The sequence below is a fragment of the Nocardia sp. NPDC005825 genome (assembly GCF_040630175.1).
Classification (GTDB): domain Bacteria; phylum Actinomycetota; class Actinomycetes; order Mycobacteriales; family Mycobacteriaceae; genus Nocardia.
On sequence record NZ_JBEXXC010000004.1, the window covers coordinates 340,229 to 570,914 of the forward strand.

At 67.8% G+C, this 230,686-nt stretch carries 201 protein-coding genes and 3 tRNA genes (2 of these 204 cut by a window edge); 86 read left to right on the forward strand and 118 right to left on the reverse strand.

All coding sequences use genetic code 11. The annotated features are described in order from the left end of the window. On the reverse strand, positions 1-1,022 hold the 5' portion of the coding sequence (locus ABZ382_RS13870; protein ID WP_357088103.1) for a glycosyltransferase. Its footprint begins 880 nt before the window's first position; the window shows 1,022 of its 1,902 coding nt (coding positions 1-1,022); its start codon is at positions 1,020-1,022; its stop codon lies beyond the left edge, outside the window. A gap of 94 nt (positions 1,023-1,116) precedes the next feature. After that, entirely contained in the window at positions 1,117-1,620 is a 504-nt protein-coding gene (locus tag ABZ382_RS13875; protein WP_357088106.1) for a GtrA family protein, read from the reverse strand. A gap of 98 nt (positions 1,621-1,718) precedes the next feature. Here ABZ382_RS13875 and ABZ382_RS13880 point away from each other — a divergent pair, with 98 nt between their 5' ends. After that, on the forward strand, positions 1,719-2,690 hold the full coding sequence (locus ABZ382_RS13880) for a glycosyltransferase (protein ID WP_357088109.1): 972 nt from the start codon (positions 1,719-1,721) through the stop codon (positions 2,688-2,690). Further along, positions 2,687-4,252 (forward strand): DUF2142 domain-containing protein, encoded by a 1,566-nt coding sequence (locus tag ABZ382_RS13885; RefSeq protein ID WP_357088111.1) that lies wholly within the window; start codon positions 2,687-2,689, stop codon positions 4,250-4,252. The genes ABZ382_RS13880 and ABZ382_RS13885 overlap by 4 nt, the downstream gene beginning before the upstream one ends. Positions 4,253-4,332: 80 nt before the next feature. Here ABZ382_RS13885 and rfbB read toward each other — a convergent pair whose 3' ends face one another. Beyond that, positions 4,333-5,337: a dTDP-glucose 4,6-dehydratase gene (rfbB, locus tag ABZ382_RS13890; protein ID WP_357088113.1), complete on the reverse strand. Its 1,005-nt coding sequence runs from the start codon at positions 5,335-5,337 to the stop codon at positions 4,333-4,335. A 434-nt stretch (positions 5,338-5,771) separates the two neighbouring features. On the opposite strand from rfbB, the gene ABZ382_RS13895 reads away from it, so the two are divergent. Next, a complete protein-coding gene (locus tag ABZ382_RS13895; RefSeq protein WP_357088115.1) occupies positions 5,772-6,488 on the forward strand; it encodes a hypothetical protein in 717 nt (238 codons plus the stop codon). Positions 6,489-6,622: 134 nt separating this feature from the next. Here ABZ382_RS13895 and ABZ382_RS13900 read toward each other — a convergent pair whose 3' ends face one another. Further along, complete coding sequence (locus ABZ382_RS13900) at positions 6,623-7,624, reverse strand: alpha/beta hydrolase (protein ID WP_357088117.1); 1,002 nt, start codon at positions 7,622-7,624, stop codon at positions 6,623-6,625. 248 nt (positions 7,625-7,872) lie between these two features. On the opposite strand from ABZ382_RS13900, the gene rfbA reads away from it, so the two are divergent. Both rfbA and rfbC read left to right on the forward strand, forming a co-directional pair. After that, positions 7,873-8,748, forward strand: coding sequence for a glucose-1-phosphate thymidylyltransferase RfbA (rfbA, locus tag ABZ382_RS13905; RefSeq protein WP_357088120.1), 876 nt, complete (start codon positions 7,873-7,875; stop codon positions 8,746-8,748). Positions 8,749-8,750: 2 nt separating this feature from the next. Continuing rightward, entirely contained in the window at positions 8,751-9,317 is a 567-nt protein-coding gene (gene rfbC, locus ABZ382_RS13910) for a dTDP-4-dehydrorhamnose 3,5-epimerase (RefSeq protein WP_357088123.1), read from the forward strand. A gap of 111 nt (positions 9,318-9,428) precedes the next feature. Here rfbC and ABZ382_RS13915 read toward each other — a convergent pair whose 3' ends face one another. Then, positions 9,429-10,892: an MFS transporter gene (locus ABZ382_RS13915; protein ID WP_357088126.1), complete on the reverse strand. Its 1,464-nt coding sequence runs from the start codon at positions 10,890-10,892 to the stop codon at positions 9,429-9,431. An 87-nt stretch (positions 10,893-10,979) separates the two neighbouring features. Between ABZ382_RS13915 and ABZ382_RS13920 the strand changes: the two genes are divergently transcribed. Next, entirely contained in the window at positions 10,980-11,396 is a 417-nt protein-coding gene (locus tag ABZ382_RS13920) for a MarR family transcriptional regulator (protein WP_357088129.1), read from the forward strand. Between the two features lie 9 nt (positions 11,397-11,405). On the opposite strand, the gene ABZ382_RS13925 is transcribed toward ABZ382_RS13920, so the two are convergent. Next, complete coding sequence (locus tag ABZ382_RS13925; protein ID WP_357088131.1) at positions 11,406-12,278, reverse strand: helix-turn-helix transcriptional regulator; 873 nt, start codon at positions 12,276-12,278, stop codon at positions 11,406-11,408. 107 nt (positions 12,279-12,385) lie between these two features. Continuing rightward, positions 12,386-12,967: a DUF4282 domain-containing protein gene (locus tag ABZ382_RS13930; protein WP_357088133.1), complete on the reverse strand. Its 582-nt coding sequence runs from the start codon at positions 12,965-12,967 to the stop codon at positions 12,386-12,388. A gap of 361 nt (positions 12,968-13,328) precedes the next feature. Between ABZ382_RS13930 and ABZ382_RS13935 the strand changes: the two genes are divergently transcribed. The 3 genes from ABZ382_RS13935 (at position 13,329) to ABZ382_RS13945 (ending at position 17,330) form a co-directional block, all read left to right on the forward strand. Beyond that, on the forward strand, positions 13,329-13,808 hold the full coding sequence (locus tag ABZ382_RS13935) for a hypothetical protein (protein ID WP_357088135.1): 480 nt from the start codon (positions 13,329-13,331) through the stop codon (positions 13,806-13,808). A gap of 191 nt (positions 13,809-13,999) precedes the next feature. Continuing rightward, the gene (locus tag ABZ382_RS13940) at positions 14,000-16,300 is read left to right on the forward strand and encodes a molybdopterin-dependent oxidoreductase (RefSeq protein ID WP_357088137.1); all 2,301 of its coding nucleotides are present in this window, start codon (positions 14,000-14,002) and stop codon (positions 16,298-16,300) included. 412 nt (positions 16,301-16,712) lie between these two features. After that, positions 16,713-17,330 (forward strand): pyridoxamine 5'-phosphate oxidase family protein, encoded by a 618-nt coding sequence (locus ABZ382_RS13945; RefSeq protein WP_357088139.1) that lies wholly within the window; start codon positions 16,713-16,715, stop codon positions 17,328-17,330. A 7-nt stretch (positions 17,331-17,337) separates the two neighbouring features. Here ABZ382_RS13945 and ABZ382_RS13950 read toward each other — a convergent pair whose 3' ends face one another. Then, complete coding sequence (locus ABZ382_RS13950; protein WP_357088141.1) at positions 17,338-17,793, reverse strand: GtrA family protein; 456 nt, start codon at positions 17,791-17,793, stop codon at positions 17,338-17,340. A 65-nt stretch (positions 17,794-17,858) separates the two neighbouring features. Between ABZ382_RS13950 and ABZ382_RS13955 the strand changes: the two genes are divergently transcribed. From ABZ382_RS13955 to ABZ382_RS13970, 4 genes are all read left to right on the forward strand, one after another. After that, entirely contained in the window at positions 17,859-19,367 is a 1,509-nt protein-coding gene (locus ABZ382_RS13955) for an FAD-binding oxidoreductase (RefSeq protein WP_357088764.1), read from the forward strand. After that, on the forward strand, positions 19,364-20,125 hold the full coding sequence (locus ABZ382_RS13960) for a decaprenylphospho-beta-D-erythro-pentofuranosid-2-ulose 2-reductase (RefSeq protein WP_357088143.1): 762 nt from the start codon (positions 19,364-19,366) through the stop codon (positions 20,123-20,125). The genes ABZ382_RS13955 and ABZ382_RS13960 overlap by 4 nt, the downstream gene beginning before the upstream one ends. 145 nt (positions 20,126-20,270) lie before the next feature. Continuing rightward, positions 20,271-22,202, forward strand: a complete 1,932-nt coding sequence (locus tag ABZ382_RS13965) for a galactan 5-O-arabinofuranosyltransferase (RefSeq protein ID WP_357088146.1) — start codon at positions 20,271-20,273, stop codon at positions 22,200-22,202. Positions 22,203-22,357: 155 nt separating this feature from the next. Next, positions 22,358-24,226: a glycosyl transferase gene (locus tag ABZ382_RS13970; RefSeq protein WP_357088148.1), complete on the forward strand. Its 1,869-nt coding sequence runs from the start codon at positions 22,358-22,360 to the stop codon at positions 24,224-24,226. A gap of 12 nt (positions 24,227-24,238) precedes the next feature. On the opposite strand, the gene ABZ382_RS13975 is transcribed toward ABZ382_RS13970, so the two are convergent. Continuing rightward, entirely contained in the window at positions 24,239-25,876 is a 1,638-nt protein-coding gene (locus tag ABZ382_RS13975) for a serine/threonine-protein kinase (protein WP_357088151.1), read from the reverse strand. Positions 25,877-25,909: 33 nt separating this feature from the next. Further along, positions 25,910-27,784, reverse strand: a complete 1,875-nt coding sequence (locus ABZ382_RS13980; RefSeq protein ID WP_357088153.1) for a serine/threonine-protein kinase — start codon at positions 27,782-27,784, stop codon at positions 25,910-25,912. 68 nt (positions 27,785-27,852) lie between these two features. Here ABZ382_RS13980 and ABZ382_RS13985 point away from each other — a divergent pair, with 68 nt between their 5' ends. Together ABZ382_RS13985 and ABZ382_RS13990 are read left to right on the forward strand one after the other, a co-directional pair. Further along, positions 27,853-31,107: an arabinosyltransferase domain-containing protein gene (locus ABZ382_RS13985; protein ID WP_357088155.1), complete on the forward strand. Its 3,255-nt coding sequence runs from the start codon at positions 27,853-27,855 to the stop codon at positions 31,105-31,107. Positions 31,108-31,214: 107 nt separating this feature from the next. Beyond that, positions 31,215-34,556 carry an arabinosyltransferase domain-containing protein gene (locus tag ABZ382_RS13990; protein WP_357088767.1) on the forward strand — a complete coding sequence of 1,114 codons (3,342 nt, stop codon included), beginning with the start codon at positions 31,215-31,217 and terminating at the stop codon, positions 34,554-34,556. Positions 34,557-34,642: 86 nt separating this feature from the next. Here ABZ382_RS13990 and ABZ382_RS13995 read toward each other — a convergent pair whose 3' ends face one another. The 19 genes from ABZ382_RS13995 to glf all read right to left on the reverse strand — a co-directional run bounded on the left by ABZ382_RS13995 (position 34,643) and on the right by glf (position 62,844). Beyond that, entirely contained in the window at positions 34,643-34,849 is a 207-nt protein-coding gene (locus tag ABZ382_RS13995) for a DUF5988 family protein (protein ID WP_357088157.1), read from the reverse strand. Positions 34,850-34,910: 61 nt separating this feature from the next. Beyond that, a complete protein-coding gene (locus tag ABZ382_RS14000) occupies positions 34,911-35,387 on the reverse strand; it encodes a hypothetical protein (protein WP_357088159.1) in 477 nt (158 codons plus the stop codon). Positions 35,388-35,470: 83 nt separating this feature from the next. After that, on the reverse strand, positions 35,471-37,015 hold the full coding sequence (locus ABZ382_RS14005; protein WP_357088161.1) for an acyl-CoA carboxylase subunit beta: 1,545 nt from the start codon (positions 37,013-37,015) through the stop codon (positions 35,471-35,473). Between the two features lie 52 nt (positions 37,016-37,067). Beyond that, complete coding sequence (gene pks13 / locus ABZ382_RS14010; protein WP_357088770.1) at positions 37,068-42,110, reverse strand: polyketide synthase Pks13; 5,043 nt, start codon at positions 42,108-42,110, stop codon at positions 37,068-37,070. Between the two features lie 213 nt (positions 42,111-42,323). Next, complete coding sequence (gene fadD32, locus ABZ382_RS14015; protein WP_357088163.1) at positions 42,324-44,246, reverse strand: long-chain-fatty-acid--AMP ligase FadD32; 1,923 nt, start codon at positions 44,244-44,246, stop codon at positions 42,324-42,326. A gap of 415 nt (positions 44,247-44,661) precedes the next feature. Further along, complete coding sequence (locus tag ABZ382_RS14020) at positions 44,662-45,645, reverse strand: cutinase family protein (protein WP_357088166.1); 984 nt, start codon at positions 45,643-45,645, stop codon at positions 44,662-44,664. Then, entirely contained in the window at positions 45,642-46,157 is a 516-nt protein-coding gene (locus ABZ382_RS14025; protein WP_357088169.1) for a DUF732 domain-containing protein, read from the reverse strand. The genes ABZ382_RS14020 and ABZ382_RS14025 overlap by 4 nt, the downstream gene beginning before the upstream one ends. Before the next feature lie 133 nt (positions 46,158-46,290). Beyond that, entirely contained in the window at positions 46,291-48,402 is a 2,112-nt protein-coding gene (locus ABZ382_RS14030; protein ID WP_357088171.1) for an alpha/beta hydrolase-fold protein, read from the reverse strand. A 155-nt stretch (positions 48,403-48,557) separates the two neighbouring features. Beyond that, complete coding sequence (locus ABZ382_RS14035; RefSeq protein WP_357088174.1) at positions 48,558-49,583, reverse strand: alpha/beta hydrolase family protein; 1,026 nt, start codon at positions 49,581-49,583, stop codon at positions 48,558-48,560. 127 nt (positions 49,584-49,710) lie between these two features. After that, complete coding sequence (locus ABZ382_RS14040; protein ID WP_357088177.1) at positions 49,711-50,721, reverse strand: alpha/beta hydrolase family protein; 1,011 nt, start codon at positions 50,719-50,721, stop codon at positions 49,711-49,713. An 87-nt stretch (positions 50,722-50,808) separates the two neighbouring features. Further along, positions 50,809-51,768, reverse strand: coding sequence for an alpha/beta hydrolase family protein (locus ABZ382_RS14045; RefSeq protein WP_357088179.1), 960 nt, complete (start codon positions 51,766-51,768; stop codon positions 50,809-50,811). 584 nt (positions 51,769-52,352) lie between these two features. Next, the gene (locus ABZ382_RS14050) at positions 52,353-53,399 is read right to left on the reverse strand and encodes an alpha/beta hydrolase family protein (protein WP_357088182.1); all 1,047 of its coding nucleotides are present in this window, start codon (positions 53,397-53,399) and stop codon (positions 52,353-52,355) included. Between the two features lie 191 nt (positions 53,400-53,590). After that, entirely contained in the window at positions 53,591-54,667 is a 1,077-nt protein-coding gene (locus ABZ382_RS14055) for an alpha/beta hydrolase family protein (protein ID WP_357088184.1), read from the reverse strand. 205 nt (positions 54,668-54,872) lie between these two features. After that, positions 54,873-55,853: an alpha/beta hydrolase family protein gene (locus ABZ382_RS14060; protein WP_357088187.1), complete on the reverse strand. Its 981-nt coding sequence runs from the start codon at positions 55,851-55,853 to the stop codon at positions 54,873-54,875. Positions 55,854-56,168: 315 nt separating this feature from the next. Beyond that, the gene (gene zomB / locus ABZ382_RS14065) at positions 56,169-58,094 is read right to left on the reverse strand and encodes a flagellar motor control protein ZomB (protein ID WP_357088772.1); all 1,926 of its coding nucleotides are present in this window, start codon (positions 58,092-58,094) and stop codon (positions 56,169-56,171) included. Positions 58,095-58,140: 46 nt separating this feature from the next. Continuing rightward, a complete protein-coding gene (locus tag ABZ382_RS14070) occupies positions 58,141-59,088 on the reverse strand; it encodes a decaprenyl-phosphate phosphoribosyltransferase (RefSeq protein WP_357088190.1) in 948 nt (315 codons plus the stop codon). A gap of 26 nt (positions 59,089-59,114) precedes the next feature. Then, complete coding sequence (locus ABZ382_RS14075; protein WP_357088192.1) at positions 59,115-59,699, reverse strand: phosphatase PAP2 family protein; 585 nt, start codon at positions 59,697-59,699, stop codon at positions 59,115-59,117. Next, positions 59,696-61,651 carry a glycosyltransferase gene (locus ABZ382_RS14080; RefSeq protein ID WP_357088195.1) on the reverse strand — a complete coding sequence of 652 codons (1,956 nt, stop codon included), beginning with the start codon at positions 61,649-61,651 and terminating at the stop codon, positions 59,696-59,698. The genes ABZ382_RS14075 and ABZ382_RS14080 overlap by 4 nt, the downstream gene beginning before the upstream one ends. Beyond that, positions 61,651-62,844, reverse strand: coding sequence for a UDP-galactopyranose mutase (gene glf / locus ABZ382_RS14085; RefSeq protein WP_357088198.1), 1,194 nt, complete (start codon positions 62,842-62,844; stop codon positions 61,651-61,653). Before glf ends, ABZ382_RS14080 begins: the two co-directional genes overlap by 1 nt. A gap of 233 nt (positions 62,845-63,077) precedes the next feature. On the opposite strand from glf, the gene ABZ382_RS14090 reads away from it, so the two are divergent. After that, positions 63,078-64,304, forward strand: coding sequence for a hypothetical protein (locus ABZ382_RS14090; RefSeq protein WP_357088200.1), 1,227 nt, complete (start codon positions 63,078-63,080; stop codon positions 64,302-64,304). A gap of 115 nt (positions 64,305-64,419) precedes the next feature. On the opposite strand, the gene ABZ382_RS14095 is transcribed toward ABZ382_RS14090, so the two are convergent. Beyond that, a complete protein-coding gene (locus ABZ382_RS14095) occupies positions 64,420-65,175 on the reverse strand; it encodes a MerR family transcriptional regulator (RefSeq protein ID WP_357088203.1) in 756 nt (251 codons plus the stop codon). Positions 65,176-65,288: 113 nt separating this feature from the next. After that, positions 65,289-65,741: a DUF4189 domain-containing protein gene (locus tag ABZ382_RS14100; RefSeq protein WP_357088205.1), complete on the reverse strand. Its 453-nt coding sequence runs from the start codon at positions 65,739-65,741 to the stop codon at positions 65,289-65,291. Between the two features lie 271 nt (positions 65,742-66,012). Here ABZ382_RS14100 and ABZ382_RS14105 point away from each other — a divergent pair, with 271 nt between their 5' ends. Next, positions 66,013-66,744: a S1 family peptidase gene (locus tag ABZ382_RS14105; protein ID WP_357088207.1), complete on the forward strand. Its 732-nt coding sequence runs from the start codon at positions 66,013-66,015 to the stop codon at positions 66,742-66,744. A 93-nt stretch (positions 66,745-66,837) separates the two neighbouring features. Here the strand turns inward: ABZ382_RS14105 and ABZ382_RS14110 are convergent, their stop codons facing one another. Both ABZ382_RS14110 and ABZ382_RS14115 read right to left on the reverse strand, forming a co-directional pair. Further along, the gene (locus tag ABZ382_RS14110; RefSeq protein ID WP_357088210.1) at positions 66,838-67,476 is read right to left on the reverse strand and encodes an NAD(P)H-binding protein; all 639 of its coding nucleotides are present in this window, start codon (positions 67,474-67,476) and stop codon (positions 66,838-66,840) included. A gap of 30 nt (positions 67,477-67,506) precedes the next feature. After that, entirely contained in the window at positions 67,507-68,439 is a 933-nt protein-coding gene (locus ABZ382_RS14115; protein ID WP_357088213.1) for an EamA family transporter, read from the reverse strand. 110 nt (positions 68,440-68,549) lie between these two features. Between ABZ382_RS14115 and ABZ382_RS14120 the strand changes: the two genes are divergently transcribed. Then, positions 68,550-69,050, forward strand: a complete 501-nt coding sequence (locus ABZ382_RS14120) for a MarR family transcriptional regulator (RefSeq protein ID WP_357088215.1) — start codon at positions 68,550-68,552, stop codon at positions 69,048-69,050. Positions 69,051-69,119: 69 nt separating this feature from the next. On the opposite strand, the gene ABZ382_RS14125 is transcribed toward ABZ382_RS14120, so the two are convergent. Further along, positions 69,120-69,443, reverse strand: coding sequence for a hypothetical protein (locus ABZ382_RS14125; RefSeq protein WP_357088218.1), 324 nt, complete (start codon positions 69,441-69,443; stop codon positions 69,120-69,122). A 137-nt stretch (positions 69,444-69,580) separates the two neighbouring features. Here ABZ382_RS14125 and ABZ382_RS14130 point away from each other — a divergent pair, with 137 nt between their 5' ends. After that, positions 69,581-70,318, forward strand: coding sequence for a helix-turn-helix domain-containing protein (locus ABZ382_RS14130; RefSeq protein ID WP_357088220.1), 738 nt, complete (start codon positions 69,581-69,583; stop codon positions 70,316-70,318). A 21-nt stretch (positions 70,319-70,339) separates the two neighbouring features. Here the strand turns inward: ABZ382_RS14130 and ABZ382_RS14135 are convergent, their stop codons facing one another. The 25 genes from ABZ382_RS14135 to ABZ382_RS14255 form a co-directional block, all read right to left on the reverse strand. After that, positions 70,340-70,825, reverse strand: a complete 486-nt coding sequence (locus ABZ382_RS14135) for a hypothetical protein (RefSeq protein ID WP_357088223.1) — start codon at positions 70,823-70,825, stop codon at positions 70,340-70,342. Between the two features lie 431 nt (positions 70,826-71,256). Beyond that, positions 71,257-71,451, reverse strand: coding sequence for a hypothetical protein (locus ABZ382_RS14140; RefSeq protein WP_357088226.1), 195 nt, complete (start codon positions 71,449-71,451; stop codon positions 71,257-71,259). Positions 71,452-71,463: 12 nt separating this feature from the next. Further along, entirely contained in the window at positions 71,464-72,222 is a 759-nt protein-coding gene (locus ABZ382_RS14145) for an N-acetylmuramoyl-L-alanine amidase (protein ID WP_357088229.1), read from the reverse strand. Positions 72,223-72,255: 33 nt separating this feature from the next. Further along, on the reverse strand, positions 72,256-72,702 hold the full coding sequence (locus ABZ382_RS14150; protein ID WP_357088232.1) for a hypothetical protein: 447 nt from the start codon (positions 72,700-72,702) through the stop codon (positions 72,256-72,258). Continuing rightward, on the reverse strand, positions 72,702-73,994 hold the full coding sequence (locus ABZ382_RS14155) for a hypothetical protein (RefSeq protein ID WP_357088235.1): 1,293 nt from the start codon (positions 73,992-73,994) through the stop codon (positions 72,702-72,704). The genes ABZ382_RS14150 and ABZ382_RS14155 overlap by 1 nt, the downstream gene beginning before the upstream one ends. A gap of 14 nt (positions 73,995-74,008) precedes the next feature. Then, positions 74,009-74,311: a hypothetical protein gene (locus ABZ382_RS14160; RefSeq protein ID WP_357088237.1), complete on the reverse strand. Its 303-nt coding sequence runs from the start codon at positions 74,309-74,311 to the stop codon at positions 74,009-74,011. Then, entirely contained in the window at positions 74,308-75,354 is a 1,047-nt protein-coding gene (locus ABZ382_RS14165; RefSeq protein ID WP_357088239.1) for a hypothetical protein, read from the reverse strand. Before ABZ382_RS14165 ends, ABZ382_RS14160 begins: the two co-directional genes overlap by 4 nt. 14 nt (positions 75,355-75,368) lie before the next feature. Further along, positions 75,369-76,445, reverse strand: coding sequence for a hypothetical protein (locus tag ABZ382_RS14170; protein WP_357088242.1), 1,077 nt, complete (start codon positions 76,443-76,445; stop codon positions 75,369-75,371). A gap of 10 nt (positions 76,446-76,455) precedes the next feature. Then, positions 76,456-77,484, reverse strand: a complete 1,029-nt coding sequence (locus tag ABZ382_RS14175) for a hypothetical protein (protein WP_357088245.1) — start codon at positions 77,482-77,484, stop codon at positions 76,456-76,458. A 23-nt stretch (positions 77,485-77,507) separates the two neighbouring features. Next, on the reverse strand, positions 77,508-79,124 hold the full coding sequence (locus tag ABZ382_RS14180; protein ID WP_357088247.1) for a phage tail protein: 1,617 nt from the start codon (positions 79,122-79,124) through the stop codon (positions 77,508-77,510). Next, positions 79,124-80,017, reverse strand: coding sequence for a phage tail protein (locus ABZ382_RS14185; protein ID WP_357088250.1), 894 nt, complete (start codon positions 80,015-80,017; stop codon positions 79,124-79,126). Before ABZ382_RS14185 ends, ABZ382_RS14180 begins: the two co-directional genes overlap by 1 nt. Further along, positions 80,014-82,491 (reverse strand): hypothetical protein, encoded by a 2,478-nt coding sequence (locus ABZ382_RS14190; protein ID WP_357088253.1) that lies wholly within the window; start codon positions 82,489-82,491, stop codon positions 80,014-80,016. Before ABZ382_RS14190 ends, ABZ382_RS14185 begins: the two co-directional genes overlap by 4 nt. Positions 82,492-82,545: 54 nt before the next feature. Beyond that, positions 82,546-82,962: a DUF5361 domain-containing protein gene (locus ABZ382_RS14195; RefSeq protein WP_357088256.1), complete on the reverse strand. Its 417-nt coding sequence runs from the start codon at positions 82,960-82,962 to the stop codon at positions 82,546-82,548. Beyond that, positions 82,923-83,213 carry a hypothetical protein gene (locus tag ABZ382_RS14200; RefSeq protein WP_357088258.1) on the reverse strand — a complete coding sequence of 97 codons (291 nt, stop codon included), beginning with the start codon at positions 83,211-83,213 and terminating at the stop codon, positions 82,923-82,925. Before ABZ382_RS14200 ends, ABZ382_RS14195 begins: the two co-directional genes overlap by 40 nt. Before the next feature lie 221 nt (positions 83,214-83,434). Beyond that, positions 83,435-83,953, reverse strand: coding sequence for a hypothetical protein (locus ABZ382_RS14205; protein ID WP_357088261.1), 519 nt, complete (start codon positions 83,951-83,953; stop codon positions 83,435-83,437). Between the two features lie 143 nt (positions 83,954-84,096). After that, positions 84,097-84,534 carry a hypothetical protein gene (locus tag ABZ382_RS14210; RefSeq protein ID WP_357088263.1) on the reverse strand — a complete coding sequence of 146 codons (438 nt, stop codon included), beginning with the start codon at positions 84,532-84,534 and terminating at the stop codon, positions 84,097-84,099. A gap of 14 nt (positions 84,535-84,548) precedes the next feature. Continuing rightward, on the reverse strand, positions 84,549-84,902 hold the full coding sequence (locus ABZ382_RS14215) for a hypothetical protein (protein ID WP_357088265.1): 354 nt from the start codon (positions 84,900-84,902) through the stop codon (positions 84,549-84,551). Positions 84,903-85,563: 661 nt separating this feature from the next. Continuing rightward, complete coding sequence (locus tag ABZ382_RS14220; RefSeq protein WP_357088267.1) at positions 85,564-88,362, reverse strand: hypothetical protein; 2,799 nt, start codon at positions 88,360-88,362, stop codon at positions 85,564-85,566. Positions 88,363-88,364: 2 nt separating this feature from the next. Further along, a complete protein-coding gene (locus tag ABZ382_RS14225; protein WP_357088269.1) occupies positions 88,365-88,979 on the reverse strand; it encodes a hypothetical protein in 615 nt (204 codons plus the stop codon). Positions 88,980-89,191: 212 nt separating this feature from the next. Beyond that, entirely contained in the window at positions 89,192-89,503 is a 312-nt protein-coding gene (locus tag ABZ382_RS14230) for a hypothetical protein (RefSeq protein ID WP_357088271.1), read from the reverse strand. Next, positions 89,490-89,699, reverse strand: coding sequence for a hypothetical protein (locus ABZ382_RS14235; RefSeq protein ID WP_357088273.1), 210 nt, complete (start codon positions 89,697-89,699; stop codon positions 89,490-89,492). Before ABZ382_RS14235 ends, ABZ382_RS14230 begins: the two co-directional genes overlap by 14 nt. A gap of 128 nt (positions 89,700-89,827) precedes the next feature. Further along, positions 89,828-90,544 carry a PE-PPE domain-containing protein gene (locus ABZ382_RS14240; protein WP_357088275.1) on the reverse strand — a complete coding sequence of 239 codons (717 nt, stop codon included), beginning with the start codon at positions 90,542-90,544 and terminating at the stop codon, positions 89,828-89,830. A gap of 485 nt (positions 90,545-91,029) precedes the next feature. Then, complete coding sequence (locus ABZ382_RS14245) at positions 91,030-91,227, reverse strand: hypothetical protein (protein WP_357088277.1); 198 nt, start codon at positions 91,225-91,227, stop codon at positions 91,030-91,032. A gap of 104 nt (positions 91,228-91,331) precedes the next feature. Next, on the reverse strand, positions 91,332-92,012 hold the full coding sequence (locus ABZ382_RS14250) for a hypothetical protein (RefSeq protein WP_357088279.1): 681 nt from the start codon (positions 92,010-92,012) through the stop codon (positions 91,332-91,334). Then, on the reverse strand, positions 92,012-92,248 hold the full coding sequence (locus tag ABZ382_RS14255; RefSeq protein WP_357088281.1) for a hypothetical protein: 237 nt from the start codon (positions 92,246-92,248) through the stop codon (positions 92,012-92,014). The genes ABZ382_RS14250 and ABZ382_RS14255 overlap by 1 nt, the downstream gene beginning before the upstream one ends. Before the next feature lie 140 nt (positions 92,249-92,388). On the opposite strand from ABZ382_RS14255, the gene ABZ382_RS14260 reads away from it, so the two are divergent. Continuing rightward, the gene (locus tag ABZ382_RS14260; protein ID WP_357088284.1) at positions 92,389-92,643 is read left to right on the forward strand and encodes a helix-turn-helix transcriptional regulator; all 255 of its coding nucleotides are present in this window, start codon (positions 92,389-92,391) and stop codon (positions 92,641-92,643) included. A 637-nt stretch (positions 92,644-93,280) separates the two neighbouring features. Here ABZ382_RS14260 and ABZ382_RS14265 read toward each other — a convergent pair. After that, positions 93,281-94,687 (reverse strand): SpoIID/LytB domain-containing protein, encoded by a 1,407-nt coding sequence (locus tag ABZ382_RS14265; RefSeq protein ID WP_357088286.1) that lies wholly within the window; start codon positions 94,685-94,687, stop codon positions 93,281-93,283. A 165-nt stretch (positions 94,688-94,852) separates the two neighbouring features. Here ABZ382_RS14265 and ABZ382_RS14270 point away from each other — a divergent pair, with 165 nt between their 5' ends. Continuing rightward, positions 94,853-97,018 carry an N-acetylmuramoyl-L-alanine amidase gene (locus ABZ382_RS14270; RefSeq protein ID WP_357088288.1) on the forward strand — a complete coding sequence of 722 codons (2,166 nt, stop codon included), beginning with the start codon at positions 94,853-94,855 and terminating at the stop codon, positions 97,016-97,018. 1 nt (position 97,019) lies between these two features. Here the strand turns inward: ABZ382_RS14270 and ABZ382_RS14275 are convergent, their stop codons facing one another. Then, a complete protein-coding gene (locus ABZ382_RS14275) occupies positions 97,020-97,820 on the reverse strand; it encodes an HAD family hydrolase (RefSeq protein ID WP_357088774.1) in 801 nt (266 codons plus the stop codon). 225 nt (positions 97,821-98,045) lie between these two features. Here ABZ382_RS14275 and ABZ382_RS14280 point away from each other — a divergent pair, with 225 nt between their 5' ends. From ABZ382_RS14280 to ABZ382_RS14300, 5 genes are read left to right on the forward strand one after another with little or no spacing between them, the layout of a single operon-like run. Further along, a complete protein-coding gene (locus tag ABZ382_RS14280) occupies positions 98,046-99,023 on the forward strand; it encodes an ABC transporter permease (protein ID WP_357088289.1) in 978 nt (325 codons plus the stop codon). Then, positions 99,023-99,970, forward strand: a complete 948-nt coding sequence (locus ABZ382_RS14285) for an ABC transporter permease (RefSeq protein WP_357088291.1) — start codon at positions 99,023-99,025, stop codon at positions 99,968-99,970. The genes ABZ382_RS14280 and ABZ382_RS14285 overlap by 1 nt, the downstream gene beginning before the upstream one ends. Beyond that, entirely contained in the window at positions 99,967-101,844 is a 1,878-nt protein-coding gene (locus ABZ382_RS14290; RefSeq protein WP_357088293.1) for an ABC transporter ATP-binding protein, read from the forward strand. Before ABZ382_RS14285 ends, ABZ382_RS14290 begins: the two co-directional genes overlap by 4 nt. A gap of 44 nt (positions 101,845-101,888) precedes the next feature. Continuing rightward, positions 101,889-103,580 (forward strand): ABC transporter family substrate-binding protein, encoded by a 1,692-nt coding sequence (locus tag ABZ382_RS14295; RefSeq protein WP_357088295.1) that lies wholly within the window; start codon positions 101,889-101,891, stop codon positions 103,578-103,580. A gap of 38 nt (positions 103,581-103,618) precedes the next feature. Further along, positions 103,619-104,227: a hypothetical protein gene (locus ABZ382_RS14300; protein ID WP_357088777.1), complete on the forward strand. Its 609-nt coding sequence runs from the start codon at positions 103,619-103,621 to the stop codon at positions 104,225-104,227. Positions 104,228-104,303: 76 nt separating this feature from the next. Here ABZ382_RS14300 and ABZ382_RS14305 read toward each other — a convergent pair whose 3' ends face one another. Beyond that, complete coding sequence (locus tag ABZ382_RS14305) at positions 104,304-105,056, reverse strand: lysophospholipid acyltransferase family protein (protein ID WP_357088298.1); 753 nt, start codon at positions 105,054-105,056, stop codon at positions 104,304-104,306. 221 nt (positions 105,057-105,277) lie between these two features. On the opposite strand from ABZ382_RS14305, the gene ABZ382_RS14310 reads away from it, so the two are divergent. Beyond that, on the forward strand, positions 105,278-106,822 hold the full coding sequence (locus ABZ382_RS14310) for a Rieske 2Fe-2S domain-containing protein (protein ID WP_357088780.1): 1,545 nt from the start codon (positions 105,278-105,280) through the stop codon (positions 106,820-106,822). Between the two features lie 54 nt (positions 106,823-106,876). Here the strand turns inward: ABZ382_RS14310 and ABZ382_RS14315 are convergent, their stop codons facing one another. Then, a complete protein-coding gene (locus ABZ382_RS14315) occupies positions 106,877-107,815 on the reverse strand; it encodes a DMT family transporter (RefSeq protein WP_357088300.1) in 939 nt (312 codons plus the stop codon). Between the two features lie 269 nt (positions 107,816-108,084). After that, entirely contained in the window at positions 108,085-108,690 is a 606-nt protein-coding gene (locus tag ABZ382_RS14320) for an ADP-ribosyltransferase (protein WP_357088303.1), read from the reverse strand. Between the two features lie 849 nt (positions 108,691-109,539). Here ABZ382_RS14320 and ABZ382_RS14325 point away from each other — a divergent pair. Further along, on the forward strand, positions 109,540-110,421 hold the full coding sequence (locus ABZ382_RS14325; RefSeq protein WP_357088306.1) for a helix-turn-helix transcriptional regulator: 882 nt from the start codon (positions 109,540-109,542) through the stop codon (positions 110,419-110,421). Then, positions 110,418-110,624, forward strand: a complete 207-nt coding sequence (locus ABZ382_RS14330; protein WP_357088308.1) for a DUF397 domain-containing protein — start codon at positions 110,418-110,420, stop codon at positions 110,622-110,624. Before ABZ382_RS14325 ends, ABZ382_RS14330 begins: the two co-directional genes overlap by 4 nt. Before the next feature lie 122 nt (positions 110,625-110,746). Here the strand turns inward: ABZ382_RS14330 and ABZ382_RS14335 are convergent, their stop codons facing one another. The 5 genes from ABZ382_RS14335 to serS form a co-directional block, all read right to left on the reverse strand. Continuing rightward, positions 110,747-111,001, reverse strand: coding sequence for a hypothetical protein (locus ABZ382_RS14335; RefSeq protein WP_357088310.1), 255 nt, complete (start codon positions 110,999-111,001; stop codon positions 110,747-110,749). A 161-nt stretch (positions 111,002-111,162) separates the two neighbouring features. Further along, entirely contained in the window at positions 111,163-112,410 is a 1,248-nt protein-coding gene (locus ABZ382_RS14340; protein WP_357088313.1) for an IS110 family transposase, read from the reverse strand. Between the two features lie 641 nt (positions 112,411-113,051). Then, positions 113,052-114,317 carry an MFS transporter gene (locus ABZ382_RS14345; protein WP_357088783.1) on the reverse strand — a complete coding sequence of 422 codons (1,266 nt, stop codon included), beginning with the start codon at positions 114,315-114,317 and terminating at the stop codon, positions 113,052-113,054. A gap of 88 nt (positions 114,318-114,405) precedes the next feature. Then, positions 114,406-116,199, reverse strand: a complete 1,794-nt coding sequence (locus tag ABZ382_RS14350) for a bifunctional diguanylate cyclase/phosphodiesterase (RefSeq protein WP_357088315.1) — start codon at positions 116,197-116,199, stop codon at positions 114,406-114,408. Between the two features lie 150 nt (positions 116,200-116,349). Further along, on the reverse strand, positions 116,350-117,609 hold the full coding sequence (gene serS / locus ABZ382_RS14355; RefSeq protein ID WP_357088318.1) for a serine--tRNA ligase: 1,260 nt from the start codon (positions 117,607-117,609) through the stop codon (positions 116,350-116,352). Positions 117,610-117,763: 154 nt separating this feature from the next. On the opposite strand from serS, the gene ABZ382_RS14360 reads away from it, so the two are divergent. The 6 genes from ABZ382_RS14360 to ABZ382_RS14385 all read left to right on the forward strand — a co-directional run bounded on the left by ABZ382_RS14360 (position 117,764) and on the right by ABZ382_RS14385 (position 123,345). Further along, positions 117,764-119,353, forward strand: coding sequence for a GMC family oxidoreductase N-terminal domain-containing protein (locus ABZ382_RS14360; RefSeq protein ID WP_357088321.1), 1,590 nt, complete (start codon positions 117,764-117,766; stop codon positions 119,351-119,353). A gap of 69 nt (positions 119,354-119,422) precedes the next feature. After that, a complete protein-coding gene (locus ABZ382_RS14365) occupies positions 119,423-120,583 on the forward strand; it encodes a septum formation family protein (protein ID WP_357088322.1) in 1,161 nt (386 codons plus the stop codon). Positions 120,584-120,602: 19 nt separating this feature from the next. Further along, positions 120,603-120,956: a metallopeptidase family protein gene (locus ABZ382_RS14370; RefSeq protein ID WP_357088325.1), complete on the forward strand. Its 354-nt coding sequence runs from the start codon at positions 120,603-120,605 to the stop codon at positions 120,954-120,956. Positions 120,957-121,039: 83 nt separating this feature from the next. Continuing rightward, positions 121,040-121,351: a PE domain-containing protein gene (locus tag ABZ382_RS14375; protein ID WP_357088328.1), complete on the forward strand. Its 312-nt coding sequence runs from the start codon at positions 121,040-121,042 to the stop codon at positions 121,349-121,351. Positions 121,352-121,363: 12 nt separating this feature from the next. Next, complete coding sequence (locus tag ABZ382_RS14380; RefSeq protein WP_357088331.1) at positions 121,364-122,473, forward strand: PPE domain-containing protein; 1,110 nt, start codon at positions 121,364-121,366, stop codon at positions 122,471-122,473. After that, entirely contained in the window at positions 122,470-123,345 is an 876-nt protein-coding gene (locus ABZ382_RS14385) for an ESX secretion-associated protein EspG (protein WP_357088334.1), read from the forward strand. Before ABZ382_RS14380 ends, ABZ382_RS14385 begins: the two co-directional genes overlap by 4 nt. Here the strand turns inward: ABZ382_RS14385 and ABZ382_RS14390 are convergent. The 3 genes from ABZ382_RS14390 to ABZ382_RS14400 all read right to left on the reverse strand — a co-directional run bounded on the left by ABZ382_RS14390 (position 123,342) and on the right by ABZ382_RS14400 (position 125,482). Next, entirely contained in the window at positions 123,342-124,004 is a 663-nt protein-coding gene (locus ABZ382_RS14390) for a histidine phosphatase family protein (RefSeq protein ID WP_357088337.1), read from the reverse strand. The two genes, ABZ382_RS14385 and ABZ382_RS14390, sit on opposite strands and share 4 nt — an antisense overlap. Then, complete coding sequence (gene pheA / locus ABZ382_RS14395; RefSeq protein ID WP_357088339.1) at positions 124,001-124,918, reverse strand: prephenate dehydratase; 918 nt, start codon at positions 124,916-124,918, stop codon at positions 124,001-124,003. The genes ABZ382_RS14390 and pheA overlap by 4 nt, the downstream gene beginning before the upstream one ends. Before the next feature lie 144 nt (positions 124,919-125,062). Next, positions 125,063-125,482: a hypothetical protein gene (locus tag ABZ382_RS14400; protein WP_357088342.1), complete on the reverse strand. Its 420-nt coding sequence runs from the start codon at positions 125,480-125,482 to the stop codon at positions 125,063-125,065. Between the two features lie 151 nt (positions 125,483-125,633). Here ABZ382_RS14400 and ABZ382_RS14405 point away from each other — a divergent pair, with 151 nt between their 5' ends. The 4 genes from ABZ382_RS14405 to ABZ382_RS14420 all read left to right on the forward strand — a co-directional run bounded on the left by ABZ382_RS14405 (position 125,634) and on the right by ABZ382_RS14420 (position 129,385). After that, complete coding sequence (locus ABZ382_RS14405; protein ID WP_357088345.1) at positions 125,634-126,404, forward strand: DUF2470 domain-containing protein; 771 nt, start codon at positions 125,634-125,636, stop codon at positions 126,402-126,404. Positions 126,405-126,428: 24 nt separating this feature from the next. Further along, positions 126,429-127,223 (forward strand): CPBP family intramembrane glutamic endopeptidase, encoded by a 795-nt coding sequence (locus ABZ382_RS14410; RefSeq protein ID WP_357088348.1) that lies wholly within the window; start codon positions 126,429-126,431, stop codon positions 127,221-127,223. 417 nt (positions 127,224-127,640) lie between these two features. Further along, positions 127,641-128,744 carry an LCP family protein gene (locus tag ABZ382_RS14415; RefSeq protein WP_357088351.1) on the forward strand — a complete coding sequence of 368 codons (1,104 nt, stop codon included), beginning with the start codon at positions 127,641-127,643 and terminating at the stop codon, positions 128,742-128,744. Positions 128,745-128,836: 92 nt separating this feature from the next. Further along, complete coding sequence (locus ABZ382_RS14420; protein WP_357088354.1) at positions 128,837-129,385, forward strand: ferritin; 549 nt, start codon at positions 128,837-128,839, stop codon at positions 129,383-129,385. Between the two features lie 129 nt (positions 129,386-129,514). On the opposite strand, the gene ABZ382_RS14425 is transcribed toward ABZ382_RS14420, so the two are convergent. From ABZ382_RS14425 to ABZ382_RS14440, 4 genes are all read right to left on the reverse strand, one after another. Further along, on the reverse strand, positions 129,515-130,429 hold the full coding sequence (locus ABZ382_RS14425) for a DUF5926 family protein (protein ID WP_357088356.1): 915 nt from the start codon (positions 130,427-130,429) through the stop codon (positions 129,515-129,517). Between the two features lie 166 nt (positions 130,430-130,595). Continuing rightward, complete coding sequence (locus ABZ382_RS14430; protein WP_357088358.1) at positions 130,596-131,363, reverse strand: glycerophosphodiester phosphodiesterase; 768 nt, start codon at positions 131,361-131,363, stop codon at positions 130,596-130,598. Next, a complete protein-coding gene (locus ABZ382_RS14435) occupies positions 131,360-132,451 on the reverse strand; it encodes a DUF4328 domain-containing protein (RefSeq protein ID WP_357088361.1) in 1,092 nt (363 codons plus the stop codon). The genes ABZ382_RS14430 and ABZ382_RS14435 overlap by 4 nt, the downstream gene beginning before the upstream one ends. Positions 132,452-132,469: 18 nt before the next feature. After that, complete coding sequence (locus ABZ382_RS14440; protein ID WP_357088786.1) at positions 132,470-132,802, reverse strand: rhodanese-like domain-containing protein; 333 nt, start codon at positions 132,800-132,802, stop codon at positions 132,470-132,472. A gap of 349 nt (positions 132,803-133,151) precedes the next feature. On the opposite strand from ABZ382_RS14440, the gene ABZ382_RS14445 reads away from it, so the two are divergent. Next, positions 133,152-133,763 (forward strand): hypothetical protein, encoded by a 612-nt coding sequence (locus ABZ382_RS14445; RefSeq protein ID WP_357088363.1) that lies wholly within the window; start codon positions 133,152-133,154, stop codon positions 133,761-133,763. On the opposite strand, the gene msrA is transcribed toward ABZ382_RS14445, so the two are convergent. Next, on the reverse strand, positions 133,760-134,374 hold the full coding sequence (gene msrA, locus ABZ382_RS14450; protein ID WP_357088788.1) for a peptide-methionine (S)-S-oxide reductase MsrA: 615 nt from the start codon (positions 134,372-134,374) through the stop codon (positions 133,760-133,762). The two genes, ABZ382_RS14445 and msrA, sit on opposite strands and share 4 nt — an antisense overlap. Positions 134,375-134,577: 203 nt before the next feature. Here msrA and ABZ382_RS14455 point away from each other — a divergent pair, with 203 nt between their 5' ends. From ABZ382_RS14455 to ABZ382_RS14465, 3 genes are all read left to right on the forward strand, one after another. Then, positions 134,578-135,201, forward strand: coding sequence for a superoxide dismutase (locus tag ABZ382_RS14455; RefSeq protein WP_357088365.1), 624 nt, complete (start codon positions 134,578-134,580; stop codon positions 135,199-135,201). 179 nt (positions 135,202-135,380) lie between these two features. Continuing rightward, the gene (locus ABZ382_RS14460) at positions 135,381-135,902 is read left to right on the forward strand and encodes a peptidase (protein WP_357088368.1); all 522 of its coding nucleotides are present in this window, start codon (positions 135,381-135,383) and stop codon (positions 135,900-135,902) included. A gap of 291 nt (positions 135,903-136,193) precedes the next feature. Further along, positions 136,194-136,934 carry a TMEM165/GDT1 family protein gene (locus tag ABZ382_RS14465; RefSeq protein WP_357088371.1) on the forward strand — a complete coding sequence of 247 codons (741 nt, stop codon included), beginning with the start codon at positions 136,194-136,196 and terminating at the stop codon, positions 136,932-136,934. Here ABZ382_RS14465 and ABZ382_RS14470 read toward each other — a convergent pair. Further along, positions 136,875-137,519, reverse strand: coding sequence for a TetR/AcrR family transcriptional regulator (locus ABZ382_RS14470; protein ID WP_357088373.1), 645 nt, complete (start codon positions 137,517-137,519; stop codon positions 136,875-136,877). The two genes, ABZ382_RS14465 and ABZ382_RS14470, sit on opposite strands and share 60 nt — an antisense overlap. 28 nt (positions 137,520-137,547) lie before the next feature. Continuing rightward, entirely contained in the window at positions 137,548-138,456 is a 909-nt protein-coding gene (locus ABZ382_RS14475; RefSeq protein ID WP_357088376.1) for an SDR family NAD(P)-dependent oxidoreductase, read from the reverse strand. Positions 138,457-138,596: 140 nt separating this feature from the next. On the opposite strand from ABZ382_RS14475, the gene ABZ382_RS14480 reads away from it, so the two are divergent. After that, entirely contained in the window at positions 138,597-139,364 is a 768-nt protein-coding gene (locus ABZ382_RS14480; RefSeq protein WP_040802270.1) for an SDR family NAD(P)-dependent oxidoreductase, read from the forward strand. Positions 139,365-139,517: 153 nt separating this feature from the next. On the opposite strand, the gene ABZ382_RS14485 is transcribed toward ABZ382_RS14480, so the two are convergent. The 3 genes from ABZ382_RS14485 to ABZ382_RS14495 form a co-directional block, all read right to left on the reverse strand. Beyond that, positions 139,518-139,718, reverse strand: a complete 201-nt coding sequence (locus ABZ382_RS14485) for a cold shock domain-containing protein (RefSeq protein WP_033085228.1) — start codon at positions 139,716-139,718, stop codon at positions 139,518-139,520. Between the two features lie 317 nt (positions 139,719-140,035). Continuing rightward, complete coding sequence (htpG, locus tag ABZ382_RS14490; RefSeq protein ID WP_357088379.1) at positions 140,036-141,991, reverse strand: molecular chaperone HtpG; 1,956 nt, start codon at positions 141,989-141,991, stop codon at positions 140,036-140,038. Beyond that, complete coding sequence (locus tag ABZ382_RS14495) at positions 141,988-143,637, reverse strand: TM0106 family RecB-like putative nuclease (protein WP_357088382.1); 1,650 nt, start codon at positions 143,635-143,637, stop codon at positions 141,988-141,990. Before ABZ382_RS14495 ends, htpG begins: the two co-directional genes overlap by 4 nt. A 177-nt stretch (positions 143,638-143,814) precedes the next feature. Between ABZ382_RS14495 and ABZ382_RS14500 the strand changes: the two genes are divergently transcribed. From ABZ382_RS14500 to ABZ382_RS14535, 8 genes are all read left to right on the forward strand, one after another. Next, positions 143,815-144,453, forward strand: a complete 639-nt coding sequence (locus ABZ382_RS14500; protein WP_357088386.1) for a DUF6474 family protein — start codon at positions 143,815-143,817, stop codon at positions 144,451-144,453. A 7-nt stretch (positions 144,454-144,460) separates the two neighbouring features. Beyond that, positions 144,461-144,961: a hypothetical protein gene (locus tag ABZ382_RS14505; RefSeq protein WP_357088388.1), complete on the forward strand. Its 501-nt coding sequence runs from the start codon at positions 144,461-144,463 to the stop codon at positions 144,959-144,961. Between the two features lie 49 nt (positions 144,962-145,010). Beyond that, complete coding sequence (locus ABZ382_RS14510) at positions 145,011-145,664, forward strand: YcnI family protein (protein WP_357088391.1); 654 nt, start codon at positions 145,011-145,013, stop codon at positions 145,662-145,664. After that, positions 145,661-146,191, forward strand: a complete 531-nt coding sequence (locus ABZ382_RS14515) for a copper resistance CopC family protein (RefSeq protein WP_357088393.1) — start codon at positions 145,661-145,663, stop codon at positions 146,189-146,191. The genes ABZ382_RS14510 and ABZ382_RS14515 overlap by 4 nt, the downstream gene beginning before the upstream one ends. A 14-nt stretch (positions 146,192-146,205) precedes the next feature. After that, a complete protein-coding gene (locus ABZ382_RS14520; protein WP_357088791.1) occupies positions 146,206-147,156 on the forward strand; it encodes a CopD family protein in 951 nt (316 codons plus the stop codon). A 58-nt stretch (positions 147,157-147,214) separates the two neighbouring features. After that, positions 147,215-147,697: an SRPBCC family protein gene (locus ABZ382_RS14525; protein ID WP_357088396.1), complete on the forward strand. Its 483-nt coding sequence runs from the start codon at positions 147,215-147,217 to the stop codon at positions 147,695-147,697. Between the two features lie 75 nt (positions 147,698-147,772). Next, positions 147,773-148,153, forward strand: coding sequence for a DUF5313 family protein (locus tag ABZ382_RS14530; protein WP_357088398.1), 381 nt, complete (start codon positions 147,773-147,775; stop codon positions 148,151-148,153). A 95-nt stretch (positions 148,154-148,248) separates the two neighbouring features. Continuing rightward, positions 148,249-148,701 (forward strand): DUF1707 and DUF4190 domain-containing protein, encoded by a 453-nt coding sequence (locus ABZ382_RS14535; protein ID WP_357088400.1) that lies wholly within the window; start codon positions 148,249-148,251, stop codon positions 148,699-148,701. On the opposite strand, the gene ABZ382_RS14540 is transcribed toward ABZ382_RS14535, so the two are convergent. After that, positions 148,694-150,898, reverse strand: a complete 2,205-nt coding sequence (locus ABZ382_RS14540; protein ID WP_357088403.1) for a serine/threonine-protein kinase — start codon at positions 150,896-150,898, stop codon at positions 148,694-148,696. The two genes, ABZ382_RS14535 and ABZ382_RS14540, sit on opposite strands and share 8 nt — an antisense overlap. A gap of 176 nt (positions 150,899-151,074) precedes the next feature. Here ABZ382_RS14540 and ABZ382_RS14545 point away from each other — a divergent pair, with 176 nt between their 5' ends. Next, positions 151,075-151,581 carry a nitroreductase/quinone reductase family protein gene (locus ABZ382_RS14545; RefSeq protein WP_357088405.1) on the forward strand — a complete coding sequence of 169 codons (507 nt, stop codon included), beginning with the start codon at positions 151,075-151,077 and terminating at the stop codon, positions 151,579-151,581. 5 nt (positions 151,582-151,586) lie between these two features. Beyond that, positions 151,587-152,078 carry a ribonuclease E activity regulator RraA gene (rraA, locus tag ABZ382_RS14550; protein WP_357088408.1) on the forward strand — a complete coding sequence of 164 codons (492 nt, stop codon included), beginning with the start codon at positions 151,587-151,589 and terminating at the stop codon, positions 152,076-152,078. 66 nt (positions 152,079-152,144) lie between these two features. On the opposite strand, the gene ABZ382_RS14555 is transcribed toward rraA, so the two are convergent. Next, complete coding sequence (locus ABZ382_RS14555) at positions 152,145-152,366, reverse strand: RNA-binding S4 domain-containing protein (RefSeq protein WP_357088410.1); 222 nt, start codon at positions 152,364-152,366, stop codon at positions 152,145-152,147. 268 nt (positions 152,367-152,634) lie between these two features. Between ABZ382_RS14555 and lysX the strand changes: the two genes are divergently transcribed. The 4 genes from lysX to ABZ382_RS14575 all read left to right on the forward strand — a co-directional run bounded on the left by lysX (position 152,635) and on the right by ABZ382_RS14575 (position 157,343). Beyond that, positions 152,635-155,904: a bifunctional lysylphosphatidylglycerol synthetase/lysine--tRNA ligase LysX gene (lysX, locus tag ABZ382_RS14560; protein ID WP_357088794.1), complete on the forward strand. Its 3,270-nt coding sequence runs from the start codon at positions 152,635-152,637 to the stop codon at positions 155,902-155,904. Positions 155,905-156,024: 120 nt separating this feature from the next. Continuing rightward, positions 156,025-156,222 carry a hypothetical protein gene (locus ABZ382_RS14565; RefSeq protein WP_357088413.1) on the forward strand — a complete coding sequence of 66 codons (198 nt, stop codon included), beginning with the start codon at positions 156,025-156,027 and terminating at the stop codon, positions 156,220-156,222. A gap of 51 nt (positions 156,223-156,273) precedes the next feature. Next, positions 156,274-156,891, forward strand: coding sequence for a histidine phosphatase family protein (locus ABZ382_RS14570; protein WP_357088415.1), 618 nt, complete (start codon positions 156,274-156,276; stop codon positions 156,889-156,891). Between the two features lie 125 nt (positions 156,892-157,016). Then, entirely contained in the window at positions 157,017-157,343 is a 327-nt protein-coding gene (locus tag ABZ382_RS14575; protein WP_357088417.1) for a hypothetical protein, read from the forward strand. 93 nt (positions 157,344-157,436) lie between these two features. Here ABZ382_RS14575 and ABZ382_RS14580 read toward each other — a convergent pair whose 3' ends face one another. The 5 genes from ABZ382_RS14580 to gltB form a co-directional block, all read right to left on the reverse strand. Then, positions 157,437-158,282 (reverse strand): cutinase family protein, encoded by an 846-nt coding sequence (locus ABZ382_RS14580; RefSeq protein ID WP_357088419.1) that lies wholly within the window; start codon positions 158,280-158,282, stop codon positions 157,437-157,439. A gap of 321 nt (positions 158,283-158,603) precedes the next feature. Continuing rightward, a complete protein-coding gene (locus ABZ382_RS14585; RefSeq protein ID WP_357088421.1) occupies positions 158,604-159,623 on the reverse strand; it encodes an alpha/beta hydrolase family protein in 1,020 nt (339 codons plus the stop codon). A 42-nt stretch (positions 159,624-159,665) separates the two neighbouring features. Further along, the gene (locus tag ABZ382_RS14590; protein ID WP_357088423.1) at positions 159,666-160,370 is read right to left on the reverse strand and encodes a hypothetical protein; all 705 of its coding nucleotides are present in this window, start codon (positions 160,368-160,370) and stop codon (positions 159,666-159,668) included. Between the two features lie 253 nt (positions 160,371-160,623). After that, a complete protein-coding gene (locus ABZ382_RS14595; RefSeq protein WP_357088425.1) occupies positions 160,624-162,093 on the reverse strand; it encodes a glutamate synthase subunit beta in 1,470 nt (489 codons plus the stop codon). Positions 162,094-162,164: 71 nt separating this feature from the next. Then, positions 162,165-166,814, reverse strand: a complete 4,650-nt coding sequence (gltB, locus tag ABZ382_RS14600; protein WP_357088428.1) for a glutamate synthase large subunit — start codon at positions 166,812-166,814, stop codon at positions 162,165-162,167. Positions 166,815-167,698: 884 nt separating this feature from the next. Here gltB and ABZ382_RS14605 point away from each other — a divergent pair. Next, positions 167,699-169,558, forward strand: a complete 1,860-nt coding sequence (locus tag ABZ382_RS14605) for a DUF4407 domain-containing protein (RefSeq protein WP_357088431.1) — start codon at positions 167,699-167,701, stop codon at positions 169,556-169,558. A gap of 71 nt (positions 169,559-169,629) precedes the next feature. Here the strand turns inward: ABZ382_RS14605 and ABZ382_RS14610 are convergent, their stop codons facing one another. After that, positions 169,630-171,201: an MFS transporter gene (locus ABZ382_RS14610; protein WP_357088434.1), complete on the reverse strand. Its 1,572-nt coding sequence runs from the start codon at positions 171,199-171,201 to the stop codon at positions 169,630-169,632. 78 nt (positions 171,202-171,279) lie between these two features. Between ABZ382_RS14610 and ABZ382_RS14615 the strand changes: the two genes are divergently transcribed. Genes ABZ382_RS14615 through ABZ382_RS14635 form a run of 5 tightly spaced genes read left to right on the forward strand, consistent with a single transcriptional unit; the run spans position 171,280 to position 176,090 of the window. Continuing rightward, the gene (locus tag ABZ382_RS14615; RefSeq protein WP_357088436.1) at positions 171,280-171,846 is read left to right on the forward strand and encodes a TetR/AcrR family transcriptional regulator; all 567 of its coding nucleotides are present in this window, start codon (positions 171,280-171,282) and stop codon (positions 171,844-171,846) included. Between the two features lie 10 nt (positions 171,847-171,856). After that, positions 171,857-172,732 carry a hypothetical protein gene (locus ABZ382_RS14620; RefSeq protein ID WP_357088439.1) on the forward strand — a complete coding sequence of 292 codons (876 nt, stop codon included), beginning with the start codon at positions 171,857-171,859 and terminating at the stop codon, positions 172,730-172,732. Continuing rightward, positions 172,729-173,769: a DUF4129 domain-containing protein gene (locus ABZ382_RS14625; protein ID WP_357088442.1), complete on the forward strand. Its 1,041-nt coding sequence runs from the start codon at positions 172,729-172,731 to the stop codon at positions 173,767-173,769. Before ABZ382_RS14620 ends, ABZ382_RS14625 begins: the two co-directional genes overlap by 4 nt. A 20-nt stretch (positions 173,770-173,789) precedes the next feature. Next, complete coding sequence (locus ABZ382_RS14630) at positions 173,790-174,791, forward strand: MoxR family ATPase (protein ID WP_357088796.1); 1,002 nt, start codon at positions 173,790-173,792, stop codon at positions 174,789-174,791. Between the two features lie 3 nt (positions 174,792-174,794). Beyond that, complete coding sequence (locus ABZ382_RS14635; RefSeq protein ID WP_357088443.1) at positions 174,795-176,090, forward strand: DUF58 domain-containing protein; 1,296 nt, start codon at positions 174,795-174,797, stop codon at positions 176,088-176,090. On the opposite strand, the gene ABZ382_RS14640 is transcribed toward ABZ382_RS14635, so the two are convergent. Further along, positions 176,068-176,874, reverse strand: coding sequence for an RDD family protein (locus ABZ382_RS14640; protein ID WP_357088445.1), 807 nt, complete (start codon positions 176,872-176,874; stop codon positions 176,068-176,070). The genes ABZ382_RS14635 and ABZ382_RS14640 overlap by 23 nt on opposite strands. Before the next feature lie 42 nt (positions 176,875-176,916). Here ABZ382_RS14640 and ABZ382_RS14645 point away from each other — a divergent pair, with 42 nt between their 5' ends. Further along, positions 176,917-177,978: a stage II sporulation protein M gene (locus tag ABZ382_RS14645; RefSeq protein ID WP_357088446.1), complete on the forward strand. Its 1,062-nt coding sequence runs from the start codon at positions 176,917-176,919 to the stop codon at positions 177,976-177,978. 684 nt (positions 177,979-178,662) lie between these two features. Here the strand turns inward: ABZ382_RS14645 and ABZ382_RS14650 are convergent. Further along, a tRNA-Leu gene (locus tag ABZ382_RS14650) sits at positions 178,663-178,748 on the reverse strand. 260 nt (positions 178,749-179,008) lie between these two features. Between ABZ382_RS14650 and ABZ382_RS14655 the strand changes: the two genes are divergently transcribed. The 7 genes from ABZ382_RS14655 to pknB all read left to right on the forward strand — a co-directional run bounded on the left by ABZ382_RS14655 (position 179,009) and on the right by pknB (position 189,137). Continuing rightward, positions 179,009-180,409, forward strand: coding sequence for an FhaA domain-containing protein (locus tag ABZ382_RS14655; protein WP_357088447.1), 1,401 nt, complete (start codon positions 179,009-179,011; stop codon positions 180,407-180,409). A 208-nt stretch (positions 180,410-180,617) separates the two neighbouring features. Then, a complete protein-coding gene (locus ABZ382_RS14660) occupies positions 180,618-181,085 on the forward strand; it encodes an FHA domain-containing protein (RefSeq protein ID WP_213558686.1) in 468 nt (155 codons plus the stop codon). After that, entirely contained in the window at positions 181,082-182,596 is a 1,515-nt protein-coding gene (locus ABZ382_RS14665; protein WP_357088448.1) for a PP2C family serine/threonine-protein phosphatase, read from the forward strand. Before ABZ382_RS14660 ends, ABZ382_RS14665 begins: the two co-directional genes overlap by 4 nt. Beyond that, complete coding sequence (locus tag ABZ382_RS14670; RefSeq protein ID WP_357088450.1) at positions 182,596-184,104, forward strand: FtsW/RodA/SpoVE family cell cycle protein; 1,509 nt, start codon at positions 182,596-182,598, stop codon at positions 184,102-184,104. The genes ABZ382_RS14665 and ABZ382_RS14670 overlap by 1 nt, the downstream gene beginning before the upstream one ends. Next, on the forward strand, positions 184,101-185,594 hold the full coding sequence (locus ABZ382_RS14675; RefSeq protein ID WP_357088452.1) for a penicillin-binding protein 2: 1,494 nt from the start codon (positions 184,101-184,103) through the stop codon (positions 185,592-185,594). Before ABZ382_RS14670 ends, ABZ382_RS14675 begins: the two co-directional genes overlap by 4 nt. 34 nt (positions 185,595-185,628) lie before the next feature. Further along, the gene (locus ABZ382_RS14680) at positions 185,629-187,236 is read left to right on the forward strand and encodes a protein kinase (RefSeq protein ID WP_357088453.1); all 1,608 of its coding nucleotides are present in this window, start codon (positions 185,629-185,631) and stop codon (positions 187,234-187,236) included. Beyond that, a complete protein-coding gene (gene pknB / locus ABZ382_RS14685) occupies positions 187,233-189,137 on the forward strand; it encodes a Stk1 family PASTA domain-containing Ser/Thr kinase (protein ID WP_357088454.1) in 1,905 nt (634 codons plus the stop codon). Before ABZ382_RS14680 ends, pknB begins: the two co-directional genes overlap by 4 nt. Positions 189,138-189,221: 84 nt before the next feature. On the opposite strand, the gene ABZ382_RS14690 is transcribed toward pknB, so the two are convergent. From ABZ382_RS14690 to ABZ382_RS14700, 3 genes are read right to left on the reverse strand one after another with little or no spacing between them, the layout of a single operon-like run. Beyond that, positions 189,222-189,683 (reverse strand): deaminase, encoded by a 462-nt coding sequence (locus ABZ382_RS14690; RefSeq protein ID WP_357088456.1) that lies wholly within the window; start codon positions 189,681-189,683, stop codon positions 189,222-189,224. Further along, on the reverse strand, positions 189,673-190,332 hold the full coding sequence (locus ABZ382_RS14695) for a dihydrofolate reductase family protein (RefSeq protein ID WP_357088458.1): 660 nt from the start codon (positions 190,330-190,332) through the stop codon (positions 189,673-189,675). Before ABZ382_RS14695 ends, ABZ382_RS14690 begins: the two co-directional genes overlap by 11 nt. A gap of 37 nt (positions 190,333-190,369) precedes the next feature. Then, a complete protein-coding gene (locus ABZ382_RS14700; protein WP_357088461.1) occupies positions 190,370-191,011 on the reverse strand; it encodes an aminodeoxychorismate/anthranilate synthase component II in 642 nt (213 codons plus the stop codon). Positions 191,012-191,160: 149 nt separating this feature from the next. Between ABZ382_RS14700 and crgA the strand changes: the two genes are divergently transcribed. Together crgA and ABZ382_RS14710 are read left to right on the forward strand one after the other, a co-directional pair. Beyond that, entirely contained in the window at positions 191,161-191,427 is a 267-nt protein-coding gene (gene crgA / locus ABZ382_RS14705; RefSeq protein ID WP_357088463.1) for a cell division protein CrgA, read from the forward strand. 107 nt (positions 191,428-191,534) lie between these two features. Beyond that, positions 191,535-191,978, forward strand: coding sequence for a PH domain-containing protein (locus ABZ382_RS14710; RefSeq protein WP_357088465.1), 444 nt, complete (start codon positions 191,535-191,537; stop codon positions 191,976-191,978). Here ABZ382_RS14710 and ABZ382_RS14715 read toward each other — a convergent pair. Both ABZ382_RS14715 and ABZ382_RS14720 read right to left on the reverse strand, forming a co-directional pair. Further along, positions 191,975-192,844, reverse strand: a complete 870-nt coding sequence (locus ABZ382_RS14715) for a rhomboid family intramembrane serine protease (RefSeq protein ID WP_357088467.1) — start codon at positions 192,842-192,844, stop codon at positions 191,975-191,977. The genes ABZ382_RS14710 and ABZ382_RS14715 overlap by 4 nt on opposite strands. A gap of 8 nt (positions 192,845-192,852) precedes the next feature. After that, complete coding sequence (locus ABZ382_RS14720; protein WP_357088468.1) at positions 192,853-193,380, reverse strand: peptidylprolyl isomerase; 528 nt, start codon at positions 193,378-193,380, stop codon at positions 192,853-192,855. Positions 193,381-193,521: 141 nt separating this feature from the next. Between ABZ382_RS14720 and ABZ382_RS14725 the strand changes: the two genes are divergently transcribed. The 3 genes from ABZ382_RS14725 to ABZ382_RS14735 are packed head-to-tail and all read left to right on the forward strand — an operon-like array spanning position 193,522 to position 195,879. Continuing rightward, entirely contained in the window at positions 193,522-193,791 is a 270-nt protein-coding gene (locus tag ABZ382_RS14725; protein ID WP_246598244.1) for a hypothetical protein, read from the forward strand. Between the two features lie 15 nt (positions 193,792-193,806). Then, positions 193,807-195,645: a glutamine--fructose-6-phosphate transaminase (isomerizing) gene (glmS, locus tag ABZ382_RS14730; protein ID WP_357088470.1), complete on the forward strand. Its 1,839-nt coding sequence runs from the start codon at positions 193,807-193,809 to the stop codon at positions 195,643-195,645. A 54-nt stretch (positions 195,646-195,699) separates the two neighbouring features. Next, on the forward strand, positions 195,700-195,879 hold the full coding sequence (locus ABZ382_RS14735; RefSeq protein WP_357088472.1) for a hypothetical protein: 180 nt from the start codon (positions 195,700-195,702) through the stop codon (positions 195,877-195,879). 24 nt (positions 195,880-195,903) lie between these two features. On the opposite strand, the gene ABZ382_RS14740 is transcribed toward ABZ382_RS14735, so the two are convergent. The 13 genes from ABZ382_RS14740 to dnaA form a co-directional block, all read right to left on the reverse strand. Continuing rightward, on the reverse strand, positions 195,904-196,692 hold the full coding sequence (locus ABZ382_RS14740) for an ABC transporter permease (protein ID WP_357088799.1): 789 nt from the start codon (positions 196,690-196,692) through the stop codon (positions 195,904-195,906). Between the two features lie 50 nt (positions 196,693-196,742). Continuing rightward, positions 196,743-197,732 (reverse strand): ATP-binding cassette domain-containing protein, encoded by a 990-nt coding sequence (locus tag ABZ382_RS14745; protein WP_357088474.1) that lies wholly within the window; start codon positions 197,730-197,732, stop codon positions 196,743-196,745. A 388-nt stretch (positions 197,733-198,120) separates the two neighbouring features. Further along, positions 198,121-199,146 carry an adenylate/guanylate cyclase domain-containing protein gene (locus ABZ382_RS14750; RefSeq protein WP_357088477.1) on the reverse strand — a complete coding sequence of 342 codons (1,026 nt, stop codon included), beginning with the start codon at positions 199,144-199,146 and terminating at the stop codon, positions 198,121-198,123. A 71-nt stretch (positions 199,147-199,217) separates the two neighbouring features. Continuing rightward, positions 199,218-199,325 (reverse strand): DLW-39 family protein, encoded by a 108-nt coding sequence (locus ABZ382_RS14755; RefSeq protein ID WP_357088480.1) that lies wholly within the window; start codon positions 199,323-199,325, stop codon positions 199,218-199,220. 61 nt (positions 199,326-199,386) lie between these two features. Continuing rightward, positions 199,387-199,459: transfer RNA gene (locus ABZ382_RS14760), tRNA-Ala, on the reverse strand. 30 nt (positions 199,460-199,489) lie between these two features. Beyond that, positions 199,490-199,563: transfer RNA gene (locus ABZ382_RS14765), tRNA-Ile, on the reverse strand. A 139-nt stretch (positions 199,564-199,702) separates the two neighbouring features. Next, a complete protein-coding gene (locus ABZ382_RS14770) occupies positions 199,703-200,557 on the reverse strand; it encodes a DUF3566 domain-containing protein (RefSeq protein ID WP_357088483.1) in 855 nt (284 codons plus the stop codon). A gap of 161 nt (positions 200,558-200,718) precedes the next feature. Then, on the reverse strand, positions 200,719-203,232 hold the full coding sequence (gene gyrA, locus ABZ382_RS14775; RefSeq protein WP_357088484.1) for a DNA gyrase subunit A: 2,514 nt from the start codon (positions 203,230-203,232) through the stop codon (positions 200,719-200,721). 79 nt (positions 203,233-203,311) lie between these two features. After that, the gene (gene gyrB / locus ABZ382_RS14780) at positions 203,312-205,354 is read right to left on the reverse strand and encodes a DNA topoisomerase (ATP-hydrolyzing) subunit B (protein ID WP_357088487.1); all 2,043 of its coding nucleotides are present in this window, start codon (positions 205,352-205,354) and stop codon (positions 203,312-203,314) included. Positions 205,355-205,776: 422 nt separating this feature from the next. Then, positions 205,777-206,373 (reverse strand): DUF721 family protein, encoded by a 597-nt coding sequence (locus ABZ382_RS14785; protein WP_357088490.1) that lies wholly within the window; start codon positions 206,371-206,373, stop codon positions 205,777-205,779. Between the two features lie 114 nt (positions 206,374-206,487). Then, on the reverse strand, positions 206,488-207,660 hold the full coding sequence (recF, locus tag ABZ382_RS14790) for a DNA replication/repair protein RecF (RefSeq protein WP_357088492.1): 1,173 nt from the start codon (positions 207,658-207,660) through the stop codon (positions 206,488-206,490). Between the two features lie 94 nt (positions 207,661-207,754). Further along, on the reverse strand, positions 207,755-208,924 hold the full coding sequence (gene dnaN, locus ABZ382_RS14795; RefSeq protein WP_357088495.1) for a DNA polymerase III subunit beta: 1,170 nt from the start codon (positions 208,922-208,924) through the stop codon (positions 207,755-207,757). A 781-nt stretch (positions 208,925-209,705) separates the two neighbouring features. After that, entirely contained in the window at positions 209,706-211,784 is a 2,079-nt protein-coding gene (gene dnaA / locus ABZ382_RS14800; protein ID WP_357088498.1) for a chromosomal replication initiator protein DnaA, read from the reverse strand. Between the two features lie 559 nt (positions 211,785-212,343). Between dnaA and rpmH the strand changes: the two genes are divergently transcribed. The 9 genes from rpmH to ABZ382_RS14845 all read left to right on the forward strand — a co-directional run bounded on the left by rpmH (position 212,344) and on the right by ABZ382_RS14845 (position 219,026). Then, positions 212,344-212,487, forward strand: a complete 144-nt coding sequence (gene rpmH / locus ABZ382_RS14805) for a 50S ribosomal protein L34 (protein ID WP_033085250.1) — start codon at positions 212,344-212,346, stop codon at positions 212,485-212,487. An 87-nt stretch (positions 212,488-212,574) separates the two neighbouring features. Further along, the gene (rnpA, locus tag ABZ382_RS14810) at positions 212,575-212,946 is read left to right on the forward strand and encodes a ribonuclease P protein component (protein WP_357088500.1); all 372 of its coding nucleotides are present in this window, start codon (positions 212,575-212,577) and stop codon (positions 212,944-212,946) included. Then, positions 212,943-213,284, forward strand: coding sequence for a membrane protein insertion efficiency factor YidD (yidD, locus tag ABZ382_RS14815; RefSeq protein WP_357088502.1), 342 nt, complete (start codon positions 212,943-212,945; stop codon positions 213,282-213,284). The genes rnpA and yidD overlap by 4 nt, the downstream gene beginning before the upstream one ends. Before the next feature lie 4 nt (positions 213,285-213,288). Next, positions 213,289-214,371, forward strand: a complete 1,083-nt coding sequence (gene yidC / locus ABZ382_RS14820) for a membrane protein insertase YidC (RefSeq protein WP_357088801.1) — start codon at positions 213,289-213,291, stop codon at positions 214,369-214,371. Between the two features lie 30 nt (positions 214,372-214,401). Continuing rightward, entirely contained in the window at positions 214,402-214,938 is a 537-nt protein-coding gene (locus ABZ382_RS14825) for a protein jag (RefSeq protein ID WP_357088504.1), read from the forward strand. An 83-nt stretch (positions 214,939-215,021) separates the two neighbouring features. Further along, positions 215,022-215,801 carry a 16S rRNA (guanine(527)-N(7))-methyltransferase RsmG gene (gene rsmG, locus ABZ382_RS14830; RefSeq protein WP_357088507.1) on the forward strand — a complete coding sequence of 260 codons (780 nt, stop codon included), beginning with the start codon at positions 215,022-215,024 and terminating at the stop codon, positions 215,799-215,801. A 255-nt stretch (positions 215,802-216,056) separates the two neighbouring features. Further along, on the forward strand, positions 216,057-217,079 hold the full coding sequence (locus tag ABZ382_RS14835) for a ParA family protein (RefSeq protein ID WP_357088510.1): 1,023 nt from the start codon (positions 216,057-216,059) through the stop codon (positions 217,077-217,079). 53 nt (positions 217,080-217,132) lie between these two features. Beyond that, positions 217,133-218,146, forward strand: coding sequence for a ParB/RepB/Spo0J family partition protein (locus ABZ382_RS14840; RefSeq protein WP_357088513.1), 1,014 nt, complete (start codon positions 217,133-217,135; stop codon positions 218,144-218,146). 160 nt (positions 218,147-218,306) lie between these two features. Continuing rightward, positions 218,307-219,026, forward strand: coding sequence for a GNAT family N-acetyltransferase (locus tag ABZ382_RS14845; protein ID WP_357088516.1), 720 nt, complete (start codon positions 218,307-218,309; stop codon positions 219,024-219,026). Positions 219,027-219,107: 81 nt separating this feature from the next. On the opposite strand, the gene ABZ382_RS14850 is transcribed toward ABZ382_RS14845, so the two are convergent. From ABZ382_RS14850 to ABZ382_RS14885, 8 genes are all read right to left on the reverse strand, one after another. Beyond that, the gene (locus ABZ382_RS14850) at positions 219,108-220,304 is read right to left on the reverse strand and encodes an N-acetylmuramoyl-L-alanine amidase (RefSeq protein ID WP_357088519.1); all 1,197 of its coding nucleotides are present in this window, start codon (positions 220,302-220,304) and stop codon (positions 219,108-219,110) included. A gap of 238 nt (positions 220,305-220,542) precedes the next feature. After that, complete coding sequence (gene trxA / locus ABZ382_RS14855; RefSeq protein ID WP_357088521.1) at positions 220,543-220,878, reverse strand: thioredoxin; 336 nt, start codon at positions 220,876-220,878, stop codon at positions 220,543-220,545. An 11-nt stretch (positions 220,879-220,889) separates the two neighbouring features. Further along, positions 220,890-221,873 (reverse strand): thioredoxin-disulfide reductase, encoded by a 984-nt coding sequence (gene trxB, locus ABZ382_RS14860; RefSeq protein ID WP_357088523.1) that lies wholly within the window; start codon positions 221,871-221,873, stop codon positions 220,890-220,892. A 129-nt stretch (positions 221,874-222,002) separates the two neighbouring features. Then, a complete protein-coding gene (locus tag ABZ382_RS14865) occupies positions 222,003-222,797 on the reverse strand; it encodes a hypothetical protein (RefSeq protein ID WP_357088526.1) in 795 nt (264 codons plus the stop codon). Between the two features lie 141 nt (positions 222,798-222,938). Further along, entirely contained in the window at positions 222,939-223,496 is a 558-nt protein-coding gene (gene sigM / locus ABZ382_RS14870) for an RNA polymerase sigma factor SigM (protein WP_357088528.1), read from the reverse strand. Between the two features lie 182 nt (positions 223,497-223,678). Further along, positions 223,679-227,737: a lipid II flippase MurJ gene (locus tag ABZ382_RS14875; RefSeq protein WP_357088531.1), complete on the reverse strand. Its 4,059-nt coding sequence runs from the start codon at positions 227,735-227,737 to the stop codon at positions 223,679-223,681. A 314-nt stretch (positions 227,738-228,051) separates the two neighbouring features. Beyond that, a complete protein-coding gene (locus ABZ382_RS14880; RefSeq protein ID WP_357088534.1) occupies positions 228,052-230,592 on the reverse strand; it encodes a DUF6049 family protein in 2,541 nt (846 codons plus the stop codon). Beyond that, positions 230,589-230,686: the 3' portion of an NUDIX hydrolase gene (locus tag ABZ382_RS14885; RefSeq protein ID WP_357088536.1), read on the reverse strand. Its footprint extends 457 nt past the window's final position; only the last 98 of its 555 coding nucleotides appear in the window; the start codon falls outside the window, past its right edge; it ends in the stop codon at positions 230,589-230,591. The genes ABZ382_RS14880 and ABZ382_RS14885 overlap by 4 nt, the downstream gene beginning before the upstream one ends.

Here is a 230,686-nt window from a genome sequence, read left to right on the forward strand (position 1 = left end):
ATGGAGGTGTTGCGCAGCGCCTTGGCCACCTTCTGGCCGTGGCGCAGCTTGCCCAGATTCGTCTCTTCCGCACCGACATTCAGGAAGTCGGGGTTGAACAGGAACAACATCTGCGCGCCCACCAGGGTGGGCTCCACGGTCAGATTGGCGAAGGCGTTGAGCCGCAGCACCGTTTCCGGCTCGCACAGGATGTCGTCGTCCATGAGGATGACGTCGGCGTGCTCGTTGGCGCCCGACACCTCGTAGAGGCCGCGGGTGAAACCGCCCGCGCCGCCGAGGTTGGGCTGCCGGATGTAGCGCAGCTTGTCGCCGAACTTGGGCTGGGTCTCGGTGAACAGCGCCTGGTCCTGCACCAGATCGGTGCCCTGGTCGACCACGTACACGGCGTCGATGAGCGACAGCACGGTGGCGTCGGAGGCCAGCGCCGCGACGGTGTTCGCGCAGTCCTGGGCCCGGTTGAAGGTGCAGATGGCGATGGCCACCGGACGCACCTGCTCGGGCGCGACCGCGGTCCACTCCAGATCGGTGATCACGGCCTCACCGCCGAGCGCCTCGATCTCCAGCCAGATCGCGCCGCCGTCGATGTACATGTCCAGCGGGGCGAGCAGCGTCACCCGGCCGGTCTCCTTCACCACGGCGGTGTCCACCACCCGGCGGTGTCCGGCGATGTCGGAGGCGGCCAGCCGCACCCGCACCTTGCCGGTCACCTCGAGGGTCAGGCCCACCTCGACCTCGGTGACCTTGGTCCAGCGCTGCCAGTAGGAGGCGGCGAAGCGCCCGAAGTAGGTATTGGTATTGACCGACGCGCCCTTCTCCAGGCGCAGGGTCCGCCGTTCCCGGGTGACCTTGCCCTTGGCCACGGCGTACAGGTCGTCGCTGATCTTGGGGGCGGGACCGGTGAAGATGCCGCGGGCCAGCACCATCCGCTCCGGCGCGGCGTGTTCCGCGCGCAGGGTCGCGGGCGCTGCCACGCTCTCCCGGTCCTCGGTTTCGGTCACGGCCTGCCCAGCCGACGCATCCATGAATCCCTCGACATCCTTTGAATACTTAGACACCGGCTCATCCCGACGTGGTCGCACGGCCACTGTCACGCTCGGCGGCCCGACAATATCAGTGTCAGGCGTTATTCGTTCCCGAGGCCGGATTGGTGAAGACGAATTTCCCGTAGGCCCAGAATCGGAAGCCCATGGCCACGGCTTGGCCGATCAGCGTGCCGGAAACGTTGTCCGCCAACGGACTGTCCAGTCCCAGCACATAGCGCGAGAAGCCGAGACAGCTCAATTGCAGTCCGATGGCCATCACATTCAGCGCGGCATAGGTGAGGATGTGCCGGGCCCCGGTATCGCCGTCGTGATCGGAGTAGGTCCACCACTTGTTGCCGAAATAGGTGACCACCGTGGCCACCCCGATCGCGATGATCTTGGCGACCAGCGGGAGGCGGAACAACGGCCCCTCACCGCCCAGGAAGACCAGCAGGTTGTAGGTGCCCGCGTCGACGACGAAGCCGATCGCGCCGACCACCAGGAAGGCCCCGCCGCGCTGCAGCAGGGCCCGGACCTTCCCGGTCAGGGAAGTATTCGGCGACGATACGTTCACCGCCGTGGACTCGTTCGCAGACACCGGCCGACGGTACCCCAACCCCGCAGCACCCATATATCTGTGACGGTCGGGTACCCTCCCCCGTGTTCATATTCGCCTCCGATCAGAGGATTGACCGGGTGGACTCCACCGAGCTTCGTATAGCCGCCATCGTGCCGTGTCACAACGAAGAGGCCGCCGTCGCGAAGGTCGTCACCGACCTGCAGGCCGCCGTCCCGGGCATAGTCGTCTACGTCTACGACAACCTGAGCACCGACGCCACCGCCGAGAAGGCGCGCGCGGCCGGGGCGATCGTGCGCACCGAGAACCGCAAGGGCAAGGGCAATGTGGTGCGCCGCGCTTTCGCCGATATCGAGGCCGATGTCTATTTGATGGTCGACGGCGACGACACCTACGATGCCGCCGCCGCGCCGGAGATGATCCGCACCCTGCTCGCGGGCCCCTACGACCACGTGCTGGGCGTGCGCCGCGAGGTCGAGGCCGGGTCGGCGTACCGGGCCGGGCACGAGACCGGCAACAAGGTGCTCAACGGCGTCGTCGGCAAGGTGTTCGGCGAGAACGTCGAGGACATGCTCAGCGGCTACCGGGTCTTCTCCCGCCGCTTCGTGAAGTCGTTCCCCGCGGTGTCGCGCGAGTTCGAGATCGAGACCGAACTGACCGTGCACTCGCAGCACCTGGGCGTCCCGCAGACCGCCGTGCCGGTCGGCTTCCGGGACCGGCCCGCGGGCAGCGAGTCCAAGCTGCGCACCTACAGCGACGGCTTCAAGATCCTGCGCCTGATCGTCGGCCTGGCCCGGCACGAGCGGCCGGTCGCCTTCTACGGCCTGTTCGGCACGCTGTCCTGGCTGGTCTCGCTGGTGCTCATCACGCCGATAGTGATCGAGTTCTACGAGACCCACCAGGTCCCGCGTTTCCCGACCCTGTTCCTCGGTTTCACCCTGCTGCTGCTCGGCAGCCTGGCCTGGACCGCCGGCCTGATCCTGGACGGCATCCGCCGCTCCCGGCACGAGGCGGCCCGCCTGATGTACCTGCGGTACGCGGCGGTCGGTGAGACCGAACCCGGCGGCCACTCCGGCGGTTCGGTTCGATGACGGAGAGCACCACCATCGCGGCACCCGAGAAGATCCCCGCCGAACCCGAACACACTGGCACGCGGCCCGACTCGAAGACCGCGGGGCTGCGTCGCGCCGCGATCGGCGTCGAACGCCGATTCGGTTCGGCCGCCGTGGCTTTCGTGCTCATCGCGGGCGTCTTCGGCGCGGTGTGGTCGGTGCTCACGCCCCCGTTCTGGGGCCACGACGAGATCACCCAGTTCGGCCGCGCCTATCAGGTCGCGCACGGCGGGTTCCTGCCGCAGCAGATCCACGACGACCGCGGCCCGGCCTGGGGCGGCGACGTGCCCGTCAGCATCGACGCGCTGATGAGCTACGCCTTCGCCGACTACCAGGACAACCCGGACGAGCCGGAACCCATGGTTCTGGACCCGCACGTCTACGACCAGCTCGGCGCTGCCGCCGTCTCGGCCGACACCACGCCGGTGTGGTTCACCAATACCGCGGCCTACTCCCCGATCCCGTACCTGCCGCCCGCGGCCGGGATCCGGATCGCCGAGGCCCTCGACCTGAACGTCGGCGGCATGGTGCTCGCCACCCGCTGGGCCGGACTGCTCGCCTACCTGCTGATCGTCGGGTTCGCGCTGCGCGTGCTGCGCGGGCATCGGGTGCAGTGGCTGGCCTTCACCGTCGCGGTGCTGCCCATCGCGCTGTTCCAGGCGGGGACCGTCACCGCGGACACCGTCACCAACGCGCTCGCCCTGCTGGTGTCCGCGCTGGTGGTGAAGGGTCTGTTCCTCGGTGAACGGCTGAGCAGGCCGGAGACGGTGGCCGCGCTGGCCACCACCGTGCTGCTGCCGGTCTGCAAGCCGACCTACGTGCTGATCGCCATGCTCACCGTGCTGATCCCGGCCCGCCGCTTCGGTTTCGGCGACGGCGAGCGGGTCGCGGTGTGGCAGCGGGTGCTGCCGTGGGCGGCCGCCGGGCTCGGCGCGGCGTGCTTCGCGGGCTGGATGAAGATCGCCGCCCCGACCGGTGACGGCATGAGCCTGATGCGGCCCGAGAAGCAGTGGGGCACGGTGCGCCCCGGCGACCAGCTGCACGGCATCCTCAGCGATCCGTTCCACTTCCTGCGCATCTTCGGCGACAGCATCGCCCGCCGCGACCAGCACTGGTTCACCCAGTTCTTCGGTGAGCTCGGCTTCTCGTACGTGGAGGTGCCCGCCCTCACCATCCTGGCGGCGCTGCTGGCCTTCGGCATGAGCCTCGGTGCGGCCGAGCGCTTCTCGCCCACCGGCGCGGACCGCAAGCGGACCTGGCTGGTGCTGCTGACCATCGCCGCCAGCGTGGCCATGATCTACGTGACGCTGTACATGTCCTTCACGCCGGTCGGCTACTTCATCATCGACGGCGTACAGGGCCGCTACTTCGTGCCGCTGGCGGTGCTGGGGCTGGCGGTGCTGTTGCGCTGGGTGCCCCTGCGGCTCGCCGACGCCGCGGGCCGGGTGCCGGGGCGGGCGGCGGCGTTCACCGTGACGGCGGCGACCTCGGTGGCGCTGATCGCGGCCGTGGTGAAGTACTCCACGCTGGTCTGGGGCTGACCCGAAACATCCCTGAACTGCAACGATCAACGCCGGGGCGAATTGCCCCGGCGTTGCTGTTCCGGTCGGTCAGGACCGGACTAGATCACCTTTTCGCCCGCGTCGGCGTACGCGGATTCGGTCGCGGCCTTCTGTGGCCGCCACCAGGATTCGTTGTCCCGATACCAGTCGACGGTGGCTGCCAGGCCCTTGCGGAAGTCCCGGTACTCGGGTTCCCAGCCCAGTTCGGTGCGTAGCAGCGAGGCGTCGATGGCGTAGCGCAGATCGTGGCCCGGGCGATCGGTGACGTGGTCGAAATCGTCCGCGGCGCGGCCGAATGCCTCCAGGATCAACTCCACCACGGACTTGTTGTCGCGTTCGCCGTCGGCTCCGATCAGATAGGTCTGGCCGATTCGCCCGCGCTCCAGGATTTCCCAGACCGCGCTGTTGTGGTCGTCCACGTGGATCCAGTCCCGCACCTGATGCCCGGCGCCGTAGAGCCGGGGCCGGACGCCGTCGATCAGATTGGTGATCTGACGCGGGATGAACTTCTCCACATGCTGGTAGGGCCCATAGTTGTTGGAGCAGTTGGAGATTGTGGCCCGCACGCCGAAGGAACGCACCCAGGCGCGGACCAGCATGTCACTGGAGGCCTTGGTGGCCGAATAGGGACTCGACGGGTTGTAGGGCGTGTTCTGATCGAATGCCGCCGGATCGTCGAGTTCCAGGTCGCCGTACACCTCGTCGGTCGAGATGTGGTGGTAGCGCACCTGGTGGCGGCGCACGGCCTGGAGCAGCGAATAGGTGCCGACGATATTGGTCTGGACAAAGGGCCACGGGTCGGCCAGCGAATTGTCGTTGTGTGATTCGGCGGCGAAATGCACCACCGCGTCCACACCCCCGACCAGGCGATCCACCAGCGCGGTATCGGCGATGTCGCCGTGCACGAACTCGATTCGGTCCGCGACCGGTTCGAGTGAGGCGCGGTTGCCCGCATAGGTGAGTTTGTCCAGCACGGTGACGTGGACACCCGCGCGCCGCGTCACCGTCTGGTGAACGAAGTTCGCGCCGATGAAGCCGGCCCCGCCGGTTACGAGCAATCGCACACCGAAACACTACGACGGCCGCGGCCGACCTCGGCGGTGGGTCCGGGAAGTTGCGAGCCCTACACCCGTTGGGCGGTCCGCGTGCGCGGAATCGGACATCCCACTGAAACAAATACACTTAATTGAAAGAGGGCCGCTCGGTCTACATTTCGCAATTCGGTGCCCCGACCGTGACATTCACGCGCGGAAGGTCACAACTTTACCAACGACGCGTGTGACCTTCGTCACAAGAGCCTCCGAAGGTAACGATCGGCCGGATCGTATATCTGCGCGAAAACCTTTCCTACGCAGCACTTTTCCACTACCTTGCAGACCGCACGATCGTCATGGTGAACAGAATTTGAACGAACGGTCACAACGGGTTCACCGCTCGTTAGCTGTCCTCCATTTCGATTCGTGTTGTCCCCCCGAGCTCTTCGATGAGGTTTCAACAAATGCTGATGAGGAAATTCGCCGCCACCGCGGCGCTGGTGTCCGCTGCCATGGCCGTCACCGCCGGCACCGTGAACGCCGCCCCCGCCGAGGAGGCCGGTGCGATCAACTACACCGCCACCGCCTCCGAGACCAACACCGTCATCCGCACGGACGCGGGCTCCATGGTCGTCGAGAACGGCAACTTCGTTATCAAGGCCGCCAACGGCAACGTCGTCGCCGGCATGCCGCTGAAGCTGCAGGTGGACGACTTCACCTTCCCGATCGCGGCGGAGATCTCCGACCACACCGCGACCCTGACCCCGCAGTACGACATGGACCACGCGACCTACACGCCGCAGAACGTGAAGGACGTCGCCCTGCCGTACGAGGACCAGGCTCCCTGGAAGTCGGACTACGACCGTGAGCAGGCCGCCTGGAACCGCATGAAGGACACCATCGCGCTGGGCGCCACCGTCGCGACCGTCGTCGGTGGCCTGGGCGCCGCCGCCGTCGGCTGCGTCCTCGGCTTCGGTGTCGCCGGTCTGGCCTCGGCCCCGCTGGCCGCCCTGTTCGGCGCCGGCCCGGTCATCGGCTGCCTCGTCGGCGCCTCGACCATCGGCTTCCTGGGCACCATCGCCGGTCAGCTGCTGATCACCGCGCCGGTCGCCATCGCCGCCGCGATCCAGTACTTCACCACCATCAACGGCCCGCACATCTCCCCGGCTCCGGCCAAGTAATACTCCGGCTCCGGCCGAGTAACCGCGCGCTGTACATCGAAACCCCCGCCCGGGTCATCCGGGCGGGGGTTTCGCGTTGTCCCGACTATCGATGTGGGGCCCGAGGCCACGACCCCGAGCCCCACATCATCGAATCACGCTGTGCGGGCGATGCTTCCGGATTCGATGCGTTCGCGGACGAACCGCGCCACGTGCGCCAGGGCGGCTCGGCTCTCGGGCATGTTGGGGAAGATGGCCGGGAACGCGTGCACCTGGCCGCGCCAGATCTCCAGCGTGGCAGGCACACCCGACTGGGCCATCCGCTGCGCCATCACCTCGCTGTCGCGGCGCAGCACCTCGTCCTCGGCGACGATGAGCAGGGCGGGCGGCAGGCCCGCGAGCACATTGTTGACCGGCGACATCCGGGGATCCAGGCGGCCGTCGACCTCCGCGCCGATCTTCACCACGGATTCCAAGGCGGACAACGGGATCAGCGCGTCGCGGTGATAGTTGGGGTGGGCACGCTTCTCGGTGCAGTCCAGGTCCAGCGCGGGGCTGAGCCCGACCAGACCGGCCGGGACCGGGAGTCCGGTGTCGCGGGCGCGCAGGGCGGTCGCGAAGGTCATGTAGCCGCCGGCGGAGTCGCCCGCGAACACCACGCGTCCGGCCGGAACCCCGTGTGCGAGCAGCCATGTGTAGGCGGTCAGGCAGTCGTCTACGGAGCCGGAGATGTCGGTCTTGGGCAGCTGCCGGTATTCCACGCTGACCACCGGCAGTCCGGTGCGCCGAGCGAGGGACGCGACCACCGGGCGGTGGGTGTCGAGACCGCACAGGAAGAAGCCGCCGCCGTGCATGTACAGCACCGCGCCGTCGCGCAGCGACTTGCTGGCGCCCGCGGGCCGCACGATCTCGATGCGGAAGCCCTTGAGCCGCACTTCCTCCCGCTCCACGCCGCGCGGGTTCGGGCGCAGTTTGGCGAGGCTGTTGATCACGGTGCTGACGACCGGCATCGAGCCCACGGTGACCGTCGCGCGGTCGCCGGCGGGCCGGATCACGGTCCGGGAGAAAGCGGTCAGGGTGCGCGCGGCGGCGCTGATACGGTCCGGGTTCTCGACTGCGTCGCGGGCCACAGCGGTCCCGTCATGGGGCAATGCCATCGCGCACCTACCTCGTTCTTGGCGCGCCGAGCCGTTCGACCGGAGGGACCGATTGGTTGGCTCGGCACCCGGCGCGCGGAGAGTCGGCGCTGACATCTCACATAGCGTTATTTCAGAACACCATGGGAACGTGACCTACGCAACAGTTATCGCCGGATTCGTCCGTTGGTAAACGGGCGTGATCGATCTGAGGTCCAGTCGGAACCTGACCGCCACGGTTCACGGCAGAACTGGCAGACTGTCGTGACATGCGCGGAATCATCCTGGCCGGGGGCACCGGATCGCGGTTGCACCCGATCACGCGCGGGGTGAGCAAACAGCTGGTCCCGGTGTACGACAAACCGATGGTGTACTACCCCCTGTCCACCCTCATGCTGGCGGGGATCCGGGACATCCTGGTGATCACCACCCCCGAGGACGCGGACGCCTTCACCCGGCTGCTCGGCGACGGCAGCCGCTTCGGGGTGAACATCTCCTACGTGGTGCAGCCCGAGCCCGACGGCCTGGCCCGCGCCTTCGTGCTCGGCGCCGATCACATCGGCAACGACAGCGCGGCACTGGTGCTGGGCGACAACATCTTCCACGGCCCCGGCCTGGGCACCCAGCTGCAGACCTTCCACGACCTCGACGGCGGCGCGGTCTTCGCCTACCGGGTCTCCGACCCCACCGCCTACGGCGTGGTCGAATTCGCCGACGGCCGGGCCATTTCCATCGAGGAGAAGCCGGCCCGCCCGCGCTCCAACTACGCCATTCCGGGGCTGTACTTCTACGACAACGACGTGCTCGCCATCGCCCGCGACCTGAAGCCCTCGGACCGCGGCGAATACGAGATCACCGACGTCAACCGCGCCTACCTGGAGCAGGGCCGGCTGCACGTGCAGGTGCTGGCCCGCGGCACCGCCTGGCTCGACACCGGCACCTTCGACTCCCTGCTGGACGCGGCCAACTACGTGCGCACCATCGAGGAACGCCAGGGCCTGAAGATCGGCGTGCCGGAAGAGGTGGCCTGGCGGCTCGGCTTCATCGACGACGATCAACTCGCCCGGCTGGCCGAACCCCTGGTGCGCTCGGGCTATGGAAAGTACCTGATGGACCTGCTGGGCCACGGGCGAACCTGGGAGTAGGCATGCGGATTCGGGAACTGTCGGTGCCGGGTGCGTGGGAGTTCACCCCCCGGCTGCACGGAGACGACCGCGGCGTCTTCTACGAGTCGTTCAAGGCCTCGGAGTTCGAGAAGGCGACGGGCCGGCCCTTCGATCTGCTGCAGGTCAATATCTCCACCTCGGCGGCGGGCGTGCTGCGCGGCATCCACTACACCGAGACCCCGCCCGGCCAGGCCAAATACGTGACCTGCGTGCGCGGCGCGTTCCTGGACGTGGTGGTGGACCTGCGCCGCGACTCCCCGACCTTCGGGACCTGGGACGCGGTGGTGATCGACGATGTGGAGCGCAAGTCGGTGTTCCTGGCCGAGGGCCTGGGGCACGCGCTGCTGTCGCTGGAGGACAACTCCACCGTGAACTACCTGTGCTCGCTGGAGTACTCCCCCGAATTCGACCGGGACCTGGACGCTTTCGACCCCGACCTGGCCATCGCCTGGCCGACCGTGGGCCGCGACGGCGAGCCGCTCACCTTCGTCCGCTCCGACAAGGACGCCGCGGCCCCGCGCCTGGCGGATTTGGCACTGCCGCACTGACTTTCGACCCGAAACGCCGAAGCCGAGGCGCACCGTGAGTAACGGTGCGCCTCGGCTGTTCTCGGGAAGCCGGCCGGGCCCGTGTGAGCGGCGGACCCGCCCGGCGGGTGACTAGCCGACCAGTTCGACCTCCGGGTCGCGGTCCGCCCGGCGGGCCCGGACCTTCGGCAGGAAGGCCGTGAGCGCGACCAGGGCTCCGACGATGGCGACGCCCGCGGCGAACTGCAGGCCCGGCCGGTAGGTGTCGAGCATGGTGGCCGGGGTCGGGTGGCTGGGCACCGACGAGGTGACGATGGCGGTGGTCACCGCGAGCACGATGGCCGCGCCGACCTGCATGGCGGTCTGCAGCACACCGGCTGCCAGGCCCTGTTCGTCGTCGTCGATGCCGCTGGTGGCCTGGATGTTGATGGCCGGGAAGCCGACCCAGCCGATGCCGACCAGCAGCACCGCGGGCAGCAGCACGGTGAGGTAGTCCGGCGCGGTGTCGATGCGCAGGTACAGCAGGTAGCCGATGCCCATGATCACCATGGTGATCGCGATGATCGGGCCGGTGCCGAAGCGGTCGACCAGCTTGTCGGATACGAAGGCCGAGGCGACCACCAGCAGACCGACCGGAAGCAGCGCGAGCGCCAGCTTCAGCGGCGACCAGCCGAGGGTGTCCTGCAGGTACAGCGTGGTGATGAACTGCCAGCTGAAGTACGAGCCGCCGACCGCGATGATGGCCAGGCTGGCCCGGACCAGGGTGCCCTTGCGCAGGATGCCCAGGCGGACGAGCGGGTAGCGCACCTTGTTCTCGACGTAGACGAAGGCGGCGGCGAGCACGGCGACCGCGACGAACGAGCCGATGGTGCGGACCGAGGCCCAGCCCGCGGCGGGCGCGGAGACGACGGTGTAGACCAGCAGCAGCATGGTGGCGGTGGACAGCAGCGCGCCGAGCAGGTCGTGGCCGCCCTCTTCGGCGGGCTTGTCCTTGGGGACCAGGAAGTACGCGGCGGCCAGGGCGGCGAGCGCGATCGGGACGGGCAGCAGGAAGGTCCAGCGCCAGCCGAGCCCGGTCATCAGCCCGCCGAACAGCAGGCCCATGGAGTAGCCGCCCGCGCCGAAGACCGTGTAGATGGACAGCGCCTTGTTGCGGGCCGGTCCCTCCGGGAAGTTCGTGGTGATGATGGACAGGCCGGTGGGCGCGGTGAACGCGGCGGCCAGGCCCTTCACGAAGCGGGTCAGGATGAGCAGCGCCGGCGAGCTCACCAGCGCGCCGGCCAGCGAGGCCAGGGCGAAGACGGCGAGGGCGATCAGGAAGACCTTGCGGCGGCCCAGCAGGTCGGCGGTGCGGCCGCCGAGCAGCAGCAGGCCGCCGTAGCCGAGCACGTAACCGCTGACCAGCCACTGCAGGGTGGAGGTTTGGATGTCGAGTTCGGTGCCGATCGAGGGCAGCGCGACGCCGATCATCGAGACGTCGAGGCCGTCGAGGAACAGCACGATGCACAGGGTGATGAGCATGCCCCAGAGCCGGGCGGTCCACTGCGTGGTGTCGGCCGCGGTGCTCACTGCGGGGCGGATCTCGGTGGAAGTCACGAGAGAGGACGGTACATGCGTGCGCATCAAATGCACAAGCATTTAATGCGGTGGCATGATTTTGCCGAAGCGACTAAGATGACCCCCATGCCGAAGCCGACCGTGCCCGTCGACCGGCCTGTGACAACGTCTTTCGAGACGTCGGGGCTGGTGGGTGAGTGGCGCGAGCTCCTGGCCCGGCACGCGTCCACCTCGTGCGCCCTGGAGAAGGAACTGCAGGGCCGTCACCACATCGGGCTCAGCGAATTCGAGACCCTGGACCGCCTCATCGAAACCGGCAGCGACAGCTACAAGATGAGCGATCTGGCCAATGACATCTACCTCAGCCAGAGCGCGCTCTCACGCACCGTGGCGCGGCTGGAACGCGACGGCCTGGTGGATCGCACGTTGTGCACCAACGATCGGCGCGCGATCTTCGTCTGCGTGACGGAAAAAGGGCGCGAACTGCACAAGCAGGCCGCGCCCACGCACCGTGCGGTGCTGGCCCAGACCCTGGGCCAGTGAACCGGCGCCCTAGAGCGCCGCGCGCACCGACTCGATGATCGGAAGCGCGTCCACCGCAATGGAACTCACCGAGGCGAAGGCCTCGCGGTAGCGGGCCACCTCGGGCTCCTTGTCGAGATACGAGGAACCTGTCAGCGACTCCACGTACACCACCGGCGGTTCGGTGGGTTCGCCTGCGGCGGTGGGGAATTCGAGCAATACGAAGCGGCCCGCGTCCATGCCGTTGTGGTAGCCGCACTCGGCGCGCAACAGGCGCAGCCGGACATTGGGCAGCTCGCCGAACTTGTGCAGCCGGTCGAGCTGGCCGCGGGTCACCTCGTCACCGCCGACGCGGTGCCACAGCACCGCCTCGGAGATCACCACGTCCAGCTGCAGCGGCGAATCGGCACGGGTGAGCAGGGATTGACGCGCGGTGCGCACCCGGACGCGGCGGTCCAGCTGCTCGGGCGAGATGCCGGGGTAGGCCCCCGCCAGCACCGCGCGGTAGTACTGCTCGGTCTGCAGCAGCCCGGGGACCAGCTCGTTCTCGTAGCTGATCAGCTTTCCGGCGGCTTCCTCGAGCCCGATGTAGACCTCGTAGCCCTCGTCGATCACATCGCTGAACTCGGTCCACCAGCCGCGGGCCTTGGTCTCGCGGGCCAGCGCGGTGAGCGGTTCGATGGCGTCCTCCGGCGCACCGTAGATCCGGCACATGGCCTCGACATCCAGACTGCGCAACGACGTCTGACCGGTTTCGATGCGCCAGATCTTGGCCTCGGACCATTCCAGTCGCTGCGCCGCCACCCGGGTCGTCATGCGCGCGCGATTTCGCAGGTCGCGCAGGTGTCGGCCGAGCTGCCGGCGCGGCACGGTCGATCCGGTAATCCCCTGCGGTAGAGCCATTCGTCCCCCTATACCAGTGTTGCGATCGCATTGTTGCACAGGAAAACTCAGCGATCCATGGACGCGGGACACGCTCCCTACGGAGGCGTAACGGGCCGCTACTCAGGCTACTTCCGGGAAGACCGTCGGCGGAAGCGCCAGAATTGCACTGCCTGAACATCTTTGGACAGCTGATTGACCGGTTCCGCCACATCCGACAGCGCCTGGAACAGATCGTCGGCCATATCGGAAATATGCTCGACCCGCGCCGCCAGCCGGGACGCGTTGAGCACGAACTCCAGCAGCAGGCGCACGACGGCGGCGATCACCAGGCCCAGCGGCACCGCGAACACCACCGCGAACACGATTCCCAGCCACGCCGAGATTCGCCACAGCCCTACGGTTCCCACGATCGGGATGGCGAAAGCGCCCGCCAGGCCCAGCAGATATGCCAGCGGCAGCAGCGTGCGGGTGGCGGCGCGGTGAAACTGCAGGTCCAGCAGGGCGCGGGCGGCGTCCACGCTCCACGCGCCGAAAGCTCCTGGGCTGGCGAAGGGTTCGACCGGCTCCTCGGGGTCCTCTTCCTCGGCGAGCCGCCGGGACATGCGACGGGTGGCGGCCTCCTTGAAGGCGGCCCAGCGGCCTTCCTCGATGAGGTCCTCGAGCGTCTCGAGCTCCTCGATTTCCGACTCCCCCGGCTGTTCGGCCATGCCGACGATCTCCTCTCCCGCAGACCCGTTCGGCCGATTCTGTGTCTCCGGTTTCGGCCGATTCAGTGTCTCCGGTAACGCCGGAGACCCGCGCGACGAGAGAGTGTGTTGTAGAACACGTCACGCCGGCGGGCTGATGACGGGCTCCGAACCGGGCGATAGCGTCCTTGACGCGTCGTCGCAGGCGAGAGCCGGTCCGGTAACCGGGTGTCGCAGATGAGCCAAGGCCACTTTCCGGCCCAAGCGGACTGGACACACGACGTTCTGCAAAGAAACCGGACCCGAGGTGAAAAAGGGTGTGTAACGCCCCGAACCCCCCGCTCCGATACGCCACCAGAGCAGGAACTAGATCTACCGGGGAATGGAGAAACCAGTGCGTACGACGTTTTCGTCAGCCGTTGCGGAATCTGCGCAGGACTACATCCAGCGCGGCTGGACGGTCGCCGAAACCGCCAATGGCGTCTGCCTGGTCACCGACGAGAACATCGCGGGCATCGAGGTCACCGGCGACACCGCCGCGTTCGTGCGCCGCTACCTGCGGGCCAACGACCTGACCGGCCCGGTCATCGAGATCCCGGGCGCCGAGCGCCGCGAGATCCACCTCGTCACCGGCCTGGCCAAGGCCGCGCGTGCCATCGAGGCGCTGCGCGACGCCGGCGTGGTCGTCTACTCCGACGGCGCGGGCATCCCGCTGCCGCCGAGCAAGCTGTCGGCCGGTGCGGCCTGCTGGGGCGTCGCCCCGCACGAGGCCCGCTGGATCCCGCCGGTGGTCGCCATCGCCGCGGGCGTCCGCGCCGCCGCCAAAGGAGCCCGGCCGCAGGCGACTCGTATCGCCTCCTGACACCGGCTCCACGAACGACTCGAAACCCGCGAGTGCTCCCCGGCGCTCGCGGGTTTCGCCGTATCCGGGTCCGAACGTTGCAAATTAAGAGATAACGGACATCAGCCCAGGCCTCGCGATTACCTGCTCCCCCATCGCGATTCGTCTACCTCAGGTGTTTCGCCCGATCCGCCGCCGGGCGATCATTGGGTATGACCCACGTCACGGACAGCCCCCGGACCGCACCGAGTGATCATCGGACGGACCAGGGTGATCATCGGACCGCGCTGCGCACCTGCCCGCTCTGCGAGGCGGTGTGCGGACTCGAACTCACCCTCGACGGCAGCGACCGCATCCTGTCGGTGCGCGGTGATCACGCCGACCCCTTCAGCAAAGGCTTCGTCTGCCCCAAGGGCGCGACCCTCGGCCACCTGGACGACGACCCGGACCGGCTCACGCGGCCCATGATTCGCGATCGCGCCACCGACACCTGGCGGGCCGCGAGCTGGGACGAGGCCTTCGGGGTGATCCGGGAACGGCTGCCGCAGGTGTCGGCCACGTACGGCAATCAGGCGGTGGGCCTGTACCTCGGCAACCCCAACGCACACACCGTGGCCGGTGCGCTGTACGTGCCGCTGCTGATCCGGGCCCTGGCCACCCGCAGCCTGTTCTCCGCCAGCACCGCCGACCAGATGCCCAAGCAGGTGTCGAGCGGGCTCATGTTCGGCGACCCGCTCACCGTGGCGGTGCCGGACCTGGACCGGACCGACTACCTGCTCATGCTGGGCGCGAATCCGCTGGAGTCCAACGGATCCCTGTGCACCGCACCGGATTTCCCGGGCCGATTGAAGGCGATGCGGCGGCGCGGCGGCCGCTTCGTGGTGGTGGATCCGCGCCGCACCCGCACGGCCAAGCTGGCCGACGAGCATCTGTTCGTGCAGCCGGGCAGCGACGCCTACCTGCTGTTCGGGATCGTGCACACGCTGTTCGCGGAGGAGCTGACCGACATCCGGGTCGAGGTGAACGGGCTCGACGAGATCCGCGCGGCCGCGGCCGATTTCCCGCCGGAGCTGGTCGCCGCGCGCACCGGGGTGCCCGCCGAGACCATCGCGCGGCTGGCCCGGGAGCTGGCGGCCGCGCCCACCGCCGCCGTCTACGCCCGGATCGGCACCTGCACCACCGAGTTCGGCACGGTCACGCAGTGGCTGGTGGACGTGGTCAATGTGCTGACCGGCAACCTGGACTCGCCCGGCGGGGCCATGTTCGCGACGGGCGCGGCGCTGGGCATCGTGCGGTCGCGGCCGTTCCGGACCGGGCGCTGGGGCAGCCGGGTGCGCGGGCTGCCCGAGGCCATGGGCGAGCTGCCGGTGGCGACGCTGGCCGACGAGATCCTGACGCCCGGGGACGGGCAGATCCGCGCCATGGTGACGGTGGCCGGCAATCCGGTGCTGTCCGCACCCAGTGGCGCGCGCCTGGATGCCGCTTTCGAGGGCCTGGAATTCATGGTGAGCGTCGATCGGTACCTCAACGAGACCACCCGGCACGCGGACGTGATTCTGCCGCCTCCGCGCGTCACACAGTCCCCGCACTACGACTTCGCGCTGCTCAATTTCGCGGTGCGGAACTACGCCCGCTACTCGCCGCCGGTGACGCCGCTGGGCGAGGACGAGCTGTCCGAGGCCGAGGTGATGGCCCGGCTGGCGCTCGCGGTGTCCGGACAGGAGCCCCAGCCGGGGCTGGATCCGCTCACCGTGGTCGACGAGATCGTGATCGCCGGGACCCTGCACAAGGCCGGGATGGCCGATCGGCGCGCGGAACTGCTGGGGTCGAACACCACCGAGCAGCGCCTGGACCTGATGCTGCGGCTGGGCCCGTTCGGCGAGTGGGCGGCCGCGGCGAAGGCGCCGACGGCGCCGTCCGCTTCGGGCGATGCCGATTCCGGGGACTTGGCCGAGAACTGGGCGGGTCGGCTGAATCTGCAAGTACTGCTGGACAATCCGCACGGCATCGACCTCGGCCCGCTGCGCCCGCGCCTGCCCGGCGTACTGCGGACGGCCTCGCGGATGGTGGAGCTGGCCCCCGCGCAGCTGCTGGCCGATGTGGCCCGGCTGCGGGCGCGCGCGGAGGACCGCCGGCCGGAGATGGTGCTGGTGGGCCGGCGACAGCTGCGCTCCAACAACAGCTGGCTGCACAACGTTCCGCCCTTGGTGGGCGGGTCGAACCGGTGCACGCTGCACATCCATCCCGAGGACGCGACGCGGCTGGGGCTGGACGGGCGGGCCGTGGTGAAGTCGGCGGCGGGCACGGTGACCGTGGAGCTGGAGCCGACCGAGGACATCATGCCGGGGGTGGTGAGCCTGCCGCACGGCTGGGGGCACGAGGACAGCGCGCAGGCGGTCGCCCGCACCCATGCCGGGGTGAACGCCAATGTGCTGACCGATGATTCGCTGGTGGATGCCCCGTCGGGGAACGCGGTGTTCAACGGGGTGCCGGTGACGCTCACCCGAGCCTGATTCCGGAGCCATCACGAAAAGACCTTTCGGTATTTATGTTTCGAGTACCGAAGATCGGCGCCAGCTAGGGGGATGAAAACGATCGAGCCCGGCGCGAAGTTCTGCAAAATGGACAAAACAGGAATGCGAAATCCCCGCGCCCCCTGGGGATCTCGCATACCCGCGCCCCGGAAATGACCGGCAGCATCCCCACAGCTAAGGGACGAAGGTCCCTTGTGGGCGGTTTCATCCGGGAGGATCCTCGCAACGGGAAGGTTTGTCCGGCATCAGTCGAAGCGTCCTTACCAGGGCAGATATGCCGGTTCACGGATTCGCCACACGAAAATAGTTAAACCGTATAGGATTTCGGATGGCCGTAGTTCGTGGCCGAGCCTCTTCCATCCGGTATTTCAGCTACCAAAGGGGGCGCACGATGCCCGGGGTCAGAAACGGCAGCGACGGCGAGCGGGAACTGCAGGATCGGTACGGCACCGAGGACCGAGCAGAGCGCTTCTACTCCGATCAGGTACGGGATCGGCTCAATACCCACATGATCGATTTCATCGGCCGGATGGATATGGCCTTCATCGCCACCGCCGACAAGCACGGCGAATGCGATGCCAGTTTTCGCGCCGGCAATCCCGGCTTCCTGCATGTGATCGACGAACGCACCGTCGCCTACCCCGAATACCGCGGTAACGGCGTGATGGCCAGCCTCGGCAATGTGCTCGAGAACCCGCACGTCGGCATTCTGATGATCGACTTCGTGCAGGACCTGATCGGCCTGCATGTCAACGGCACCGCCCGCATCGTGGACGACGCGCTCATGCGCCGCTGCGTGCCGGATCTGCCCGCCGAGTCCCGCGGCCGCATGCCCGAGCGCTGGGTGGTGGTGGATGTGGAGGAGGCCTACATCCACTGCCGCAAGCACATCCCGCACCTGGTGCCCGCGCAGCGGGAGGCCCGGCAGTGGGGCACCGACAATATGCGCGCCAAGGGCGGTGACTACTTCCGGGCCAAGGAAGAGACCAGCGCCCTCGTCGAGTCCTGAACCGGGCCTACTTGATCTTGAAGATCACCGCGCGCTGGACGATGAAGTTGATCACGGTGGCGGTGCCCTGCGCCACGCAGAACGCCAGGGCGATCCGCCACCAGGCGTCCGGCAGCGCGTAATAGCAGAGCTGGTTGATCCCCACCTGCAAGGCGAAGGTCAACGCGTACAGGGCGATCACCGCGAGGAACCGCTTGCGATTCGGCTCGGCCTGGAAGGTCCAGCGCCGGTTGATCAGGTACGCCGTCGTGGTGCCCGCGATGAAGCTGATCGACTTGGCCACCGGCAACGGCAGGCCCACCACCGTGAAAAGCAGGGTGTACAGGCCGAAGTCCACCACCGCGGAGAAGATGCCCGTCGCCAGGAAGCGAATGATCTGCGTCTTGAGATCGACATCCGTGCCACCCGGTTCGTCGACGAGGGGCAGCTCGGGAGGGAGGGGCAGATGGGGTTCCGCGGTCACAACGCAGAAGAGTAATGCCCGCGACATTGGACACAAGCCTCGGAACGGTTATGCCTGTAGCCTCTATGCCGATGTCCACGAAAGCTCAGACCACTACCGAGGCCGCCGCCGAGCCCAGCTCGAACGGTGACAGCCCCGTAGTCGGCAAAGAAAAAGAGGGCACCGTGTCACAGCAGGGTTCGTTCGACCTGCCGACGCAGACCCGGCGCTTGACCGGTTGGGGACGCACCGCGGCCACCACCTCGGAAGTGCTCTCCACCAGCGACCCGGAACTGATCGCCAAGGCGGTCGCCATGGTCGCGGAGGACAACGACTCGAAGCCCGCGCACCTGCGTCGCGGCGTCATCGCCCGCGGCCTGGGCCGCTCCTACGGCGATCACGCGCAGAACGCCGGCGGCTTGGTCGTCGACATGACCGCGCTCAACCGCATCCACCGCATCGACCGGGACTCCCGGCTGGTGGACGTGGACGCGGGCGTGTCCCTCGACCAGCTGATGAAGGCGGCGCTGCCGTTCGGCCTGTGGGTTCCGGTGCTCCCGGGCACCCGGCAGGTCACCGTCGGCGGCGCGATCGGCTCCGACATCCACGGCAAGAACCACCACAGCGCGGGCAGCTTCGGCAACCACGTGCGGTCCATCGATCTGCTCACCGCCGACGGCAAGGTGCAGACCATCGGGCCGAAGAAGAACGCCAAGCTGTTCTGGGCGACCGTCGGCGGCAACGGGCTGACCGGCATCGTGTTGCGCGCCACCATCGAGATGACGCCGACCGAGACGGCCTACTTCATCTCCGACGGCATCAAGACCACCAGCCTGGAAGAGACCATCCGGGTCCACTCGGACGGGTCCGAGGAGAACTACACCTACTCCTCGACCTGGTTCGACGCGATCAGCGCGCCGCCGAAACTGGGGCGCGCCAATGTGTCTCGCGGCCGACTGGCGAAACTCGACGAACTGCCCAAGAAGCTGCGCAAGAATCCGCTGAAGTTCGATGCGCCGAATCTGCTGACGGTGCCGGATATCTTCCCGAGCTTCGCGGCCAACAAGTTCACGCTGGGCATGGTCGGCGAGGCGTATTACGCGCTCGGCGGCAATTACAGCGGCAAGATCATGAACTTGACGCAGTTCTACCACCTGCTCGACGTGGTGTCGGAGTGGAATCGGGCCTACGGTTCGGCCGGATTCATCCAGTACCAATTCGTGCTGCCGCCCGAGGCGCTGGACGAATTCACCAAGATCATCGTGGATATCCAGCGGTCGGGTCACCACTCGGCGCTCAATGTGCTGAAGTTCTTCGGCCCGGGCAACCCGGCGCCGCTGAGCTTCCCCATGGAGGGCTGGAACATCTGCGTCGACTTCCCGGTCCGCCCGGGTCTCAACGACTTCGTGCGTGAACTGGACCGCCGCGTCCTGGAATTCGGCGGGCGCCTCTACACTGCCAAGGATTCGCGCACCGACGCGGAGACCTTCCACAAGATGTACCCGCGGATCGACGAGTGGATCAAGATCCGCCGGAGCGTCGACCCCACAGGCGTTTTCATGTCCGATATGGCGAGAAGGCTGGAGCTTCAGTGATCAATGCGGTAGGCAACCCGCAGTCCATTCTGCTGCTGGGCGGCACCTCGGAGATCGGCTTGGCGATCTGCGCCGAGTACCTGAAGAAGGGCCCCGCGCGCATCGTCCTGGCGGCTCTGCCGGGTGACCCGCTGCGCGAGGACGCCGTGTCGCAGATGAAGGCGGCCGGGGCCTCCGAGGTCCAGGTCGTCGACTTCGACGCGCTCGACACCGGCAGCCACCCGGCCGTGATCGACGCGGCCTGGGCCACCAGCGATATCGACGTGGCCATCGTCGCGTTCGGCATCGACGGCGACGGCGAGATCTTCTGGCAGGACCAGCGCAAGGCCGTCATGATGGCCGAGATCAACTACACCGCCGCGGTGTCGGTCGGTGTGCTGCTCGGCGAGAAGATGAAGGCGCAGGGCTTCGGCCGCATCCTGGCCATGTCCTCGGTCGCCGGTGAGCGGGTCCGCCGCTTCAACTTCGTCTACGGCTCCACCAAGGCCGGCCTGGACGGCTTCTACCTGGGTCTGGGCGAGGCCATCGCCAAGTTCGGCCCGCGCGTCACGGTCATCCGCCCCGGCATGGTGCGCACCCGGCTCTCCGCGCACGCCAAGGAGAACGGTCTCACCGTGAACAAGGAAGACGTCGCGCTGCTCGCGGTGTCCGCCTCGGAGAAGGGCAAGGAAATCGTCTGGGCCCCGGGCGTTTTCCGCTACGTCATGATGATCCTGCGGCACGTGCCGCGTCCGATCTTCCGCAAGCTGCCCATCTAGGCGAGTTTGCGATCAACGCCGCATTCCGGTCCCGGGGTGCGGCGTTTTTCATTTCCGGCGGGTCGGCCCCGGCGAGAGGTCCGCGCACGCGGCACTGGCTAGGCTGACCGGCGGTCCATGACACGAATGCGGAGGGCTGGTGCGGATGAGCGAGCGGGCGAGCGGGCGAGCGGCGGTGCTGGCGCGGCAGGCCGGTAATGCGGCCGGGGAGGCCGTGCTCGCCGCCGTGGTGGCGGCCGTGGTGGCCGCGATCGGGCTCGAGGCGTTCTCGGTCGTGCACTGGCCGGCGTTCAACTCCTCCAACGTGACCCGGGCGCTCACCACCGTCGGGCAGGTGGCCGCGCTGGCCATGCTGGTGGTCGCGGTCGTGTTGCTGCGCCTGCGTAAGTGGGGGTGGGTCGCGAAACTGCTGTCCTGGGGCGGACTTTCGGCCTTCGTGACCGTGACGCTCGGCATGCCGCTGGCCGCGACCAAGCTGTACCTGTTCGGCATGTCCGTGGACCAGGAATTCCGGACGCAGTATCTGACGCGGCTGACCGACAGTGCGGCGCTGCGCGATATGAACTACGCCGAACTGCCGCCGTACTACCCCGCCGGATGGTTCTGGTTCGGCGGGCGGTTCGCCAACCTGACCGGTCTGGCCGGATGGGAGGCGTTCAAGCCCTACGCCATCATCGGGCTGGCCGTCGCCGCCGTGGTGGCACTCGTGCTGTGGTCCAACCTGATTCGCGCCGACTGGGCGGTGGCCGTGGCCGCCGCGACCACCGCGGTGACCCTGGCCTACGGCGCGCCGGAGGCGTACAGCGCGGTCCTGGTGCTGCTGCTCGGACCGCTGCTGCTGCTGGCGTGGGGCGCGTTGTACCGGCCGGACGAGACCGGAGATGCCACGGGGTTGCGGACCGCGGGCGGCTGGGGCGCGGTGATCGGTGCGGGACTGCTGCTCGGGTTGTTCGCGACCTTCTACACCCTGTACTTCCTGGTGGCCGTGTTCGCGGTCTGCCTGATGGCGCTGATCTCCTTCGGGCTCACCTATCGGGCGCGGCGGACGTGGCGCGCGCTGACTCCGATCCTGGTGCGGCTCATCGGAATCGGTGCGATCTCGGGTGCACTGGCGCTGGTCGTGTGGCTGCCGTACTTCCTGAAGGCGCTGCGCGGCGCGACGGCCAGCTCCGGAACCGCGTTGCACTACCTGCCCGAGACCGGATCGCGGCTGCCGCTGCCCATGTTCGATTTCGATCTGCTCGGCGTGCTGTGCCTGGCCGGAACCATCTGGCTGGTGCTGCGTGCGGGCAGTTCACGGCGAGCACAGGCGCTGGGCATCGGCGTGGTCGCCATCTACCTGTGGTGCCTGCTGTCCATGGCGGCGACCGCGGCCGGGACCACCCTGCTGTCGTTCCGGCTGGAGTCGCCGCTGCTGGCGCTGCTGTCGGCGGCGGGCGTGTTCGCCTTCGCCGAGGGGGCGCGGGCGGTCTACCAGGCGCTGAACGAGCCGAGCCGGTTCCGGATCGCGGCGGCCGCGGTGGCGCTGGCCGGGGCGATCGGGTTCAGCCAGGGCATTCCGACGGTGCTGGCCACCGAGATCACCACGGCGTACACCGATACCGACGGCAATGGGGACCGCGCCGACAAGCGGGCTCCGTCGGCGGTCTCCTACTACCGCGAGATCGACGCGAAACTGCTGGAGCAGACCGGGCGGCCGCGCGACGGCAGCGTGGTGCTGACCGCGGACACCAGCTTCCTGGCGATCTACCCATACTTCGGATTCCAGGCGCTCACTTCGCATTACGCGAACCCGCTGGCGGATTTCGCGGCGCGCACCGCCGAGATCCAGCGCTGGAGCACGCTGAAGACGCCGCAGGAGCTGACCGACGCGCTCGAGCACTGCCCGTGGCGGGCGCCGGACGCGTTCCTGTTCCGGCGTTCCGGCGACGGCTACACGCTGCGGCTGTCCCAGGACGTCTATCCGAACGATCCGAATGTGAAGCGCATCACGGTGACGCTGCCCAAGGCATTGTTCGATGACGGGCACTACCGCATCACCGATATCGGACCGTTCACCCTCGTCGTGCGTGTCTGAGGGATTGGGCGAGACAAGGATCACTTATCCCCAAAAATGAGTCGGAATCTGGGGATAACTGTCCGATTCTGTGGATAACTTCTCGACTTGCCAGTGCAATCTCAGCGGGAAGCTGTAGCGTGGGCCGCTGATTGCAAGGCACAAGGAGTTATGCGTTGGCACAGGGGCGGGAAACCGATCGGGGGAACGAAACGGGCTCGGCGGTGGCGGTTCTCGACCGCGTCACGCCGAATACGGCCCGTCCCAACCTGACTCGCGCGCAGCGCACGGCCGCGCGGCTACGCCTGGCACGAGCCGATCTGTTCGTCGCGGGCGCGTACCTGTCGCTGGCGGTGCTGGTGCTGTCCGGTCAGTGGATGCACGCCGACCGCGGCTACCTGATCAAGAGCGGCCAGGACCAGACCATGTGGGAGTGGTTCTTCGCGGTCACCGCCCACGATGTCTCGCATCTGCACAATCCGCTGGGCACCACGCTGCAGAACTATCCCGACGGCGTGAACATGATGGCCAATACCGCCATGTTCGGCGTCGGGGTGCCGCTCACCCCGGTCACGCTGTTGTTCGGGCCGACGGTCACCTTCGTGCTGGTGCTCACCCTGGGCCTGTGCGGCACCGCGTTCGCCTGGTACTGGCTGTTCTCCCGCGAACTGGTGTCGTCCAAATTCGCTGCGGCCGTGGGCGGCCTGTTCTGCGGGTTCGCGCCCGCCATGATCTCGCACGCCAATGCCCACCCGAATTTCGTGCTGCTGGCGCTGCTGCCGGTGATCGCCCTGAAGGTGATCCGGATGGCGCGCCGCGCGGCGGCGGGCACCGAGGTGACGCGCGGTCGCCGCAACAAGGACGCCTTCGTGCTGGGCCTGCTGGTGGCGACGCAGATCGCGCTCGGTGAGGAACCGCTGCTCATCTTCGCGCTCGCCTTCGGCCTCTTCGCGCTGGTCTACCACCTGCACGCCCCGAAGACCGGGCTGCGGATGGTGCGCTCGCTGGCCCCGCCGGTGCTGCTGGCGGCGCTGATCACGGTGGCGCTGACCGATATTCCGCTGTGGTGGCAGTTCTTCGGGCCGCAGTCCTACCGTTCCATCGACCACGGGCCGATGAAGAACGACCTGAAGGCGCTGTTCCAGTTCCCGTCCGAGTCGCTGGGCGGCATGTTCTCGCACGGCCAGAATGTGGCCATCAACGCCACCGAGGAGAACTCGTACTTCGGCTGGCCGCTGTGGATCGTGGTGTCGGTGGCCGTCGCCCTGATGTGGCGGGAACGCGCGGTGCGCGCCGCCGCCGCGGTGATCGCCCTGTTCACGATCCTGTCGCTGGGCGCCTCGGCCACCATCGGCCTCGGCGACACCGGCATCGTGCTGCCCTGGAAGTGGCTCGACCATGTGCCGCTGCTGAATTCGGTGCTGGAGTCCCGTTTCACCATGGCCGCCATCCCCGCCATCGCGGTGGTGCTGGTCCTGGCCACCCAGCGCGCCCTGGACTACTGGAGCGTCTCCGCCACCGACTGGCGCCCACTGGCCCTGTTCGCCGCCCTGGTCTTCGCCCTGCTGCCGCTCACCCCCACCGTCCTGCCGGTGGTCCAGCGCGCCCCCACCCCCGCGTTCTTCACCGACGGCACGGTGCGCCACTACGTTTCGGGCGGCTCCGTGGTCATCGCCCCGCCGCCCACCGCCCCCGACGCCCGCGCCCTGCGCTGGCAGGTCGACTCCGGCTTCGAATTCCCCCTCGCCGGAGGCTATTTCGTCGGCCCCACCGGCTCCTCGAAGAAGGGCCGCTACGGCCCCGACGACCGCCCCACCGCATCCTTGCTGACCAAAGCCCAGCAGTCCAACAAGATCCCGGCGATCGACGAATCCGACCGCATCCGCGCCCTGGTCGACCTCCGCTACTGGCAGGCCGACGTCGTCGTCCTCCCGCCCACCGACAACGCCGACACCCTCCGCCTGACCCTGGACCAGCTCCTCGGCTTCCCCGCCAAGTACGTCGACGGCGTCTGGCTGTGGGACGTCCGCACCCTCCTGCACTGACCCCTTCGGTGCTCAGTTGGTGCGGGTGTAGGTGACGGAGCCGCTGCGGGAGAGGGCTCGGGTGATGCGGCCGTCGGTGAGGATGAGTTCGTGGGTGCCTTGGACGAGGCAGCCGTCGGCGTCGCCGGTGACCAGGTTGCCCGCGCCCACGGTGATGTCGGCGGTGCCGGGGACGCCGAGGAGGCGGTAGTCGAAGACGCAGATGGGGCGGCTGTCTCGCAGGACGGTGGAGGTGACGACCACGTCGTTGAGGTTGCCCTGGCGGATGGAGAGGCGGTAGCGGTCGGCGTTGGCGGTGCTGGTGCCGGACCAGTCGCCGACGAAGGCGGAGGGGATGCGGCCCGCGGGGGCCGGTGGGGTGGTGGCGGCGACCGTGGTGACGGCGGTGGGGGCGGCCGAGGCGACGGTGGGGACCGCGGCGGACAGCGGTGTGCCGGTAGATCTTCCGTGGCTTTCGAGGTTCATGGTGACGACGATGGCGCTGCCGCCGATCACGACGGCGGCCAGCACGGCCAGCAGGCCGGTGACCACGCCGCGGCTCACCCCCGTCGACACCGGGACGGGTTCGGGGGCTCGATGCCGGTGGGGCGCGGCGTCTTCGAAGGATCCGGTGCGCGCGCCGTAGGCGACGCCATAGGCCGGTGCGCCGGGGTTGGTGCGGTAACCACCGGCCAAGACGGTGGGATCGGTGCGGGAGGAGCGGAGCAGGGTCGGGTCGGTGCGCGGGGAGCGCAGGACGGACGGGTCGGTGACGAAACCGGGCGGCGGGGTGTTCGGGGCCGCGGCGGCCGGGTTCAGGATGGTTTGCGCGGAACCTGTTTGCCAGGCGTGCCAGGCGGCGTCGGCGAAATCGGTGCAGCTGGGGAATCTCTCGTCCGGATGTTTGGCCAGGGCGCGGTCGAAGATGGGATCGAAGGCGGCGGACAGATCCGGGCGGAGCTGGGTGACGTGCAGCGGCGGGGTGCTGGTGTGGGCGTAGATCCAGCCCGCCAGGTCGGTGGCCAGGAACGGTCGGGTGCCGGTGAGGAGCACGAAAAGGGTGCAGGCCAAGGAATATTGGTCGGTGCGGGGGTCCAGGTAGCGGCCCGAGACCTGTTCGGGGGAGGCGAAGGCGAACGTGGCGGAGATGTCGCCGGTCTTGGTGACGTGGGTGGTCTCGTCGCGCAGGCGCGCGATGCCGAAATCGGTCAGCAGGGCGCGTTCGGGCCGGCCGTCGGCGGCCGGGGAGAGCAAGATGTTGGAGGGCTTCACATCCCGGTGCAGCACGCCCTGACCGTGCGCGTAGTCGAGCGCCGAGGCGATGCCGCCCCCGATGTGCAGCGCCCGTTCGGGAGCCAGGCCGGTGACGCCGTCGGCGTCGGGTCCGGCCACGAATTGCATGGCGATCCACAGTCTTCCGGCGTCCATGCCACGGTCGTAGACCGACACGATGTTCGGATGGTCGAAACGGGCGGTGATATCGGCCTCGCGTTCGAAGCGCCGCCAGCCCTCGGTGTCGGCGTCCACCTCGTCGCGGTTGAACACCTTGAGAGCGGCCAGGCGGGGTAGCCGGGGATGGCGGGCGGCGTAGACGGTGCCCGATCCACCGGCCCCGATCCGGCGTTCGATGACATATCCGGCGATCTCCTCGCCCGGCTTCGGATCGGCCATGACCACGCACCTACCTACGTCAGTGGAACCCTGCTACTTCAGTGGAGCCCTCTCGAGCCAGTCGGTCAGGAGGTTGTTCACCGTGTGCCCCGGCCAGTGCAGCACCATGACGAAGCGCGACCGCGGATCGCCGTCGGGGAAGGAGACCGCGGCCAGCGCGCGCTGGGTCTCGCTGTCCCGGGTGACCGCCGGATCCACCGTGGCCGCCGTGGTGACGGTGAGATCGCCGGCCACGTCCTGATGCGTTACCGGGGTGACCCGGGCATTGCCGCCGAAGAACAGCGCGGCCACGGATTTGCCCGGGCGGGTGTCGAAGTCGAGGAAGTCGAAACGCGGCTGACCGGTGGCGTCCTCGGCATTGCAGCGCACCCGGTGCGCGCCCTGGACCGCCTCGTCCGGTCCGGGATCCTTGGGCCGGCAGGACCCGCCCTGCCAGCCCACCGCGGTGCCGTTGGCGGCGAGCTGACCGATCAGGCTGGGGAAGGCGCGGGCGATCGCGGCGTCCTCGCGGCCCCAGGAGGAGATCAGGGTGTCGGCGCTGGTGTACGTGATCAGGCCGCTCACATCGGTTTTGCGGCTGACACGCCCGTCGGGCAGCAGGGTGAGGGTGGTGGGCCCGTTGGCGCGGCAGGCATTGGACGGCTCGCGGACCACGATCTCGGAGGTCCCGATGATGAGCCGGTCGCCGTCGCCGGGCACCTGGTCGAGCGGGGCGGAGAATTCGCAGTGGAACGGAAACCCGTTGGGCAGCACGCCGTCCACGCGGTTGGACAACACCGGATCGCCGATCTTGGCCTGCTGCACGGTGAGCCGGTAGTTGGTCTGGCCCTCGGTGGCCAGCCAGGTGCCCACGAACCGGTCGGGCACGATTCCCTGCGCGGTCGGCGGGGATGGCGAGTTGCCCTGGTCGAGCGCGAATCCCATGCCCGCCGCGGTCACCGCCGCCACCGCCGCCGGGATCAGCACACGCCGCTGTAACCGCCCTTGCCACAGCGGTTTCCGTCTTCGCCTGCCGCTGCTCCGAGGCGGTGCATGCGGCAGGCGGGCACGGGCGGTGACGGCCAGGGCCGGATCGGAGTAGTACGCCTCGGTGGCGGCGTAGGCGAATTCCACGCAGCTGTCGAAGCGGTCTTCCGGGTCCTTGGCCAGGGCGCGTTCGAACACATCGTCCAGGGCGTCCGGGAGCGCCGGGTTCAGTTCGCTCAGCCGCCGCGGCTTCTCCTGGGTATGAGCGTGCACCCAGGCCAGCGGATTGTCGGCGGTGAAGGGCCGCTGGTCGGTGAGCAGCACGAACAGCGTGCAGGCCAGCGAGTATTGATCGGATCGCGGACCGACCGGTTTCCCGCTCACCTGCTCCGGTGATGCGAAAGCGAAAGTGGCGGAGATATTTCCGGTATGCGTGAGCTTCGTGGTCTCGTCGCGCAGCCGCGCGATGCCGAAGTCGGTGAGCAGCGCCCGCTCCGGGCGCCCGCTCTCCTGGTCGGCGATGAGGATATTGGACGGCTTCACATCCCGGTGCAGCACGCCCTTGCCGTGCGCGTAATCCAGCGCGGCACCGATCTCACCGCCGATGCTCAACGCCCGTTCGGGCGAAACATGGTGCAGTTCACCGGCATCCGCGCCGTCCACGAACTGCATGGAGATCCAGAACCGGTCCTCGGCGACGCCGCGGTCGTAGATCTGCACGATATTGGGATGGTCGAAATGCGCCGCGATATCGGCCTCACGCTCGAAACGCCGCCACACCTCGTCGTCTTCGGCGACCTCGTCACGTTTCAAGATCTTCAGAGCCGTGAGCCGGGGTAACCGCGGATGCCGGGCCGCGTAGACCACGCCCGATCCCCCGGCCCCGACCCGCCGCGCGATCACATACCCGGCGAGAACTTCGCCAGGTCGCAGCTCGGTCATGATTCCTCTTGTCTTCCGGCCCGGCCCCACGCCCAGTTCGGATAACAACCATCATAGAGTCGTTCTTCGTGCGCGCAGACTCCCGAGCGTTCCACCGCATCCGCATCCTCGCCCTGGTGTCCGGTCTTCTCGGATTCCTGCTGGCGGTGATCACACCGATCCTGCCGGTGCAGCAGGACCGGCCCACTCTGCATTGGCCACAAGGGGATACGGCCGACGTGGCCGCGCCCCTGGTCTCCTACGTGCCATTGAGCCTGGACGTGACGCTGCCGTGCCAGGTGCTGCGGGAGCTGCCGAGCGGGACGCTGTTCTCCACGGTGCCCGCCGCCTCCGGGCAGGCCGAGACCAAGGGCCTGGTCGTCAAGGTCACCGACGAACCCGGCAAGGGACCCGTCCTCTCGGTGCTGGTGCGGTTGATTCCGCTGCTGTCGGCGCCCGTCGCCGAGATCGGCGACTGCGGCGCCGTGACCGTGCGCTCCGACGCCACCCAGACCCGGGTGGAATTCACCGGCGTCGCGCGCAAGGACGGGACGCCGTTCGTCGGCACCGTCGGCGGCGACACCCGCCCGCAGGTGGTGGGCCTGTTCACCGATCTGAAGCGGGAACAGCTCGGAAACGCCTCCGCCACCGTGCAGATCGACGCGCGCTTCACCTCCAGCCCGACCTGGCTCAAGCGGCTGGCGACCATCGGCGCGGTGCTGTTCACGCTGCTGTCGCTGTACGCGCTGCACCTGCTCGACACCGCCGACGGCCGCAAGCCGCGCCGCTTCCTGCCCGCGCACTGGTGGCGGGTCCGGCTCGCCGATGTCGCGGTGCTGGGCACGCTGGTGGTGTGGCACTTCATCGGGGCCAACACCTCCGATGACGGCTACATCCTGAATATGGCCCGGGCCTCGAAGTATTCGGGCTACATGGCCAACTACTACCGCTGGTTCGGGGTCGCCGAGGCGCCCTTCGGGTGGCCGTACGAGGTACTGGCCTGGATGACCCGGGTCAGCGATTCCAGCCCGTGGATGCGACTGCCCGCACTGCTGGCCGGCATCGTGTGCTGGCTGGTGATCAGCCGGGAAGTGCTGCCGCGCTTGGGCTCCCGAGTGCGCCGCGACCAGGTCGCGATCTGGACCGCGGGCCTGGTGTTCCTGGCCGCCTGGATGCCCTACGACAACGGGCTGCGACCGGAACCGCTGATCGCGGCGGGCGCGCTGCTGACCTGGTGCTCCATCGAACGCGCGATCGCCACCGGGCGGCTGCTGCCCGCGGCGGTCGGCGTGCTGATCGCCGGCTTCTCCCTGGCCGCCGGGCCGACCGGTCTGATCTGCATCGCGGCCCTGATCGCGGGCGCCCGGCCGGTGCTCATGGTGATCATCAAACGCGCCGGGCAGCAGCGGGGTTCGTGGCTGCTGCGCTACGGCGCGCTGCTCGCGCCCGGCATCGCGGCCGGAACCTTGGTACTGGTGGTCGTTTTCGGTGATCAGACCCTGGCCTCGGTCATGGAGGCCACCCGGGTGCGCACCCTGATCGGCCCCAATGTGGCCTGGTTCGACGAGCGCACCCGCTGGGACTCGCTGCTCATGCTCTCCCCCGACGGCTCGCTGTCCCGCCGGTTCGGCATCCTCGCCATGCTGCTGAGCCTGGGCGTGTGCGTGATGGTGATGCTGCGCAAGAACGGCCGCATCCCGGGCACCTCGCGCGGTCCGTCGGCGCGGGTGCTGGGCATCGTGTTCATGTCGCTGTTCCTGATGATGTTCACGCCCACCAAGTGGACCCACCACTTCGGCGTGTACGCGGGCCTGGCCGGATCGCTGGCGGCGCTGGCCGCGGTCGCGGTGGGGGTCAACGGGATTCGCTCGCCGCGCAACCGGACGCTGTTCACGGCGGCGGTGTTCTTCCTGCTGGCCATGACCTTCACCGGATCCAACGGCTGGTGGTACGTGTCCAGCTACGGCGTGCCGTGGTTCGACAAGGCCCCGCTCGTCGCGGGCAAGGGCTTCTCCACCCTGTTCCTGGGACTGGCCGTACTGTGCCTGCTGATCGCGGCCTACCAGCACTTCCGGGAGCCGTACACGACGCCGCGGCCGGTGCGCGGCTTCGACAAGTTCGCCAGCATGCCGCTCACCATCGCGGCGGCCGTACTGGTGCTGTTCGAGGTGTTGTCGCTGGCCAAGGCGGCCGTCGGCCAGTACCCGGCCTACTCCATCGCCCAGTCGAATCTGCGCGCGCTGAAGGGCGATTCGTGCGCCCTGGCCAACGAGGTGCTGGTGGAGACCGATACCGCGGGGTCGCTGCTGCACCCGTGGACCGGCTCCGACGCCGACGGCCTGGCCGCGCAGAACACCGGGTTCACCCCCAACGGCGTGGCCGCCGACCTCACCGCGGACGCCGAGGAGACCGTCACCGGCGGCGCCAACTCGGTGAACGACAAGTCGGGCAACAAGACCTCCAAGACCACCGGGGCCGGCACCGGCGGCGGCAAGAGCGAGCAGACCGGTATCAATGGCAGCTCGGTCGCCCTGCCCTTCGGTCTGGATCCGGCCAAGACCCCGGTACTGGGCAGCTACACCGATGGCGAGCAGCAGGTTTCGAAGCTCACCACCCAGTGGTACAACGCCGAGAAGCTGAACTCGGTGCGCGACAACCCGGCCTACCAGGTGCTGGTGGTGACCGCGGCGGGCCGCATCAAGTCCTTCGACAAGGACGGCGTCCAGACCTATGGACAGGATCTGATCGTCGAATACGGCACCCGCGACGCCGCGGGCGAGGTCCGCGATGTCGGCCAGATCCGGCCCATCGACATCGGCCCGAACCCGTCCTGGCGCAATCTGCGCATCCCGCTGGACCAGATTCCCGCGGGCGCGAACGCGATTCGCCTGGTCCTCAGCGATGCCGACATCACGCCACGCCAGTGGCTGGCCGTCACCCCGCCCCGGCTGCCCGAGCTGCGGACGCTGAATTCCCTTGTCGGCGACCAGGCCCCGGTGCTCGAGGACTGGCACGTGGGCCTCGCGTTCCCGTGCCAGCGCCCGTTCGACCACCACGACGGCGTGGCCGAGGTGCCCGAATGGCGCATCCTGCCCGACCGCGTGGGCCAGGACGCCTCCAATGCCTGGCAGGACGACATCGGCGGCGGGCCGCTCGGCTGGACCGGTCTGCTGCTGCAGTCCGAGACCCGGCCGTCGTACCTGAACCACGACTGGCGACGGGACTGGGGCGCCCTCGAGAAGTTCACCCCGTATGCCCCGAACGCGAATTCACGCCCCACCCTGGACGTGACCGTGCAGACCCGATCCGGCCTGGCCAAGGACTCGCCGATCAAGGCCAAGTAGAAGCCGCGAAAAGGTTATTCACACCATGCCCGCGACGGCGCGGGAGTGAACACCGCCACTCTCAGAGAGGACAGATACGATCAGCAACCGTGCCAGACGCCTCCGCAGTGCTCACGAAGCCGAACCCTCCGGCGACCGACCCCGCGAACCCGCGTGATTACCGGGTAGCGAAGCTGATAGCGATCGTCGCGGGCCTGCTCGGGGCGCTGTTCGCGCTGGCGACGCCGTTCCTGCCGGTGCAGCAGACCCAGGCGGAGGTGAGCTGGCCGCAGCGCGGTTCGCTGGATCCGGTGCAGGCGGCCTTGGTGTCACAGGTGCCGATCGACGTGAACGTCACCATCCCCTGTTCCGCGGTCGGGCAATTGGATCCGCGCGGCGGCATCCTGCTGGCAACGGCGCCGCCGCAGGGCAAGGGCGCGGACCTGGAGGCCATGTTCGTCCGCGTCTCGGGCGACAGCGTGGACGTGCTGGACCGGAATGCCGTGGTGGCCACCGCAACCCGCGCGGAGATGAACGAGTGCTCGAAGCTCGTCATCACCTCCGACAGCAAAGAGACCTACGCCGGCTTCGAGGGCGTCACCCGCACGGTCGAGAAGACCACCCCCGACGGCGGCCGGGAACTGGTCACCGTGCCGATCGAGGGCCGGCTGCTGGGCGACCTGCGGCCGCAGGTGGTGGGCGTCTTCACCGATATGAAAGGCGGCGTCCCGGAGGGCCTTTCGTTCCACATGACGGTGGACTCGCGGTACTCGTCCTCGCCGACGCTGATCAAACTGGTCGCGATCATCGCCGCGGTGCTGCTCACCCTGCTGGCCATGGGCGCGCTCGCGGTGCTGGACACCAGCGACGGCCGCGGGCACCGGCGCATCCTGCCCGCGCACTGGCTGAAGCCGACCTGGGCGGACGGCGGCATCATCGGCACCCTGCTGCTGTGGCATTTCGTGGGCGCCAACACCTCCGACGACGGCTACATCCTGACCATGGTGCGGGTCGCCCCGCACGCGGGCTACCTGGCCAACTACTTCCGCTGGTTCGGCGTGCCGGAGGCGCCGTTCGGCTGGTACTACTACGTCATCCAGGCCTTCGCCGAGGTCTCCACCGCCAGCCCGTGGGTGCGAATTCCCGCGCTGCTCTGCGGAATCCTGTGCTGGCTGGTGATCAGCCGCGAGGTGGTGCCGCGTCTGGGCAATGCGGTGGCGCGGTCCAAGGTCGCGCTGTGGACCGGCGGCCTGGTGTTCCTGGCCTTCTGGCTGCCCTACGACAACGGCCTGCGCTCGGAGCCGATCGTCGCCCTGGGCGCGCTGCTGACCTGGGTCTCCATCGAGCGGGCCATCGCGACCTCGCGGCTGCTGCCCGCCGCGGTCGCGGTGCTGGTGGCAGCGTTCACGCTGGCGGCGGCGCCGACCGGTCTGATGTGTGTCGCGGCCCTGCTCGCGGGCATCCGGCCGCTGGTCGCCATCGTGGTGCGGCGGCGCAAGCAGTTCGGCGATGTGGCGCTGCTGGCCCCCATCGCGGCCGCCGGAACCCTGGTGCTGGTGGCGGTTTTCGCCGATCAGACCTTCGCCGGGATCATGGAGGCCAACCGGGTGCGGCAGGTGACCGGACCGAATCTGGCCTGGTACAAGGACTATCTGCGCTACTACTACCTGTTCGTCGAGACGGTGGACGGCTCGCTGGCCCGCCGCTTCGCGTTCCTGCTCATGATCCTGTGCCTGATGACCACCATGCTGGTGCTGCTGCGCCGGCGACAGGTGCCGGGCATCGCGAGCGCGCCGACCTGGCGGCTCATGGGCGTGGTCTTCGGAACCATCTTCTTCATGATGTTCAACCCGACCAAGTGGACCCACCACTTCGGTTCGTACGCGGGCATCGCGGGCTCGCTGGCGGCGGTGACCGCGGTCGCGGTGTCCGCCACCGCGCTGCGGTCGAGGAAGAACCGCTCGGTCTTCCTGGCCGGGCTGCTGTTCACCCTCGCCGTCGCCTTCTCCGGCATCAATGGCTACTGGTACGTCTCCAGCTACGGCGTGCCGTGGTACGACAAGACCGTCTCCCTGCACGGCTTCCAGTCCAACACCCTGATGCTCATGCTGTTCGGGCTGGCGCTGGCGGTGGTGGCCTGGCAGTCGCTGCGCGAGGGCTACGCCAAGCCGATGGAGAACGGGAAGACCCGGCGCGGCAAGCGGATCCGCCGGTTCGCCGCGATCCCGCTCACCGTGGTCGCCGCGCTCATGGTGATCTTCGAGGTGGTGTCGCTGCTCAAGGGCGCGGTGCAGCAGTACCCGGCCTATTCGCTGGCCCGCTCGAACATCGACGCGGTCACCGGCAAGGCCTGCGGCCTGGCCAATGACGTGCTGGTCGAGGGCAATGTCAACAGCGGCAACCTGACCCCGATCATCGACCCCGCCCACCCGCCGCTGAACGGCGACCCACTGGCCGGGGAGAACCCGGTCGGCTTCTCCCCCAACGGGGTCGCCGCCAAGCTCGACGCGGACGCCGTCGAGGTGAAGCCGGGTACCGGCAACACCTCCACCCAGACCGTCGGCCCGGCCTTCGAGGAGGGCCAGAACGCGGGCACCGGCGGCGGCAAGGGCGCGCAGGGCGTCAACGGGTCGACCGTGGCGCTGCCCTTCGGCCTGGACCCGGCCACCACCCCGGTGATGGGCAGCTACCAGGACGGCGTGCAGCAACCGGCCTCGCTCACCTCGAGCTGGTACCAGCTGCCGCAGCGGTCGGACGACACCCCGCTGATCGTCATCTCGGCGGCCGGGCGCGCGATGTCGTTCGACGACACCGGCAATATGACCTACGGCCAGGACATCTTCCTGGAGTACGCGCACCGGAATCCGGACGGCAGCCTCGGCGAGATCCGGGCCTACCGGCCGCTGGACATCGGCCCCGCGCCGTCCTGGCGGAACCTGCGCATCCCGTTCTCGGCGCTGTCCGACGACGCCAATGTGGTGCGCATCCGGGCCAACGACCCGATCCTGATCGGTGATCAGTGGCTGGCCTTCACGCCGCCGCGGGTGCCGAAGCTGGTGTCGCTCGACAGCTATCTGGGCCGGACGCAGCCGATCCTGCTGGACTGGGCGGTGGGCCTGCAGTTCCCGTGCCAGCACCCGTTCGACCACCACAACGGCGTGGTCGACGCGGCTCCCGGGTACCGCATCCTGCCCGATCGCCCGCTCGCGATCAGTTCCACGAACACCTGGCAGGCGCAGGAATTCGGTGGCCCGCTGGGCTGGGCGCAGATGCTCGCGGCGTCGAAGACGGTTCCGACGTATCTGAAGGACAACTACGACCGCGACTGGGGTTCGCTGGAGCAGTACGTGCCGTACTACTCGAACCCGGCCGATCCGGGCAAGGGTGACTTCCCGAAGCCCGCGCAGATCGACACCCACGTGGTGAACCGCTCCGGGTTCTGGTCACCGGGCAAGATGCGGGTCTTCTGACCCGGAGGCGTAAGGCACTCGGTGGCCGCCCGCGATCTGCGGGCGGCCACTGCCATAGTGCGGGCCGATCGAATTCCGGGCGGCTACTACTTCTCGGCGTCCACGTGGGCGACCCACTCGTAGACGGGCAGACTGCCGTCCGGAGTGTCCTGCCACCGTGACGTCACTTTGAAACGCTCGTACCCGTTCCCGTACGCGACCCGCAGTTCGACGCCCGGTGGAGTGATCCGAACGATCCGTGTTTCGAGGCCTTCCGGCCCGCCTTCGAGTAGCGCCAGCGGTGAGGTACTCATAGCTGAAGGCTCTCACATTCGCGCCTTACAGCCGATAGATTCAGCCCAATCGGCGAGCCGCCTAGACCAGGCCCATCAGCTTCATCAGGGCTACCAGCGGCCCGCCGATGACCGGGATCGCACTGAAGCTGCCGGTGCCGCCCATGCTGCCCTCGGGCACCGCGGTGGCCTGCAGGCCGAGGGTCGAGCCGCCAGTGGGTCCGGCGGTGAGATCGTCATTGGCGGTGAAGGTGTACTGCCCGGCGACCGACGGAGACCAGGTCACACTCGCATTGCCCGAGGCGTCGACCGGAACGGTGCCGAGGCTGACCGCGGTGCTGCTGCCCGGGTTGACGACCCAGAAGCCCACCTGCGTCCCCGCGTTCGGGGCGCCGACATGGGTACTGAGGGTGTACGTCGTGCCGACGTGCGCCAGGCCGTTGACGCCGGTGATTCCGTAGGTCAGCGCGGACGCGGTCGGTGCGGAGACGACCGCCAGAGCGGTGGCGGCGGTGGCCGCGCCACCGATGATGAGTTGCCGAATTCGACGGGTAGCCATTAGCGCTTCGCTCCCAAGGCTCGCATTTCAAAATGAAATGCGAGCTTTTCATACCCGGGAGCGACCCGCAATGGTTTCGGAATCTACAACGGAAGCAGGTGATGCTTGCGCGGGTTGCGAGGAATTCTCTTGTCCTTGAGCAAGTGCAGCGCCCGCCGGATTTCCAGGCGAGTACTCGACGGCTCGATGACCGCGTCGATATAGCCGCGCTCGGCCGCCACCCACGGCGTCGCCACCGTCGCGTTGTAGAAATCGATCATCTGCTTGCGCATCTCGGCACGCTGATCCTCCGGCGCCGCCTCCAAGGACTTCGCCCCGATCAGCGACACCGCGCTCTCCGCACCCATGACCGCGATCCGCGCCGTCGGCCAGGCCAGATTCACATCCGCGCCCAGCTGCTTGGAACCCATCACCGCGTAACCGCCGCCGTAGGACTTGCGGATCACCACGGTCACCTTCGGAACAGTCGCCTCCACGAACGAGAAGATGAACCGGCCACCCCGCTTGATGACGCCGATCTTCTCCTGCTCCACACCGGGTAGGAAGCCCGGCGTATCCACCACGAAGACCAGCGGAATCTCGAAGGCGTCGCAGAGTCGCACGAAGTGTGCGGCCTTGTCCGAGGCCCGGGCGTCGAGCGCGCCCGCGTAGACCATGGGCTGATTGGCGACCACGCCCACACTGCACCCGTCCACCCGCGCGAAACCGCAGATCACATTGCGGCCCGCGGATTCACCGAACTCGTGGAAGTCGCCGTCGTCGAAGATGCGGAGCAGGATCTCGTGCATGTCGTAGCCGGCGTTGTCGGCGTCGGGCACGATGGCCTCGAGCTCCCGATCCGACTCCGTGATCTCCGGCTCCAGACCGGGATTCACCACCGGCGGCAGCTCCTGACAGCTGGAGGGCAGGTAGCCCAGGTAGTCGCGCACCCACTCGAACGCGGCCTTCTCGTCCCGGGCCACGTGGTGGATATTGCCGTACTGCGCTTGGGAATTCGCGCCGCCCAGCTCCTCGAGACTGACATCCTCGCCGGTGACCTCGCGAATCACCTTGGGACCGGTGACGAACATGTACGCCTCTTCGGTGGCGACCACGACGTCGGTATTGATCGGCGCGTACACCGCGCCGCCCGCGCAGCTGCCCAGGATCATCGAGATCTGGGGCACCAAGCCGGACAACGGTTCCTGACGTCTGCCCAGCTCGGCGTACCAGGCCAGCGAGGTCACCGCCTCCTGCACGCGGGCGCCGCCGGAGTCGTTGATGCCGACCACCGGGCAGCCCACCTTGGCCGCGAATTCCATGATGCCCGCGACCTTGCGGCCGAACATCTCGCCGACCGAACCGCCGTACACGGTCTGGTCGTGCGAGAAGACCGCCACCGGGCGGCCGTCCACCAGGCCGTGCCCGGTGACCACGCCATCACCGTAGAGCGCCTTCTTGTCGCCCGGATTGCGCACCAGCGCACCGATTTCCACGAAGGTTCCGGAGTCCAGCAGCATGTCGATGCGTTCGCGGGCGGACGGAATGGACTTCCGCGCCCGCTTGGCGATGCCTGCCTCCCCCGCCGGTTCCCTCGCGATGTCGAGCTTGCTTCGAAGGTCGGCGAGTTTATCGGCGGTGGTGCTCACTGGACTCCTTTCGGCAAAAACCTACTTTCGCAGAACCCGTGTCGCGGTGGTGCTATTTCCCGGTGGTGTCGATCTCCGCAAGTTTCTTGGCGAGATCGGCACCGATGGTGGAGATTCGCGGCTCGTCGATGATCTGGATGTGATCGCCCGGAATGTGAATGATCTCCAGATGCGGAATGTGCTCGGCCCAGCCGCCGTTCGGCCGGCGGTCGGCGAAACGCGGCTCCAGCTCGATCATTCCATCGTGGTAGCGATCGGCCAGGTACAGGGTCACGTGGCCGTCGTACTCGGTCGGCTCGACCTTCTCCAATTCCTTGCTGTCGATCCACGAGGTGCGCTGGTGCTCGATCACGCCGCCCGGAATGTCGACTCCGGCGAACTTCAGCAGCTCCATGATGATCTCGATCTGCTCCGCGTCGGACGCGGCGGCCAGCTCCTCGAGCTGTTCCTGATCGAGCTCACCCAGGAAGCCGTAGTTCTTCTGCGCGAAGGTCTGGTAGCGGCGAATCCGCTCCACCCGCTCCGCGGCGGAATCGTCGAACGGCTCGACCGGCAGCGCCAGATCGATCAGGCCGACCTCGCGCACGTCCGCGCCCTCGGCCCGCATGATCTCGGCGACCTTCAACGCGAACACCGCGCCCAGCGACCAGCCGTAGAAGATGTACGGGCCCTCCGGCTGCTTCTTGCGGATCTCCGGAATGTACTGGCGCGCACGCTCTTCGATGGTGCCCTCGACGCGCTCCAGACCGAACATCGGGGTACCGGCCGGGAGCCGGTTGAGCAGCGGCTCGTACACCAGCGTGTTACCGCCCGAGGCGTGGAACACGAAGACCGGCACCGCGTCCGAACCGGCTTCCTTCGCGCGCAGCGTGCGCACGAAGCCGTCCAGATCCGAGCTCTTGCCCTGGTATTCGACGACCACGCGGGACAGGTCCTCGACGGTCTTGCACGCCTTCACCAGCTCCGGGTCGACCTCGGCCTTGACCCGCTCCGACAGGCGCGCCACCAGCTTCGCCAGGGTGTCGTCGTCGATCGCGGGCAGCGGGTTGAAGATGCCGCCCGCGGTCTTGCCGGTCACCAGCGCCCAGGTCGCGAAGGCGAGCCGCTCCTCGCCATTGCGCGGGGGCACGTTGTCGGCGTCGGTCTCGGCGATCGGCGCGGACGCCTCGTGATCGGCGACAACAGGTTCCGCGACGATCGCTTCGGCCTCGGCCACCGGCGAGGTGGTCTCGGCCTTCGGCAGCAGCGCGGCCGGATCCGTGCCCGCGGCCATGGCGGCCCTGGCGGCGGAGACGAAGTCGGCGTCGACGGCGATGTCCTCACCGGCCGCCTGACGGGCGGCGATGTCCTCGAGCTGCTCGCGGTGCTCGATGGCGTAGCGCAGCACCTTGCCGACCTCGAGCAGGCTGGCGTCGCGCACCGCCTGGATCTGCAGCTGCGGGATGTCGAACTCGTACTCGACGCGGTTCTTGATGCGCATCGCCATCAGCGAGTCCAGACCCAGCTCCATGAGCGGGATCTCCATGGGCAGGTCCTCGACCGCGTAGCCCATGGACTCGGCCACGATGATGCCCAGACGCGCCTCGATGGTCTGGGTGCCATTCGGATCCCAGCGCTCACCGGCGGCCGCGGCGACCTCGACCTCCGCGACCGGAGCTGCGGCGACAGCCGCGACCGGCTGCTGCGCGACGGCCGATTCCGGCAGCGGAGCACCGGAGGTGACGACGGCGTCGAACAGCGGACGGAAGGCATTGCCCTGCTTGGCGTGCACCGACACCGACGCGCCGCCCGGATGCGGGGTGAGCGTGGTGGTCAGGGTGCCCGCGGCCGGAATCGCCTCGTGCGCCAGCGACGCGCCGACGGTGACATCCGAGAGCACCTGCGCGGCAGCGGCATTCACCAGCGCCGACAGGTCGGTGACGGCCTGCGCCTGCACCTCCCACACGTGGCGGCCGTCCGGCAGCGCCACGTGCGCGCCCGGCACCCGGGCATTGCCCGCGCCGCCGAAGCCGCCGGTCACCTTGGGCCAGTACTCCTTACGCAGGAAGGCGGTGCGCGGCACCGGCGCGTACGGACCGGCGGGCAGCAGCGAGGGCAGGTCCACCTTGTGGCCCTGCACGTACAGCTGCGCCAGCGCGGAGACGACGCCCGCGGCCTCGTCCTCCTTGCGCTTGAGGGTCGGGATCAGCGCGGCGTTGTGCACGCCCGCCGCGAACGTGGTGCCCAGCACCTGCATGAGCGCCACCGAGTTCGGGGCCAGCTCCAGGTAGGTGGTGATGCCGTTGTCCACGGCCTGGCGGATGGCGTTGGTGAAATACACCGAGCCGCGCATGTTCATGACCCAGTAGTCCACGTCATGCACGGGCGCGTTGCCGCCGCGGTAGACGGCCGCCGCGTGGACGGTGGAGTAGAGGTCGCGCTTGAGCTTGGTGGGCTCGATACCGGCCAGCTCGGCGGCGAGTTCGCCCAGCAGCATGTCCATCTGCGAGGTGTGGCCCGCGCCGCGGGTCTGCAGCACGCGCGCGAACTTGCCCTCGGCCTCGGCGCGCGCCACGATCGCGTGCACCTGGTCCGGCATGCCGCCGATCACGGTGTTGTTCGGCGCGGCGTAGACCGCGACCTCGATGTCGGGGAACTCGGTCTCGACGAGCTTGGCGATCTCCTCGGCGGAGTACTCCAGCAGCGCCATGTTGCGGACCTGGTCATCGGTCAGCATGGCCTCGCCCTCGGCCATCAGGCGGGAGCGGGCGCAGATCACGCGGACCGCGTCCTCGAGCGGCAGACCGCCCGAAATGTACGCTCCCGCAACCTCGCCCTGCGAGTGGCCGACCACGCCCTCCGGCTCGGCGCCGTGCGCCCGCAGCACCGAGGCCAGACCCACCTGGATGGTGAAGGTACCGACCTGGCCGGTGCCGATGTCCCAGTCCTGCTCGTCGTCCAGGATCATCTCGCGGACCGAGTAGCCGGCCTCGTCCATCACCAGCTCGTCGACCTGGTCGACGGCCTTGCGGAAGATCGAATTCTCCTGGTAGAGCTGCTTGCCCATCTTCCGGTGCTGCGCACCGAAACCGGCCATCACCCACAGCGCACCACGCGCGGCGGGGGAATCGGCGGTGTAGACATTGGTGCCCGGCTTGCCCTCGGCGATCGACCGCAGGCCCGCGATGGCTTCCTCGTGCGTCTTGGCGACGACCACACCGCGCGAGCGGCCGTGGTTGCGCTTGGCCAGCGCCCGGGCCACATCCTCGAGCGGAGTGGCCTGCCCGGCTTCGGATTCCAGCCACTCGGCCAGATCCTTGGCGGCCCGCTTGCGGCGCGAGGGCAGGTAGCCCGACACCGGCAGGATCAGCGGCATCGGCTCTTCGCGGTTGCCCCACTCGGGTTCCGGCGCGACGACCTCGGTGATGGCCTCGGCCTCGGCGACCACATCGGTGGTCTCGTTGCCGAGATCGGCGGCCGCGGGCGCCTCGGGCGCGGTGGCGGCCGGGACGTACTCCTGGACGACCACGTGCGCGTTGGTGCCACCGAAACCGAAGCCGTTGATGCCGATGGTCGCCTTGCCGCTGTAGCGCGGGAATTCGGTCGGCTGCTCGACGATCTTCAGATTCGCCTGGTCCCACGGGATGAACGGGCTCGGACCGGCGTAGTTCAGGTGCGGCGGAATGACGTTGTGCTGCAACGACATGATCACCTTGGCGAGGCTCGCGGCGCCCGCGCCGGACTCCAGGTGACCGAAGTTGGTCTTGGCCGACCCCAGCAGCGCGGGCTTGTCGGCCTCGCGGCCGCGGCCGACGACCCGGGCCAGCGCGTCCGCCTCGATCGGGTCGCCGATCGGGGTACCGGTGCCGTGGGCCTCGATGTAGTCCACCTGCGACGGCGGGATGCCCGCATCGCGGTAGGCGGTGCGCAGCACGTCGGCCTGCGCGTCCGGGTTCGGGGCCAGCAGGCCGTTGGAGCGGCCGTCGCTGTTGACGGCGGAGCCCTTGATGACCGCGTAGATGGTGTCGCCGTCACGCTCGGCGTCGGCGAGGCGCTTGAGCACCAGCAGGCCGCCGCCCTCGGAGCGGATCATGCCGTCGGCGTCCGACGAGAACGCCTTGATGTGACCGTCCTTGGCCACGCCGCCATTGGCGTCGAAGGCGAGCGACGGGGCGGGCGACAGCAGCACGTTCACGCCACCGGCCAACGCCACATCGGCCTCGCCGCCGCGCAGCGCGCGCACGCCCTGGTGAATCGCGACCAGCGACGAGGAGCAGGCGGTGTCGACGGCCACCGACGGGCCGCGGAAGTCGAAGAAGTAGGAGACGCGGTTCGGGATGATGGCCGAAACGCTGCCCATGATGCCGTAGGCCTCGGCGGACATCGGGGTGCCCGGATCGGTGTTCCCGATTCCCATGCCGGCGATGAGCATGAACTCATTGCTGGAGGAACCGATGAAGACACCGACCTGCTCGCCCTTGAGGGTGTTCGCGGGAATCCTGGCGTGCTCCAAGGCTTCCCAGGTCAGCTCCAGCGCCATCCGCTGCTGCGGGTCCATGCGCTCTACCTCGACGGGCGAGATGGCGAAGAACTCGGCGTCGAAGCTCTTGATGACGGACTGATCGAGGTAACCGCCCTTGACGGTCGACTTGGCGATCTGTTCCACCACGCGCGGGTCGTCGAGGAACTCCGACCAGCGGCCCTCGGGTAGGTCGCGGATCGCGTCGCCGCGGTTGATCAGGAAGTCCCAGGTGGATTCGGGGGTATCGCCAGCGCCCGGGAGGCGGGTGGACAGACCGACGATGGCGACGTCGTGCGCCTCGCCCGGCTGGAGCCCACGGGTATAGAACGAGTCGTCGGCCGTCTCGGCCGGAATATCGGGCTCACCGTTGATGATTCGCTCGGCCAGCGAACCGATCGTCGGGTGCTGGAACACGATGGTCGCGTTCAGCACGACTCCGGTGAGCTCCTCGATATCACCACCGAGCGCGAGGGCATCCCTGGACGACAGGCCGAATTCCTCCAGCGGCCGGTCCACCGTGATGTTCTCGATCGGGTTCCCGGTCGCGTCGGCAACCCAGCGGCGCAACCACTCCCGCAGATCCTGCACCGACATGTCGGCCACCGCGGGTTTCTTCGCGGCATCCGGGGTCGACGCGTCGCCGGTCGTCTGGGTGGGGTCCGTGCCCTCGTTCTCAGCCATCAGTTCCTCAAGCTACCTGTCTGCTTACGGTGCGCGGCGGTGTTTTCGTGCATGAGAACCGGGGTTTTCATGCATGAATGGCGCGAACCTGATCGGCTCGCGCCATCCAATTATGAGACTGTCGTCTCACTCCTCATCTGGTGCATCGGGGAAAGCCTGCTGCTTGTAACCACCCCGCAGCGTCCCGCCCATGTACTCCGCCTTGCAGGCACGACGCGCGATCTTGCCGCTGGACGTGCGCGGGATCGACCCGGCGGGCACGAGGAGGATGTCACGCGCGGTGACACCGTGCCGGGAGGAGATGGCCGCGCGGACCGCGTCCGCGATCGGACCCGGATCGGCCTTGCCCGCACCCGGGCCGCGCTCGGCCACGATCACCAGCTGTTCGCTGGCATCGTCGGCGTCGTAGCTCAGACCGGAGTGGCTGTCCTGCGCGAAGACCTCGGCGGGCAGCTGGTTGGCCGGTACCGCGAAGGCGGCGATGAAACCGGCGCGCAGCATGGTCGAGGCCTCCTCCGCGGAGTACTCGAGGTCCTGCGGGTAGTGGTTGCGGCCGTCCACGATGACCAGGTCCTTGACCCGGCCGGTGATGTACAGCTCGCCGTCCACGTAGACGCCGTAGTCACCGGTGCGCAGCCAGTTGCCGTCCAGCGGGACGTCGCCGGCGTTGCTGCCCTCGGGCAGGCGGTTGGTGAGGCGGTTCCGGAAGGTCTTCTGGGTCTCCTCGGCGCGGCCCCAGTAGCCGATGCCGATGTTGTTGCCGTGCAACCAGATCTCGCCGACCTGACCCTCGGGGAGCTCGCGAGCGCCCTCGGGATCGTCGACGGTCTCCGGGTCCACGATGGCGCCCCACTGCGACAGCGAGACGTAACCACAAGAGACCTGGGCGATGGAGTTCTCGGTGCCCTGCTCGACCTTCACCACGCGACCGGCGTTGAGCTCGGTGCGGTCCACGTAGATGACCTTGGCCTCGTCCTCGTGCCGGGTGGCCGACACGAACAGGGTGGCCTCGGCCATGCCGTAGCAGGGCTTGATGGCGGTCTTGGGCAGGCCGTACGGGGCGAACGCCTCGTTGAACTTCTTCATCGAGGTGGTGGTCACCGGCTCGGAGCCGTTGATCAGGCCGAGCACGTTGGACAGGTCCAGCGACTCGCCCGCCTTGGGCAGGCCACGCACGGCGGCGTGCTCGAACGCGAAGTTCGGTGCGGCGGCGAAGGTTCCGGCGCCGTCGGAGACCGCGGCCAGCTCGTTGATCCAGCGCGAGGGGCGGCGCACGAAGGAGGCCGGGGACATGATGGTGATGTACTTGCCGCCCACGGCGGGCAGGATCACCGTCAGCAGACCCATGTCGTGGTAGAGCGGCAGCCAGGTCACACCGCGCGAGTTCTCGTTCAGATCAAGCGCGTTCACCATCTGCAGCACATTGGTGCCGACACCGCGGTGGGTGATCTCGACACCGGCCGGCACGCGGGTGGAGCCGGAGGTGTACTGCAGGTAGGCGATGTCGTCCACGCGGATGTCGGGGCGGATCCAGGACTCACCGACACTATCGGGGATGGCGTCGACCGCGATGATGCGCGGGCGCTGGGCCGCGGGCAGCGCGCGGAAGAACTGCCGCACACCGGCGGCGGAGGAGCTCGCGGTGAGGATCGCCGACGGCGTGCAGTCGCCGAGCACGGCGTGCAGCCGGTCGGTGTGGCCCGGCTCGTCCGGATCGAACAGCGGCACCGAGATGGTGCCCGCGTAGATCGCCGCGAAGAAGGAGATGACGTAATCCAGGCCCTGCGGGGCCAGGATCGCGACCCGATCGCCCCGCTTGGTCACCTGCTGCAGTCGGGCGGCCACCGCGCGCAGCCGGGTGCCGAACTGGCTCCAAGTGAGGTCCTGGTACTCACCGTCGCGCTCGCGTGAGTAGTCGATGTAGCGGTAGGCAAGGTCGTTCGCGTCATTGCCCGCAGTGTGCATCTCGACGTAGTCGACGAGGGTACGTCCCTCGGGAATCGTGATGTTCCCCGTTTCGTCGAGGTAATCGTCGAAAGTCTCGTCCATTCCTTCTTCTCCTCCGAGGCACACGCGGCATGGAACGGCTGCTTTGCCGCTGTTACCTGTGAGGCCCCGACTGTGTTCGCCCGCGGGAGCTCCATGAGAGAGCCAACCTGCAGAATTTCGTTGCGGTCTGCGCGGTGACCGTCTATTGGCTAGATGTTCTCGAGCCAGGGACATGTTACAGAGGAGCGATCCGGCCATGCTTCGGAGCGGCCGAACATCTCCCAGCTCACACCACTGGACTATGGCTTCACCGGCGCGAATGCCTCCAAATGGGTGGGGAGCGCCCCGGATAGGACACAACTAGGACAGGGATGTGAGTTGCCGCACCCACCGGGTCTCGGCAGTGTCGCAACCCGGAGCACTTTACCGGGTGACCCCCAAACTGGGGGGTTGGTCGGTGGGGGTCACCATTCACTCACGTATGCGCTGGGTGCGGGGCGTTTTCGATGAGACCGGAGGCCCAGTTCACCGTCCACTGGGTGGCGGTGGTCCCGCTGTCGTCCACCTGGTAGCCGTTGTACAGGCTGTGAACCGGGTTGCCCGCGGCTTTGACCAGGATGTTCAGGCTGCCGAGGATGTTTCCGGGGTTGAGCGCCTGCCGGGGCGAATCACAGATCAAATCGCCTGCGGCGCAGATGGTGAAGGCCCGGTCGGACAGCTTGCCGAAGCCGCCGCGCGGTCCGGTCATGGTGATGCCCGGCACGTTCAGCCCCCGCAGCGCGACCTCCGCGCCGACGCCCGCCGGGGACGGTCCGATGGCCGTGGCCTCGCCCGGGTCGCCGATATCGCGGCGGCCGTCGGCGATGGTGGTCACACCCAGCACCAGGTCCTCGGGCACCGGGCCCTTGCCCGCGCCGATCTGCGCGGCCACATCACCCGCGATCACCGCGCCCTGCGAGAAGCCCGCCAGGACGAAGGTGGTGAGCGGGCAGTCGGCGTGGGTCTTGGCCAGCTTCTCCGAGGCCCGCTTGGCGCCTTCGGACCGGCTGTTGTTGTACGACGCCTGCCCGTCCGGCGGAAGGGCGACCGGATTCGAGAACTGGGCGACGTAGGGAACGGTGTAGACCTCGAGCCGTTCGTTCGGGAACTTGGCCCGAATCGGGTTGGAGATGTTCAACATCAGCGACGCCGGGTTCGCGGTCGGGTTGTAGGGGTCGTCGGTGGCGTTCGACTCCCAGGTGCCCGGAATGGACAGCAGCAGCACATCCGGGCAGGCGGCCGGCTGCGAACTCGGACGGGTGGGTCCCGGCGGCTTGGGGCCGGGCAGCCGCAGCCGGCCGGCCAGCAGGTACCACAGCAGCAGCGCCACCACGACCACGATCACGATCGCGGCGATGGCGAGGAGCAGGCAGCCTACGGGCCGGGTCCGGCGTTGTCCGTTTCGGCGTCGTGTCGTCACTTGTTGCAGTAGCTCTTCATGGCGACGTCGTAGTAGGTCTTACCCGCCTGCTCGACCGACATCTTGGCCGGATCGAAGGCCGGGTCGGAACCGGCGATGGCGGTCACGTACGTGATGATCTGGTCCTGCGGCGCGTTCTCCGCCTTGCCCTGGCAGACCAGATTCGCCGCGGTGATGGCGATGTCCGAGGAACCCGGGGTGATGCCGGCCTTCTTCAGCTCCTCGAGGAAGCCCTTCTCCTTGTCCGTCAGCGCCGGGGAACCGGGCGGCGTGGTCAGGAACTGGCTCGGGATCGGCTCCGGGCGCTCGGTCGTCCCGCCGTCGGGCGCGGCCGAGGGGGCCTGCTGATCGGCCGACGGCGTGGCGGCGCCGGAGGCGGCGGCCGTGGTCTTGGTGGCGCTCAGCGTGGGAGTGCTCTTGGCGGTCGAGTCGTTGCTACCGCACGCGGCGAGCAGGCCGGCGGCGGCGAGGGCGGCCACCACGCCGAATACCTTTCCACGGGTTCCGTGCATCTATTCGCTTCCTATTTCTGTCCAAGGGCAAAGGTCGCCCCCAGGCTAGCCGCAACCCGGACGCGGAGCCCGAACCACAACGGACCCTCATCCGTTTCTTAGGGCCGATTAGGGCCTGTTCGTCGGAAAAGTCTCAGTTGGGACGGACTTCAGGGCCCAGTGCGGGGATGGGTGCCGGGGACGGCGGCTCGGCCGGAGTGGGCTCCGGGGCCGGGACCGGAGCCGCCGCCGGAGCCGGGACCGCAGCGGGGACCGCGGCCGGGGCAGGGGCTGGTGCGGCGGCCGCCGGAGCGGGGGCGGGTGCCGCGGGGGCGGGAGCGGCTGCCGCCGGGACGGGAACCTCGGCCGGGGCCGAAGCCGGAGCGTTCGCGGGAGCCGGGGTGGCTGCCGGAGCCGCCCCCGGAGCCGGGTCGGGCTTGGGCGCCTCGCTGCCGGGGATGGCGATCGGCCGCCCGTCGAGGGTGGCCGCGACGGCGCGGCCGTCGTGGATGGTGATGGTGCCGCCCTGGAAGGTCTGCTGCAGACCACCCGGGGTCTGGCCCTCGTCGGAGATCGGGAAGCCGAGCGGTCCGTTCTCGAATCCGGTTGCACCCCAGGCGTCCATGATCTGGCCGGTGCGCACGCCCCAGGCGCCCGAGAGCGGGCTCCAGTAGATATTGCCGCCCTCGAAGGCGCTGTAGCGGCCGAAGTCGCGCAGCCCCTGTTCCCCGCTGGACGGGAAACCGTAAGGGCCGCTCTCGAAGCCGAGCTGGGAGTACTTGCCCAGGATCAGGCCCTGCACCAGATGCGCGCCGGTCTTGGCGGTGAAGTACATCGGTCCGTTCTCGAAACTCTGGACCACGCCGTCCTTCTGGGGCGTGCGCGCCTCCTGCCCGTTCGGGTAGCCCGCCGGGCCGTGCTCGAAGCCCTGCCGGGCCCATTCGTCGAGGATCGCGCCGCGCACCGCCTGGGCCCCGGTCTGCGGGGTCCAGTAGATGGATCCGTTCTGGAAGTGCTGCACCCGGCCGCGGCCGTCGGGCAGTCCGCCCTCGCCGCCGGTCGGGAACCCGAGAGCGCCGGCGGCGCCGCTGAGGCCGGCGTAGCTGCCGCCGATCGCGCCCGCGACCGGCTGCGCGCCCGTGCCCTGCGAGAACATCACCCGGCCGCCGCGGAAGTCCTGGCCGACGCCGCCGGTCGTCGGGTACTCGCCGGTGAGGCAGTCGCCGAGCCAGTTGTTTCCCTGCACCACCGGGGCGATCGCGCCACCGGTCCTGCAGTTGGGCGGGGTGGAGTCCACGCCGAGCGCGGCCGCGGTCTGCGGCCAGGCCTGACGCATCTCGAAATCCCAGTACGGCCAGGTGTGGGTGCCGGAGGCGCGGTAGTTCACCGAGACCGGAATGTTCAGCTTGTTGAGTTTGGCCACGAAATTCTGGGTGCTCAGCCGCGACAGCACTTCGAGCCCGAGGCCCGCGTAGTTGGTGCTGATGCCGGGAATGTCGGACAGCGGGTCGGTGGCGCCGGCGACGCCGTTGCCGCTGGAGACGTACAGCGCGGTGCCCTTGAGCTTCTCGGCCTGCTCGTAGGGGTCGTGTTCCTTCCAGGCGGCGCTGGTGGGCGGACCGAACATCTTCGACGAGTCGAAACCGCCCGCGTCGTGCATGGCGAAGTTGACCGCCTGCGGCATGCCCAGCGAGGTCAGGGTGAGGAACCCGGAGTAGGAGGAGGCCGAGCGGACCCAGCCCGGATTGCGCGCGGCCAGCATCATGGCGGCGGTGCCGCCCATCGAGAGGCCCTCCACCGCACGCACATCGGTGGCCCGGAACTGGCTCTCCAGCAGCGGCGGGAGTTCCTTCACCAGGAAGGTCTCCCACTGGTAGTTGTGGCCGTTGTCGGGGGCCAGCCAGTCGGCGTAGAAGCTGGACTGGCCGCCGACGGGCAGCACCACCAGGGCGTTCTTGTCGGCGTAGAAGCCGGCCGCGCCCGCGTCCTTGGTCCAGCCGTTCTCGTCGTCGGTCGCGCGCAGGCCGTCGAGCATGTAGACGACCGGGAATTTGGCGTCCGGCTTGGTGTTCCAGTCACGCGGCAGCAAAAGCTGAATCTGTAGGGGGGACCCGGTCGCGGGGGAGTTCACCCACACATCGACCCGATGGTCGTTCAGCCAGTTCATCTTCTGGACCGAGGCCGCCGGAGCCGGGGCCTCGGGGGCGGCGCTCGCCGCCCCCGGCACTAAGAAAGTGCCCGCTGTCAGCGGAAATACCGCTGCCATGGCGCATGCCATCCTGCGCATGCGCCCTGTTCTGATCCCACGGACAACTCCAGCCACATTAGTGTTGTACCTCCGGAACCTTGTGAGTCCCGGTAGGACACACGCAAATCTGCCGTTCCGCAGCAAACACTCAGTTGCCGGTCCGGGACCGGGCGTCAAGCCCCCAGCGCGGCCAGGATGTCGGGCCGGGCTTCGGCCAACTGGTCCTGCCAGTAGCCCCAGGAGTGGGTGCCCTGAGCCGGCAGGTTGTAGTGCGCGTCGATGCCCAGCTGTTCCATGCGGCCGATGAACGACATGGTGTTCACCATCGACAAGGTCTCCAGCGCAACGGCATTCACGGTGTTGAACATTCCGTTCGCCGAGTCCGGATTGTCGTGCGGGCCGAGTACGCCCCACGAGGCCGAGATGTACATCGGCAGATTGCGCAGCTGCGGCGCGAAGACGAACGGGTCCATGCGCAGCCACTGCGGGCTCCACGGCCAGGCCATCGAATCCACATTGAAGCGGCCCGCGTCGAGCATGGCGATCCGGATCGCCTCCCGCATCCCGGGCGCGGAGATATTGAGGTAGCCCGAGAACGAGGACGCGTGTTTGAACTGGTCGCGGTGGTAGGCGGCCAGCGCCAGCGCCGCCGAGCCGCCCATGGACAGTCCGGCCACCGCGTTGTTGGTGCGGGAGACGCCGTAGCCCTCGAGGAACGCCGGCAGCTCCTCGGTCAGGAAGGTCTCCCACTTGTAGGTGAGCTTCTGACCGTTGGTCGAGGAGGGCGCGCGCCAGTCCGTGTAGAAGCTGGACTGGCCGCCGACCGGCATCACCAGGGTGACGTTGTCCTCGGCGAACTGTTTCAAGGCATCCGTCTCGAAAGTCCAGGCATTGAAGTCATTTCGGGCACGCAGCCCGTCGAGCAGGTACAGCGCGGCGTTGCCGCCGTGCCGCGCCCACTGCACCTGAACCTTGATCGGGCCCATGCTCGAGGGGACGTACAGCTCCTCGAATCCGCCCTCGGGGGTGCGATGCACCGGGTGCGTGGGCATGGCGGCCGCGGGCCCGGCCAACGCCGGGACCGCGGCCACCGACAGGGCCGTGACCAGGGCGCGCCGCCAGAACCTTCGGACGCGAGCGCGCGTGGTGAGCCGAACCGAACCGTGCTGTGGGCATGACGAAGCGCCCTGTACTGCCATAGAGATCGATCTCCTGAACCGCAGGGGGGAACCACACCGACGTGACGGGAGTCACGGACAACGGTGCACTCTACAGACGGCTCAGAGGTAACCGGCGGGTATCCCGTTCAGCAGGCGCGTGTTTCGATCACTGCTCCACACCGAGCGCGGCCGCGGCCTGCGGCCAGGCCTGTCGCATCTCGAAATCCCAGTACGGCCAGGCGTGCGTGCCGGCCGCCCGGTAGTTCACCGAGACCGGAATGCTCAATTTGTCGAGTTTCGCGGCGAATTGCCGGGATGACATGCGCGCCAGGATTTCCAGCGCCGTACCGGACCAGTCGGTACTCACTCCGGGGATCGTCGCACCACCCCGCACACCCCCGGACCCACTGCCGCTGGAGATGTAGAGGCTGACGCCCTTGAGCCGTTCGGCCAATTCGTAGGGATCGTGGGCGGACCACTCCGCGGCGCCCGGCGGACCCCACATGAAGTCGGCGTTGTTCTCCCCCGCCGCCCGCTGCGCGAGCTGGATCGCCTGCGGCATACCGATAGTCGTGGCCGTGAGCAGACCGGAGAACGAGGCCGCGAACCGCGCGAAGCCCTTGTTCCGCGCGGCCAGCGTCATGGCGGCCGCACCACCCATCGACAGTCCCGCGATGCCGCGCACATCGGTGGTGCGCCAGTCGCGTTCGAGCAGCGGCGGTAATTCCTTGGTGAGGAACGTTTCCCACCGATTGGTCTTGCCCTCCGAAGCCTGTCTCCAGTCGGTGTAGTAGCTCGCCGCACCACCGACGGGCAGGGCGACCACCACGTTCTTGTCGGCGTAGAACGACTGTGCCCCAGCCTCTTTCGTCCATCCGCTCTCCTGATCACTGGCCCGCGTCCCGTCCAGCAGGAACAGCACCGGGAACTTGGCGGCGGGCCGCGCGTCCCAATCGCGCGGCAGCAGCAGCTGCACCTGCACCCGGCCGCGCATGGCGGGCGAATCCACCCACAGCGCAACACGTCTCGCACCCAGCGGGGTGACCTGACTGATGACGGGCGCCGCGGCGGGCGCGGGATCCGCCGCAGCCGGAGCGCCGGTGAGCACTATCGCGACGGCCGCCGCGATGGCGACCGTCCCCCTGATCCGGCACGAGCGCCGTCGTCGCGATACCACCTGTGCCACATTAGCTTTCGAACCCGTCCAGGAAACGACGAATGCCGGTCACCCCAGGGGGTGACCGGCATTCGGGCTATCGGAAGATCAGATCGCGTGCAGCGCCTGCAGCATGCCGATGCGGGACTTCCACAGTTCGGCCTCCCAGTACTTCCAGGAGTGGGTGCCGGTCGACGGGAAGTCGAACTCCGCCGGGATGCCCAGCTGCGCCAGGCGGGCCTGGAACGAGCGGGTGTTGAGCAGGCAGACCGCCTCGATGCCCATACCGACACCGGTGTCGAACACCGCGCCGACATTGGACGGCCGGTCGAACTCACCGGGCAGCGCGCCACCGGCCGAGATGTGCATCGGCAGACCACGCAGCTGCGGGGCGAACACGAACGGGTCCATGCGCAGCCACTGCGGGCTCCACGGCGGCGCCATCGAGTCGATGTTGTAGGCGCCCCAGCGCAGGACGGCCACGCGCAGGGCCTCCCGCATACCGGGGGCGGAGACGTTCAGCGCGCCGGAGTACGAGGCGGCGTACTTGAACTGGTCACGGTGGAAGGCGGCCAGCGCGAGCGCGGCGCCACCGCTCATCGACAGACCGACGACCGCGTTGTTGGTGCGGGAGACGCCGTAGCCCTCGAGGAAGGCGGGCAGCTCCTTGGTCAGGAAGGTCTCCCACTTATAGGTGAACTTCTGACCGTTGGTGTTACTCGGGGCCAGCCAGTCGGTGTAGAAGCTGGACTGACCACCGACCGGCATCACCAGGGTGACGTCGTCGTTCGAGAACTGCTGCATGGCGTTGGTCTCGAAGCTCCACGCGTTGCGGTCGTCGCGCGCGGCCATGCCGTCGAGCATGTAGATCGCGCCGTTGCCGCCGTTGCGGGCCCACTGGACCTGGACCTTGATCGGGCCCATGCTCGAGGGGACCATCAGGTCCTCGGCGGCGCCCGGGTTCATCCGGTGGGTGATGCCATGAGCGGGCAGGGCCTGCGCCGGAGCGCCGCCCACCACCACCGGCAGTGCGAGAGCGGCGACCGATGCGACCAGCGTCCGCCTCATCCATGTACCCGCACCGCGTGTCGGACGCGCCGCAGTACTCCCCCCGTTCCTGCCGAACCTCATGAATCCTGCTTTCTTTTACTCCGGCTACTTCGCTGCTGACGGCCAACCCGCCCCATGAGTGCAGCCGACATCGGCCGCGACATCACCGGACAGCGAGATCCCCGACAACCTCATCAGATTGGTTCCGCGTGACAATATGTCACGGAGCCCACTCTCGGCAACAGGACCGAATGATCTTTCGGCACAATGAGAAACACGCCGACTCGCGAGTGTCGCGACACTGACGGGAACCGCATCCGACGCGTACACGAACTCGCATTTCGCCTATGCACAAACAGCGATTCAGCACCAGTGACTTGTGTCACTCACCCGCCTATTCGCCATTCCTATGACAACAGCTCAGCCGGTAATCGACAGCCCCCAATCCCGCTGGCCGGCAATGTCTCCGATGCACAGGCAATGCCTCCCACCCGCTCCGACCAGGCACAACAAAACAGCGGCATGAGACTCGGTCTCATGCCGCTGATCGAACATCGGGCGAACTCGTGTCGAACGTGTTGCGGTGGCGCGGATTTCGGACGTCAGCCGATATTCGCCGACATGTCCGGAATCATCCGGTACGCGTCCTCCTGCCAGTTGGTCCAGGCGTGCAGCCCGGCGGGCGGGAAGTCGTAGACCACGTTGCCCGCGCCCAGCGTCATCATGCGGACCTGGAATGCGCGGGTATTGGCCAGCGCCAACGCCTCCAGCGGGGTGCCTCGAACGATGCGGTCGGCGGCCGCGCCGAACGGAATGTTCAGGTCCTGCTGCATCGGCAGGCCGCTGCCGGCCGAGACCCAGACGCGCGTGTTGTTCGCGATCAGGGTGGGCGCGAAGACGAACGGATCCATGCGCAACCACTGCGGGCCCCACGGCGGCGCCATGCAGTCGACGTTGTAACCGCCGGCGTCGATCATGGCCGCGCGAATGCCCTCGCGCATACCCGGCGCGGAAATGTTCAGATAACCGGAGAATGATCCGGCGAAACTGAATTGGTCGGGGTGGTACGCCGAGAGCGTGAGCGCGGCACTGCCGCCCATCGACAATCCGAACACGCCATTGCGATTCGGATTGAAGCCCAGGCGATCCCGCAATCCCCAGCGCAGCTGATTGGTGAGCAGTGATTCCCAGGTGTAGCGGTAGCTCTTGCCCTCACCGCCGCCCAGCGCCTCGGTCATGCCGGATCCGGAATTCGGCGCGGACGAGCCGCTGCCGGGTGCGAGGCCGAAGAAGGAACTGGGTGAATCCCAGTCCGCGTAGAAGCTGGACTGGCCGCCGACCGGCATCACCACATTGATGTTCCAGCTCTGCAGGACCTCGGCGACATTGGTGTTGATCTCCCAGCCGTTCAGGTCGCCCTGGGCGCGTTCGCCGTCGAGCACGTAGACGACGCGGTTGGTATTCCCGTCGGCGGCTCGGAAGATCCGGGACTTGATCGGGCCCATCTCGGGAGAATCGACCCAGAAGTCGAATCCCGAGGGATTGAAACCGGCGGATGCGGGCGGGGAGACGACCACCCCGGCGCCTAATGGCAGCAACATCGCCGTTGCGATACCCAGCACAGTTCGTTTGAAGCCACGCACCCGCATCGACCCAGCCTCTCATCGGAGCACAGACGATCCAGCAGAACGATCTTCTCTTCGGAACCGCTCAAGTATCGGACGTCCGCGTCGGCGTGTCGGGCGTGTCGACGCACGAGTCCCCCGGGCGAGTCCAGATCTTGACCTACGCCCGGGGGACTTGACGCGCTGAGCGCGGTTTTCTAGCCGATGTTGTTGGACTAGCCGATGTTGTTGGAGAGGTCCGGGATCATGCGATAGACCTCGGCCTCCCAGTTCCGCCAGTTGTGCACACCGCTGGCCGGGAAGTCGTAGGTGACGTTCTGCGCGCCCAGGGTGGACATCCGGACCTGGAAGGCCCGGGTGTTGGCGAGCGCGAGCGCCTCCAGCGGCATGCCCTGGATGACCGACATGACGCCGGTGACGTCACCGGCGGCCGGGATGGCGCTGGCGGCGGAGATCCACAGGCGGGTGTTGTTGGCGATCAGGCGCGGCGCGAACACGAACGGGTCCATGCGCAGCCACTGCTGACCCCACGGCGGGGCCATCGAGTCCACGTTGTAGCCGCCGGCGTCGATCATGGCGACGCGGATGGCCTCACGCATGCCCGGCGCGGAGACGTTCAGGTAGCCGGAGAACGAGCCCGCGTAGCTGAACTGGTCCGGGTGGTAGGCGGCCAGGGTCAGCGCGCCCGAACCACCCATGGACAGGCCGAACACGCCGTTGCGGTTGGGGTTGAAGCCCAGCCGGTCGCGCAGCGCGTTGCGGAGGTCCTGGGTGATGAAGGTTTCCCAGGTGTAGCGGTAGCTCTTGCCCGGGCCGCCGGCGAACAGGCCGAACGCGCCGGAACCCGACTGCGAGCCCGAGGCGGAACCGGCCGAGCCGCTGCCGCCGCCGATGCCGAGGATGGAGCTGGGCTCGGCCCAGTCGGCGTAGAAGCTGGACTCGCCGCCGACCGGCATGACCACGTTGATGTTCGCGGCGGTCAGCGCGCGGACGACCTCGGTGTCGTTCTCCCAGCCGTTGAGGATCTGGGTGGCACGCATACCGTCGAGGGCGTAGACGACGCGCGAGGTGTTGCCGTCCGCGGCACGGAACACGCGGGTCTTGACCGGGCCCATGCTGGCCGAGTCGACCCAGAAGTCGAACCCGGAGGGGTTGAAGGCCGCCTGCGCGACCCCGCCCACCCCGGCCACCGTCGCGCCCAGGGGAACCATGAGGGCCGCGGCGAGCCCGAGTGCCGATCGTTTCAACCATCCGCCGCCCAGTGATGGACGTCTAACCCACTCGCCTCGCATGCCTTAGTCCGGCCTTTCGTGTCCTGTTCATATCCGTGCAATTCCCGCCGGTCCGTCATCTCCCGGCGGAAGGTCTCGGGGAGCCTATCGTGCGTTGGAGAGGTGTTCGTTATCGGTTCGTGACAGAAGTGACCGGCGCCACTATTCGGCGGAAACGTGCCCTGAGCTGCTCATTGATACAGGACTCGAGACAAAGGGACGCGCGTCAGCCGATATGAGAGGACAAATCCGGCAATTGCTTGATGAGTTGCGGCTCCCAGGTGTGCCAGTTGTGGATGCCGGTGGGCGGGAAGTCGTAGGTGACATTGCCGAGACCGACAACGGCCAAGCGGGCCTGGAACATCCGGGTGCTCGCCAGCGCCACCGCCTCGATGCCCATGCCTTCCTTGGTCGCCATCGCGGAGATGTCACCGCCGCCCGGAATAGCGCTCGCCGCGGAGATCCACAGCCGGGTGTTGTTGGCCTTCAACCGCGTTGCGAACACGGCCGGGTCGAGGTGCTGCCATCTGGCCTCCGACGAAGCCAGGGCGTCCACGTTGTAACCACCGCAGTCCAGCATCGCGGCGCGGATCGCGGCCCGCATGCCGGGCGTGCTCATATTCGGCACACCCGAATTCGAACTGGCGTAACTGAACTGGTCGGGATGGAAGGCCGCCAGCATGAGCGCGGCGCTGCCGCTCATGGACACGCCGACCACGCCGTTGCGGGTCGGGCTGAAGCCCAGCCGATCCCGCAGCGCGTTGCGCAGGTCGCTGGTGACGAAGGTTTCCCACTTGTAGGTGTAGGACTTGCCGGGACCACCCGAGAACACCGACGAGGCGCCGGAACCGGTCACGTCGCCGGGCGCGGTGCCGGGCTTCATGCCCAGGAAGGTGCTGGGCTGGGTCCAGTCGGCGTAGAAGCTGGACGCGCCGCCGACCGGCATCACCACATTGATATTGGCGTCCATCAACGCCTGGGCGACATTGGTCTCGATCTCCCAGCCGTTGAGGTCCTCGCGGGCGCGCATGCCATCGAGCAGGTAGACCACGCGATTGGTATTGCCGTCATTGGCGCGGAAGACGCGCGACTTGATCGGGCCCATCGCGGAATCCACGTAGAAATCGAAACCGGCCGGATTCAGAGCCGCCTGCGCGGTGCCGCCGGTGCCGGCGACCGCTGCCCCGAACGGCAGCATCAGCGCCATGGCCAGGCCGAATGTCGCCCTCGTGAACCACGCTCGCCGCGGTCGAGTTCCCCGTTTCCCACCCACAGTGGCAGCGCTAGGCATCGTGTTGTTCCGGCCCTTCCAAACTCATGACATCCGCTGTGACACATAGGAAGAGATCACCCGCAGCGGCCTGCCGAGTAGCGTATCGCGGAACCCCCTGCCAGGCGTTACCTAATTGAGACAGAATTTCAAATTTCATCTTCAGTTCGTGACAAAACGCCCAAATCAATTGGAGTACAGCGCACAGCAGCCCCGTATCCGCGATGGATACGGGGCTGCTGTGCGGTCCGGCTACTTCGGCGGCTCGGTCGGATCGACCAATCCGCAGCGCTGAATCTCGTACTTCGGGACCCGATCGATCCGGTACTTGGCGAAATCGAGCGACTGCACCAGGTTGTGCCGCCAGCGGTCGAAGGTCAGCGGCGCGCGCACCGAGGCCAGCATGTCCTGGGTGGCGGGGCAGGACAACGCGGTCCGTGCCTGCGTGGTCCACTTCTCGTCCAGGAACCACGGCATCCACGGGTGCTTGTCCACCATGCCGGCGTCCACGACCACCCAGTCGGAGTAGAGGTTCTTGTCGTGGCCGATGCGGCCGTCGGTCAGTCGATCGGTGTGCGAGGCAAGCGGATACGCCAGGCCCATCTGATCGATGACGCGGACGTCCAGCGGGACGTTCATGCTGGTCATGCCGAGATTCAGGAAGAACACCACGTGTTCCTGATTGCCCTCGGGGACCGGTGCGGGCACCAGGTACCAGTTCGTGAACGAGGGCGAGCTGAGCAGCAGCGCGCCGTCCTTCGAATTCTCGATGTCCCGGACCATGGCGCGGATGCGCGGATAGTCCAGGTAGTCCTCGGCGCGGATCGGGTGGTCGTGGCCGGTGTTGAGCACGTAGTAGATGCGCTCGTCCACGATGCCGTTGGCCCGGATCTTGGTGCCGGTGGTGATCGCCGTGGTGTCGGCCGCGAACAGCGCCCACCCCGTGGTTCCGGCGAACGCGGCCAGCACGACCACGAAAGCCCAGTCCAGTCGGCGCATTCCGGTCTCGCCCGCCGCCGTCGTGCGCGGCAGCCGCAGCGGCAGCACCGCGACGGGCAGGATCAGGCAGAACACCTGCGGCAGCAGCATGCGGCCGTGCATGAAGTCGCCGCCGACCCGGATCTCGTAGACGGTGAGCACGAATCCGCTGCCCAGCATGAGCGCGACCACCGCGGCGGGGGTCCGCAGCCAGTGGCTGAAACTGTCAATTCGCCCGCGCCATCCGGGTTTCCGGGATTCGCTCGCGGGAGAGGAACCGGAGAGCTGGTCGCGACGCTGCCGCCCGACCACCACACCGGCCACCAGCAGCACCAGCAGCGGCAGCCACAGCCAGTACGGGCCGACCAGATCCCACAGATAGACCAGGCCCTGACCCCACTTCGCGCCGCCGGCGTCCTTGGCCACCGCGGTGTTCGGGTAGGGCAGGGCGTAGTAGCCCATCCGCCAGATCTGGTACGCCACGGGCAGCAGACCCGCGACCGCCACGATCAGCACCCGGAACAGCCAGGGCCGCAAGCGGGTCTCGGGCGCCGGGGCGCAGAACAGCATGAGCAGCGCGAGCGCGCCGACCAGTGTCATCTCCGGGCGGATCAGCGGGGCCAATCCGGCGAAGAAGACGAGCGCGAGAAAGCCCGCAGGGCGCACCTTCTCGGCCTGGGACCAGCGCACCATCCCCCACCAGAGCACCGCCAGCCAGAAGATGACCAGGCAGGACTCGAGTCCGGAGGTGGCGTAGTCGCGAGCCGGGGGCAGGGCGATGTAGACCAGCACGCCCGCGGGAAGCAGCAGCGCGGAACCCGTTCCGCCCCACAGCCGGGCGGTGCCGAGCATCGCGAACACGATGGCCAGCACCGACAGCGTGAGCGCGATCCCGAGCACCACGTATTCCAGCCGGGCCTGGGTCAGCCAGCTGAAGAAGTAGACGATGTAGGTCCAGGCCGTGCTGGTATTGGCCTCGACACGTTCGTCGACATTGAAGACCGGACCGTTGCCCGCCAGCAGGTTTCGCACCGTGCGGAGAACGATCAGGCCGTCGTCGGCGATCCAGCGCCGCTGCCACGCACCGGCCGCGAACAGCGTCGCGGTCAGTGCGATCCCACCGATGAACGTGGCTCGGGATAGTCGCGAGGCACCGCGCGCGGAGTCATCCGCACGCCGACGGGCGCGACCGACCGGCAATTGTGCCGTCGGCGCGCCCGTCTCTCGCTCTTCTCCCTCTACCACGTCAGGTGAGATAGACAGCGACACCCAGAGCTCCGATCAAGGCGACTGCGAGGAACTGGAGGACCCGGTCCCCCAGGGCGATCTCTTCCGGCTCACCCGCTTCGCCGCCGTCGACATCCACCGCGTACCGCATGATGGCGATGACGAACGGGATCATGGAGATGGCGAACCAGATGGTGTCCTTGGCGCGATCCTGCTCGAACGCCCACAGACCGTAGAACACGACGACCGCGGTGGCCGACAGGGTCCAGACGAAACGCAGGTAGGTCGGCGTGTAGTACTCCAGCGACTTGCGGATCTTCGCGCCGGTGTCGAGCGCGTACTTCAGCTCGGCGTAGCGCTTTCCGGCCGCCATGAACAGCGAACCGAACGCCATGATCAACAGGAACCACTGGGACAGACGGATATCCGAGGAGACGCCGCCGGCGACCGCGCGCAGCAGGAAGCCCGACGACACGATGCAGATGTCCAGCACCGCCTGGTGCTTGAGACCGAAGCAGTAGGCCAGCTGGATGCCGACGTACACCGCCATCACCACGGCCAGATGCCAATTCGCGGCGAACGACAGCACGACCGAGCCGACCAGCAGCACCGCCGAGAGCCCGTAGGCCAGGTTCACCGGCACCACGCCGGCCGCGATGGGCCGGAAACGCTTGGTGGGGTGGGCCCGGTCGGCTTCCACATCGAGCGCGTCATTGACGAGGTAGATGCCCGACGCGGCCATGCAGAACACCACGAACGCCAGGGCCACATGCCCGAGCACCGACACGTCGCTGATCACCAGATCGCCCGCGGCGGTCTTGCCGGCCGCCAGCGGCGCGGCCAGGACCAGCACGTTCTTGATCCACTGGCGCGGGCGCATGGCCTTGATCAAGCCGCCGCCCAACGTCTTCGGCGGTCCCTTGACGACCGCCTCTGCCAGGTCGGTGCTGGTCGGCTCTTCGCTCATGTCAACGATGGCTTCTTCCTGGGCGGTCACTTCGCGAGTCTCTTTTCGGCGGCGAGCACGGCGGCGGCTGATGCTGCGCCCAGCGCGGAACCCGCCAGCACGTCGGAGGGGTAATGCACACCGAGGACCACCCGCGAGAGCAGCATCGGCGGGACGAGCACCGCAGGCAAGGGTAGCCCGGTCAGCCGGCCGAGCAACACAGCCGCCGCCGTGGTCGAGGTGGCGTGCGAGGACGGGAAGCTGAGCTTCGACGGCGTCGACACGTTGACCTGCACGGACGGATGGTTCGGGCGGGGGCGCCGGACCACGCGCTTGATCACCACGGACGCGGCGTGCGCGCCGAACGCGCCGACCGCGACCCCGGCCCACTGCCGACGGCGCGGCTTGTCGACCAGCGCGCCGACCGCGGCGATGCCGATCCAGCCCAGCGAGTGCTCACCGAAGTGGGACATGCCGCGGGCGGCCTTCACGACCGCCGGGTTCTGTCCGATGGTGCCCTGCACCAGGTTGAGAATCTTGACCTCGGCCGGGGATGCGGCCGGAGTCGCCGGCGCGTCCGGGACCGCGTGCAGTCCGCGGTCCACGCCGGAAGCTGGCTGTGCAGCCGTCATTTGGGCTCATTCCTCGTCTGGGCGGCGGAAGCGTCGATACCGAAGACGTTCTCCCACGCGGCCTGGCTGGTGAGATGCGCGTGCGCGCGACGATACTGCTCGCGCACCTCCGGGAAGCGCTCGGCCAGCTCCTTGCGCAAGCGCATGGCCTCGGTGAACAGCTCCTTGGCCTTGCGCGGATCCCGCTTACGGTAGACCACGCCGCGGCCGTCGGCGGTGGTGACGGTGACTCCGTCGACCTGCGAGAGCAGGAACCAGCGCGCGTCCAGGGTCGGCACGTTCAGCTGCGGGGTGTCGTGGTGCTTCGGGTTGGCCTTGCGGAAGTTGTGCAGCACGCCCTTGCCGAGGCGCACCACCTTGGCGATGGGGTTGCCCGGCTCGCCGACCGCGCCGACCTCGGCGCGCGAGGCCAGGGGCAGTTCGGTGGAGGACGGCACCACGACCGCGTCCGGGTATTCCTTGCGCATGGCGTGCACCTTGCCCAGCGCGGTCGGCAGCAGCTCGAACAGCTTCTCCGGTCCGGCGAGGTAGTCGCGGATCGCCTCGTTCTGGATGGCGACCGTCGAATACTCCAGGCACAGCAGGTGTTTCAGCGTGGCCTTGACGGTGTTGACCACCATCGGGCGGCCGTCGTTGGGCAGGTGCAGGGAGGCGACCACCAGGCGGTTGCGCAGGTGGAAGTAGGCCTGCCAGTCGATGGCGTCGTCCTTGTCGGACCAGGCCATGTGCCACACCGCGGCGCCCGGCAGGGTGACCGTCGGGTAGCCGTGTTCCCTTGCGCGCAAACCGTATTCGGCGTCGTCCCACTTGAGGAACAGCGGCAGCGGCTGCCCGATCTCCTCCGCCACCCGGCGCGGGATGACGCAGGTCCACCAGCCGTTGAAGTCGACGTCGATGCGCCGGTGCAGCAGCTTGGAGTTGTCGCGGTCGCGCAGCGGGTTCTTGGCGAAGTCGTGGTCGTACTCGACATTGGGGGCCGCGGTCCACATGAAGATGGAGCGGTCCACCACCTCGCCCATCACGTGCAGGTGCGAGCGCTCCTGCAGGTTGAGCATCTGGCCGCCGGTCAGGATGGGCGACTTGGCGAAACGCGAGAAGGCCAGGGCCCGCAGGATGCAGTCCGGCTCGATCTCGATGTCGTCGTCCATATAGACGATGTACTCGGCGTCGGTGGTCTTGAGCGCCTCGTACATGACACGGCTGTAGCCGCCGGAACCGCCGAGGTTGGGCTGGTCGTGGATGGCGAGGCGACCGGCCAGGCGGGCCGCGGCCTCGGTGAAGCCAGGCTCGTCCACGACCTTCTTGGTGCCCTGGTCGGGGATGATGACGGCCTTGATCTTCTCCAGCACCAGCGGGTCGGAGCCCAGCGCGGTCAGCGTCTTGACCGCGTCGGTGGGGCGGTTGAAGGTCGGCATGCCGACGGCGATGCTGCCCTCACCCGGCGCCTCGATGGGCGCGTACCAGCCGCCGCTGCGCATTTCGACGTGGCTGTCGGTGGTGATGTCGAACCAGATCCAGCCGCCGTCCTCGAACGGGCCCAGATCCACCTCGAACTCGACGAAGTCCGCGGCGGCCGCGCCCTCGCCCGGCGTGCTGAACTCGTTGCCCTGCACGTGGATTCGGGAGCCGTCGGCCTTGGAGCGGTAGACGTCGACGCGGCCGTGGCCGGACAGTTCCAGGCGCAGCACGACCGACTTCAGCACGCTCCAGCGCCGCCAGTAGCTGGCCGGGACCGCGTTGAAGTAGGTGCAGAACGACACCTCCGACTCCGCGCCGATGGCCAGCGCGGTGCGCGTGATGGCATGCGCGCGACGGGAATTGGTGTCGGATTCCTCGAGGTACAGCTTGCGGACGTCCAGCGGTTCACCCGGCCGGGGCAGGATGATGCGCTGGAGCAGGGATACGGCGCGAGTCTCGGTGCTCATGTCTTCCCGCGTGAGTTGGGCGGTCATCAGGCCTCGTCCACCAGCGGCGCGCCGGATTCCAGGTGCGGGCGCAGCACGTTGTCGAACATGCTGAGCGCGGCGCCGATGGCCATGTGCATATCCAGGTACTGATAGGTGCCCAGACGGCCGCCGAACAGCACCTTCGCCGACGCGGTCTCGGCCTTGGCGCGCTCGCGGTAGGCCAGCAGCTTGGCGCGGTCGTCGGGGGTGTTGATGGGGTAGTACGGTTCGTCGCCGGTCTGGGCGAAGCGCGAGAACTCGCGCATGATGACCGTCTTGTCGGTCGGGTAGTCGCGCTCGGGGTGGAAGTGGCGCGGCTCGATGATGCGGGTGAAGGGGACATCCGCGTCGTTGTAGTTCATCACCGAAGTGCCCTGGAAGTCACCGGTTTCGAGCACCTCGGTCTCGAAATCGATGGTGCGCCAGCCGAGTTCGCCTTCGGCGTAGTCGAAGTAGGCGTCCAGCGGGCCGGTGTAGACGACCGGGGCGTCCGGGTTCTGGGCGCGGATCTCGTCGCGCACGTCGAACCATTCGGTGTCGACCCGGACCTCGATGAGGTCGTTCTCGGCCATCTTCGACAGCCACGCGGTGTAGCCGTTCTTCGGCAGGCCCTCGTAGTCGTCGTTGAAGTAGCGGTTGTCGAAGGTGTAGCGGACCGGCAGGCGGGTGATGTTCCCGGCCGGGAGCTCCTTCGGGTCGGTCTGCCACTGCTTGGCGGTGTAGTCGCGGATGAACGCCTCGTAGAGCGGGCGGCCGATCAGGGAGATGGCCTTCTCTTCGAGGTTGGAGGCGTCCTTGGTCTCGATCTCTGCGGACTGCTCGGCGATCAGCGCGCGTGCCTCGTCGGGCGTGAAGTAGCGGCCGAAGAACTGGGAGAGCAGACCCAGGCCCATGGGGAACTGGTACGCCTGGCCCTTGTGCTTGGCGAAGACGCGGTGCTGGTACCCGGTGAACTCGGTGAACTGGTTCACGTAGTCCCACACCCGCTTGTTGGAGGTGTGGAAGAGGTGGGCGCCGTACTTGTGGATTTCGATGCCGGTTTCGGGATCCGCCTCCGAGTACGCGTTGCCACCCAAGTGGTAGCGGCGTTCAACCACCAGAACTCGCTTGCCGAGCAGGTTGGCGGTGCGTTCGGCGATGGTCAGCCCGAAGAAGCCGGAGCCGACAACGATCAGATCGAAGGGGGATGCGACGGTCACGGTCGCCCAGACTACCGGCAGTGCCCGCGGGCGCGCGTCGGCTCCGGCGGGGCCGGTGGGCGGGGGTGGCGCGGGTCATCCCGGCCAACGGGATTGGTCGCGTGGTTTTCGCTCAGAGTTCACGAAACCGCTGACGGTTGCGTCATGAGAGCTGTACAACATTGCGACTCGAGTTGAACACCCGACCAGTATGTTGCCGCGCGATTGCGTAGGCCCCTTGAAAGACCATGCACATGCGCCTCGCACGATTCGCCCCGCTCGTCGGGGCATTGTCCATCACCGCCATGCTGAGCACGGCCGCCCTCGTCCCGGGCGCGGCCCCGGCTCGCGCCGACGAGGTCGACACCCTCGCCGCGGCCCAGATCGCCGACGCCGGGGAAGTCTGCGGCAAGCCCGCCGCAACCTTCGATGACGTCATCACCGCGGCCGCCACGGCCATTCGCACGGTGGTTCCGGCCGAGCAGCAATCCGCCTACGACCGCTCGGTCGAGGACTTCCGGCAGAACGTCGCCGCGATCCACGTGCACCGCAACGGGCTGCTGCCGCTGGGCCCCGACGAGGTCAATGACCGTACGCAGTTCCTCGACGACCCGATCGTCACCTACATCGTCAACAACCTGGACGCCGTGAAGACCGGCAACCTGCACAAGACCATCGCGCTCTCGCAGCTGAAGGTGCGCGACGTGGTCGAGGTGTTCATTCTCGCCACCCGCATCGTGAAGATCCCCGCCCAGTTCGCGGCCAGCCTGGTGCCGACCGTCGGCTTCGTGCTCAAGCCGGTGGTGGGCGCGCTGTTCAACGGCGTGAAGTCGCTGGCGCGGTCGGTGCAGTCCCAGCTGTCGCTGGGCTGCGATGCCAACGGCGCGTACCGGAAGCTGCAGTTGGAGCTGCCCGACGAGCACGTGGACGTGCCGCAGCCGCTCATCGACCTGGCCAACCAGCTCACCAAGGCCGACGGCGCCTGTACCACCCTGGCCGAACTGAAGACCGCCGACCTGGTCGAGCGCACCCGCGCGTTCCTCACCACCGCGGCCGGCCTGCCCGTCGACCCGGCGTCGGTGAACGCGAATGCCGCTGCGCTGCAGGGCTTCCTGCACGAGAACCGGGTCGCCGACATCATGATGCTGCGCCGCACCGAGCAGCTCGGCCCGATCGTGGACGCCATGGACTACGGGCCGCTGACCTTCCTGGCCAACCTGGGCTTCGACATCTACGAGGGCCGCGCGCTCAACACGGTGCCGCTCGCGGATGTGAAGGTGGAGAACGTCTTCTCGCTCATCACCTTCGCGCTCGACGCCACCAGCCTGCTGCTCACTGCGGGCACCACGATCGCCGGATTCACCGGGGTGGGCTCGGTCATCACGACCCCGTTGAGCATGGCGCAGACCATCGCCTTCGCGCCCACCACCTACGGCGCGCCGATCCTGCGCGGTGTCATGCAGTCGATGTGCGCGGCCTGATCGAGCACTGATCCGACCCTGATCGAGCACTGAAACAGCCGCCCGGCCGAAAGACCGGGCGGCTGTTCACTTCTCGGACCACTCCCCCGCGTGGCTGACGATCACTGCCCGGGGACTACAGCCGGGCGGCGGAGTACACCCGCATCGCGTCACGGACGTACGCGGCGGTGCCCTCGCCGTGCATGTCGTAGTTCTTCGCGAAGCGCGGGTCGGCGACATACATGTCGCCGAGACCGTTGAAGTACTGAGCGGTCACCGGCCCGCCGGACGGGGACGCCGCGATCCAGTCGTGGTGGCGCCGCACGATGGCCTGCACCTCGTCGCTGTCGACCGGGAGGCCCGCCGCGTGGGCGCGGCCGTAGTCGGCGGCGATGTCGAGGTGGCGCTGCTGGAACGCCTTCTTCTCGGCGGCGCTCATGGCGTTCCACCACTGGTTGCCGCTGTCCCAGGCCTGCTTGCCCCAGCGTTCGATGACCTCGTCCTTGTACTGGGCGTGGTCGAATCCGTCGAATACCTCGTCTGCCATCAGTTCTTCACCTGCTTCCGTCTTGCGCAATGTTGTTTGCACCGAGGCGATCTGGCGCGCTATCCGGTCCTGCTCGTTTTTCAGCAATTCCAGATGGGTGCGCAGGGCGGCGGCGGTGTCCTTTTGCCCGGCGAGCACTTCGGCGATGGCCGGAAGGCCGAGACCGAGCTCGCGGAGTAAAAGGATGCGCTGCAACCGGACGAGGGATTCCTGGTCGTAATAGCGGTAACCGTTCGATCCGATCCGGCTCGGCGGCAATAACCCGAGCTCACCGTAATGCCGCAAGGTGCGGCTGGTGGTTCGGGCGACCGCTGCCAATTGCTGGATGGACCATTCGGTTGCCACGTTCCGGCCTTTCGTATCCTCTCGTTCTCCTCGACGAATTCAGGATGCAAGTTGACGCAGCGTCAAGGTCAAGCCCCGACCAGTATGCGCCGGTCGGGGCTTGTCCGAGGGGCTTACGCGCCGGCGGTGCACTCGCTGTAGCGCACGTGCACGGACTGCTTCGGCGGGGCCGAGCTGCCGAACATGGCCGGCGGGGACGGCAGCCAGTTGGTGAGCCGGTCCATGGCGTCACGCTCGGCCTCGGCGCGGTTGCGGCCCGAACCGCCGTAGTAGTAGGCGTGGTCGGCGCTCTCGGCGATGGCGCCGCAGCCGTTGGCGAACTGCACCATCACCTTGCAGCCGCGGTGCGCGCACTTGTTCAGCGCGGCGGCGTCGGAGGCGCCCCAGCTCGGGTAGTTCCACGCGGCGCCGTAGAAGGTGCCGCCGTCGGTGCTCAGCGCGAGCGTGCCGTAGAGCGATCCATCCGGTCCCCGCTCGGCATTGGCGGTACCGGCCCCCAGCGACGTCACCAGCACGGCAGCCGCGGAAACGAACATGGTCAAGGCGAGCTTGCCCGAGAAAGCCATTCGAATTCTCCCCAATTTCGCAGCGGCCGCTGCGCATGGGCCGCTACTGCTCTCGGTGGTGCGATCACCACTGCCGGATTTCTATCACGGGCCACCGACACGGCCAAGTCAGTTTCCGCCGGAACCGGCTGCCGGGCATAGCTTTTCCGAATAGCTCCGGAAGTGGGGACTTGCCAATCACTTGCGGGCGTGACATGCTCCACGCGCGTGCCCCCGGGCTCCCGAATTCGGCGCGCTGGAATCGATTTTTTCGTGGGATGGGGAAAACCTGATGAAGTCTGCGGGCCGCGCCCGAGTTCTGCACTGGGCGGCCGCGGCCGTCACTGCGGTGAGCTCCACCCTCCTGTTCGCCGGCTCCGCGGACGCCGCCCCGGTGGTCACGCTCGGCGGTGGCTCCGGCGTCTACGTCGAAGACCTGCAGGACGCCACCTCGGTCAGCGAGTGCACCATCACCGCGATGGGTTACGACAACAAGAACCAGCTGGTCGGACTCACCGCCGGCCACTGCGGTGAGGTCGGCGCGCGCATCGCCGCCGAGTACACCCGCTCCGGCGGGATCGGCGTCATCGCCGAGAAGGACGAGGAGATGGACTGGGCCATCATCGTCTTCAACGCCGACCGGGTGATCCCGACCCGTCAGGTCGCGCAGTCGGTCATCAACTCGGTGGGCGCGCCGCCGCAGATCGGCGAGAACGTCTGCAAGAACGGCCGCACCACCGGTTTCACCTGTGGTCCGGTGTGGGAGACCAAGTCCACCTACTTCCGTAGCCAGGTGTGTGCCAACCACGGTGACTCGGGCGCGCCCGTGCTGCGCGGCGACCAGCTGGTCGGCATGGTGGTGGCGGGCACCGACTTCCGGGCCGGGCCGATCACCATCGAGCTGCCGCTGTGCACCGGTGGCGGCAACCTGATCCACGAGCCGGAGCTGGCCACCAACATCACCACGGTGCTGGCCGACATCGACCGCCACGGCGGGGCGGGCGCGGGTTTCCGCGTCGCGTAAGCATTTCGAGGCCGGGTGAACCGGCGAACACCGCGGGGCGTGACCGGATCATCGGTCACGCCCCGCGGTGTTTTCTTTGGGCGGTAGCGGCTTTCAGTAGCCGACGGTGAATCGGACGCGGTGGTGGCGGGGATTCTCGATCTCGTCGAGCAGCGCGATCGCCATGTCCTCCATGGAGATCGAGGAATTGCCCTGGTCGTCGGCGATCATCTCGTCGAGGCCGAACCGGAAGACGCCGGTCCGCTCACCGGGCTCGAACAACGCGGACGGGCTGACGTAGGTCCAGTTCACCGGGTGCGCGGTGGTCCGGAACACCTCGAGCTGACGGCGGCCGCCCTCGGCGATCGGGCCCAGCTCGGCCGGGAACTCCGGCTGCTCGGCCAGGGTCCTTCCGGTTCCGGCGACGGTCAGGGTGCCCGCGCCGCCGACCACCAACAGCCGGATTCCGCTGTCCGCCAGCCCTTCCAGCAGGGCCTTCGCGACGTCGGCCAGTTCGTTCTCACCGCCCGGGGCGGGGCGGGTGGCACTGACCACGACATCACTTCCGGCGCCGGCCTTCTCGACCTCGATCGGGTCGGCGGCGTCGGCGACCCAGACCTCGACCTGTTCGGGCAGGTGACGCAGCCGGTCCACATGGCGGGCGACGGCCCGCACCCGGTGGCCCCGGCTCAGCGCCTCGGCCACGACCCGGCTCCCGGTGTCGCCGCTGGCTCCGAACACTGTGATCTGCATGATGTTTCACTCCTTCGCAAGGTTGCCGGATCAGGCTGCGGCGCGGGTGGGGGTCTTCGGCGTGGCGGTTTCGGGTTCGGTTGCCTGGGGCGCGGTTCCGGTCTGGCCGAGCAGGGTGCCGCCCAGCGCGATCGCCATGCCGAGGATCTGCAGCGGGGCCAGGGCCTGGCCGAGCGCGGCCCAGCCGATGATGGCGGCCGACAGCGGGCTGAGCAGGCCGAGGAACGAGACCGAGGTGGCGGGGGCCTTGGCGATGCCGCGGAACCAGATGGCGTAGGCGGCGGCCGTGCCGATCAGGCCCAGGTAGAGGTAGCCGCCGATATTGCGGGCGTCCAGCGCGGGCGGCGCGCCCTCGATGATGGCGGCCAGCGGCAGCAGCATGAGGCCGCCGGCGGTCAGCTGCCAGCCGGTCATGGCGAGCGGGCTGACGCCTTCGGGGCGGCCCCAGCGCTTGGTCATCACGGTGCCGCCGGCCATCGAGGCCGCGCCCAGCAGACCGGCGATCACGCCGACCGTATCGAGAACCGCTGTGGCCCTGAGGACTACGAGGGCGACGCCGAAGAGTCCGATCACGCCCGCCAGCACCTTGCGCAGGGTGAGCCGCTCGTTGAGCGCGACGGTCGCGATGCCCAGCGCGAAAAGCGGTGCGGCCGCACCGAGTACGGCGGCGACGCCACCCGGCAGGCGGTAGGCGGCCAGGAAGAGCAGCGGCATGAAGATGCCGATGTTCAGCGCGCCGAGGATCGCCGCGCGCCCGATCCACTGTCCGTGGGGCAGCTTGCGGGTGATGGCGAGCAGCAGCAGCCCGGCGGGCAGGGCTCGCATGAGCGCGGTGAACATCGGGCGGTCCGGCGGCAGGAACGTCGTCGTGATCGCGTAGGTCGATCCAAAGACCAGCGGGGCGAGGGCGGTAACGGCGAGCGTTCCCGCGAGTCCTGCGGCTCCAGCGCGTGTGGTGGTCATCGATAGCTCCTCATTGATAATCTCAACGTTGAGATAACACCATTCCGGATACCTCAGCGTCAAGTATCTCAACGTTGAGATTATTTCCGAGACCGAAAGGAGCAGGTCACATGCCCGACGCAGTCGACCAGATCACCGCGGCCTGGCGTCAGCAGCGCCCCGACGTCGATAGCTCCCCCATGGAGATCTTCGGCCGCATCTCCCGCCTGGCCCACATCATCGAGCGCGAACTCACCGACTTCTTCCGCACCCAGGGCCTGGAGTTCTGGGAGTTCGACGTCCTCGCCACCCTCCGCCGCTCCGGCAACGACTCCGGCCTCACCGCCGGCGCCCTCAACAAGGCCGCCATGCGCACCTCCGGCGCCATCACCAACCGCATCGACCGCCTGGTCGCCAAGGACCTGGTCGAACGAGTCCCCGACCCCGTCGACCGCCGCGCCATCCGAGTCCGCCTCACCGACACCGGCCGCACCCTCGTCGACAACGTCCTGCCGTTGCACATGGACAACGAACAACGCCTCCTGGCCGACCTCACCCCCACCGACCGAGAAACTCTCATCCCCCTGCTGCGCAAGTTCTCCGAATCCCTCGGCGACCTCTCCCTGGACTGAAACACGAAAAAAGGGCGGCACCCTCATTTCGAGAGTGCCGCCCTTCGAGCCGAATTGTCCGGCCAGAGTTCACGTTTCATTCCTGCACATCCAGCAGCCATCATTGGGCAAGCAGTCCGCGGCGGGCAAGAGATCCTGGACATCTCGCCCGAGCGCCGCAGCGACGAGGATCAACTCGTCCACGCGGAACGAACCGGCGCGACCCCTCCGGCCAGCAAGCGCGGACGCCGTCATCCCGACTCGTTCCCCCAGGTCAACGTCATTCGCCCCCGCCTCCTTCATGGCCCGCTCGACCCGCGCCCCGACACACCTGTCCATCCAGCCCACAAGACCGCCTTCCGCCCCTTCGCCCACCGCCACCACCGGCCCCGCCATCGCGGCCATCGGCAGCATTTGAGCTATCGTTCGAACATGTGTTCTATTATTCCCGGTATCAAGATCGGAGTTCAACGAACTCCGCCCGCACAATCCGTGGGACGCCCCCGCCGCACATAGCTCGATACAAGTGTTCGCGAGAGAGGTGAAACCCGTTGGCCGACAATCCATTCGGCGACTACATCCGCCAACGCCGACTAGACGCCTGGCTAACCCGAACCGAACTCGCCAAGAAGGCGAACCTGTCTGTCTCCCTGATCGAAAAGATCGAACTGGGCACCCGACAACCCACCCTCCACGCCCTCCAGATCCTGTTCGACACCCTGGACGTGGCCCCCATGTACCGCCGCTACATCCTCGACCAGAGCCTCCCGGGCCTCCTCGGCCCTCCCACCCTCGTGACCCCGTCCCACCAGAACGAGGAGGACTTCGCAGAACTGGCTGCCTTCAACACCCCCGCCAGCTTCTACACCCTCCCGACCTTCGCAATCGTCGCGGCGAACACGGCCCACCACCAAGCCTTCCCCGGTCTACTTCCCGGCACGAGCTTCCCAGAATGGCTATTCCTCAACCCGATCGCCCGTGAGGTCATCGTGAACTGGCACCAAGAGGCCCAACGCTGCCTCCACAGCATCCGCCAACTCTCCCCCAACATCACGAAGGACCGACGCCTTTCCGCGATGGCAGCCAAGTGCAGTCAAGCCTCCGAATGGGACGAACTCTGGAACAGCAAGCACTCCACGCCCTTCGCCCCCAGCATCCTTGTCCGCAACCCCTCGAACCACCAGATCCGCGAACTACGCGTCCGCACCTACTCCCCCGAATGCCCCCAACGCGCTTGGTGGATCTGCCACCTCGTGCCCAGCCCAGCCCAAAGACGATCGAGCCGTTAGCGATACTGCCCTACTCCCGTTTCAATCCGAGCTGACATCAGGTTTCGAACGAGGGACCTGAGCCTCCTCGATGCTTGGTGCCTTCAGCCAGAACAGCACATCGGACCGCTCTCTGGTGTCGAATGCATGAAAGACCTCGTATGCGCAGGCGCGGGAGACTGGAGTGTCGGCTGACAGCAGCGCGTGTAGTACTGCCCACGACATCGAGCTCCAGTGAAACAATCTGTCTTCACGCAGTTCGGGAAGTAGGGCGAGATCGCGAGCCAGCCGCGCGGCAGAATCGTCGTACGCCGCTCGGCGCGCAATCTCTAGCACTGCCGTGTTCCGATCTATCCCCTTCTCACGAGCTACCTTCGCCAGATCTGACATGTCCATAGCCTCAAAATCAGATTGGTTGTCAATCGGGCCCGAAAGCTCTGGCTTGCTCCATGTCTCAGAATGGCCGTCGTCGAACAGGCTCAGAATCTCCGGATCGATATCACCGAAATCTCCTGCACCATCAACCATGATCCCGGCTTCCGCTCGCCACTGTGAATCGGGGCGTCACGTTCCACACGCTCCCAACAGCGAATCTACCGTTGTCGCGTGCTCACGCGAGTACCACGCCGACCAGCTGGGCACGTTACCGTGGTCACCGGTGGTCAGATCCCGTTTGGCGATCCGCATCATGTGGCTGACCAGCTCGCGTACGGGCGGCATCGTTCGAACATGCTGAGGCGCAGCGCGCTCTGCCCGCAGCAGGGTGTTCAGCAGAACATCGGAGACAACGTGGCGCAAGGTCGAGAAGCTCGCCCGATTCCCGCCGCCGCCCGTTGCCGCGCTCATCCGCCGCGGGCCCAGACTGGTCCGCCCTGGAGTTCGTTTCCCTGCATGGCGAAGGCCCAATCCCGCTCCGGGATTGGGCCTTCGCGCGGAGACTGCAGTTGCGGCCGAATCGGCTAAGACATGCTCGCGCCGCGAGCCGATCGCTTCAGAGCGCGACCCAGATTGTGCCGTTTGACCAGCGCGGCGGTCTGCACCTGGCTCAAGTTGTTGAAGTTGAACACTCGGCCGCCGTGATCGGCGGCGGATCCGCTGCCGCTCGGGTTGCCCGGAGTCCAGGCGGGCAGCGGCGACGTTGACAAGTGCGACATGGTCAGTACCTCCTAGTGTTCCAATCTCTGCAGGCGGGTGTAGATGTCGGCCAGGGCGTCGACCACGGTGCGGTTGCCCAGCTGGGGCCAGCCGGCGTACTGGCCGGCGTCGCGCTGGGACGAGCCGCAGAGTTGTTCGCGGATGTCTTTGACATCGCTACCGATCGGGCCGCAGAAGGCGGTGATGAAGTTCTGGATTTGGTTGACTTCGGCTGCGCTCATGGGAGCGTCCTCTCCGTCGATGAGGGCCTGGACATCGCGGCGGAAATCGTCCATGTCGATGCCGGCGGGGTCGATCTTTCCTTCGGTGCTGTACTCGCGGTGGGCCACGCAATCGTCGGCGGTGCGGCTGATGCGGCGGAGGATGGCGGCGCAGCCGCGCTTGTACGCGTCGAGTTGTGCTGGGGTCCAGTCGGTTCCGTCGCCGCGAGAGACGGCCTCGATGCCGATGACGTGGTAGTTGGCGTTGTTGGTGGGCCAGCCGGGCCAGGAGCCGCGGCCGGCGTGCCAGCACACTCCGGCGGCAATAACGCGAAACGTGCCGTCGCGTTCCAGGACCAGCTGGGCCAGAGGGCCTTCCAGGTCGGGGCGGCCGTATTGGACGATGCGCCAGTCGTCGGGGCCGCCGCCGGCGGTGTGGTGGCAGAGCACGCCGCGCAGGTCGGCGAAGTCGCCGTGGCCGCGGTCACGCCAGCCCTCGTGTTCGATTACTCGTAATCCAGCCTCGCGCAGGACATCTGCGAGCCAGACCGGATCACCGGTCCATGACATGGTTGTTCTGCCTTTCCGATCGAGAGTTCCGGATCAGCTCAGGTCGAAGGAGACGTAGGTATTCGCGCCGCCCTGGACGGTGGCGTTGACGGCCCAGATGCTCGAGGTGGAATTGGTGATCTGCACCCAGATGCGGTCTCCGGGCACCAGATTCACCTGGGTGTCGGGGAGCAGGAGAAATGCCGAGTTGTTGGTGAAGTCGGCCGACTTGATCTCCGTCGTGTTGCGCATGAGCATGACGTGCAGGGCACCTTGGGTGGAGGCCCAGTTCGCGGCCAGTTGGATACGGCAGCGGACGTTGGCGGTCACCGATCCGTTGGCGATCAGCTCGTCATTGGTGATATCCGAACTGCCGTAGCCGCTGCGGGCCGTCCAGCCGGTCAGCTTCAGATTGGTCGCTCCCGCGACAACCTGCTGGTCGGCGACCTTGTCCATGCCCATCGGCACTGCGGCGGCGGGCGCGATGATGGTGAACGGCATCAGGCTGTCACACCTTTCAAGCTCACCTGCAGGCCCTTTCCCGCCGGGCTGTCCACGGTGGTGATGTTCACCGTCAGCCGATCGCCGGCGGTCAAGGCCCACGGCCCGCCGGCGGTGACGGTGGTGTCGGCGGCATGGTTGGCCGCGGCGATCGTGGTGGAGGTGCCCGTGATCGCGGTGCCGTTCTTGCGGAGTTCGACGACCAGGTTGCCGGTGCCTGCGGTTTCACCGCGGAAGGTGATCGAACTGATCGAGATGTTCCGTTCGATCCGCACGCCTTCGGGCATCACAGTTCCGGCTCCGGCCGCACGAGTTCCGGTGTGCGACTTGAACGCGATGTCGTATGCCTGGCCCGCCGAGGTCGGCGGGCGGGGATCGGACAGGCGCGCATCGGTCGTCGCAACCGCACTCAGCGCTGTGCGCGCGGCAGCGGCGTCAGCGGCGGTGAGCACCGATCGGCCGACCGCTGTCGCATCGGACAGCTGAGCCGCCGGATGCGTATGTGCGGTCGGTGTGCGCGCATTGGTGAGCCGCGGATCATCGCCTGCGACAGCGGTATTGGCCGTAGCGCCGATCGTGGGAGGGAAGGTCGACGGCTTGCCGGTGATACCGGCCCAATCGGTGGTTCCCGCAGGACCTCGGATCACAACACCCTGGCCATTGGGCATCCACCCGCTCGCAGCCGCGTGGTACACGTACAGCAGCCCGTCCGCCTTCACGACGTACTGGGCGCCTTCCTGCGGCGCGGCGGGTAGCTGCGCATAGGTGGCAACCGATCCATCGATGTGGATGCCGGTTCCACGTTCACCGCGAACGACGGCGTTCCCCGGGCTGGCCGGAACCGGCGAAACGAGCGTCAGGTCGACGAGACCCTGCGACCCCGTATCCGGGTTGGCCGGGTCGGGACCGGGGATGTACTCGGATACCGTGAAGTTGAATGGCTCCAGGGCAATCGGCTCGCCGTCATAGTTCACCTCGAACGACACTCGCCAGGTCCAATCACGCGGATTGGTGTCACCGCTCGGTGCGACGAGCCGGATTCCGCGCTGGCCTCGCCAGGTCAGATACCCGAATTCGTCCAGCTCGCAGACGTAATGGTCGGGGAGCTGCACATAGGTGGCGGGCGCGGGCTGCGCGCCCGCCACGAGGATCTTGGGCGCGTCCGCGGTGAAGGTGATGGTGCCGGCGAGCGGCGGGAACTCGGGCAGGTCACCGATGTCGGGACCGTCCGCGATATTCGCCAGGAGACGCCCGACGACCTTGCCGTATTTCAGTGGGGGCAGATCAGCCATGGATCAATGCCTTTCTATTCAGCGGGCTTCTTGCAGACCCAGAGCAGCGCGCCGTCCTGGATGTAGGCGACCGCGCCCGCGAGATCCGCGACACCGCGCAGGGTGTTGTTCAGGTCCGCGCCGGGCGGCAGTGGAAGCGAATCGAAACGCAGTAGGTGCGTCTCGTCGGCCGGCGCGGTCGGCTCTCCGGAGTGGCTCCAGAAGGTGACCAACTTTCCGAATTCCGTTTTCGTCCACAGGAGTTCGCTGCCGGTGGGAACGAGGGCCTCGCTCCATTCCGGGCCGACGTCGACCTGAAGCCGGAAGATGCTGGTCATCGCACCGGCTCCGCGTACACGATGAGCTGCGCGCCGGTGGTGTCGACGGTGAAGGAATTGCCGCCCTTGACGCGCTTGGCGACGACATAGAGCGTGATGGACTGGTTCGGCTGGACCACGCCGAAGTCGGTGGTCGGCGTCGGCGGGAAGTCGAATCGCGGGCCGATCAGGACCCAGTCCCAATTCTGGATGTCGTAGCCGAATCCGTAACCGACGAGCTGGCCGTCGGGACTGCCGATGCACACCTCCACATCGCAGCGGGTTCCGTAGCCGTTGCCGTTTGCGGGATTGACACGGACCTGTCCCCGCACCTGAGGCCGCCATCGGGTGGCCTGGCCGGGAATCGTGATGGCGGCCAGCACTTTCGGCTCGTTGAGACTGGTGCCCCCGCTGAACTGGTTCTTCGCGATGGCCCAGGGTCCACCGAGCCGGGGGCTGGGGACGGGCACGAACTTTCCCAGCGTCGCGTCCCAGGACAGGATGTAATCCTGAGCCAGCGAATGATCGTCGTCGACGAGCACATCCGCGGCGTTCTGGATGCGCCCCGGGCCACCGGCATCTCCGACGTCTCCGGGCACACCACGGGGGAAGGTGATTTCGAGGTTCTGGCCGGGCGTCGTACCGGTGATCCGTGCGGCCGCGGACGACCCCGGCGCTCCGGCGACCGCGGTACCGGTCAGCACGTTGGCGGGACCCGCCTTCCCCGCTCGGCCGAAGGCCTGCCCGAGCGCGATGAATTCGAGTCCGGTCCAGTAGTAGACGGCGTTCTCGGAAACTACTCGCCAGGCCGAGCGGGCATCAGCGGTGGCGAGGTTCAACGCCCGCAGGGTGTCGACATCGGCGATGTCGCCGCGCCACTGCCACGGCCACGCTGGATCACCGTCGGGGCCCGCGGGTCCGACGGGACCCTCACGTAGCTCGATGAGCGCCTCCCTGTCGACCAGTTCGAGCGGATTGACCGTGTAGGGCAAGCCGATCGAGTCGGAGACGCCGCGCATGGTGATCATGATGTTGTCGTCGTAGACGACGTTGTTCTCGGTCATGTTCTGCTCCGGGGTCACGACGCCGTCACCGGCTTGGCCCAGCACACGATCTGGGCGCTGTCCTGTTTGTAGGAATAGAGGGAGTCGCCTCGGTTTCGGCGCAGCACCACGTACAGGGTCACCGCCTGCCCGGCAGGGACAACTCCGACGGTGCTGTCGGGAGTCATCGCCCGCGCACCGTAGTAGGGCTGGAAGTAGCAGTAGCCGTCAGCGCCGAAGGGGAAGCCGGCCCCGAGCGCGACGATCTGACCGACCGCGGAACCCAAACGCACTTCGGCATCGATACGCGTGTTGAAGCTGCCGATGCCCTCGTCCGTGAACACCAGCACGCCGCCGGCGATGACGGGTCGCCAGTCCACGTTCTGTGCCGGAATGTTCAACTGCGCGACGGTATTGGGCGTGGTCCCAACCTTGGATTGTGACGCGGCGAATCCCGGGCCGCCATCCCATGCCTGCGGGCCCATGATGGACCACGGCCCGCGCGAGCCCGGGAAGGGACGGCCCTGCCATCGATTGCTCGCCCCATTCCACAGCGGCACCGCGCCGTCGAGGTGCGGGCCGTCCGCATAGTCGGGGGCGTTCCGGATCGGACCGGGTCCGCCCGGGTCTCCCTTCCGACCCTTGATGCCTTGTGGCACTGTCAGATTCAGAACAAGGTTGGGTCTCGTACCGGAAATTGCGACCTGCAAGGCGGATCCGGCAGGCCCGGTCGAAACGGTGCCGATGGTGACATTGCACGCCTGCCCCTCCGGACCCGCGGCGCCGAAAGCCTCGGTGAACGATTCGAAACTCGTTCCGTTCCAATACATCAGGGTGTCGTTTGCGACGACGCGCCACGTCTTGCCCGCGTGCGCGAGTCCCAGTCGCGCGGATAGTGCCGTGAGCGCGGTCTGGTCAGCGATATCGCCTTCCCACCGGAAGGCCGCGCCAGATTCGCCCTGTGGCCCTGCCGGTCCAGTCGTCCCCGTCATCAGTTCGAGGGCTCCGTCTCGTGGAGTGCCATGCAACGACTGCACGACTCCCGCGGTTCCGATCCCCTCGTCGATGCCCCTGATCAGCGTCGATTCGAAATATTCGCCTACTGTGGACATGTCACCTCGTTCAGATGGGTTGGGCATGGACGACCAGGGAGGCCTGGTTGCGCGAGAAGCCGATCTTGCCGCTGCCGTCGCCAACCCGGGCCACGCTGACGACCAGGTTCGCCGGTTGACCAGCCGGCAGCGTGGCGAAGGGCGAACCGGGCGAGAGCGTCTTGACTGCTTGATCGTCTCGATAGCTGGGGAACAGCGGCAGGTACAAGTAGCCGCCGGTGCAGGGGCGAGTTGCAGCCAGGACCGCGCCATCGCCGTTGCTCAGCCGAACCGTGCCTTCGACCGATGCGCTCGCGCCGTACACGTACAGGTGGCCCTGCACGACCGGCCGCCACGCGAAAGGCTGGGCGGGAATGGTGAAGTTACCGAGGGTGATCGACGCGGCATCGATTTCCTGGTCCGCGACGAAGTCCTCCTGGAACCACGACCACGGCCCGGTCCCCATCGGCGGCGGCATCGGCCGGAACTTCTGGGAGGCCCGATGGTAGGCGAACACCGAACCCGGGCCGGGGCTGGTCGCTTTGTCATAGTCGGGCGAATCAGCGACGGCTCCGGATGTTCCGGCCGGCCCCTTAGTGCCTTGCAGACCGGCCGGTGCCGTCACCTTCACCTGCTGTTCCACGCCCTTTCCGGTGAAGTCGACCGCCGGAATGGTCAGGTTCGGATCATGGATGGTTCCGGCCACGGTGATCGAATTGGCCGGTGCGAGCGGACCCTGCGGCCCGACGGCGTGCGGGGAGTGCTGCCAACCGGCGCCATCCCAGACATCCATTCCGTCGTCGTCCAGCCGATGCCACCAGCTGCCACGGTCATCCGCACCGAGGCCGCTCGGTCGCGCAGCCGCATTCGCGATCGTGCCCATCTTGCGGAAGGTGGTGCGGGGTCGCCCACGCTGACCTCGCAGTCCGGCGGGACCGGCGGGCAGCGGCAGGTCGGCTACGTCGTCGGCGACCGCGATATTCGCGGTCAGGATCGGCAGCCCGTTGATGTCGAGCCCGCGATCCACGGTGAGGTGGGCGGGAAATGTACTGTCCGCCATAGTTTTTCTCCTCTACAGGTGAATCAGAAGATGAGCAGGTCGAGGTCGGCGCCGACATCGGTGGAGAGGTCCTTGATGGCCGCGGCGAAGCGACCGAGGCGCTGCCAGGCCTTGACGACCGAATCCTCTTCATCGGAGCCGTCGCCCACGGTGATGTGCCAGATGCCCGGGGTCTCGCGGCTATCGGTGAAGGTCAGCTCGGTGACGTAGTCGGTGAACACGTGCTCGCCGACCGCGAACCCGATCTGATCGCCGAGCCCGAAGTCACGGCCCAGCAGGTAGGGGGCGTTGTCCTCGATGGTCACCTTGTGGCTGGTGTAGCCGCGGGTCAGGTGCAGGCCCTGCCGGGCGGCTACCAGGCCGTCGAGGTTGAAGGCCTTGTCGCTGCCGGTGATGTACAGCTCACGGAAGGCATACGGTCCGGCACGGCGGGCTCGCTCCATGTCGCGGTACACCATCCAGGCGAGGAAGACGTCGTTGAGCTGGCCGCGATACAGCCAGCCCAATCCGATCAAGGACAGCAGGCCCTTGATGACGACTTCGATGCCGGCATTCACCCAACCGGGGGAACGGCCACCGATGATCACATCCGTGGCGGTCGGCTTGTGGAGGGCGATTTCCGATGCGCCGATGCCGGAATACTCGCCTTCGAAGTACCACACCCAGGGGAAGTTCTTCGTGGTGCCGAACTTGCCCGGCTCCCCGTAGACGGCCTCGTACTCGGTGGTCGAATCGAACTTCGGGTAGCGTTTCGGAGTAGTGCCGTCATCGGCGAATTCCTCTATCCACGACTGGATTCCATCCAGCAGTGTTCCCGTGCTGCCAGTGACGCCGGACTTGTCGACAGTCTCCAGCACCACCGTGGGCTGTTCCAGGAAGAAGTACTCCGGAGCGGGCTGCTCGTCTTCGTCCGGCAAGAAGAACCGGGCCGTGAGCATCACCCCGGAGTCCTCCAGCATGGGCTGGAACAACTTGTCCGCCATGTCGAATCGGGCGGAGGCTGCGCTCCATCGACTGGTGTCGTGCAGCGGATCCACCGGCACGACAGCGACCGGGAAGAGGGTGTTGCCCGCGTTCCATTTCGGGGAGTTCGGGCCGTCCTCCGGAGCCCAGCCCGGCGCCTGCAACCGCATCAGGTTCATCGACAGATACGTGGTCACCAGCGTACGAACCGGTCCGAAGAGGATGTGGTGGCGCGGGAACTGCGCCAGCACCGGCGCGAACGGCGAGGCCCAGCAGCAGATCGTGGCGATGTGGTTCCAGCAGTGGATGGCCTCGATGTCGACGGTTTCGACACCATTGTCGTCACGGACGAGGGAGGCCTTCGTGATGTAACCGTCCCACCGGAAACCCTTGGTGTTCACCGTGATCGGGATGGTCCCGTCCTCACCATCCGGGTTGTTGAAGAGGTGATCGAAATGCACCATGTCGCGCGGGCAGATCATCTTCAGACCGCCGGCGGAGTTACGCGGATAGGTGAACTCCAGCGAGAGGTAGCTGTGCTCCTCCCCCACTTCTTCCATGAATTTGTTCCAATAGCGCACCAGCACATCAGGATTGCGCGCCTGTTCCTGATCAATCAGGAACTGTTCGTCCATGCGCCGCACTTCGTCGTGCGGATCCCAGGTCCCCGCGCTCATCAGAACGGCCTCGAGGATCGCGGCGTCACGGTGGCGACAATGCTGGACGCGGTGCTTCCGCCGTCGACCTTCACCGTGATGTCGGTGGTGCTCCACGGCGACATCGACTGCAACCACCGCCGGCCCGCGAGCTGCGCCCACACGTTCACCGGCTGCGAACTCGCCCCGTTGTACAGGCGGGCGGTGCGATGGCGTGGATGGGTGTCGATCCGCAATGTCTGTCCCGCTGTCAAGGTCGGTGTCTGCACCATGCGCAGCAGGTCTCCGCCGACCGGGTCCAGAATCGACCACCGTCCCGGACCGTTCATCGTGTAGCGCGGCCAGACCTCCTGGTCTGCGGCATTGCGCACGCGCACAGTGCCCTCACCGAGTCCGGAGGTGTTGGTCCATACCGCGTTCTCGTCGAAATGCCGCTCCAGCGGATCCATGGCGGTGGCAGACATCTTGTAGGCGGCCAGGGCATTTCGCGCCGGATCGACGTCGCCGACCGGTTCAGGTGCGGAGTCGAGCTGGGCCTGCTGGAACCGCCAGCCCTGGTGGCGGGTGTAATAGCCGACGGTGACCGGCTTGTCCGTAGACCAGCCGCGCATCCACGCATCGTGCACGGCGTGGAAATCCCGGATCGGATCCACTCCGGCGTTTTTCGACGCACCGGAGATGACGACCAGGAAATCCCATTCCTTCTTCGACCGCACCGAGCGGACGAAGGTGGCGCCGTCCTGTCGCGCGCCCTCCGAAACCAGCAGTTGCACAGGCGCGAACATGAATCCGGTCTGTTGTGACAGCCGCACGCCTTCGCGTCCGGAGTTCACGCCGGACAGATGCCACACCCGGCCGTTGACATCCCACACGACCACCTTCGTGCCGTGGGTTTCCAAAAGTTGGTGGGTCATCGCCCGAAACCTCCTCCGCGTTGCTGGGCCACAGCCCGGCGTCGGCGAACCCGTTCGACCGCGATGGTCGCGCTCCTGGGGTCCGTGCCGTTGAAGTTGTAGATATCGCCGCGGACGGTGTGCCCGCCCGGGCCTGCAGCCAAATCGGTGAGGCCGAAACCGGTTCCCACCAGCTCTTTGACCGCATTGCCCGCCCATTCGATGGGGCGAGTGAATTCCTCGGCGATCGAACCGCCGATCATCGAACCCAGGATCGAGCCGACGGCGGGACCGAGTGCGGCGGCCGGTCCGAGGAAAGGCGCGATCATGGTGCCGATTGCGGTGCCGACCGCGCTGCCCGCGGTGGACGCCGCACCGGAGATCGCTCCGGTGATACCGCCGAGCAGACCGTGCTGTTGCAGACCGGAGATCGCGTTCGAGAACGCGCGGACGCCGATCTGCTGGGGGTCGGTCAACTGGGTGGCGGATGGGGAACCGCCTGTGCCCGTGGGGCTCCACTCGATACCGGTCAGGTTCTTGATCCAGTAGCCGAGGGTGTTGGTCCAGTTGTGGTTGGGGTCTGCGGCGCTGTACGCCTGGCCTATAGGCGTGAGCAGCATTTTCGCTAGCTGAGCAAAGGTCTCCGGAGCCTGAGCACCCAATGCCGGTGCAAGCAGTGTGCCCAGGTCGCCGCCTACCTTGTCGGCGGCCAAGGTGACGAGGTCCGCGAAGTTTCCATCGTTCGGGTTGTACTGGTGGACTTCCGCTTTGGGATCCCGCAAACTCGATGGATCCGCCCGGCCAGTCAGCGCATCGATCCAGTTCAGGCCGGTAGGCGTCTGAACCATACGACGTGGCGTACCGTCGTTGTCGGGGATGAAGTTGCCCAGCGTGAAACCGTCGGGCACCGCATCATTCGGAACCGACCGCCTCTTCTTGGTCTCGTCATCTTCCTTTGGTGTGAAGAGCGCCCAGCCTGCCGACGTGCCTAGTTCCGGGTTGGCGGCCACGTACTCCCATCGGCTGCCATCCGGATTCGTCTGCCCGATGATGTTGCCGCTGCCGCCGGTGGTGGCAGCCGGTCCGGCTGTCTCCACAACAGTGCCACCACCGCTAGTCGGTTCCGGAGCGGAACCACCGTCTCCGTAATCCGATCCCGCTCCGCCGGGTGCGGCCCCGGCCACGCCTCCGGCACCGGTCACGGAACTGGTCTGTCCGCCACCGAGTCCGGCCTGCACGGTCAGTGAGGTGCTCAGCTGACTGCCGAACTGGGATCCGATCAATCGGCCCAGTTGCTCGCCGATGACAGGCGCGAGTTCACCGGTCGGTCCGAGGGCCGGGGCGATGGCCGAACCCAGCACCTCACCCAACCGACTGCCCGCCGCCGTGGCCGCACCGCTGATTCCAGAGGTGAGAGCAGCTGCGAGAGACCCCAATTCGCTGGTTCCGCTATCAGCCGAGTTCGGCTGGCCGGCGCCGAGAATCCCCAACGTCGCGGAGGGAGTGGCTTGCATGGATGCCGTCATCGGCACCGCGGATCCGGAGTCGGCCAGACCTTGTTCACTCTGAACCGATGTAGAGGCGGCCGAACCGGGCCTGGCAGCGAGCAAACCACCCGGTCCGAACATAGGAGCCAAGGCCGATCCCAGCGCGGCGCCGGCCCAGGATGCCGCGTCCACCGCGGCATTCCCCACCCCGCCCAGCGTGTCCGCGATGACGCCCTGGCCGAGCAGATCGCGCCACTGGTTCGGATTGCTCGGCGCGGCAGTACGACTCGCATCGGCGCCTGCGAGACTCGGCAGCAGTCCCGCCAGGAAATCGGCAGAGGGCACCCAACCGGAGTTGATCGCATCGAGTAGCGACAGCGCCTGCGCGGCCGCGTCGGCATTGACCACGTACTCGCCCCGAGAGGCGGCGAGATGAACCAAGTCGGAGGACGGACCGCCGGAGCCCGCGACCAGCCCTCCATCGGCAACCGTATCGCCCGGCTTGAAGACGAGGCCGCCGCGCGCACGGCGAACCGGATTCTGCCTATCGAAGACCGAATCATCCTGGTCCTCTGGGTCTACCGACCCGCCTGTTGACCGTCCTCCCCCCTTTGCGGGGTTGAGCAACGTGGTCTTCGCGCTGAATTTGACGATCCGGGTCTCGGTCTCGTCGCCCTTCGTATGGTCCCGGAACAGGTTCAGCGCCTGCGTCGCGACCCGGTTCGCGAAGAAGTTCGGCACGTGGCCGAGCACCTCTTCGAACGCGTGGGCCAGGGCGGCGAACGGGCCGGAGCGGCCGACGAGGGAGTTCGGTGCGCTGGCCCCGTTGTCGGAGACCAGAATCGGATCCTGGTCGGGAAGCGTGACGAGAGAGGTCCCGGGAGTGGGACCTCCTTCCCAGAGGGCGCCGCTGGGGAGCGTGATCCGCTTCCCAGGAGCCGGCTGCCCGCTGGTCGTCATCGCGAGAATGTCCGGCAGTGTCATCGCCGGTGGGCGTTGCTTTTCCACAATTCACATCCACTTTCTGGGCCGAGTGCGCCCGAGCTCGCCCACCGCGAGGAATTACTCACTCCAGCCGAGGAATTCGTTGATCCGGTCGACGCCCATGGCTGTTCCCACGCGTTCACGGTCGGACTCGAGTCCCGGCCGTGAGATCCGCTCGGGGCGGTTGCGCCCGTTCCGGGCGTCGTCACTCTTGGACCACACCAGCCAGCGCAGGCAGTCGGTCATCTCCGCGAGCAGATGTTGCTCGAGCCGCCAGCGATGGTCTTCGGGGTGCATGGTGCGCATCAATGCCGAGTCGGGCGGCAGAAATTTGACTATGGCCCACAGGTCGCGCCAGCTCAGCGATTCACCACTGAGTTGACGCAACCGCAGGCCGAGGGCAATCAGGTCGTATTCGATTGCCTCGGAATGCTCTTCGAGAAGGGCATCGAGGCTCAGGATTCCCCCAGGCTGATTCCCGAATGCGCGCGCCATGCCTCCAACATCTCGTGGTAGGCATCCGGATCCATATCATCCAGGGCCGCAAGCGCTTCGGGCGAGACCGCCAGCTCCATCAGGGTGTACATGGCGTCCACATCGCCCAGGCGGCGGATCCGGCGGACCAGACCAGGCTTGAGATAGGTCAGGGACGGCAGCTCGATGTCGATACCGTCGACCTGATAGTGGAAGTCGTCCTTCACCTTCGTCGGAGTGGTGATCGTGATGGGGGCTTTCGGGGAAGTCATTGGTACACAGACCCTTTCGTTGCATCGTTATGGTTTTGCGAGTGATACGGGGGCATTGCTGTAAAGGCCCAACGGCGGCGGCGGGCCTGCGCATAGGTTTGGAATGACCGCCGCCGTTGGGGGCTTGCAGGACGGCCTGAGCCGTCGTCAGACAGGGTTCAACCCCGAGTTAGCCGGGGTTGTCACCCCGTCGTGGAGTTCGACGGTGAATACCGTCGGAATCAGGCGGCCTTGATGCCGTCGTCGAGGTAGCGGTACGCCTTCACACCGGCGTCGTCCTTGAAGGCCTCGACGCTGATGGTGAAGCCGGCCAGTGCATTCGACACGAACTTCTTCTCGGTGACCGAGGTGATCTTGGCGTTCGGCAGCACGATGCGCAGCTTCTTGTCCTCGGTGACCATGTCGAAGATCCACGAGCGACGCGGCAGCGGCGAACCGGTTTCCTTGACCTGGTACAGCGCACCGGAGGTGGAGGTGGCAGCCGTCGGAACGACATTGCCCACACCGAAGACCTCGCTCAGCACGTCCTTGTCCCACACCGCATACAGGGTCAGACCAAAACGCACCGAGTGCTCGGTCTGCAGCTGCGCGATGATATCGGCGTTCCAGTCCTTGACGGACTCGATCTTGCGCTCACCCATCGATTCGATGCCGTCCTCGGACACATAGCCGAGCGCCTTGAATGCGGGATCGATGGTGCCGGCCGCGCCGGTCGGCAGCGCGGTAGCCAGCGGCGCCACCAGAACACCGCCGGTAACAGCGATGTTCGGAGTGCCGGCGCCAATGTACTTGCTAGAGGGCAGAGCCATTTTCGTTATCTCCCTTGGGATTTGCGCAGGCCCTAGGGATTGGTTATTCAGTTTCGACTGCCACTTACACGCAGTCAGGCGAGAACTTTGCCCCGCACAATCAAGTCGGTGACAATCGTGTACCGCGGAGCGGCAGTCACCGGATCGGTATCGTTCTCTTCGCCGGCATCCTCGACGTAGTCGCACCAGACGGTGCCGATGTACCCGGGTGCAGCGGCATTCACGATCCCCCGCACCTTGGCCGCCAACTCCGCGGCACCACCGGCATCATCGACGCACTCGAACAGGACTCGCGGACGATCCAGGATCAAGTGCGCACCCCGGTGCCCCTCCCGATCCTCGACATCCAGCCGAGCCTTCCGATCGTTGCGAGATACCCGAACCCACCGCGCTGGGCGCGGATCCGGCACTCTGACAACAACACTCGCGGTATCGGACGCTGCCGAGAGCTTCGCGGTCAAAAACCCTTGCAAGGCATTCTCGATGTCAGAGAACAAAATCTGCTCAGCCACCGATCATCCTCCTTTCAACTATTTGAAGAATCTCCGAAATCATGCGATGTGCCATTCTTCGCAGCACCCTCCTCCCAAAGCAAATATGTGCGATAAAGAATGGAGTCGATAAGCCCACGCTCCTCATCCGTAGGCGCACGACTTTCACTCTTTGCAATATCAATGATCCCAGCAACAACTTCATAAAGAGCAAATGCGGGGCCGACACCTTGCACCTCGTGCATTCGGATACCCTCGGTCTCCATGACGAATTCATCGAAGCCTAGGCGCCAGATCTCCGGATGACTCATCGATGTTTGAGCCCTCGCGGCAATTTCACTCGAGGCAGGCTCAAACTCTCCAGTCCACGTATTCAAGATGCTGTTCACAGATCTACCATCCGCAGTGGGTTCGATCTTGACAGTACGACCGAAGTAATGGTAGTAGCGATGAGAAACCGCCATTCTTTCGACAAGCCTTCCACACATTAGATAGCGCAACTCAAGCATGGCAGGGGAACGCGGAATTCCGTAGGATTCCAAGACGGGGTCCTAGGTGTCGACTACAAACTCGACACCCACCCTTTGGCCAATAGAGCTGAACAACCATCGATATCGGCCCTACAATACCCGACCCAACCGATGATCTCCCGAACAATCCCGTTAACAGAGATTCCCGGGCGGTCACCATTACTTCACGAATCGATCGTACAGATCCTTATCAACCCATTCAGCATCAAAGGACTCCAGAATCCTCTCGTAAGATCTCTTTCGATTAATGCCTCGCTCTGAGTGCATGCACTCACTGGCGGCCTCACGAATCTCGCCCCACTTGAGAATATGCATGCAGAACTGAAGTAGATCAACGTAGCCATTCGGCAACGTCGATAGCAGCTTCACAAACTCACCAGACACAGAATCTCGACACTGAGGGTGCTCTTGCAAATACTCAACCAGATCCACAAACAGTGGTTCTATTTGGTCAACACCGTCAACCATCGGCTCAATCTTGAGGATGAAATGAACCTTGGATAATGCTCGGTTACAGATATCAGGGGAACTCGTATCCAATATACTTTCCTTCCGCAATGAACCCATTTTCATTAAATGCGCGAACAGCAGCGTCTTCGGCATTCCTTCCCCACGGTCTATAGTGACCAGAAAGATTGTTCAGTTCAACAATTCTCCCACTCTTCATTTTGAGCTCACCAGCAGCCAGAACCACGTCACCCTTGGCAAGGCTAACATGCCCGTCAGTAGGCCGGCCGAGAACAAGACTTCCATCCTGTAGAACCACGTAAGCATACTTCCCGGAGCGGCCACTTAGTAGCGTCTGGGGACTAAAGGTCCTCGCCCAATCAGGACGATCCTCTGGGAATAAATTCTTGAACGTCAGAGGCCCATCAGGATCTTCTATTTCGGGACCTGGTGAGCCCGACTCATTACGGCCGGCCTGCCCGTTTCGACCACCACCTGCAGGACCCACTCCAGTGCCGTGGCCCCCCAATGCCGGATTAGGATGGCCGGTCGCTTGTCCGGATCCTGCGCCGACGCCTTTCCCGGAACTGCTTGCGCGAGCGCGTCCACTCCCAACCGATGCCTCCACGAGGGCATCCATGGTGATCTGTACTTCTGCGGTATTCACGGTTTCGGATCGATCGGCGATGGATTTCAGCGTCAAAATCGATTGCGGTTCCCATATTGGCGTTGCGGCTCCACTCCCAGTTAATGGTGAATTCTTCGGCGCTGGCAGCTTGGCCATCGACCCATCTTCTGGCGGTGGCTTCAATGAATGGAGCTTGTTGCCCATTGTCTTGGCTACAGGCGCAGCTCCTCGCGCTGAGCGATCGATGATCGGGAATCGGGGACTGTTTGCTATTATTGCGTTCGGGGGGACCAGAATCCCCGGGGCGATAACGTCGCCTAGCATCGAACTAGGCACCCATCCGTGGTTCAGTTGCAGTATTTCAGTGTGTCCGATACCAGAAATTCCAAATGGAATGACATCCGATTTCACGATATTTGCACCGACAGTCGGTGCCGATATGGATGCCGCTTTGGTGTCCATCGAAGTACCGATTCTCACTGGTGCGGCACGACCTTTGGGCCCAAGGAACATTAGGGCGACCATTGCGGTGGTTGCGCCGGCCGAACCCCAGGGATCCTTTGCCCATCCCTCGCGCGAGATGCTGGTGACGTCGTGGATCAGCTCGCTCGCACGGTCCGGCGGCTTGTAGGTGGTGGCTAGTCCGGCTGGGGTTGCTTGGACAGAACCGAGAGAGACCATCGAGTCGGCCAGCGTCCCGAATCCGAATTTCAGCGGGCCCAGGATGGGCATTACGGAACTCTTGCCAATATCGAGTAGTTCGGATTCGCGGTTCGGAGACTGGTAGGTTGTCATCAGTCCCGTGTTTGTTACTTGCGCCGACGACAGCGTCGCCGTCGAATCGACGACCTTCCGGAATGGATAGGAGATTAGCGTCCAGGCCGTCTTTGGGATGCCGATTAGGATGGCTGACCCGAAACCGAGTCCAAGCTTTTCCCACCCGGCTTTGCCGTCAGGGCGCTCAGTTCGACTGATCTCCTTGCCGCTCTTGTCGTATTTTATAGCCGTGAAATCGGCGAGCAGACGAGTTCTGAATCCATCGACGTCCTCGGTATCGCGATACCATTCTTCAGCCTTTCCGGACTTCGGCTTGAATTCGTCGGTAACCACCCCAATAGAATTCGCGTGGAGGAAATGAATACCACCCCCGACCTCCTCGGTGCGCTGCATTCCGAGCCGCCCATGTCCATCCGGGAAGACAGACCATTCCTTGTCATCAGGATCGACGTAAACGCCGTAACCTGAAGGGTCGAGCTGCATCGCGAGGCGGGACTTGAATCCGTCGCTGCCGTTTGGGGTCACCAGCGTGACGAGGCGGTTTCCAGCCAGATCGGAGTGGATGTTGTCGTAGAGACCGGCTGCGTTGCGAACACCGCGATCAGTGCCGACAAGATTTCCATCCGAGTCGTATGAGTTCCCGTAGGTCTCCGTCCAACCTCGGTTCGCACCGGATTCTCGATCAGGCGGGCCAGATGTTGAGGATCCAGGTTCGAAGGATTGAATACGTGCGGGCGCTTCTGCGGTTCTTTTGTCGACGTAGGATCCGGCCCCGGTGGACTCGTTGTTCCAGCGTTGGAAACCGCCCAGGCCGTTAGCAACGACTCGTGAGTGGGTAATCGTGCCGTCAGCGTTATAGATCACCTGGTCGACGGTTTGGGTTCCGTTCCCGAATGGGATCGTGTTTACCCGGCGAATTCCTTTGGGGTTACCCGGGTTTGGAGGCAGGAACTCTTCCCAGGTGTCACCCTCTTTATGACCAGTGACGTCAGGCAAACCGAAGACATGTTCGTCGGCGCCGGCCGGTACGACATCGACCGTCTCTGGCTGCTGTTGTTGCTGATTTGGATCCGGTTGCGGCGCCTGAGGATGGCCCGACTGGGCCGCAGGCGTCTGCGAGCCCTGTTGCTGAGCTGGCTGGGGCTGCGAGTTCGGTGCAGGCTGTCGCGCTGGCTCGGGCTTTGCAGGAGGGATCTTCGTGGGATCGATACCGGGTACCCAGCTTCCGGTTTCCGGATCCTTGTACATGGGGTTGTGGAAGGTCGGTCCCAGATCGCCGCCTGGCGCGGATGGGTCCTCGTACTTTCCGCTGACGAGTTGGAGGCCCAGAATCGACTGCGTGCCAGCGGATTCGATCAGATCTTGGCTGCGGAGTATTCGTGCGAACTGTTGCACTGCATCGGCGCTCGATCTGACGGAGACGTTGTGTACCTTGCCCTGGCCTGTTTCGGTTGGAGTGATCGGCATGATCACTCCTCACGGACTCGCCGGGCTTGTTCGATTCGCTGGCGGAGCTGGTCGACGAGGGTGGCGTAGGCGTCGGTTTTGGTGGGGGCTTCGGAGGCCAGGCCGCGGGGGTGGGTAGCTACCCAGAAGCCCTCGTCGGTCTTGGTGACCTGGATGTCTTCTAGGTTGTAGAAGTCCTCGGGGTCGGGGGCCGGCCAGCTGCCGGCGGTGTCCTTGGTGATGTGGATGCCGGTGTCGAAGACGCCGGGCTGGCCGCCGGGGGTGGGGGTCCAGCGGATTTCCTCTAGTTCGGGATGGACGCGGACGCCGCGCTTTACGAGGTATTCGGCGACGCGCACGGCCTGTTTGATGCTCGTCACGGTGGGTTCGGCGAGTTTGCGGCCGACTTCGGTGCGCCATTCGGGGAGGTGGATGACGGCGAGTTCTTCGGCGAGAGCCTTGACCTCGGGGGACAGTTCGTCGGTCTGGCTGGTCTCGGAGAGCTTGCCCGAGAGGGACTGCTGGATGAGGGCGAGGAATTCGGGGGTGACCAGCTGGCCGGTATCGGTTTTCACGTACTCGGAAGGGGGCTGGTGGTTGCCGAAGTGGATGGATTCGATGATTTCCTTGTCGGGCATCGGGTATCAGGACCTTCCGGAGGCATGGAGCGACACCGGGCCCTGGGAGGCCGCGGGATCGGTGAGGTGGGAGGGTCCCGCCCCCGCTCACAGGGGGACGTGCGGGGGCGGGACCCATTGCGCCCCTTGCGCTGCGACCGGCGTCTGCGACCACTGTTGATCTGCGGGAGACGGGCGCGCTCGAGGGGCGGGCATCCGACGGCGGGGTGCCGTCAGAGTTCTTCTTCGAGGTTGGGCGGGATCTTGTAGTTCGCCTGCGGCGGATCCTGATCCGGGACGTGGAGGCCGAGGAACGCTAGCAACTCATCGATGTGCCGTTGCAGGGCGCGGATCAGACGGATCGCGTCACGGAAGCGGCGCTGATCGCTGATCGCCTGATCCTCCAGGGCCGCAACTCGTTCGCGGAGCTTCGCTACCTCGCGCGCCTGCCAGGCGGTGACGGCGGCGATGATCGTCGCGATGGCGGCGCCGACCGCCTGGACCAGATCTGGACTGACGGATTGCTGCATCTCAGCCTGCACCATCCCCTCGCACCACCGGAGTCACGGCCGGTCTGATCGCCGCACCTGCGATCACGGGCGTGAACAGTCCGTAGATGGTCAGGACAGCCTCGATCCAGTCGGTGCTGATCTGGCGGCCGAGCAGGTAGGCCACGACACCGGTGGCCGCCACCAGGACCGATCGGATCAGGGCTGGTTCGGGAGCCTTGGTGATTCGCATGATTCTTCCTTCTGACGAGCTGGCCAGGTCGATAACGAGAGCTGGTTACAGGCCGAACAGCGGCAGGATCAGCGGAATCAGGTCGGCGATCAGCTTGATGATGTCTTCGGCGATGGTGATCACTGGGTTCACCTCCTCTCGGGATATCGGTTGAGGATGGCCGCCAGGCGATCGCAGTAGCCGCCGGCGACGTAGGCGGTGGTGTGTTCACCACCGAGTAGGTAGCCCTCCATCGAGGCCGCGGCCTTCGACCAGAGGTCCAAGATTCGGAGCGGGTTGGTCCAGGAGCCGAATTGCACTGCTTGCCAGCGGTTTCTACGGATGCGGTCGGCCAGGTCCAATGTCCAGCCGCCCATATCGGCGACACCGAACGCGGATACCGAGTCAGCGAGGGTGCGAAGCGGCGAGTCGGCTGGGCACGACGTGATGCAGTCCGAGGGATTCGCGACCTCCCAAATCGGGAACTCGTCCGGCCAGCGGTCGTGGCGGCCGGCGATCCCGAATCCAAGCGGGTTCGGGTCGATCGAATCACCGTCTATGCGAATCGGATTGGCGATATTGGCAGCCCATGCGAGCTCGCAGTCCGGATACTCGCCACGCCCCTTAGCCTCGAGGAACCGGGTGACGACCTCCGCGCCGAGGCTGTAGCCCAGGAGGCCAACTTGATTGGGGGTGGCGTGGATCGCCTTCGCAAGAGCCGCGACGCCCTGGTCGATGGATTGTTGTTCGCTGCAACCGAGGAGGTTCCGTTGCGGGTTGGCGGGGCCGATGGCGGCGGGGTACTCGACATCGGGGCCGATTTCGTACTTCGCGGGATCGAGTTGCCTGGTCACGTTCGCGAGCATGTTCGCCGGGGACCCGTGGGGTTCGCCCGTGCCACGGCAGGTCAGGACTGTGATCACGCGGAGTCGCCTTTCGGTCCGGTGGATAGCGGACGGCCCCACCCGCGGGAAGCGATTGCGGGTGGGGCCGTCCGTGTGGCACCCCTGTGCTGCGGCATCTGCGACCGCGGACCACCTGCGGGAGACGGGCGCACGAGGGGTGGGCATGCGGCGTGCTCTGAACCCGCGTTGTACCTGCGAAGGGTTTTCGGGGGCGTGCCGCATGAGGTTCGAGAAGGGCGTGGTGCCGGCGAAGTTTGTGCCGGGGCAGCGGATCTCGGGTCAACACCGGATCCGAGAGTGGAACCTGGTGTTGGAGTGAAGATTCCCGGAAGATTCGGGAGGAAGGCGCAACTGTGGCGCTGCACAAAGCTTCACTTAAGCGACGAGGAAAGTCAACAGTCCAGTCTGAACTTCTTGAAAGTTGCTGGTAGGAGCCATCTTCGAAGTCACCGCAACCGACCGGAATCGGGCGTGATGTGGCCGGCGGCGACCAACACGTGGAAGGCCGCTGCCTTGCGCGGGCACTCACGCGCGGGACATTCCCGGTGCAGGCGCATGACCTCGTGCGCGCGATCCGTGGACAACGGATCGGCGGGAGCTGTATGCGCTGCGAGCTCGATCAGCTCGAGAAGGGTGTAGTTCATGACGGGCCTCCAAGGCACGGTGGAAACGACGAAGGCCGCCGAACCGCGGGTGAGCGGTGGTTCGGCGGCCTGGGTGACAGGGGTGATTCGGGCGGGACAAGCAATCACGCGGTGGATTTCCGGCGACGCATCGGGTATTTCAGATGGGCGTCGAGTACGTCGCCGACCAGGAACAGTTCCGGCCAGTCGGGTGCCCAGGGCCCCGGTACGGGCGCGACCTTGCCCGCGTCACGCAGGGTTTGGATGCGACGGACGGTGACAGTCCGGAACGGATCACCCAATTCCTGTGCCAGGATGGCGATTCCGGAGACATTGAGCCGCGCCCGGCGAGCGGCCTCGACCGATGCGGCATCGACCACGAATCGCTGCGCCGGCGGGCAGACCACCCGTTCGGCCGCTTCCACAGCGGCGCGGATGTCCGCGGGAGCGGACTCCATCCCCTCGGTCATCGCCAACGCGATCAGGTTCGTGCGCAGCCACGCGGCGAGTCCGGCCGTCGAGGTCGGGCCGCTGTAGTCGAGAGCGCGCTGTTCGCACACCAGCCGCACCCAGCCGACCAGGCTGGCGTGCAAGTGGTCACGAACCCTGGCCGCTCCGACGCTGAAGGGCAATGGCTGATCACCGGTCCGTCCACTCAGCCGGGTATTGGCCGCGCCGAGTCGAGCCCGGCCATTGACGGAGTCCGCGAGGTCCTCGACCAGATCCGGGATGCCGGCGAGCAACTCGGCGAGCTCGCGAAGGGCATCGACTTCGAGATACAGGTGAGCCGATCCGTCGCTTGTCATCACGCCACCTCCGAATCCACATGGGCTGAAGTCGGAAGTAGCTCGGCAGGCTCACGCCCCAGCGCGCACGCTACGAGCACTAGATCGGCAACGCTGAACGGCACAATCGCGCCCATTTCGGCAGCAAGCGAAGTCGCACTGAGGCCGGTTCGGGCAATGATCTGCCCCAACCCCACACCCGCCTCACGCATCGCCAGTGCCACCCTGTCGGCGATATGTCGATCCAGAAGGTCCATACGGGCCAGATTAAGGTCCGTACGGACCTTCAACAAGTCCAAACGGACTAGTTATCCAATCGTTACATAAAGAGGGGTTTGGACATACTCCAGCCTGGGTGTGTTTGCAAGAATTCCGTTTGGACCTCATGATGGTCCATATGGAACTGCGGGATCTCCACGACGGCATCAACCGCGCAGTGGGTGAAGAGCTCCGCGCTGCCCGCGCCCGGCGCGACTACACGCGAGCCCAGCTCGCGGCCGCGTCAGGTGTCGCGGTCAGTACGATCCAGCGCTTCGAGAACGGGGAGCGCTCCCCCGACATGCATCAGCTGTTCGCGCTATGCAATGCACTCGGCGTTTCGCCGCTCGAGATCATGGAGCGTGCCGTGCAGTTCGTCAAGGGAAACGGGTAGCAACTCCCCCAACTCCCAGCCGATGACCTCCGATGCCAGGAAGAGATCGGCCACGGTGGCCTCCCCCCGCACGATTCGCTGCGCCACGTCGACGCCCAATCGGCTTGCTACCAGAGTCAAGCTTTCCGAATCGAAAACCTGGACGAACCACTCAACCATTGCTTCTGCGAGCACAGCGCAATTGCCCCTTCTTCGAGCCCGCATTCAGCGGACCACCAAATCCGTCGACCACGATCGGGTCATGAAAGACCGTCGACGAGTCGATGGTGGCAACACGGCGCTACGCCGAGCCTGGTCGACCCCCTCGACAGCAACTACCGCTCCGCCCGGCCCCCATGCCGCGCGGCCTGCACAGACCTAACGCATTCATCCACCTGTCTGTGATGCCCTGGGGCACAACACCTTCGAATCAAGGTCAACGAGCGGAGTATACACATTCCGCCAGACAACTATCGATTCAAGTCTCGCCCAATGCATCTGGCTATTCAGCCGCTCAAAGCGCTACCCGACAGGTAAGGGTTAGCTATATTGCGCAGCTACGCCTTGGAGCCGAAATCGGTTGGTATTACGCGACTTTGACTTCAGCCTTCGCGCTATATGCGTTCACGCAGTCAATAACAATGACCATTCGTGCCAATTACTCAGGAGACTGATAGGTCGAGGCCGGGGTGGTGGGCTGAGGCACGGCGTAGGTCGGGCGAGCGGGGGTGGAAGGAGTTGGGGTCGTGACAGCCCGGGGAGCCGGGGTGACGGTGGGGACCGCTAGGGGCTGTGGGGGTGTTTGGTCGGGGAGTCCGCGGGTGTCGGAATGTAGGGAGTTCAGGTCGGCGCTGCCGGGACTCGGGAGGGGGACGATACCTCGGGTTCGGTTGCCCGGGCTGGGGCGAGCCGGGGTGTCCGGGGTGGCATTGCCTGGGGTTGCGGGGTTTTCGGCGCCCGGAACGGTCTGCTGGGCGTAGGACGGATCCGTGTAGGTCGGAGTGCCGGCACCTGGGGTGGCGATCTGCGGGGTGGCGCCGGTTTCGGGATCGAGTTCCGGTGGGGTGGTGTCTGTTTGGGGAGACTGCGGGGAAAGCAGGCTGGGGAGGAGGCCCTGGGGTTGGACCGCGGGGAAGTCGGTGAGGGCGGGGCCTATTTCCATGGCGGAGGCGGGGGTCAGGGGGCCGCCGTCGGGGGCTGCGGAGTATTCGGCTCGGAGGATGTGGTTGTCGCGGACCAGGACTCGGCCGGAGGTGGAGTCGACGGCTTCGGTGGTGCGGGGGTCCTCTTTGTCGGTGCCGAGGTACATCTGGCAGTCGGTGGTGTCGCAGGTTTGGGCGTAGGCGTAGCGGTCTTCGGCCAGGGCGTAGGAGCGGGCGGCGATGGCTTGGGCTTTGAGGGCTTCGGTGCCGCCCTGGTCGGCCCAGCCGGGGATCATTTCGGCGGGGACCACGCCTTTGAGGTAGTCGTCGAGGTCTACTTCGTTGACGGTTCGGAAGGCGTCGCCGTCGAGGGCTACGCCGAGGACGCCGCGGAAAGCGTTGCCGCCGCAGATTTCCAGTTGTTCTTCGGCGGGGCGGGCGGTGCCTTCGGTGACGGGGTAGGCCCAGGGGTCGTCGGTGGCGCCTTCCCACAGGGTGTTTCCGTCGCAGCCCTGAGTGATGGTGACGTCCGCGCCGGAGACGGTGGGGGTGAGGTGGGCGGCCTGGCCGGGGATGACACGGCGGCCGGCGACGTAGAAGACGGAGTCGGAGACGACGTCGAGGGTTTTGTCGTCCTGCTCCATGATGCGCACTCGGACGGAGGTCGCGCCGATGTCGGCGAGGTCGGCTCCGGAGTAGTAGTTCGCGAGGATGCGGTCGGCGGTCCAGCCTTGGGCGGCCTTCTCGAACGCGCCGTTCTGGCTCAAACCGCGGCCGTGACCGGCGCCGACCGTCAGGTTGAAGGCGTTCTCGGGCCAGGGCCACACGAGGAGGGCGGTGCCGCCCGTGGTGGCGGCGACAGCGAGGGACAGGGTGAGCAGACCGCGCCGTCTACGGCGCTCGGCTAGGTACCCGTTCGGCATGTCATACCCGTTCTCTCGAGGGCCGAGGCTACATTCGAGTTATCCAAAGCTAAGCCTCAACCAAACGTTCAGGGAATGTGACAGTAGGGACTAGTGTGATCGCTGATGCGCCAAGTAGCAAGCTTGTGCTCGGGGCGCGGTTAGACCGATTTGCCTGAATGGGAGATGCTTGTGCCGTATCGCAGACCGAAACACGCCTACACGCTCCCGGTTGTCACCGCCCTCGCGCTGATCATCCCCGTCGGCGTCCTCGCGTTGAGCGATTCCCGGGATGTCCGGAACGCGGATGAGAGCAATCTGGCGGCTATACCTGCGCAAATGGCCGAAGTCGCCCTGTCTTCGGTGCCCGACATCGTGCTGCCGCTGCGCGAGCTGACCGGGCTGGACCTACCCGATCTACGACTGTCCGATCTGCGGATGTTGCCGCTGCCCAGCTCGATTCAGATCCCCCAGAATCTGATCCCCGGTGTGCCACTGCCGAGCGAGATCCCGCTGCCCAAGCTCAACAATTCCCAACAGCAGCCCGTCGGCCCCGCCCCGGAGCCGCACGCCGTCCGGCCCACCGTGCCGGGCTCCCTCCCCAACGCCACACCGGTGGTCCCCGGCTCCGCGAAACCGAACAGCCCTGCGGGGGTGCCCGGATTCATCGCCGAACCGGGTCCGGAGATCCCGGCCGCGGACAACCCGGCGGCCCCGGGCCCGCATCCGGTCCCCGGTCTCACCGGCGATCTGCGCGCCCCCGCCCTCTCCCCCGGCGCGGTCCCCACCGACCTGGTCGACAAGGTCGGCGCGCAGGTCAAGGAGCTCTCCCGCGACACCCCGTTCAGCATGGTCGCGCTCACCGCGACCGATGTTCTCAACGCCACCACCAAGATTCGCGCCCAGCGACCCGACGGTACCTGGGGTCCCTGGTACGACGCCGAGTCCGAGTCCGGCAGCGACAAGTCCCAGCCGGGCAAGCGCAAGGGCACCGAGCCCATCTACGTCGGCAACACCAAGACCGTGCAGATGCTGGTGACGCCGAAGGCGAAAGCCGTCTCCACGCCGGCCGAACCGACTCCACTGGACGACAGCAAAGCCGATCCCGCGCAGATCAATCTGGAGAAGCTGGCCGCGGTCCTGATCGATCCGGGCCGTGGCAGCATCGACGAGAACCTCACCTCGGTGGCCGCCCCGCTGCCCGGCGGCGGTCCGAAGGTGATCTCGCGGGCGCAGTGGGGCGCGGACGAGTCGCTGCGCTGCGAGGAACCCACCTACGACGACGGCGTCTCCGCGATCACCGTGCACCACACCGCCGGCCGCAACGACTACACCAAGGCCGAGTCCGCGGGCATCGTGCGCGCCATCTACTCGTATCACGCGAAAACGCTGGGCTGGTGCGACATCGGGTACAACGCCCTGGTCGACAAGTACGGGCAGATCTTCGAAGGACGCTACGGCGGCCTGGACCGCCCGGTCGAGGGCGCGCACGCGGGCGGCTTCAATATCGATACCGCGGGCGTCGCGCTGATGGGCGACTACGAGGAGGACGATCCGACCGACGTCTCCATCCAGGCGCTCGGCAAGTTCATCGGCTGGCGAGCCAAGCTGGCGGGCTTCGACCCGCACGGCTCCACCACCATGTATTCCGAGGGCAGCGACTACACGAAATACGCGCTCGGACAGGCGGTCAAGCTGCCGAATATCTTCGCCCACCGCGACGTCGGCAACACCACCTGCCCCGGTGACGCCGCCTACGCCCTGATGGACAAGATCCGGCAGATCGCCGCCGACGCCGCGAGCGGCACCGACACGGTGGCCCCGACCGGCCCCAACCGGACCCGCCCCGGCCAGAACGCGGGCGCGAACCCGCAGGTCCAGGCCGCCCCGGCACCACCCGCGCCCAGTTCCAGCGAAGCGGACCTGGCCGCCCTCGCCGATCTCACGCAGCGGATCCTCGGCATGCTCGACCGCAGTGCCGTCGCCCGCTACTGGAATGAGCAGGGCGGCGCGGAAGGTCCACTGGGACAACCGAAAGCGGAACCGGTCGCACTCGCGGACGGCGGGCAGTACGGGCAATTCACGAATGGCTTCGTGTACGCCAATTCCGCCGGGCGGATCGTTTCGGTGGTCGGGAAGATTCTGGAACGATTCCTGCAAATGGGTGCGGACACAGGCATTCTCGGTCTGCCGACCTCGAACGAATATCCGGTCTCGAACGGTGTCCGCACCGACTTCCAGAACGGCGCACTGATTTTCGACCGGATGACCGGGATCGTCACCACCGTGCTGAAGAACTACGGCGCGGTTCAGGATCCCATCAAACCCATTCCCGCGGTGGCGCCCAACTAGATCAGGACCACCAGCGTTCCAGGGTGCGGGCCACGCCGTCGTCGACATTCGAGGGAGCCACCTCGTCGGCGGCGGCGATGGCCTCCGGGTGGGCGTTCGCCATGGCGACGCCGTGACCCGCCATGAGCAGCATCGGCACATCGTTCGGCATGTCACCGAAGGCGATCACCGAGGAATGCTGGACACCCAGGCGCTGCGCCACCGCGGCCAGACCAGTCGCCTTGGTGACGCCCGGCGCGGACAACTCGATCAGGCCGTTGTCGGTCGAATAGGTGAGATCGGCGCGGCCCTCCAGATGCGGTTCCAGGGTGCTGCGCATGATGGCGCTGGAGGTTCCGGGCAGCCGGATCAGCATCTTGATCGCGGGGGAGGCGATGACCTCGTCGCGGGAGACCTGGGTGTCGTCCGGGTTCAGCCAGGCGTGCTCGTACTCGGGGGAACTGACGAACTGGGGAGTAGCGGCGTCATGGGCGGTGGCGCCAACTCGTTCGGCGGCCAGGCCGCAGCCGGGGAGCAGATTCTCGGCCAGATCAGCGAGCCAGGTGAGGGTTTCGATATCGAGGGTCCGGCTGTCCAGCACCCGATCCGAGGCGCTGTCGTAGATGACCGCGCCGTTGCCGCACACACACAGCGGCGCGTACCCGAGCCCCTCGACCACCGGATCGATCCAGCGCGGCGGCCGTCCGGTCGCCAGCACGAACGGGACCCCATCCGCGATCAGGGCGTCGACAGCGGCCTTGGTCCGGGCGCTCACCTGCTCACGGTGGTCGATGAGCGTGCCGTCCACGTCGGAGGCGACCATCTTGGGTTTGGGCAGGTGAAAGAGCGTCACCTACTCCATCCTGCCTCGAGCCGCGACCCGTGCGCCCGTGGATTACGGACGATGCCGTGCAAACGAGACCTTTCCGGCACCACGCCGGACGGGCCGGTTAACACACGGATTGCCGGGGCGTCCGCGGTCCGTACCCCGCGTTTCCCCACTCCACTCCCTATGATCTGGTGCAGAACTCGACCCCGAAAGGGAATGATGGCCGGTTTTCTGCTGCGACGTGCGCTGAACTATGTCGTGCTGTTGGTACTGGCGTCGTTCCTTGCCTTCGGGCTCGCGTCCCTCACGTTTCGCCCGCTCGACAGCCTCGAGCATCGCAACCCGCGGCCCCCGCAGTCGGTGATCGACGCCAAGCGCGAAGAGCTGAAGCTGGACATGCCGATCCCGCAGCGCTACGCGGAGTGGGTCGGCGGGATCGTCACGCACGGCGACTTCGGGAAGACGCTGGCGGGACAGCCGGTGAACCAGGAACTGCCGCGGCGCATCGGGGTCAGTCTGCGGCTGGTCCTCGTCGGTTCGATCATCGGCACGATTCTCGGTGTGCTGATCGGCGCGGCCGGGGCGATCCGGCAGTACAAGTTCAGCGACTACCTGACCACGGTGATCTCCCTGCTGATCATCAGCACGCCGGTGTTCCTGCTCGCGACATTGCTGAAATACGGTGCGTACGGCATCAATACGGCCACCGGTGAGCAGATCTTCTTCTACACCGGCGAGACCTCGGCGAACGCGGTGCACGGCGCCTGGAATCAGTTCGTGGACCGCTTGCAGCACATGATCGTGCCCACCGCGGTCCTGATCCTCACCGCCGCCGCCGGATACAGCCGCTATCAGCGCGCCGCCATGCTCGACGTGCTCCAGAACGACTTCATCCGGACGGCGCGGGCAAAGGGTCTCACCCGTTCCCGGGCGTTGTACAAACACGGCCTGCGCACCGCGCTCATCCCGATGGCGACGCTGTTCGCGTACAGCTTCGGCGGGCTCATCACCGGCGCGGCGTTCGTGGAGAAGATCTTCGGCTGGCACGGCGTCGGTGAGTGGCTGGTCGACTCGATCAACGCTCAGGACCTGTACCCCGTGGTGACGGTGACCGGGTTCGTCGCTCTGGTGATCCTGTTGTCCGGATTGTTGTCCGACATCGTCACCGCCATTCTCGACCCCAGGGTGCGTGCGTGATGTCCGAAACCGAACTCCTCGCCCAGGGCGCTCCCGAGCCGATGGCCGCGGGCCGCCGCAAGTTGGTGGTGCGGCGCTTCCTGCGCAACAAGCCGGCCGTCATCGGGCTCGCGATCCTGATCCTCATGCTGGTCCTCGCCTTCGCGCTGCCGCCTTTCCTGAAGTACGACTATCAGCAGCTCGATTACACGGCGCTGCTCAAGCCGCCCAGTTCGCGACATCCCTTCGGCACCAACCAGATCGGTCAGGACGTTCTCGCGCAGACCCTGCGCGGACTGCAGAAGTCCTTGCTCATCGGCTTCGCGGTGGCCTTCATGGCCGCGCTGATCGCGGCGTTCACCGGATCTGTAGCCGGATTGCTGGGCGGCTGGACCGATCTGGCGATCATGTGGCTGGTGGACCTGCTGCTGGTCATCCCCAGTTTCATCATCGTCGCGCTGTTCGCGCCGCGGGCGAAGGGCAGCGGGAGCATTGCCCTGCTCATCCTCCTGCTCGGCGGTTTCGGCTGGATGATCAGCGCGCGCATCGTGCGCGGACTCACCTTGAGCCTGCGGGAGCGTGAATTCGTACGGGCCGCACGGTACATGGGTGCGTCGACCTGGACGGTCATCACCACCCACATCATCCCGAACGTCGCGTCGTTCCTGATCATCGACACCGCGCTCGCGGTGGGCGCGGCGATCATGGGCGAAACCGGGCTGAGCTACCTCGGATTCGGTGTCCAGCCGCCGGATGTCTCACTGGGCACCTTGATCGCGGCGGGCACCAAGTCGGCCCTCACCTACCCGTGGTTGTTCCTGTTCGCGGGTGGATTCCTGATCCTGACCGTGTTGTGCACCAACCTGGTCGGCGACGGGTTGCGCGATGCCTTCGACCCCAGCTCTCAGCGTGCGCGGTCACGCCGCAAGGACCGGGCGGCGACCGCTGCCGGAAAGGCCGCGGCATGACCGACAAGACGACCCTGTCCGACAATGGAATCCGATCCACGACAGCGCCGCTGCTCGAGGTGTCCGACCTACGGGTGAGCTTCCCGAGCGAGGAGGGCCGCATCGAGGCGGTGCGCGGTGTGAACTACACCGTGCAGGACGGTGAGGTCCTGGCCATCGTCGGCGAATCCGGTTCCGGCAAGTCGGTGTCCTCGCTGGCGGTCATGGGTCTGCTCCCGGATCAGGCCCGGGTGCAGGGATCCATCCGTCTCCGCGGCCAGGAACTGCTCGGTATGGGTGACCGGCAGCTGTCCACGCTGCGCGGCAGCAAGATCTCCATGGTCTTCCAGGACCCGCTCTCGGCCTTGACGCCGGTGTACCGGGTCGGAGACCAGATCGCCGAAGCGCTACTGGCACACGGCAAGATGAGCAAGCAGGAAGCCGCCGACAAGGCGGTGGATCTGCTGGATCTGGTCGGCATTCCGGATGCCGCCCTGCGCGCCAAGGCGTTCCCACACGAGTTCTCCGGCGGTATGCGCCAGCGCGTGGTGATCGCCATCGCCATCGCCAATGATCCCGAACTCATCATCTGCGACGAGCCGACCACCGCGCTCGACGTCACCGTGCAGAAGCAGATCCTGAACCTGCTGCGCAAGGCGCGTGACATCACCGGCGCGGGCGTCGTCTTCATCACCCACGACATGGGCATCGCGGCCACTCTGGCCGATCGGGTGGCGGTCATGTACGCGGGCCGGATCATCGAAACCGCGCGCACCGCCGACCTTTTCAACGCGCCGCGGATGCCGTACACGGTGGGACTGCTGGGTTCCATTCCGCGACTGGACGGTCCGGCACGGATGCCGCTGGTACCCATCGTCGGCGCACCGCCCGCCATGCACGCGCTGCCGCCGGGTTGCCCGTTCGCGCCGCGCTGCCCGGTCGCGGTGGAGGACTGCCGCGCGGCCGAACCGCCCCTGCAGGACACCGAGCCCGGGCATCGGGCCGCCTGCATCCGCGTCGCCGAAGTCGGGACCGCGGACCTGTTCGCGGCCTACCGCAGCGAGGTCCCGGCCGCCGAAACCCCGATACCCACCGACGAGCAAGTGGTGCTCCGGGTTTCGGATCTGAAGAAGACCTTCCCGATCACCTCCGGTGTGGTCTTCAAACGCCGTACCGGCGAGGTGAAGGCGGTCGACGGCGTCAGCTTCGAGATCAAGGCGGGGCGCACGCTGGCGCTCGTCGGGGAATCCGGATCCGGGAAGTCGACGACGCTGACCCAGATCATGGAACTCATCGGACCTGAAGGCGGCAGCATCGAGGTGCTCGGCAGCGACGTCGCCGGCCTCACCAAGGCCCGGCGGCGGGAAATCCGGCGCAAGATGCAGATCGTGTTCCAGGATCCCGCCGCCTCACTGGACCCGCGCCTGCCGATCTCGGACGCGCTCGGCGAGCCGCTGCGCATCAACGGCCGCCCGAAGGACGAGATCCAGCGCCGGGTCAAGGAATTGCTGCAGCTCGTGGGCCTGCGCCCCGAGCACGCCGACCGCTATCCGGCCGACTTCTCCGGCGGCCAGAAGCAGCGCATCAATATCGCGCGAGCGCTTGCCCTGGACCCGGAGATCCTGGTGCTCGACGAGCCGGTGTCCTCGCTGGACGTGTCCATTCAGGCCGGGGTGCTGAACCTGCTGCGCGACCTGCAGGCCGAGCGTGGACTGTCCTATCTCTTCGTTTCCCACGATCTGTCCGTGGTGCGCAATCTTGCCCACGACATTGCCGTCATGTATCGCGGTCAGATCGTCGAATATGGTGCGGCCGAACAGGTTTTCAGCGATCCGCGGCACGAGTACACCCGCGCCCTCATCGACGCCGTTCCCGTCCCGGTGGTCAGGGGATAGGAGCGGAGAGTGTTCCAGCAGAACTCCAACGGAAGGAGCAACCGGTGAGGATTCGCTCGATCGGGACGAAGCTCGCGGTCCCACTGGTCGCCGTGACAATGGTGGCGACCGGATGCGGTGGCGGCGACGACGGCACCGCGCCGCAGGGCAGAGCCGAGCTCGGCACCACCAGCGATATCAATCCGCACGATGTCGCCGACCTGAAGGACGGCGGCAACCTGCGGCTGGCCATGACGGCGTTTCCGGCGAACTGGAACACGCTGAACATCGACGGCAACGACTCCGAGATCATGGGCGTCGAACGGTCCATGATGCCGCGCGCCTTCAAATCCGACGCGTCGGGCAACCTCTCGGTCGACACGAACTACTTCACCGATATCCAGCTGACGAACACGAATCCGCAGCAGGTCACCTACACGATCAATCCCAAGGCCGTCTGGTCCGACGGATCGCCGATCACCTGGGAGGACATCGCCGCCCAGGGCAATGCGCTCAGCGGACGCAACAAGGACTTCCTGCTCGCCAACAACCAGGGGTGGGACCGGGTCGAGAAGATCGAGCGCGGGACCGACGACCGGCAGGCCGTCATCACCTTCAACAAGCACTTCTCGGAGTGGAAGGGCCAGTTCGCGGGCAACTCCTTCCTCTACCCGAAGTCCGTGACCAGCACGCCGGAGTCCTTCAACAAGGGATACGTGGACGCCATCGGGCTGACGTCGGGGCCGTTCATCGTGCAGTCGACCGATCGCGGGCAAGGCCGGATCGTGTTGGGGCACAACCCGAAGTGGTGGGGTGACGCCCCGAAGCTCGACACCATCACCTTCAGCGTGCTCAACGACCAGGCGACCATGCCGGCCCTGCAGAACAACGAGATCGACGCGATCGGCGTCGGCTCGCGCGACGATCGCAAGACCGCCGAGAACACGCCGGGCGTAGCCATTCGCCACGCACCCGGTAACTCGTGGTCGCACATCACCTTCAACGGCGCGTCCGGATCGATCTTCGCCGATCCCAAGCTGCGGGTGGCCATCGGCAAGGCCATCGACCGGCAGGGTATCGCCACCGCCATCCAGACCGGCCTGGTCATCGATCCCAAGCCGCTCAACAACCACATCTACATGGCTGGACAGAAGGGCTACCAGGACAACGCTCCGGCGTTCGACGCGAACGAGGCCGCCAAGGAACTCGACGACCTCGGCTGGAAGGTGCCCGCCGGCGGCGGCATCCGCGAGAAGGACGGCAAGAAGCTCGAGTTCCGCGATGTGATGTACAACGCCGACACCTGGGTGCAGATGGCACAGATCATGCAGCAGAATCTGGCCTCGATCGGCGTGAAGATGAACATCGTGACCAAGCCCGGCCAGGACTACTTCACCAAGGTGATCCAGCCCGGTGACTTCGACATGGCGCACTGGAGCTGGGTCGGCGACCTGTTCCCGCTCGGCAGCATCGACCAGATCTGGGGCTACCACCCCGAAACCAATGACCTGCAGGGCAACTACGGCCGCATCGGCTCGCCCGAACTCAACGATCTGATCGAGAAGACCGTCTCCGAACTCGACCCCGACAAGGCCATCGAACTGGCCAACCAGGTCGACAAGCAGATCTTCGCGGAAGGCCACTCCCTGCCGCTCATGCAGTCGGCCGGCAATATCGCCGTTCGCGCCAACCTCGCCAACTATGGCGCGGCCGGTCTGGCCAGCCTCGACTACACCAAAATCGGCTTCCTGAAGTGAATTCCCGGATGGGCCATCCCCTGGCCTATCCGGCGCTCATGACGATCGGGACCCTGGCGATCACCATCGCCTGGGTCCCGTTCGCCGATCCGGAGCAGGTTGCGATGTTGATCGCCGTGGCGGCGGTCGTTGTGGGGTACACCGGGTTTCGGTTCGCGGTCGCAGTCGGGCTGCTGCCCAGTGGATTGCCGCGCGGGAGCCGGGAGGCGGTGGTGCGGCGGGTGCGGCAGCAGCATCGGTTGGTCAGTCGGTCGTGGCTGGAAATGACTGTCGACGGCCGGAATCGTTGGCTGCCGGTGTATTTCGAACCGGCGCTGGTGCTGTTGACGCAGGAGAACGCCGAGATCGGCGGGCGGGCCGTGGCCGTTGGCGGGCGGCGGGTGTATCCGTCGGGGCGGCTTCGGGATTCGGAGCCGGTGGGGCGGCTGGTCGACAATCCGGCGCGGCCGGATCCGGCGGCGTTGGGGCGCACCGGTTTCGGGCGGCGAGTGGTGTTGGATGCGCAGTCGGCTGTGGTGGGGCCGTTCGCCGGGTTGTTGTGGGTCTATGTGGACGGTGGGGGGATCGGCGCGTTCGCGGGGGCGACGGTGGTCGCGGCGGGCGCGGCTACCTGGTTGTCGGCGGTGCGAGGGTCGGACCCCAGCTGAGCGGCGCGCGGACGCGAACGGCCTGCCTCGGGAGTGCTCCGTCTCGAGGCAGGCCGTGGGGATTCGCGGGGATCGGCTAGTCGGCGGGCTGCTGGGCGCGGCGGGCGGCCTTCTCCGCGGCCTCGGCCTGGTCCATCGCGTTCGCCTCGTCGAGGGTGGGGGCGCCGCCGCCGAGGCGGGACGGGACCCAGTAGGCGCCGGGCTCGTGGGTGTAGTCCTGCTGCAGGTCCAGGAGCATGTCGTGCATGGTGCTCTTGAGCTCCTCGGTCAGGGCCGAGGCGGGTTCATAGGGCTGGATCGGCTTGCCGACCGCGATGGAGACCGGGGTGTTGGTGCGGCCCAGGCGCTTCGGGTGGCCCTTCGTCCAGACGCGCTGCGCGCCCCAGATGACGATCGGGATGATCGGGACGCCGGCCTCGATGGCCATGCGGGCCGCGCCGGACTTGAAGTCCTTCAGCTCGAAGCTGCGGCTGATGGTGGCCTCGGGGTAGACGCCGACCAGTTCGCCGGACTTCAGACGTGCGACGGCCTCGTGATAGGAATCCGCGCCCGCCGACCGGTCCACCGGAATGTGCTTCAGGGCACGCATGACCGGGCCGGTGATGGAATTGTCGAAGACTTCCTTCTTCGCCATGAAGCGGATGTAGCGCTTCGTGGTGCGGGCGGGCAGGCCCGCGTAGGTGAAGTCCATGTACCCGGTGTGATTGATGGCGATCACCGCACCACCGGTCGCGGGGATGTTTTCGTCGCCCTTGATGGCGAACTTCAGGCCCTGCAGTGCGAAAACAGTGCGGGCCAGCCCGATGATCGGGTAGTAGACGGGTTCCACAGTTCCGCTAGCGTAGTCGCTGCCCGCGCGGCATCCAGTGATGCAGGTAACAGCATCGCTTTTTGGTGTGACGCGGTGACACTGAAACAGGTCCGGTATGGGTAGTCGGACGAAACAGATATACATCTCGAAGTCGGGCACCGAGCGGTTACTGCATCGGTGACGTCTCCGGCCAGCCAGTAGTCTGGGTGGCTGGTAACGGTCAGGGAGGAATGAAGCTCGTGCAGATCACCAGCGTCGGACACGCCGGATTCCACATCCGAACCGCGGCCGGAACGATCCTCTGCGATCCATGGGTCAATCCGGCCTATTTCGGGTCATGGTTCCCGTTCCCCGACAACACCCAGCTGGACTGGGACGAGCTCGGCAACTGCGACTTCCTCTACGTGTCGCATCTGCACCGCGACCACTGGGACGCGAAGCTGCTCGCGGACAAGATCAACAAGGACACCACCGTCCTGCTCCCCGACTACCCGGTGCCGGACCTCAAGCGAGAGCTCGAGGCCCTCGGGTTCACCAAGTTCGTGGAGACCGAGGATTCCGTCAAGACCACTGTCACCGGGCCCGGCGGCGACCTCGACATCATGATCATCGCGCTGCGCGCGCCCGCCGACGGACCGATCGGTGACTCCGCGCTCGTCGTCGCCGACGGGGAAACCGTCTGCTTCAACATGAACGACGCGCGACCCGTCGACATGGACGTGCTGCACGACGCGTTCGGGCACGTCGACATCCACCTGCTGCAGTACTCCGGGGCCATCTGGTACCCGATGGTCTACGACATTCCGACCAAGACCAAGGCCAACTTCGGCAAGCAGAAGCGGCAGCGCGGCATGGACCGGGCGCGCTCCTACATCGAACAGGTCGGGGCCACCTGGGTGGTGCCTTCCGCCGGTCCGCCGGTGTTCCTCGACGACGAGCTGCGCTACCTCAACGACGACCGCGGCGACGAAGGCAATATCTTCCCCGACCAGATCACCTTCCTGGATCAGATGCAGATCCACGGCAACGAGGGCGGGCTGCTGCTGATCCCCGGCTCCACCGCGGATCTGCGTGGCAAGGAACTGCTTTCACTCGAGCACCCCGTCGACCCCGACACCATCTACGGCGACAAGGCCGCCTACATCGAGGACATGGCCCAGCGCATGGCTCCCGTGCTGGCCGCCGAGAAGGCCACCTGGGCGCCCGCCGAGGGCGAGCCGCTGCTGCCCGCGCTGAAGGCCAAGTTCGAGCCGATCATGAAGCAGAGCGACCTCATCTGCGACGGCATCGGCTACCCCGTCGGGCTGGTCATGGGCGACGAGACCGTGGTGCTGGACTTCCCCAAGCGCGAAGTGCGTGAACCCGTCGAGGGAGAAGGCAAGTACCGCTACGGATTCCGCATCGCGCCGCAGCTGGTCCGCACCGTGCTGCGCGACGACGAACCCGACTGGGTCAACACCATCTTCCTGTCCACGCGCTTCACCACCTGGCGCATCGGCGGATACAACGAATTCCTCTACACCTTCTTCAAATGCCTCACCGACGAGCGCATCGCGTATGCCGACGGCTGGTTCTCCGAGGCGCACGACGACACCGCCTCCACCGAACTCGACGGCTGGGAAGTGCAGCGCCGCTGCCCGCACCTCAAGGCCGACCTGTCGAAATTCGGTGTGGTGGAAGGCAATACGCTGACCTGCAACCTGCACGGATGGCAGTGGGATCTGGAGTCGGGGCGTTGCAAGACGTCCAAGGGTCACGAGCTGCGGTCGAAGAAACTGGTCTGATCCGTTGCATCGCGGCCGGTACCGGGTACCGGCCGCGATCAGCGAATACCCGTGTCACGCACGGGATCTGGCGGCGATAGCCACCGCCACGAAGGTCAACGCGCATCCCGCCACGGTCAGGGCCGAGATGCCGAGACCGGTCGGCGCGACCACATCCAGCACCACCGAGGCGAGCAGCTGCCCGGCCACCGAGGTCAGCCCCAGGAGCAGCACGCCGATCCAGCGCACCACGGCCACGGCCAGCGCGACGAACGAAATCCCGATCAGGCCACCGAGGTACAGCCACGGCTCGGTGGGCGGCGTGCGCAGGCCACCGCGCCGGACCAGCACCACCGTTTCGATGACCACCAGGGCCGCCGTGCCGGTCGCGAAATTGGCCAGCGTCGCCGACAACGGTCCACCAACGGCACCCACCCGACCGTTCACCGCCTGCTGCCAGGCGACAAAAACGCCCGCGATCAGTGGTAACACCACCAACAGCACCGATGCCGCGGGCGTGGCGTTCCCCGAGCCGGATCCGTTGCGACCCACCACCGCGAACAACACCGCCACCAAAGCCAGCACCGCCGCTCCGACCCGCGCCACCGTCACCGGAGTCCGCCCGGACGGCCCCCAGCCCAGCCGATCCACCACCAGACTGCTCGCCAGCTGACCGGCCACCGCCGCCACGGTGAACATGGTGACCCCGATCGTCGCCACCGTAAGCCCCTGACACGCAACGAAATACGCCCCCGAAAGTCCACCTACCAACTGCCACCAGCGCAACTCCCCCGTCGCCAGGGCGTCCCGCACCCGCTCGACTCCCGAACGCAATCGACCGCTGAACGCGAACACCACAGCCAGAATCAGCAACCCACTACCGAAACTGATGGCCGCCGCCGCAACCCCATCCCCCAGCCGATCCCCCAACTCGCCATTGATCCGGGCCTGCACAGCCACAGCCGCACCGATGGAACCCCCGAACCCCAACCCCACCCACCGCCGCGCCGCCACGGCTCGATTCTGCCTGCACCTGGGGCGTAAGCACCGCCGACCGGCCGGATCGCAAGTGTGGCGGCCGGTGACAACGGCTGTACCCGGCTGGTCCGGCCGTCAAGGCCCGTCGATTACCAGCGGCTACTTGTTCTTGCGGGTTGCGGAGGGAGCGGCGCGTGGCGGGAGCTTCCGGCCCAGGAGCTTCTCAGCCTCACGGCGGTTGGCTTCGACCTGTTCGGGGGTCAGCTTCACTCGACGTGCGCGCCATTCTTCCTGCGTCAACGCACTCACTGCTCGCCTCCCTTCACGATTGCCTGGATGCGCCACATATTACGCGTGGCGTCCATGCCGACTCCAATAACGACATAGCTTCGAGCGTCGATGAGCAGGACCTCACGTTCGAGTGGGACGGGACTGAACTCGCTCAAACGCAGCGCTGGAGTTCCTGCGGGCACGAGCATATCCAGGATCACAGGGTTTCGGTGCCGCCTCGACCGCGGCGGCACCGAAACTCCGCTGGTCGACATGAATCCGTCGTGTGTGAATTGTTCATCGACCAGCGCTGCCGCTGATGCCTCGTCAACGAGCCCATAGACCTGCCCTTCTGCCTCCCGAGTTACGCGAACCGTCTGCGGGAGTGGGTATTTCGCAAGAGCCGACCTGATGAGCGCGACACGCCGGGCCAGAGTAGGCGTCATCGCGATCTGCCCCCACAAAGCGTCGTTGATGTCCTTGAACCCGTTGTGCGCGTATGCGCACAGCACTCCACGTTCCTCGGCGGTCAGCCGGTCAATACCTTGCCCCGCCAGGGCTGCCTCCGCCCACGGCCACTCGTCGAATCCGAACTCGTCGTCCGCCACGCGCGGATTGTTCTGCATCACGACCACCGCCACGCCGCACTCACCCGATTCTCCGTTTCAGCGGGCGTGTATGCGACCGACCGGCCGGATCGTAAGCGCGGCGGCTCGGCTCTCGGCCCGATTCTCGGCTTCGATGCGGGCCCGGATCGCCGCGACCGAATACCGATCCCGCCCGTGCCGAGCCGCTGACACCGGTTCGTCCTGAGTCATCCGCACAGCTGCCAGCACGCACAGAATCACCGTCACCGCCGCGAAGAGCAGTTCAACCAGCATCGGAGTGCCTTTCGCTCGGTTCCACCGTCCGGACACGCAGATACGCGGCCGCGCTGGCCTTCCGCGCACACGCCGAACCGCACTCGGCATGAATGGCGAGAATCCCCTCCGCCCGCTCCCGGGAAACAGGGACGATCCGCCCATTCGCGCAGTGATCCTCGGCGCGCGTTCCCGACCGGGCCGCGCTCATTCCCGATCCCCATCGAAACCCCGTGCCGCACTGACGAATCCCTCCAGCACGGCCCGCGCCCGCTGCCGCACCCGGCATACATCCCGATCGCAATACCGGTGCATCTGCCACGCCAGCCGAGCATCGACCCTCGTCAACAGTCCCGGATCCGATTCGCAAGCAAGAAGATTCATCGCAAACCTCTCAATCGGTGCGAATAGACGCGCCCGGCGAGGATGTCGGAGTGGAGTGCACCCTCAACCGGACGCAATCCCATTGGACCGCCCGGAGAGGTGGCGATGACCCGATGTGGTGACTCCGAATCGGTTTCACCGAATTGCCTGCACAGTCACCGAATTCGGTGGGACCCTTACACCGAAACGGGTGACGAGGGCACCCGCAGCGAATGAGCGTGACCACTGGAAACGGAGGATGCGATCATGTCCGACCTCTGCTCGACTGTGCCTCTCCGGCAACTCGGAAGACTGATGCTGGAGTGGCGAAATCGATCTGGTTTGAGTCAGGCGCGGGCCGCCGAGCTACTCGAGATGGGGGCGTCCAGTCTGGCGCGCATCGAGAAGGCTGAGATCACACGCATCAAGACGACCGTCATCAAGGAAGCCTGCGGAATCTATGGCGTACCCGGTGATATCGCCGAGGGCATGATCGGGCTGGCACAGCAGGCCAAAGTCAAGAGTTGGTGGCACTCTTACGCCGATCTCATGCCCAAGAACCTCGACGTATACGTGGGACTGGAAGCCGCTGCCGTCGGATGTGTTGTGTATCAGCCGGATTTGATCCCCGGTCTGCTCCAAACAGAGGCTTACGATCGTGCCTTGTTGAAGGTCCGCTGGCCTGACGAACCCGAGGACGAGCGAGATCGCCGCGCCCAGATCAAGCAACGCCGCCAGATCACCATCACGCGAAAACACCGTCCACTGGACCTGGGAGTGGTGATCGGCCAGGCGGCGCTACACCGCACGGTCGGCGGACCGACCATCATGGCAAGCCAACTTCGGCACCTCGCGGATATCTCGACACGCGAGAATGTTTCGGTTCGCGTGCTGCCGTTCGAGGCCGGTTTTCCCGGCGGTATCGCCATGTCGCCGTTCGTGATTCTCGACTTCGGCGAGCCGCCCCGAGGGGAGCCCACCGAGCCTCCGGTCGTGTACCTGGAGGGTGCAGTCGGAAGTATGTACCTTGAGGAACAGGACGACGTGAGGTTCCACTACGCGGTTCACGACGTCATCCGACAGGCCGCCCTGGACGAGGTAGCCTCTCGAAACCTGTTGAGGCGGCTAGCGAGGGAGTATTCGTCGTGAACGTGAAGCTATCCGATGCACGGTGGTTCAAGAGCAGCTACAGCCAGGCTGGTGGGGAGTGCGTCGAGGTCGCCTTCGTCGAAGGCGGGCACGTTGCCGTCCGCGACAGCAAGGACCGCGGTGGCCCAGCCTTCGTCTTCACCCCCGGCGAATGGGATGCGTTCGCCGCTGGCGTCCGCAATGGTGAATTCGACTGTCCCTAGCGGTAATCCACAACCAAGTGCTCGAGCGCCCCGGATGAGCCGCCTCATGAGGTGCCAGGAGGCGGCCACCGACAGTGCCTACGGGCCCGCGGAACGCCTGTCTCACCGACGTTCCCACGGGACTAGCCCACGTCGTTCGTCTCCCGGCTGAAGCAGTCGGGGATCATGATCGCGCACGCGATGGTGCCGGCGATATTGAGGGCCGCGTCCAACGCTGCCGAACCGGTGGTGATCGGGAAGGCCGAGCCTGTGGCCGAGCCGGACTGCGCGACCGGGGAGGCCGGAGCGTCGACGAGCGGGAGCGGCGCGGCCCCCGCCTGACCGGCTCCGACAGTCAGTGCCGTAGCAATGCCAACCGACGCAATGAGAGTGCGCATGCGTGAAACCCTTCGATCGAGCGTGCGGCCGGACGTCTCGACCACCGCCAAGAAAGGTAATCGCTTCCGTTTCAATACGATCCTGGAATCCGCGCCCTCGCGGGCCCCGAGTTTCAGGGGCTAGTCGTGTTCGGCTGCAAGACCTCCGATGCGTTTAAGGGTCAAGCCGCCGAGGGTGTCGGCGGTGTGTCGGGCGCGGAACCGAAAGCCTTTACCGGATCGAATAACTGGCCCGATAGGAGGCAGTGATGCAGCTGGCCGAGCATCTTGTTGAACAAGTGCCGCATGGCGGGTGCGTGGCGGTCGCCGTGGATGCGGCGACGCAGATAGTGGTCGCGGGCCGGGCCTTCGTTGGCCATTGCGGAGAAGGCCCAGACCCATCCGGCGGCGGCCAGGCGGTCGTTCTTGATGCGGCGGTGGGTGATCGCGATCATCTTGCCGGAGGCGCGGGTGACCGGAGCGGATCCCGCGTAGGCCTTCAAGGCTCGGTCGTTGGCGAATCGTGTGCGGTCGTCACCGATCTCGGCGAGAACCCGGGCGCCGTTGAGGTCGGCGAGCCCGGGGAAGCTGGTGACGACCGCATAGTCAGGGTGCTTGCGGAACTCCTCCGCGGCAGCCTGTTCCAGATCGTCTGCGCCGACGCAGGCAGCGTCGAGAGTGGCCAGCAGGGCGAGGGCCTGGCGGCCCATCGCCTTCTCGACCGGCAGCAGTTGGCGCAGCTGCGGGGCGCGCAACCCGATCAGGATTTCCTCGGCCAGGGCATCGACGCTGCGTTTGCGTCCGGCGCGTCGCAGTGCCGCGGCGACGCGGGTCTTGGTGAGTTTGGCGACGTGGGCAGGCGTCGGGGCCAGCGCCAGAATCGCACGGGCTTCGGGCTTGGCGAGATTGGTGGCCGACTTTCCGGCGAAGGTGGCCAGGAACGCCGGGTAGTACTCGCGCAGCAGCGAACGCAGCTCGTTGCTGGCTTTGGTGCGGCGCCAGACGGCGTCCTGCTGGGCGCGCGCCAGCACCGCGATGGCCTGGACGAGTTCGCTGTCGGCGGGGATGCGCCGGTGGTATTCGGCGTCAACGCGGATGATGTTGGCCAAGGTCATGGCGTCGACATGGTCGGACTTGGCGCGGGCCATCGAATGCCGTTCGCGATAGCGGGCGACGGCCATCGGGTTGATGGAGTAGACCGGTCGGCCGGTGGCGCGCAGCGCCGCTACCATCAACCCGCGCGGGGTCTCGATCGCGACCGCGATCGGGTCTTCGGCGGTGTCGCCGGCCTCGGCCAGCATGGTGGTGAGCTCGGCCAGGCCGGTCGGGTCGTCGCTGATTCTCTTCTTCGACACCAACTTTCCGTCGCGGTCGACGACCGCGATGTCGTGATGTCCTTCGGCCCAATCGATTCCGCAATATCGGTGCATAACGGCCTCCCTCGTCTCGGGTGTGTCCGCAGGTCCAAGACCTCGGCGAGAACGCGCAGCGCCCTACTTACGAGCCTCTATGGGCTTGCCTCCGATGAGCTGTTCGCGATCCCAGCGCACCCGCACGGCACCGGTCTTTCCAAGAGCTCACAGCTCTCGAAAGCCGAGGCGTCTGATCGTGCGAGCAGGCTCGAACCACGAGCAATTCGATTCGACATGCACAACCGGACGGGCCCGACACACCTCGTCGGAGCCTCGTCCGGCTGCACCAACTGTCGTGCGCCCACGGTCTTGCATAAGGGCTCGATGCCCCGAGATATGAAAGGGGTCGACACGGCAGCACGGATATCGGCTGGGCCGTGGCGCACAGATGCCTGGTTGGAGGACTCCGACGGTCCTGGAGACAACGACAGGTCACCACGGCCCAACCTCGAACGATCGACCCTGTCAGCGCTACGCACTGCCTTCCAGAAGACCTAACAGGTCCAGAACTCGCGGATGCGTTGAGCGCTAACCAAATCAACCGTTACTAGCTAAGTAGAGATCTGGTGTCGGAATGGAGTAGGAGCCAGGTGGTGGCGACGGCTGCGAAAGCGAAGACCAGCAGGGCGATCACCTCGAGCGCGGTGTGAACGGACGGGTCAGCGTCGGCGTGGAAGCCAGGTCGGGGTTAGGGCGGCGGCCAGGAGGAGCGGTGCGCCGAGGGCCGCGACCATGATCGGCAGCGGCAGCCAAGTGGTGGCCACGGCTGCGAAGACGAAGACCAGGAGGGCGATTACCTCCGTGGTGAAGCCGGCTACCGAGGTCACTGTGGCTCGGGCGGGGCCGGTGATGGCGTCTTGGAGGCGGGCTGAGGCCAGGACGTCGGCGTTGTAGTCGATGCCGTAGGCGACGCCTATTGCCGAAAAGCCCAGCAGGGTCAGGGAGTACAGGGCTGTCGGGTGGTGGGCGGCAGCGCCTGCGAGGAGGGCGCCAGCGATGAAGAGGAGGCCTGCGGCGGTCAGGGCGAGGGACATGGTTCGGGTGGAGATGGACTCGGTGCGGCCTGCCAGGGAGGAGCCGATCAGGGAGCCTGCGACGGTCAGGGCTACGAGGACGGACGCGAAAGATGGTCCGGCACCGGCGTGACCTGCCAGCAGGGAGAAGTACTCGTCGAAGGCGGTTACTCCATTGAGGAGAGCTACAAGGATTACGCCTCGGCGGATCATTCTGACGCGCAAGGCCTCTCGCATACCGGCGCGGAGCATCGCGATGTAGCCGGGCGCGGGTGACGGGTGGAAGTCGCCGGGGTCGGCTGGGGTGTCCTCGGCGTCGCCATCTGCATCGCCGCCATCTTCTTCGCCGTCCTCGGCATCGTCGATCTCCTTGGCGGAGATGGACTTCGGAGCCGTAGGGAGGAGAAGGGCGGTGCCCGTGTGCAGTACCGCCAACGCGACGCTGGACCAGGCTACGAGCGCGTAGCCGCCCCAGGCGTACAAGGGGGCGGCGGCGAGAATGCCGAGGAGGGCGGCGGATTCGGTGGCGGTTCGGACGTAGCCCATGGTGCGGGCGTAGGCGGCGGTGGCGGAGCGGGCGTGTAGTTCGTCGTAGAGGAGGGCCTCGAAGGTGCCGGAGCGGAGGGCGCCCGAGGTGCCCCACAGGACGAAGCCGGCGGCGAAGCCCAGGTAGGTGGGGTAAAGGGTCCAGACCGCGAAGCCCGCGGCGAGTAGGGCGCCGGAGAGGATCAGGAGGGCTCGGCGGGAGACGGTGTCAGCCCACGCGCCGGACGGGATCTCCAAGAGGAAGGCGGTGGCCGACCAGATGGCGAACAGGGACGAGATCTGCGCGGGGTTCAGGCCGTGGTCGGCGAACAGCAAAGCGTAGATCGCGTACAGCGGGATCAGGTCCGCGGTGAAGGCGAACAGGATTGCCCGGAAGGTCAGCGCCCGGGTCGAGGACGGGCGGACGTTGGTGAGGCGTAGGGATCAACAGGCGTAGATCAACATGCGCATGGGATCAACTCTGCGCGCCGGGGGTACCACCGTCAAGCGGATTATCGATGGGGATCCAGCCATTGCTGGACGGCTCGCCTTCCGACACCGATGCGCCGACCAGGCCGGGGCGTTCGTTGAGGTCGTTGATGAGCTCGGTGACCGGGTGCGAGTCGCTGTAGTGGTAGCCCTGGGCGAGAGCGAAACCGAGCTCGGTCAGGACCGCGGCCTGGTACTCGGTCTCCACACCCTCGGCGATCACCTGCAGGTCCAGGGACTTGCTCAAGGCCGCGATCACGCCCAGCAGCGGCGGGGCGGGGGAATCGGAGCGGATCGACGCCACGAAGGACTGATCCACCTTGAGGATGTCCGACGGCAGCGTGGCCAGACGGCTCAGCGAGGAGTAGCCGGTCCCGAAATCGTCGATGGCGATGCGGACGCCGAACTCGCGCAGCTTGTGGAGGTTCGCGATGGCGGTCTCGGATTCGGCGGCCAACTCGCTCTCGGTCACCTCGAGCACGAGTTGCTCAGCGGGCCAACCGGTTTCCTCGAGGATGCCGGACACGCGGGCAGCGTACTCGGATTCGGCCAGCTCCAGGCCGGACACGTTCACGTTCAGCGTCAGGTCCAGCTGGGCGAAGGTCTCCTGGAGGCGGGCGGCGTCCGCGCAGGCACGGCGCAGAACCAGCTCGTCCAGATCGGAGATGAGGTCGTATTCCTCGGCGACGCGGATCAGGCCCTCGGTCGTGACCTCCGGCTGCGCGTGAGAAGACCAGCGCAGCAAGGCTTCCACGCCGACCGCGCGGGTATCGCCGTCGGTGAGACTCACGATCGGCTGGTACTGCACGTCCAAGGTGCCGCGGTCGATCGCCTCACGCAGCTCCACCGCCAGCGGCAGCTGCCGCGACGACTCCAGCACCGTGCGATTACGGCCCGCCTGCTTCGCCCGGTACAGACCCACATCCGCGCGCGACACCAGCAGCGAACCGGATTCACCCGGCTGCCACGACGTCACCCCCGCCGAACAACCGGTGGTGACAGCGGCCCGCAGCTCCTCGGTCAACAGGATCGCGGCCTGCTCGGTGGTGCCGGGCAGCAGCAGCGCGAACGCGTCACCGCCATAACGGGCCAGGCGTTGATCCGGCGCAAGCAGTTTCGACCAGGTGTCGGCCACCCGCTGCAGCACGGCGTCACCGGCCCGATGACCCAGATGGTCGTTGATCTTCTGGAAGCGGTCCAGGTCCACCAGCACCAAGGCCAGACCCTGACCGGTGCGGGTGGCGTGCGCGATGGCATTGCTCAACGCGCGATCGAAACCGCGGCGGTTCAGCAGACCGGTCAGCACGTCGATGTCGGCGTCGGACGCCATGCGCGTCAAAATGCCGACCACGATGCCGATTCCGAAAGTGATACCCGCCGGAATGATGCCCGACCACCACGGCAGCCCGCGCGACGGCACCACCCACAGACAGCAGGCTATGGCGAACGCCAGATGCCCGCCCAGCCAGCGCCAGGAGAAGAAGATCGCGGCGTCACAGGCCACGAACACATAGAACGCTGCCAGGCTGATCGCGCCGACCGTGTTCGGAAACCAGTGCACCGCAACGGTCACCAGCACCGTCGCCGTCGCCACATAGGCGTGATGCACCGAATGCGGCAGCCTCGGACCCCAGATGAGCAGGCTGATACCCAGCAGCAGCGCCACGAACGCCGCCGCGCCCACCAGCGGCCGATTGCCCTCATCACCCGGAGCGACGGCGGTCAGGGCAAGACCCAGAAAGCCACCCATGACGTAGAACGCCCCGGTGGTCCGAGCCATGACCATTGCCGTCGCCAGCGCCGATGCCGCCCGGACCCGGGTTCGGGCATCGCCGCGAGACCCGATTCCTCGCACGCTGCCCAGCCTAGCCACAAGCCCAGCCAGCGGTAGACACATCCGGCGGAATAAGCCACGCCGAGTAGCGAATACTCAGCGCGGCTCCAAAACCTCGGAGCCGACGAAAGGCACCAGCGCAGCGGGCACTCGCACCGAACCGTCCGCTTGCTGGTGGTTTTCCAGCAGCGCGACAATCCAGCGGGTTGTCGCCAATGTGCCATTCAAGGTGGCGGCGGTCTGCGGCTTGCCGTTCTCGTCGCGGTACCGGACATTCAGGCGACGGGCCTGGAACGTGGTGCAGTTCGAGGTCGAGGTGAGTTCGCGGTAGGTCTGCTGGGTGGGAACCCAAGCCTCGCAATCGAATTTGCGGGCCGCCGAGCTGCCCAGGTCGCCCGCCGCCACATCGATCACCCGGTAGGGCACCTCGATGGCGGCCAGCATCTCCCGCTCCCACGCCAGCAGCCGCCGGTGTTCCTCGTCGGCCTGCTCCGGGGTGGTGTAGACGAACATCTCCACCTTGTCGAACTGGTGCACGCGGATGATGCCGCGGGTGTCCTTGCCGTAGCTGCCCGCCTCGCGACGGAAACACGACGACCAGCCGGCATAGCGCTTGGGACCGGCGCTCAGATCCAGGATCTCTCCCGAGTGGTAACCCGCCAGCGGCACCTCCGAGGTGCCGACCAGGTACAGGTCGTCGTCCTCGAGGTGGTAGACCTCAGCCGAATGCTGGCCCAGGAAGCCGGTGCCCTGCATGATCTCCGGGCGCACCAGCACCGGCGGGATCATCATGGTGAACCCGTTCGCCGTCGCCTTCTGCGCGGCCAGCTGCAACAGGCCGAGCTGCAGCAGCGCGCCGTTGCCGGTCAGGAAGTAGAACCGCGAACCCGACACCTTCGCGCCGCGCTCCATGTCGATCAGGCCCAGCGACTCGCCCAGATCCAGATGGTCCTTCGGCTCGAAATCGAACTCGCGCGGCGTGCCGACCGTCTCGAGCACGATGTAGTCGTCCTCGCCGCCGGCGGGCGCGCCCTCCTGCACCACGTTCGACAACGCGCGCTGGGCGGCGTCGAGGTCGACGTCGGCAGCGTTCTCCGCCGCCTCCGCCTCCTTCACCTTCGCCGACAGCTCCTGGCCCACCTGCAGCAGCGCCGGGCGCTCCTCCTTGGAAGCCTTGCCGACCTTCTTGCCCAGGGCCTTCTGCTCGGCGCGCAGATTGTCGGCCGTCGCGACCGCCGCGCGACGGGCGGCATCCGCCTCGAGCAGGGCATCCACCAGGGACGGGTCCTCACCGCGAGCACGCTGCGAAGCACGGACCACGTCGGGGTTTTCCCGCAGGAATCGAAGGTCGATCATGGGTATTCAGCCTAGTGGGAAGGCGCCACCGGTTTTCGTGTAGGTCCGATCAATTCATCCACCCCACAACCAGGTGATTTCCGCCATAGGGTTAGCCCGATGGGACGGCAGGAGCCCGGGAGGGGCTCCGCCGTGGTCTTTCCGAGGAGTCACCATGCCCCAATACACCCCGCACACCGCCGATTTCGTCGTAGTCGGTGCCGGATCGGCGGGGGCCGCACTGGCCGCGAAACTGAGTGAGCGACCCGGCGTCAGCGTCGTGGTCCTGGAGGCCGGCGGCGAGGACAACGACAAGTTCGCGCACATTCCCGCCGCGTTCAACCAGCTGTTCCAGGGCGACAACGACTGGAACTACCGGACCGAGACCCAGCCCGAGCTCAGCAACCGGCGCGTCTACTGGCCGCGCGGCAAGATGCTCGGCGGATCCTCCTCCATGAACGCCATGATGTGGGTGCGCGGCTTCGCCGCCGACTACGACGAATGGGCCCGCTACGCCGGACCCGAATGGTCCTTCGAGAACGTGCTGCCCTACTTCCAGCGAATCGAATCCGTGGAAGAGGCCAGCGAGCCCGGCGAAGGCCGCAACGGACCGCTGCACATCTCCCGCCAGCGCAGCCCCCGCGCCCTCACCCACACCTACCTGCAGGCCGCCGCCGAAGCCGGATACCCGGTCGAACGCGCCAACGGCGATCGGCCGCAAGGGTTCTCGCAGACCATGGTGACCCAGAAGCGCGGCGCCCGGTGGAGCACCGCCGACGCCTACCTGCGGCCCGCCCGCCAGCAGGGCCGCAACCTCACCGTCGTCACCGACGCGCACGCCACCCGGGTGCTGTTCGAGGGCACCCGCGCCATCGGCGTGGAATTCCGGATCGGCGGCGAGACCAAGCAGATCAGCGCCAAACGCGAGGTCATCCTGTCCGGCGGCGCGATCAACAGCCCGCAACTGCTCGAGCTGTCCGGCATCGGCGACGGCGACCGGCTCCAGGAACTCGGCATCCCCGTGGTGCGGCACCTGCCCGAGGTCGGACGCGGCCTGCGCGACCACCTGGCCGCCCCCATCGTCTACCGCACCACCGGCGGCAGCCTCTACGGCGCGGACAAGAACCTGCTCGAACTCGCCAACTACCTGGTACTGCGGCGCGGGCAGCTCACCTCCAACATCGGTGAGGCGTACGGGTTCACCCGCAGCCGCGAGGACCTCGACCTGCCCGACCTGGAACTGATCTTCGCGCCCGCCCCCTACATCGCCGAGGGCCTGGGCGAACCCGACGGGCACGCGCTCACCTTCGCCGCGGTGCTGCTCAAGCCGGAATCCATCGGCAGCGTCTCCATCACCTCGCCGGATCCGTTCGTCGCGCCGCGCATCAACCCGCGCTACTGCGCCGAACCCGCCGACCGCGCCGCCCTGCTAGCCGGCCTGCGCACCTGTGTCGAGATCGCCAGCCAGCCCTCGCTGAAGGAACACATCGGCGAGCTCATGCAGCCCGCCGTCCCGTCCGACACCGCGCTGGACGAGGTGCTGCGCCGCTGCCTCGAGGACCACTCGCACACGCTGTACCACCCGGTCGGCACCTGCGCGATGAGCCGCGACGAATCCAGCGTGGTGGACCCGGAGCTGCGGGTGCGCGGCATCGAGGGCCTGCGCGTCGCCGACACCTCGGTGATGCCGGTGATCACCCGCGGCCACACCCACGCCCCGGCCGTCATGATCGGCGAGAAGGCGGCGGACTTGATCTTGTCCTGAGACGGCACAGGGGGTGCGAAGCCGGTGGTTCGTGGCAGCGGCAGGGTGGCGCTGCAATGATGGACCGCGATGCCTGAGCAAAAGACGCCTTCGCAGTGGTCCGCGCCGTCCTCGCAGCGCCCCGGGTCGCCGTCCCGTCGCAAGCCGACGGCGACGGATCGACTGCTGACGCCCTTCCGCGCGGTGGAAGCCCAGCTGGACAAGAACGGTCCGCTCTCGGCATCCACCGTGCGGTGGGGGTTGCTGGCCATGGCGGTCGGCGTCACGCTCGCCGTGCTCATCACCATGTTCGTCTCGCACGGCTTCGACTCCAACCGGGTGAAGGCGCACGCGCCGGGGGCCGCGCAGCCCACCGGCGCCGTCGCGGGCGCGGCCTTCGGCACCGCCAAGGAGGGCGACTGCCTGACCTGGACCAAGTCCAACGCCAGCGACCTGTCCAAGGTGGAGTGCGGCAGCAAGCACCTGTTCGAGGTGACCGCCGACATCGACCTGAGCAAGTACCCGGGCAAGGAGTTCGGGCCCGGCTCCCGCTTCCCGGACTCGCTGCGCTTCTCCGAACTGCGCGACGAGCACTGCGTGTCCGCCGCCCAGGAGTACCTCGGCGGCCGGCTCGACCCGCGCGGCAAATTCGTTGTCGGGCTGATCAATCCGGGTGAGGCGGGCTGGAAGGCGGGCGAGCGGACGCTGCGCTGCGGCCTGCAGGTCTCCGGCAGCCAGGGCCTGGCCACCAAGCCCATCACCGGCAGCGTGCGCGACATCAACCAGTCCAAGGTCTACGACGTGGGCACCTGCATCGGCATCAAGTCGAACCTGCCCACCGACCCGATCGACTGCACCCAGCCGCACGCCTTCGAGATCGTCTCCACCGTGGACCTGGCCACCCACTTCAACGGCGGCCCGCCGTCGAAGGACGAGCAGGACAAGTACATGGAAGACCAGTGCGCCAAGGACGCCACCGACTACCTCGGCTCCCCCGACGCGCTGCGCAACAAGACCCTCACCCTGTTCTGGGACGCGCTCGACACCCGCAGCTGGGTGGCCGGCAGCCGCAGCCTGAACTGCCTGGTCGGCAAGGGCGCGGATCAGGAGGGCTTCGCGGCCATCACCGGATCGGCCAAGGGCGACATCCAGATCGACGGTCAGGCCCCGGTGCCGCCGCCCAACAACGGCCGCTACACCCCGCCGCCGCTGCCCGGCGCGGTGCCGCCGGTCATCCCCCAGCCCCGCTAGTTCCGGAGACAAAGCAGTCATGCCCGTCTCCATGTCCGACGACCGCTTCGAGGAGCTGGTCGGCGACGCGCTCGACCTGATTCCGCCGGAGCTGGCCCGGGCGATCGACAATGTGGTGGTTCTCATCGAAGCGCGCAGCGACGAGGACCCCCACCTGCTCGGCCTCTACCACGGCATCGCCATCACCGATCGGGACTTCAGCCACTACGGGGGTGCGCTGCCGGACACCATCACCATCTATCGCGACGCCATCCTCGAGATGTGCGGCAGCGAAGACGAGGTGGTCGAAGAGGTGGCGATCACGGTGATTCACGAGGTAGCGCACTATTTCGGGATCGACGACGAGCGGCTCCATCAGCTGGGATGGGGCTGATTCGGGGAAGCCGGGAACCGGTCGGCAGACCTCTGCGTCCAATCTCCATAGCCGGGGGAAGAACGTAGAGAGGGAGCCCGATCATGGTTGGCCACGTCCTCGTGCAGCCCGAGGTGATCCTCGCGGCCGCCCTGGAACTCGACCTGCTCGCCGAACGCCTGGCGGCCGCAGCGAGCGCGGCCGCGCCGGCGACCCATGTGCTCCCCTCCGGCACCGAAGAGGTGTCCTTCCTGGCCGCCGCGCACTTCAACACCGCCGCGCTGACCCATGACCGGTCCGTCGCCCAGGGCATTCTCGAACTGCACCACGCCGCCGCGACCCTGCGCAGCCAGCTGGCCCAGTACCTGGCCCTGGACGCGGTGCGGGCGGCCGATATCGCGGCGATCCAGGTGTAGGGGGAGACACGTATGACTTTGGGGATCACGGGGGTGTTCTGGCTGCCTCGCCTGGCCGAGATCAACTCCATCTCGCTCAATGCCGGGGCGCACGCGATTCCGATCGCCGCCGCGGCCGGCGCCTGGGGCGGGCTCACCGCCGCCTGGATGGACGCCACCGCCACGGTGGCGCGGGTGATGGCCGAGATCGGGATCGGACTCGAGGGCATCAACGGTCTGAACGTGCTGGCCCGGCTCGGCGGGTTCACCGTCTGGGCCGAACAGCAGGCCGTCATGGCGGGCGTGATGTCGAGCAAGGCCGACACCAATGCGACCGCGTACACCGTGGCCTCCATCGCCATGCCGAGCTTGCCGGAGATCGCGCTGGTCGAGACCGCGCGGGTGGCCGCGTACTCGACCGGCGGGGCGCTCAACGGCAGTGCGGAGGCCGCCGAGGCCGCGAAGCTGGCGCTCGACATCCGCGCCGCGCTGGTGATGGAAACCTATGAGGCGGCGACGAGTTCGATGGTCGCCACGCCGGGACAGTTCCTGATGCCGCCGCCCATCGCGGTGGGCGCGGGCACGGCGAATGCGGGTGGGGACGCGTTCCCCCTGACGAGCGCGCTGGCACAGGTCGCCCAGGTGGCCGGGACAGTCGCCGCCAGCGGTGTCAGCGGCGTGGGAAACGTTGCGAGCAGCGCGATTACGGCCGTCGCCAACGCGATGACATCGACTCAGGGATTCGGGACGCCGATTCCGCCCGGCACCGCGGCGGCCGTGACCGCCGGCGGGGCGGGGCTCACCACGCAGGCCGTGTCCTACTCCGGCAATGGCGGATCAGTGAATATCGGCAATGGCGCGGGCGCACTGCGTCTGCCCGAGGGCTGGGGTGCGGGCCACGGAAACCCCGGCGGTGCAACGGCTCCCACCGCACAACTCGCCGAACCCATCGGCGCGTCCGCCGCGACTCCGGCCACCGCGCCGATACGGTCGAGCGGCACCGGCCCGCTGCTCGGTACACAGAGCGCCGACGAGAAGGAGACACACCGCGGCCACGACTACGGCCGATCGGTGGAGGTTTTCGCCGACGGCCGGTTGATCGGGCCCGCGGTCATCGGCGCAGACGTCCTGGCCGACCGGTGACCGTCCTCGGCGCGGGCCGCGGGCCGTCGCTGCTCGGCTCGGTCACGTTGTCGCTCGACGAAATGCAGTATCTCCAGCAGACATTGGGGATCGACGAGCTGCCCGTGGTGCTGAATGCCCTGGGGCGCTATGACAATGCCGCCGACCACGACGCCGCCATGGCCGCCGCGGCCACCACGCTGGCCGAACGCGAACTGCTCGACGGTGATCCGGCCGCTGCGGGCCGCGACGGCGACGGGTCCTCCAGCGCTGCCCGGACCAGCCCGAACCAGGTCCATCCGGAACTCGCCGAACGGCTGCGCGCGCTCTACCGGCCGCACTGGGTGCTGGCATTGCGCTGGTACGTCGAGGGTCGGGTCAATCGGCTCTGTATCGCCAAGGGCGACGACATCGAGGTGGTCGCGCTGCGCGGCCCCGGGTCCTATGTCGTCGACGAGGCGAGCCATGACCTCCCCGGCACCGTGCTGGCCGCGCTCGGCCCGGCCGATCCGCTGGAACTGTCCGGAATGCACGCGCCCACCGAGGATCTGGCGCCGATCTTCGACGACGCGGGCGACTCCGCGACCACGGCGGCCCGGCTGAGCACGGTGTGCGATCCGGCGCGGGACGCGCAAGCCATCGCATCGGCGCTGGTGCGGGTGCATTCGCACGCGGAGATCGTCGGCGTGCGCTACGGCGACGGCGTGCGTGAGGTCGCCGGGAATCACCTCGCCGTGTACAACACCCGCCATGGCCGGTTCCTCGCCATCACGACCGCCGCCGACGACGGGACCCGGTGGACGTCCTTCGCGAGCGGCACCCCCGCCCGGCTGCGCACGGCGTTGCGGGATCTCGTCGAATCCCTGCCCCTGCGTGCCGAATTCGGGGCCTAGCCCATCGGGTCGTCGCCAGTGCCGGCGAAGGCGCCGGTGAACGGTGCGGGAAAGCGGCCCCAGCGGGTGCACTCCCAGGTGTCGTCCTCGAACGGCTGCAGCTCGATGGTCTCGGTGTTGTCGAGATGGTTGTTGGCGGCGAAAAGCCGTGGCACCCCGGTGAGTTCACGCGACACCAGGCGCATGGCCGCACCGTGGCTGACCACGATGATATCGCCGGCGCCGGGCCGGGTCAGGTAGTCGTCGCGTAGTCGCCGCAGCGCGGGCAGGTAGCGGGCGAGCACGTCCTCGCCGGATTCGCCGCCCGGGATCCGCACGCTCAGATCACCGAAATGCCAGGCGTGATAGACCTTCTGGAATGCCAGGTGCGCGTCCCGGCCGGTCTGACCCTCCAGGTCCCCGAGCTGCACTTCTTGCAGGTCGTCGAGCACGTTGAGCGCGACGCCGGTCGCGGACTCGATGTAGCCGCCGGTCTGGCGGGCTCGCAGCGCCTGCGACGAGAACAGCTGTTGCGGCGGCGCGAGCAGGTTCGCGCCGAAGTTCTTGGCCTGGGCCACACCGCGTTCGGTGAGCGGCAGCCCGGGCAGCCGGGTGTCGAGGATCTTGCCCACATTGCCTTCGGTCTCGCCGTGGCGGACCAGGATGAGTTTGCCGCTCACAGGTCGGCCACCCCCTTCTTCAGATCGGCCAGCCAGGCCGCGGCGGGCGCGTCCGGTGGCGGCGGGGTGCCGGTGGCCGCGGTGGCGGGCCAGGACCCGAGGAACCGGATCCGGGCGGCGGTGCGGTGCAATGCCTTCAGGGCCTCGGCGACGGCGGCGTCGTCGATGTGTCCGACACAGTCCAGGTAGAAGCGATAGGTCCCCATGCCGGTGCGCGTCGGCCGGGACTCGATGCGGGTGAGATCGATTCCACGGGTGGCGAACTCGGCGAACGCCCGCATCAGCGAACCCGGTTCGTTGGCCAGCTCCAGCACGATCGAGGTGCGATCCGTACCCGTCCGCGCCGGGGCCGGTCGCGGCGGCGCGACCAGCACGAAGCGGGTGACGGCGCGCTCCACGTCGGCGACGCCGTCGGCGAGGGTGTCCAGTTTCAGGCGCTCGCCCGCCAGCGCGGTGGAGACCGCGGCCTCGGCGTGCCCGGCCACCACGTCCTCGGCGGCCGCGGCATTCGAGGCCGAGGTGTACATCTCGGCCAGTGGCATGTTCACGGCCAGCCACATCCGCACCTGCGCGGCCGCGACCGGATAGGCGGCGATGCGGCGCACCTGGTCGAGCGCGACGCCGGGGCGGCCCACGATCGTGAACGCCACATCCAGATCGGTCTCCGCGACGATCTGCAATCGCGGGCCGACGGCCAGCGCGTCCAGTGTGGGCGCGATCGAACCCTCCACCGAGCTCTCGATCGGCACCACCGCGCCCGCCGCCTTACCGGCGCGCACCAGTTCGACGGCAGCGCCCTGACTCGGGGCGGGGACACGCTCGACCGGTCCATCGAAGGCTCCGGTGGACTCGAGTTTGGCGAGGGCCATCTCGGTGAAGGTTCCCGACGGCCCGAAGTAGGCGATACGCGGCACGGTTACGACAGTACTTGCGTGCGCGCGGTCACCCCCCGCTTTGTCCGACTCCCGGGTAACTTTCGGCGAAATCCTCGGTGTCGCCATAAAAACCGCAGGCCCGGACGCCGGGAGGGCGGACCTGAGACCGGCGGCTGGGCGGATTCAGCCGCCCAGAACCGCCAATCCGGTTCGCACGGCAACCTCATCCGAGGTCTCGACGGCGAGCAGGACATCGCGGAACGCCTCGACGGCGGGCGGCTGCAGGCCGGTCAGGAACGCGGTGTCGGGGGTGGTCAGTGCGGTGCGGATGTCCTCGCCGCAGAGGGCGGCCACGGTCGCGGCGACTGCGGCCAGGGCGCGCTCGCCGGAGTCGGTGCGGGCCACGAAACCGGTGTCGCCGTGCACGATTCGCACCAGGAACTCCGAGACCGCCTCGTCGTCGAGGGCGAGGTCCAGGATCTCGACGCCCGGGTCGGCGGTGAGCGGTCGGACCAGGTCCTCGGTGAGCCCGCGCGCCGGGCGCGGCGGGACGGACAGGCTCAGCGCGACCGGTTCGGGCGCGTGCGATGAATCGTGCGGCACGCCCCCACCGTAATGGCCCCGGCAGGCCGCCTGACCTCGACCCCGAGGGCGGGCGGCGGGGCGGCGCGGTCCCGGCGTGCGGGGGAACGTCTTGCGCGAGCGACCTGCGTCACTTAGCTTAGGTTTACCTAATTCACCCCCGGAGGTGTCCATGACGCACGCGGCCCAGGTCGTCGCGCCCACTACCGCCGAACGCGTGCACAGCGCCTGCGCGCACGCCGAACACGCGGTCCTGGCCCTCCCCGGCCTCGACCCCGTGCCCACCTCCGTGCACCTGCTGCGGCAGTGCGGCGACATGGTGATGGCGGTGCCGATGAACTCCACCGCCGCCGGACTCGTGCACGGCTGCGGCGTGAACGGCTCCCCCGCGGTGCTCGAACTCACCGACCAGGCGCCACTGGCCCTGCGTGAACGCGTCCGCGCCCTGGTCTGGCTGCGCGGCTGGGCCCACGCGGTGCCCGCGCACGCACAGCGCGCCCTCGCCGGGGCGATCGCCACCGACCACCCGCACCCCGACCTGCTCGACATCGGCCACACCGCGACTCTGCTGCGGCTGGTCATCGACTCCGCCGTAGTGGCCGACACCTCCGGAGCCGCCTCGGTCGACCGCGAACAACTCCGCGACGCCCGGCCCGACCCGTTCTGCGCGCTGGAAGCCGGTTGGCTGCAACACCTTCAAGCCGACCACCCCGACGTGGTCGACCGGCTCGCCCGCCGCCTCCCGCACGCCCTGCGCCGCGGCGCGCTCATCCACCCGCTGGCCATCGACCGGTACGGCGTCACCCTGCGCGTCGAGGCGATCGAAGCCGACCACGACGTCCGCATCCCCTTCGAGGCCCCCGCCGACGACATCGAATCGCTCAGCCGCGCGGTACACGCTTTGGCGGGCAACCCCTTCCACGGCGGGATGCACCGGATCTGACGCCGCCGCGCCTAGATTGGCGGCATGGTTTCGGCTGATCCCGCGCCCGTCTGGCCCGCGCCCGAGTCGTCCGAACAGGCGCGCCGGGCGATCACACTCGAGATCGCGGTGGTGCTGGTCGTCACCTTCGGGCTGAGCGGGGCCAACGCGGCACTGTCACTGCTGGAGAGCGCCCTCTCCCCCGGCGGGGTCGGCGGGCAGACGGTGGCGCTCAATCCCTCACGCGCCACCCAATCGGCCATCGACCTGCTGTTCCAGCTGTTGAGCGTGGCGCGGCTGCTCGGATGGGCGGCGCTGGGGATATATCTGTTGTGGCGCAGCGGGATCGCGCCGCGGGCCATCGGGCTGGCACGGTCACTGCGCTGGCGCGCCGACGTGCTGCCCGGTCTGCTGCTCACCGCGGTGATCGGGATACCCGGACTGGGGCTGTATCTGGCAGCGCACGCCCTCGGCGTGAGTGTGACCATCGTCCCCAGTTCGCTCGAACACTGGTGGCGACTCCCCATGCTGGTGCTGGCCGCCTGGGCCAACTCCGCGGCCGAGGAAGTGCTCGTTGTGGCCTATCTCATCACCCGGCTGCGGGCGCTCGGCTGGACCGAGAACCGGTCCCTGCTGGCGTCGGCGCTCCTGCGCGGCAGCTACCACCTGTACCAGGGGCTCGGCGGCGGGCTCGGAAACCTGGTGATGGGATTGATCTTCGGGCGGTACTGGCAACGCACCAACCGGCTGTGGCCGCTGCTGCTCGCGCACGCCCTCATCGACACCATCGCCTACCTCGGGTACGCCTTCCTGCGCGGACATGTCTCCTGGCTGCCGTGAATCCGCCCGGAAAGCGGCGCGGCGCGGGCGCGGTCGGTACTGTTTCCAGTAATGAACGGCGACGACCCCCAGCACTTTGCACGGATGCGCCGGGAGCCGCCGCCGGGACGTCCGGGGGAGCGCCCGGCCCACCCGCAGCGCCCGATGGCGAATCCCGGGCAACCACAGCGGCCTTCGGCTCCACGGCAACCCATGCCCGATCGAGCGCGGAACTACGACCCGCCCGTTAACGACGGCGGCCCGCGGGTAGAACCAACCCAGGTGATCCGACGCGATGAATCCGGTCAGGCCCTGGCGTATTCACAGGTGCCGCCGCCCCGGAACCCCGACCCGCGCCAGCGGCCGCCCGGGAACCGGATGCCGCCGGGCAATCGCGTGCCACCCCCGGGGAATCGGGTTCCGCCCCAGGGTGATCGGATGCCCGCCCGGACCGCGACGCCCATGGGACACGCGCCCACCCAACAGCCGGTCCCCTTCCACGAGGACCCGCCCCGCACTCCCCCGCCGCCGCTCCCCGGCAAGCGCCGCGGCGGCGACGGCCGTCCCCCACGCGGCGCCCGGCCGCGCCGCAAACGGCACTGGTTCCGCTGGATCCTGTCGCTGCTGGTGGTGCTGCTCGTGCTGCCCATCGCGGCGGCCATCTATGTCGACACCCACCTGACGCGGATCGACGTGCTCGCGGACTACTCCGGACGGGTCGGCGACACGCCCGGGACGAATTGGCTTCTGGTCGGATCCGACAGCCGCGCGGGGCTTTCGCAGGCGCAGGAAGACGAGTTGTCCACCGGGTCCGATGTGGAGGGCGAACGCACCGACACCGTGATCCTGGTCCACATCCCCAAATCGGGGCGGCCCACGCTGGTCAGCCTGCCGCGCGACTCCTATGTGAACATCCCGGGCGTCGGCAAGGACAAGCTCAACGCGGCATTCTCGGTGGGCGGCGCGAAATTGCTGGCCCGCACCGTGGAAGGCGCGACCGGCGTGCACATCGACCACTACGTGCAGATCGGATTCGGCGGCTTCGCCAATATCGTGGACGCGGTCGGCGGCATCGATATGTGCCTGGACCAGCCGATGAAAGACCCCTTGGCGGGAATCGATCTGCCGGCGGGCTGCCAGACCCTGAGCGGCCCGAACGCACTGGGTTTCGTGCGTTCCCGCGCCACGCCGCGCGCCGATCTGGATCGCATGCTGAATCAGCGCAAATTCCTCAGCGCGCTGTTGAAGAAGGCGTCCAGCCCGGCCACGCTGGCCAATCCGTTCCGATCCTGGCCGCTGGTACGGGATCTCACCTCGGCGTTGAAAGTCGACGACGGTGCGCACGTGTGGAATCTGGCGGGCCTGGGCAATGCGCTGAGCGACGATCCGATCACCACGACGGTGCCGGTCGGCGGCTTCGAGAATGTCTCCGGCAGCGGCAATGTGCTGCTCTGGGACAAGACCAAGGCGAGTGCGTTCTTCGACGCGCTGGCCAAGGATCAACAGATCCCGGCGGACCTGATCACCACGGTCGGAAGTTAGTTCGAATTAGGCAATACTTGCCTCAATAAGGCTGTACTCAATAAGGCTGCACTTGGATGACACGCGGTTTTACCAGGATTAATGTCTTCCGCATGTCCACCCGAACCCAGACCAAGCGCAGCAAGTTCCAGGCCCTGCTGCAGGATCAGATCCGCAACGAATTCAATGCCGAGCACCAGTACATCGCGGTGGCATTGTGGTTCGACAATGCCGATCTTCCGGTCCTGGCCAAGTATTTCTACAAGCAGGCCGTGGAAGAGCGCAATCACGCGATGATGATCGCGCAGTACCTGATCGACCAGGACATCAGTGTCGAGATGCCCGGGGTCGATTCCGCCACTTCGCATTTCGCGAACGCCAAGGAGCCGATCGCGCTCGCCGTCGCGCAGGAGCAGTCGGTCACCGACCAGATCGTCCAGCTCGCCAAGACCGCCCGCGAAGAGGGCGACTACCAGGGCGAGCAGTTCATGCAGTGGTTCCTCAAGGAGCAGGTCGAGGAAGTCGCCACCATGAAGACCCTGCTCACCGTCGCCGAGCGGGCCAGCGCGAATCTGTTCGACCTGGAGAACTTCGTGCAGCGGGAAATGAGCAGCCCGAAGGACGCTTCCGGCGCGCCGCACGCCGCGGGTGGCTCGCTGTAACAGGCGAATCACGGCAATAACCCGTGGGGCCGAACACGATTCGGCTCCGTCCGGTGGATAGACGACACAGGCCCGGTCCGAAACTTCGGACCGGGCCTGTTGCCGTATCGCGCGGAAATCCGCGGACGGTCAGCGCAAGGTGACCTGACGCGAACGCAGGCCGTCACGGGAACGGCGCTCGTCGGAGGTCAGCGGGGCGTCCGACTTCAGCGCGGCCGCCAGCTTCGCGCCGAATTCGCGTGCGGGGGCTTCCCATTCGCTCGCGTGGCGCTCGCGGTCCAGGTCGAAGACCGGCACCAGCAGGCCGTGGGTGCGGAACGAGCCCGCGAACCGCGAACCCTCGCCCAGGTGCAGATCACCGGCGGCGTGCAGGCGGGCCAGGGCCAGCATCAGCTGGTCCTCGTCCTCGGGGCGCACCCAGCGGATGTGCGCCTTCTCGCCGGCGTCGACCCACCAGGCCGCACCGATCGCGTCCGCGCCCAGCTCCAGGCGGGCCGACGGCATGATGGCCCGATTGGCCTGCTCGATGGTGGCGGCCACCTGCGGGTCCGGGGTGACGCCCGCGGGCACCCACCAGTTGAAGTCCTGGTGCACCGTGAGGTCCAGGGCCGCACCGGAATCCAGCACCTCGGTCAGCGGGGCGCCGCCGACGCTGGCGGAGGCGAGCGAGTCGCCCGGGGTGGCGGACTGGGTCCACAGGATGGCGGCGGCCAGATCCGCGGCGGGATCCGCGGACTGGAACTGCACCTGCGTGCCAACGAAACCGACCGGCTCGTCACCGGCCCGCACCAGCGCGGCCACCGCGCCCGGCAGCACGGTGGCGAGGGTGACCTCACGCTCCGCGCCGACGCTCGGCGCCAGCTTCAAGGTCGCGGTCGCCGACGGCACGAACTCCCGTAGCGCGACCAGATCGCATTCCGCGGCCAAGCCCGCGAAGGGCCGCGTCACCGTCGACGCCGCCGCCTCCTGCTCGGCACGGCGAGCGGCCAGCTTCTGCGCCCGATTGGAGTCCGGCTTGGGACTGTTGCGCTTGCTCTTACCCATAGGTCCAGAACCTACTGTGTCTTCGGCCCTGCGCTTCGCTCCGGGCAGGGTTCGCGGCCCCTGGTCCCGATTCTTCCCTCCTCCGCTCCTCCGCTTCGCTCCCCCGCTCCGTCAGTCCAGAATCGGGACGGCCGCGAACTTCGGGGAATTCTCCTCGGGGCGAGGACTATGCGGCGGTGAGCACGGCCTTGGTGCGGGCGGGGTGGTTGGTGGCCACCCAGTCCACGCCGAGGTCGGCGCAGAGCTGGATGTCCTCGGGGTCGTCGCAGGTCCAGACGTAGGTGGCACGGCCCGCGGCGGCGGCCTTGTCGACCAGATCCGGGTGCTCGCGCAGGGTGCGGACCGACGGGCCGATGGCGGTCGCGCCGACGGTGTGCGCCGCGCCGCCGGACAGGTACAGCGAGGACTCGCCCAGCAGCACCGTCGGCAACAGCGGGGCCGCGCGGCGGATCCGCCAGACCGCGGTCGCGGCGAACGACATGACCACGGCGCGTGAGTGATCCGCGGAGGCGGGCGCGCCGATGCCGTAGTGGTTCAGCTCGTTCAGCAGGGTGGTCTCCACCAGTGCGCCGTACCGGACCGGGTGCTTGGTCTCGATGAACAGCTTGGTGGGCCGGCTCTTCCAGTCCAGCACCAGCTCGATGAGTTCGCGCAGGGTGAGCACGCCCTCCGGTTCCGCGGCGGTGCCGAAGTTCAGGGCCTTCAGCTCCTCCAGCGTCATCTCGCTGACCGCGCCGGTCCCGTTCGCGGTGCGGTCCACCGTGCGGTCGTGCACGCAGACCAGGTGCCCGTCGCGGGTCAGGCGGATATCGCATTCGACGCCGTCGGCGCCCTCCTGCAGGGCGAGATCGTAGGCGGCGAGGGTGTGTTCGGGTCGCGCCGCGGACGCCCCCCGGTGCGCCACCACGAACGGCGCGCGACTGGCCCGGCTCACTTCGCCACTACCTCCTGTTGCTCCGCGTCCGGAGCTGCCTGTACAGCGTTCCCGGCGGCGGCCTCATCCCCGACCACAGCATCATCCCCGACCGGAGCCGCGGGCGCGCGCCGCACGGGCTCGATCACCGGGCGCGCCGGTCCGGTCGCGATCAGCCAGCGGCGCGGCGTCTTCGGACGACCCTGCAGATCCAGGCCCGCGAACGCGCGCACCAGACCCAGGGAGGCCACCGCGACACCGGCCGCGACCAGATCCGTCCACATCGCCACCAGCACGCCGTCGGCCTGCACCTGCAGCGAATCCGCCCATCGGTAGCCCAGCGCCACCAGCACCAGCACCGCGTTCGACAGCCAAGCGGCCCACCAGATCCGGACCGCGCGCAGCAACCGCGGATCACCGTCGCCGGTGCGCTGCGCCGCCTCGGTCAGGAAGATGCCCGGCCAGATCAGGTTCGCGACCGGCACCACACAGCCGAGCACCAGCGACAGCAGCGACCGCGAATCCGACTCGCCCACATTCGCGTACGCGGCTCGGCGGGTCTCGGCGAGCCAGCCGACCAGCGCCACCGCCGACAGCAGGGCCAGCGCCAGCGCCAGGATCGCCGAGACGGTTACGGCCGCATCGGAGATCCACAGCAGCCAGGGCTGGATGAGGCGGGTGCGATTGCGCAGCAGGATCCCGTAGCGACCCAGTTCGGCCAAGGCCGCCACCACGAAGACGGCCGCGGTCACGATGAGCAACCGGTCCAACCGGTCGGTCCACGCGGCCAGCGGGCGGTACGGCTCGGGAGCTTCGGCCGGGGGCCGGTCGTGCAGTCCCCAGCGCGGAATCTGCTGATAGCGCGGCGTCACCGCGGAACCCGGGCGCCGGACGGGCTGAGCAGCAGCGGATTTGCGGCCCGGCGGGCGGGCCACCCAGCGGTAGTTGCGGCGGTCGGCGGGCGCGTCCACCGGGGCCGGTGACAACAGCACGCCGTGGCAGCGCGGGCACCAGTGCAGCGGTTTGCCCTGGACCGCCCAGCGGGCGCCACAGCGGGCGCACGGCTGTACGACGGCGGATCGCGATCGGCCCACCTGTCCCCCGTTCATCGCTCCACCTCTCCGCGCCTAGTAGATCTTCGCCTCGGGACCGTCCCCGGTGAGCGGACGGCCGGTCTGCTGCCAGGCCACCATGCCACCGGAGACATTGATCGCCTCGTAACCGATCTGGTTCAGGAACTCCACCACCGCGATGGACCGGCCGCCCTGCCGGCAGATCACGAAGATCTCGGCGTCGATGTCCAGGTCGTCGAGCCGGGCCGGGACGTCGGTCATGGGGATGTGGATGGCGCCGGGCGCGCGGCCGAGCTGCCACTCGTCGTCCTCGCGGACGTCGAGGAGCTGGGCGGGCGCGGGCGCGGCGGAGCCCCAGCCGTCCGCGGCGTCGAATTCCGCGGGCACCTCATCGATGGGCACCGAGGGCACGTGGGGGTTCGTCACGGTTTCGATCCTGCCACGCGCGCGCGAGGGCTGTGGAGTTCCGTACCTGCACAAGGTTGGTTTCGAGAGTTATCCACATAATCCACAACCTGATCCACAGGTTGATGGACGACTGATTCGTCCGGGTCGGCCGATCCGGAAGTCCCCTCCCCGTTCCGGAGCGGCCGACCCGAAGGCCTGTCTCAGAAGGCCTCATCCAGTCTGACGCCGCAGGTCGGCCCACGGTTCCATTCGCACCGGAAAAAAACGACATAACTAGAGAAAACCGGAAATACACGGTCCGGCCAGGCAAGATCGGTAGCCTGGCGCTATGACTGTGAGCAGGGGGCTACTCGACGACCTGGATATCAAGGGACTGAACCTCGCGCTGTCGGAGGCAACCTGCCTCGGCATCGACGTCGATCCGGCGGCGGCCACGCTGAGGCTGGAATTGGACGTCTTGACCCTCCCCGCGGACGGCCCGCCACCAGCCGACTGCGACATCTACCTCAACCTCCTCGGCGTCAGCCGGATCGCCGCCTCCCTGCGCCGCCAGCGCTGGGACGACCTCGAGCCGGTTGTGCTCCCGCTCACCGTCGACGGCCTGCACGACGCCGTGAACAGCTTCGGCGGCGGCGCACTGCACGGGTGGGACTTCGTCGACCTCAGCGACAGCTCCTGGAACCAGTGGCGCAAGCTGCTCAGCTTCGACACGGTGCTGCGCGACGAACCCGGCGCCCACCTGATGGAGTTCTCCCAGGAGGAGGGCATCGACCCGCGCGAACTCGACATCCGCGTCTGGTTCGACGCCGCCGAGGTCACCGACAAGCACGGCCGCCCGATCCCGTTGCCGGAGTTCATCGCCGGCGGCGTGCGCTGGTGGCAGGCCCACGACGCGGGCGACCCGCGCACCCAGCGGCCGGACGTGGTCCCGGCGCTCTAGGCGGCGGTCACCCCGGTCGCGTGATCGGGGCAGTAACCGCCGGGGTTCTTCGCCAGGTACTGCTGGTGATAGCCCTCGGCGTAGAAGAACGCGGAAAGGTCCGGGAGCGGGGCGATCTCGGTGGTGATCTCCCCGAACCCGGCCGCCGACAAGCGTTCCTGATAGTCGGCCCGCGACGCCGCGGCCGTCCGCGCCTGCTCGTCGTCGAGGGTGAAGACGGCCGAACGGTATTGGGTGCCGCGATCATTGCCCTGCCGCATGGCCTGGGTCGGATCGTGGTGCTCCCAGAACCGCCGCAGGATCGCGGCGTAGTCGATCACCCGCGGATCGAAGACCACCAGTACGCATTCGGTGTGACCGGTACGGCCCGAACAGGTTTCCTCGTAGGTCGGGTTCGGGGTGTAGCCGCCCGCGTAGCCCACGGCCGTGCAGTACACGCCCTCCAATTCCCAGAACCCCTGCTCGGCGCCCCAGAAACAGCCCATGGCCAGCACCGCGAGCTGCGTGCCCGCCGGGAACGGGGGTTTGAGGGAATGACCACTGACGTAGTGCTTGCCGGGCACGACCAGCGGTTCGGAACGCCCGGGCAGAGCTTGCCCGGGAGTCACCATGGTCGGCTCCGGCAGTCGCAAGCGACCGACGAACTCGTCGTACCACGACATGACTCCAGGCTACGGGACGTGTGGGATATATATCTGGGCCGGAATGTGGGGGCACGCAGCCCGGTTGCGAACGAGCGGGTGTACGAATGATGGTTGGGTGCGCCTCGGATCATGCCGAGGGCACGCGGCCCCCCGACACGGAAAGGGACATCGTGGCTGTTTACACGTTGCCAGAACTCGATTACGACTACAGCGCCCTGGAGCCCTTCATCTCCGGGCAGATCAACGAGATCCACCACACCAAGCACCACGCCGCCTACGTCGCGGGCGTCAACGCTGCCCTCGAGAAGCTGGAAGAGGCGCGGGCCAAGGACGACCACGCCGCCATCTTCCTCAACGAGAAGAACCTCGCGTTCCACCTCGGTGGCCACGTGAACCACTCCATCTGGTGGAAGAGCCTGTCCAAGGACGGCGGCGACAAGCCGGTCGGCGACCTGGCCTCGGCCATCGACGAGGAGTTCGGCTCCTTCGACAAGTTCGTCGCGCAGTTCTCCGCCGCGGCCAACGGCCTGCAGGGCTCCGGCTGGGCCTGGCTGGGCTACGACACCCTGGGCAACAAGCTGCTCACCTTCCAGCTCACCGACCAGCAGGGCAACGTGCCGCTCGGCATCATCCCGCTGCTCGGCCTGGACATGTGGGAGCACGCCTTCTACCTGCAGTACAAGAACGTCAAGGCCGACTACGTGAAGGCGTTCTGGAACGTCGTCAACTGGGCGGAGATCCAGGACCGCTACTCCAAGGCGGTTTCGCAGGGCAAGGGCCTGATCTTCGGCTGACGCCCGCTCATGCTTGCGGAGGCCCGCGAACCGGTCGGTTCGCGGGCCTTTCGGCATTTCAGGGGGCCGGGTGCTAGCACTCTTTGGTACTTGTGTGCCAGTTAGCTTCGGGTACAACCTGGTGTTCCCACTGGCAACACCGGGCACAGCCGCCCCCTGGGAAGTTCGGGAGGCACATCATGAGTGGTCAGATCGGCGTCATGCCCTTCCAGGCCCATGGTTCGCTGCAAGGATTCGTGATCTCCGGACGCTGGCCCGACTCCACGAAGGAATGGGCGCAACTGCTGGTACTGGCCGTGCGGGTGGCCGGATTGCCGGGCCTGCTGCCCACCTCGACGGTGTTCGGAGCACGGGAAGAGCTGCCCGACGACCCCGACCCGGCCATGGTGGGTTTGGTGATCGCGGAAGGGCCCGTGCTCGGAGACGAAGCGTTGCAGCCCGGCAGGTTTGCCGGACATGTGCCACCCGCCTTGATCATGTTGCATCCGCCGCGCGAAACGCGCCCCTCACTGCCCGAGTGCTCGGGCGCGGCCTCGGGCTGCCTACTGCTGCCGGGCCTGCCGCACCTCGGACTGGAACACCGCGCGGCCTGGGTGGAGACCGATTCCGACGGTGCGGTGACCTCGATGGTTTCGCGGGTCGGGGTGGATCCGATCAGTGATCCCGACACCGCGGTTCTGGCTATGCTGCTGGCCGCGTAAGGGAACCCGAAACCTTTCGGCAGCATCGCCAAACTTATTGCGCGCATTGCGATTTGGATGACAGCGGTTTGCATGCGCCCGGTTTGCCGGAGTAAAGTTGCCCCCGAGCGAAGGGGAGTAGCCCCCAATCACGCCGTCGACATACTGATCCCCCGGGATCCGGCGCGTGAACCGGAGTCGTCCGGTGGGCGAGACCTTCGGCCGACAAGAACCAAACCGATTTACCGGTGCGGTGTCGGCTGAAGCGCCCCCGCATTCAGCCGACAGGCCGGAGACCTGGGAGCTGACTTCATGATCGCCACGATTTTGCTGAGTTTCGGCGTGCTGTTCCTCGCCGAACTGGGCGACAAATCTCAGCTCATGGCGCTGACCTTCGCGCTGCGCTACCACTGGTGGACCGTGCTGTCCGGCATCACCGTCGCCAGCGTGCTGGTGAACCTGATCGCGGTCGGCGTCGGCCACTTCCTCGGTGCGGCCCTGCCGACCGGTGTCATCTCGCTGTTCGCCGCCGCCACCTTGATCGGCGTCGGCCTCTGGACCCTGCGCGAGACCCTGACGAACTCCTCGGACGCCGAGGACGAGGTCGCGCCGCAGGTCAGGTCCCGGTCCGCGTTCCTGGTCGTGCTGTCGGCCTTCCTGCTCGCCGAGCTCGGCGACCGCACCATGTTCGCCACCATGGCACTGGCCACCAACAACAACTGGGTCGCGGTGTGGATCGGTTCGGTCGCGGGCATGGTGGCCGCGGGCGCACTGGCCATCGTGATCGGCGTGACCGTCGGCAAGCACATCCCGGAGCGGATCATCGCGGTCTGCTCGGGCCTGCTGTTCCTGTACTTCGGTGCGCTCACCCTGCTCGAGGCCTTCGCGCACGAGCTGGGCACTCCGCTGGCCGCATTGCTGTCGCTGGCGCTGCCCGCCCTCGCCGGCGGCGTGCTGCTGGTGCTGCGCCGCCGCGCCGGGACCCCGGCCGGATCAGTCGCCGAGCACGTTGTCGCCGAACAGATCCCCGCTGCGCCGCACGAGGTCCAGTAGCGGCGCGCGCAATTCGCGCAATCCCTCCGGGTCGCCGACCGCGATCCGCGCGGTGACCATCGAGCTCAGCGCCGCGACCAGGGTCTGACAGGCGAAACGCTGCGACTCGGTCTCGGCGCCCAGCACGTCGGCGACCATGGCCACGAAGGTTTCCTGCAGGTGGGTGCGCCGCGCGATGGCATCCGGGCCGGCGGCGTACACCTCGACGAGAAACACCCGGGCGTACGCCGGTTGGGCGGCCAGTGCCTCCAGGTACGCGCCGAGCAGCCGTTCCATCCGTTCGGTGCGGGTCTCCCCGTCGAACTCGGCGCCGGTGGCCGCCAGGATGCCGGTCAGCATGAGTTCCGTGGCGCGCTCGTAGGCGGCCTCGAAACAGTCCTCCTTGGAACGGAATTGCTCGTAGAAGGTTTCACGGGAAACCCCCGCGCGCTTGATGACCGCGGCCACCGGTGTTCCGACATAACCGTTCTCGGTCATCGCCTCGGCCATGGCGGCCAGGATGCGGTCGCGCTGGGCGGCCACCACGTGCTCCCGGGGCAGGCCGTGCCGGCCGCGGGGAAGTTGGCGGGTTGCCGATTCGGTCATACGCGGGACTCCAAGTGGCCTCGGTCGTTCAGGCGAGCTTTCTCATTCTGCGGGGCCGGGCCGGTTGCTCGGTGGTGAACCCCGTTGGTTCCGTATCGGCGATGGCCAGTCCACTCGCTACACCCCGGCGCAGCGAGAAGTCGATCAGGTGCTGGGTGAGCGGACGGCACCACAGCGCCATGCTCACCCAATACGGCGAGACGATGTGGCGGGAACGGCGGGCCAGCGCCCGCTCACAGGCGTCGATGGCCGGGCCCAGCGGGGCGACGCCGGAGACGGTGGACCGGCCCAGAATGCTGCGGGCGGCCTCGGTGCCGAAGCCGCGGGTGGTCATCTCGGTGTCGAGTTCGGCGAAATAGGCCAGGCCCACTTTGGCCCCGGTATGCCGCAATTCGATGCGCAAGGTGTCGCCGAGCGCCTCGACCGCGGCCTTGGAGGCGCTGTACGCACCCGCCAGGGGTAGATGGATGGCGGCGGCCAGCGAGGAGACGATCAGGATGTAGCCGCCCGGGTGCGCGATGTGCGGTCCGGCGGCGCGCATCGTGTAGTAGACGCCCAGCACATTGACGGCGAGAGTCTCCTCGAGCACGGTCGGGTCGCCGCCGAGCAGGGATAGCTGCCGGGCGATGCCCGCGTTGCAGACCACCGCGTCCAGGCCGCCCAGCTCGGCGGTCAGCGAGTTCACCACCCGTTCCACCTGGGCCGGGTCGCCGATATCGCAGTACCGCCAGGGCGCGTCGCCACATTCGCTCGCGACCTGGGCCAGCAGCGTCTCCTCGATGCCGAGCAGTGCGACGTGCGCCCCGTGCGCGTGCAACTGACGGGCGAGAGCGGCCCCGATGCCGCGGGCCGCGCCCGTGATCAGAATGCGTTTGCCGGCCACGCGCGGGATCCGGCGGCGGAAACCACGGCGATGACCGACCGTGCTGGCGTTCATGAGCTGAAACTACCACTTAGACGAACACCCGTGTTCGCAAATCTCGAGAGCCTGTTGTGTAGGCCCGCACACAGTCCCGCTAGGGTGCCTATTGACGGATGGCCAGCGAGAGGGCCGTCCCTTGTCGAGAGGACCAAACCGTGGAGATTTCGGGCTCCGCCGCCATTGTCACCGGAGGTGCTTCCGGTCTGGGTGCGGCCACCGCCAAGCGTTTCGCCGATGCGGGCGCCACCGTGTTCGGCCTGGATCTGGCTCAGTCCATCGAGCGTGCGGGTGACAGCGTCCCGGCCGGCGTCACCCTCATCCCGACCGACGTCACCAGCGGTGACGAGGTGGCCGCCGCGGTCGCCAAGGTCGTGGAATCCGGTGTGCCGCTGCGCATCGTCGTCAACTGCGCCGGTGTGGGCTGGGCGGGACGCATCCTGTCCAAGAACGGCCCGCACGACCTCGAGCTGTTCCGCACGGTCATCACCGTGAACCTGCTCGGCTCCTTCAATGTCATGCGCCTGGCCGCCGACGCCATCGCCAAGACCGATCCGGTCGACGAGTACGGCTCGCGCGGCGTCATCATCAACACCGCCTCGGTCGCGGCCTTCGAGGGCCAGATCGGGCAGATCGCCTACTCCGCCTCCAAGGGCGGCGTCGCGGGCATGACCATCCCGGCCGCGCGTGACCTCGCGCAGTTCGGCATCCGCGTGAACACCATCGCGCCCGGCATCATCGACACCCCGATGCTCGCCGGTGTCACGGAGGAGTACCGCAAGGGCCTCGAGTCCGGCGTGCCGTTCCCGTCCCGCCTGGGTCGCCCGGACGAGTACGCGCAGCTCGCGCAGTACATCACCGAGCACGACTACCTGAACGGCGAGACCATCCGCATGGACGGCGCGCTGCGCATGGCTCCGCGCTGACGCTGAGTCTCGGGGGCTTCGCCCCCAAACCCCCGTAAGGGATTCCGGGGGCCCAGCCCCCGGACCCCCAGACAGCACAAGGCCCGCACCGGAATTCGGTGCGGGCCTTGTTATTTCACGTGTGGGGAGCGGGGTGCGACCCCGCGGCCTCCCTTAGTGCGGGCGAACAGCGGCCGCCTGGGGGCCCTTCTTGCCCTCGGTGATCTCGAACGAGACCGCCTGGCCCTCCTCGAGCTGACGGTAGCCGTTGCCCTCGATCTCCGAGTAGTGGACGAAAACGTCGGGGCCGTCCTCGCGGGCGATGAAGCCGTAGCCCTTCTCCGCGTTGAACCACTTGACGGTGCCCTGAACCATTACCTTCTCCTGACGAGGTGTTTCTTTTTATTGCGTGGGCGTCGCGGCTGCGATACCCGGGTCGATCAGAAGGCGGCTTGCAACTTGACTGGCAAGGTGAAGCAACGCCCGCACACTGTTCCGCGCGAGCATGTTGAAACACGAACACGAAAAACTTACGACCAAGACATACAACGTACGCCCTCGCCGCGAGTTCCCGGAAATCGCCGAGCATGTGCACCGTCACATCCGCACCCGGCTGAGCATGACCGATTCCCGCTCGCTATGGATCGGGAACGTAGCGGCGACGCCGCCACGACCCGATCCGACGCGCCGGGTCAGAGTGTGCGGGTGAGGCGATCGGCGAGGATCCGGGCGAAGTGCGCCGGGTCCTTCAACTCCCCACCCTCGGCGAGAACCGCCGTGCCGTAGAGCAATTCGGCCGTCTCGGTGAGGGCGAGCGGCTTGTCCTCGTCGTCGGCCACCTGCGCGTACGCGTCGCGCAGACCCGTCACCAGAGCGTGGTCCGGGTTCAGTTCCAGGATCCGCTTGCTGTGCGGCAGCTCCTGGCCGGAAGCGCGGTACATGCGCTCCAGCATCGGAGTGAAATCGAACACATCGCCGACGATGCAGGCGGGGGAGGTGGTGAGCCGGTTGGTCAGGCGCACCTCCTTGACCTCCGCGTCGAGGGTCTGCCGCAGCCAGCCGAGCACTCCGGAGAAGTCCTTCTCCTGCTGTTCGCGCAGCTGCTCGGAGGCCTTCTTCTCGTCCTCGGTCTCGAGGTCTACCTCGCCCTTGGCGATGGAGACGATCGGCTTGCCCTCGAACTCGGTGACCGAGCCGACCCACATCTCGTCGACCGGGTCGGTCAGCACCAGCACCTCGAGGCCCTTGGCCCGCAGCGCCTCCATGTGCGGCGAGTTCTCGATCTGCTGTCGGGACTCGCCGGTCATGTAGTAGATCGCGGACTGGGTCTCGGGCATGCGCTCGACGTACCCGGCCAGCGTGGTCAGTTCGCTCTCGGAGTGCGTGGACGCGAACGACGAGACGCCCAGAATGGTCTCGCGGTTGTCGGCGTCGGAGAGCAGGCCCTCCTTGAGCACCCGGCCGAACTCGCGCCAGAACTCCTGGTACTTGGCCTGGTCCTCGGCGTTCTTCAGATCCTTGACCGTGGACAGCACCTTCTTCACCAGGCGCTTGCGGATCATCTGGATCTGGCGGTCCTGCTGCAGGATCTCGCGGGACACATTGAGCGACAGGTCCTGTGCGTCGACCACGCCCTTGACGAAGCGCAGGTACTCCGGCATCAGTTCTTCGCAGTTGTCCATGATGAACACCCGGCGCACGTAGAGCTGCACGCCGCGCTTGTGCTCGCGGGTGAACAGGTCGAACGGCGCGTGCGAGGGAATGAACAGCAGCGCTTGGTATTCGAAGGTGCCCTCGGCCTTCATCGGGATGATCTCGAGCGGATCGTCCCAGGCGTGGGCGACGTGCTTGTAGAACTCCGTGTACTCCTCGTCGGTGACCTCGCTGCGCGGGCGGGTCCACAACGCCTTCTGGGAGTTCAGGGTCTGGGTCTCGACGATGGTCTTCTCGACCTTGTCCTCGCCGTCGCCCTCCATGACGGTGCGCTCGACGTCCATCCGGACCGGCCAGGCGATGAAATCCGAGTACTTCTTGACGATTTCGCGGAGCTTCCACTCCTGCGTGTAGTCGAAGAGGTGATCGTCCTCGTCGGCCGCCATCAGGTGCAGCGACACCGAGGTGCCCTGCGGGGCGGTGTCGAGTTCCTCGATCGTGTAGGTGGGGCTGCCGGCCTCCGATTCCCAACGGGTACCGGTGGTTTCGCCCGCCTTGCGGGTGGTCAGGGTGACCTTGTCGGCCACCATGAAGGTCGAGTAGAAGCCGATGCCGAACTGGCCGATCAGCTCCTCGGCCTGCTGGTCGCCGGCCTTGGCCTCCAGCAGCTGCTGACGCAGCGCGGCGGTGCCCGACTTGGCGAGCGTGCCGATCAGGTCCACCACCTCGGCGCGGGACATGCCGATGCCGTTGTCGCGCACGGTGAGCACGCGGTTGTCGCGGTCGACCTCGAGCTCGATGTGCAGATCCGAGGTGTCGGCGTGCAGGTCCTTGTCGCGGAAGGTCTCGAGGCGCAGCTTGTCCAGCGCATCGGAGGCATTGGAGACCAACTCCCGCAGGAAGGTGTCCTTGTTCGAATACACCGAGTGGATCATCAGCTCCAGCAGCTGATGGGTCTCGGCCTGAAACTCCAGGTGTTCGACGTGTTCGGTCACGACGCGATATTACGACGGTCGAAGTCGGCGATGGCGGGAACCTCGGCGTCCGCGCGGTCGGTCATCCAGTCCCGCAGCACCTGGGTCGCCCGGCAGTCGTCCTCGTTGTACTCGAAGATGCGGGTGCGCTGGGACTGGTCCGGTTCGCCGCCGTCGTAGGCGACGGCCAGGCGGTACCAGGCCATCGACGCCTCGCCGCCGGCCTCCGCGTCACGCCAGTGGAAGCCCGCGACCGGCGCGATCTTCTTGAGGCCCTTGCCGTTCGGGCAGATGAACTGCTCCGACACCGCCTGGAACATGTCCACCCACTGCGGCCCGTCCACGAACCGCTGCACCTCCCGCTCGGTGGGGATGCCGGGGCGGCCCGCGAACCGGCGCGCCGACTCGTAGAGCCACTTGTCCTCGGCGGTGCGCGAATAGCAGTAGGCGGCAAAGGATTTACCGTCGGCGGCGGCCTGCGCGCGCACGCCCATCAGCCAGGTCCAGAACTCCGCGAAGGAGCGGCCCTCGTCCTCGGTGGGCAGCGGATCCCAGGTGACGAACGGGCGGTACACGCCGTCGAGCAGGGTGCCCCACAGGTAGGCGCCGTGCTCCTGGAAGCTCTCCAGGTCCACGTCCACCTCGACGTCGGCGCGGGTCACCCGCACCCGGTCCACCCGGCGGACCAGCGGCGCGCCCGTCGCCCAGGCGCGGGCGGTGACCACGGCCTCGGTGAACGGCTCGTACTGCCAGTCGTCCGGATCGTCACCGCTCCAGGCGGCCAGCTCGTCGATGGTCTCGACGCCGTGGCGGCGCAGCACCTCGGCGCGCGAACCCGGGGCCACCAGACTCACGTCGCGGTGCTCGACCAGCCACTGCTCACAGCTGCGGCCGCCCTCCTCGGGGGCCCGGTTCCACCAGGGGCACTGGCGGCATTCGGGGACTTTCGAAGGGACGGTGGGGAGTTCGCCGCGCACCACCGCGATGCGGTCGGCGTAGCGGATGTCGTAGTCGTCCAGCAGCAGGGCTAGGTCGTGCACCAGGATGCGGTCGAAGTGGTAGCCGATGGCGCCGCCGGTCAGCGCCGGACTGGCCAGGCCGTGCCGCTGCAGCATGCGGTACAGGTGCGCGAGGCGCTGGAGGTCGCGCGGCTGCGGCCGGGTGCGGACGTGCCTGTCCTCCTGGGGATTCCACTCGTACAGGCCGCTGGTCACCGGGTGGTGGTCGGCCGGGTCGGGCTGGCGGGGGTCGGTCACCTTGTGGTTCACCACGATGACCGGGCGGTATCCGCCGCGATCGCGGTCGCGCCACAGGATTTCGCAGCCGCCGCGACGGCCGGTGTCGGCCTCCTGCGGGAGCAGCGCGCCCCAGATGCGGTCGGCGCCCGCGGCCATGGCGGCCATGGTGGCGGCGGCCCGCGCGGTCGCGGGCTGCTTGGGATCGATCACCGTCCAGCTCTCGGGCGCCGCCGCGACCAGGGTGTCGCGCACCTGAGATCTGTGCGCGGCCGCCGCTTCTCGTCGCTGCTGCACGCCGGCGTCCTCGGCGACTCCGGTCAACACGCCCGGATGGGTGGCGTCCAGGAAAAGCCGGTGCCGGCACCCGATCAGCGCGCGCGCGTCCACGAACGCCGCCCGCTCGCCATGGTCACCGATGCCCGAATACACGCCAGTCAGTATGGCCTCATCCCCCGACAGGGTCGGCGGGCCGCCCTGTTTCCGCCAGGCGCTCGCTGTGACGGGAACCCACCCGATAGGGTGATTCGCACACTGCGTTTCATGGGCGGACAGGCATTTCCCCCGGCCCTGTACTGCCATGGCGAACCAGCATGACGGAGGCCATCAATGGGGTTGTTCACCAAGCGCAAGAAGCGGGTCAGCCGCCGAGCCGAGGCGAAAGCCCTCAAGCACAAGGCCGGCATGGAGGCCAAGCTCGGCGCGCGCAACGAGCGCAAGCGCAACCGTGCCGAGGCGCGCACGCAGCAGCAGGTCGCCAAGGCCGAGATCGCGAAGCTGCAGGCCGAGGAGAAGGCCGCCGAGAAGGTGGCCGCCCGCGCCGAACGCGACCCGTTCAGCGCGGCCTCGATCCGCAAGTACCTGGGCGTGGCCCGGATCCTGGTGCCGGTGCTGGCGCCGCTCGCCTACCGCGGCGCCACCTTCGTGCGCGGGCAGCTCGACGCCCGCCGCGCCCAGCAGCTCGGCGTCGGCCTGGACCAGCTCGGCGAGTTCGCCGGGCCGGGCGCCAAGCTGCAGGCCCGGATCGCGGGCGTGGAGTCGACGCTGGCCGAGATCGAGGCCAAGCACACCGACACCGAGACCAAGAAGTTCGTGGCCGCCAGTCGCGACCGGCTCGACAGCCTGACCGCGGCGGTCCGCACCGCCGCCCAGATGCCGGTGCCGCGCCGCCGCGCGGTGCACGCCTCGATCTCCAACGAGCTCTCCGGCATCGAGGCCGACGTGCTCAACCGGCTCGGCGTGCGCTGAGTCACCCATGAGCTCGGTGCGCGGCGGATCGGCCGGGGTGGCCATGGCCGCCCTGGCCGTCGGCGCGCACGGGTTCGCGGGCGGCGGCTACCCCGGCACCTCCGGGCTGATGCTGCTGATGCTGGCGGCGGCCGCGCTCGGCGCGATCGCCGCCGTGCTGCGCCCGCCCGCCGCGCTGCCACTGCTCATGCTGGCGGGTCAGCCCGTCTGCCACGTCGCGCTGAGCGGCCTGGTGCAGCACGGGCACGCCGCGCGTGCAATGGAATTCACCGCGCACGGGCCGATGGTGTTCGCGCACGCGGTCGCGGGCCTGGTCTGCGCGTTCGGGATCCTGGTCGCCGAACGGCTCTACGAACTGATCTCCCGGGCCGTCCGGGTGGCGCTCACCCGCCCCGCCGGTCCGCCCGCGCGGGTCGCGCGGCTGCGCCCGGCGCACCACTCCCCCACCTCGAAAACCCTTCTCGCACTGGGCGCGGCCGGACCGCGCGCGCCCCCGGTCACGGCGTAACCCCGCTCCCTAACTTCCCGTAGCCATTGTCAGAGAAGGCAATACACTCATGAACACCTCTCTTTCGCGTGCCCTGATCACGTCGGCCGCCGCCGCGGGGCTGCTGCTGTCCGGCGCGGGCATCGCCGCCGCGCACGTGGTGGTCGACGCTCCCGGCGCGACCCAGAAGGGCTACACGGTCGCGACCTTCCGGGTGCCGACCGAGTCCGATACCGCGTCCACCACCAAGGTTTCGGTGACGCTGCCGAATCTGAAGAGCGCGCGCACCGAACCGATCCCGGGCTGGAGCTCCAAGGTCGAGAAGAACGCGCAGGGCCAGGCCGTGTCGGTCACCTGGACTGCCGATCCCGGCAACCCGGGTGTGGCGCCGGGGCAGTTCCAGCGCTTCGCGGTCTCCCTCGGGCCGCTGCCCGAGCAGGCGAAGGTCAGCTTCAACGCCAGCCAGACCTACAGCGACGGCAAGGTCGTGGACTGGAACCAGCCCGCGAACGCCGACGGCACCGAGCCCGAGCATCCGGCCCCCACCCTCACCCTCGCCAAGGGCACCGGCCACGATGACGACGCGCCCGCCGCAGCCGATTCGGACAAGGCCGACAAGGCCACCGACGACACCGCCCGCTGGCTCGGCGGTGTCGGCCTGGCGCTCGGCGCGCTGGGCGCGGCGCTCGGCCTGGGCAGCGTCATCCGGGGACGGCGGTCATGAGCCGCAAGGTCGCCGGCCTGATCACCGGGCTGCTGGTCGCCCTGTTCGCGCTGCTCGGCGGTGGCGTCGCGGGCGCGCACTCGGCCGTGGTGGGTTCCAGCCCGGAGAACGGCGCGCAGATCGACACCTCCCCCGCGTCGGTCAGCGTCACCTTCAACGAGAGCCTGCAGCCCGCCTACCCGTCCATGACGGTCACCGGGCCGGACGGCAATCTGTGGTCGAAGGGGCAGCCGAAGGTCGACGGCGCGACGCTCAGCGTCGAGGTCGGCGAGCTGGGTCCGGTGGGCGAGTACAAGATCGCCTACCGGGTCACCTCCGCCGACGGGCACCCGGTCAGCGGCACCCGGTCGTTCACGCTCACCAAGGCGGGCAACGGAACTCCGGGCCCGAAGTCGGACGCCGGCGCCAAGTCGGGCGGCTCCGACGGCGGGGTGCCGCTGTGGATATTCATCGTGTGCGCGGTGGCATTGTTCGGCGGCGGCCTGGCCTTCGCGCTGTTCGGCGGACGGGGCAAGCGGCGCTCGTGAACCGGCCCGGCCGCATCGATCGTCGCCGGGAGCGCGGGACGACCGGCGGTGGCAGCTCACCGAGATGGCTACTGCTGCTGGTCATTCCGGCCGCCCTGGCCGGGGCCGCGCTGGCCTGGGCGCTGGCCGCCGAGGATCCGGTGCAGGCCGAGGCCCCGGTCCGGGTGCTCGCGGACTGCGCGGGGGCGACCGTGCTGGGGCTGGCGGCGCTGCCGCGGCTCTCGGACCGGTTGACCCCGCACTGGCGCGCGCTCACCGTGGCCGCCGCCGCGTGGGCGGCCACGGAATTCGCCATGCTCGTGCTGGAAGCCGCGGAGGTGCAAGGGATTCGGGCGCGGCGGCTGAGCGGGACCCAGTTCGGCGACTACCTCGCGCATGTGAGCGGCGGGCAGATCGGGATCGCGCTGCTCATCGGGACCGGGGTGGTGGCGGCCTACAGCGCCTTCGGTTTCCGGCGACCGGATCGGGCCACGGCGGATCTGGTGCTGGTCTTCACCGCGGTGACGCTGGCGCTGCGGCCGATCACCGGGCACATGTCCCAGCAGACCTTCGGGTCGGTGCTGGCGGCGGTGCACGCGCTGGCCGCGGCGGCCTGGTTCGGACTGCTGCTGGCGCTGGCGATGACCGTGCGCACCCGCGGCGAATGGGCGGCGCTGCTGCCGAAGTACTCGAATTGGGCGCTGCCGCTGGTGGTCACGGTGACCGTCACCGGGCTGGTGAACGGGCTGGTGCGGATCGGCGGGGTGAGTCCCCTGGTGACCAGCGGGTACGGGCGGATTCTGCTGGCGAAGACGGTGCTGGTGGCGGTGCTGATCGGGCTGGGCTGGTGGTGGCGGCGCGGCTGGGTGCCGAAGGCCGCCGATCACCGGATGACGGCGGAGCAGTCGCTGCGGCGCGCGATTGTGGAAGTGCTGGTGATGGCGCTAGTGTTCGGGTTGGCCGCGACGCTGGCAGTGACCGCGTGATAGATGGCATGCATCACAACCCCTGCGACGAAAACTAGAACACGTTACAGTTGCGCCCATGACAGAAGTCAAGATCGTCGCGGATTGCGCCGCCTCGGCCGAATCCGCCTTCGCCTATGTCAACGATTACCGGCATCTGCCGAAATTCATCAATGAGATCAGCGCCTTCACCCCGCTGACCGAACAGATCGAGGGCGTGGACGCCACCTTCGACGGCACCATTCAGCTCGGGCCGATCGCGCTGCACTCCACCATCAAGATCGTCCGGCACGAGCCCGGATACGCCATCGCGGTGAAATCCATCAAGGGCTTCGAAATCGAATCCACCTTCCTGTTCCACGACAAGGGCGCCGAATCCTGCACCATCGACGCCATCGTCGACTACCGGGTCCCCGGCGGCCTGGCGGGCAAGATTCTCGGCAAGACCATCGAGCCCTTCGTGAAGCTCGCGGTGAGGAGCTCCACCGGCAACCTGGTCAGCCAGGTCTCGGCCTTCCACGCCGAGCGCGCCAGCGCCGAGCCGGACCGCACCAACGCCTGATCCAGTCCACGGGTCGTCAGAGCCGCCGACCCCCCGCGGTTGTCCGCCGCGCGCCCGCTGAGGGATCCTGGGCGCATGTCCGAACGCACCACCCCCAGCCCGCTGCAGCGCCTCGGCTACATCTGCGGCCGGCCCCTCCCGCCTGCCATGCGGGACTGGGTGCTGCGCGACCTCACCGGCCCCGGCGCCACCCGCCGCTACCTGCTGCGGATCCTGATCCCGATCATCCCGGTGCTGTGCCTGTTCCTGCTCATCCCCGGCCCGCTGTGGATGGGCCTGGCCATGATGGCCCTGCTGTATCTGCCGCTGATCTACTTCACCGCGGCCCTCACCTACGTCTTCCGCCGCAACCGGCTCATCAAGAACGGCCTGGACCCCGCGCTCGCCGACGCCGACCGCCGGGCCCGCGAGGCCGCCGACCGCACCGCCTACGAACAGCGCCACGGCCGCGCCTGACCCTGTGTCGCCGGTCTCGATTCGAACCCCCCGACCGCCGCGAGGAATACGCTCGAAGGCAGTGATAATCGGCTTCGGGTTCGATGGAGAACCAGATGGAACCTCAATGGGCGGCACCGCAATTCCTGGCGAGTGATGCCGATCGGGAACACGCGATCGAGGCGCTGAAACAGAGCTTTCAGGCCGGGCGGATCACGGTCGAGGAATTGTCCGAACGCATCGGGCACGCGCTCACCGCGCGGACCTGCGGGGAAATCGACCGGGTGATGAGCGGATTGCCGTGGCAACCGGTCACCCCGATGCGATATCCCGCGTACTACGCGCCCTATACGCCGCCGCCCGCGCGGTCGAAGGGGATGGGGATCGCCGCGTTCGTGCTCGGGGTGTTCGGATTCCTGTGCGGACTCACCGCGGTGCCCGCGGTGGTGCTGGGTTTGGTCGCGCTCACCGTCGAACCCGAACGCCGCGACGATCGGGGATTCGCGATCGCGGGGCTCGCGGTGGGCGCGATGTGGATGCTGGTCTTCGGGTGGATCTACTTCAGCTGACCGCTCGCTCGAAGGCCAGCAGGTCGGCCTCGGTCTGGCGGAACAGCCAGTAGTCACCGAGGAAGCCGAGCACGCCCGCCACACACAGGCCGTAGATCGGGACCAGCACCAGCGCCACCTCCCCCGTATCGAGGAACATCAGGCTGGCGATCACCCCGACCAGCGGAATCGCCACGGCCACCGCCAGATAGCGGGTACAGCGGCGGCCCAGCGAGCGCAGCGCGTCCCGATCCTCCGCCGTCTCGCCGTGGGTGAGCAGCCGCGGATAGAAGCAGCGCACGATGAAGAAGGTCACCACGAAGAACGGGTAGGCGACCGCGATCGCCCCCGAAACCAGCAGCGTCGCCACCAGATTCACGATCCGGCCCGGCGACAGGTCGGTCAGGACGACCAGCGACACCGCCGACACCACGGCCGCCAGCACCCACCACACGAAGGCCAGCAACGCCACCCGGTCACCGTTCTTCAAGGTGTCCCGGCGAGCCAGCGACAGGGTCGCCGAATCGTAGGTGCGGCCCCGGCGCAGACCACGCCACACGATGAAGGCGCGGCGGCACAGATAGTTGGTGACCGCGATGGCCGCGGGCGTGGAGACCAAGACCAGCATATTGCCGACCACCTGCAACCGGGCCCGCTCCTCGGGCGTGAACCACAGCGCCCAGAGCGGATGGTTGTGCAGATTCGCGTATGCCATGCCGAGCGCGTCGCCGACCAGGCTGGCCACCGTGATCAAGGCCAGCAGCGACCACGGCCCGACCCGGGCCCGCCAGCTGTGCTCGGGCGGATCCACCAGATCGCGGGCCCGCTCGTCCAGGCACAGCTCCAACTGCTGGGCCAGGGCCGCGCCGTCCGCCCAGCGGTTCTCGCGGTCTGGGGCCAGGCATTTCAGCAGCACCCGGCGCAGGGTCGCCGGGCAGTCGGGCGGAAGCGCCTCGAGATGGACCGGATCCACCTCGTGGCGGCGCAGTCGCAGCATGCGCTCGAGCGAGGACTCCGAATCACCCGCGCGGGTCTCGTCGTCGAAGGGGCGGTAGCCGGTGAGCAGTTCCCACAGCACCACCCCGAGGGCGTACACATCGCTGCGCCCGTCCAGCGCCTCGGCCGTCTCCGGCAGGTGCGGATGGCAGGCGGCCAGCTGTTCCGGGGACATGTAGGCCAGGGAGCCGCCGAAGTAGGCGAGCGGACTCGCGCCCGCCACGTGCGTGCTGAAACTGATGTTGTAGTCCGCGAGCTTCGGGCTGCCGTCCGCGGTGAGCAGCACATTGGCGGGCTTGATGTCCCGGTGCAGAACGCCGTTGGCGGAGGAGTAGTCCAGCGCGCGGGCCAGCCGGGCGCCCAGCCACGCAACGGTTTCCGGCCAGGACCGCTCCGCGTGCTCGGTGCGCGTGGCGGATTCGCCGGGCACCAGGCCGCCCTTGTCGCGCATGGCGGCGTCGACGGCCTCCAGCAGGATGCCGCCGTTCCGTTCGGCCGGTTCCCGGGAACGCACCAGCCCCAGCACCTTCGACAGGGTGCCGCCCGGAAGGTACTGCATGTAGAGCAGTTTCAGTTCCCGGTCGGCCAGCAGCCGCTGATCGAAGACGCGCACGATGTGCTCGTGGTCGAGCTGGGCCAGGGTCTCGGACTCGGTGCCGTGATTCTGCGAGATCTTCACCGCGACCAGGCGCTGCATGGATCGCTGCCGGGCCAGGAAGACCCGCGCGAAGGCGCCCGCGCCCAGTTCCACCAGCAGATCGAAATCGTCGATCCGGTCGCCGACCTCGATGCCCTCCAGCGCGTGCTGGGCCTGCGGGCGGGCGATCAGGGTGCTGCGGTAGTCGTGCTCGGCCCATTCGGTGGGGGCGGCCTCGGTCGGATAGCAGCTGATGTCTAGGGCGATGCCGGAGCGCTCGAGCGCGTGGAACTCCTCGTAGGCCAGGTCCGGGGGCAGTGGGCCGGATCGCAATTCGTCGAACTCGCCGCGGTATTCGGCCAGGCGTTTGGGGAAGTCGTAGCGGATCCAGCGGTATTCGAGGTCCACCTTGATCAGTTCGATCAAGGCGACGCGACGCAGTTGCGGTGCGCGCGGCAGGAATTCGACCAGGTTCGGCGGGGCGCCCGCGGCCTCCCAGGCGGCTTGGAACCCGGCGATGGTCGACGCCAGCAGAGATCGGATCTCGTCGACGCCATCGGAGTCGATCACCGGTTCCACGTACATGCCTCCCCCGACCTGGATTCACCGGGTGGTCGCCAGTATGCGCCCGAGAATCCGACTGAGCGGTTGATTCATTCCTGTAGATAGATCGCGGAGCGAGCGCGGAGCGCATCACCCCCGGCCCGGGGCAGCCGACCGGAGCCCCCGCACGGCCGGTCACGGGGCACTATTGTCGCGGTATGAGTGAGCAGTTCCCGGAACGGATCTGGGGTTCCCGTACCAACCTGCTGTCCCGGCTGGCCAGCCCGTTCGCCGCCACCAAGCTCGGATCACTGGTCATCCGCAAACTGACCCCGCTCGATCGCAGGGTGCTCGAACGCAGCGGCGGCAAATACACCGTCCTGGGCCCGATCGGCGCGCCCGTCATCCTGCTCACCACCGTCGGCCGCAAGTCCGGCGCACCCCGCACCACCCCGCTGCTCTACGTGCACGACGGCGACACCCTGTACGTGATCGGCTCCAACTTCGGCCAGTCCCACCACCCCGCCTGGACCGCGAACCTGCTCGCCAACCCGGCCGCCGAGGTCGCCATCGCCGGGCAGCACCTGCCCGTCACCGCCGCCCTCGTCACCGACGAGGACCGCCAGCGGGTGATCTTCGAACGCTTCGAGGAAACCACCGAGGCGTACACCGCCTACCGCAACCGCACCGCCCGTGACTTGCGGATATTCGCCCTGACAAGATAGTTCTCGTGACCGAATCAACGAACGTAGTGGCAACCGCCGACCTAGCCGACGAGATCGGCCCCGAGATCCGAAGCTGCGACACCCAGTTCATTCAGTTCGGTGGCCGCGAGACCTTCGCCGGCCGCATCGTGACCATCAAGACCTTCCAGGACAACCTGCTGGTCAAGCAGACCCTCGGTGAGCCCGGCGCGGGCCGCGTGCTGGTCGTCGACGGCGGCGGCAGCATCCACACCGCCCTGGTCGGCGACATCATCGCGGGCCGCGGCGTGGACAACGGCTGGGCCGGCGTCGTCATCAACGGCGCGGTCCGGGACTCCGCCGTGCTGCGCACCATGCCCATCGGCATCAAGGCGCTCGGCACCAACCCGCGCAAGAGCACCCAGAAGGAGGGCAACGCCGAGAAGGACGTCACGGTCGAATTCGGCGGCGTCAGCTTCGTCCCCGGCGACATGCTCTACAGCGACCATGACGGCGTCGTGGTTCGCAGCGAAGACTAGGCCGACTCTCGGGAAGCTCTCAGCGGCTGAGGCCCGGAACCCCCGACAATGGGAACCCGTGTGCCTTCAGCCGCTGGTGACCCGAGCCTTGTGCCCGGCCAACGCCACCACATCCCCGGCGTGTAGCTGCCGCCCGCGGCGCAGCTCCACCTCGTCGTTGACACGTACCAGGCCCTGGGCGATAACGGTCTTGGCTTCCGAACCCGAATCGATGAGGTTCGCCAGCTTCAGGAACTGGCCGAGTCGAATGACCTCGTCCTCGATCGGGACATCGAATGGATCCGACATGGGGTACATCCTCACCCGCGGCCGCCGTGAGACCAAACCGCGCCCCCGCCACCGGCCGCCACGCGGCGGTCACCGCCACCGGCCGCACCGCGGTTTCCGCAATCAGCCGCACCGCGGTTTCCGCCACCAGCCGCACCGCGGCGACAAGACACGAACCGGGTTCTGAGTGCACATGGGTACGGGCAACATTCACACTGGTGCGGTGACTTCCACGCAGGACCGGCCGCACCCCGACTCCGACCACAGACCGGAGCCGCGGTCCCCGGAGGTGCCGCACCGCGGGCACGGCCGGTTGCGGGAGCTGCCGCACGTCGCGGGCACCGCGCTCGGCATCTTCTCGGTCCTCTGCTTCGCCTGGAGCATCTCGCCCGGGCTGCGCTACCTGACCACGCACCTGCGCCACTTCGTCGACACCTACTACTTCGACGCCCCCGACACCTCACTGGTGTGGGCCCTGGTCATCGGCCTGCTGGCGGGCGCGACCGCCAGCCGCAAACGCATCGCCTGGTGGCTGCTGGTCGGCTACATGGCGGCCTTCGCGCTCGCCAACGCCCTCGACTTCGCCTCCGAGGGCGACATCAACGCCCTGGTGGCGTTGATCATCCACCTCGCGGTGATCGGCGTCCTGATCGCGTCCTGGTCGGAGTTCTACACCCACGTGCAGCAGGGCGCGGTGTGGCGGGCGCTGGGCGTGCTCGCGGGCGGACTGGCCGTGGGCAGCCTCGCCGGATGGGGCCTGGTCGAACTGTTCCCCGGCAGCCTGCCCGACCACACCGAGCGCGCGCTCTGGGCGGTGTCGCGAGTGACCGCCACCATCCTGGTCTCCAACGAAGACTTCGACGGGCATCCGCCGCATCCGGTGAACCTGCTGCTCGGCCTGTTCGGCGCCATCGCGCTGCTGGCCGCGGTGATCACCCTGTTCCGGTCGCAGCGCTCCTCCAACGCGCTCACCGGACTCGACGAATCCGCGCTGCGCGGGCTCATCGAACGCTCCGACGTCGAGGATTCGCTCGGCTACTTCGCCACCCGCCGCGACAAGGCCGTGGTGTTCGCGCCGACCGGCAAGGCCGCCATCACCTACCGCGTCGAGCTCGGCGTCTGCCTGGCCTCCGGCGACCCGATCGGGCCGAAGGAGGCGTGGCCGCACGCCATCGACGCCTGGCTCCGGCTCGCCGACCAGTACGGCTGGGCCCCCGCGGTGATGGGCGCCAGCGAGCTCGGCGCCACCGCCTACCGGCGGGCCGGACTGTCCGCGCTGCGCCTGGGCGACGAGGCCATCCTCGAGACCCGCACCTTCTCCCTCGCCGGACCCGATATGAAGCCGGTCCGACAGGCCGCCAATCGTCTTGCCAAACAAGGCATCACGGTGCGGGTGCGCCGCCACAAGGAGATCTCCCCCGAGGAGATGCAGGACGTCATGCGGCGCGCCAACGAATGGCGCGACACCGAGACCGAACGCGGCTTCTCCATGGCCCTGGACCGGCTCGGCGACCCGCTCGACGGCGACTGCCTGCTCGCCGAGGCGGTCGCGCCCAACGGGCAGGTGCTCGGCATGCTGTCGTTCGTGCCGTGGGGCCGCACCGGCGTCTCCCTCGACCTCATGCGCCGCGACCGCACCGGCCCCAACGGGCTGATGGAACTGATGATCTCGCGGCTCGCCCTCACCTCCGACCAGTACGGCATCACCCGGATCTCGTTGAACTTCGCGGTCTTCCGCGCGGTCTTCGAGGAGGGCGGCCGGATCGGCGCCGGACCGGTGCTGCGGCTGTGGCGCGGCGTGCTCATGTTCTTCTCGCGCTGGTACCAGCTCGAGGCGCTCTACCGCTCCAATGTGAAGTACCAGCCCGAATGGGTGCCGCGGTTCTCCATGTTCGAGGAACGCCGCCACCTGCTGCGGGTCGCCACCGCCAGCGCGCTCGCCGAGGGCTTCCTGCCCCGCTTCGGCCGCGAGCACGACGCCTCCGCCCACACCGGTCTGCGGCCCTCGGTGCCCGCCGGCGTCACCGGCCTGCACGCCGACGGCAGCCCGCCCGACCTGCCGTCCGAGGAACTCGAGGAGAACGGCCCACGCCGCCCCGAACAGGTGCGGGTGCGGATGGACAAGCTGGCCAAGCTCCAGGACTCCGGCGTCGAGGCCTACCCGGTCGCCTATCCGCCCACCCACACCGTGGCCGCGGCCCGCGGCTGCCCGCAGGGCACCACGGTGCGAGTCTGCGGCCGGCTCTTGCGGATTCGCGACTACGGCGGCGTCATCTTCGCCGTGCTGCGCGACTGGTCCGGTGACATCCAGCTGCTCATCGACCGCGGCCGGGTGGGCGCGGACCGCAGCGAGTCGTTCACCGAGTTCTTCGACCTGGGCGACCTGATCGAGGTGAGCGGACAGCTGGGCCGCAGCCGCCGCGGCGAACTGTCCCTGCTCGCGCAGGACTGGCGGATGATCGGCAAATGCCTGCACCCGCTGCCCGACAAGTGGAAGGGTCTCTCCGATCCGGAAGCCCGGGTGCGGCAGCGCTACGTCGACATGGCCATCAACACCGACATCCGCGAGGTGATGGCCAAGCGCAGCGCCGTGGTGCGGTCCCTGCGGGACAGCCTGCACGGCTGGGGCTTCCTCGAGGTCGAGACCCCGGTGCTGCAACAGGTGCACGGCGGCGCCAACGCGCTGCCCTTCACCACCCACATCAATGCCTACGACCTGGACCTGTACCTGCGCATAGCACCCGAGCTGTACCTCAAGCGACTGTGCGTGGGCGGCATGGAGAAGGTGTTCGAACTGGGCCGCGTCTTCCGCAACGAAGGCGTCGACTACAGCCACAACCCCGAGTTCACGATCCTGGAAGCCTATGAGGCGCACAGCGATTACGAACGCATGATGCACGCCTGCCGGCAGCTCATCCAGACCGCCGCGGTCGCCGCCAACGGCAGGATGGTGGCGCTGCGGCCCGGACCCGACGGCGCGCTCACCGAGGTCGACATCTCCGGCGACTGGACCGTCAAGACCGTGCACGGCGCCGTGTCCGAGGCGCTCGGCGAGACCATCACCCCCGACACCGACGCCGAACGCCTGCGGCTGCTCTGTGAGAAGGCGGGCGTCCCGTTCCAATTGGGCTGGGACGCCGGGCAACTCGTGCTCGAGATGTACGAGCACCTGGTGGAGTCCAGCACCCAGCACCCCACCTTCTACATCGACTTCCCCACCTCCGTGTCCCCGCTCACCCGCGCGCACCGGCACATCGCCGGTGTCACCGAGCGCTGGGACCTGGTCGCCTGGGGCGTCGAATTGGCCACCGCCTACAGCGAATTGACCGATCCGGTGGAGCAGCGCCGCCGCCTCACCGAACAGTCCATGCTGGCCGCCGGCGGCGACCCGGAGGCCATGGAACTCGACGAGGACTTCCTGCAGGCCCTCGAACACGCCATGCCGCCCACCGGTGGCCTCGGCGTCGGCGTGGACCGGGTGGTCATGCTGCTGATCGGCCGCAGCATCCGCGAAACCCTGCCCTTCCCGCTGGTGAAACCGCGCGGCGCGGGCAGCTGAACCCGGCAGGACCGGGGTAAACCCTGATTCCCGCGGCCGTCTCCCCGGTTAATCTGGGAGTTCGGCCCGGGAGGGCCACCGGCCACACCGATTGGGGACTCCATGCATTACCTAGATCTCATGACCCAGGCGACACTGCTGGACCACCACGTGTGGACCCACCCCGACACCTGGAACGCCGCCCTCGAGAACACCGCCGCCCGCCGCTCCAGCAGCAAGCGCGGCATGAGCTTCTGGGGCTTCCTGGGCGTCTGCTGCATCGGCATCGTGATCCTGATCCTGGGCATCGTCTACCTGATGCGCCGCAAGAAGGGCTGACCCCCGGCACCCCCGGAGTGCGCTGCGGGCCGGGTGCGGCAGAGTGGGGGTGTGCAGTTGATCCTCGTCCGCCACGCCCAGCCGCAGCGCGTCCAGGCCGAATCCGGCCACGCCGACCCGGATCTCACCGCGCTCGGGATCGAACAGGCGGGCCGGGTTCCGGCCGCACTCGCCCAGCACCGGATCGCGCGGGTGGTCAGCAGCCCGCAGCTGCGGGCCCGCGAGACCGCGCGGCCCACCGCGGAGAAGCTCGGGCTCGACATCGACATCGTGGACGGGCTCGCCGAATACGACCGCGAGCTGCCGATGTACATCCCCATCGAGGACGCGCAGCGGGACTTCCAGGAAACCTACGAGCGGATCAAGGCCGGGCATCTGCCCGAGCAGATCGACGGGGATGCCTTCATCACGCGGGTGCGCGACAGCGTCACCGCCATCGTGGCGACCGCCGCGCCCGCCGACACCGTGGTCGTCTTCGCGCACGGCGGCGTGATCAACGTGCTGCTGCAGGACGTGCTGGGACTGGCCCGGCCGCTCACCTTCCCGATCGACTACTGCTCGATCACCCGAATCCTGTATTCGCGCACCGGCGGCCGCACCGCCGCCACCGTCAACGAGAACGGGCACGTCTGGGACCTGCTGCCGCGCGCGCAACGCGCCCTGCCCTGACCGGCGCCCGTCCAACGCTCAGCCGACTCCCAGCCCGATCGCACATACCCCGGAGGCCCGGGCCTTTCGATGGGACTCGTGCGCCGCTCCCCCGCGGCGCACGATCCCGACAGAAAGGCACCACGATGTCCGCCCTCGACAAGCCCCGCCGTCGTCTCGCCCTGCGTCTGGCCGCGGCCGGGTTCCTGGCCGCCATCCCGCTCGCCGTCGTCGCCCTCCCGGCGAACGCGGCGACCCCCGCCGATTCCGCCACCCCGGTCGTCGCCCAGCAGATCGACGACAACGGGCCGTGGGACCACGATCACGACCGGGACCGCGACCGGGATCACCACGACCGCGATCACGACGGTGACCGGAACCGCGACGGCGACTGGAACAACAACGGCGACAACGGCTGGAACAACAACCCCGCCCCCGCGCCCGCGCTGCCGCCCACCGGCTCCTTCGGCTAGATCCCCGCAGACAGCCGAAAAGGCCGCTCCCGGACCGGGAGCGGCCTTTTCGATGCGGTGAGGTCCTGGGGCGCAGGACCTCTCACCCGAGGATCAGGCGTTGGTCGCGATCCAGTTGTGCATCCAGGTCAGCGCGGTCTGGCCGCCGCCGACGCCGTAGCTGCCGTAGCTGGTGTGCTTGCCGCTGCGGTAGAACTGCTCGAGCTGGTGCGCGTACTCGCTGTCGGCGCCCTCGGCCAGCTGCGCCTGCAGGGTCGGGAAACCACCCTGGGCCATCAGGTCATTGAGGATCGACCCGAACTCGAGCTGGGTCTGCCACGGGTTGAAGTTGTTCGGGTTCGTCGCCTGCGCCAGGAAGCCGGCGAAGCGGGTGACGAAGTCGGTCTCCTCGGTGGAGCAGTACAGGTCGCCGAGGGCGCACACGGTGCGCACCTTATCGCTCACCCAGCCGAAGCCGCCGGCACGCGGACCGCCCGCGCCCGCGCCCGGGGCGAACGGACCGATCTGGGCGTCGGTGGGCGAACGCCGCGGGTCGGAGATCAGCGCGACGGCCGCGAGGCGATCCGGCGGCACCACGCCGTGGCCGCTGCCGATCTCGGCGGCGAGATCGCCTGCGGCGTCGGCGCCCTGGCTGTAGCCGGTGATGGCGATCTTGGTGCCCGCGCAGCGCGCGGCCATGGCCTGGACCAGACCGCGGGCGTTGTCGACGGCTTCCTTCTTGGAGGCGGCGTAGATGTCGCCCTCCCACGGGAAGGCGGTCGCCGCGTAGGTCACGTAGTCCACGTCACCGGGTAGACCATTGGTCACCGTGGCCAGCATGCCGGGCTTGGGGTCCTTGTCGTGACCGGTCTCCCAGGTGCCGGGGACGGCAACCGTGTAGAGACGCGGGCACCCCGGGTCCGCCGAAACGGGACCGCTGCCCAGGACGATTCCCGACATGAGCACGCTCGCCGCTGCACCCGCAGCCGCGACAATATTCTTCAACCGCACCCTTGCTCCAGTTCACGCTTGTGCCGGGACATCTCACGCGTCCCGTATTCCCGATCATGGTGCGGTCGCCGGATGACACTCCGGTGCACTCCGGGTTAACCCAGGTAACCGCCCCGTATGAGTTCGCCGGAACAAACTGGTCGACGAGATCAGCGACACACCGCCGACAAGCATAAAGGGGCCTAGTCAGCAGTGCCAGACGAGCAGGCGAAGACGTCCGATTCCGGCCGAACATTCACCGGCGCAGCAATATCCGGCAAATCCGGCGGATCAGCCCTGCAGCGCGGCCTCGAGCATGGGCCACGAGCGGTGCAGCGCGTCCTCCCAGTACCGCCAGGAATGCGTTCCGGAGGGCCGGAATTCGACCTGCGCCGGGATGCCGAGCGCGCCCAGCCGATCGGCGAGCTGATGCGTGCACCCATTGGTCGCGGCCTCGATCAGACCGCCCAGGATGATCTGGTTGGCCAGCGTCGCCGGGCGACCGCCGATCGACGGCGAATCCAGGGTGTCCATCGGACCGGGCAGTCCGGTGGAGTTGGAGATGAACAGCGCCTTGCCGCGCAGCTTCTCGGCATTCATCACGGCGTCGTGCCGGGCCCAGTCCGGGTCGCCGGGCGGGCCCCACATATTGCGGGAGTCGGCGTCGCCGCGGTCGAGCACCATCTGAATGTACTTGCGGCTGTTGTCATCGGCGGTGGAGGCACAGCCGCTGTAGGCGGCGACCGCGCGGTAGCGATCGGGCGCGAGGATGGCCATGTTCAACGCGGAGGTCGCGGACATGGAGACACCCGCGATGGCGTTCGCGCCGGACGTGTTGAGCGCCTTGTCGATAATGGGCGGCAGTTCGGCGGTCAGGAAGGTTTCCCACTTCTGGCGGCCGATCGCCGGGTCATCCTGTTGCCAGTCGGTGTAATACGAGAATTTACCGCCGACCGGCGATACCACATTCACGTTCTTGTCGGAGAAGAAACTGACAATATCGGTTTGCCGATACCAGGTCGCAGCGTCCTCGCCGCCGCCCGCGCCATTCAACAGATACAGCGTCGGTCGCGGCACGCTGTTGTCGAATGCGGTGAGGACCTGGAGCGTGATCTCCCGGCCCATGGCGGCCGAATAGACCTTGAACTCTTCTTGCCGCTGTCCGGGCCGATCGATCGAAACGAGATGGGATTCCGCGGAATTCGCGGGATCGGCCGTGGCCGTACCGATGGCCTCCGGCGACAACGTGAGGGCCAGCGAGAACGCCAGGCCCGCAATCGCGGTGAGTGCCGGTGACTTACGGGTGCGCATCGGTACGGGTGTTCCTATCGATCGAATCGGCCCGGTCGGGGATCAGCTGCCGATGTACTTGCGGATCGCGTCCGAGATGATGTCGGAGAACGAACCGGTCGAGCTGGTCTGACCGTCCGAGGAACCCAGGCCGTTGTTGTTCAGGCTGCCGAGGGCGGACTCGCCGACGGTGTTCGGGCGGGCGGTGAAGCACGCGGTCAGGTTCGGCAGGCTGTTGCTGACGCCGACGGTGCCGGCGACGCCGATGCCACCGCTGGTGACCTGCTGACCACCGGAGAGGTTGGTGGGCACGCGGTAGGTGATGGTGTAGGTGACCGGGTTACCCGAGTTCACGAACCAGCCCGGGTTGGTGACCTTCCAGCCGCCGCCGTTCGGCTCCGGGGTGACGTCCTCGGTGCGCTGGCCGCCGGCCAGGTGGTAAGCGGTGACGCTGGCGCTGAGCGGGGCGCCGAAGCCCGACGGCGGGTAGTCGGTGATGGTGTTGACGTACGGGTTGCCGATGCCCGTGGTGCCGACGACGATCTTGTACGTCGCGGTGGTGCCGACGCCGATCGAGTCGCCGTTGACCGACTTGTCGTAGGTCATGGTGATGCCGACGGTGCTGGCATCCTTCTTCTCGGCGTGCGAGCTGATGGAGCAGGTGCCCTCCGCGGAAGCGACACCGGTCTCGAGCGCGGTCATACCCATACCGGCGAAAACCATGGCGGTAGAGGCGGCGATAGCGGCCGCGCGGCGATTACGGAACATTTGTTTTTCCTCCAAGTTGTCCCGAGATCCTCCGGGACCGATCCATACTTACCGAGCGCTGCGGACGACTCGGAGTGGTGGACTCCACACTGGGGGTAAGTAAACAGGTGTAACTGGTCCCCTGTCCAGGGTTTGCGAAAACTACTCGAAGCTACTGACTAGTAAACATTTCACATACGTTTTGGGTATGAAAAAAGCACCCCCGGACCGAAGTCCGGGGGTGCCTTTCAGCCTTTGCGAACGGCTTCGCGCCTCAGCGCTGGGCGACCATGGTCGGGGTGATCGGGGACGGCAGCGCCGTCTCACCCTCCAGGTACTTGTCCACCGCGGCGGCCGCCGCGCGGCCCTCGGCGATGGCCCACACGATCAGCGACTGACCGCGGCCCATGTCGCCGGCGACGAAGACGCCGGGCACCGTGGTGGCCCAGTCCTTGTCGCGCATGACATTGCCGCGCTGGTCGTAACCGACGCCCAGACCCTCGAGCAGGCCGTTCTTCTGCGGGCCGACGAAGCCCATGGCCAGCAGCACCAGGTCCGCCTCCAGGGTGAAGTCGGTGCCGTCGACCTTCTCGAAGCGGCCGTTGACCATCTTCACCTCGTGCGCCTGCAGGCCGGTGACCTTGCCGTCCGCACCGACGAAACGCTCGGTGTTGACGGAGAACACGCGCTCGCCGCCCTCCTCGTGAGCCGAGGAGACGCGGTACATCAGCGGGTAGGTCGGCCACGGGGTCGAGGCGGCGCGCTCCTCCGGCGGACGCGGCATGATCTCGAACTGGTGGATCGACTCCGCGCCCTGACGGTGCGAGGTGCCCAGGCAGTCCGCGCCGGTGTCACCGCCACCGATGATGACGACCTTCTTGCCACGCGCGTTGATGCGCGGCAGACCGTCCTCGTCGGTGATCTGGTCGCCCAGCTGCACGCGGTTGGCGAGCGGCAGGAACTCCATGGCCTGGTGGATGCCGTCCAGGTCGCGACCCGGGATCGGCAGGTCACGCGCGATGGTGGCGCCACCGGCCAGGACGACCGCGTCGAACTGCTTGCGCAGCTGGTCGGCGGTGACGTCCACGCCCACGTTCACGCCGGTCTTGAAGATGGTGCCCTCGGCCTCCATCTGCGCGACGCGGCGGTCGATGAAGCGCTTCTCCATCTTGAATTCCGGGATGCCGTAGCGCAGCAGGCCGCCGATGCGGTCGTCGCGCTCGAACACGGTCACGGTGTGACCGGCCCGGGTCAGCTGCTGGGCGGCGGCCAGGCCCGCGGGGCCGGAGCCGACGACCGCGATGCGCTTGCCGGTGAGACGGGTCGGGTAGACCGGGGTGACCCAGCCCTCGTCGAAGCCGTTCTCGATGATCTCGACCTCGACCTGCTTGATGGTCACCGGATCCTGGTTGATGCCCAGGACACAGGACGCCTCACACGGAGCCGGGCACAGGCGGCCGGTGAACTCCGGGAAGTTGTTGGTCGCGTGCAGCCGATCGAACGACTCCTTCCACGCGCCCTTGTACACCAGGTCGTTCCACTCGGGAATCAGGTTCCCGAGCGGACAGCCGTTGTGGCAGAAGGGGATACCGCAGTCCATGCAACGGCTGGCCTGCTTCTGCAGGGTCTCGTGGGAGAACTTCTCCTCGTAGACCTCTTTCCAGTCCAGCAGTCGCAGCGGAACCGGACGGCGCTTGGGCAGTTCCCGGGAAGTGTGCTTCAGGAAGCCTTGTGCGTCACCCATTTACGAACTCCTGACTAATGCGCTGCGCGCACGGAACAACGATGGTGCTGCGTTGCACCGCAAAGGTGAGGTCAGCCACGAGCCGCCTCCATGATGGCTTCATCCACGTTCCGGCCGGCCTTCTCGGCCTCGGAGATGGCGAGCAGGACCTTCTTGTAGTCGCGCGGCATGACCTTCGCGAACTTGGTCACCTGCTGCGACCAGTCGCTCAGGATGCCTTCGGCGACAGCCGAACCGGTCTCGTCGCGGTGCTGCGCGACGATGTCGTGCACGATCTGCGCGTCGTCGGACGAGAGCTGCTCCAGGTCGACCAGCTCGGTGTTGAGGTTGGCCTCGAAGGTGCCGTTCGGGTTGTACACGTAGGCGATACCGCCCGACATGCCCGCGCCGAAGTTGCGGCCGGTCTCACCGAGGATGACCACGCGGCCACCGGTCATGTACTCACAGGCGTGGTCACCCACACCCTCGACGACCGCGGTCGCGCCCGAGTTGCGGACGGCGAAGCGCTCGCCGGCCACACCGCGCAGGAAGGCCTGGCCGCTGGTGGCGCCGAACAGGATCACGTTGCCCGCGATGATGTTCTGCTCCGCGACGTAGGACTCCGGCGCGTCGTCGGACGGGCGCACCGTGATGCGGCCACCCGAAAGACCCTTGCCGACATAGTCGTTGGCGTCGCCGACCACCCGCAGGGTGATACCGGCCGGGACGAACGCACCGAACGAGTTACCGGCGGAACCGGTGAACGTGATGTCGATGGTGTTGTCCGGCAGGCCGACTCCGCCGTACAGCTTGGTCACCTCGTGGCCGAGCATGGTGCCGACGGTCCGGTTCACGTTGGTGATCTTGGAATCGAACTTGACCGGCTTGCCGCGCTCCAGGGCGTCGGCCGAACGCGCGATCAGCTCGTTGTCCAGCGCCTTGTCCAGACCGTGGTCCTGGTCCTTGGTGCGGCGGCGGTCCTGGAACATGAACGCGGTCTCGACGTCGTCCAGGATCGGCGACAGATCGAGCTTGGCGGCCTTCCAGTGCGCCTTCGCGGCGGTGGTGTCGAGCAGGTCGACCCGGCCGACGGCCTCGTCCAGGGTCCGCAGACCCAGCGACGCCAGCAGCTCGCGGACTTCCTCGGCGACGTAGAGCATGAAGTTCTCGACGAACTCCGGCTTGCCGGTGAAACGCTCACGCAGCACCGGGTTCTGGGTCGCGACGCCCACCGGGCAGGTGTCGAGGTGGCAGACCCGCATCATGATGCAGCCCGAGACGACCAGCGGAGCGGTCGCGAAACCGTACTCCTCGGCGCCCAGCAGCGCGGCGATCATGACGTCGCGGCCGGTCTTCATCTGACCGTCGACCTGAACCACGATGCGGTCGCGCAGACCGTTGAGCAGCAGGGTCTGCTGGGTCTCGGCCAGGCCGAGCTCCCAGGGGCCACCCGCGTGCTTCAGCGAGGTCAGCGGCGACGCACCGGTACCACCGTCGTGGCCGGAGATGAGCACCACGTCGGCGTGCGCCTTCGAGACACCCGCGGCGACGGTGCCGACGCCCGGCTCCGCGACCAGCTTCACGTGAATCCGCGCCTGCGGGTTCGCGTTCTTCAGGTCGTGGATCAGCTGCGCCAGATCCTCGATCGAGTAGATGTCGTGGTGCGGCGGCGGCGAGATCAGGCCGACGCCCGGGGTGGAGTGCCGGACCTCGGCGACCCACGGGTACACCTTGTGCGCCGGAAGCTGGCCGCCCTCACCGGGCTTCGCGCCCTGCGCCATCTTGATCTGGATGTCGGTGCAGTTGGTCAGGTAGTGCGCGGTCACGCCGAAGCGGCCCGAGGCCACCTGCTTGATCGCCGAACGACGCCAGTCGCCGTTCTCCTCCGGCTCGAAGCGCGCCGGGTGCTCGCCGCCCTCACCGGAGTTCGAGCGACCGCCCAGGCGGTTCATGGCGATGGCCAGGGTCTCGTGGGCCTCGGCCGAGATGGAGCCGTAGCTCATCGCACCGGTCGAGAAGCGCTTCACGATCTCCGACGCCGGCTCGACCTCGTCGATCGAGATCGGGTTGCGGTGCTCGTTCTTGAACTTGAACAGACCGCGCAGCGAGGCGAGACGCTCCGACTGGTCGTCGACCAGCTTCGTGTACTCCTTGAAGACCTTGTACTGGCCCGAGCGGGTGGCGTGCTGCAGCTTGAACACCGTGTCCGGGTTGAACAGGTGGTACTCGCCCTCACGACGCCACTGGTACTCGCCGCCGATCTCGAGCTCGCGGTGCGCGCGCTCGTTGCGGTTCTCCAGGAACGCGATCCGGTGCCGCTGCGCGACCTCGTCGGCGATGTCGTCGAGGCCGATGCCGTCCAGCGGCGAACGCAGACCGGTGAAGTACTCGTCGACGAGCTCCTGCGCCAGGCCGACGACCTGGAACAGCTGCGCGCCACGGTAGGAGGCGATGGTGGAGATGCCCATCTTGGACATCACCTTCAGCACGCCCTTGCCGGCCGCCTTGTTGTAGTTGTAGACGGCCTTCTTGAAGTCGGCCGCGTGATCGCCGGTGCTGCCCGGCATCTGCAGCGCGCCGCGCTCCAGCATGTCCTCGATGGACTCGAAGGCCATGTAGGGGTTGATGGCCGCCGCGCCGAAGCCGACGAGCATGGCCATGTGGTGCACCTCGCGGGCGTCACCGGCCTCGATGACCAGGCCGACCTTGGTGCGGGTGCGTTCCCGGACCAGGTGGTGGTGCACCGCGGCGGTCAGCAGCAGCGACGGGATCGGGGCCAGCTTCTCGTTGGACTCGCGGTCGGACAGCACGATGATGCGCGCGCCGCCGTCGATGGCCGCCGAGACCTGACGCTGCACGGCCTCGATGGCCTTGCGCAGCCCCTTGCCGCCCTTCTTGACCGGGTACAGGCCGTGCACGACGACCGAACGCAGGTCGGGACGGGAGCCGTCGTCATTGATGTGGACGAGCTTGGACAGCTCGTCGTTGTCCAGGATCGGCTGGGTCAGGGTGATCTGACGACAGGACTCCGCACCCGGGTTCAGCAGGTCGGCCTCCGGGCCCACCATGCTGCGCAGCGAGGTCACGACCTCTTCGCGGATGGCGTCCAGCGGCGGGTTGGTGACCTGCGCGAAGAGCTGCGAGAAGTAGTCGAACAGCAGGCGCGGCCGCGAGGACAGCACCGCGATCGGGGTGTCGGTGCCCATCGAGCCGAGCGCCTCGCCACCGGTCTGCGCCATCGGCGAGATCAGGATGTTCAGTTCCTCGGTGGAGTATCCGAAGATCTGCTGGCGGATCAGCACGCGGTCGTGCGACATGTGCACGTGCGGGCGGTCGGGCAGGTCGCTCAGCTTGGTCGGGCCCTCGTCCAGCCACTGCTGGTACGGGAACTCGGCGGCCAGCGAGGACTTGACCTCGTCGTCGGAGATGATGCGGCCCTGCGAGGTGTCGACCAGGAACATGTGGCCGGGCTGCAGGCGCTTCTTGTAGACGATCTTGGCCGGATCGATGTCGAGCACGCCGACCTCGGAGGCCAGCACGCACAGACCGTCCTCGGTCACCCAGATACGGCCGGGGCGCAGACCGTTACGGTCCAGCACCGCGCCGACGACCGTGCCGTCGGTGAAGCACACCGAGGCCGGGCCGTCCCAGGGCTCCATGAGGAAGGAGTGGTAGCGGTAGAACGCGCGCTGCTCCGGGGTCATGGACTCGTGGCGCTCCCACGCCTCCGGAATCATCATGAGCACGGCGTGCGGCAGGCTGCGGCCACCCAGGTGCAGCAGCTCGAGCACCTCGTCGAAACGCGCGGTGTCCGAAGCGCCCGGGGTGCAGACCGGGAAGATCTTCTCCAGGCGGTTGTTGCCCTCGGCGTCGGTGCCGAACACGTCGGAGTTCAGCAGCGCCTCACGGGCCCGCATCCAGTTCTCGTTACCGGAGACGGTGTTGATCTCACCGTTGTGGGCGACGCGCCGGAACGGGTGCGCCAGCGGCCACGACGGGAAGGTGTTGGTGGAGAAGCGCGAGTGCACGATGCCCAGCGCCGACTCGACCCGGTCGTCCTGCAGGTCCAGGTAGAACGCCCGCAGCTGCGGGGTGGTGAACATGCCCTTGTAGACGAAGGTCTCGCCGGACAGGCTCGGGAAGTACACCGACTCCCGGCCGGTCGCGCCCTCACCGGCACCCGCCTTGCCGAGCTCGTGCTCGATGCGCTTGCGGATGACGTAGGCGCGGCGCTCCAGGTCCATGCCGGAGAGCTGCTCGGCGCCGCCCGTGGGCGAGGCGATGAAGATCTGCCGGAAGGTCGGCATCGCGTCACGCGACAGCGCGCCCAGCGACGACCCGTCGATCGGGACCTCGCGCCAGCCGAGGACCTCGAGGCCCTCCTCGCGCACGATCTTCTCGACGCCGTACCCGGCGCGGGCGGCCTCGCGGCGTGCCTGCGGCAGGAAAGCGATACCGGTCGCGTAGGAACCTTCGGCGGGGAGCTCGAAGTCGACCACGGCACGGAAGAACTTGTCCGGGAGCTGGATCAGGATGCCCGCGCCGTCACCCGAGTTGGGTTCGGCGCCGGCCGCACCACGGTGCTCCAGGTTCAGCAATGCCGTAATAGCCTTGTCGACGATGTCGCGGCTGCGGCGGCCGTGCATGTCGACGACGAATGCGACACCACAGGCGTCGTGTTCATTCGCCGGGTCATAGAGCCCGATGGGTCCAGGGGACCTGTGGCCAGGAAGTTGCGTCATGCCTCTGCCTTCACAAAAAACAGGCCTTCGAAGAATGCGGCCTTCGTCGAACGCCTCCGGTCTGGACTGCGTCCGGACGTTTCGGAGACCAGCGGCGCTGATGGTCACTCCGTGCAGTCAACTTTGCAGTTGTCCACCCGCTTCGATTACCTAGTCGGGTGCTCGGTGGTAACGGAACTCTTACGCGTTCGCTACACGCCGTGCCGTTCTCGCCCGCTAGGCTGAGCGCCGATCGGGCCTCTGTCCGTATGGGGAGATACGCCGAATTGTGTGGTTCGGCGTAAGAGCAAACGATAAGTCAGGACTGGAGCCCAACCAACTCAGGTAAGGCTAATTCCAGCTTCTAGCTGGGCTTCTACATCCGGTCCTCCAACACACGCGCGTTCTCCAGTGTAAAGCAGGGGTGCCCGTGCGTTTCAGTTGAGTTCACCACTGTGACGCACCCGCGCGAGGTCGACGGCCGGACGGTCCAGCGCAGCTCCGGACTGCCTCCCACCTGCAATGAATCAGGTTTCCCCACAAGCGGATCCGGCAAACCGGGCGTTAGGCCGCTAACTTTCCGGACAAGTTCCGTCGCTCCGGCGACCACCCGGGAGACATGGGCTCGCAACGTGCGGACCGTACGGAATTTTTCCTGAATGTGGGATTCAGCACACGTTCAGCAAACCGTAAATCTGTCTCCCGACTCGGTTTTCGGCGATATCCGAGACCGGGCGCCGGTGATCAACACCACCTCAACGGCCCGAAAAGGGCCGATGTGAGCCTGGCCACATCACACCCGCCGCGGTCGGTGTAACCGCCGGACGCCTGTCACGCTGAGACAACGAATCAGCGACAGTTTCGCTCTGCCGAACCACCTGGGACGTAGAGGATGTGAGCCTCCCATGACAGATCCCCACGTCCATTCCCCGGCCGGACCCGGCGACCTGCTGGTCTGGCTGGGTGGGGCGCAACCGCAGCTCACCGCCGGTCCCGAACGTGCGGGCTACACCGTCACCGGTGCGGTGGTGGCCCTGTTCGCGGTCACCGCGGGAGGCGTCACCGCCGCCGCGACCGGGGCCGCGGGCTGGCCCGCCCTCGGCGTCGTCGCCATCGCGCTGATCGCCACCCTGCTGGTCGGGGCGCTGTCCCGGGCCCTCGCCACCGCGGCCACGCCCGATCGGCGCGCGGACCGGCGGGCCGTCGCCGAATTCGCCGGGCGCATCGCTGTCGCGGTGCTGGCCGGGGTGGTGGTGGCCGAACTGGCCTGCACCCTCCTGTTCTCCGGCACCGTGCACCGGCTGCTCGACGAGAACGCACAGCACGCGGTGGAATCAGCGCCCGCCGTGGTCACCGCACGCACCGACCTGGACCAGGCGAAAGCCGCGCGCGGCGCGCTCGAGCAGCAGATCATCAAGGCGCAGAACGACGTCGCGACCGCGCTGAAGATCGCGCGCTGCGAGATCAACCCGGCGCAGGACTGCGACGGGATCCCCCGGACCGGCGTCCCCGGACGCGGTCCCGAGGAGCGCACCGCCAATCAGATGCTCGACGACGCGCGGAACCAGCTCACCGCCGAGCGGAACAAGGTGGCCGGGCTCGACGACAAGGTCACCGCGCAGGACAAGGCCCTCGCCGACGCCCGCAAGGCCGCCTACACCGACGGCGACCGCGGACTCGGGGCGCGCTGGGTGGCCATGAACGACTACACCACAGGGCATTTCGGAGGGTTCATCCTGCGCTTCGCCGTCGCCCTGCTCCTGATCACCCTCGCCCTGCTGCCACTGCTGCTGCGCTGGTGGCGCGGCGAGACGGCGTTCGACCGCAGCGTCGCGGTCAGCACCGAGACCGACCGGATCGACCAGGCCGCCGCCACCGCCATCGCCGTCAAACAGGCCGAGGTGCGGGTGGAGACCGAAAACCTGCGCGCGGAACAACAACTCACCGCCGCGCGGCTGGCCGCGCACGCCGACACCGCCATCGACCGGGAACGGCAGCGCACCCGCATCATCGCCGCCATCGGCAATTTCGAGATCGGCATCACCGAGCCCGCGCAGCGCGCCGTGGCCGAATTCGACTCCGCCACCAGACTGGAACTTCCGGCCGGGACCGCGGCCGGAGATCGAAAGGACAGCACCGTGTCCCAGGAGGGGATCGTGACACAGTCGCCGAACCTGCCCGCCCAGCTCGCCTCGGGTGCGCTGGCCCCCGTGCCGTCCGGCGGCGCGCTCGCGCCCGCCGCGCCGGCGCCGCAGCCCGCCAAGGGGGGCGGGCTGGAACTGCCGATCATCGGCACGGTGCCGTTCACCGACACCGCCGCCCGCTGGATCCGGCCGCTGGTCCCGTCCTTCGTGGCCAATGCCATCGACACCGCCACGCATCCGCTGCGCACGGTGCGGCAGGCCTTCGAGGAGGCCGAGGAGATCACCTTCACCCTGCGCCGCACGCGCAAGGTCACGGTGGACTCGGAGGATTCCGCGCAGCCGCAGCAGCACCAGCAGCAGATGTACGCGCAGCCCCAGCAGTACGGATATCTGCCGCAGGGCGCGCCCCAGCAGGTGTACGCGCAGCGGGTGGCCGCCACCGTGGTGGATCAGCCCTATGCCGCCTACCCGGGATACGCCCCGCTCCCCCAGGGTCAGGTGGTGGACCCGGGCTACCCGCTGCCCGCGGCCCCGCAGCAGGACGCGCTGGCGGGTCGCCGCAACCCCGAACTCGACTACCGCGCCCCGCGCGAACTGCCGCCCGGCAAGGGCCAGGAGTAGCCCGCGGAACGCACTGTGGCCCGGATGTTTCACGTTGAACACGGAAACATCCGGGCCACAGCCTTTTTCGACTACTCCGCCGCGGTCTTGCGGGTCGCCGCGCGGTAGGCGACGAACGCGGTCAGCAGCAGGATGACCGCCGTCGAGGTGGCAGCCAGATGGATGCCGCTGACGAACGCCGTGTGCGCCGAGTTCAACAGCTCCCCGGCCGCGGGTTCCGGGAGCGCCCGAGCGGTTTCGATGGCGCCGCCCAGGGACTCGCGCGCCGCGTCCGCCTGACCCGACGGCACGTGCGTCAGGTCCAGACCGCCGCGGAACGCCGCCATCACGGCGCTGCCCAGCACCGCCACGCCCAGGGCGATACCCATCTCCATCGCGGTCTCCGAGATGGCGGCGGCATTGCCCGCGCGCGCCTCGGGCGCGGTGCTCACGATCATGTCGGCCGACACCGTCAGGGCCACACCCTCACCCAGTCCGATCAGCAGGAAGCCGACGATGAACGGGGTCACCGAACCCGAGGGATCGGTGGGCAGCAGCCAGTAGAGGCCCGCGCCGAGCGCGACGGTCGCCAGCGAGCCCGCGAGCACGGTCGCCGGACGCCAGTACCGGACCAGCCATGCCGCGGCGAGCGCGCCCAGCATGGAGCCGACCGTGCCCGGGATCAGCAGCAGTCCGGCCTCCAGCGGCGACTTGCCCAGCACCAGCTGCAGGTACTGCGAGCCGAAGAACAGCACGCCGGCCAGCGCGAACACCGACAGCAGGTTGGTGACCACCGCGGCCCGGAAGGCGGGCAGCCGGAACAGGTCCAGGTCGATGAGCGGGGCCGACAGCCCGCGCTGACGACGCACGAACAGCACCCCCGCCGTCACCCCGACACCGGCGCTGATCAGCAGGTTCAGGCTCGGGCCGTGGGCCGCGAACTCCTTGACCGCGTACACCACCGGGATCAGGGCCAGCATCGACAGTCCGGCGCTCACCAGGTCGAATCGGCCCGGGTTGGGGTCCCGCGATTCCGGTACCAGGATCGGTGCCAGGACCAGCAGCAGCGCCATGACGGGCAGGTTCACCAGGAACACCGAGCCCCACCAGAAGTGCTCGAGCATCCAGCCGCCGAGCAGCGGGCCGAACGCCGCACCCGAGGCGGCCATCGCACCCCAGACCGAGATGGCCAGGGTGCGCTGGCGGGCGTCGGCGAACATCGACCGGATCAGGCCCAGGGTGGCGGGCATCAGGGTCGCACCGGCGACACCCTGCAGGACGCGGGCGGCGATGAGCATTTCGGGGCTGATCGCCCAGGCCGCGAGCGCCGAGGCGGCCGCGAATCCGGCCGCGCCGATGAGCAGCAGGCGACGGCGGCCGATGCGGTCGCCGAGGGTGCCCATGGTGACCAGCAGGCCGGCCAGCACGAAGGAGTAGACATCGATGATCCAGAGCAGCTGCGGGGTGGTGGGCGCGAGGTGCGCGGTGATCGAGGGGACCGCCAGGTCGAGCACGGTGGCGTCGACGGCGATCAGCAGCAGCGCCAGGGCCAGCACGGCGAGCCCGGCCCAGTCCCGGGCGCGCGCCTTGGGCGCGGCGGGCGGGGTCACGGGCCGGTCGAGGGTCGAAGGAGTTCCGGAACGCGCGGTCGAGTGGGTGGTCATCAGCTTTCTCTTTCGGTTCTGAACCGTCCAGACGGTACAGTAACAGCCTGAACCGTCCAGCCGGTACAGTCAACCCCCGTGACCACCCGCGACCCCGCCGGCACCCGCGACCGGATCCTCGACGCGCTCGAGAACCTGCTGCTCGACAAGGGCCTGTCCCAGGTGACCCTGGAGAACGTCGCCGCCACCGCCGGCGTCTCCAAGGGCGGCCTCCTCTATCACTTCAAGAGCAAGGACGCGCTGCTCGCCGGACTGCTGCGCCGCGTCACCGAACGGGCCGACCAGCAGGTGCGCACCGCGATCGAACAGGGCCGATCGGTGGCCGAGTGGTATCTGCAAGCGCCACATCCAGACAACGAATCCGACGCCGTCGAACTCGCGCTGTACCGATCCATGCTCGCCGCGATGCGGACCGTCGACGCCCCGGCCGACGCCGCCCAGGCCGAGACCGACCGGGCCATCACCGAGGTGATGACCTCCTGGAAGACGGCCCTGGACAACGAGATCGACGACCCGGTGCGGGCCGAGATCGTGCGACTGGTCGGCGACGGCGTCTACCTGCGCGCACTGATGGGAATGCCGCCGATCGAACCGGACATGTACCGCCAGGTCGTCGCCAGGCTCCTGGGGCCCGAGTCCGGATAGACTCGGGCCCGTGTTGCCGACCGCCGCCGACTCCGTCGGTTCGCCGACCGGCTCGGTGGGGGAACCGACTTCGACCGACCCGGCGGTTGTTCCGATTCGCCCGATGCAGTTCCGGGAACTGCTGGACCTGCCGTTCGCGCTGATCCAGGCCCGGATCACGATCCTGGCGGCCCTGCTCGGGGCGGCCTGGGTGGCCGCCGTGCTGGTGTCCGTCGCGGGCACCGCTGCTGCCGCCGCGATCACCGGTGATTCCGACCTCGGAACCTTCTGGGGCGCGCTGCTCACCAGCCTGCTGTGTGCTTGGGCGCTACGGTTTTTCGTGCGCGGGGTGACCGTGCCAGCCGGACTGGACGTCGTGCACCGCAGGCCGTCGACCTGGCGTGGCGTACTACGGCGACTGCGCTCCGGAGCCGGACCGCTGCTCGCCTACCAGGTGATGTACACGCTGATCGGGGTCGGCGTGCTGACTGTGGGCACTCCCCTGATATTCACCGCGCCGTTCGCGGTGATCTGGCTGGCCTGGCTGCGCGGACGGCGATTCACGCTGGTGCCCAGCATCTTCGACGGTTCGATCGGCTATCGCGAGGCGGCCCGGCGGGCGAAGCTGCTCGCGGGTGGGACGGAATGGCAGCTGGTCGGGCTGTGGCTGTACCTGCGGGTCCTGCTGCTGGTGCTGGCGGTGCCGCTGCTGGCATTGCCGCTGTTCATCACCGACTTCTCCGGCACCCACCGCTGGACGGTGACGGTGCTGGTCTTCTCGATCGCACTGCTCGCCGTGGCGATCGGCGAGCTGGTGGAATCCGCCACCCAGGTCGTCACCTACGTGGACCGGCGCTGCCGCCGCGAAGCCTGGGACATCCGGGTACCCACGGGAGGCGCCCGATGACCGAGCTTCCGCACGCCGCGCCTCCCGAGCCCGCGCTGGGCCCGGCCGCCGCGCACCTGGCCGCGGCCGAGGAAGCCGCCCGGCGCGGGGACTTCGGAGTGGCGCTGCGCGAACGGTATCGCGCCGTCACCCGCGGTCTGGAGCAGCGCGGCATCCTCGACGAGGAGCGGGCGCGCACCGCGCGGGAGACGGCGCGGGCCGCCACCGCGGCGGTCCACGAGGCGGGTGAACTGCCCTCGGCGGCACACAGTTTCGACGAGGTCGTCTACGGCGGCCGGTACGCCACCGAATCGGAGTACCGGCAGCTCGAACAGGCCGACCGGTTCTCGAGCGCGCCGCCACCCAAGGCCGGGCCGGTCGAGCTCACCGAGAAACGCAAGGTCCGCAAAACCAAAGCCGCCAAGGACAAATCCGCACGCGAGCGCCCGGAACTGCCGGAGCTGCTGCGGGATTGGCGACTGTGGGCGGCGCTCGCGGCTCTGCTGGCGGTCGTCGCGCTGGTGTACGCGCTCTCCCACCTCGGGACGCCCACGCCGCCGCACCATCCGGACATGCCGCCGACGCGTCCGCCGAACCCGAGCCGGGAACCGGATCTGCCGCCGAACTTCGGTGGCGGCGACGACTCCATCTTCGAGCGGCTGCCGGGCTGGCTGGCCTTCGGCGGACTGCAGTTCCTCATCGCCTGGGTCGCGGTGCTGTGGTGGCGCGGCCGTCGGCGCGGTGCGATCGTGCGCGAACCGCTGCCGGTCGAGGCCCCGGCTCAGGAACTGCTGGCTGGACAGGCCGGGCTGTACCGGAAATCCCGCGATCACGACCACGTGGCCGCCAAACTGCGGGCGGCGGCGCTGCGCCGATTGCGCCCCGTGCTCGGCGTCACCGCCGACACCCCGGCGGAACTGGTGGTCGGGGCGCTCGCCGTCCGCACCGGCGCGGACCCGGCCGTCCTCCGCGCCGCCCTCTACGACCCGGTCACCGACCGGGAGACCCTCGAACTCGTGGCGGCACAACTCGAATGGATCGAAGCGGAGGTCTTGTGACCAACCTGTCCAAGGACGTGGTGGACACCCACCACGACGGCACCCCGGCGACCGACGGTCAGGCGCCGACCGCGCAGGACGCGCAGCAGGCGCTGCTGGCCCTGCGCGCCGAGATCGGCAAGGCCGTGGTCGGCAACGATCATGCCGTCATGTTCCTGGTGCTGGCGCTGCTGTGCCGCGGCCATGTGCTGCTGGAAGGCGTTCCGGGCGTGGCCAAGACACTGCTGGTGCGGGCGCTGGCCACCGCGCTGGACCTGGACCACGCCCGCATCCAGTTCACCCCCGACCTGATGCCCGGCGATGTCACCGGCTCCCAGATCTACGATCCGCACTCGGCCGAGTTCACCTTCCGCCGCGGCCCGGTGTTCACCAATCTGCTGCTGGCCGACGAGATCAACCGCACCCCGCCCAAGACTCAGTCCTCGCTGCTGGAATCGATGGAGGAGCGCCAGGTTTCGGTGGACGGCGTGCCGCAGCCGCTGCCGGACCCGTTCGTGGTGGTCGCCACCCAGAACCCGATCGAGCAGGAGGGCACCTATCCGCTGCCGGAGGCGCAGCTGGACCGGTTCCTGTTCAAGGTCGACGTCCAATTGCCCGGCCGCGACGACGAATTCCGCATCCTGCAACGGCATGCCGCCGGCTTCGACCCCCGGGACCTGGCCGCAGCCGGACTGCGGCCGGTGGCCGGGCCCGCGCACATCGCGGCCGCGCGCGCCGCGGTCGCCCAGGTCGCCATCAGCCCCGAGGTGCTCGCCTACACCGTGGACCTGTGCCGGGCCACCCGCACCTCCCCCGCCGTGGCGCACGGCGCGTCCACCCGCGGCGCGACCGCGCTGATGGCGGCCGCGCGGGCCTTCGCCTGGTTGCACGGCCGCGGCTACGTCACCCCCGACGACGTGAAAGCCGTTGCGACGCCGGTGCTGCGGCATCGGCTGCACCTGCGGCCCGAACACGAGGTGGAGGGCGTCACCGCCGAGGGCGTGCTGGCCTCGCTGCTGATGTCCGTCCCGGTTCCGGTGTAGCCGGTGGTCGTCACCGGCCGGCTGGCCGCCGCCGCGGTGCTCGCGGCTCTGTTCGTCACCCTGGTGCTGCCGTCGTGGCTGGGCGTGCTGGTCGCCACGCTGGCGCTGGCCGCGCTCATCGGGCTCGATCTGCTGCTGCTGGGATCGCCGGGCGCGCTGGAACTCTCGCGCGAGCCGCTGACCAGCGTGCGCACGGGCCGCAGCATCGACGTGGAACTGGCGGTGCTCAACGGCGGCGCCCGGCCGGTGCGCGGAACGCTGTGGGACGACTGGCCGCCCAGCGCGCACGCCCGGCATCGCACCCACCCCTTGAACCTGCCGCCCAACACCAGGATTCGGCTGCGCACCGAACTCACCCCCGCCTATCACGGCGACCGGGTGGCCGGTCCGGTGACGCTGCGCCTGCTCGGGCCGCTCGGCCTCGCCGGACGTCAGGTGCGCCGCGAGGTGCCCGCCCGGTTGCGCGCGCTGCCGCCGTTCCGCAGCGAGCCGCTGCTGGCTTCCAAGGTCAAGCAGTTGCAGCAGTTGGAAGGCCGCAACACCACCACGATTCGTGGGCAGGGCACCGAATTCGATTCGTTCCGTGAATATGTCGCGGGCGACGACGTGCGCACCATCGACTGGCGGGCCACCGCCCGCGCCAACGACGTGCTGGTCCGCACCTGGCGGCCGGAACGCAACCGGCACGTGGTGATGCTGCTCGACACCGGACGGGTGAGCGCGGGTCGCATCGGCGGCGGTACCCGCCTCGACGCCGCCATCGAGGCCGCCCTGCTGCTCGGCGGACTGGCCGCCGCCGGGGGCGACTCGGTGGATCTGCTGGCCTACGACCGGCGGCTGCGCACCGAGGTGCGCGGCGTCGGCGGAAAACGCCTGCAGCTCAAGCTGATGCACGCGCTCGCCGGCCTCACCCCCGAGCTGGCCGACACCGACTATCGCGGCATGCTGCGCGCCACCCTGCAACGGGCCCGCCGCCGCAGCCTGGTGGTCTGGTTCACCCATCTCGACGCCGCCACCGTGCAGGAGGGCCTGCGGCCGGTGCTGCCGGTCCTGGCCGAACGGCACCGGGTGCTGGTGGTGTCGGTGACCGACCCGGAGGTGGCGGCCGCCCCCATCCATCGCACCGGCCTGACCGATCTCTACACGGCCGCCGCCGCCGAGAACGTGATCGCGGAGGAGGCCGTGGCCCGGGAGACCCTGCGCCGCGCGGGCGTCCGCGTCATCACCGCGCCGCCGGACCTGCTGCCCGGCGCGCTGGCCGACGAATACCTCGAACTCAAACGGACCGGAGCGCTGTGACCGGCGCGGGTCGGTCGACCGGCGGCCGCGGCGGGAAGGACGGCGGCGGCAACTGCCGCCGCTGCCGCTCGGCCAGCACCGCGCCCAGGATCTGCAGCGGCGGATAGCCGTTCAGGGGCGCGGTGCGCAGGCTCGCGCACACCGAGACCACCAGCGCCCGGCCCAGCCGGTCCTGCACCTCGGGGGTCAGGGTGCGGAACCGCAGCAGGTACTGCCGCACCGCGAACGCCTGGTCATCGGAGAGCCCGGACAGGTCCAGCTGCCGCGCCCAGCCCGCCAGCCACGGCGGCGGCGCGGCCAGCGCGGCGAACGGCAGCCGGCTGCGGTCGTGCACCACCACGGTGCCCGCCAGCGCGTCCCCGACCCGGCGGCCCTGCGGCGAGCACAGCGACACCACGACGGCGATCAGACCGGTGCCCAGCGCCCAGAAGTCGACGATCCCGGCCAGGCCCCGGGTCACCGCGTGCTTGAAATCGATGGGTCCGCCGTCTGCCCGCACCACCCGCAGCCCGACCGCCATCTTCCCGAGCGAACGCCCGCGGGTGAGGGTCTCGAACACCACCGGATATCCGATGGCCGCGCACACCAGCGCCACCAGCCGCGCCGCGTCCTGCCAGGCGGCGTCCGCGCCGAACCGCACCAGCATCACCTGGAACAGCAGGATCAGCGTCACACCCAGCATGATCTGCACGATCAGGTCGAGCAGGAACGCCGCGGCGCGCGTCGGGATCCGCGCGATGGGCAGTTCGACGGCTACGGCCTCGCCGGTGGTGAAAAGTGCCATGGTGGTTAGCATTTTGTCAGCCGTAGCGCAGGAGGGGAACTCATGGATCTGGACGCTTACACCTTTGTCCACCGGTCTTCCTGGGATCGGCTGGATCGGCTGGCGTCGCGAGGGAAGCGGCTCACCGGCGCGGAGACCGACGAACTGGTGCGGCTGTACCGGGTGGCCTCACAGCAGCTGGCGCGGTTGCAGACCCGGGAGGCCGATCCGGAGCTGATCGCCGGGCTGTCCGCGGTGCTGACCCGGGCGCGGGGACGGATCCTGAGTGCGCGCATCGACACTCCCCACGAGATCGGGTACTTCTTCACGCACCGCTTCCCGGCCGCCGTGTACCGGGCCTGGCCGTGGTGGCTGTCGGTGGCGGCGGTGTTCCTGCTCGGCGCGGCGGCGCTCGGCGCGGCGGTGGCCAATTCCGAGACGACGCGGAAGCGTCTCGGGCTGAACATGGACGCAGACGCCTTGACGATGCCGGGCGGCAGATTCGAGACCTACTACTACGAGCACTCGCACGACGCGTTCGCGGCGAAGGTGTGGACCAACAACGCGTGGGTGTCGGCCATGGCGCTGTTCCTGGGGGTGCTGGTGCTGCCCGCGCTCTACCTGTTGTTCATGAACGCGCTGAACCTCGGCGTCAGTGCCGGGCTGATGGCGGAGGCGGGACGGCTGGGACCGTTCTTCGGCTGGATCCTGCCGCACGGAATGCTCGAGCTCACAGCCATTTTCGTGGCCGGCGGGGCGGGTCTGAAGCTGGGCTGGACGCTGATCGACCCGGGCCGGGAGAGCCGCCCGCAGGCGCTGGCCCGGCAGGGGCGCGCCACGGCCGTGATCGCGCTGGGCCTGGCCTTGGTGCTGCTGGTGTCGGGATTCCTGGAGGGCTTCGTGACGCCCAGCGGATGGCCCACCGCGGTGCGGGTCGGGATCGGGGCGGTGGCCGAACTCGGTTTCCTGGCCTACGTATTCGGGCTCGGTCGCCAGGCGGCGAGAGAGATGGACGCCACAGCGCGAGCGATGAACGACGCGGCGCGGGAGTCGAGCCCGGAGCACATCACGGGCAATTCGGTCGGGAACCCTCCGGAACCGGCTGTGAGAGTGGCGACTTCGTAGTCGCGAGCACGGTTCGGATTGATTTCCACTGGCCGCAGCGAGTCCGGCTCAGCTGCGGCCAGCGTTGCCGTTGACTCTACACAATCGTTATGGCTACGCAACCTCCGACTTGCCCACCGGGCGTATAACGCGACCAGGCGAAATGCACCCTCCCCGTAGGGAACCCGGCACCATCGCTAATTCTCCGCATACCCTTTGCGGACGGTCTGCGGAGGGCTCCGAAACTATCCCCGCGGTTGCGTTTCAGGACCCGTTTCAACCCATTGCGCGCGATGCGTTTCGAACGCCGTCATCCGGTTTGCGGAAAACTCGCAAATTCTCCGCCCACCATCGGTTCAACCCCCGTTAAGCTGGCGTTTCTCCCCAGCTCAGGCCGATTGCCAAGCAGTCGCTTGGGGTCAAACAAACCTCAAGTTTGTTTCGAATGGTTTTAGCTAAATGATCATCAGGCAACGCTGGACAGTAATCGGGCGCATACCCGAGGCGACATCCTCCGGCAAACGATTTTCACCCCTCGCGAGGCCCAGAAACGGCCCCTGGCAACGTCTCTCGAAACCCACCCTCGACAGGGTGTGCGACCTTCGTCACATCCATTGATTCCCGGATGATCGGGACAGATCGGACCGAGACCGGGTCCGGACAAAGAAGAAGGCCCCCGATCCGGTGGATCGGGGGCCTTCCTCGTGGTGGGCGAAGGGGGACTTGAACCCCCACGTCCTTACGGACACTGGCACCTGAAGCCAGCGCGTCTGCCATTCCGCCACTCGCCCGAGCGACGAGAAGAACGTATCACGGGGTTTGCACCAAAACGAAATCGCCTGGTTATCAGGGGTGCGCATGCTTCGCTGCGCAGTGGGTACGCCCCGGGAACCTGGGCTCGCCGCCAAGAGTTACAGGTGTGGACGATCGTGGATATCATGCAAAGACCGTGTCCCTCCGGCGACACGCCATGCCTGCGTGTTGCATTCCGGGACGCTCCACGCACGACTATTGGCAGGTCAGAAACGACACGACCCGGGAAGGAGGGGCGATGGGGTTCGTTTCCCGCTTCGAGCGCCGCCTCCAGGGTGCTGTCGGTGATGTCTTCGCCCGTGCGTTCGGCGGCAGTGTGGTTCCCCAGGAGGTCGAGGCCGCGCTGCAGCGTGAGGCCGGCGACCATGTCCAGGATCTGGGCGGGGGACATCTGCTGGCTCCCAACAGCTACGTCATCACCGTCAACGAGTCCGATCTCCGGCAACTCGTGCACGGTGAAGGCCAGCCGGATCAGCAGGTCGCCACGGAGGATTACCAGCTCACCGTGCGTGCGTTCGCGAAACATCTGCAGGACCACATCCGTGAGCAAGGGTGGCAGACCTACGGTGAAGTGCACGTGGAGTTCGAGGCATCCCCTACGCTGCACACCGGACAGTTCAGGACGCGCGGCCGGGTGGATCCGGACGCGGGCAGGCGGGCCAGCCCGTCACCGGGACCTGAACGCCCACAACGACCCAACCCGCAACCAGGAGCTGGCCCCATGACGCAGAACTCAGGCTACGACCCCAGCCGTGAGCCCGCGGAGTCCGATCCGCGGAACCGCGGGTACGCGCCCCCGCCTGCGGGCCGCCCCGGTCAGCAGGGGTACGGCGAGTACGGCTACGGCCAGTCCGAGCAGGGCTACGGCGAGTACCAGAACGGCTACGACTACCAGCAGCAGGGCAGCGGCTACGGCGCCCAGCAGCAGGGTGGCTACGCCGAGCAGGGCTACGGCCAGCAGGGCGGGTACGGCGCGCCCGATCAGGCCTACGGCCAGCAGCAGGGCTATGCCGACCAGCAGCAGGGGTACGGCCAGCAGCAGGGCTACGAGCAGGGCTACGGCGACCAGCAGGGCTACGGCCAGCAACAGGGTTACGCCGACCCGGGCTACGGCCAGCAGCAGGGCTACGGCCAGCAGGGCTACGAGCAGGGCGGCGGCTACGGCGGCCAGCAGCAGGGCGGGTACGCCGACCAGGGCTACGGCGGCCAGCAGCAGGGTTACGCCGACCCGGGCTACGGGCAGCAGCAGCAGGGCTACGAGCAGGGTTACGGCGACCAGCAGGGCTACGGTCAGCAGGGCTACGACCAGCAGCAGGCGGGCTACGGCGCGGCTCCCGCGCGGGGCGCCTCGGGCTACTCGGCGACGCTGCAGCTGGACGACGGCTCCGGCCGCACCTACCAGCTGCGCGAAGGCAGCAACATCATCGGCCGTGGGCAGGACGCGCACTTCCGGCTGCCGGACACCGGGGTTTCCCGGCGGCACATCGAGGTTCGCTGGGACGGCCAGACCGCGATGCTCTCGGACCTCGGTTCGACCAATGGCACGCTGGTCAACGGGTCTCCCGTCCAAGATTGGCAGCTGGCCGACGGGGATGTCATCCGCGCCGGGCATTCCGAGATCCTGATCCGGATCGTCTGATCCCGTAAGCTCGCGGTGCAGGTCACGATATGACTAGGAATTCCTCGGTCGTATCGTGATCGCAACCGGTCGACGGCCCTATGATGCTGCCATTACTCGCGGCGGACTCTGGCCGCGCTGACACGCAACACACCGGTTGGGGGTCACGGAGCCATACCTCCGTAACTGCCCCGTACCTACGACACGGTCGAACAGGAGGTGGAGCACCGTGCAGGGACTGATCCTGCAATTGACCCGTGCGGGGTTCCTGCTGCTGTTGTGGCTGTTCGTGTGGGCGGTGCTCCGGACCCTGCGCAGCGATATCTACGCGGCTTCCGGCCTTCGGGTCGCGCCTCGGGCCGCAGGCGGTTCCGCGGTGCTCCCATCTTTTCGCCGGGGCCAGAAGGGCGCCAAATATCTCGTGGTGACTCAGGGTTCTCTCGCCGGCACCCGCATCTCACTCGGCCAGCAGCCGGTGCTGATCGGGCGCGCGGACGACTCCACACTGGTCCTCACCGACGACTACGCCTCCACCCGCCACGCGCGACTGTCTCCGCGCGGTGAGGATTGGTACGTCGAGGATCTCGGTTCCACCAACGGGACCTACCTCGACCGGTCGAAGGTCACCACTCCGGTCCGAGTTCCACTCGGCACCCCTGTCCGTGTCGGCAAGACAGTGATCGAGCTGCGATCGTGACACTTGTTCTCCGCTACGCAGCGCGCAGCGACCGTGGTCTCGTCCGAGCCAATAACGAGGACTCCGTCTACGCCGGTGCGCGACTGCTCGCGCTGGCGGACGGCATGGGCGGCCACGCCGCCGGTGAGGTCGCCTCGCAACTGATGATCGCCGCCCTGGCGCATCTGGACGACGACGAGCCCGGCGACGATCTGCTCGGCAAGCTGAATCGTGCCGTGCACGAAGGCAATGCGTCCATCGCCGACCAGGTCGAGGAGGAGCCGGAACTCGACGGCATGGGCACCACGCTCACCGCCATCCTGTTCGCCGGCCGCAAACTCGGCCTCGCCCACATCGGCGACTCCCGCGCCTATCTGCTCCGAGGCGGTGAACTGGCCCAGATCACCCGCGACGACACCTTCGTGCAGTCGCTGGTGGACGAGGGACGAATCACCCCGGAACAGGCCCACACTCATCCCCAGCGCTCGCTGATCATGCGGGCGCTCACCGGCAACGAGATCGACCCCACCCTGGTGGTGCGCGAGGCCCGGGCCGGAGACCGCTACCTGCTGTGCTCGGACGGTCTGTCCGACGTGGTCAGCGACGAGACCATCGCCAACACCCTGCGCGAGGGCACCACCGACGAGGCGGCCGACCGGCTCATCGAATTGGCCTTGCGCAGTGGCGGTCCCGACAACGTGACCGTGGTGGTCGCCGACGTCATCGACCTGGACTACGGCCAGAGCCACCCCATCGTGGCGGGCGCGGCGTCCGGCGAGGACGAGGACACTCCCCCGCCGAACACCGCCGCCGGCCGGGCCGCCGCCATGCGCCCGCCGCGGGCCACCCCGCGCCGCACGGTGGCGCAGCCCGAACCCGAACCGCCCAAGAAGAGCCACAAGCTGCGCTGGCTGGCGCTGTCGCTGGCCCTGCTGGTGGCCGTCGGCGCGGGTCTCACCGTGGGCTACAACATGATTCGCAGCAACTACTACGTCGGCGTGGACGGCGAGAAGGTGGTCGTGCTGCGCGGCCTGCCCGGTTCGGTGCTGGGCTACTCGATCCGCGATGTGGATCAGGTCGGATGTGTCACGCGCTCCGGTGAATTGACGCTGGCCGCGCCCGGCGACAAGTTCGCCTCCGGTTGTGTCTCGCTGACCCGTGAGGCGCTGCGCCCCAGTGGCCGGGATTCGGTCGACAAGGGTCTGCCGCCGGGCTCGCGCGACGACGCCATCAAGCAGATCCGCATGCTGGTGTCGACCGAGCTGCTGCCGCCCTGCGACACCAAGGCGCAGGCTCCCAGCACTCCGACTCCGACTCCGGCCCCGCCCGCCGACCCGAACCAGCCGGGCGCCTCGGTCACCCCCACGCCCGCCGCGCCGACCGCCGTCCCCGGCGGCCTCAGCGGCGGCGAACGGACCGGCGAGAACCACCCGCTGGAGCACAAGTCCGAGCAGCCGAACCCGCCGGCCACCACCGTTCCCACCACCACGGCACCGCAGAACCCGGGGCAGAACTGCAGGACGGCGGACTGATGTCCGCACCGGCACCGCCGTTCACTGGGGCTTTCCCCAGTCCACCCGGCGGATTCGCTCCTGCGCCGCCGCCCGCCACCCGGCGCAATGTCGAGTTGCTGCTGTTGGGGCTGGCGGCCCTCATCACCACCGTGTCCCTGGTGTTGGTGGAGGCCAGTCAGGAGCAGGCGATCACCTGGGAGATCGCCAAGCTCGGTGCCGCGTATCTGGCCCTGTTCGGCGTCGCGCATCTGGCGGTGCGGCGGTTCGCGGCGTTCGCGGATCCGCTGCTACTACCGATCGCGGCGCTGCTGAACGGGTTGGGCCTGGTGGTGATTCACCGTGTGGACCTAGCGCAGGCCCAGGACGCCGCCTTCGCCAACCTGCCCATCCCCTCCCCCGACGCCAACCAGCAGGTGCTGTGGACGGGGTTGGGGATGGTGGTCTTCATGGGGTTGTTGATCGCGCTGCGCGACTACCGCAGCCTGGCCCGCTACTCCTACACGGTCGGTCTGCTCGGGTTGGTCGCGCTCGCGCTGCCCGCGCTGCTGCCGGACCGGTACTCCATGGTGAACGGCGCGAAGATCTGGATCCGGCTGCCCGGCTTCAGCGTTCAGCCCGGCGAGTTCGCCAAGATCGCGCTGATCGTGTTCTTCGCCGGGGTGCTGGTGTCCAAGCGCGACCTGTTCACCGGCGCGGGCAAGCACGTGTTCGGCATGGAGTTGCCGCGCATGCGCGACATGGGACCGATCCTGCTGGTGTGGGTGGTCTCGGTGGGCGTGCTGGTGGTCGAGAAGGACCTGGGCACCTCGCTGCTGATCTTCGCGACCGTGCTGTGCATGCTCTACATCGCGACCGAGCGAGTGGGCTGGGTGGCGGTCGGGCTGGTGCTGCTGACCATCGGATTCGTGTTCGCCTACAACGCGTTCGGGCATGTGCGGGTCCGGGTCTCGACCTGGCTGCACCCGTTCGACGACTACTCCAGCACCGGCTACCAGATCTCGCAGTCGCTGTTCGGCCTGGCCACCGGCGGTCTCGCGGGAACCGGTCTGGGCAGCGGGAATCCGTCGAAGGTGCCGTTCGCCAAGACCGACTTCATCATCGCCGCCATCGGTGAGGAGCTGGGTCTGATCGGCCTGGCGGTGGTCCTGGTGCTGTTCTGCATCCTGTCGGTGCGCGGCATCCGCACCGCGCTGGCCATCCGGGACAGCTTCGGCAAGTTGCTCGCGTCGGGACTGGCCTTCACCATTGCCATTCAGGTGTTCGTCGTGGTCGGCGGGGTCACCAAGCTGATTCCGCTGACCGGGTTGACCACCCCGTTCATGTCGTACGGCGGTTCGTCGCTGCTGGCGAACTACGTCCTGCTGGGAGTGCTGATCAAGATTTCCGACGCGGCCCGCCGCCCGGCGCCCGCCCGCAAGCGGGCCGAGCCGATCGCGGACGCGTCGACGCAGATGCTGCGCAAGGTCGAATCGGATACCGCCCGGGTGAACCCGCCGATTCCCAAGTCCGAGGGGGGTGCCGGGTGAACACGCCTCTGCGCCGGGTGGCGCTGGCGGTGATGGCGATGATCGTCGCGCTGCTGATCAACGCCACCTACGTGCAGGTCCAGATCGGCCCGATCGGCAAGGCCGACAGCCTGCGCAACGATCCGCGCAACGATCGCGTGCTGCTCGACGAGTACGCCCGCCAGCGCGGCCAGATCTCCGCGGCCGGAACGGTGCTCGCGAGTTCGGTCGCCACCGACGACCGCTACAAGTACCTGCGCACCTACCCGACCGATCCGATGGCCTACGCGCCGGTGACCGGCTTCTACTCGCTGCAGAACGGCAACAACGGACTCGAGCACACCGAGGACTCGGTGCTCAACGGTTCGGACAACCAGCTGTTCGGGCGGCGGCTCATCGACCTCATCTCGGGCCGGGATCCGCGCGGCGGCAATGTGGTGACCACGATCAACCCGCTCATGCAGAAGGTCGCCTACGAGCAGCTGACCGCGAAGAAGCTGACCGGTTCGGTGGTGGCGATCGAGCCGAGCACCGGGCGCATCCTGACCATGGTGTCCACGCCGTCCTACGACCCGAACACCCTCGCCGGGCACGACGCCGGCCGGGTCGAGGACACCTACAAGCAGCTGGACAAGGACACCGGCAAGCCGCTGATCAATCGCGCCGTGTCCACCACCTACCCGCCGGGATCGACGTTCAAGGTGGTGGTCACCGCGGCCGCGCTGTCCAACGGCATCGCGAAACCGGAGGACCAGTTCACCGCCGCGCCGCGGATCACCCTGCCCGGCACCCAGACCACGCTGGAGAACTACAACGGCAGCCACTGCGGTCCCGGCGACAGCCAAACCGCCTCGCTGACAGAAGCTTTCAAGTACTCGTGTAACACGGCTTTCGTGGAACTCGGTATCAAGGTGGGGACCGCGAAACTCAAGGACGAGGCGAGCGCGTTCGGGATCGGCAAGGATCTGCACAACAGCATCCCGATCCCATGGACCGACAGCACCGTGGGCGACATTCCCGACAACGCGGCGCTGGGCCAGAGCAGCATCGGACAGCGCGATGTGGCCCTGACCCCCTTGGACAACGCGGTCATCGCGGCCACCATCGCCAACGGCGGCGTGCGGATGAAGCCCTACCTGGTCGACCAGTTGCAGGCGCCGGACCTCAGCACGCTGAGCACCACCAAGCCGACCTCGGTGGGTCAGGCGGTCACCCCGCAGGTGGCCACCCAGATCACCAATCTGATGCTCGAGTCGGAGAAGAACACGCAGGGAGGGACGCAGCCGCGCCCGTATCAGATCGCGTCGAAGACCGGAACGGCCGAACACGGCTCGGATCCGCGCAACACCCCGCCGCACGCCTGGTACATGGCGTTCGCACCGGCGCAGAACCCGAAGATCGCCATCGCGGTGATCGTCGAGAACGGCGGCGACCGGGCCCTGGCCGCGACCGGCGGCTCGGTGGCCGCACCGATCGCGCGGGCCGTGCTGGACGCCGGGCTGGGGGGCTGAGAGACATGAGAGTGCAAGGTAGACAGGGTCACGAATGCTGAACAACGGTGCGATGATCGCGGACCGGTACCGGCTGCAGCGGCTGATCGCCACCGGCGGCATGGGCCAGGTCTGGGAAGCTCTGGACACCCGGCTGGACCGCCGGGTCGCGGTGAAGGTGCTCAAGGCGGAGTTCTCCACCGACCCCACCTTCCGGCAGCGCTTCCGTACCGAGGCGCGGACCACCGCGCAGCTGAATCACCCGGGCATCGCGAGCATTTACGACTACGGCGAGACGCAGGATCCGTCCGGCGGCGAGATCGCCTATCTGGTCATGGAATTCGTGCAGGGCGAGCCGCTCAACGCGGTGCTGTCCCGGCTGAACCGGCTCTCGGTGGCCCAGGGCCTCGACATGCTCGAGCAGACCGGGCGGGCGCTGCAGGTGGCGCACCTCGCGGGTGTCGTGCACCGGGACGTGAAGCCCGGCAACATCCTCGTGACGCCGACCGGTCAGGTGAAGATCACCGACTTCGGCATCGCCAAGGCCGTCGACGCCTCCCCGGTCACCAAGACCGGCATGGTGATGGGCACCGCCCAGTACATCGCGCCGGAGCAGGCTACCGGTGAGGACGCCACCGCCGCCTCGGACGTGTACTCGCTGGGCGTGGTCGGCTACGAGGCGCTCGCGGGCGCGCGGCCGTTCACCGGCGACGGCGCGCTGACCGTCGCCATGAAGCATGTGCGGGAGGCCCCGCCGCCGCTGCCCGCCGACCTGCCGCCGAACGTGCGGGAGCTCATCGAGATCACCATGGCCAAGGAGCCGGGCCAGCGCTACGCCAATGGCGGCGAGTTCGCCGACGCGGTGTCCGCGGTGCGTTCCGGTCGCCGGCCCACGCCGCCCGGCGGCCTGCCGTCCGCGGCCATGACCGGCGCCACCCGGGTGCTGCCGCCCGGACCGACCATGATCATCCCGGGCGCGCGGGCCGACCAGGCCACCTCCCGCTATGCCCCGCCGGCGCAGCAGCCGATGCGCGGACCCATGGAACCGCCCGCCGCCCAGACCACCGTCATGTCCGGACCCCGCACCCCGGTCGGTCCGATGACGGTCCCCGGCGCGGAGGGCGCCGGCTCGGGTCGATTCACCAACGGCCAGAAGGTCGTCGCCGGACTGGGCGTGGGTGCGCTGATCCTCGGCGCGGCCGTGGCCATCATCCTGATGAGCAGCTCCTCGCACGACTCCACGCCGCCCGCCCGGACCAGCGCGGTGATCGCACCGCCGGTGATCACCCCGACCACCACCACGGCCCCGCCGACCACCACCACCCGGGAACGGCCGGTGCCGCCGCCCGTGGTGACCACGGTCGAGCCGCCGCCGACCACCACGGTCGAGCCGACCACCACTCCGCCGCCCGTCACCACGACGACGCCGCCCAAGACCACCCCGCCGGTCACCACCACCCCGGCGAAGCCCACGACCACCAAGCCCGACCGGTGGCCGTGGCCGGGCCAGGGCGGCGGCGACCTACCATCATTGCCAGTGACTCCCGGCGCGAATTCCGGCGGCGCGAATTCCGGCGGCGCGGTGAGTCCCGGCAGTAACCGCAGTCCGGTGTACGCACAGGACCCCAATTCATCCTCAGTCGCGCAGCAAGGATTGCCATGACGACCCCGAAGAACCTCTCCTCCCGCTACGAGCTGGGCGAGATCATCGGGTTCGGTGGCATGTCCGAGGTCCACAAGGCCCGGGATCTGCGGCTGGGCCGGGATGTGGCGATCAAGGTGCTGCGCGCCGACCTGGCCCGCGACCCCACGTTCTACCTGCGCTTCAAGCGTGAGGCGCAGAACGCGGCCGCCCTCAACCATCCGGCCATCGTCGCGGTGTACGACACCGGCGAGGCCGAGATCGACGGCGGACCGCTGCCCTACATCGTGATGGAGTACGTCGACGGCGACACCCTGCGCGACATCGTGCGGGGCAAGGGACCGCTGCCGCCGCGGCGCGCCATGGAGGTCATCGCCGACGTATGCGCGGCGCTGGACTTCTCGCACCGCAACGGCATCGTGCACCGGGACATGAAGCCCGCCAACATCATGATCAACCGGGCCGGCGCGGTGAAGGTGATGGACTTCGGCATCGCCCGCGCCCTCGCCGACAGCTCCAACCCCATGACCCAGACGGCCGCCGTCATCGGCACCGCCCAGTACCTCTCCCCCGAGCAGGCCCGCGGCGAGCAGGTGGACGCGCGGTCGGACGTGTACTCGGTGGGCTGCGTGCTCTACGAGATCCTCACCGGCGAACCGCCTTTCACCGGCGATTCCCCGGTCGCGGTCGCCTACCAGCACGTCCGGGAGGATCCGCGGCTGCCGTCGCAGGTGCATCCCGGGGTGCCGCGCGAGCTCGACTCGGTGATCCTCAAGGCGATGAGCAAGAATCCGGCCAACCGGTACCAGACCGCGGCCGAGATGCGCGCGGACCTGATCCGGGTGCTGGGCGGGCAGAAGCCCACCGCCCCCATGGTCATGACCGACGAGGACCGCACCGGCTTCCTCGACGACGACCTGCCGCCGCCGCGCAGCTACCGCACCGTCGAACGCCGCGACGACACCACCGAACAGGAGATCATCGAGGCCAACCCGCGCCGGCGCACCGCGCTCATCGGCATCCTCGGGGTGGCCGCGGTCGCGGTGGTCGGCATCCTGCTGTGGATGCTGGTCGGCCCCGGGTCACGGGCCGATCAGGTCACCGTGCCCGACGTCGCCAACCAGAACTACCAACTGGCGCAACGCGATCTGGAGAAGGCCGGTTTCACGGTCGCCATCCAGCAGAAGAACGACCCGAAGGTGGCATTGAACAATGTCATCGCCACCCAGCCGCTGGGCGGATCGCGGGTCGGCAAGGGCAGCACCATCACCCTGCAGGTGTCCGCGGGACCGCAGCAGGTGACGGTGCCGAAGCTGGCCGGGCTCACCCGGCAGCAGGCCGAGCAGAACCTGAATTCGCAAGGACTGCGGATGAATCCCGACGTGAAACGGGAGGCCTCCAGCGCCGACGACAAGGACAAGGTCGTCTCGTCGACCCCGGACGCCGGCCAGAAGGTCGACTCCGACGGACAGGTCACCATCACCCTCGGTTCGGGTCCGGACAAGGTGGTCGTCCCCAATGTGGTCGGGCAGTCGATCGAGGTCGCGCAGTCCACGCTGGGCGACACCGCGCTGTTCAAGGTCGTGGTCCAGGAGGTGCCGAACAACCAGCCCAAGGGCACGGTCATCGCCACCAACCCGTCCGCGGGCACCCAGGCCGACAAGGGCTCCACGGTGACCGTGCAGGTATCGAGCGGCGATCAGATCACCATGCCCGACCTGCGCGGTCTCACCCCGGCCCAGGCCGTGGACATGCTGCGCAAGAGCGGCTGGAACGGGCAGGTCAGCCAGAACACCATGAGCACGCTGAACGCGGGCGAGGTCGGGCGGATCCTGGCCCAGCAGCCGACCGCGGGCTCGTCGCTGGGCAAGTCCCAGACGGTGACCATCACCACCGGGGTGCTGTCGCTCGGCCCGCCGTGATTCGGATTCCTTTGTGAGAACAGGGGTTCGCGGACGATCCGCGAACCCCTGTTTGTTTCATGTGAAACCGTGCGCGGGCGAAACCTACAGCCGCAGATGCCGGTTCATCGACATGGCCTCATCGGCCAGATCGGGCAGTTCGACCACCTCGACGCCGTGCTCGCGCAGCCGCTCCACCCCGACGCAGTTGTCCACGAAGGTGCCGGGTTCCCGCCAGGCGATCACCACGCGCCGGATCCCGGCCCGCAGAATCCGATCCGTGCAGGGCAGCCGATCCTGGCTCGCGCGCTGCGAACACGGCTCGAGGGTGCTGTAGAGGGTGGCGTGCTGCAGCCGCCGATCGTCCGCGGCCAGCTTGTTCAGCGCCGACTCCTCGGCGTGCACCTTGTCGTCGGTGTCCCGCGACCACCCGTGCTCGATCTCCACCCCGTCCGCGCCCACGATCACCGCGCCCACCGCGAACGCGGTGTCGCTGTGCGGGCACAACCGCGCCAGACCGATGGCATGCCGCATCCAGCCGCGATCCAGCCGTGCCTCATCCGACATCGGAATCCTCCTTCGGCAGATAGTGCAGCAGGGCGATATCCCCGATCCGGGCCACATCGGCCAGCTGCATGCGGTGACCGGTCCCGCCCGGGAACGCGGCGGGTCCGAGGAAACGCGGGGCGGCCGGATCGCCGACCACCAAGGGCGCCACGGCCATCCAGATCTCGTCGACCAATCCGGCGGACAGGAACGCGGTGTGGATGGAACCGCCGCCCTCCACCATCAGGCTCTCGACACCACGTTTGCCCAGGTCGTCGAGCAGTGCCGCGAAATCGATCGCCCCGCCCAGGGATACCACCTCGGCCAGGCCGGCGAGCCGGTCACCGAGGCGGGCGGCCCCGGAATCGGTGGTGTAGACCAGTCTTTCGCCGCCGCTCTGCCAGAACCGCAGCTCCGGGTCGAGCTCGCCGCGCGCGGTGACGATCACCCGCACCGGATAGTCGGGCTTGCCCGCGGCGACCCGCTGCAGGCGGCGGTCCGAACTGTTCACCAGCAGCCGGGGATTGTCGCGGCGCAGGGTTTCCGCGCCGATCAGGATGGCGTCGGATTCGGCGCGCAGGGCGTCGACCCGATCGAAATCGGCGGCGTTGGACAGCAACAGGCGGTCCGGGCTCGCGTCGTCGATGTAGCCGTCGATGCTGACGGCCACCGACAATATGACCCGCGGCCTCACGCCGCGTCGCCGTTCATGACGCGAGGGCCGCGACCTCCGCCTCCAAGGTCCGCACCAGCCCCTCCGCCGGCCGCTCGCCGCACACCTCCAGCCAGTTGGCGAGCATGCGGTGCCCGCCCTGGGTGAGCACGGATTCGGGGTGGAACTGCACACCGTGGATGGGCAGATCGCGATGCCGCAGGGCCATGACGATGCCGGATTCGGTGCGGCCCAGCACCTCCAGCTCCGGCGGCATGGTCTCCTCGAGGACGGTCAGGGAGTGGTAGCGGGTGGCGGTGAACGGATCCGGTAGCCCGGTCAGCACGCCCGCGCCGATGTGGAAGACGCTGCTGGTCTTGCCGTGCAGCAGTTCGGGGGCGCGGGTCACGGTGGCGCCGAAGGCTTCTCCGATGGCCTGGTGTCCCAGGCACACGCCGAGCAGCGGGGTGGCGTGCTTCGCGGCGGCGTGCACCAGCGGGATGGAGGCGCCGGCGCGGTCGGGGGTGCCGGGCCCGGGGCTGATCAGCACGCCGTCGAAGTCCTGCACGACCTGGTCCACATCCGCGAGCTGCGGGTCGTCATTGCGCCAGACCTCGGCGTCCACACCCAGCTGTCCGAGATACTGAACCAGGTTGAACACGAAGCTGTCGTAGTTGTCGACGACCAGTACACGCATGATTCGAGAGTAGTTGGCGCGGCCGCCACCGTCGCACGCAATACCGCCGAACCGTGTCGCCACAATCGCCCGCGCCCTCCCCAACGACACTTTCCCCAGGGTTCCCGGGATAATGTCTACGCAGACAGAACGCCGAAAACGAGGACGTCATGCCTAAGTCGAAGGTCCGGAAGAAGACCGACTACACGATCAACCCGGCCAGCCGCACCCCGGTGCGCGTCAAGACCGCAGGTCCGTCGCCGGTCTGGTACGTCTCCATCATGCTGGGCTTCATGCTCGCCGGTCTGGTGTGGCTGCTCGTCTACTACCTGGCCAACGAGCAGATCCACTGGATGAGCGATCTGGGCGCGTGGAACTTCCTGATCGGATTCGGCCTGATGGTGGTCGGTCTGATCATGACCATGCGCTGGCGCTGAATGCCCCGCACGGGTGGCCCGCTCCCCCGGGAATGTGGCTTACACCATTGTCATTCATGCACACCTGTGGATGAGCCTGTGGACAACTCGAGGAAAGAGTGGGGACAGTGACCGCCACCGGCCCCGACTCCCGACTGTCCTGGTCCACACCCCCGGCCGCCCTCGTGGCCTGCGGCATCGGCGGCCTGGTGCTGGCCGTGGCCGCGATCGTGTCGACGGACGGCCCCGGCCGCCTGCTCATCGGGCTGGCCGCGGTGGGACTGCTCGGCCTGACCGCCCTGGGCGTGCGGCAACGGCCGCGGCTCGCGGTCGAACCCGGCGACCCTGTGCATATCGTGGTGCGCGGCCTGACCGGGCCGCAGCGCTACACACCCGAGCAGATCCTGCGGGTCCGGGTTGTGCACTACCGGCGACTGGGCCGTCGGATGCCCATGCTGGAGATGGATGTGGACAACTCCGGTGAGGAACGGCTGGTGATCTTCGGCCGCTGGGATCTGGGCACGCGCCCCGAGGATGTCCTCGAGGTGCTCCGCGCGCATCTGTCGCGTTAGAGGGTGGGCGCGGCCAGCACGGTGACCAGCACCGCGGCCAGCGCCACCGCCGCGACCGCCGCCCAGCCGACGGTGAGTGCCTTCCGGGCGTCCCGGATCCCGATCCAGCGCGGCAGATACAGGATTCCCGTGGTCGCGAGCGTGCCCGCGAGCAGCCCGCCCAGGTGCCCCCACACCGAGATGCCGGGCACCGAGAAAGTGATCACCAGGTTGATCCCCAGCAGCACCGCGATCTGGGTGAGGTTCTGGCGGATGCGCAGCATGATCACCGCGACCGTGCCGAAGATCCCGAAGATCGCGCCCGAGGCGCCCGCGGTGGGGGTCAGGGCACCCGACAGCGCCGTGATCGCGGCCGAACCGCCCAGCAGGGACGTGAAGTAGACCGCCACGAAGCGGGCCCGGCCCAGCGCCACCTCGCAGTACGGGCCCAGCACGTAGAGCGCGAACATATTGGCCAGCAGGTGGATCGGCCCGTAGTGCAGGAAGCCGGAGCCGAGCACCCGCGCCCAGCCGCCGTCGTAGCCGACGAAGCCCGGCACCAGCACCCAGTCGTAGAACAGCCGGGAACGCTGGTTGTCCATCAGGCTGTGCGCCTGCAGCGCGGTGACCGCGAAGACGATCACATTGACGGCGATCAGCGTGTAGGTGACGTACGGCTGCGAGATCCGCGACAGCGTGGTCCCGGCCGCGTTGCGGACCGGTCGGACATCGTCGCGGCCCTGCTGGACGCATTCCACGCAGTGCTGCCCGACCGCGGCCGCGGTCAGGCATTCGGGGCAGGCCGGACGCCCGCACCGGGTGCAGGCCAGACCGGTGGGCCGGTCGGGGTGGCGGAAGCAGGCCGGGGCGGGCGGCTGGGGCTGCATGGGAAGTCCTAAGCGATGGTGATGCTGTTGATGATCACGTCGTCCTTGGGGCGGTCGCCGCGGTCGGTGGAGATGGTGGCGATGGCGTCGACCACCTTGCGGGAATCGGGGTCCAGGACCTCGCCGAAGATGGTGTGGCGGCGGTTCAGGTGCGGCTGCGCGCCCACCGTGATGAAGAACTGGGAGCCGTTGGTGCCGGGCCCGGCATTGGCCATGGCGAGCAGGTAGCCGCGATCGAAGCGGAGTTCCGGATGGAATTCGTCCTTGAACTCGTAGCCGGGGCCGCCGCGGCCGGTGCCGGTCGGGTCCCCGCCCTGGATCATGAAGCCGTCGATCACCCGGTGGAAGATCGAGCCGTCGTAGAACGGCCCGGAGTCGGTGCCCGCGGCGTTCGGGGTGCTGTACGCCTTGGAGCCGTCGGCCAGGCCGACGAAATTGCGGACGGTGGCGGGGGCGTGGTTACCGAAGAGCGAGATCTTGATGTCGCCGTGGTTCGTGTGCAACGTCGCCACTGCGGTCTGATTCGGTGAGGTCACGCCGCCAGGATAGGTGCAGGGCACGCGGCCCGGCCGAAGCGGCACACGCGAAGCCCTCGGATCCGCCGCGAGATGTGATTCCCTGCCCGGATTCGGGCACAGAAGTGGCGGAAACAGTCCCGGCATGGCATGTTCGGTCGAGTGAATGACGGGGATCCGGTCGATCTGGTCCGCCATGTGGCGGCCTCCACCGGCCTGCCGCCCGCCGTCGCGGCCCGCGTGGTCGCCGATGTCGTCGGATACTTCGACGAGACCGCCGAGCAGTTCGTGCGCCGCAGACATGCCGAATTGCAGAGCCGTCAGGTCCGCAATGCCGAGATCTGGCAGCGCCTGGCGGCCGAGCTCGCGCAGCGCCGGGTCGCCGCCCCCGACTTCACCGAACGGCAACTGCGTCGCATCGTCTACGGGTGAGGAGTCCGTCGCTCAATGTGTGGAATCGTCGGTTATATCGGGCATCGTGAGGCCGTTCCGGTCCTGTTGGAAGGCCTGCACCGGCTCGAATACCGCGGCTACGACTCCGCGGGCCTGGCCGTGCCGCACCGCGGCCGCCTGCGGGTCACCAAGACCCAGGGCCGGGTCCAGGACCTGCGTAACAAGGCCGACGCCGAAGCCGCCCGGCTGCGCGGCAATGTCGGCATCGCCCACACCCGCTGGGCGACCCACGGCGAACCCTCCGACGCCAACGCGCACCCGCACACCGACGTCTCCGGCCGGATCGCGGTCGTGCACAACGGCATCGTCGAGAACGCCGAGGTGCTGCGCGCCGCGCTGACCGCCGAGGGCGTCGAATTCGTCTCCGACACCGACACCGAGGCCATCGCGCATCTGGTCGCCGCCGCCCTGGAGGGGTCCGAGACCCTGGAGGACGCGGTCCGCACCGCCATGCGCCGGGTCGAGGGCACCTACGGCCTGCTGGTGCTCGACGCCCGCCGCCCCGACGAACTGGTGGTGGCCCGCAACGGCTCCCCCATCGTGCTCGGCGTCGGCGACGGCGAGATGTTCGTGGCCTCCGACGTGGCCGCTCTGGTGCACCACACCCAGCGCGTGGTGTTCCTCGACGACGGCGAGCTGGCGACCGTGCGCGCCGACGAATTCCGAACCAGCACACTGGGTCTCGAGGCCCGTCGCACCGACAAGATCCCCACCACCATCGATATGGCGGCCGAGGACTACGCGCTGGGCGGGTACCCCGACTTCATGCGCAAGGAGATGGCCGAACAGCCCGACGCCGTCCGCCGGGCGCTGCGCGGCCGCCTCGACGAACGCTTCGCCACCGCCCACCTGGGCGGCCTCAATATGGACGCGCGCGAGCTGCGCGGCATCAGCAAGGTGGTGTTCCTGGGCTGCGGCTCCGCCTATTACGCCGGCCAGCTGGGCGCGCAGCTGGTGGAGGAGCTGGCCCGGATCCCGGCCGTCGCCGAACCCGCCTCGGAGTTCCGCTACCGCAATCCGGTGGTGGACCCGGACGCGCTGTACGTGGCGATCAGCCAGTCCGGCGAGACCCTGGATACCCTTGCCGCCGTTCAGGAATTGCAGCGCAAGGGCGGCCGCGTCATCGGCGCGGTGAACGTGGTCGGCAGCGCCATCGCGCGGGAGTGCGGTGCGGGCGTGTTCCTGCACGCGGGCCCGGAGGTCTCGGTGGCCTCGACCAAGGCCCTCACCAATATGACCGTGTCCTTCGCCATGCTGGGCCTGCTGCTGGGCCGGGTGCGGGATCTGTCGGCCGCGGCGGGCGAGCGCATCGTGTCCGGGCTGCGCGCGCTGCCCGACGCCATCGACGCCGTGCTGGCCGAGGAGGAGGCGGTCGCCGATATCGCGTCCCGATTCGCCAAGGCGCGCAGCATGTTCTTCATCGGCCGGGTGCGCGCCTGGCCGGTGGCGCGCGAGGGCGCGCAGAAGCTGAAGGAGATCTCCTACATCCACGCCGAGGCGTACCAGGGTTCCGAACTCAAACACGGGCCGCTGGCGCTGATCGACCCGGAGATGCCCTCCATCGTGCTGGTGCCCGGCGACGAGCTGCTGGCCAAGAACATCACCACCATCGAGCAGATCAAGGCGCGTGGCGGCCCGGTCATCGCGGTCACCAATACCGATCTGCCGGACGGCCTGGCGGATTCGGTGATCCGGGTTCCGGCGGTGTGCCCGGAACTGGACCCGATCATCCTCACGATTCCGTTGCAGTTGCTGGCCTATCACACGGCCATGGCGCTGGGCCGGGACGTGGACAAGCCGCGCAATCTGGCCAAGAGCGTTACCGTCGAGTAACCGATCGGCGGCCCCGTCCGTGCACGAATTGTCTTGCTGTGCCAGCATGGTCGGATGGAGCTGGGGAGCGTTCGTAACAAGGTCATCGTGGCCGCCATCGTCGCTATCGCGGGCGGTGTCGTCGCGTTCTTCGTGAACAAGCGTCCGCAACCGGAGGCACCGGCCGCCGAACCGCCGCGTCTGGGCTACTCGCGCAACGGTTCGGCGCCCTCGCCGGACCTCGTCAACCGCTGAAGCCGCGGTGAGTCGCCGACTCGGTCAGCGACTCACCGAGCGCTGGTACTGCTTCAGGGCGAGCGGCACGAAGATCGCCAGGATCACGACGACCCACATCAGGGTCGTCGCGACCGGATGCCGCATGGGCCAGACGTCCGCGCTCGGTCCCATCGGCGAGGTGTTGCCGAACAGATCGCGGGTCGCCTGCGTCACGGCCGACACCGGATTCCATTCCGCCACAACGCGCAACACCGTCGGCAGGTTCGCGGTCGGCACGAAGGTGTTGGCGATGAACGTGAGCGGGAAGATCACCATGAAGCTGGCGTTGTTGTAGACCTCCGGCGCGCGCACCAGCAGGCCGACCACCGCCATGATCCACGACACCGCGTACGCGAACAGCAGCAACAGCACGTACGCCAGCACCGCGTCGAGGAACGAGCCGCGGATCCGCCAGCCCACCAGCAGACCGGTCAGCGACATCACCACCAGGCTCACCACATTGATGACCACGTCGGAGAGCGTGCGCCCGATCAGCACCGCCGACGGGGCCATGGGCAGCGACCGGAAGCGGTCGATGATGCCCTTCTGCATGTCCTCGGCCAGGCTCAGACCGGTGAACGTCGCGCCGAACACCACGGTCTGGGCGAAGATGCCGGCGATCAGGAACTCGCGATAGGACGTGCCGGGCAACTGGATCGACGAGCCGAAGACGTAGGCGAACAAGAGCACGAACATGATCGGCGACAGCGTCGAGAAGATCAGCACGTCCGGCACCCGCCGGATCTTGATCACATTGCGTTTGGTGACGGTGATGCTGTCGGTCACCACCATGGCCAGTCGCTGTGCGAGCGAAGGCTTTCCGGCGACGGCGAGCGCGGCGCTCATCGGGCGCCCTCCTTCTCCTCGGCGGATCGATTGCCGTTGATCAGTTCCTCGGCCTGGTGTCCGGTCAAGGACAGGAACACGTCATCGAGCGAGGGCCGGCGCAGCCCGACGTCGTGGATCTTCACCTCGTGCTTGGTCAGCTGCCCGATCGCGTCCACCAACGCCTGCGAGCCGTCCTCGACGGGCACGATGATCCGCCGCAGCCCCGGCTCGAGCCGAATCTCGCCGTCCGCCAAGCCTTCCAGCGCCTGCCGCGCCACCGCGAGATTGTCGGCGTGATCGACGACCAGCTCGATCCGGTCGCCGCCCACCATCGCCTTGAGCTCGTCGGAGGTGCCCTCCGCGATCACCCGGCCGTGATCGATGACGGCGATGGAATCGGCCAGCCGGTCCGCCTCCTCCAGGTACTGGGTGGTCAGCAGCAGCGTGGTGCCGCCCGCCACCAGTTCCTCGATGACATCCCAGAGGTCCAGGCGCGCACGGGGATCCAGGCCGGTGGTGGGTTCGTCCAGGAACAGCACCGGCGGATTCGCGACCAGCGCGCCCGCCAGATCCAGGCGGCGGCGCATACCGCCGGAGTAGCCCTTGACCGGACGGTCGGCGGCATCGGCGAGGCGGAACCGGTCCAGCAGCTCGCGCGCTCGCGCCTTACTGCGCCGCACCCCCATGTGGTACAGCCGGCCCACCATCTCGAGATTCTCGAAGCCGGTGAGGTATTCGTCGACCGCGGCGTACTGGCCGGAGGTGCCGATGCGGGAGCGCAGCAGCTGCGGGTCCTTCAGCACGTCCACCCCGGCGACGACAGCGTGGCCCGCGTCGGGGATGAGCAGCGTCGTGAGCACGCGCACGGTGGTGGTCTTGCCGGCGCCGTTGGGGCCGAGCAGGGCGGTCACGGTGCCTTCGGGGACCGAGAGGTCGAGGCCGTCGAGGGCGACCAGATGGCCGTACCTCTTGACCAGCCCCTCGGCGACAATGGCGTCGGGCATGATTCTCCTGTTCCGAACTGCACAGATGCGGTCGAACACGATCGTCGGCGTCTGGCCAGTATGCCCGGATCGACGGAGTGAGTCATCCGAGTTTCACCAGGGCCGGCACGGGCGGCGGCCGGGATCGCGAGTCGTCAACTACTCGAACGTAATTCGGCGAAGGACGCATTTCGGTCACGATGCCGAGCCCGCTGCCGCGAACCGCGCTTATTCCTCGAAAAAATTCTTCGAACGCGATGCCCCGATAGCCACACAATCCGAATTCGTCGCGTAGGATCGTTCCCGTCGGCCCCTCCCCCCCGGGCCGACCTTACGCGGGCCTCGGCTAACTCCCCCCCTTCGCCGAGGCCCGCCCCCATTCCCGGAGCACGTCCTCGACGGGGATCACTCAGACCAGCGGTCGAATCTCATTGCGGCGCAGCACATGCCCGTACAGCCGGTTGATGCCCTTCACCCGCACCGTGGCCAGATGCCGCAGCGTGAAATCCAGATCCGCCTCGATGGCCGCGGCCGCCCCGTCGTCCACCAGCACCGTGCCCGGCCGGGCCACACCGGTGAGCCGCGCCGCCGTGTTCACCGTGGACCCGTAGAGGTCGCCGAAGCGCTGCAACACCTCCCCGTAGGCCAGACCCACCCGCAGCTCCTGGGTGACGCCGTGCGAGGCGATGGCGGCCTCCTGCACCGCGAGCGCGATCCGCGCCCCGTCGGTGGCCGTCGCCGCCGCGAACATGACCTCGTCGCCCACGTTCTTGATCACCCAGCCGCCATTGGCGACGATGGCGTTGCTGGTGGCCGTCTCGAAGGCCTCCAGCAGCGCCGACAGCTCATCGGCCTCCAGGTGGCGGGTCAGGCGGGTGTAACCGACCATGTCGGCGAATCCGACGGCCAGCACGCGAACCGTGTCCCCCGCCGCCGCTCCCCCGTCCAGCGACCGCGCCAGCGCGGCGTCCAGATGCCTGCGGAAGGCGTAGCGCTGCAAGGTCTCGAATTCGGAGACCACCTCGTCGGTGGCGATGCGCGCGGCTTCCTTCGGATCGATGTCCGGCTGCTCGCGCGTGATGGTCGTGATCCGGTCCAGGATCTCCTCGGTCACCAGATCGACCTGCCACTCCGCCAGCCGCGCCATGGACCGCCCCAGCGTCCGCGCGGCGGTGGTCTGGCGGTGGGTGTCGGCGGTGGCCAGCACGTGCAACTTGGCGAAGGTCTGGGCGGCCTCGATATCGGAGTCGCTGTACTCCACGGCCTCGTCGTCCGGATCGGCCGGGAAGCCCAACGCCACCCACAGGCGGCGGGTGACATTGTTGGGCAACCCGGTCAGATCCGCGACCTGATGCCGGTTGTACCGGCGCGGGCCGCTCAGCAGATATGGCTCGACCACGGACTGCACCAGCTCGGAGATCTCAGTGGACGCCATCTCTCGACCTTACGGCGTGAATCGGATGGAAAACCGCCGCTTGTTCCGTGTCACAGCCAAATTCGAGGCGGTCAGCGCGTGGTGACCTCATGCCACAGGTCGGCGTCATTGCGCTGACGCAGTTTGCTGATCCCGAAAACGACGGCGGCGGCGATCACTATGGTGAGCACGATTTTCATGAATCCCACAGTACTGCAACGACAGAAGCCGCAGACCGAAGCGGTCTGCGGCTTGTGTGAGTGGAGCCTAGGGGAATCGAACCCCTAACCCCTGCCTTGCAAAGGCAGTGCTCTGCCAATTGAGCTAAGGCCCCTGGGAAGGCAGTTCGTTCTTTACCTGTGGGTGGGCCTAGGAGGACTTGAACCTCCGACCTCTTCGTTATCAGCGAAGCGCTCTAACCGCCTGAGCTATAGGCCCTTAGTGGGTGTTCGAAGTGTGTGACTCGAACGAGGCAGAAGATTACCGTACGTCGGCACCGATAACCAAAACGGCCGGTCAGCGGCTTGCGGAAGCAAGACTGACCGGCCGTCGCAGACGGATCGAAAACAGCGGTTTCCTAGTCCGGATCGGACAGGGTGACCTGGATGCCGCCGACCAGATCGGTGCACTGGTTGTAGACGAACACCCCGACCGTGGACAGCGCGGTCAGCAGCACCACATTGATCAGGCCGATCACACCGGCGTAGCCGAAGACCGTGCCCGCGTCGATGAGCGCCGAGCTGGAGTTGTCCGAGACCATGTCGGTGAAGGTGGAGTTCAGGCGCTCCCAGACGCCCATGCCCTCCAGCACCAGGTACAGCAGGCCGACCGCCAGCATCCAGACGAAGAACATGGCCACGCTGATCACCAGCGAGACCTTCAGCGTGGACCACGGGTCGATGTGGCGCAGCTGCACGGTGGCGCGCAGCGGCTCACCGGTGGCCGCGGCCTGCGCCACCGCCGCGGGGGCGGACGGCGAGACCGGACCGGCCGGCGCGATCGGCTCCGGCGGCGGCAGCGGGTGCCGCAGCTCGGACAGATCCGGCAGATCCTTGACCAGTTCCGGGCGGGCGATGCTGCGGGTCGGTCCGTCGATGCCGACGGACTTCACCATGGCCGCCTCCTTGCGCGCCGCCTTGGCCGCCAGGTCGGCGGTAGTGCGGGCATTGGAGACACCGGCGTTCAGGCCGCCGCCCTGCAGGCCGCCACCGCCGAGGCTCGGGTTGGTCCCCGGCCGGCCCGTCGCCGGGGCCTGGCCCGGGCGGTACAGGTTGGACTGCGGCTCCCGCTGCGGCAGCTGCGACCAGCCCTCCTGGAAGGGCGAACCGCCCTGCCCGTCCGCCGCCTCGGGGGCGGCGGGCGCCGCGTCGGCCGCAGGGGCCTCGGCGGCCGAATCACCGGACTTGTCCGGCAATTCGGAATTCTGCGGCATTCCACCGTCCTGCGCGCCCGGCCGCGGAATGGGCCGCGGCGGAATCGGGGACGGAGCGATTCTCTCGGTCACGCCGTTGGCGTGACCTCGCTGGTCATTCGGCTGATTCGTGGTCAATGGTGAATCCTTCGATCCGTTGTGCCGCCGCTGCTGTGGAGAAACTACTGCTTCGCCGAACCGCTGGTGTCATCTTCGGCAACCTGGTCGGGCTCATCCGCGTTCCTAGCGATCGCGAGCAAAGTATCGCCCTCACCCAGGTTCATCAACCGGACGCCCTTGGTTTGACGACCCGCTTTACGAACCTGGTGCGCCAGTGTGCGAATGACACCGCCGCCGGAGGTGATCGCGTACAGCTCGTCGTCGTCATTGACAATGAGCGCACCGACCAGACTGCCACGCTTCTCGTCGTACTGAATCGTCAGCACACCCTTGCCGCCACGACCCTGCGCGGTGTACTCGTCGATGGCCGTGCGCTTGGAGTACCCGCCCGCCGTCGCGACAAGCAGATAGATGCCCTCCGCGTCACGAACCACGTTGAGCGACAACAGTTCGTCGTCGGCGTTGAAGCGCATGCCCTGCACGCCGGAGGTGGCGCGGCCCATGGGGCGCAGCACCTCGTCATTGGCGTTGAAGCGGATCGACTGGCCGTGCGCGGAGACGAGCAGCAGATCGTCGTCGGCCGAACACAGTGCCGCGCCGACCAATTCGTCCTCGTCGCGCAGATTGACCGCCACGATGCCGCCGGTCCGGTTCGAGTCGAAGTCGGTCAGCTTGGACTTCTTGACCAGGCCCTTGCGGGTGGCCAGCACCAGGTACGGCGCGTCCTCGTACGACTTCAGCTGGATGACCTGGGCGATCTTCTCGTCCGGCTGGAAGGCCAGGAGGTTCGCCACGTGCTGGCCGCGCGCGGTGCGGTTGGCCTCGGGCAGCTCGTACGCCTTGGCCCGGTACACCCGGCCCTTGTTGGTGAAGAACAGCAGCCAGTCGTGGGTGGAGGTGATGAAGAAGTGCTTGACGATGTCGTCCTGCTTGAGACCCGCGCCCTGCACGCCCTTGCCGCCGCGCTTCTGCGAACGGTAGAGGTCGGTCTTGGTGCGCTTGGCGTAGCCGGTCTCGGTGATCGTGACGACCACGTCCTCGCGGGCGATCAGGTCCTCGTCCTGCACGTCGCCGTCGGCCGCGATGATCTTGGTGCGGCGCTCGTCGCCGTACTTGTCGACGATCTCCGCCAATTCGTCACGGACGATGGCGCGCTGACGCTCCGGCTTGGCCAGGATGTCGTTCAAATCGGCGATCTCGGCCTCGATCTTGGCCAACTCGTCGAGGATCTTCTGCCGCTCCAGGGCCGACAGGCGACGCAGCTGCATGTCGAGGATGGCGGTCGCCTGGATCTCGTCGATCTCCAGCAACTGCATCAGGCCGGTGCGGGCGGTCTCGGTGTCGGCCGAACGGCGGATCAAGGCGATGACCTGATCCAGCAGATCCAGCGCCTTCACCAGACCGCGCAGGATGTGAGCCCGCTCCTCCGCCTTGCGCAGCAGGTAGCGGGTGCGCCGGATGATGACTTCCAACTGGTGGTTCACGTACAGCCGGATCATCTGATCCAGGCGCAGCGTGCGCGGCACCTTGTCGACGATCGAGAGCATGTTGCAGCCGAAGGAGGTCTGCAACTGGGTGTGCTTGTAGAGGTTGTTCAGCACCACCTTGGCGATGGCGTCGCGCTTCACGGTCACCACGATGCGCATACCGACACGGTCGGAGGACTCGTCGTGGATGTCGGAGACACCCGCGATCTTGCCGTCCTTCACCTGCTCCGCGATGGCGTTGATGAAGTTGTCGGTATTGACCTGGTACGGCAGCTCGGTGATGACGATCGTGGTGCGACCGCGGCTGTCCTCCTCGATCTCGACGACACCGCGCATGCGGACCGAACCACGTCCGGTGGTGTAGGCGTCGTGGATGCCCTGGGTACCCACGATCAGGCCCGCGGTCGGGAAGTCCGGACCCTTCACCCGCTCGATGCACGCGGCCAGAGTGGCTTCCTCGTCGGCGTCGTGATTGTCCAGCGCCCAGTAGATGGCCTCGGCCAGCTCGTTCAGGTTGTGCGGCGGGATATTCGTCGCCATACCGACGGCGATGCCGTTGGAACCGTTCATGAGCAGGGCGGGCACCCGGCTCGGCAGGACGGTCGGCTCCTGCGTCTTACCGTCGTAGTTGGGGACGAAATCGACCGTCTCGTGGTCGATCTCGCGCAGCATCTCCATCGCCAGCGGCGTCAGGCGGCACTCGGTGTAACGCATGGCGGCCGCGCCGTCATTACCGCGGGAACCGAAGTTGCCCTGACCGTCGACCAGCGGATACCGCAGCGCCCACGGCTGCGCCATACGCACCAGGGTGTCGTAGATGGCCGTGTCACCGTGCGGGTGGTAGTTACCCATGGTGTCGGCGACCGGGCGCGCGGACTTCACGTAACCGCGGTCGGGCCGATACCCGTTGTCGTACATCGCGTACAGGATGCGCCGGTGCACCGGCTTCATACCGTCGCGCACCTCCGGCAGCGCGCGGCCGACGATCACGCTCATCGCGTAGTCGATGTAGGAGTTCTGCATCTCCTGCTGGATGTCGACCGGCTCGATGCGGTCGCCACCCGAAGGCGGAAGCGAAGTCTCAGTCATGAATTGGTCTCCGTCAGAAGTTGTGGGTGGTCCTCGCGGCGCGCAGGCAGCGACCCGGAAGGGCCGCTGCCGTCGCGAATTACACGTCGAGGAACCGGACGTCCTTGGCGTTCCGAGTGATGAAGCTGCGGCGAGCCTCCACGTCCTCACCCATCAGGATGGAGAACAGCTCATCGGCCGCGGCGGCGTCATCGAGGGTGACCAGGCGCAGGACCCGCACGCTCGGATCCATGGTGGTCTCCCACAGCTCCTTCGGGTTCATCTCGCCGAGACCCTTGTAGCGCTGGATGCCGTCGTCCTTGTTGATCTTCTTGCCGGCCGCCAGACCGCGCTCCAGCAGCCCGTCGCGCTCACGGTCGGAGTAGGCGAACTCCGGCTCCGAGCGCTGCCACTTCAGCTTGTACAGCGGCGGCATGGCCAGGTACACGTGACCGTGCTCGACCAGCGGGCGCATGAAGCGGAACAGCAGGGTGAGCAGCAGGGTCGAGATGTGCTGGCCGTCCACATCGGCGTCGGCCATCAGCACGATCTTGTGATAGCGCAGCTTGGCGATATCGAACTCGTCGTGGATGCCGGTGCCGAACGCGGTGATGATGGACTGCACTTCGGTGTTCTTCAGGACGCGGTCGATACGCGCCTTCTCGACATTGATGATCTTGCCGCGCAGCGGCAGGATCGCCTGGTACATCGAGTCACGACCGGACTTGGCCGAGCCACCGGCGGAGTCACCCTCCACGATGTAGATCTCGGACTTGCTCGGATCCTTGGAACGGCAGTCGGCCAGCTTGCCCGGCAGGCCGCCCAGATCGGTGGCGGACTTGCGCCGCACCAGCTCTCGCGCCTTACGAGCGGCGACGCGGGCCTGCGCCGACGAAACCGCCTTCTGCACAATCGTCTTCGCGTCGGCCGGGTTCGCCTCGAACCAGTGCGAGATGTGCTCGTTGCAGGTGCGCTGGACGAAGGACTTCACCTCGGTGTTGCCGAGCTTGGTCTTCGTCTGGCCCTCGAACTGCGGGTCGGCGATCTTCACGCTCACGATGGCGGCGAGACCCTCACGGATGTCGTCACCGGTGAGGTTGCCTTCCTTCTCCTTGAGAAGCTTCTTGTCCTTCGCGTACTTGTTCACCACCGTGGTGAGCGCCGCGCGGAAGCCCTCCTCGTGGGTACCGCCCTCATGGGTGTTGATGGTGTTGGCGAAGGTGTGGACGGACTCGGAGTAACCCGAGTTCCACTGCATCGCGACCTCGACCTCGTGGCCGGTGCCCTTACCGGTGAACGCCACGATCGAGTTGTGGATCGGGGTCTTGGTCCGGTTGATGTGCTTGACGTAGTCCTCGAGGCCGCCCGGGTAGTGGTAGGTGCGGGTCTTCACCTTCGGCTCGGCGGCCGGGGTGTTCTCGTCGACATGCTTGGGCGCCTCGGCGGTCTCGCTGACCACCTCGTCGGTGACGTCGCCCTCGGACACCCGCTGATCGGTCAGCGTGATGGTCAGGCCCTTGTTCAGGAACGCCATCTCCTGCAGGCGGCGTGCGACCGTCTCGAAGCTGAAGGTGGTGGTCTCGAAGATGTCCGGGTCCGGCCAGAACTTGATGGTGGTACCGGTGCGCTTGGTCGGGCTGCCCTGCACCAGCTTGCCCGGCTTGGAGTCCTTGTACTCCTGGGTCCAGTGGTACCCGTCGGTGTCCACATCGGCCTGCAGCCGGGTCGACAGCGCGTTCACCACCGAGATGCCGACGCCGTGCAGACCGCCCGACACCGCATAGGATTCGCCGTCGAACTTGCCGCCCGCGTGCAGCTGGGTCATGACCACCTCGATGGTGGGCACACCCTGAGCGTGCATCGCGACCGGGATACCGCGGCCGTCGTCGACCACCTCGACGCCGCCGTCGGCCAGCAGGGTGACATCGACCCGCGAGGCGTATCCGGCCATCGCCTCGTCGACCGAGTTGTCGACGACCTCCCAGATCAGGTGGTGCAGGCCGCGCTCACCGGTGGAACCGATGTACATACCGGGGCGCTTGCGAACCGCCTCGAGGCCCTCGAGAACGGTGATGGAGTCGGCACCGTACGACGTCGGCTTGCCTGACTTGGGCTGGGTCGAGCCGTCTGCGTTGGAGTCCATGGCAGCCACTGGTCGGTAGCTCTCCTTACTTGCTGATCCTCCCGGCACAGTGCGGTCGCACGCGTGAGGCCCACAGACACTGTCTGCCCGAGCTCCGGAACACTGTCTGCTCGAGAGTTACGGGGGCCCACGCGCGGGCGCTACGGAACGCGCCGGGAGGTATCGCCGCTAGTTACTCCCTCATCCTACTGGTACGACCGACAGAGAACCCACCTATGACACCCCTGAGTGGGCCGTACGGTCATGAAATCGACCAGCGATATGACCCGTTATGGGTCCGGGCGGTTCCGGGAGCCTCAGCGGTCGATGCGCCAGGGGACACGCGGGCGTTTGCGCGAGGGTTCATCGTGATCTCCGAACGTTCCACGTGAAACCAGCCCGTGGACGCCGGGATTCGCGGCCCGAACCCCGGTGACAGCGGCCTACCCGTAGGTGTCGCGCGGACCGCGGCCCTTGATGTGCCGCTCGCCCTTGCGCCAGCTCGGCGCGGTCGGGCCATTGATCTTGAGCTGCTTGACCACGCCGTTCCCGACCGCCGCCGCGATCTTCGCCAGGATCTGGGACTGGAACATGCGCAGCTGAGTGGCCCAGGCCGTGGACTCGGCCTGAATGCTCAACACGCCGTTCTCCAGCGAGATCGGCTGGGCATGGGAAGCGATGTCCTCCCCCACCACGGCCGCCCAGCGACCGAACACCGTGCCCTCGGCAACCTTGGCCGACCAGCCGCGCCCCTTCGCCAACTGCATCGCCAGCGCGGCGAACGCCTGCGGATCCCGATCGTCGGGGCCCGCACCCGACCAGCTTCTGCGACCCCCTCGCAGTGCCCGGATACCACCCTTGCGTGGCGCGGCCGGCGAAGCCCGCCCCTGCCCCACCGACTTTCCCGCCGCACGCGCCGCGGCCCGCGCCTCCTCCAGCGCGCGCCGAGCCAGATCGACTCCGCGCAACTCCGGTTCGGCGCCCGGTCCGGTCGCACCCCCGCGCGGGGTGTGGTCGTCGGTTTCCGGCGACTCGGCCATCCACAACTCCTTCCACACCTGGGAATCCGGATGATCACCCTCGGTTCGTCACGTGATTCTGCCGCATGCCACCGACGACTCGGCGATTCCCGCCGCCGACGCATTCGGCGAACCTCACTCCACGATCCGGGAGGCCCGCTGATCCGCCTCCCCGGTCGTCTCCACGCGCTGCGGCGCGGCATCGAGTTCGGGCGGAACGTCCTCGGGCACGGCCGCGGTGATCAACACCTGCTCCGCGCCCGCGGCCACCCGCGCCAGCGCGCTGCGACGGCGACGATCCAGTTCGGCGAAGACGTCATCGAGGATCAGCACCGGATCGGTTCCGGCGGACCGCAACAATTCGAACGCCCCGAGCCGCAAAGCCAGTGCGAAGGACCAGGACTCACCGTGGCTGGCGAAACCCTTGGCCGGCGCGGACCCCAGCATCAGGTCCAGCTCGTCACGGTGCGGACCGACCAGGCACACCCCGCGCTCCAGTTCCTTGGAACGCGCGGCGGCCAACTCCCGCAACAGGATCGCCTCGAGCGCCTCCTCGTCATCGTCCTGTGGAGAACGCGCGGAATCCAGGAACTCCGGCGGCAGACTCGCACTGCGATAGCCGATCGACGCGGGCCGGGACTCGGGCGCGATATCTGAATAAGCCTGTGCAAGATGTGGATAAAGGTCGTGGACAAGCCGCAGCCGATGCGCGAGCAGCACCGCGCCGTGCGCCGCCAGATGCCCGTCCCACACGTCGAGGGTGCTCATCTCCGCGCCCCGCGCCCCCGAACGGGCATTGCGCCCAGCCGTTTTCAACAGGGCCGACCGCTGCCGCAGCACCTTCTCGTAATCCGCGCGCACCCCGGCCAGGCGCGGCAGCCGGGCCGTGGCCAGCTCGTCCAGGAACCGCCGCCGCTCCCCCGGATCCCCGCGCACCAGCGACAGATCCTCGGGAGCGAACAACACCGTCTGCAGAATCCCCAGGATCTCCCGCGGCCGCCGCACCGGGGAGCGATTGATCTGGGCACGATTGGCGGCGCCCTGATTCAGCTCCATGTCCACCCGCAGCTCGCGGCCGGTGTTCACCACCGTCGCGCCGATCCGGGCCTTCTGCGCGCCGATCCGGATGAGCGGAGCATCGGCCGACACCCGATGTGAGCCGAGTGTGGACAAATATCCGATGGCCTCGATCAGGTTGGTCTTGCCGTTCCCGTTGGACCCCAGGAAAACCGTTCCACCGGGCGAAAGTTCGAGTTCGGCGGCCTCCCAGGACCGGAAATCGCGCAGTGACAGCGCACGCACGTGCATCCGGTCAGTCCACCGTCCCCGCGTTTTTCACAGGTTTGTCAACACTGTGCACAGGTGTGTCGTTCGCTCCGAAGCGATGGGTCGCCAAACCTGCTCAGCCCGGCAGCCGCACCGGCATCAACAGGTAGATGTAGTTTCCGGCCAGCGCCGCGAAGGCGCCCGACTCCAGCTGCGCGGGCTCCTCCTCCGGCGCGGGCAGGAACACCGCCGGACGGCTGGGCGTGGTGAAGCCGAAGGTCACTCGGTCCGAATGCGCGGCGGAGAGGCCGTCGAGCAGGTAGCCGGGGTTGAAGGCGATGGTCAGCGGCTCACCGCGGAAATCGGCGACCAGCCATTCCTCGGCGCGACCGGCGTCGTCGCCACCGGCGGAGAGCAGCAGGCCCTCCTCGGAGAACTCCAGCCGCACCTGGGCGCCGCGCTCGGCCACCAGGGCCACACGCTTGATGGCCTCGGTCAGGGCGCTCACCGCGATGGTCGCGAGCGAGGTGTGCTCCTTGGGGAGCAACTGGCGGAACTTGGGGAATTCCGCGTCGAGCAGGCGCGTGGTGGTGCGGCGGCCGCCGTTCACGATGCCCAGCAGGCCGTCGGTGCCGGTGCCGAACGCCAGCTGCACCGGCTGATCGGAGGCGCCGAGGGTCTTCGCGGACTCGGACAGGGTGCGAGCCGGGACCAGGACCGCGGTCTCCACATCCGCACGGCCCGGCTGCCACTCCAGTTCGCGCACAGCGAGCCGGAAACGGTCGGTGGCGGCCAGGACCACCTTCGGGCCCTCGATCTCCACACGGATGCCGGTGAGCATGGGAAGGGTGTCGTCACGGCCGGCGGCCACGGCCACCTGGGAGACGGCCTCGGAGAACAGATCCACGGCGAGCTCACCGGTCTGCGGCGGGAGCTCGGGAAGCTGGGGATAGTCCTCGACGGGCATGGTCGGCAGCGAGAACTTGGCGCTGCCACAGGCGATCAGCACGCGGGTGCCGTCCACCGACACGTCCACCGGCTTGTTCGACAGCGCCTTGGTGATATCGGCCAGCAGGCGGCCCGACACCAGCACCTGGCCCGGACCGGCGACCTCGGCGGCCACCCGCATCTGCGCGGAGACCTCGTAATCGAAACCGGAGACCGTCAGGCCGTCCTCGTCAGCCACGAGGAGTACGCCACCGAGCACGGGCACCGGAGGCCGCGACGGCAGGCTGCGGGCCACCCAGGCTACGGATTCGGCGAAGTCCTCGCGGGCGACCCGAAACTTCATGCTTGCAAGCTCCATCGCCCGGTCTGTCCTCTCCACTGGGGGTCGTTCGGATCTCGAAACGGTAATCGGCAGTCTCGCACACGGGGCCGACACCAAACCGTACCTGCGCCAGACCGACCCGCCTACGCCGACCCACCGAGCCTTTGCCCCGACCCTGCCGAGCCTGCCGTTGCGAACCGGTCCCTCTCCCTTCTCCTCCCTGCCTCCCGATCGGGTGTGGAGGAGCTGCCCATCGCACCGTGCCCTCCCAACCCGAGTTTCCACACACCCTGTTTTAGAAGAACCTTCTCTAGATGAAGAACTGAAGTAGTAGTAGGTCCTGTTAGTTCTGTGGACTTCGCCTGTTTCCGCAGGTCCGACCGGGCGGCGGCGTGGGGATGTCGTTGGGGTGGCTCGAGGATGAACAGCCGGTGCTTGTGGAGTCCGCCGGGAACTCCCCAGCCATCCTCGAGTGATCCTCGAGTTGCTCCCCCGAAACGGGCCGGGATACCCACATGAGGATGGAACCGGGGACTACCCCGTGGATTCCTCGAGGACCTGACAGGGACTCCTCGAGGAATCCACAAGCCGAAAACCCCATCCGCGCAGCTCAGCCCTCGAGGATGAATTCACCTGTGGGATCTGTGGATCAACACCTGTGCACCACTGTGAGTAGCGACCTGTGCGCAACCCCGTGGACAACAGTGGGATTCCTCGAGGACTCCACACCCTTTCCTCGAGGACTCCTCGAGGAATCCACAACCCCGGAAAGCAAAGAACCCCACGTCAGACGACGTGGGGTCCTGTGGACTGTGGATCAGCGCGAACGCTGTTTAATTCGGGCTGTGAGTTCTTGAACCTGGTCGTACACACGGCGCCGCTCGGTCATCTCCTTGCGCACCTTCTTCTCCGCGTACATGACCGTGGTGTGGTCGCGACCGAAGGCCTGGCCGATCTTCGGCAGGGATAGATCGGTGAGTTCACGGCACAGGTACATGGCGATCTGCCGGGCCTGCGCCAGCGGCCGCGCCTTACCCGGACCGGTGAGCTCTTCGAGCGTGGTGTTGAAGTACTCCGCGGTCACGGCCATGATCGTGGCCGCCGTGATCTCCAGCGTCGCGGTGTCGGGCATCAGATCCCGCAGCACCACCTCGGCCAGCGACAGATCCAGCGGCTGCCCGTTCAGCGACGCGAACGCGGTGACGCGGATCAGCGCGCCCTCCAGCTCGCGGATATTGCGCTCCACCCGGCTGGCGATCAGTTCGAGCACGTCGTGCGGCACATCCAGGCGGTCCATGCGGGCCTTCTTGCGCAGGATCGCGATGCGAGTCTCCAGCTCCGGCGGCTGCACATCGGTGATCAGACCCCACTCGAACCGCGTCCGCAGCCGCTCCTCCAGCGTCGCCAGCTGCTTCGGCGGCCGGTCGGAGGACACCACGATCTGCTTGTTCGCGTTGTGCAGGGTGTTGAAGGTGTGGAAGAACTCCTCCTGGATGCCTTCCTTGCCCTCGATGAACTGGATGTCGTCCACCAGCAGGATGTCGGTCTCCCGGTAGCGGCGCTTGAACGCCACCTTCCGGTCGTCACGCAGCGAGTTGATGAAGTCGTTCGTGAACTCCTCGGTGGACACGTACTTCACCCGCATGCCCGGGAACAGCCGCTGCGCGTAGTGGCCCGCCGCGTGCAACAGGTGCGTCTTGCCCAAACCCGAAGCGCCCCAAACGAACAGCGGGTTGTAGGCGCGCGCCGGCGCCTCCGCGATGGCCACCGCCGCGGCGTGCGCGAAGCGGTTGGACGCGCCGATGACGAAGGTGTCGAAGGTGTACTTCGCGTTCAGACTGGCCGAGGACGGCGCGGGCGCCGGCTCCCGCTCGGGCGGCCGGTTGAAATACGTCGGCCACGAATTGCGGACATTGACCACCGGCTCGTCGTCGTGCGGCTCGTCCATCGGACGGCGCGCGGCCGGTTCCTCCGAGTAGCGCGGCGCGGGCTCCTCGTAGCGGGCCGCCGGTTCGTCGGCATAACGCTGCGGCGCGGGCTCGTCGGAATACCGTTGCGGCGCGGGCTCGTCCGCGTAGCGCTGCGGGGACGGTTCGTCGGCGTAACGCTGGGACACGGGTTCATCCGCGTAGCGCTGCGGCGCGGGCTCCTCGGTGTACCGCTGCGGGGCGGACCGGACCGGTTCGTCGTCGGGATCCGGGGAGAACAGGGACTCCTGTCCCGGCGGCATGGGCGCGCCGCGATGGTTGTCCCGCCGCCGGTCGGGCCGCTGGCCCAGGGGCGCGGCGGCCGGTTCACCACCCGGCAACGGCCGCTCGGGCGCGGCCGGACGGTCGGCGGTGACGGGCGGCAACTCATCGGCCATCGGCGGCTGCCCATATTCCACAGGTGGATAAGCATCGCGCTCGTCGTACTCGCCCGGGTACTCCTGGGGAGGTAGGTAGCGCGGCGCGTACTCCGGCTGGGACTGGTACGAGGGCTGTGGACGCTCGGCCATCGGCGGTTCGGGCGCGTACGCCGGGGGCGTCGGCTCGGGCTCGCGGGGACGCTCCGGGCGGGAGGTCATGCGGGCGTGCCGGGGCGCGTTCGCGGACCGTCCGGCGGGCGGATTCTGCTGCGCGCGGATGCGCACGCCCAGGCCCTCGACCTGAAGTCCGCGGCGGGCGAGAGAGCGCAGAATCAGCTCCCGCAGGTCGCGTTCGACCGTCACCTGCGCCATCGTGCCGGGCACCGAGAGCAGGGCGAACCCCTGTGCGAAGGTGATCGGTTCGATAGTGTTGAGCCACGCCTTGTGAGCCTTGCTGACCGGCTGGATCTCCCCATCCGCGGAGCCACTCGCCAATTCGGCGATCACCTCCGGCCAGACAGCCGTCAGCACATTCTGCTCGTCGTCCACGAACGTAGTCCTCCCCGGATGTAGGTCGATAGGAGCAGACGGTTGCGCTGCTCGGCTCCCCCAGTCACCGGGCGTCGGCGGGTACCGTCGGCCCTACGAATATGCCACTCCAGGGGTATTTCCACACAATTATCCACAGATGTGGACAACCTGGGGATACACGTGTCCGCGTGTCTGATTCCTCGGATCCGGCGCGTACCTGCGGCTTCACAGCTACCAGCTGGCAATACCGCTCGCGGGGCGGAGGACGAGGCCATCCGCGGTCACCGGAAGGGACTGGGAAGGACCGTACACGACACCGGTGCTCCGACACGAACCCTCACCGGACGCCACGCGGAACGATCGATCCAGTCCCGCGAAATCGGGCCTCGACCCCCGGGTTTGACCCTCGTCCAGGGGGTAAGTACCCTTCTACAGTCACCCTATGGTGCGGTGGCGGCTGTCTGCTGCCCGTGCCGACAAGGGTATTGCGCCGAGGGACTCCCGTCCGTCGAGAGCACCGTTTCACCGAACAGCTTCGGGCGTCACCAGACGTCCACCACTTAGAGGAGTGTTGACCGTGGCCAAGGGCAAGCGGACGTTCCAGCCGAACAACCGTCGTCGGGCGCGCGTCCACGGCTTCCGTCTCCGGATGCGGACCCGTGCGGGTCGCGCCATCGTGTCGGCTCGTCGTGGCAAGGGCCGCGCCAAGCTGACCGCCTGATTCGGAAACCCCGGATGCGGCGTCGTATGAGCGACTCGCCGTCCGGTCTCCGGTCCCCCATCCGCCCGCACTCCGCTGGACGCTCAGGTGCTGCCTGAGCCCTACCGGCTGCACCGGCGCACCGACTTTTCCCGGACGGTGCGCCAGGGCCGGCGGATCGGGAGACGGGACCTCGTTGTGCACGTACTGCTACACGACGATCAAGCGAACGGATCGACCCCGGCTATCCGGGTGGGCGGTCCGCGTTTCGGCTTGATCGTCAGCAAGGCGGTGGGTCCGGCGGTGGTACGCCACCGGGTGGCCCGCCGCCTGCGTCATATCTGCGCAAGCCTGACGGCCGAATTGCCCGGCGGCGCAGATGTTGTCATTCGCGCCCTCCCGGGTGCCGCCGACGCGCCCTCCGAAGAACTGCTGCGCCAGTTGCACAGTGGGCTGCGCAAGCTCGGCTCCCTCGCATGAACGCGCCGCATTCTTCTGCGGGCGCGCTGCGCGCGGCTGCCGGATTACCGGCCAAAGCTCTGATATTCCTCATCGAGCTGTATCGGACTTACATCTCCCCCACCCGCATGCCGGTGTGCCGATTCACTCCCACGTGCAGTGAGTACGCGGTGACGGCGTTGCGCACCCGCGGACTGTTCGTCGGACTCGGACTGGCAGCCGTCCGTCTGGCGAAATGTGCGCCCTGGCACCCTGGTGGGTGGGACCCCGTTCCGGAGCGCAAGCACCGGCACGCGGCATCAGCTTACGAAGGATCATCGCCCGCGGTGACCGGCGATACGAACGACGGGAGTGCATAGCGCCGTGCTCGACTTCATCTATTACCCGGTGTCGGCCATTCTGTGGTTCTGGCACCAGGCATTCGGGTATGTGCTGGGCAAGAACAGCGGATTCGCCTGGGCCCTGGCCGTGGTGTTCCTGGTGTTCACGTTGCGGCTGGTGCTCTACAAGCCGTTCGTGAAGCAGGTCCGCACCACCCGGCAGATGCAGGAGCTGCAGCCCCAGATCAAGGAGCTGCAGAAGAAGTACAAGAACGACCGTCAGCAGATGACGGTCGAGATGCAGAAGCTGCAGAAGGAACACGGATTCAACCCGCTCATGGGCTGTCTGCCGGTGCTGCTGCAGGTTCCGGTGTTCCTGGGTCTGTTCCACGTGCTGCGGTCGTTCAACCGCACCGGCACCGGGATCGGCCAGCTGGGCATGTCGCCCTACGACAACGCCCACACCCCGAACTACATCTTCTCCGCGGGCGACGTCCAGTCCTTCCTGACCGCACGGCTCTTCGGGGCTCCCCTCTCGGCGTACATCACCGAGCCGGCGAAGGTGCTGGAGTCCTTCGCCGATTACGGCGGCGTGCCGACCAAGCTGGCCATCGCGCTGGTCTCGATTCCGCTCATGGTGATCGCCGGTGTCGCGACCCACATGAACGCCCGCGCCTCGGTGGAACGGCAGTCGGCGGAGGCCGCGGCCAACCCGCAGGCCGCCATGATGAACAAGCTGGCGCTGTACGTGTTCCCCCTCGGCGTGCTGGTCGGTGGCCCGTTCCTGCCCGTCGCCATCCTGATCTACTGGGTCTCCAACAACATCTGGACCTACGGTCAGCAGCACCTCGTCTTCAGCAAGATCGGCAAGGAAGAAGACGAGAAGAAGCAGGCCGCCCTCGAGCGCCGCGCCCAGAACGCCCCGAAGCCGGGCGCGAAGCCGGTCGACGTTCGCAAGAAGCAGTCCGGCACCAAGGTCGAGGACGCCGTGACCGATGCCGCCGACGACGCGTCGCAGAATGGTGTGAACCCCGCGCCCGCCAAGCCGGCCGCCGGCGCCAAGCCCGCCACCGGAAAGAAGCGGTCGGGCAACCGTGGTCGCGCCAACCAGAAGCGGCGTCGCTGAGACTTACAACTCCAGATGAAGGAAACAACCATGACTGTTGAAACCGACGGAGGGGATCCCACTGTGACGTCAGCGACGGCCGCGCCGGGCGCCGCGAGCGACTCCGAGGAAGCGCTCATCGAAGAGGGCGAGATCGCCGGCGACTACCTCGAGCAGTTGCTGGATGTCCTCGACTTCGACGGCGATATCGACCTCGATGTCGAGGGCGACCGCGCCATCGTGAGCATCGACGGCGGCAAGGATCTGGCGAAGCTGGTAGGCCGCCGCGGTGAGGTGCTGGACGCGCTCCAGGAGCTGACCCGGCTGGCCGTGCAGCAGGCGACCGGTATCCGCAGCCGGCTCATGCTGGATGTGGCGGGCTGGCGGGCCGCGCGTCGTTCGGAGTTGAGCGCGCTCGGCACCGAGGCCGGTAAGCGCGTGCTGGAGTCCGGCGAGCGCGAGGCGCTCTCCCCCATGACTCCGTTCGAGCGCAAGATCGTGCATGACGCCGTGGCCGCGATCGACGGTGTCGTGAGCGAGAGCGAGGGTGTCGAGCCGAATCGTCACGTGGTGGTACTCCCCGGCTGACACGCGGATCGCAGAGGTAGGGCCCCCGGGTTTCGGAAACCCAGGGGCCCTACTCTTTTAGCTACAGTCGTCCCCCCGGAAGGATGTTTCACGTGGAACCAGACACCGAGATGACCGCTCCGGGTCCGGTCGATCCCCCGGCCGCTGCCGCGGTCGTTTTCGGCGATCGACTCGACAAGGCCCGGCAGTACTACACCGCGCTCGCGACCGCGGGTGTGGAGCGCGGACTGATCGGCCCCCGCGAGGTTCCCCGACTCTGGGATCGCCACATCCTCAACTGCGCGGTGATCGGTGACCTCATCGCGCCCGGCGCGCGCGTGGTCGACATCGGCAGTGGCGCGGGGCTGCCCGGCATCCCGCTCGCCATCGCCCGGCCCGATCTCCGGATCACCTTGGTCGAGCCGCTGCTTCGCCGGACCGTCTTCCTCGCCGAGTTCGCGGCCGAGGCGGGGCTGGACAATATCGTCATCGTGCGCGGCCGAGCCGAGCAGGCGGGCGTGAAGAAGGAGGCGGGCGGCGCGGACATCGTCACCTCCCGTGCGGTCGCTCCCCTGGCGAAGCTCGCGGGCTGGTCCATGCCGCTGGTGCACGAGCACGGACGGATGTTGGCCCTCAAGGGAATCAGCGCCGCCGAGGAACTCGAGCGCGATCGCGACGAGCTCACCAAGGCGGGCGCGGGTCACGCCGAAGTTCTGGAATGCGGTGTGGGAGTGCTCGAGACGCCCACCTTCGTCATCAGTGCGGAGCGGCTGGCCCGCGCCGAGCGTCGCGCGGAGCGCAAAGCAGGCAGTGCGGAACGCAAAGCGGCGAGTGCTGAGCGCAAAGCCGGGGGTCGTGGGACCCCGCCCTCGAAGCGTCACTGACGAAGCGATGTTTCCCGTGAAACATGCGCCCCTTTGCGATCTTTGAGTCGCCTCGGGTGTGTCGTGGTGCGAAGCTGTGCGTTCAACTTCCGTATTGTGTCCTCTACTGGCAAGCTAATGAACGTCGAGCGATGAACGACTTCCAGCCGATTCCAGCCAGCCCTCAGTGACAACGCAGTGACGCGGCTGCCGCTGCCAGGCGCGCGAATTTCAGCTCGGCCACGTGTCTTTGAGTTCTCGGGGTTAGGAGCCTGTATGTCCAACGGTCCGGCGAATGTTTCACGGGAAACAACGTCTCGGGTTCCCGGCATGCTCGATAGCGGTCCCTTCGATACGGACGAGTTCAGCCGCACCCCCTACGGCAACATCTCCGCCGACACCCCGATTGCCGCCGAGGCGCAGCGCGCCAGCCAGGTGCTGTCGGGAACCAATGCCCACATCCCACGTCCCAAAGAACAGCGCGTCATCACCATCGCCAATCAGAAGGGCGGCGTGGGCAAGACCACCACGGCCGTGAATCTGGCTGCCGCGCTCGCCATCCAGGGCATGCGGGTGCTCGTCATCGACCTCGACCCGCAGGGCAATGCCAGCACCGCGCTCGGTATCCCCCACCAGTCGGGCACCCCGTCCAGCTATGAACTCCTCATCGGCGAGTGCTCGGTCAGCGACGCCATCCAGCAGAGCCCGCACAATGAACGACTGCTCTGCATCCCCGCCACCATCGACCTCGCCGGCGCCGAGATCGAACTCGTCTCCATGGTCGCCCGCGAGGGTCGCCTCAAGGCCGCCATCCAGGAAGCGAACCTCGCCGGGTACGACATCGACTACGTCATGATCGACTGCCCGCCGTCGCTGGGTCTGCTCACCGTCAATGCCATGGTCGCCGCCAAGGAAGTGTTGATCCCCATCCAGTGCGAGTACTACGCACTCGAGGGCGTGGGTCAGCTGCTCCGCAATATCGGTCTGGTGCAGGCGCACCTGAATCCCGGACTGCATGTCTCCACCGTCGTGCTCACCATGTACGACGGCCGCACCAAGCTCGCCGATCAGGTGGCCGAGGAAGTCCGCTCGCACTTCGGTGACGCGGTGCTGCGCTCGGTCATCCCCCGCAGCGTGAAGGTGTCGGAGGCTCCCGGGTACGGCATGACCGTCCTCGATTACGATCCGGGCTCGCGGGGTGCGATGAGCTACCTCGACGCCGGTCGTGAGATCGCGGCGCGGAACTCGGCGCGCCAAGCCGCGCCGGTGCCCGCTTCGGACGCACAATCCGGTGTGTAGATAAAGAATCTCGGTGGCGGTGACGGTGAACAATGGAAGGGGTCGGTAGGCCGATGAGTCAGGCGAAGAAGGGTGGACTGGGGCGCGGCCTCGCGGCATTGATTCCGACCGGACCGGCCACCACACCGGGCGGGCTGGGCAGTGCCGCGGCCAATGTCGTCATCGGCGTCGATCCGAGTGGGCCGCAACCCGCGTCGGCACACCTGCATCGGGTCCCCGATCCGGTCGAGGCGGTCGACGGCGCGGACCCGGGCGCGGTGTACCGGGAGATCCCGCCGCAGCAGATCGAGCCCAACCCGAAGCAGCCGCGCTCCGTCTTCGAAGAAGAGGCGCTGGCCGAACTGGTGCACTCCATCAAGGAATTCGGTCTGATGCAGCCCATCGTGGTGCGTCAGGTCGAGTCCGGGCCGGTCCCCCGCTATCAGCTCATCATGGGTGAGCGGCGTTGGCGGGCCAGCCAGGAGGCGGGGCTGGAGGCCATCCCGGCCATCGTGCGCGAGACCGCGGACGACTCCATGCTGCGGGATGCGTTGCTGGAGAACATCCATCGCGTGCAGCTGAACCCGCTCGAGGAGGCGGCCGCCTACCAGCAGCTGCTGGAGGAGTTCGGCGTCACCCACGAGGAACTGGCTTCGCGGATCGGCCGTTCGCGTCCGGTGGTGACGAATATGATTCGGCTGCTGAAGCTTCCGATTCCGGTGCAGCGCCGGGTGGCCGCGAACGTCTTGTCCGCCGGCCACGCGCGCGCTCTGCTGGCGCTGGAGGCGGGTGCCGATGCGCAGGAGGCATTGGCCGCGCGGATCGTCGCCGAGGGCATGTCGGTGCGGGCCACCGAGGAAGCGGTGACGCTGGCGAACCGGAATCCGGATGCGGCCGCTCCCCCGGCGCCGAAGCGGAAGCCGATTCAGATGCCGGGTCTGCAGGATGTGGCGGAGCGGTTGTCGGAGTCGTTCGACACTCGCGTCACGGTCAGCCTCGGCAAGCGCAAGGGAAAGATCACTGTCGAATTCGGCTCCATCGACGATCTGGAGCGGATTGTCAGCATGATGGAGCAGTCCAGGCCCTAAGGAGGGCCCATCCCGGAGGTCACAGTGGAAACGTCACTGTGACGTTCGGGTTTACGGCCCTGGAGAGGCGTAAAGCGTTGATCGCTTATTCTTGCTGGCGAGCACTGTGTGATGCGGCGTGAGTGTGGATGAATCAGACAGCTGGAGGCTGAGCAGAGCAGTGTCGACCAGCGTGACCGCACTTACCCTCGGCGGACTCGACAAACTTCCGGTGCATGCACGGCGATGCGTGTTCTGGGAGATCGATCCGGCGGTGGCGGCGGATTCCCATAGCTTCAGTGACCCGGTCTTCGAAAAGGAGGCTTGGCTCTCGACCGTCATGTTGCAGTGGGGGTTGTGCGGCCAGGTCGCCGTCGTCGAGGACAAACCGGCCGGCTGCGCCATCTACGCGCCACCGAGTGCGGTGCCGCGCGCGGGTCTGTTCCCCACGTCCCCGGTGAGCCCGGATGCGGTGCTGCTGACCACGCTGAGCGCCGAAATCCCGTTCCAAGGGGAGCAGGTTGGTCAGCAGCTGATCCAGGCCGTGGTGGGCGATCTGGTGCGTCGCGGTGTGCGGGCCATCGAGGCGTTCGGCATTCGCAAGGATCCGCCGACCAGTTCCATGCCCGCCGTGGGTTCCATGTCGCTGCGCGAGCGGATCGGTTCGCCGCTGCGCTCCCCCGCGCCGTCGCCCTCGGGGTGCTCCCCCGAGAACTGCATGATCGAGGCGGACTTCCTGGAGGACGTCGGCTTCAAGGTGGTCGCCTCGCATCACCGGTTCCCGCGCCTGCGGCTGGAATTGGATCACGAGCACCTGTGGAAGGAAGACGTCGAGCGTGCGCTCGATCAGCTCCTCGCGGCGGCGGCGCTCACCATGCCGACCCGCATCTCCACCCGCTGACCACTCCCCCGGCCGGTTCCACCGCAACGAAAAACCCCGCCTCCCGGAAGTTCGGGAGGCGGGGTTGTTTCATGTGAAACATTACAGCCGGTCTGCGGCCGCCAACTCTTCGGCGAGCAGTTCGGCGAATGTGTAAGTCCCGGTGGGCTGGTCGTCCTGGCCCAGCAGGTACAGCCGCTTCACCGAGATCAGGATGGCCTCGGCGATGACGTCGCGCATGCGCGGGTTGGTCAGCACCGACGCGTCGTAATCACTGGTGAGATAGCCGATGTCGACCTGCACGGTCGGCATCTTGGTGAGGCGCAGCAGGTCCCAGGTGCGGGCGTGGGTCCGGCAGTCCTGCAGCGAGGTACGGGCGACGATCTCGCGCTGGATGAACCCGGCCAGCACCTGACCGATCATCGAGGTCGAGCCGTGCGAGTTGCCGAAGTGGAAGCTGGCCACGCCGCTGGCGGAATCGTTGTCACTGCTGGCGCAGCGCAGCGAGATCATCAGGTCGGCGTCGAAGGTGTTGGAGGTCTCCGCCCGCTCGGCATCGGTGGGGTTGGCCCCCCACGGCCGCGACAGGAAGGTTTCCATACCCGTTGCCGCCATGCGGCCTTCGAGCCGGCTGGCCAGATCCCAGAGGATCTCCGATTCGTAGACGTCGCCGAATTCGGTCGGCACCGGCGAACCCTTGTCCGGCCCACCCAGACCCGGATCGATGACGATGCGCTTACCGGTGAGCTGCGGCCCGGCCCGGTGCACCACTTCTTCCTCGGCGATCCGATGCGGATTGCCGCCGGTGACGCGGGCGCCCAGCAGATCCAGCGAGCGCAGCGTGTCCGGACCGCAGATGCCGTCCGAGGAGAGCCCGATCTCCCGCTGGAACGCGGTGAGCGCGTCGTGGGTGTGCGGGCCGAAGTACCCGTCGACCCGGCCCACATAGAAGCCGAGATCCTGCAGCCGACGCTGCAGGGTGGCGACATCGTCGCCGTAGAGCGGGGCGGAGAGCTGGTAGATGAGAGTGCGGGCGCCGAGGCGGTACGAGGCCTCCTTCAGCGCACGGTAGGTGGCCGGGCCGACCACGCCATCGACCAGGAGACCGCGGTGCTGCTGAAAAGCGCGGACCGCGGAGTCCAGATCATGGTCGAAGGTGGCGTCGGCGTCCTTCCAGTACTCCCCGTCCAGACCCGCCGGATCGCTATTGGGATGAGTGTGCAGGAACCCGAGGCTTGCCAGGGTGCTCCGAACCTCTGCTACGGCTGGTCCTGTATCGCCGTGACGAAGTCGGTGCATGCGTGAGAGCCCTTTCCTTCCGCCAACCCGGGTACCCATTCGCGCGGTGGTTCACACCACCGCGCGACCGGAGCGTCGAACGATTGTTTCAGACCCGGACCGAATTTCGGCAACTGTCGAGTGCAGGGATACTAACCCCGGCGCCAGCGTCAGGGGCCGAAGGCGTCGCTCCGCCTCTCCGCGCTTGCCTGTGTAACCACGTAGGCCCCCGCTGGCGCCGAAATTCTATCCAGCGTCGCTAAAGAACTTCTTCGAGTTCGCGCAAGAGGGCGGCTTTGCCCTTTGCTCCGACGATCCGCTTGGTTTCCTTGCCCCCTTGGAACAGGACCATGGTAGGCAACGACAGGATCCCGTAGTGCTTCGAGGTCTCCGGGTTGTTGTCGGCGTCGAGCTTGGCGATGGTGATCTTGTCGGTGTTGGCCGCGATCTCCTCCAGCACGGGGGCGACCATCTTGCACGGGCCGCACCAGGCCGCCCAGAAGTCGACGAGCACGGGCTTCTCGCTGAGCAGAACTTCGTCGGCGAAGGTGGCGTCGGTGACCGTCTTGGTGGCACCGGTCTTGGCGTCGGACATTGCCAAACTCCTTAGTTGTTCACTTCCACCGGCTGACCGGCGTGATCGAGGGTGTTGCTGGTGATGTCACCCTGGTCGGCGAGCCAGCGCTCGGCGTCGATGGCCGCGCGGCAGCCGGTGCCGGCGGCGGTGATGGCCTGTCGGTAGGTGTGGTCCACCAGGTCGCCGGCGGCGAAGACGCCCGGCACCGAGGTGTAGGTGCTCTGGCCCTGGACCAGCACGTAGCCCTCGTCGTCCAGATCGACCTGGCCGCGCACCAGTTCGCTGCGCGGGTCGTGGCCGATGGCGACGAACAGGCCGGTGGCGGCCAGCTCGGAGGTCTCACCGGTGCGGGCGTCGCGCAGGGTCAGGCTGGTGACGCTCGAATCACCGTGCACCGCAGCGACTTCCGAGTTCAGGATGAAGCGGATCTTGTCGTTGTTCTTGGCCCGCTCCAGCATGATCCGGGAGGCGCGGAACTCCTCGCGGCGGTGGATGACGGTCACCGAGCTGGCGAACTTGGTGAGGAAGGTCGCCTCCTCCATGGCCGAGTCGCCGCCGCCGACCACCACGATGTCCTGGCCCTTGAAGAAGAAGCCGTCACAGGTGGCGCAGGCGCTGACGCCGCGGCCGAGCAGCTCCTGCTCGCCCGGGACATTCAGGTAGCGGGCCGCCGAACCCATGGCGAGGATCACGGCGTGCGCCTCGTACACCTCGCCGCCGACCGTCACCTTCTTGACCGGACCGGTCAGGTCGAGGGCGTCCACGTCCTCGGTGCGGATGTCGGTGCCGAAGCGCTTGGCCTGCTCCCGCATCTCCTCCATCAGGTCCGGGCCCATGATGCCCTCGCGGAAGCCGGGGAAGTTCTCGACCTCGGTGGTGGTCATGAGCGCGCCGCCGAACTGGGTGCCCTCGAACAGCAGCGGTTCCAGTTCCGCGCGGGCGGCGTACACCGCGGCGGTGTAGCCGGCCGGGCCGGAGCCGACGATGATCAGGTCGCGAACAGGCGTGCTCAAGATGGCCCTCCGAAGCTGTAGTACAGAATCTCGATCGCTCGAGCATGAGCGAACCGGTCAACAACAGCCTAAAGCCTGTCATTCCCGGGCTTGATTGCCTCCGCTCGCTGCGGCGGGTTCGGGGACGGCCTAGCCGATATCGGTGCGGCCGAGGACCTGCGGATGGCCGGGCGCGCAATTCGTTCCGAGGACGGCGGCTGTGATCTGTGGCGCTTTCGGGCCTTGGAGCAGGACCAGGACACCCGGGGTGCCGGAGAACACGACGCTGCGGCTGCCGAGGACCTGGCGGTCCAGATCGGCGGCGCGTAGGCAGTCGGTGAGGGCGGTGCCCGCGGCCAGGGGGCCGGTGATGTCGTGGCGGCCCATGGCGGTCAGGACGACGCCGGGTGAGAGGGCGGGGTCCAGTTCGTCGGCGGTGGGCTGGGCGGCCGGGGTGGTCGGGCGGCTGCTCAGGGCGTCCACGGCGACGACGGCACCCGCGGCCAGGGCGGCGGCGGCCGCGGCGGCGGTGAGCCAGCGCAGGCGGCGGGACGGGCGTTCGGTGAACTCGGCGGGCTCGGTCTCGTCCTCGTCCAGGTCCGGCGGGAGGAGCGGTTCCTCGAGTTCGCGGGGGTCGAGGCGGCCGGTGGCGAAGATGGAGCGGTCGAGGACCGGCATGGGCGCGGTGGGGATGGGGGTGTCCGCCGCCGCGAGGTCGTCGATCATGCGTTCCAAGCGGTCTGCCACGTCGGTGGGGATGGGGTGGGTGATGTTCTCGTCGCGTCCGAGTTCGCGGAGCCGGTCGTCGACGCCGTCGAGGGCGTCGATGTAGCGCATGGCCTCCGGGTCGCGCCGGACCGCGGGCCACAGCCGTGCGGACTGCTCCGGCGGCAGGCTGCCACCGTGCAGTTCGGCCAGCAGCTCGGTGGAGAAGGTTTCCTCCATTGCCCCTCCAGGGCGTCGAGTGGGAATCACAGACCTGTCTTCGTATCGGACGTACGGGAACCGTACAAGGTTCCCCCAATAGTGCGGTGTTCGAGCGGAATTCAGGTGTTCATTGCCCGGCTGTGTCGGTGTGCAAACGTCCTATTCGCGAAGTTTCATAGCGAGCCTCCGGCGGCCGCGGGCGCAGCGGCTCTTGACCGTGCCCTCCGGGATGCCCAGCAGGGCAGCGGCATCCGCGACGGAGTAGCCCTCGAGTTCCACCGCGACCAGTGCGGTGCGCTGGTCGGCGGGCAGGGTGAACAGCGCCGCGTCGACCAGCAGGCTGGCCTCCAGGGCCGCGAAATCGTCTCGCGGACAGGCGGGCTCGTCGGCGGTGTCCTCGGACAGCGGTTCGGTGCGGCGCAGTTTGTTGCGGCGGATGCGGTCCAGGCAGGCGTTGACCACGATGCGGTGCATCCAGCTGCGGACCTCGGCGTCGCCGCGGAATCCGGCCGCGCCGCGATGCGCGGACAGCAGGGCGTCCTGGAGCGAGTCGGCGGCGTCCTCGGGACTGTAGGAGGCGCGTAGCGCGGTTTGATAGAGGTGGTCGCGATGGCGGCGGAACAGTTCGGCGAAGGCGTGCGGTGCGCCTGCGGCGTGCGCGGCCAATAGTTCGCGATCGCTCGCGTTCGACGGTGACTCTGTCCTCGATGCTGACACTGCGTTCGGTGACGACAATGCATCCCCTCAGAGCGGCGAACTCCCCATGCCGAGAGTTCCAAGATCATATCGGGGACAACGATTCAGCAGCGGTGAATCGCGCGAGAATGCGCAGGTAGCGGGCGTTTGGTTCGTATCACGCGACCGGGTGCGGTCAGCGCTCAGGACGTCGGAGGGGCCCTTCAGACACTTGCTTCGAAGCGGATTTCGGCGATGGCCGACTGGAACTGGCCACCGTTGTTCGCGAGCTGGGTGATCCACAGGAGCACGTACCGGGCGGGCTGGTCGGCCCGCACCGGGATCTCGGTCGTGCCCTCCCCGAGCACCGCCGACCCGACCAGCTGGGTCTGGTCGAGAGTCGGCGAGGCGGTCGGCGAGGTGCGGATCTCGACCTGCGTTCCGGGCGAAGGCGATTCGATGCTCACCTTGGTCAGCTTGGACGGGCTGCCGAGGGTGGTGAGCACGCCCACGCCCTTCTTGAGGGCCGGGAACTGCTGGAAGTAGGCGTCGCTGCGCCAGGTGGTGGTGGGGTTGTTGTCCAGCACGGCCCCGACGCTGCCCATATTGTCCGGGGTGCCCTCCGGGGAGAACACCGTCGCGCCGGTGACCGGCACCGGCACACCGCCGACGGGCGGCGCGCCGACCGGCGTCTGGGTGGCCGCGCCCGGGCTGGGCGGCGGCGTCGCCGAGGTGGTGAGGCCGATATTGCGCTGTTCGTTGAGCGGCGCGTTGGAGGAGCCGGGCGCGAACACGCTCAGCAGCCACCAGATGATGACGCCGACCACGAGCGCCGCCAGCACGCCGAGCCCGACCAGGATCCACATCATCCGCTGCGAGCGTTCCTTCTCGGCGGCGAGCAGTTCCGGATCGGCGAGGGTCTCGTCGGGTGCGCTGGGCGGCTTCTGCCCGAGCCGGAGCACGGGGATGAAGTCGGTCTTCTGGTCCACCACCGACGCCTGCTCCAGCACGTGCTGGACGGTGGCGGCGGTGCGGACGCCCTTGTTGGACTCCAGCGAGCGCACCGCGACCGCGGAGATCTCGAAGGGCACCTCGGGCCGAATATTGCGGGGCTCCACCGGGGTTCCGTCGGGCCCGAAATCGGCCAGCGGCAGTCCGCCGACGGTGATCGCGGTGCCGGAGATGCCGCCGGGGCGGATGGGCCAGTGCGCGGTGATGAGCGCGTAGAGCATGGCGCCGAGCCCGCGCACATCGGACTGCGCGTCGGAGTCGGACAGGGTGCCGGGGAAGGCCAGCACGGCGTCGCCGGAGGCACTGATCCGCACCCGGTCGGGGTGGTCGATGGACAGTGAGCCGCCGCCGCGGTGCGCCATCTCGGCCGCGGCAGCCAGCGCCCGGATGGCGCGGGCCGCGCCGATCGGGGACGGCACGGTGTCGGCCATCTCCTTGAGCGAGCGGCCGGGCGTCCATTCGGCCACCACGATGCCGCCGGAGGAGCCGCGCACCACGTCCAGGACGCGGGCCAGGCCGGGTGAGTTGATCCGGCCCAGGCGCAGGGTGCGGGACAGGATGGCCTGCGGTCCGTCGTGCCCGGAGTTCTCGGTGGCCTCCTGGTCGGCGTCGACGAAGGTGAGGGCCACCTCGCGGTCGAGCTTCACGTCCAGGGCCTGCCAGAACCGCAGGCCGCGCGCGCCGCCGTGCCCGGCCAGCAGCCGGTAGCGGCCGCCCGCCACGGAGGCGCCGGGGGTCAGCTTGGGGCCGCGCTGAATCCGCTTGGTCGGCGATTCCACCCGCATGGGCGGCATCTGCGGCGAGATGGCCTCGTAGACACCGGTTTCGGGACCTGCGTGGTCCCGATCCTCCGGTAGTTCCTCCGGTCCGCCGGAACCGCTCTTGCGGTCCGCGGATTCGGCTCTGACCCCGGGCTTTCCGCCGGCCTCGCCGGCCGGAGGGGTGTCCGTGGAGAGCCCGCCGCCCGCGGCCTGTGCGGATTCGGCGGCCGGGACACCGCCCGCCGCGTCGTCGCTCACCCTCGTTCCTCCTTCGCCCTCATATGTCGAAGACCGATGTGTCGGCGCCGGACCCGCCGCTGCGGCCTCCGGAGTAGTGCGGAAGCCGCCGTCGGGGTTCCGGGCGACGTCCGGCGCGCCGCGGGAGCTGTCCGCGGGCAGGCCGGTTTGGGCAGTTGCGTTTGCCTGCCGAACAGGGTACGGGAACTCCACCTTCTCGGTGAGTTCAACCGCATCCGGTCGGATGACCGGAAGGACCATGGTCTGCGCGTCGAGGTACGGATCGAAGCGGTAGTAGTACGGCGCGGCGCGCAGGTCCGGTTTGGGCAGCAGGGTGGTCTCGTGGAGGTCCTCGAGCGGGGTGCCGTCGAGGTCCAGATCCGGGGCGGGCGGCGTGAAGCCGAGCCGCCGCGACACGGCGACGGTGATGGCCACGATCTCGGGGATGCCGAGCAGGCGCATCAGCCCGAAGGCCACGCCGAACATGACGATGGCGGTGATGCCGACCCGGATGAGTGAGCCGAAGCCGCCGAAGGAGTCCGAGAGCCGGTGCAGGCCCAGCACCTTGTCGACGATGAGCAGCACCGCGCCGCCGGCCAGCGAGGCGAGCACGACGCGCGTGATGGTCTGGCCGACATTGGCCATGCGCAGATCGCCGAGGCTGCGGTGCAGCAGCCAGCCGCCGATCATCGCGCCGGTCACGAAGCCGAGGCCGCGGGCCACGCCGAGCGCGATGACCACGTGTTCGGGCGAGAAGAACACCGGCGCCAGCGCCGACAGCGTGATCTGGACGCTGGTGATGCCGAGGATGATCCAGGTGGGCGTCCACGCCTGTTCGCGGGCGTAGAAGACGCGCAGGTGGATCAGCACCAGCGCGTACGGGATCAGGTTGAACGCGGACCAGGACACGGCTTCGCCGAGGCGGGCCGCGTCGCCGCCGAAGCGGCCGTATCCGTAGATGGCCTCACCGATCTGGGTGCCGGCGAAGGTCAGGAAGGTGACGATCGGCACCAGCGCGATCATGGTGAGCCGGGTGGCCGCGCTCAGATCGTCGACCACGGCCGGTGTGTCGTCGGCGGCGGCGTTGCGGCTGAGTCGCGGCATGATCGCGGTCAGCAGGGTCACGCCGAGCACGCCCCACGGCAGCTGCAGCAGCAGCCACGCGTTCTGGTAGATGGTCGGGCCCGCGACGTCGGCGTGCGAGGCCACGCGCAGGGTGAAGCTGAAGCCGATCTGGCTGATCAGCACGTACAGGATGATGGCCGCGGCCATGCCGCCGAACTGCTTGAGCCGGGCGTCGAGGCCCCACAGCGGCCGCAGGTCGATGCCTTCGCGGCGGATGGCGGGCAGCAGGGTGGCGACCTGGACGGCGACGCCGACGGTGGTGCCGATGCCGAGCAGCAGCAGTTTGGGTTCGCCCATCCGGACCGGGTTCAGCGTCAGCTCGCCGGGGAGCAGGGCGTAGAGCCCGAGCACGACCAGGGCGACGCAGTTGTTGAGCACGGGCGCCCAGGCGCCGGGTTTGAACACCTGGTGGGTGTTCAGGATCGCCATGAGCAGCGCCGACATGCCGTACAGCAGCACGGCGGGCACGAGCATGAAGGTCAGCGCGGTGGTGAGCGCGGAGTTGACCTTGCTGTCGCTGGACAGGAAGACGTGCTCGGTGAGCACCGGGGTCAGGATCAGCGCGATGACGGTTCCGGTGCCGAGCACGGTGAGCGCGGTGGTGAACAGCCGCCGGACGAAGGCCGCTCCCCCGTCGGCGTCCTCGCGTTCGGCGCGGACCAGGGTGGGCACCACGATGGCGGTGAGCACCGCGCCGAGCAGCAGCTCGGAGATCATGTTGGGGATCGAGCTGGCGATGGTGAAGGCACTGGCGATGGCCGGGCCGAGCACGGTCAGCAGCAGCGCCTGTTTCGCGAATCCGGTGATGCGGCTGATCAGCGTCGCCAGCGCGAGCGAGCCGGTGTCGCGCACGAGTTTGGCGTTGGAGTTGTCCGGCTTCTCCTCGGCGCGCGGTGCGGTGACCACGGCCTGCCGGCCCGAATCGGCGTGCCGCTGTGGCCCGGTCGGCGGTCCGGGGCGCGGTGCGGCCATCGGGCGCGGATTCGACATCGGGGGTGTCGGGTAGCGCTGGGAGCCCGGCGGCATCGAGGTGGGCCCGGTTCCGGGCGCGCGGTTGCCCGCGGCGCCGGGGTGTCCCCAGTGGTAGCGCTCTTCGGGCGGGACGTGTCCGGCGGCGGGTTCGGGGCGGCCCTGCTGCGGTCGTCGCATGATGGGCCCGGATTCGCCGGGTGCGGGGACGTGTCTTTGAGGACCGGTCGGTTGACCCGGATAGGGGCGGTTCGGATTGCCCTGCGGATTACCGGGAATCGCCCGCTGTGCTCCGGAGGCGGGGCCCTGCGGTCCGCGCGGTCCGGGGCGGGGCCCGCCGCGTTCCCACGGCGCCGAGGGGGCGCGGCGCGCCTGCGGCGGCCCGTCGGGCCCGTCCTGCCGCCCGCCCGGTCCTTCGTGATGTCCGGGGTGGCCCGCGGCCCGGCCCGATGAGTCCTCCGGTCGGCCGGATGAGCGTGGCCCGCCGTACTCGCTCACCGTGCCTCCTGTCGTTTCATGTCCTGCTTGCGCCCGTGGCCGTCCTGCTCGGGACCGTGGGCGGCGCCGCCGTCGAACCCCTCCTCGTCGGCCGGATCGGACTGTCCGCGGAAGCGGTGCCAGAGCCGGCGACCGACCAGCAGGAGCAGGAGTGCACAGGCGCTCGCCGTAATTATTGCCAACACCTGACCGTAGGCGTTGGATCGCACCGATACCGAGACCGCGTTGCCGAGCGGCACGCCGTCCGGTGTGCTGAGTCCGATCGGAATGGCCAGGTTTCGGCTGTCGGAGACCTCGGTCGGGATCTGGAAGGACCGGTTTCCCTTGGCGGGCAGCTGCTGTTCGCCGATATCGGTGATGTTCGTCTCGGCTGGTGCGTTGATCTTGAAGCGCACCCGGATGGCCACCGGCAGGTCGTTGCGGGCGACCAGCAGCAGGGGGCTCTGTTCGGAGGCGAGGGTGTAGACGCCGCCGGGCGGCAGCACGGTCACCGATCCGTACAGGTTGTCCATGGTTTTGGTGGTCTGGTCCAGCCGCCGCTGGGCATTGGTGTCGGCGGCGGCGCCCCCGGACCGGCGGTCGGTCAGCGACAGCACCCGGATCAGGTCGTCGCGCAGCGGGGTGAGGAAGGCGCGCGGGCTGAGTTCCTGCTGCGGCACGTCCACCAGCGCGCTCATCAGTTCGGTGATGCGCTGGCCCTGCTGGTGTACGGGTTCGGCGTAGTGCGCGGGGACCGCGTCGTCGGCGGCCTGTTCCAGATAGTCGAGTGTGTAGGGCTGCGGATCGGGCTGTTGCGCGAGCAGTTCGGTGAGCGGTCGCGGGGTGGCGAGGTTGTTGCGCAGCTGCAGGTCCAGCAGGGCGAGAACGGAGGAGGCCTCATCCCGGTTGGCCCCCCACTGCTGCGGCGGCACCAGCAGCGCGGAGCGCGGGCGGCCGGGCTGCGGGTTGAGCGCGGTCCAGGAGACGGCCCCGAGCGCGTCCTGCAACCGGGCGGCACGCGAGTCGACGGTGACGTCGTAGCGGGCCTTGTCCGGGGTGAAGGGCGGGGTGGGCGGGTTGGATCCGATGGCGGCGAGCGCGGTGGCGGCCCAGATGTCGAAGGTGGCGGCGTGCGGGGCGGCGGGTGCGGGCTGCGTGGTGGTGCCGCCGGCGGGCGGCGGGCTGACGTCGGCCAGGGTGACCATGTCGGGGGCGCCGGGTTCGGGTGTGCCGCCGGGCGCCGCGGGGGTCGCGGGCGGCGTCTTGGCGGTCAGCAGGTTGGAGCGGCCGTCGGCCGGTGCGACCGCGTTGTCGGCGAGCACGGTGGTGGTGAAGCCGTGGTGCGCGAAGAGCGCGGCGCCCTCGTTGTCGACGGTGCCCGCGTCCGGAATGGCCACGCCGCGCACCGATTTCACGCCGAGCACGGAGTCGACGAGGTCGGCGGGCGCGTTGAGCGCGCGGTCGGCGAGCGTGACGTCCCCGGCGGCGGCCAGCGCGTTCGGGTCGACCTGCGCGAACGGCAGTGCGGTCACGCACATTCCGGGCGCGAGCGTGCGCAGTCGTTCCAGCCATGCCTTGGCGGCCCGGCCGCCGCTGCCGGCCCGGGTGGGTCCTTCGGGGTCGGAGGGGCTGGCCAGCACCCGGTAGTCCCTGGTCATGTCGGACACGGTGATCAGCAGGTCCGGGTCGACGGCCAGGCAGACCGCGTTGATCAGGCTGCGATCGCGGGCGCTGTCGGGTTTGACGATGCTCTCCAGAGCCGAGAGCAGCTGGTCGAGTCGCCCGCCCTGGGCCAGTGAGGCCGCGAGGTCGTCGTCGGTGAGCAGGGCCTGCGCGTCGGGTGCGCCCGGCTGCCCGGCGACCAGGCGGGGCCGGTCGGCCAGCGGCCAGAGCAGGGTGGTGGCGACCGGCGGGGCGTCGACGACGGACGGGGCGGGCTGCCCGGGCGCGTGTTTGGGGTCGGCGGCGCCGGGCACGCCGAGCACGGGCAGCAGGAAGCGGGCGTCGTCGAGGCGCGCCTGGCCGCCGTAGGCGGGTTGCCCGTTCACATTGAGCAGCAGCGGGTAGACGCCGGGCGCGTCGATGTTCAGCGACGAGATGCCGCTGGGCAGCTCGGTTCCGGAGTGCAGGGCGACGGTGACGCTGAACTGCTTGCGCTGTCCGGCGGTCAATTGGTCTGCGACGTCCTGGAATTCACCGGCGACGTCGTAACTGGCCTGGTCCAGGCGCAGCGTGGTGCGCAGCGCGCTGGGGTTGGTGACGGCCGCGCCGCGCTGGATGCGCACGCTGACGTCGTCGACGGGCCGGTCGCCGATATTGGTCACGGTGCCCGACACCACGAAGTAGGGGTCGCTGGCGGCCGTGATGGCGGTCGGTGTCACCGAATCCAGTGACAGCTTCAGGAATTTGGGTCCACTGGTCTGTCCGCTACCGCTGCCGGTGGGCTCGGCGGCGGCAATGGGCGTGCCGATTCCCGGGCCGATTCCCAGTGACGTGAGCACCGCCAGCATTACCGCGACGAGTGACAGCAGCGTGCGCCGCGATCCCGCACGCGTCATTGTCTGCCGTTCTCCATCCGGTCGATCAGTCGGTTGGCGACCTCGGCCAGCCTGCGTTCGTCAGCGTAGGCGAGCCGGGAGTCCAGTTCGCTCA

Coding starts and splice junctions, on each gene's coding strand:
- ABZ382_RS14835 (WP_357088510.1), top strand. CDS start 216,057: ATGTCCAACGGTCCGGCGAATGTTTCACGGGAAACAACGTCTCGGGTT.
- rsmG (WP_357088507.1), top strand. CDS start 215,022: ATGTTTCACGTGGAACCAGACACCGAGATGACCGCTCCGGGTCCGGTC.
- ABZ382_RS14365 (WP_357088322.1), top strand. CDS start 119,423: ATGCCTGAGCAAAAGACGCCTTCGCAGTGGTCCGCGCCGTCCTCGCAG.
- ABZ382_RS14500 (WP_357088386.1), top strand. CDS start 143,815: ATGGGGTTGTTCACCAAGCGCAAGAAGCGGGTCAGCCGCCGAGCCGAG.
- ABZ382_RS14645 (WP_357088446.1), top strand. CDS start 176,917: ATGGATCTGGACGCTTACACCTTTGTCCACCGGTCTTCCTGGGATCGG.
- crgA (WP_357088463.1), top strand. CDS start 191,161: ATGCCTAAGTCGAAGGTCCGGAAGAAGACCGACTACACGATCAACCCG.
- ABZ382_RS14755 (WP_357088480.1), bottom strand. CDS start 199,325: ATGAAAATCGTGCTCACCATAGTGATCGCCGCCGCCGTCGTTTTCGGG.
- ABZ382_RS14420 (WP_357088354.1), top strand. CDS start 128,837: ATGTCCACCCGAACCCAGACCAAGCGCAGCAAGTTCCAGGCCCTGCTG.
- ABZ382_RS14770 (WP_357088483.1), bottom strand. CDS start 200,557: ATGCCGCAGAATTCCGAATTGCCGGACAAGTCCGGTGATTCGGCCGCC.
- gltB (WP_357088428.1), bottom strand. CDS start 166,814: ATGACGCAACTTCCTGGCCACAGGTCCCCTGGACCCATCGGGCTCTAT.
- ABZ382_RS14715 (WP_357088467.1), bottom strand. CDS start 192,844: ATGCAGCCCCAGCCGCCCGCCCCGGCCTGCTTCCGCCACCCCGACCGG.
- ABZ382_RS14075 (WP_357088192.1), bottom strand. CDS start 59,699: ATGACGGCTGCACAGCCAGCTTCCGGCGTGGACCGCGGACTGCACGCG.
- ABZ382_RS14225 (WP_357088269.1), bottom strand. CDS start 88,979: ATGCCCGACAAGGAAATCATCGAATCCATCCACTTCGGCAACCACCAG.
- gyrA (WP_357088484.1), bottom strand. CDS start 203,232: ATGACTGAGACTTCGCTTCCGCCTTCGGGTGGCGACCGCATCGAGCCG.
- ABZ382_RS14125 (WP_357088218.1), bottom strand. CDS start 69,443: ATGCTGCCGATGGCCGCGATGGCGGGGCCGGTGGTGGCGGTGGGCGAA.
- ABZ382_RS14460 (WP_357088368.1), top strand. CDS start 135,381: ATGAGTGGTCAGATCGGCGTCATGCCCTTCCAGGCCCATGGTTCGCTG.
- ABZ382_RS14145 (WP_357088229.1), bottom strand. CDS start 72,222: ATGTCATGGACCGGTGATCCGGTCTGGCTCGCAGATGTCCTGCGCGAG.
- ABZ382_RS14100 (WP_357088205.1), bottom strand. CDS start 65,741: ATGGCTTTCTCGGGCAAGCTCGCCTTGACCATGTTCGTTTCCGCGGCT.
- ABZ382_RS14525 (WP_357088396.1), top strand. CDS start 147,215: ATGACAGAAGTCAAGATCGTCGCGGATTGCGCCGCCTCGGCCGAATCC.
- ABZ382_RS14735 (WP_357088472.1), top strand. CDS start 195,700: ATGGAGCTGGGGAGCGTTCGTAACAAGGTCATCGTGGCCGCCATCGTC.
- ABZ382_RS14415 (WP_357088351.1), top strand. CDS start 127,641: ATGCCCGCCCGGACCGCGACGCCCATGGGACACGCGCCCACCCAACAG.
- rfbA (WP_357088120.1), top strand. CDS start 7,873: ATGCGCGGAATCATCCTGGCCGGGGGCACCGGATCGCGGTTGCACCCG.
- ABZ382_RS14680 (WP_357088453.1), top strand. CDS start 185,629: ATGCTGAACAACGGTGCGATGATCGCGGACCGGTACCGGCTGCAGCGG.
- ABZ382_RS14060 (WP_357088187.1), bottom strand. CDS start 55,853: ATGGCGCTGATGCTGCCGTTCGGGGCAGCGGTCGCCGGCACCGGCGGC.
- ABZ382_RS13995 (WP_357088157.1), bottom strand. CDS start 34,849: ATGAGTACCTCACCGCTGGCGCTACTCGAAGGCGGGCCGGAAGGCCTC.
- ABZ382_RS14185 (WP_357088250.1), bottom strand. CDS start 80,017: ATGACCCACCAACTTTTGGAAACCCACGGCACGAAGGTGGTCGTGTGG.
- ABZ382_RS14370 (WP_357088325.1), top strand. CDS start 120,603: ATGCCCGTCTCCATGTCCGACGACCGCTTCGAGGAGCTGGTCGGCGAC.
- pks13 (WP_357088770.1), bottom strand. CDS start 42,110: ATGTCGGTGCAGGATCTGCGGGAGTGGTTGCGCCGCTGGGTTGCCGAC.
- ABZ382_RS14610 (WP_357088434.1), bottom strand. CDS start 171,201: ATGACCACCCACTCGACCGCGCGTTCCGGAACTCCTTCGACCCTCGAC.
- ABZ382_RS14380 (WP_357088331.1), top strand. CDS start 121,364: ATGACTTTGGGGATCACGGGGGTGTTCTGGCTGCCTCGCCTGGCCGAG.
- ABZ382_RS14175 (WP_357088245.1), bottom strand. CDS start 77,484: ATGGCGGACAGTACATTTCCCGCCCACCTCACCGTGGATCGCGGGCTC.
- ABZ382_RS14575 (WP_357088417.1), top strand. CDS start 157,017: ATGTCCGCCCTCGACAAGCCCCGCCGTCGTCTCGCCCTGCGTCTGGCC.
- ABZ382_RS13965 (WP_357088146.1), top strand. CDS start 20,271: ATGAGCGAGCGGGCGAGCGGGCGAGCGGCGGTGCTGGCGCGGCAGGCC.
- ABZ382_RS14580 (WP_357088419.1), bottom strand. CDS start 158,282: ATGTCGGGAATCGTCCTGGGCAGCGGTCCCGTTTCGGCGGACCCGGGG.
- ABZ382_RS14465 (WP_357088371.1), top strand. CDS start 136,194: ATGATCGCCACGATTTTGCTGAGTTTCGGCGTGCTGTTCCTCGCCGAA.
- ABZ382_RS13980 (WP_357088153.1), bottom strand. CDS start 27,784: ATGACCGAGCTGCGACCTGGCGAAGTTCTCGCCGGGTATGTGATCGCG.
- ABZ382_RS14105 (WP_357088207.1), top strand. CDS start 66,013: ATGAAGTCTGCGGGCCGCGCCCGAGTTCTGCACTGGGCGGCCGCGGCC.
- ABZ382_RS14230 (WP_357088271.1), bottom strand. CDS start 89,503: ATGGTGCAGGCTGAGATGCAGCAATCCGTCAGTCCAGATCTGGTCCAG.
- ABZ382_RS14585 (WP_357088421.1), bottom strand. CDS start 159,623: ATGCGCACCCGTAAGTCACCGGCACTCACCGCGATTGCGGGCCTGGCG.
- ABZ382_RS14030 (WP_357088171.1), bottom strand. CDS start 48,402: ATGGCAGCGGTATTTCCGCTGACAGCGGGCACTTTCTTAGTGCCGGGG.
- ABZ382_RS14050 (WP_357088182.1), bottom strand. CDS start 53,399: ATGCGGGTGCGTGGCTTCAAACGAACTGTGCTGGGTATCGCAACGGCG.
- ABZ382_RS14135 (WP_357088223.1), bottom strand. CDS start 70,825: ATGGTTGATGGTGCAGGAGATTTCGGTGATATCGATCCGGAGATTCTG.
- ABZ382_RS14220 (WP_357088267.1), bottom strand. CDS start 88,362: ATGCCGATCACTCCAACCGAAACAGGCCAGGGCAAGGTACACAACGTC.
- ABZ382_RS14160 (WP_357088237.1), bottom strand. CDS start 74,311: ATGACCAGCATCTTCCGGCTTCAGGTCGACGTCGGCCCGGAATGGAGC.
- ABZ382_RS14625 (WP_357088442.1), top strand. CDS start 172,729: ATGACCGAGCTTCCGCACGCCGCGCCTCCCGAGCCCGCGCTGGGCCCG.
- ABZ382_RS14505 (WP_357088388.1), top strand. CDS start 144,461: ATGAGCTCGGTGCGCGGCGGATCGGCCGGGGTGGCCATGGCCGCCCTG.
- ABZ382_RS14605 (WP_357088431.1), top strand. CDS start 167,699: ATGACAGATCCCCACGTCCATTCCCCGGCCGGACCCGGCGACCTGCTG.
- msrA (WP_357088788.1), bottom strand. CDS start 134,374: ATGGTGACTCCCGGGCAAGCTCTGCCCGGGCGTTCCGAACCGCTGGTC.
- ABZ382_RS14285 (WP_357088291.1), top strand. CDS start 99,023: ATGTCCGAAACCGAACTCCTCGCCCAGGGCGCTCCCGAGCCGATGGCC.
- ABZ382_RS14110 (WP_357088210.1), bottom strand. CDS start 67,476: ATGCAGATCACAGTGTTCGGAGCCAGCGGCGACACCGGGAGCCGGGTC.
- ABZ382_RS13935 (WP_357088135.1), top strand. CDS start 13,329: ATGGAGAAACCAGTGCGTACGACGTTTTCGTCAGCCGTTGCGGAATCT.
- ABZ382_RS14120 (WP_357088215.1), top strand. CDS start 68,550: ATGCCCGACGCAGTCGACCAGATCACCGCGGCCTGGCGTCAGCAGCGC.
- ABZ382_RS14140 (WP_357088226.1), bottom strand. CDS start 71,451: ATGTCGCACTTGTCAACGTCGCCGCTGCCCGCCTGGACTCCGGGCAAC.
- serS (WP_357088318.1), bottom strand. CDS start 117,609: ATGATCGACCTTCGATTCCTGCGGGAAAACCCCGACGTGGTCCGTGCT.
- ABZ382_RS14445 (WP_357088363.1), top strand. CDS start 133,152: ATGACTGTGAGCAGGGGGCTACTCGACGACCTGGATATCAAGGGACTG.
- ABZ382_RS14690 (WP_357088456.1), bottom strand. CDS start 189,683: ATGTCGGATGAGGCACGGCTGGATCGCGGCTGGATGCGGCATGCCATC.
- ABZ382_RS14300 (WP_357088777.1), top strand. CDS start 103,619: ATGACGATCGGGACCCTGGCGATCACCATCGCCTGGGTCCCGTTCGCC.
- ABZ382_RS14260 (WP_357088284.1), top strand. CDS start 92,389: ATGGAACTGCGGGATCTCCACGACGGCATCAACCGCGCAGTGGGTGAA.
- ABZ382_RS14475 (WP_357088376.1), bottom strand. CDS start 138,456: ATGAACGCCAGCACGGTCGGTCATCGCCGTGGTTTCCGCCGCCGGATC.
- ABZ382_RS14700 (WP_357088461.1), bottom strand. CDS start 191,011: ATGCGTGTACTGGTCGTCGACAACTACGACAGCTTCGTGTTCAACCTG.
- ABZ382_RS14250 (WP_357088279.1), bottom strand. CDS start 92,012: ATGACAAGCGACGGATCGGCTCACCTGTATCTCGAAGTCGATGCCCTT.
- ABZ382_RS14545 (WP_357088405.1), top strand. CDS start 151,075: ATGAGTGAGCAGTTCCCGGAACGGATCTGGGGTTCCCGTACCAACCTG.
- ABZ382_RS14670 (WP_357088450.1), top strand. CDS start 182,596: ATGTCCGCACCGGCACCGCCGTTCACTGGGGCTTTCCCCAGTCCACCC.
- ABZ382_RS14435 (WP_357088361.1), bottom strand. CDS start 132,451: ATGAACGGGGGACAGGTGGGCCGATCGCGATCCGCCGTCGTACAGCCG.
- ABZ382_RS14555 (WP_357088410.1), bottom strand. CDS start 152,366: ATGTCGGATCCATTCGATGTCCCGATCGAGGACGAGGTCATTCGACTC.
- ABZ382_RS14745 (WP_357088474.1), bottom strand. CDS start 197,732: ATGCCCGACGCCATTGTCGCCGAGGGGCTGGTCAAGAGGTACGGCCAT.
- ABZ382_RS14165 (WP_357088239.1), bottom strand. CDS start 75,354: ATGACCGAGAACAACGTCGTCTACGACGACAACATCATGATCACCATG.
- ABZ382_RS14265 (WP_357088286.1), bottom strand. CDS start 94,687: ATGCCGAACGGGTACCTAGCCGAGCGCCGTAGACGGCGCGGTCTGCTC.
- ABZ382_RS14335 (WP_357088310.1), bottom strand. CDS start 111,001: ATGCGCACTCTCATTGCGTCGGTTGGCATTGCTACGGCACTGACTGTC.
- ABZ382_RS14025 (WP_357088169.1), bottom strand. CDS start 46,157: ATGCACGGAACCCGTGGAAAGGTATTCGGCGTGGTGGCCGCCCTCGCC.
- ABZ382_RS14485 (WP_033085228.1), bottom strand. CDS start 139,718: ATGGTTCAGGGCACCGTCAAGTGGTTCAACGCGGAGAAGGGCTACGGC.
- glmS (WP_357088470.1), top strand. CDS start 193,807: ATGTGTGGAATCGTCGGTTATATCGGGCATCGTGAGGCCGTTCCGGTC.
- ABZ382_RS14470 (WP_357088373.1), bottom strand. CDS start 137,519: ATGACCGAATCGGCAACCCGCCAACTTCCCCGCGGCCGGCACGGCCTG.
- ABZ382_RS14235 (WP_357088273.1), bottom strand. CDS start 89,699: ATGCGAATCACCAAGGCTCCCGAACCAGCCCTGATCCGATCGGTCCTG.
- ABZ382_RS14240 (WP_357088275.1), bottom strand. CDS start 90,544: ATGCTCGCGAACGTGACCAGGCAACTCGATCCCGCGAAGTACGAAATC.
- ABZ382_RS14565 (WP_357088413.1), top strand. CDS start 156,025: ATGACCCAGGCGACACTGCTGGACCACCACGTGTGGACCCACCCCGAC.
- yidD (WP_357088502.1), top strand. CDS start 212,943: ATGAACGCGCCGCATTCTTCTGCGGGCGCGCTGCGCGCGGCTGCCGGA.
- ABZ382_RS14090 (WP_357088200.1), top strand. CDS start 63,078: ATGCGCCTCGCACGATTCGCCCCGCTCGTCGGGGCATTGTCCATCACC.
- ABZ382_RS14000 (WP_357088159.1), bottom strand. CDS start 35,387: ATGGCTACCCGTCGAATTCGGCAACTCATCATCGGTGGCGCGGCCACC.
- ABZ382_RS14375 (WP_357088328.1), top strand. CDS start 121,040: ATGGTTGGCCACGTCCTCGTGCAGCCCGAGGTGATCCTCGCGGCCGCC.
- ABZ382_RS14530 (WP_357088398.1), top strand. CDS start 147,773: ATGTCCGAACGCACCACCCCCAGCCCGCTGCAGCGCCTCGGCTACATC.
- ABZ382_RS14590 (WP_357088423.1), bottom strand. CDS start 160,370: ATGTTCCGTAATCGCCGCGCGGCCGCTATCGCCGCCTCTACCGCCATG.
- ABZ382_RS14080 (WP_357088195.1), bottom strand. CDS start 61,651: ATGACCGCCCAACTCACGCGGGAAGACATGAGCACCGAGACTCGCGCC.
- ABZ382_RS14740 (WP_357088799.1), bottom strand. CDS start 196,692: ATGGTGGTGACCGACAGCATCACCGTCACCAAACGCAATGTGATCAAG.
- ABZ382_RS14200 (WP_357088258.1), bottom strand. CDS start 83,213: ATGACTTCCCCGAAAGCCCCCATCACGATCACCACTCCGACGAAGGTG.
- ABZ382_RS14410 (WP_357088348.1), top strand. CDS start 126,429: ATGGTTTCGGCTGATCCCGCGCCCGTCTGGCCCGCGCCCGAGTCGTCC.
- ABZ382_RS14655 (WP_357088447.1), top strand. CDS start 179,009: ATGGGGTTCGTTTCCCGCTTCGAGCGCCGCCTCCAGGGTGCTGTCGGT.
- ABZ382_RS14425 (WP_357088356.1), bottom strand. CDS start 130,429: ATGGGTAAGAGCAAGCGCAACAGTCCCAAGCCGGACTCCAATCGGGCG.
- ABZ382_RS14405 (WP_357088345.1), top strand. CDS start 125,634: ATGACGCACGCGGCCCAGGTCGTCGCGCCCACTACCGCCGAACGCGTG.
- ABZ382_RS14150 (WP_357088232.1), bottom strand. CDS start 72,702: ATGCCGTTCACCATCATCGCGCCCGCCGCCGCAGTGCCGATGGGCATG.
- ABZ382_RS14750 (WP_357088477.1), bottom strand. CDS start 199,146: ATGGCGTCCACTGAGATCTCCGAGCTGGTGCAGTCCGTGGTCGAGCCA.
- ABZ382_RS14875 (WP_357088531.1), bottom strand. CDS start 227,737: ATGCGACGACCGCAGCAGGGCCGCCCCGAACCCGCCGCCGGACACGTC.
- ABZ382_RS14055 (WP_357088184.1), bottom strand. CDS start 54,667: ATGCGAGGCGAGTGGGTTAGACGTCCATCACTGGGCGGCGGATGGTTG.
- ABZ382_RS14850 (WP_357088519.1), bottom strand. CDS start 220,304: ATGCACCGACTTCGTCACGGCGATACAGGACCAGCCGTAGCAGAGGTT.
- ABZ382_RS13920 (WP_357088129.1), top strand. CDS start 10,980: ATGCCGAAGCCGACCGTGCCCGTCGACCGGCCTGTGACAACGTCTTTC.
- ABZ382_RS14350 (WP_357088315.1), bottom strand. CDS start 116,199: ATGGCTCGGACCACCGGGGCGTTCTACGTCATGGGTGGCTTTCTGGGT.
- pknB (WP_357088454.1), top strand. CDS start 187,233: ATGACGACCCCGAAGAACCTCTCCTCCCGCTACGAGCTGGGCGAGATC.
- ABZ382_RS14275 (WP_357088774.1), bottom strand. CDS start 97,820: ATGGTCGCCTCCGACGTGGACGGCACGCTCATCGACCACCGTGAGCAG.
- ABZ382_RS14035 (WP_357088174.1), bottom strand. CDS start 49,583: ATGGCAGTACAGGGCGCTTCGTCATGCCCACAGCACGGTTCGGTTCGG.
- ABZ382_RS14360 (WP_357088321.1), top strand. CDS start 117,764: ATGCCCCAATACACCCCGCACACCGCCGATTTCGTCGTAGTCGGTGCC.
- ABZ382_RS13955 (WP_357088764.1), top strand. CDS start 17,859: ATGCCGATGTCCACGAAAGCTCAGACCACTACCGAGGCCGCCGCCGAG.
- ABZ382_RS13945 (WP_357088139.1), top strand. CDS start 16,713: ATGCCCGGGGTCAGAAACGGCAGCGACGGCGAGCGGGAACTGCAGGAT.
- ABZ382_RS14155 (WP_357088235.1), bottom strand. CDS start 73,994: ATGGCTGATCTGCCCCCACTGAAATACGGCAAGGTCGTCGGGCGTCTC.
- ABZ382_RS14640 (WP_357088445.1), bottom strand. CDS start 176,874: ATGGCACTTTTCACCACCGGCGAGGCCGTAGCCGTCGAACTGCCCATC.
- ABZ382_RS14510 (WP_357088391.1), top strand. CDS start 145,011: ATGAACACCTCTCTTTCGCGTGCCCTGATCACGTCGGCCGCCGCCGCG.
- ABZ382_RS14180 (WP_357088247.1), bottom strand. CDS start 79,124: ATGAGCGCGGGGACCTGGGATCCGCACGACGAAGTGCGGCGCATGGAC.
- ABZ382_RS14840 (WP_357088513.1), top strand. CDS start 217,133: ATGAGTCAGGCGAAGAAGGGTGGACTGGGGCGCGGCCTCGCGGCATTG.
- ABZ382_RS14115 (WP_357088213.1), bottom strand. CDS start 68,439: ATGACCACCACACGCGCTGGAGCCGCAGGACTCGCGGGAACGCTCGCC.
- ABZ382_RS13885 (WP_357088111.1), top strand. CDS start 2,687: ATGACGGAGAGCACCACCATCGCGGCACCCGAGAAGATCCCCGCCGAA.
- dnaN (WP_357088495.1), bottom strand. CDS start 208,924: ATGGAGCTTGCAAGCATGAAGTTTCGGGTCGCCCGCGAGGACTTCGCC.
- gyrB (WP_357088487.1), bottom strand. CDS start 205,354: ATGGACTCCAACGCAGACGGCTCGACCCAGCCCAAGTCAGGCAAGCCG.
- ABZ382_RS14540 (WP_357088403.1), bottom strand. CDS start 150,898: ATGTACGTGGAACCGGTGATCGACTCCGATGGCGTCGACGAGATCCGA.
- ABZ382_RS14595 (WP_357088425.1), bottom strand. CDS start 162,093: ATGGGTGACGCACAAGGCTTCCTGAAGCACACTTCCCGGGAACTGCCC.
- ABZ382_RS14515 (WP_357088393.1), top strand. CDS start 145,661: ATGAGCCGCAAGGTCGCCGGCCTGATCACCGGGCTGCTGGTCGCCCTG.
- ABZ382_RS14825 (WP_357088504.1), top strand. CDS start 214,402: ATGACTGTTGAAACCGACGGAGGGGATCCCACTGTGACGTCAGCGACG.
- ABZ382_RS13900 (WP_357088117.1), bottom strand. CDS start 7,624: ATGGCATTGCCCCATGACGGGACCGCTGTGGCCCGCGACGCAGTCGAG.
- ABZ382_RS13925 (WP_357088131.1), bottom strand. CDS start 12,278: ATGGCTCTACCGCAGGGGATTACCGGATCGACCGTGCCGCGCCGGCAG.
- ABZ382_RS14045 (WP_357088179.1), bottom strand. CDS start 51,768: ATGAGGCGGACGCTGGTCGCATCGGTCGCCGCTCTCGCACTGCCGGTG.
- ABZ382_RS14535 (WP_357088400.1), top strand. CDS start 148,249: ATGGAACCTCAATGGGCGGCACCGCAATTCCTGGCGAGTGATGCCGAT.
- ABZ382_RS13895 (WP_357088115.1), top strand. CDS start 5,772: ATGCTGATGAGGAAATTCGCCGCCACCGCGGCGCTGGTGTCCGCTGCC.
- ABZ382_RS14070 (WP_357088190.1), bottom strand. CDS start 59,088: ATGAGCGAAGAGCCGACCAGCACCGACCTGGCAGAGGCGGTCGTCAAG.
- ABZ382_RS14270 (WP_357088288.1), top strand. CDS start 94,853: ATGCTTGTGCCGTATCGCAGACCGAAACACGCCTACACGCTCCCGGTT.
- ABZ382_RS13975 (WP_357088151.1), bottom strand. CDS start 25,876: ATGGCCGATCCGAAGCCGGGCGAGGAGATCGCCGGATATGTCATCGAA.
- rfbC (WP_357088123.1), top strand. CDS start 8,751: ATGCGGATTCGGGAACTGTCGGTGCCGGGTGCGTGGGAGTTCACCCCC.
- recF (WP_357088492.1), bottom strand. CDS start 207,660: ATGCACGTGCGTGCGCTGTCACTGCGCGATTTCCGGTCCTGGGAGGCC.
- fadD32 (WP_357088163.1), bottom strand. CDS start 44,246: ATGGACGAGACTTTCGACGATTACCTCGACGAAACGGGGAACATCACG.
- ABZ382_RS14880 (WP_357088534.1), bottom strand. CDS start 230,592: ATGACGCGTGCGGGATCGCGGCGCACGCTGCTGTCACTCGTCGCGGTA.
- ABZ382_RS14865 (WP_357088526.1), bottom strand. CDS start 222,797: ATGGAGGAAACCTTCTCCACCGAGCTGCTGGCCGAACTGCACGGTGGC.
- ABZ382_RS14245 (WP_357088277.1), bottom strand. CDS start 91,227: ATGAACTACACCCTTCTCGAGCTGATCGAGCTCGCAGCGCATACAGCT.
- ABZ382_RS14170 (WP_357088242.1), bottom strand. CDS start 76,445: ATGTCCACAGTAGGCGAATATTTCGAATCGACGCTGATCAGGGGCATC.
- ABZ382_RS14290 (WP_357088293.1), top strand. CDS start 99,967: ATGACCGACAAGACGACCCTGTCCGACAATGGAATCCGATCCACGACA.
- ABZ382_RS14195 (WP_357088256.1), bottom strand. CDS start 82,962: ATGGCGCGCGCATTCGGGAATCAGCCTGGGGGAATCCTGAGCCTCGAT.
- ABZ382_RS14340 (WP_357088313.1), bottom strand. CDS start 112,410: ATGCACCGATATTGCGGAATCGATTGGGCCGAAGGACATCACGACATC.
- ABZ382_RS13930 (WP_357088133.1), bottom strand. CDS start 12,967: ATGGCCGAACAGCCGGGGGAGTCGGAAATCGAGGAGCTCGAGACGCTC.
- trxA (WP_357088521.1), bottom strand. CDS start 220,878: ATGTCCGACGCCAAGACCGGTGCCACCAAGACGGTCACCGACGCCACC.
- ABZ382_RS14255 (WP_357088281.1), bottom strand. CDS start 92,248: ATGGACCTTCTGGATCGACATATCGCCGACAGGGTGGCACTGGCGATG.
- ABZ382_RS14280 (WP_357088289.1), top strand. CDS start 98,046: ATGGCCGGTTTTCTGCTGCGACGTGCGCTGAACTATGTCGTGCTGTTG.
- ABZ382_RS14785 (WP_357088490.1), bottom strand. CDS start 206,373: ATGGCCGAGTCGCCGGAAACCGACGACCACACCCCGCGCGGGGGTGCG.
- ABZ382_RS14325 (WP_357088306.1), top strand. CDS start 109,540: ATGTCCGACCTCTGCTCGACTGTGCCTCTCCGGCAACTCGGAAGACTG.
- ABZ382_RS13940 (WP_357088137.1), top strand. CDS start 14,000: ATGACCCACGTCACGGACAGCCCCCGGACCGCACCGAGTGATCATCGG.